We start from the raw sequence: 222178 nt of genomic DNA, 5'->3' as shown, positions 1-222178 counted from the left end.
TATAACTTTGATAGCCTTTGCTTAAAGAAATTTAAGTGATCTTCAAAGATTGTTATGCCAAAGCTGACGCAGTCAAAATACAAATTCGAAAAAAACTGATTCCAGACTCTATGAATTGGCTGTGCTGATCAATGATCAGCGCGGCAACCCTTTATGCCTGATGACCATAGCAAGTTGGCCCCACTCCTTCCCATCTCGAACAGGACAGTGAAACGACTTCGCGCCGATGATAGTGCGGGTTCCCGTGTGAAAGTAGGTCATCGTCAGGCTCTTACAGCCAGCAAATACCCCCCGCTCAGCAATGTGCGGGGGGTTTTGTCTTTCTGGCAGCTGTTTGAGTATTTGATGAATTGGCTGTTGGAGTTTTTATCTCTTGGAATGTTTGTAGGATGCGTTAGCATTGACGCTAACGTAAGCGTCATTGGATGAGCGCCGTGCAGATGCGATGCAACGACAGCTCTGTGGTTGCTACCTGCCCACGCTCAATCTGAGTTTCAAACAATGGCTACCACCTACACTATCAGCGATCTCGCTAAAGAATTCGATCTTACGACCCGCGCAATGCGGTTTTATGAGGATATGGGACTGCTGCAGCCCGAGCGCACCGGTCCGGGTGGACGCAACCGCACTTACAGTGCCCGTGATCGCACCCGTCTGAAATTGACACTGAGGGCCAAGCGCCTCGGTCTGTCGCTCACTGAAGCCAAAGAAATCATTGATCTTTACGACAGCCCGCGTGATACCGGAGTACAACTACGTAAATTTTTACTGGTACTGGCAGAGCATCGACGCCAGTTGGAAGAACAGCTGGCCGATTTGAAGGCCAATCTGGATGAACTCAGTGAGCATGAACAAGAGGCGCGAGCCTTACTTGTCAAACTGGAGAAAAATGAATCATAATTGACGTTTACGTAAACGTCATATGAAATGGGTGTGACTATGCTGCCATTTGAATTCCGGAATCCGTTCTACGCGCAGCGGGTTCGTGATAGTTTCGCTTTGCAGGGCATCATGCACCATATGGGTGCGCAGCTAGGGTTGGTGGCTCCAGGCACTGTCGATATTGAAATAGGTTGGGCCCAGGAGTTGACCCAGCAGCATGGCTTTTTACATGCAGGCGTGGTGTCGACTGCCCTGGACTCCGCATGTGGTTATGCCGCCTTCACGTTGATGGCGTCCGACGCCGAAGTGCTGACTATTGAATTCAAGATCAACCTCCTGGCACCTGCCCAGGGTGAGCGCTTTCGCATGGAAGGGCGTGTGCTCAAGCCCGGTCGCACCATCACCTTCTGCGAAGGCCGCGCTTATGCACTGCGTGGTGGCGATGAAAAATTGATTGCCACCATGGGGTGCACTCTGATGGCCGTCACCGGACGCACCGATGTGGGTAGCTAATCCCTTTATTTTTTCTCCTTTTCCCACTTTTCTATCCGGAGACTTTGATGAGTATTGCCGTCAATATGCCAGGCCTAAACTTCCAGTTGGGCGAAGAAATCGATGCCTTGCGCGATGCCGTGCGCGATTTTGCTCAAGCTGAAATTGCGCCGCGTGCCGCAGAAATAGACCATTCGGATCAGTTTCCGATGGATCTGTGGCGCAAAATGGGTGATTTGGGCGTGCTCGGCATCACCGTACCGGAAGAGCATGGCGGCGCCAATATGGGCTATTTGGCCCACATGGTGGCGATGGAAGAAATTTCCCGCGCCAGCGCTTCGGTTGGTTTGTCGTATGGCGCGCACAGCAACCTGTGCGTCAATCAGATCAACCGCAACGGCACGGTCGAGCAAAAAGCAAAATACCTCTCCAAGCTGATCAGCGGCGAGCATGTCGGCGCGTTGGCCATGAGCGAGCCGGGTGCAGGCTCCGACGTCATCAGCATGAAGCTCAAGGCCGAAGACAAGGGCGGCTACTACCTGCTCAACGGCAGCAAGATGTGGATTACCAACGGCCCCGACGCCGATACGTTGGTGGTCTACGCCAAGACCGAGCCCGAGCTGGGCGCCCGTGGTGTCACCGCTTTCCTGATCGAAAAAGGTATGAAGGGGTTCTCAGTCGCGCAAAAGCTCGATAAGCTCGGCATGCGCGGTAGCCATACTGGCGAACTGGTTTTCCAGGACGTGGAAGTGCCAGCGCACAACATTCTAGGCGGCCTGAACATGGGCGCCAAGGTGCTGATGAGTGGTCTGGACTACGAGCGCGCCGTGCTGACCGGTGGTCCGCTGGGCATCATGCAGTCGGTGATGGATAACGTGGTGCCCTATATCCACGACCGCAAGCAATTTGGTCAAAGCATTGGCGAATTTCAGCTCATCCAAGGCAAGGTCGCCGACATGTACACCGTGCTGCAGGCCGGTCGCTCGTTTGCCTATACCGTGGCTAAAAATCTCGACATGCTCGGCAGCGAGCATGTGCGCCAAGTGCGCAAGGACTGCGCCAGCGTGATTTTGTGGACAGCAGAAAAAGCCACCTGGATGGCCGGTGAAGGCGTGCAGATTTTTGGCGGCAACGGCTACATCAACGAATACCCACTGGGCCGCCTGTGGCGCGACGCGAAGCTGTATGAAATTGGTGCCGGCACCAGCGAGATCCGCCGCATGTTGATCGGCCGCGAGCTGTTTGCCGAAACCTGCTGATAAGTTTGATATTTTTGCTACCTTAGAAAGCGCGCCCATGACAGCGACGTCGATTGAAGACCTGTTTCATCACAACCGTAAATGGGCGGCGCAGGTGGAGCGCGAGCGACCGGGGTTTTTCACCTCGCTGATGGAGCAGCAAAATCCGCGCTATATGTGGGTGGGCTGCTCCGACAGTCGTGTGCCAGCCAACCAGATCACGGGCTTGGAGCCGGGCGAGGTATTTGTGCACCGCAATATTGCCAATGTGGTGATTCCCACGGACCTCAATTGCCTCTCCACCATCCAGTACGCCGTCGATCAGTTGCACATCGAGCACCTGATGGTCGTAGGCCATTACGGCTGCGGCGGTGTGCTGGCGGCGCTGAACGATATGCGTGTCGGGCTGTCCGACAACTGGATTCGCCACGTGAAGGATGTGCGTGACAAGCACCGCGTGTTGATCGCTGCCACCGCGCCCGAGTGGCGCCACGATGTGCTGTGCGAACTGAACTCCATCGAGCAGGTGCTCAATATTGCGCACACTACCGTTATGCAAGACGCCTGGGCGCGCAGTGAGAAAGTCACCTTGCATGGCTGGTGCTATGGCCTCAAGGACGGGTTGATCAAGAACCTGAATATGTCTGTGGGTAGCAACGACGGGCTTTACTCCATCTACCACGCGGCGGTGGACGGTGTGGCCGCGGCACAGCGCTAAATTCAGACGGTTTCTTGCTGGTTGCCGCCTGATTTTGTAGGTTTTGTCCATGTTTCCGCCGCGCCTCGATGCACCCCAGGCCTACGACATCGCCAAGGCGATGATGGACGGTTTTAACCGCCATTACCGACTTTTTCGTACTGAATCAGCGCGTGCCAAGCACCGTTTTGAAACAGCCGACTGGCATGGCCAGCAGCGTGCGCAGCGTGAGCGCATTGAGTTCTATGACCTGCGGGTCAAGGAGTGCGTGCGCCGCCTAGAGAAAGAATTCAAGGCCGGTAGCCTGTCCATGGACGTGTGGCACCAGATCAAGTTGCATTACATCGGTCTGTTGGTGAATCACCGCCAGCCCGAGCTGGCCGAAACCTTCTTCAACTCGGTCACTACCAAAATCCTGCACCGGACGCACTTTCACAACGACTTTATTTTTGTTCGTCCGGCGGTCAGTACGGAATACATTGAAAATGACGCCACCGAGGGGCGTCCAACCTACTGGGCTTACTACCCCCTTCCCTCACGCGAGAACTTGCGCGAAACGTTGACGCTGATGATGGAGAACTTCCGCTTGCAGCGGACGTTTGCCGACTTGGCGGGTGATATTGAGCAGGTATGGGCGGCGCTGCAAACCCAGCTTAAACCCGGCAAACTGCGCGCCAATTTTCAGATTCAGGTGCTATCGAGTCTGTTTTATCGCAATAAGGGCGCTTATGTGGTCGGCAAAGTCATCAGCGGCTTCAACGAGCTGGCGTTTGCCTTGCCGATTTTGCACAACGGTGCCGGTCAGTTGGTGATTGATGCCGTGCTGTTGGGCGAAGACGACCTGCAGCGGCTGTTCAGCTTTGCACGTGCGTATTTCATGGTGGACATGGAAATCCCGTCTGCCTACGTGCAGTTCCTGCGCAGCCTGATGCCGCGCAAGCCGCGCGCCGAGCTGTATACCGCGCTGGGCTTGGCCAAGCAGGGCAAGACGCTGTTCTACCGCGACTTTCTCTACCACCTCAAGCACTCCAGCGACCAATTTCGCATTGCGCCGGGCATCAAGGGCATGGTCATGTTGGTGTTTGATCTGCCGTCGTTTCCCTACGTGTTCAAGCTGATCAAGGACTATTACCCGGCGCAAAAAGACACCACGCGCGAGCAGATCAAGAACAAATACCTGCTGGTCAAGCAGCATGACCGGGTCGGGCGCATGGCCGACACGCTCGAATACAGCTTGGTGGCCTTTCCGCGCGTGCGCTTTGATGACGCACTGATCGCTGAAATCGAGAAATTTGCCCCCAGCCAACTGGAAATCAGCGACCGCGATGGCGATGGCCAGCAGGAAGTCATCCTCTCGCACCTGTATATCGAGCGGCGCATGATTCCCCTCAACATGTACCTGCAGGAAGCGTTCGATGCCGGCCTGCAGGATGCCGGCGCGCAGCAGCAGATGCAGCGCAGCGTGATCGACTACGGCAACGCCATCAAGGAATTGGTAGCGGCCAACATCTTTCCCGGTGACATGTTGTGGAAGAACTTCGGCGTCACGCGCAACGGCAAGGTGGTGTTTTACGACTATGACGAAATCGAATACCTGACCGATTGCCAATTTCGCCGCGTCCCCGCGCCGCGCAACGAAGAAGAAGAGATGAGCGGCGAGATCTGGTACAGCGTCGGCCGACGCGACGTGTTCCCAGAAACTTTCGCCCCTTTTCTGCTGGGCAACCCGGCTGTGCGCGAGGTGTTCCTGCAGCACCATGCCGATTTGCTGGAGGTGGAGTTCTGGCAATCGCACAAGGAGCGCATTGCGGCTGGCCATGTGTACGACGTTTTTCCTTACGACACCGGGCGCCGGTTTGACCACGCCAGCACCGGATGAAGCTATTTTTACCTTGCCTTTGACTGGAGACACCCATGACCTCGACCTCTTCCGACCCCATCGTCATCGTTGGCGCCGCGCGCACGCCGATGGGCGCTTTCCAGGGCGATTTTTCCACTTTGGCTGCCCACGATCTGGGCGGGGCTGCGATTGCTGCCGCCGTAGCGCGCGCAGCGGTCTCACCCGATGCCGTGGGTGAAGTGCTGTTTGGCAATTGTCTGATGGCGGGCCAGGGCCAGGCGCCAGCGCGCCAAGCGGCGTTCAAGGGCGGTTTGCCGAAAGAGGCCGGTGCCGTGACGCTGTCCAAAATGTGCGGCTCGGGCATGAAGGCCGCCATGATGGCGCACGACATGCTGCTGGCCGGCACGCACGACGTGATGGTGGCTGGGGGCATGGAGAGCATGACCGGCGCACCGTATTTGCTGCAAAAGGGCCGCGGCGGCTACCGCTTGGGCCACGACCGCATCTTTGACCACATGATGCTCGACGGCCTGGAAGATGCCTACGAGCCCGGCCGTTCCATGGGCACCTTCGGTGAAGACTGCGCTGCCAAATACAGCTTCACGCGCGCGCAGCAAGATGCGTTTGCCACTGCCAGCGTCGAGCGTGCCAAGGCTGCCATTGCGTCCGGCGCCTTTACCGCTGAAATCACCCCGGTCACGGTCAAGACGCGCGCTGGCGAAGTAGTGGTGTCGGTGGACGAAGGCCCGGGCAAGGTCAAGCTGGACAAACTCACCACGCTCAAGCCGGCGTTCAAGAAGGACGGCACCATCACCGCCGCGTCCAGCTCGTCGATCAACGACGGCGCCGCCGCACTGGTGCTGATGCGCCAGTCCACGGCGGACAAGCTCGGCTGTAAGCCGCTGGCACGCATCGTCAGCCATGCCACGCACGCGCAAGAGCCCGAGTGGTTTGCCACCGCGCCGCTGGGTGCCACGCAAAAGGCGCTGGCCAAGGCCGGCTGGAGTGCCGGTGATGTGGATCTGTGGGAAATCAACGAAGCTTTTGCTGTGGTGCCGATGGCGCTGATGCACGACCTGAACCTGCCGCACGACCAAGTCAACGTCAACGGCGGTGCCTGCGCACTGGGCCACCCGATTGGCGCCAGCGGCGCGCGCATCCTGGTCACCTTGCTCTACGCACTGCAGGCGCGCGGCCTGAAAAAAGGCCTGGCCACACTGTGCATCGGCGGCGGCGAAGCCACGGCGATGGCGATTGAGCTGGTGTAAGCTATATCATTTACTCCTTAATTGATAGCTTATTGCGCAATGTGCATAAGGGCTACAGGCTGATTTAATTGATAAACACGACTGCGCCGCCCATAGCGGGCGCCGTGCCCCGCCACTTTTTGCAAAGACACCTGCCATGCTGCTGACCCAAGACCAGGAAATGATCCGTGAGGCCGTGCGCGATTTCGCCCAGCAAGAGCTGTGGCCCCATGCTGCGCGCTGGGACAAGGAGCACCACTTTCCCAAAGAAGCACACCAGGGCCTGGCGGCACTCGGTGCCTACGGCATTTGTGTGCCGGAAGAGTTTGGCGGCGCCCAGCTCGACTACCTGTCGCTGGCGCTGGTGTTGGAAGAAATTGCCGCCGGTGACGGCGGTACCAGCACCGCCATCAGCGTGACCAACTGCCCGGTCAACGCCATCCTGATGCGTTACGGCAATGCGCAGCAAAAGCGTGACTGGCTGACGCCGCTGGCGCAAGGCCAGATGCTCGGCGGTTTCTGCCTGACCGAACCCCATGTCGGCTCGGACGCCTCGGCCCTGCGCACCACGGCGGTGAAGGATGGCGACGAATACGTCCTCAACGGCGTCAAGCAGTTCATTACTAGCGGCAAAAACGGCCAAGTGGTGATCGTCATTGCAGTCACTGACCGGGGCGCGGGCAAGCGCGGCATCAGTGCTTTCCTGGTGCCCACCAGCAGTCCCGGTTATGTGGTGGCGCGTCTGGAGGACAAGCTGGGCCAGCACAGCAGTGACACGGCACAAATCAATTTCGACAACTGCCGCATCCCAGCCGAGAACCTGATCGGCATTGAGGGGGAAGGTTACAAGATTGCCCTGGGCGCGCTGGAGGGCGGGCGCATTGGCATCGCGGCACAAAGCGTGGGTATGGCGCGCAGTGCTTTTGAAGCGGCGCTGGCGTATTCCAAAGAGCGCGAGAGCTTTGGCACCACCATCTTCAACCACCAGGCGGTCGGGTTTCGTCTGGCCGACTGCGCCACGCAAATCGAGGCCGCGCGCCAGCTGATCTGGCACGCCGCCGCGCTGCGCGACGCTGGCCAGCCGTGTCTGAAAGAGGCCGCCATGGCCAAGTTGTTTGCCAGCGAGATGGCAGAGAAGGTCTGCAGCGCCGCCATCCAGACGCTGGGTGGCTATGGCGTGGTGAGCGATTTTCCGGTCGAGCGCATCTACCGTGACGTGCGCGTGTGCCAGATTTATGAAGGCACCAGCGATGTGCAAAAAATCATCATCCAGCGTGCACTGGCCTGATTTTGCTATGCATTAAATAGCTATAAGCGCTTGCTAGATAAGCGCTAGAAGCCTGTTTGGCTTGAAATTTTTAGCGCTTCTTCAGTACCACGGTAATCTGACCGTTGGTTTCGATGGTGGCGCGCTCGACCTCGTGGGCGTGCAGGCAGCCGCCCGCGCGTAGAGCGGCGGACAGGTCGGTGGCTGAGAGCAGTTCGTGTTGCATCAGCACTTCGTCCACCTTGCCGTCCTGCACCAGTACCTGGGGGCGGCCATCGACAAAGCGCTCGATGCGGCGAAAACGGTAGGCCAGGTGCGCCAGACCGACGTGACAAACGATGAGTGTGCTGGCCGAGATCAGCCCGCCAATGAGCGAGTTGTCGCCCGCGTTCATCGAGTTCTGTACCGCGTTCGACAGGATCAGCAGCAGCACCAAGTCAAAGGGTGCGTACTGCGCTGTCTGGCGCTTGCCGGTCAGGCGCAGAAAGACCAGCAGAAACACGTACACCACGATGCCGCGCAGCACGAATTCCCACCAGGGAACAGACAAGGTCCACATATATTTTTCCTTTGTGCTCGATAGCCGGGCCAGTCTACGGTACCGGCTGGCATCGGCTGGCGCCGGCCATGCGTCGCAAAAAAGAACCGGGCTACGGTCAGCGCAGGGGCTGGGCGTGTCTTTGCTGCAAGGTGATGCATTTTTACATGGCCTATTTGCAAAAATGTTTTGATCCGCATCAATTGATGTATCTCAATGCGGGTAAACGCTAGGTTTTTATGATGAGTTATCTACTCAGCTTGTGTGATTTTCGGTTTAAAGACCATTCAAGCGCACAGGTATCAAGCACCCCCAGCCAGAGAGCGCCGCCATGCAAAAACTCCTCCTCCCCGATCACCGGCCTGATGACAGGCGTTCCGGCAAGCGCGGTTTTCTACAAAGCCTGCTCGGCATGGCGGTCGCTGCAGCTGCGCTCCCGGCGGCGGCTGTCGCCGCCACTGCCACGCCGGTGCTGGGCATGGGTGCGCAGCCGCCGCGTCGCCCCGGTATGGAGGGCAAGCGCTATGGCATGGTGGTCGATTTGCGCCAGTGTATTGGCTGTCAGGCCTGTACTGTGAGTTGCTCGATGGAGAACTTGCCGCCCATCGGTCAGTTCCGCACCACGGTGTTGCAGTACGAAGTGGACCGGGGCACCGGTGTGCCGCCGGCCATGGTCAGCCTGCCGCGTCTGTGCAACCACTGCGACGAGCCGCCTTGCGTGCCGGTCTGCCCGGTGCAGGCCACCTTCCAGCGCACCGACGGCATCGTGCTGGTGGACAACGAGCGCTGCGTCGGTTGCGGCTACTGCGTGCAGGCTTGCCCGTACGACGCACGCTTCATCAACCACGAGACGCAGACGGCGGATAAATGCACCTTCTGCGAGCACCGCTTGGAAGTCGGCCTGCTGCCGGCCTGTGTGGAAAGCTGCGTCGGCGGTGCGCGCGTGATTGGCGACCTGAATGACGCCGGCAGTAGCGCTGCGCAAAGGCTCAAGGCGCACGCAAAAGACATCAAGGTGCTGAAACCCGGCATGGCCACGTCGCCGCACGTCTTCTACATCGGCCTGCCCGATGAGTTTGTCAACGGTATCGACGGCCAGGCCAGCGTGCGCTTGGTGGCGGGCCACTGAGAGAAAAAAACACCATGCACATCATCGAATTGCTCACCCCCGCCTACGAAGCGGCTTGGCTGCCCTGGGCGGTGCAGTATTTCTTCTTGGTCGGTATCTGTACCGGCGCGGCGCTGACGGCGGCGGCCTGCGCCTTGGGCCGTGTCGGCTCGGTGGGGGCACGCCTGCTGCCCGCCGCTGTGGTGGTGCTGGCCACCAGCGCCGCTGCCGCACCGGTGTCGCTGCTGGCCGACCTGCACCAGCCGGCGCGCTTCTGGCACTTTTATGCGCACTTCACACCTTGGTCTTGGATGTCACTCGGCGCCTACCTGCTGCCGGCCTTTGTCATGCTGGCCTTTGCCTTTTGCGCCGCTTGGTGGTTGGGCTGGCGCAGCTTGCTGCGCGTGCTGGCCGTGCTGCTGGCGTTGGCCGCCATCAATGTCATGGTCTATACCGGCGCCGAAGTCATGGTGGTGCGCGCACGTCCGCTGTGGAATACGCTGTTCCTGCCCGTCAACTTGGCACTGACCGGCTGGCTGGCTGCGCTGGGCGCCATGCTGGTAGTGGCGCGCTGGCTGCCTAGTGGCTTGGCGGCGCTGCCTGCCCCACTGCTACGCACTTTAGCGCTGACCGCCGCTTGGTTGCTGGTAGCGACTGTCGCGCTGTGGGCAGGCGTCGGCCTGGCCAGCGATGCGCCCTCGCTCCTTGCTGCCAAACGTCTGTTCACCGACTTTTCGGTATGGCGCCTGAGTATGTTGGGCTCGGTGTTGGCAGGTGTCGTTGTGCTGCTGTGGTTGCAGCGCCCGGCGCAGGCACTGGTCCAGCCGCTGGCATCTCTGGGTATGGGGCTGACGATGCTGGCTGCCGCCTGGGTATTCCGCTGGGCGCTGTTCATGGGTGTGCAGAGTGTGCCCAAGTTCGGCGCCGGTCTATACGTCTACAACATGCCGCTGGGCGGTGACGGCCTGTTGGGCATGGTGGGGGTCTTTGGCCTGTGCGTGGCCCTGCTGGCGGCTATTACGCTGGCGCTGGAGTACTTCCCGGCCCGCATCGCTCCAGCGCATTCTGGCGCCGCCGCTGTCTAAGACACATAAGGATTCTCCATGACTACGAACGATAAAAGCGACCGACAGGACCAGCCCCAAGACACGGCCCGCCGCAAGTTGCTGCTGCGCGGCGGCGTCACCGCCGGTGGTTTAGCCGCCTTTGCTGCCGGCTACGGCGAAACCGTGTTCAAGGCCGGCAAGGGCCTGGTCACCGGCAGTGCTGGCGTGCCCACGGCGCACGCCACGCGCGGTAACTCGCTCACCCCCGAGTTCCGGATTGACCCGGTGACGGGTGTGCTCAGCACCCAGCCCGGCCAGGTGGTCAGCCCGTCGAGTTGCCTGGGCTGCTGGACGCAGTGCGGTGTGCGCGTGCGCGTCGATACCGCCAGCAACCGCATCGTGCGCATTGCTGGCAACCCGTATCACCCGCTCGCCACCACCCATCCCGCGCCGATGGAAACGCCGGTGCGCGAGGTCTACGCGATGCTCGGTGGTGAGAACGGCCTCGAAGGGCGTGCCACCTCCTGCGCGCGCGGTTCGGCCATGCTGGAGCACCAGATCAGCCCGCACCGCGTGCTGCAACCGTTCAAGCGCGTCGGCAAGCGCGGCGAAGGCCGCTGGCAGACCATTTCGTTCGAGCAACTGGTGCAGGAAGTTTGTGACGGCGGCGACCTGTTTGGTGAAGGCCCTGTGGACGGCCTGCGCGCGGTGCGCGATACGAAAACGCTGCTCGACCCGGCCAACCCCGAGTACGGCCCCAAGAGCAACCAGCTGTTGGTCACCGACTCGGCCAACGAAGGGCGCGCTGCCTTGGTGCGCCGCTTTGCCGGCCCCGCGTTTGGCACCGTCAATGTGTCCAACCATGGCTCCTACTGCGGCCAGAGTTTTCGCGTTGGCGCCGGTGCCGCCATGGGCAGCCTGGCAGAAATGCCGCATGGTAAGCCCGATTGGAAGAACGCCAGCTTTGGCCTGTTCATTGGCGCCGCACCGGCGCAATCGGGCAACCCCTTCCAGCGCCAGGGGCGTGAACTGGCCGAAGCGCGTTCGCGGCCCGAGAACACCTTTCGCTACGTGGTGGTCTCCCCCATCCTGCCGACCTCGTCGAGTCTGGCCTCGGGCAGTGGCAACCGCTGGATCGGCGTTAAGCCGGCCACCGATCTGGCGTTGGCGTTAGGCCTGATCCGCTGGATTCTAGACAACGAGCGTTACGACGCGCAATTTTTGGCCCAGCCCGGCCCCGCCGCCATGGAGGCTGCCGGCGAAGCCGCCTGGAGCAACGCCACCCACCTGCTCATCAACGACCCCCAGCATCCGCGTTTTGGCAGCTTCCTGCGCGGCGCCGACCTGGGCTGGGCGCTGCCGCCGGCGCCTGCCGCCGAAGAGGGCCAGGAGCCGATCGCTCCGGTCGATGTGTACGTGGTGCAACGCGATGACGGCACACTGGCGCCGCACACTGCACCGCTGTCAGCCAAGTTGTTTGTCGAGCGCAGCGTGGACGCCCCGGCACTGGTCGCAGCGCAGGACGGCGCCGGGCCCGCCATTGCGGTGTGCAGCGCGCTATCGAAGATGCGCACCGAAGCCCGTGCCAAGACCCTGGACGAATATGCCGAGTTGTGCGGTATCCCACGCGTGCAGATCGAAGAGTTGGCGCGCGAATTCACCAGCTTTGGCAAGCGTGCCGTGGCCGATGCGCACGGCGGCACCATGGGCGGCGCCGGTTTCTACACTGCCTATGCCATCACCATGCTCAACACGCTGGTCGGCAACCTGAATGTGCGTGGCGGACTGGTGTTGGACGCCGGCCCGTTTGGGCCGTTTGGCCCCGGTCCGCGCTACAACTTTGCCGACTTCGCCGGCAAGGTCAAGCCGCGCGGCGTGGCGTTGTCGCGCACCCGCTTCCCGTACGAAAAGAGCAGTGAGTTTCAACGCAAGAAGGACGCGGGCGCATCGCCGTACCCAGCCAAGGCGCCGTGGTACCCGGCTGTCGGCGGCCTGAGCAGCGAAATGCTGGCCAGCGCACTGGCCGGCTATCCGTATAAGGCCAAGGTGTGGATCAACCACATGAGCAATCCGATGTATTCGATTGTTGGCTTCAAGAACACCGTGGGCGAAGCGCTGAAAGATCCGAAAAATCTGCCGCTGATCGTCTCCATTGACCCCTTCATCAACGAGACCAGTGCGCTGGCCGACTACATCGTGCCGGACACCGTGACGTATGAGAGCTGGGGCATTTCAGCTCCCTGGGCCGATGTGATCGCCAAAAGTTCGACGGTGCGTTGGCCCACCGTGCAGCCTGCCGTGGCGCGTACCGCCAGCGGCGCGCCGGTGAACGTCGAGAGCTTCTTGTTTGCTGTCGCCGAGCGCCTGGAGTTGCCCGGCTTTGGCGATAACGGCATGAGCGACGCCCAGGGCAACCCCTGCGCGCTCAAGAGCGCCGAAGACTTCTTCTTGCGTGGTTTGGCCAACATGGCGTTTGCCGGTGGCAAGGCCGTGCCTCCAGCCAGTGACGACGATATGCTGGTCACCGGTGTGGACCGGTACCAGCCGCTGCTGCAAGCCCAGTTGAAGGAAGACGAGTGGCGCCAAGTGGCGATGCTGATGACGCGCGGTGGGCGCTTTGACAAGATCGACGCTGCCTGGAAGGGCGAGCACATCCGCAAACCCCACCCTCTGCCGCTGCAGCTGTGGATGGAAGACGTTGCCAAGATGCGCCACTCCATGACGGGCGAGCGCCTGAGCGGTTGCCCTACTTATTTCCCCACCCGTCTGGCCGACGGCAGCGCCATGCGCGCGCATTTCCCCGAAGACCAGTGGCCAATGCTGATGACTTCGTACAAATCGAATCTGATGAGTTCGATGTCGATTGGCGTGGCGCGCTTGCGCCAGGTCCATCCGCACAATCCGGTAGCAGTGAACCGCGCAGACGCGGCGCGGCTGGGCATCCGCAACGGCGATACCGTGCGCTTGACCACGCCCGGCAAAAGCATACTGGCCGTGGCACTGGTGCGCGACGGGGTCATGCCCGGCGCTATTGCCATTGAGCACGGCTACGGCCACACCGAGCTCGGCGCGCGCCAGCACACGGTGGACGGCAAGGCGCTGCCCCTCAATCCGCAACACGCCAACGGGGTGAACCTCAACGACCTGGGCTTTGCGGATCCCTCGCGTGGTGACCAGACCAATGTGTGGATCGATGGGGTTTCGGGCGCCGTGGTGCGCCAGGGGCTGCCGGTGCGCCTCGAGCGGGCCTAGTCGATTTCTAGATAAAAAATGGCTGTAACGCTTGCTTGATAAGCGGTTGCAGCTATTTTAATAGGAGCAATATCGGGCTGAAACTGGTGCCAGTGCAGGGTGCTGGTCTCAGCGTGCCAGCGTCACCCAGGCCTGCGTCAGGCGCTGCACCAAGTCTTGCGGGCGTTTGACCAAGGCGTAGCCTTGGCTGCCAAACAGCATCGGCAGGTATTCGTGCGCTTCCTTGTCGATGGTGACGCAAAACGGTATCAAGCCAGCATCGCGTGCTTCCTGGATGGCGTGGCGCGTGTCTTCCAAGCCGTAGCGGCCTTCGTAGATGTCGAGGTCGTTGGGCTTGCCGTCGGTCAGCACCAGCAGCAGGCGCTGGCGTTCGGAACGGGCGCTCAGACGGCGCGTGGCATCGCGCACGGCGGCACCCATACGGGTGTAAAAACCCGGTTTCAGCACGCCGACGCGCGCGCGCACGGTGTCGTTCCAGCCTTCACCAAAGCCCTTGATGTGCTGGATACGTACATGCTGGCGCCGCACTGAGCTAAAACCCAGCATCTCGAACGCATCGCCGGTGCCAGCGAGCGCTTCGCCAAATACATACAGCGCATCGCGGATGACGTCGATGACGCGCGCGCTGTTGGTGGCGTAAGCGTCGGTGGACAGCGACAGGTCGGCCAGCAGCAGCGTCGCCAGGCTGCGCTCGCCGCGCTGGCGCCGGAGGTAGACCGGTGGCGAATCAGTGTGTTGCACGCCGCCCTGCGATTCGGTTTGAAAGCGCACCCAGGCATCGATGTCGAAATCGTCACCGGTGGTCTGGCCGTTTTGCCAGCGGGGTGCGGCGCGCAGCACTTCCAAGCGCCGACGCACGCGCCGTGCGGTGGCGCGCAGCGCTTGTGGTGGCACATAGGGCATGCCGGCGCGCGCGACCGAGCATTGCACGGCGCAGTGATCGGGTTGCATTACGCCGCGGCGCCAGTCCCATTCCGGGGTTTTGCGGCCGGGGCCGAGCGGCAGGTCGTCGGCGGAGGCGCTGGGCAAGTCCAAGTCGAACTTGACGCGTGAGGCGGTGGTCTGCTCGCCGCGCGCCAGCGACAGGGTGTCCATGTCATTGGCGGCGGTGGTGGCATTGGGATCTACTTCGTCGTCAGTGCCGCGGTCGAGGCGCACCAACTCGCTCCAGCTGTTCAAAGCTTCGACTTTGGCGGCCACCAACAGCGGGTTGCGCGCCTCTTTTTGTTCGACCCGTTGCGAGCGGCGGCGTTGCTTGCTTTCAGCGTCAGGGGCACCATCGGGGCGTTCACCGGCGCCGCCGCCGGTGCTGCCCGAGGTGCCGGCGGGCGCATTGCTTTGGCCGGCGGTCAGCCACAGCCAGACCGGGGCAACCTGCTGCGGCTCGACAAACAGAGGACTGTGGTCGTCGCCGCGCAGCGCGGCTTGCACGGCTGCCTCAAACGGTGCAGCGTCGGTGCGCAGACTGGACAGGGCAGGGCGCTGTTCCAGGTGCGCTTGCGTCAGGCGCTGGTGGCGCCCGCGCATGCCGGCAAAGCGCTGCAGGGCCCGCGCAGTGGCGGCGCGGTTGTCAGCAACCCAGTCGCCGCTAGGCTCGAATACAGCGGCCAGTGCGGCCAGCCACAAATACAGTTCTCGGTTGAGTTCGCGCTGTTCGAACACGCTCACTTGCGGGGGCAACGCCAGGGTTTCCCAGTCAAGCACCGGCAGTGGCACGCGGATACCACTGCCCGCCAGGCGTTGTAGCCAGCCGCGCGGTCCGCCGTGGCGGCTGTCGGCTACAGGTGTCACGCGCACGGCCGCGTCGCCGCCACCAGCGCGATATAACAGGGCAATGCTGCGGCGCATTTCATCCAGCGTCACGCGCACGTCGGCACGGTCGGGCTCGGCCACGCGCAGGACGGCACGGTGCCACCATTGGCCAATCCATTCTTCCATCAGCTTTGGTCCTCACGCCGCTGGCGCATCGTTTCACGGACCGCGTCCAGACCGACTTTCCATTCCAGGGTCGGGGTACGGCCTTGCTCGGTTTGGGTGGCGTCGCAGGCGGCCAGGCACTGGCCGCACTGCACGCAGGCAAACATCATGCGTTTGATGTTGCGCGGGTTCAGACGCATCGGGCAGGCGTGGTCGCAGGCGCTGCCGCGCGGGGCGTCGCAGGTTTTGCATTCGCGCGCCCGTTCGCGGGTGAACGAAACCACCATGCCCTTGGGGTTGGCCATCCAAGCCAAGCTTTGGAACAGGCCGACGGCACAGCCGTAGCGACAAAACAAATGCCGTGCCAGCGTAAATTCCAGGGTAAAGACCAGTGTGCCGACGACTAAAAAGCGCGCTTGGTTGGGCGTCAGCGTACCTTGCAGCAGGCCGCCCCAGATCAGGGTGGGGGGTAGCAGGTAGGTCAGCAGCGTGATGGCCCACAGGAAGCCAAACACCAGGCAGGCAGCCAGAAAAACTGGCCACCAGCGCTTGTCGGTGGTGCGGCCGGGGCGCGGCGTGGCGGATTTGTCCCACACACTGAGCTTGCCGGTGGCGCGGTGCAGCAGGTCGTTCAGAGTTTCGACCAGCGAAAAATGCGGGCACAGCCAGCCGCAATACAGGCGACCAAAGTGGTAGGCGACGCTGAGGAAGGCGACCACCAGGGTAAGAACAGGCAAGATGCCGCGCCAGACAATCGACCAGGCCGTTTCCAGGGCGCTGGCTTGGCCATGCAGGAAGGCTTCAATGCCCAGTGACCAGCGAAAACCGAGCACCCAGAGCTGGGTCTCGGTGAGGTCAAAGCGCAGCAAATTGAGTGCTGGAGCGAGGAGAAAAACAGCAAAAAAGGACAACTGAAACCAGCGCCGGCGCCGTTGCAGTGTGGCGCTGGCAGGTTGCGCCACAGCGCCTTTGTCGGGTGTGCCTTTCAGGGCTGGCGCGCTGGAGCAGCCAGAGGCTGAAGCGCAGCTAGAACAGTCAGTCTTCATCACCTACAACCGCGCGCACGACTTCGTCGAGCGCCTGAATGGTTTCAGCGTCGTCGGTCAACGCGTCCACCACAGCGGCGCGGCAGGCGTCGCGCAAGGGCAGGCCGGAGGTCACCAAGCGTGCCGCCATGACAAGCAGGCGGGTGCTGGCGGTTTCTTCGAGGTCGTGGTCGGTCAGGCGGCGCAGTGCTTGCGCCAACTGCACCAAACGTGCCGCCAAGGCGGGACTGGCGTGGCCTTCGCGCTCCAGAATGGCGCGCTCGACGGCTGGGGCCGGGTAGCTCAGCGACAGGGCGGTAAAGCGCTGGCGGGTGCTGGGTTTCAGGCCCTTGAGCAGGTTCTGGTAACCCGGGTTGTAAGAGATGACCAGCATGAACTCGGGCGGCGCCTTGAGCAGCTCACCCGTGCGTTCGATGGGAAGGAGGCGGCGGTCGTCGGCCAGCGGGTGCAACACGACAGTGGTGTCCTTGCGGGCTTCGACGATCTCGTCCAGATACAAAATGGCGCCTTCGCGGACGGCTCGCGTCAGCGGCCCGTCGGTCCAGACGGTGTTGCCCTGGCCAATCAGGTGGCGACCGACGAGGTCGGCCGCGCTGAGATCGTCATGGCAGGACACGGTAATCAGGGCGCGCCCGAGGCGCGCCGCCATGTGTTCGACAAAACGTGTTTTGCCGCAGCCGGTGGGGCCTTTGATCAGCAGCGGTAGTTGCTGCGCAAAGCAATGCTCAAAGAGAGCACATTCGCTGCCTTGGGCAGCGTAAAACGGTGCACCGCCCACAGCAGGGCTTCGGCCCAGCGCGTTAGAAGGGCCGGAGCCCTGTGAGGCCACTGTGTGGACGGTGTGTGCCATGGTCAGGCCTGTTGCAGACGGCTGCCGCTGGCGCTGAAGTTGTTAGCTTCGTCAGCCGATGGGCCGATAAAGAAACTCGACAGGTAGGTCAGCAGACCAATCAGGAACATGACACCGCCGGCCAGACGCGTCCAGTAGAAGAACATCAGTTGGTCTTGCGTCGCCATGAAGGACATGGCGCTACCGTCGGTAGGCATGCGCTGCAGCCAGACTTGCAGGATACCGGCGCCGCTGAGGGCCAATACCATCACCGCCATGCCGATGCTCATGATCCAGAAGCTCCACATTTCGACGCGCTGTGCGTGCTTGGGGTTAGCTTCGCGGCCGCGCAGGATAGGCATGGCGTAGCTGATGATGGCCAGTACGACCAGCACGTAAGCACCGTAGAAGGCCAAGTGGCCGTGGGCCGCGGTGACTTGCGAACCGTGCGTGTAGTAATTGACCCAGCTCAGGGTATGGATGAAGCCCCACACGCCAGCACCCAGGAAGGCGATGACAGCGGTACCGACAGCCCACAGCACGGCGGCTTGGTTGGGGTGCTCACGGCGACGGCGTTGCACCATATTGAAGGCGAACAGCGTCATCATGAAGAACGGAATAGGTTCGAGCGCGGAGAACACGCCGCCCACCCAGTGCCAGTAGCCTGGCAAGCCGATGAAGTAGAAGTGGTGACCCGTGCCCAGAATGCCCGAGATCAGCGCGAAGGCGACGATCATGTACATCCACTTGTCGATCACTTCACGGTCCACACCGGTGGTCTTGATGAGCACAAAAGCCAACAGCGAAGCCATGATCAGTTCCCACGTGCCTTCCACCCACAAGTGCACCACGAACCACCAGTACATCTTGTCGCGCACTAGGTTGCTCGGGTTGACGAAGCTGAACAGGAACATGAGTGCCAGACCCCACAGGCCGAGCAGCAACACCAGGGTAATGGCGGTCTTGCGGCCCTTGAGCACGGTCAGGCTGATGTTGTACAAGAAGCCCAGTGCCACCACCACGATGCCGACTTTGGTGGGCAGGGGTTGCTCCAGGAATTCTCGTCCCATGGTGGCGAGCAGGTCGTTGCCGGTCATTTCGGCCAGCGTGGCGTAGGGTACCAGCAGGTAGCCCAGGATGGTGGCAACGCCTGCGCTGAGGAAGACCCAGAACAGAACTTTAGCCAGCAGCGGGCTGTGCAGTTCGGTTTCGCTCTCTTCGGGCACCATATAGTAGGCGGCGCCCATGAAGCCGAACAACAGCCACACAATCAGCAGATTGGTGTGCACCATGCGGGCGACGTTGAACGGAATGGCCGGGAACATCAGGTCGCCGATGATGTACTGCAGACCAAGGGTCAGTCCAAAGACGATCTGGCCGGTAAACAGTGCCAGTGCCGCAATGAAGTACAGCTTTGAAACTGACTGCGACTGGTATTTAAGGGTTGCGGGTTGCATTTTTTTATCCTGACAAGTGGATGGGAGCCTCAGCGGGTGAGGCACTTATCCTTCAATGTTTGGCGGCCATTTCTCGGTGTTGATGCCGTTGGTCCAGCGCAGGAATTCGACCAGGTCGTCCAGCTGCGGATCGGTTAGGTTGAATTGCGGCATCTGGCGGCGCCCTGGGGTGTGCGTCGGCATGGCCTTGATCCAGCCCTTGATGAAGTCAGGGCCGCGGCGTGCGTACACGTTGCCCAGCTCGGGAGCGAAATATGCACCCTCGCCCAGCAGCGTATGGCAGCCGATGCAGTTGCGCGTCTCCCATATATGCTTGCCGCGCACGACCGATTCAGTGATTTCGCCCGATTTGGAACGCTCGGGAATTTTGGTTTCAGTGTTAAAGATCAGACTGGCAAACACGAGCACGAAGAAAACCGTGCCTCCGTAAAAAATGTTGCGTGCCATCTGGCTCGTAAAGCCTTGACTCATGGTGTACCTCATGCAGTGATGAATTCGCATAGTAACGATTCGTTGATGAAAATCATTGATTAACCTCAATAAGATTCATGTGTTATGAATCTTATTTTGTGCTTGGCAGATTGAAGCGTATAAAAGCGGACGAAGCCGATGCCGGCACACCGGGTGCCATGGGTCTGCGCTAGCGTGATAGTTGTGTTTTTGGGTTAAAAATGTCGTTGTTTTTGCTAATAACGACATTTTTCAGCAGAATTTTGCTATTTCCCTGCCTGATACGGCTGGCGCTCGATTGCATGGATCTGTTCGCAGTGCCATCAAGTCGTCACCTTTTTGCAACGCCCGACTATGAAAAATCAACCTCCTGGCAAAGCTACCGGTCTGTATGGCAGTCAGTCTCTTATTTTGTTGCCTGAGCACAACGAATTGCATTCGCCTGCGCAGGCTGTGCCGGTGGTAAAGCCGGCGGAGCCACGGCTTAGTGGCGACCTGGGGGTATGGCTGGTCATCCTGTTGGAGTTGTTGACTTTTGCCATCCTGTTTATTTCGTTCGCCTTTGCCCGTTTGCGCGAAGTAGAGCTTTTCAATGCGTCGCAGCGCACTTTGAATCTCCAGGCTGGTGCACTCAACACGGTGCTGCTGATTACTGCCAGCTGGTGCGTGGCGTGTGCTGTGCGTGCCGTGCGGCGAGATGCGTCGGCGCAGGGCGCGCGCTGGCTGGTGGGGGCCATAGTGTGTGGCTGTGGCTTTGTCTTGCTCAAGCTGACTGAATATGCCGACAAACTGACCTCCGGGATCGACCTGTCGAGCAATACGTTCTACACGTTCTATTTCATGCTGACCGGGTTCCATTTCCTGCATGTGGTGGTGGGTATCCTGGCGCTGGCCTATCTGTGGTTCAAGACGCGGCGTGGTGACTATGGCAGCCACGACTGCCATGCCCTGGAGACTGGAGGAGCGTTTTGGCACATGGTTGATCTGCTGTGGATCGTGCTGTTTCCGTTGGTTTATGTCATGCGTTAAGGAGTTTTCGGATGCCTGCCATTTCCCTGACCCGCGCCTGGCTGATCCTGCTGGCCGTGACTGCCGTTACTTACTGGATGGGTGAGAGCGGGTTTGCCGGGCACGGCGCTATGGCGCCGATGTTGATTTTGTTTGCCTTGACCTTTGTGAAGGGGGTGGTGGTGAGCCTCGATTTTCTGGAGCTGCGCCATGCGCCGGCGCTGTGGCGCTGGATTGTGGTGGTTTGGTTGGCCTTGGTGCTGGGGGCGATCGTGCTGGCTTACTGGATCAGTCTGTAGGTAGAAGATCACTCGGGGCTTGGGTGTTTGCCTGGGCCTGCCGTCTGCTGCGGTAACACTTTTGAGAGGCTGGTTATTGGCGGCGCTGCTTACATTCATTCGCTATGAATTTAATAATGCGCCCCATGAATGCATAGCTTGCGCACAATTTTTGCGTTTGCGATACCTCAATCACTCCGTCAAAAAGATTGCATTCATCCCTTTTGGCGGTGCAATCGCAAAGGACGGCTACCCATGGACAGCGCAATACTCAGCTTGCTGGGCGCGTTCCTGCTCTCGATCATTGGACTTTTTGTCTTTATCTGGTCCATGCGCAAGGGACTGCTGGTTGAAAACCCCAAGGCGGCTTCAGTCATTTTTGCGCGGGGTGAGTTGGGCCGGGTTGATGACCCGGCATTGCGCAGTGCGGGTGAGGCGCAGTTGCAGGCTGCCGCCGCCGAGCCTGGGGGGATGTTGCATGAGCCTGACCCTTATGAAATGCAAAACCGTGTCGGAGCCGACCGCTCCACTGCCTTTCCAGTGTTCATGTTCATTGCTTTCGCCTGCTTCTGGCTAGTGCTCGGTTCGCTGGCCGGATTGACCTCGTCGCTGAAACTGCATATGCCGGACTGGCTGGTGAGCGAGGCCTGGATGACGTTTGGGCGCATTCGCACCGTGCACCTCACGGCGGTCCTGTATGGCTGGATCACCAATGCGGCCCTGGGCGTCATTATCTGGTTGCTGCCACGCCTGCTACGCACGCCGCTGGTCGGCGCCATGTGGGTCATGCTAGGCGGCGCGCTCATCAATACCGGCATTGCCAGCGCCATCGGTGCCATCGGTTCGGGTTGGACGGACGGCATGGAATACCTCGAAATTCCCTGGCAGATCGGCATTTTCATTGTTGCTGGCTTTCTCTGCATCATCGGCCCGGTGCTGTACACGCTGGTCAACCGCAAGGTCGAGTCGCTGTACGTCAGTGTCTGGTACATGGTGGCCGCGCTGTTGTGGATTGCCCTGCTGTTCATTGTTGGCAAATTGCCCGGTGTGCACACCGGGGTGCAACAGGCGACCACCAACTGGTGGTATGGCCACAATGTGCTGGGTCTGTGGTTCACGCCAGTGAGTGTGGGCTGTATCTATTACTTTCTGCCCAAAATCATTGGGCGACCGGTGCGCTCTTACAACCTGTCGATTCTCGGTTTCTGGACGCTGGCCTTCTTTTACGGCCAAGTGGGCGGTCACCATCTGATTGGGGGGCCGATTCCGGGCTGGCTGACCACGCTGTCCATCGTGCAAAGCATGATGATGATCATTCCGGTAGCCGCCTTCACCATCAACATGGCCGGCACTATGTGGGGGCGCATGCACCTGGTGCTGTATTCGCCCACGCTGCGCTTCATGATGTTTGGTGGCCTGATGTACATGCTGTCATCGCTGCAGGGGTCGTTTGAAGCGCTGCGCAGCATCAATCAGGTGGCGCACTTCACGCACTTCACGGTGGCACACGCCCACCTGGGGGCCTACGCCTTTGTCACCATGGTGCTGTTTGGTGCGATCTATTTCATGATGCCGCGCGTACTGAATTGGGAGTGGCCGTACCCGCGCCTGATCTCGGTGCAGTTCTGGCTGGCCGTGGTCGGCATCAGCATCTACTTTATCGGCTTGAGCATCGGCGGCTGGCTGCAGGGCTTGGCCATGCTGGATGCCACGCGGCCATTCATGGATTCGGTCACGCTGACCATTCCTTACCTGCAATGGCGCAGCGTTGGCGGCTCGCTGATGGTGCTCAGTCACCTGATCTTTGTCAGCCATTTCCTGGCCATGGTGTTGCGTTTTGGTCCTACGCGCACAGGGGCGGCACTGTTTTCGCCGCAAAAGAGCATGGAGCTCGCTCATGGAGAATGAAGTCAAGCTGGCGGCCGGGGCCATGGTTTCCCTGGCTATCGCCACTGCCGCGCTGGTGGTATTGCCCTATATGCAGGTACGTGACGTGGCGCCCCCTGAAGGGCTCAAACCCTATACCAGCGCCGAATTGCGTGGGCGCTCGGTCTACGTGGCCAATGGTTGCGTCTATTGCCATACGCAGCAGCCGCGTGACCGCGACCTGGGCCCAGACAACGAGCGCGGTTGGGGCCGTGTTTCGGTGCCGGGTGACTATTACTACGACAGGCCGCATCTGTTGGGCAGTATGCGTACCGGCCCGGATCTGTTCAATATCGGTGCTCGCCAACCCAGCAAGGATTGGCATCTGGGTCACCTGTACCAGCCCCGTGCCTATGTGCCCGGTTCGATCATGCCGTCTTACCCGTTCCTGTTTGAGGTCAAGGACAAGGCCGATCCAGGCGAAGAGGTGCTGAACCTGCCTCCCGGTGCCGCGCCATATGGACGCGTAGTAGTCGCACGGCCGGAGGCGCTGGACTTGGTCAAGTACCTGCAAGGCATGAACCACACCTACCCCATCTTGCCACCACCGCCCCAGCCTGCCGCCGGCGCTGCCGCCCCGGCCGATGTGGCGCCTGTACCTGTAGCGCCTGGCGCACCTGCGCCTACTGCGCCGCCGACAGGCAGTGCAGCTGCGGCCTCCTGACCGATCCTTGCAAGGCTTCTGCCATGAACTACGAATCAGACCCTCAGCGACCTGCCCAACAGCGGGAAAACACCGATCCGGAAGAGCGGATCCGACCCATCCCGCTGATCGTGGTAGCGCTCACGGCGATCATGGTGGCGTTTGGCGTGCTCTATATCCTGACGTCAGATCCTTTTGGTAACTCGGCCCTGGGTGACCGTCGCACCGTGGCTGATCTGTCCGGACCCGTGCCGGCTGCGGCTGGCGCTACCGTTGATGGCAAGCAGGTTTTCACGGCCAATTGTGTGGCTTGTCACCAGGCGACGGGCAAGGGCTTGCCGGGGGTGTTCCCGCCGCTGGACGGTTCAGAGTGGGTGCATGGCGATGCGCGCACGCTGGCCAATATCCTGCTGCATGGCATCAATGGCGAAATCGAGGTGGTGGGCGCGACCTACAAAGGAGCCATGCCGGCCTTTCAGCAGCTAGGGGATGCTGAGCTGGCCGCCGTGGCAACCTACATTCGCAGCGCCTGGTCGAACAAGAGCGAGGCGCTAGAGCCCGGGCTATTCGAGCAGGAACGCAAGGCCAGCACCCGCACCACGCCGTTTGAAGGCGGTGCCGCACTCAAGGCACTGGCCGCCAAACCGGCCTGAGCGCGGCGCCGCTCCGGCTAGCTCTCCCTCCAACTATGCTGCGTACCGCCTTTGTCAGCCTGCTGCTGGCGTGGGCTGCCTACGCCGCCGCCGCTGGGTTGACGCACGATTTCCAGGTCTGGACCGCCGAAGGCGCACGGCGGCTGGAGGTGGCGCTGCAGCCGGTGGCCGTGCCACCGGTGGTGGCCGAGGGGACCGGCATCAGCACCCAGCCGCTAGTGCAACTCTTGAGCGTACCAAGCGCCATCACCCTGGTCGATTTCATCTACACCCGCTGCCAGACGGTCTGCCTGACGCTGGGCAGCAGTTTCCAGCAAATACAGGCCCACCTGCTGAGGGACCGGGCTGCCGGCCAGGGCACAGGTGTGCGATTACTGTCGATCAGTTTTGACAGCACCCACGACACTCCGGCGGCGCTGCAGGCCTATGCGCAGCAATTGCAGGCCGACCCGACAGTGTGGCGCTTTGCCCGCATACCCGATGCGGCGCAAACGCAGCAACTGCTGCGCCGCTTCCAGGTCGTGGTGGTGCCCGATGGTCGGGGCGACTACGAACACAATGCCGCCTTGCTGGTACTGGACGGTCAAGGCCGGCTGGTGCGCATCTTTGATCTGGTTGAACAGCAGCTGGCACTGGACTACGCGCGCCATCTGGCACGCCAGACTCCTATGGCCAGTGTGGCCGGTGGTAGCGCTTTATGAGGCGGTCTGTCGCCCATTGCCCCATAGCCGTCGCGGCAGCGCTGCTGCTGGCGCTGCTACTTTTGCCAGCGTCGCGCCATGCGTTAGAGAGCAGTATGTGGCGCCACATGCTGGTGCAATTTCCGCTGCTCCTGCTGGCTGGCGCGGGTCTGGTGGGCGCACTGCCTGCGCGCGTTTGCGCCGGGGTGTCGCGCTGGAACGCCCACGGTATCAGCGGTCTGGTCGCAGTGGCGTTGGTGTTGGCGCTGTTGATGGTGCCGCGTGTGCTCGACCTGGCGCTGGTCAGCCTGCCCATCGAGGCCGTCAAATGCAGCGCCTTGGTGCTGGCTGGTACGGCGCTGCGGCTGTCCTGGCAGCCGGCCGGCTGGTTGGTCCAGGGATTTTTTTTGGGTAACGTGCTGCCGATGACCGCCGTGGTGGGACAGCTCTATATCGACTCACCGGTGCGCGTGTGCAACGCTTATTTACTGGATGACCAGACGCGCCTGGGCCAGTGGCTGGTCGGGGTAGCCATTGCCGTGGCACTGGGCTGGCTGGCATTGGTGGCGGCAGCCCTGGTGCGTAAAGAGCGCATCACCGAATCTTCTGCGTCGCGCTCCGACTGAGGGACTGCCTACTTCGTGGAAATTTTCGCTTCTTTATTGATAGCTTTTAGCGCTTGCTGTATATGCGTTACAGCCCTGTTTTTCTTAAAAATTATCAAGGTATTTTTTACCGATTTGCTACGGAAAAAGCGCCTGACCCTGGAGTCATCGCGCACCTTCGAGCTGGTGGTGCGTACCAAACCAGCCGCTGATGTAGAGGCTGCTCACTGCGCCTGTCTTGCCCGCAGCGCATCTGGGGTGATGGCTCCGTCCGTGGTGAGGATGCCGCCTGCGTGGGACTGATTAGGCAGGGAGGTGTACAGCTGGGGGAGAAGTGACTCGGGAGAGGGTATGTCAGTGCCCATTACCTATTGAGTAAGAATGCCGGGCGTCGTTTGAGAACCCCGCCATGGAGGGAGCGGTGCACGCTCCTATTGCCGGGCGAAGGTCTGAATGGCCTGGTAGAGCTGACTGGAGCCGTCCTTGGGGTTGTTTGGACGTAATTCCATGCGATTAACGCCATGCTCAGAAGTGCTCTTGAAGCGCTCCGGGATCAGCGAAAAATAATAGGGACTGATAAAACGTGCGCCACCTCGGTAGTGCGATTGCAGCGCAGCCAAGTGGACACCGGGAGTTTTCCATTGCTGCGGATGAAATTCCGGCACGCCGTAATCGGTGATGCCTTCCTTGGCCAAGTAGCTACGCACCCAGTCGCTGTCGGTGCTGCCGCCGTACATATTGAGACCCTGCTTCCACGGGGTATAGCCGCCGATGGTGCCGTCGGCAGCAAACAGTTGGTGGTTCCAGCTGGAGTTGGCGCGCGGCACGATTTGGTGTGAATAGAGTTTGTCAGCTGGCAAGCCTGCTCGCACGGCGACTTGGTGGAACACTGCCAAGTACTGTTGCACCTGGTAGTTGCGGTAACGGTTCCAATCGCGCGCTAACGGGTTGAAGTACAAATCTTGCCCGGTGCGGGGCAGGTCAAGCCAAGAACGCACGCCTGGCAGGGCCTTGGCATTCTTTAGCGACGGCACAGAAGCAGGCGATCTGCCAGCAGCGCTGCTTTGGTCGCGCGCCACCACGACAAACTCAACCTCGGCCAGCCCATGGCGGCGCACCTTGCTAGTCTCAGCCACGATTTGCGCCTTATGGCGGCCAGGTGGCAAGGTGCTGTAGTCAAAGTCGTAGCGATAACCGACGTTAGGACTCAGGATGGAGGCTTCGGCGCGGTACACATCCAGCCGATTCAAGCCACGCGGCACCGCGCCTACGCGCTGGCCATCAACGTACAAATCCAGCTGCTTAATAGCGCCTTGCGGGTCCCAAAGCCAGCCCGCCAGCGGTAAAGTGCCATCAGCAAAAGCGTCGTAGTGTTCAGCAAATCCTGCCAATTTTTCTTTGCGAATATCTTTCGACGGTGCCGGCACTGCATCAAACGAGACATAAGAGAAGCCCATTTGCGCATTTAAATCAGCAATACCCTTGTATTGCTGCTGCAACCATTGGCGAAACCCCGCCACCGAGGCCGCGCTGTAGTCTGTCACCTGAATGTCTTGGTAGCGGCCCATGCCGTTCTCAAAATCAGGGTACATATGGTGCAACTCGCCTGCCAAGGTGATGGCAGCAATGCGGCTTTGCACTGGTTTGGGGAGCGCCTGGATGCGCTGTGCAAGGTATTGAAGCGCCAGCACGCGGTAGTGGTTGACGGGAATGGCCAGGTCGGTCTGCATCGTCCACGGCATGATGCGGTAGCCAAAATACCCCAGCTCCAGCGGTTTACCATCACGCAACTGCATCAAGTTGGCCGGATCGTGGCGCAACTCTTCCACGATAGGCCCCATCGAGTCGAAGTGATCGGCCGCCAAATACAACACCACCGGACGCGACACCTTGGTGATGAGGTCTAGCAGCGCATCCACCTGTTCCGTATCCATCTGCCAATCTTTACTGGGCTTGCCCGGCTTGCGGTACAAACTGAGCAATTGCACGTTCAGGGTGTAACCCACCTGCACTTGCCCCTGCGGGCCACCCGGCTCCAGTGTGTCGAGTAAACGGGTGAGGGCAGCAGCACCGTTGCTTTTGTGCTGCCGGCACAAAGCGAGAGCGGCATTCATCGACGCAATCTGTAAATCTGCCACCGCCTCATCACAGAGCAGCACACCTTCGACGGTGGGAGCGATCAGAAAAGGCGTGCGCTGTGGCTGCGCTGAAACTGGCACAGTTTGCGCTGCCACTGTCAGGGGACAAAGCAACAGTGTGAACAAATAGGGCAAAAATCGGGAGCGTAGCATGGCGAATATTGGTGTCGAATGCCACCAACGCTAAACGTGCAGCATTCTGTAAAAGGAGCAGGCAGAGACTAATGGACGACTGCCGAGAGGCTTCACGTCAAGAAGGTGCCTCTGGGTTTTCCGCAGCGTGGCGAAAAATAAAATACCTTGCCGCAACAAAATTGAAAGCCAATCCAGCGCAGCTGCCCAAAGCCACCCCGATCGCCGGTGCTGCCGGCAGCACCACCCAAGCGATGACCGTAGCGTATGTCAGGTAGTTCACGCTCCCGCCCAAGGTCATAGAGAGCAAGTAGCGCAGATATTGCCGACCCACCGAGAGGGACGATTGCGCAACGCTGGCCTTAGCGCTGGCAAAGGTGTAGTGCCGATTCAACCACCAAGTCGCTGTAGCGGCCGCCCAAAAGGACAAGACCCGGGCACCGTACCAGCCCAAGCCCGGCGCGGCCACGTAAAGCACCGCCAGATCGACCAATAAGCCGACGATGCCAACCAGACCAAAACGCAGCAAGGCGGGTAGCCAATCAGCTTTCATCAGGGTTGCAGCGCCGGAATGCGCAGATAAGCCAACTGTTTGACCTCACGCCGCCCCATCGTGACCGTATGCAAGATAGCGCCGCACACTAAGCTCAACATAGCGCACAGCATCAGTCCGGTAGCCAACACGGCCGTAGGAAAGCGCGGCACCAAGCCGGTTTGCATATAGGTAATGCCCAGCGGCACCGTGATACCGACAGCCACGAAGGCCAGCAGCCCCGCGAACAACGCAAAAAATGCCAGTGGCCGCTCGCTGACAAATAATTTCAGAATGGTTTTCAGGATGCGCCAACCGTCACGAAAGGTTGACAGCTTGCTGGTAGACCCTTCTGGACGGGAGCGATACAAAACGTCTACCTCCGCGCAAGGCATACGCAATTCCAAGGCGTGGACATTCAATTCAGTTTCGATTTCAAAGCCTTGCGACATAGCCGGGAAAGACTTTACGTAACGACGTGAAAAAACCCGATAGCCAGACAACATATCGGTGAACTGGCCACCAAAAATCGAAGACACCGACCGGGTCAGTGCCAAATTTCCCCAGCGATGGCCGGGTCGGTAGGTCTGCGGATTGAGGCCGTCGTCAACACGGCAACCCACGATCATGTCCAGCCGCTGTGCCAGCAGCAAATCCACATGTGCCTGTAGCTGGGCCGGGTCATAGGTGGCGTCGCCGTCCACCATCACATACACATCAGCCTCGACATCGGCAAACATACGCCGAATCACATTGCCCTTGCCACGCAATGTCACGTTGCTGACGGCTGCACCATGTGCCTGAGCCACCGTGCCGGTGCCATCGGTAGAGTTGTTGTCAAACACATGCAACTGTGCCTGGGGCAGGGCTGTGCGTAATTCATCTAGCGTTTGTCCAATGGCTAAAGCTTCATTCAGACAAGGAAGAATGACGGCAATTTTTGCACCGGACTGGAGATGATAATAATTATTCATTGGAATTTTTTATTTTTAATATCGAATACGCCTTGCTGCCATGACCCTCTGCGATGACAGAGAAGTATTGAAAAAATTCAGGTTTAGTTTCAAGACCAGGAACTGTATTTGCATGAACTAAAAGTGTAGAAAAATCTTGTGATTTAAAATGCCTCCAGAGCTGTGCAGATGTCAAATCGTTCAAATCACGATACCGCCAAGGACCAAAATGATCCCCGTATATTGGTTGTTGTAAATAATAAATATTATTTTCGAGTCCCCATTGATATACCTTTGGAAAGATTTTTCCTCTTATTTTTTCTATCAATGCATATCCTTGGACTTTATGGCGTAATATATTGGCGCCATCCGCTTCGCTAAGAGATACTTCAGCCCACTTGTGTTTTATTTCTTTTTCAACTGGTATTGAAAAAATGATAAAAGCAAAAATTATTATAATAGTATTTAAATACTTAATACGTATGAGAGGTGATTTTAATGCGTCTAATTTTATTATAAAAAATAATTTTTTAACAGAAAAAACCACTACTCCAGCACTTAATATTGCTATTATTGGATAAGCAGGCATCAGATATCTATCATAGTGCGATGTTAATAGCCAAACAACAAACGCATACAGTCCAAAAATAACCATAAATCTAAAATTAAAATCGCTCCAGCGCATTCGCAAAAAAGGCGCTAAAACAGCGGGCCATAAAGTCCAGCGAGGCCAATTGGCAGAGCGTTTTAAGTCGTAAAGTTGGTATTCTAGATCCCCAGCATTCCATTCACTAAATCCAAAAATTTTCCCTCCTAAGGGATTAAATGGATCCCCAGTCGAAATAAAATTTCTGGCATACCAGTAAATACATGGAATGGCTAATGCAATAAGCCATGTAAAAATAATTTTTTTATCTTTTGAAGATAATATAAGATGGATAAAAAATAGAGGTAAAAACCCTAGAGCCTGATATTTTGATCCTATGGCCATTCCCAAAAGAAAGCCTGATAGCAAAAGCCATCCCCGATCTTCTCGGCGGGCAAGCCAGTTTAAATAAGTTACTACTGCCATGCATATAAAAAGACTCACGCCCATGTCTACCAAGGACGAATCGTATTCTTTATGGGTGAGCTGTATCCATATCAAAGCTGAAATGCAGGCGGTAGCTCGGCCAAAATGCAATAAACCTACGCGATACACCGTGAGTGTAACCAGCCAGCCAGCCAATGCATGTAGCAAATGAGTAAATATATCGCCACGAATAATTAAACCTGCAGCGTACAAGATATTTATATTATATGGAGCCCATGGATAACGTAACCACGCATTAACTTGTAGATGGCCTGTCTGTGCCCACTGCTGTGCGTGTGGCAGGTGGTACATCAGTTCATCCCACTTATAGGGTAGATGCAATGCCGCTACTGCCGTAGGAGCTAAGAGAATCAGAGGAGGGAGTGCCCAGAGTCGATCTTGTACAGACAGCTTTGGACCTTGGGGTTTGGGTAATGAACTGAAAAAATATACATATATTTGATAGATTGCCAGTATCAGGCCGATGAAGAAGATCACATTAATATATGAGCGCTGCAATAATCCACCGATGGCCATCCATTGCAGTGCCACACTGAATATTGCCATTCCTATAGCTATGGCGATGGTGCTATTTAGCCAAAAATCCTCGGATATGTGGCGCACTGTATATGTAACAACTGTTTTTCCCAGTCCCCAAAAGACCACAGCAAAAAGTGCTAGAGAAGCATAGTGCTGTAGTGCAAAAGCTGTCTTAACTGACATAAGCCCGCGTTACCCTACCGCCTGCAAAGCCAATCCCGCATGTTCGCGCAGCGGATGGAAGTGGATCTTCGGAAAACGCTCTTGCGCCAGACGCACGTCATACGGCGAGGTACACAGGTAAGCCAGCGTGTTGGCCGCATCGTGTGCCAGGCGCATGGGGTAGGCGTCGGTGAAGGCGCGTAGGTCGACCGGGCTGTCGGCGGTGATCCAGCGGGCGCTGGTGTATTGACAGCCGTCCAGGCGGATATCGGCGTCGTATTCGGTTTTCAGGCGGTGCTGCACTACTTCAAACTGCAGCTGGCCGATGGCGCCCAGCAGCATCGGGCCGCCGACGTCGGGCTTGAAGACCTGGATCGCGCCTTCTTCGCCCAGTTGCGCCAAGCCTTGCTGTAGTTGCTTGGTGCGCAAGGGGTTTTTCAGAATCACCGTCATGAACAGCTCGGGCGCAAAGAACGGCAGGCCGGTGAACTGCAGATTGGTGCCATCGGTGATGGTGTCACCCAGCTGCACGCCGCCGTGCGTGGTGAAGCCGATGATGTCGCCGGCGTAGGCTTCTTCGACCGCTTCGCGGCGCTGGCTCATAAAGGTGACGACCGATGTGGGGCGCAGTTCCTTAGCGGTGCGCTGCACCTTGAGCTTCATGCCGGGTGTGTATTTGCCTGAGGCCACACGCACGAAGGCGATGCGGTCGCGGTGGTTGGCGTCCATATTGGCCTGCACCTTGAACACCACACCCGAAAAACCCCTGTCTTCCGGACGGATGATTTTCTCGACCGGCTGCTTGTTGACCTGCAGCGTGCTCAGGCGCGATCCGGGCGGGGGCGACATATCGACCACCGCATCCAGCACTTCCATCACCCCAAAGTTGTTGACGCCCGAGCCGAAAAATACCGGTGTCAGCTTGCCCGCCAAGAAGTCTTCATGGCTCCACGCCGCCGAGGCACCCATCGCCAACTCCATGCTTTCCAGCGCCTCGTCAAACGAGCGGCCGAAGCGCTTGCGCAGCCGGTCAGACTCGGCCAGTGGCACGATTTCAAAGTCTTTCGGGCCACGGTCGCTGCCGGGGGTGAACACCGTCATGGTCTGCGTGCGCAGATTGATGATGCCGCCAAAACTTTTACCTTGGCCCACTGGCCAAGTGACCGGGCAGCAGGGCATTCCCAGCTCGCGCTCAACTTCGTCGAGGATGTCGAGCGGGTCGCGCACTTCGCGGTCCATCTTGTTGACGAAGGTGATGATGGGCGTGTCGCGCTGGCGGCAGACTTCGATCAGACGGCGCGTTTGCGCCTCGACGCCGTTGGCCGCATCGATCACCATCAGTGCCGAATCGACGGCGGTGAGCACGCGGTAGGTGTCTTCCGAGAAGTCCTTGTGGCCGGGGGTGTCCAGCAGGTTGATGACGTGGTCGCGGTACAGCATCTGCATCACGCTGGACGCCACCGAAATGCCGCGCTGTTTCTCAATCTCCATCCAGTCGGAAGTGGCGTGGCGGCTGGCCTTGCGGCCTTTCACGGCACCGGCGATCTGGATCGCTCCCGAGAACAGCAGCAATTTTTCCGTCAGCGTGGTCTTGCCGGCGTCGGGGTGGGAAATGATGGCAAAGGTGCGGCGGCGCCGGGTTTCTGAAGTGTAGGACAAGGTCAATCCAGCAAACGGGGGAAATGGGAGGAGGCGCAGAGGGTGCCCAGCAGTGGCAGGCCCTGGCGGAACCGGCAATTTTACCGGCTGGCTGTTTTCTGCAGAAAAGGCGTGAGCGTGTCACAGTGGCGCCCATGCAGCAACCTTCTTTAGCGCCGGCCACCCGCACCTGGGTGGAGTCCGGCTCGCCGGCCTATCGGCGCATCAGTCTGGCCCTGTTTCTGGCCGGCTTTGCCACGTTTTCTCTCCTGTACTGCGTGCAGCCGGTGCTGCCGGAGCTAGCCCAGCATTTCGGCCTAGGCGCGGCGGGCAGCTCTTTTGCGCTGTCGGTCAGCACCGGCTGTCTGGCGGCGGCGATTTTCATTGCCGGGGCACTGTCGGAGGGGCGCGACAAGCGCCGCCTGATGTTTGCCTCGATGGCGCTGGCCGCACTGTGCAACCTGGGCGCCGCGCTGGCGCCGACCTGGGGAATGTTGCTGCTGGCGCGGGCGCTGGAAGGAGTGTTGCTGGGCGGCGTGCCCGCAGTGGCCATGGCCTATCTGTCGGACGAAATCCATCCGCGTGGGCTGGGATTTTCCATGGGGCTGTATGTCGGCGGCACGGCTTTTGGCGGTATGGCGGGGCGGGTGGGCATGAGCGCACTGGCCGACCAGTTTGGCTGGCGCGTGGCCATGGGCACTATCAGCGTGCTGGGGTTGCTGGCCGCTGTGGGATTTGTGCTGTTGCTGCCGCGCGGCCAGCGCGCAGTTCCTACCACCACCGCCAGGGCGCCGTCCCTGGGCTTGGCTTACCACATGCGTGCTTGGCGCACACACTTGCACACCCCCGGTCTGCTGCCGTTGTTTTTGTCGGGTTTTGCACTGATGGGCGTATTTGTGTCGCTGTTCAACTACGTGGGCTTTCGGCTGGCCACCGTACCCTATGGGTTGAGCCAGACGCAGATCGGGCTGATTTTTTGCGTCTATTTGTTTGGCATCGTTGCCTCGCCGGCTGCGGGCGCTTTGGCCGACCGCTGGGGGCGGGGGCCGGTGTTGGTCGGTGGCGTGGTGCTGATGTCTGCCGGCGTGGTGCTGACGCTGGCGGCGCCGCTGTGGACGGTGATTGCCGGCATTGCGGTGCTGACGTTTGGCTTTTTTGTCGCCCACGCCGTCGCCAGCGGCTGGGTCGGGCAACTGGCACTGCAGTCCAAGGGCCATGCGTCCTCGTTGTATCTGCTGGCCTATTACCTGGGCTCGAGCGTACTCGGCTCGGCCGGCGGCTGGTTCTGGGAACATGGGCGCTGGCCGACGCTGGTAGCGTTTTCGCTGGTGCTGCTGATGGGGGCGCTGGCACTGGCATTGCGCCTGCGGCGGCTGGCGCCGATATAATCGCCCCTTTCTCCTGAGGAGCGTTGCAGCGTCCCGCTAACACAGCGGACGTGAGGCTCGGGAGGCCGGGCTTGTCCCGCTCTGCAACGACGCTCATCCACTTGGCGTGCGATGGGCTGGGTTTTATGGCTTATGGCGCGCCAAGTGGTGTTTCAACACACTGCTTTTGGAGCTACCCATGAACGTCCGCACTCCCCTGCCCCTGCCCACCGACTGCGCCATCACCGATATTTCCCTGGCCGCTTGGGGCCGCAAGGAAATTCGCATTGCCGAGACCGAAATGCCCGGTCTGATGGCCATCCGCGAAGAATTCGCTGCCGCCCAACCGCTCAAAGGCGCGCGCGTCACCGGCTCGTTGCACATGACGATCCAGACCGCCGTGCTGATCGAGACGCTGGAAGCACTCGGCGCCCAAGTGCGCTGGGCCTCGTGCAACATTTTCAGCACCCAAGACCACGCCGCTGCCGCGATTGCCGCCAACGGCACGCCGGTGTTTGCCATTAAGGGCGAGTCGTTGTCGGACTACTGGGATTACACCCACCGCATTTTTGAGTTTGGCGCTGCCGGCACGCCCGGCGAAGGCCCCAACATGATCTTGGACGACGGCGGCGACGCCACCATGCTGATGCACCTGGGCCAAAAGGCTGAAAAGGATCAGTCGGTGCTGGACAAGCCGAGCAGCGAAGAAGAAACCATTTTGTTTGCCGCCATCCGCGCCAAGCTGGCAGTGGATGCCGCCTGGTACACGCGCAAGTCGGCCGAGATCATCGGTGTGACCGAAGAGACCACCACCGGTGTGCACCGCCTGAACGAGATGAGCGCCAAGGGCACGCTGCTGTTCCGCGCCATCAACGTCAATGACTCGGTGACCAAGAGCAAATTTGACAACCTGTACGGCTGCCGCGAGTCGCTGGTGGACGGCATCAAGCGCGCTACCGACGTGATGATTGCCGGCAAGGTGGCTTGCGTGGCGGGTTACGGCGACGTCGGCAAGGGCTCGGCACAGGCGCTGCGTGCGCTGTCGGCCCAAGTCTGGGTGACTGAAATCGACCCGATCAACGCGCTGCAAGCCGCCATGGAAGGCTACAAAGTCGTCACGATGGAGTACGCCGCCGACAAGGCCGACATTTTCGTCACCACCACCGGCAACAAGGACGTCATTCGCCACGAGCACATGGCCGCCATGAAAGACCAGGCCATCGTCTGCAACATTGGCCACTTTGACAACGAAATCGACGTGGCGTCGATTGAGAAATACCAGTGGGAAGAAATCAAGCCGCAGGTGGACCACATCACCTTCCCTGAAGGTAAAAAAATCATTTTGCTGGCCAAGGGCCGTTTGGTGAACCTGGGCTGCGGCACCGGCCACCCGAGCTTTGTCATGAGCGCCTCGTTTGCCAACCAAACCATTGCGCAAATTGAGCTGTTCACCAAGCCGACCGAGTACCAAGTCGGCAAGGTGTATGTGTTGCCCAAGTCGCTGGACGAAAAAGTCGCACGTTTGCACCTGAAGAAGGTCGGCGCGATGCTGACCGAGCTGACCGACGCACAAGCCGCTTATATCGGCGTGAGCAAGAACGGCCCGTACAAGGCTGAAACCTACCGTTACTGATCACCCGCTGGGGTGATGCTGAGTCGCTAATAGCTATTATTTTAATAGCTATTAGCGCATGTATTTAAAGGGCTGTAGCCCGATTTGACTATAAAACATCGTCTTTTGACGAGGAAATGAGCTATGCGCGCCGACGTTTTTCTGGTGGATTTTGGCCATGCGGCCACGCGCTCGCAGGCGCAGCGGTTGATTGCCGCCGGAGTCGAGTGGCGCCTGTCGGCCAGTTCGCCGTGGCAGAAGGTAGTGAAGAACGGCGATGACATCCCGGCGATTGCCGAAGTGCGCTTGCTGGACGGCGCTGAGGCCAAATATCTGTCGCGCGGCGGCTTGAAGCTGGAAGGCGCGCTGGCGGCAGCCCAACTCAACGTGACCGGGTTGCGCTGCTTGGATGTCGGCCAGAGCACCGGCGGCTTTACCGATTGCCTGCTGCAGCACGGCGCAGCGCAGGTGATTGGCGTCGATGTCGGCCACGGCCAGTTGCACGAGCGCCTGCGCAGTGATGCGCGCGTGGTGTGCGTCGAAGGCGTGAACGCGCGCGCGATCACGCCGGGCGCTTTGCAGCAGGACTGCGAGCTGGTGCTGTCGGAAATCATCGAGGAAGTTGAAGACAACGAAACCCAGCCCGAAGCGCCCTACAGCTGGATGCGCAATGGCGGCTTGGTGGATGAGGAATACGACGACAGCGACGACGCCAAAGACAAGGACATCGAGAATTTTCGGCTGGAGCGCGCCGCCAAGGCCAAGGCACGCGCCGCGGGCACGCTGCCGGTCGAGCGCCGCCGCCGCGCTGAATGTGCCGACATCAACACCACGCCCTTGTTTGACGTGGTAGTGGGCGATTTGTCGTTCATCTCGCTGACGCTGGTGCTGCCAGCGCTGGTGCCGCTGCTGGCGCCTGAAGGCCGGCTGTTGATGCTGGTCAAGCCACAGTTTGAGCTGCAGCCCGGCCAGGTTGGCAAGGGTGGCATCGTGCGCGATGGGGCGCTGTACGCAGTGGTCGAAAAACGCATCCGCGACTGCTGCGCCGAGCAAGGCTTGGAAGTGCTGGCGTGGCTGGACAGCGCCATCAGCGGTGGCGACGGCAACCGGGAGTTTTTTGTTTTTGCCAGGAGAAGTGCATGAGCGCAGTGGGCAGCGCTGGTGGGTCCTGCCCGATCAGCATCGAATTTTTTCCGACCAAGACGCCCGAAGGCGCGGTCAAGCTGCGCGCTGTGCGCCAGCAACTGTATGCCTTGCAACCGCAGTTTTGCTCCGTTACCTATGGCGCGGGCGGCTCGACACAAGAGGGCACTTTTGCCATGGTGGGTGAGATTTTGGCCGAAGGCCAAAGTGCTGCAGCCCACTTCTCGTGCATTGGTGCTACGCGCGCCTCGGTGCGCGCGGAACTGGCCCAGCTCCAAGCCATGGGCGTGACGCGCCTAGTGGCGCTGCGCGGTGACTTGCCCAGCGGCTATGGCCTGGGCGGCGAGTTCCAGTACGCCAGCGACTTGGTGGAGTTCATCCGCACCGAAACCGGCGACCATTTTTATATTGAAGTGGCGGCTTATCCCGAAGTGCATCCACAGGCCCGCTCACCCGAGGCTGATCTGCAGGCCTTTGCGGCCAAGGTGCGCGCCGGTGCCAATTCGGCCATCACCCAGTATTTTTTCAATGCCGACGCGTACTTTCGTTTCATCGATGACACGCAGCGCCTGGGGCTGGACATGCCCGTGGTGCCGGGCATCATGCCAATTCTGGGTGCTACCCAGCTGATGCGTTTTTCGGATGCCTGCGGAGCCGAAATTCCACGCTGGTTGCGCTTGCGCTTGCAGTCTTTGGGCGACGATACGGCGTCGATCCGTGCCTTTGGGCTGGACGTCATCACCCGGCTGTGCGAGCAATTGCGCAGCGGTGGTGCACCAGCGCTGCATTTCTACTCCATGAACCAGAGCGCAGCGACGCTGGAGCTATGCCGCCGGCTGGGCGTGTGCAATACAAATACACCTACATCAAGTGATGTTTTTGTGCCAATCGCCTAACCGTTTTGATACATATCAATTTGTCTAGAAAGCCTTAATCGTTCAATGGTTATCGGGGAATGTTCCCGGTTTTCTTTGGATGAAAAAATGAAAAAACATGCGATTGCTGCCGCTTTGCTGGGCTCCGTTTTGTGCGCTAGCGCTTTTGCCCAACAAACAACCGAAGGCCCCTGGATGGTCCGCGCACGTGCTGTGCACCTGAACAGCTCTAACGGTGACTCCACTGGCCTGGGACTGGGCATCAACAACAAGTGGATGCCTGAAGTGGACATCAGCTACTTTTTCAACAAGAACGTCGCAGTGGAGCTGATTCTGACCGTGCCACAAAAGCAGACCATTTCGTCCAATGGCACTGCTATCGGTTCGCTCAAGCACTTGCCGCCCACGCTGACAGCGCAATACCACTTCACCGAGCTGGGTGGCTTCAAGCCTTATGTCGGCGCCGGCTTGAACTACACGCGTTTTTCCAGCGTACGTTTTGATCCCGCTGTTGTTGCAGCGCTGAACCCTTCGATCGACAAAAATAGCTTTGGTTGGGCATTGCAGGCTGGTGTGGACATTCCCTTGGCCAAGAACCTGTACTTGAACCTGGATGTCAAAAAGGTGCAGATCAAGACCGATGTGATGTCGTTTGGTGCCAAGGCGGGCGAGTTCAAGGTCAATCCCGTGTTGATCGGTGTCGGCCTGGGCTGGCGCTTCTAAGTATTGCGCACTGAGTTTTTTGGCCCTTCTTGAGGTGCCACGATGGATTTGACAATCCCGCCTTGTGCGGGATTTTTTTTGCCGTATCGGTGCCAGAGCGCCTGCGTTAGGATGAAGCACACCAAGGCTTCAAAAATAACCTATTGTTTTTACTTAAAGATATTCTGTGGATGAGCGTGCGTTGCTGCGCCGGCGCAGCGTGCAGCGTCGCTTTGCTGGGCGCTGCGGGGGCGTGGGCCAAAAATCCGGGGCCAGGCAGGGCGCCTATCGCCACTTCTGCGCTCGGTGTCCCGACCCATCCCCGACCAATCATGGAGCGCGGTTTGGCTTCTTGGTATGGCGCACAGTTGCACCAGCGGCGTACGGCCAGCGGCGAGCCCTTTGACATGCACGCCTTGACCGCTGCCCACCCCCGGCTGCCGTTTGGCACGAAGGTGTGCGTGCGCAGCCTCGTCACCGGCAAGGTAGTGGTGGTGCGCATCAACGACCGCGGACCCCACGGCTCCCGCCGCATCATTGACCTCAGCCGCGCAGCAGCAAAAGCACTGGGCCTGCTGGGGCGAGGCACCAAGCCGGTGGTACTGACGTCCTGGGATCGTGCCAGCCAAGCCTGTCCCCCCGCCTGAGATGGCCTCTTCTAGCTCCCGCTTTCCAGCGTGTGCGTGGCGTGCTTATCTTGGCCGAGCAATTCGACCATTTGTGCCAAGGCGTCTTTCAGCTGGGCCTTGAGCGTGTGCGGTGGATTGATCAGAAACATGCCGCTAGCGGGCAGGCCGGGTCGCTTGATCTGGCCCTCGGCGCTCTCGGTGATCTTGCTCGACTTGACCGTCAGGGTGGCGTGCAGCCAGCTTTTGCCCGCTTTTTGTGCCATGGTTTTCAGGCGGCGCGGCAGGTCGTGTGCTTCGGGGCGCGGGATGATCGGATACCAGACGGCATAGGTGCCGGTGGCAAAACGCTTGATCGAGTCGGCCACCATGTCCAGCACGCGTCCGTAATCGCTCTTCATTTCATAGCTGGGATCGCACAGCATCAGTGCCCTGCGGGCAGGTGGTGGCAGAAATTTCTTGGTGCCTTCAAAACCGTCTTCACACAGTACCGCCACTTGGCGGCCGGCTTCGAGTTGGGCCACGTTGCCGACCAACGCGTGCATGTCGGCCGGGTGCAGCTCAAACAGTTTGAGTTTGTCGTGCGGACGCAGCAGGCGCTGAATAAGGAAGGGCGAGCCGGGATAGACCTTGATGCTGGCGCCCTGATTGAAGGAGCGCACCATATCGATATAGTTTTGCAGGGCTGGCGCCAGCGGTGCAGCGCCTACCGTGCCAGCGGCACGCATCGTCAGGCGCAGGATGCCGTCGCCCGCTTCGCCGCTGGTGCGCGCGTAATCGCCGTCAAGCCGGTATAAACCGACGCCTGCATGGGTGTCGAGCACCGTCAGGGCGGCGTCCTTTTCTAAAAGGTATTGCAAAGTGGCAATCAACACGGTGTGCTTGAGCACATCAGCGTGGTTGCCTGCGTGAAAGGCGTGGCGATAACTGAACATGGCGCTATGGTAACCATCGCCGCCGCTGCAGATGGCACGGCATTCGACTTGGTCCTACATGGGCTTGGTTTTGTGTCTGGCGTTGTGCTCAGTCAACCCTCCCTACGATGATAATTAGCATCATTTTTGCAAATTCATGCGCTTTGTCGTTGTCGTTGTTTAGTCATCGTGGATGATGGCAGCGATTTGCGATAGGCACCTTGTTGCGGCCGTTCCTTTTTTCTTCTACCCCGTGCCGCCCGCTCTCTCCATGATCGACATCCCCTGTTCTGCCGCCGTGAAAGAGGCTCCCCATGCTGATGCACTGTCACCTGGCACGCGTCTGGCCGAGTTCGAGATTCTGTCGATCCTGGGGGTGGGCGGGTTTGGGGTGGTATACAAGGCGTTTGATCATTCCTTGCACCGCGCTGTGGCCATCAAAGAGTATTTGCCGCTGGCCCTGGCGGGGCGCGCTGAAGGACTTTCGGTCTCAGTGCGCACTCTCAGCGACCAGCCGGCCTTCCAATCGGGTCTGAAATCATTTGTCGGCGAAGCACGCCTGCTGGCCCAGTTTGACCATCCTTCCCTGGTTAAGGTGTTTCGCTTCTGGGAAGCGCACAACACCGCCTATATGGTCATGCCGCTGTACAACGGTATGACCCTGAAGCAGGCACGAGCGCAGATGCGCACGCCACCGCCCGAGGCTTGGTTGCGCCAAGTCCTGTGGTCGGTGCTGGGCGCCCTGCGCATGCTGCACGAGAGCCAGACGCTGCACCGCGATATTTCTCCGGACAATATTTTTTTGCAGGACATGGGCCCGCCAGTGCTGCTCGATCTGGGTGCAGCGCGCCACGCCATCAATGACCGCGACCACAAACATACCGCCGTCCTGAAGGTCAACTACGCGCCCATCGAGCAATACGCCGATGGTGACGCTGACCTGCCGCAAGGGCCGTGGGGCGATCTCTATTCGCTTGCCGCCGTAGTGCACGGCTGTTTGTGCAACGACACGCCGCTGCCATCCACACTGCGCTCCATTCGCGATCGCATGGTGCCGTTTGCTCGCGTTGCCAAGACGGTGCATGACCAATTTGGCCAGGCTTATTCACCAGCGTTTGTGGCTGCCGTGGGGCAGTCGCTGGCGCTGCGTCCGGAAGACCGCCCTCAGAGCATTGATGCTTTTTTGTACACCCTGGACATGGTGTCACCGCCAGCGGCGCTGGAGCATTTTGATTTTCGTGCCGAATTGGGCGATATCTGGGTCGAGCCCACCGATCAGGCCGGCCCGGGCCTGACGGCCCCTACGGTAGATTTGACCAATGCGCTGCTGGGGCAATTGAGTGGCCGCTTCAGCAGTCGGGAGGGCGGTACGCCTGCTCTGCCGGCGCCAGGGGAGGTGCTGTCGGATGCTGCCGCAGCGACCGAGTCGGCGGTAGCGCCCGTGCTGGCCGCCCCCAGCAGGCCAGATGCTTTGCCAGCGGTGGCGCCCGTGCTTCCGCTGCCCGTCGCCCATGCCAGTGCGCCCGCACCAGTAGATGACACGGACTTTGTGCTGGCGTCTGCGGGGCCTGTGGTAATCGAAGATTCCCATGAGGCTATTTTTCTGGATGCGGGCGACTCTGTTCTTCGCGACGATCTGGAGCACGGCAGCACACCGCCTGCCTCAGCGCCTTTGTGGGCGGCGGCGTCTGCGCCGCCGCAGCCAACACGCAAAAAACCGCTGCGCCGCATCGCCTGGCTGGCGGCTGCAGTGGTGTCTCTGGGCGCGCTTGGGTATGGCTGGATGGGGCATACCCCTGCATCGACCGCTGAAGACACCATGATCACTGAAATGGCGGAGCCAGAGCCTGCGCCTGCCGCACCGACATTGGCCCGCGCGCCGGAGCCGGTGCCGCAGAAGGAGGTGGTGACTGAAAGTGCATCGCCCGCAGTGCCTGCCGGACCTCTGCCCGCGTTTGTCGATGTGTCGTCCAAACACCCGGAGGCCGCATCCGCAGCGCCACAACGGCGCAGCGCCAAGGTCAGCGCTGTGTCAGAGGGCTTACCCGCATCCTCAGCAGCGCCGGTGCCCACTCCGGCGCCTGCAGTGCCAGCGTCCAAGCCGCCTCCCGAGCCTGCCCAGGCGCTGTGCGCCGACACCAATTTCTTCACGCGCAGCGCCTGCGTTTACAGCGAATGCGCCAAACCCGCCAATGCCGCCCTGGCCCTGTGCGCCGAGCACCGCAGCCGCTTGCAAAAACAGGCTAATAGCGTCTCGGGCAATTGATGCGTAACGCGGCGCGCTGTGACAGGGCTGTGGCGTCGCATGGATCCGACATCGCTGGCCTGCCGGGCTATTCACCATAGGCACATTGATCAATGTCTTTGTATAATTGCAGGCTTCGCAGCGCTTGCGCGGCTCCGCGGCGAAGTGTGTGTCACCCGAAAGGTTGATGTGCAATTACCACCTAAGAGGTTTCCATTGAAGAGAAACGCCGACCGTGGAAAAGAGCTCCAAGGATGCTAGCCCCTTCTGGCTGGTCGAACCCTCGAAAGAGAAAACTCATGAAAACTTTCAGCGCCAAACCCGCTGAGGTCGTACACGAGTGGTTTGTGATTGACGCCACCGATAAGGTGCTCGGACGGGTAGCCAGCGAAGTTGCCCTCCGTCTGCGCGGCAAACACAAAGCCATTTATACGCCTCACGTTGATACCGGTGACTTCATCGTCATCATCAATGCTGCGCAACTCAAAGTCACCGGCGCCAAGTCGACCGACAAGATTTACTACCGCCACTCGGGTTACCCCGGCGGTATCACGGCCACCAGCTTCCGTGACATGCAATCCAAGCACCCCGGCCGCGCGCTGGAAAAGGCTGTCAAGGGCATGCTGCCCAAGGGCCCGCTGGGATACGCCATGATCAAGAAGCTCAAGGTGTACGGCGGTGCAGAGCATCCCCACACTGCCCAACAGCCTAAAGTGCTGGAACTCTAAGGAGCCTTGAGATGATTGGTGAATGGAACAACGGCACCGGCCGTCGCAAATCGAGCGTCGCCCGCGTGTTTCTGAAAAAAGGCAGTGGCAAGATCACGATCAACGGTAAGGACATCGAGTCTTACTTTGGCCGCGGTACTTCGATCATGATCGCCAAGCAACCGCTGATGTTGACCAACCACGCCGAAACCTTCGACGTGATGATCAACGTGCACGGCGGTGGTGAGTCCGGCCAGGCGGGTGCAGCCCGCCACGGTATCACCCGTGCCCTGATCGATTACGACGCGACGCTCAAGCCCGCACTGAGCCAAGCCGGCTTCGTGACGCGCGATGCCCGCGAAGTGGAGCGTAAAAAGGTCGGCTTGCACTCGGCTCGCCGCGCCAAGCAGTTCTCCAAGCGTTAATCCGCCGGTATTGTTTGCCAAAAGGCCGCTGCAAGCTTGCTTGCTGCGGCCTTTTTTGTGCCTGTGTGTGAACACGGACAAGCGCCGCAAAAGCCCACACTCAAATTGGCGTCAAGAGCGCAGCAGTTCCGCTCTCTGGATGCTTTGCAGTAGCATCCAAGCCAAAACCCTGAATTGGAGAAGCCCCCATGAGCGCAGTTGCCGAAAACATCCCCACCCAAATGCCCGATCCGATCATCTTTACCGAGAGCGCGGCGGCCAAGGTGGCGGATTTGATCGCCGAGGAGGGCAACCCTGAGCTGAAATTGCGCGTGTTCGTGCAAGGCGGCGGTTGCTCCGGCTTTCAGTACGGATTCACTTTCGATGAAATCACCAATGACGATGACACTGTCATGACCAAAAATGGCGTGTCGCTGCTGATCGATGCCATGAGTTTTCAGTACCTCGTCGGTGCCGAGATTGACTACAAGGAAGACCTGCAGGGCGCGCAATTCGTCATCAAGAACCCCGGCGCCACCTCCACCTGCGGTTGTGGCTCCAGCTTTTCCTGACCGTTTTCTTGACTCACGCGGGGTAGATCGCCCCCAACACACGGGCACCTTGGGCGCCCGTGACGCTTTGCAAGTTGCCGGGGGCGCCACACAGCGTTTGCCGTGCCAGCCAGGCAAAGGCCGCCGCCTCGACCTGTTGCGCGGGTAGGCCATAGGCATCAGACGGTTGTACTGCCACTGTGGGCAGCAAGGCTTGCAGGCGGTGCATCAAATGCTGATTGAAGGCGCCACCGCCGCAGACGGCTAGATTTTTACTCTTTTTTCCATAGCTGCTTACGCTGCTGGCACAAGCGCTAGCGGTCAATTCGGTCAATGTGGCCTGTATGTCTTGCGGCGCCGCATTGCCGTGCGTATCGAGTTGCGCGTGCAGCCAGTGCGGATTGAACAAGTCGCGGCCGGTGCTCTTGGGCGGTGGCTGGTGCAAATAAGGTTCGGCCAGGCACTGCGCCAGCAAGGCCGGCAACAGCGTGCCAGTGGCCGCCCAGGCGCCGTCCCGGTCAAATGGTTGGCCGGTGTGGCGCTGGCACCAGTAGTCCATCAGCGCGTTGCCCGGCCCGCAGTCAAAGCCCAGCACTTGGCCCTGAGCATCGTCTTTAGCGCCTAGCACGCTCAGGTTGGAAATACCGCCGATATTCAGCACCAGCATCGTGGCCTGCGGCTGGGCAAAGACATGTTGGTGAAAGGCGGGCACCAGCGGCGCGCCCTGCCCGCCTGCGGCGACGTCGCGGCTGCGAAAATCGGCCACCACGGTGATGCCAGTCAGTTCTGCCAGCAGCGCCGGGTTGTTCAGCTGCAGGGTGTAGCCGGTGCCATCAAAGGCCTGCGGGCGGTGGCGCACCGTCTGGCCGTGGGCACCGATGGCGCGCACGGCGCTGGCGACCACGCCGCTGTCTGCCAGCAGCGCCTGTACGGTGTCGGCATAGGTGCGCACCAGGGCATTGGCAGCGAGCGCGGCGCGGTGCAACTCATCGGCACCAGCGGTATTCAAGGCCAGCAGCTCCGCTCTTAATTCGGTAGCTAGTGGTGCTGACCAGTGCTGCCTTACAAGGCATTTTGAGTCTGAAAAATCAACCAAAACGCCGTCCACACCGTCGAGCGAAGTGCCCGACATCAGGCCGATGTACAGCTCAGACATGCAGGGCGCAGATGGCTCAGTCGGCGCTGGCTTGCTCGATCAGTTCGGCCGAGGTCAGCTGCATGCGCATGCTGGCGGCCAGGCGGTTGAATGCGGGGCGTGCAGCGGCCGACACCGGCTGGGCGGATTCGCTTTGCTGGGCGATGAGCATCGGGTCCTGCTGTTGGCCGTTGATGCGGAATTCAAAGTGCAGGTGTGGGCCGGTGGCCCAGCCGGTGGCGCCGACGGCGCCAAGGGTCTGGCCCTGGTCCACCGCCTGGTTGGTGCGCACGTCGATGCGGCTCAGGTGGGCATACACGGTGACGTGCTGGTTGCGGTGCTTGACGTACACCACGTTGCCATAGCCGTTCTGCACCCCGGCGAACTCGATCACACCGTCGCCGACGGTGCGCACGGCGGTGCCCGAAGGTGCAGCAAAGTCGGTGCCCAGGTGGGCGCGCCACGTTTGCAGAATGGGGTGAAAGCGCATCTTGAAGCCACTGGAAACGCGCGAGAACTCGACCGGGGAGGTCAGGTAGGCGCGGCGCATGTTCTGGCCCGCGAGCGTGTAGTAGGCGCCTTTGCTCGCGCCCGGCTCCTGGAACCACATGGCCTGGTGCGTCTTGCCGTTGTTGTGGAATTCAGCGCTGAGCACGCGGCCGCTGCGCAGCAGTTCGCCGTCGGCTTCCAGGGTTTCGTAGACCACCGAGAAGCGGTCGCCTTGGCGCAGGGCGCGGTGAAAGTCGATATTGCCCGAAAACAGCTCGGCCATCTGTACGGCCACGGCGTCCGGGATGCTGGCCGCGTCGGTGGCGGCAAACAGCGAACTGCGCACCACGCCGCCGGCCAGACGGCTGGAGGTGGTGAGCGGGGCCGAAGTGATGTGCGAGACAAAGCCGTTGCCTGATTTTTCGATCACCAGGCGCTGGAAGGTGCCGTCGTCGTCGTGCGCCCAGCGTGCCGTGATGCGCACCAAACGGTGGTCGTCCGAGGTTTCGGCCGAGAGGATGCGCCCGGTGCGCCCCAGCAGATTGCGCTGGGCGTTGGCATCGCGGCGTAAAAAAGCGGCGGCGGCCGGATCGGCAATGCCCAGGCGCCGGAGCAGCGATTCAGCGGTATCGCTGGCGCGGACGTGGCCAGAGCGGTAGAGCGAAAACCCGGGCCGGTCGATCAACTCGGCCAGGGATTGACCACTGGCCAGCGATTCCACCGGCTGCTCGATCAGGGTCACCGGCAAATCGACCGGATCGGGGCCAAACGAGGCCACGGCAAACGCGCCGCCGCCGCCGGTCAGTAGAACCGTGGCCAGAGCGGCCGTGATGCGTTTGGGATGCTGCTGAATGCTGCGAGACAACCGGCCAAGCAATGCCTGGCTGGCGGTGGTGAAACCGTATTTCAAAGGTAAATCCCCAGGGTGAGCGTGTGTCCGTGGGGCACCGGGCTGGATCAGCACGAGGGCTTCGGAACGCACAAACTGTCAGGATGCAGCCGTTCGAGCGGGTCGAAATAGCGGGACTACGTAGAATCCGCCACTGCAATGTGGCCCGAATTATAGCCAGGGCGACGCCCGAGCACCCCAGGAAAACCCTTATGAATCAAGATTTTGTTACACCGGTTGCGGTGTCCGAAGATGTAAGACAAGCGCTTGAAGTCTCGCTGCGCGGCGTGCAGGAACTGCTGCCGCAAGACGAGTGGGTAAAGAAGCTGACACGCTCTCAAGCCAGCGGCCAGCCGCTGCGCATCAAGCTCGGCCTGGACCCGACTGCGCCCGACATCCACATCGGCCACACCGTGGTGCTGAACAAAATGCGCCAGCTGCAAGACCTGGGCCACCAGGTGATTTTCTTGATTGGCGACTTCACCAGCCTGATTGGCGACCCGTCCGGGCGCAACAACACGCGCCCGCCGTTGACGCCGGAGCAAATCAAGTTCAACGCCGAAACCTATTACCAGCAAGCCAGTTTGGTGCTCGACCCGGCCAAAACTGAGATTCGCTACAACAGCGAGTGGTGCGAGCCGCTGGGTGCCACCGGCATGATCCAGCTGGCCGCCAAATTTACTGTGGCACGGATGATGGAGCGCAACGACTTTCACGACCGTTTCAAGGCCGGCACGCCGATTGCAGTGCATGAGTTTTTGTACCCGTTGATGCAGGGTTACGACTCGGTGGCGCTCAAGGCCGACCTCGAGCTGGGCGGCACGGATCAAAAATTCAATTTGCTGATGGGTCGCCACTTGCAACAGGAATACGGCCAGGAGCCGCAGTGCGTGCTCACCATGCCACTGCTGGTCGGGCTGGACGGCGTCGAGAAGATGTCCAAGTCGAAAAACAACTACATCGGCATCACCGAAGACGCCAACACCATGTTTGCCAAGGTGCTGAGTATTTCGGACACGCTGATGTGGGACTGGTACACGCTGCTGTCGTTTAAAAGCTTGGCCGAGATTGCCGCGTTCAGGGCCGAGATTGCCGCTGGGCGCAATCCCAAGGACGCCAAAGTGGCGCTGGCGAAAGAAATCACCGCACGCTTTCACAGCGCGGCTGCCGCCGACGCGGCCGAGCAGGACTTCATCAACCGCAGCAAGGGCGGCGTGCCCGACGAGATTGCTGAAGTGGCGCTGTCCGGCGCGCCGCTGGGCATCGGCGCGCTGCTCAAGCAGGCCAACTTGGCCCCCTCGACCAGTGAGGCTAATCGCCTGATCGACGGCGGTGGTGTGCGGGTGGACGGCAGCGTGGTCAGCGAGCGCGGTTTGAAGCTGGACGTGGGCAGCTATGTGGTGCAGGTGGGCAAGCGCAAATTTGCCCGCGTGACACTGGCCTGAGAGAAATACAGCGAATTTGGCTGCAACGCTTGTGCAGCAAGCGCCAGCAGCTAGGGTTTTAGCTGGCAGGCGCTGGCGCCAAAGCGCGTGTTATTTACAGCAGCACGCTCGCACGCAGTGCATGGAATGCCTGCAGCGCCGCCTCGCCGTCGAGCAAAGCCAGCGCCGCCAGCGTGTCGGCATCTTCTGCTGGGCTGAAAGCCAGGCTGAAGTCAGAAAAACGCCGCGCCGTCAGCGGGCCGTGGTGCACCACACTGATCTGCACGTGGCGGGCGTCCTGGCTAATCCGCTCCATGGCGGAGAGCACATTTTTTTGCGTGCCCTCCAGCTGCTGGCAAAAGCCGTTGCCGTCAAACACCAGCAGGCCGGTGATGCCGCGCTGCGCATTGGCGGCACGCGCATGGCCGGCAATCTCCGCGACGGCGCTGACCGGAGCGCCGGGCGCCAGCACGCTGACATACAGCACTTCATAGAGGGTGTTCAGGGACGAGGTCATAGGCGTACCACTGTAAGCAACCCTCCATGTCATTGCAATGTCAAAAGACACACCACACACCACACACCACACGCCAAACGGCAACCCATGTGCCACGGGCCACTGTGGGGCGGCCGGTTGGCCGCCCTTCTAGAATCCGCCCACGATGCACCACGTTCCTCCGCTTGCTGTCAGATTTTGCCCACCCCACTGCAGTGATTGCCGGCTGCGCCAGACGGATGCGTTCACGTCCGTGACGCCGCAGCAGCTGGCGTTTATCGAATCTTTTCGCAGCGGTGTACTGGCAGTGTCGGCCGGCGCGGCGGTGATCCGCGAATACGCCCCCAACGGCAAGTTGTTCACCCTGTACGCCGGCTGGGCGTTTCGCTACAAGACGCTCAGCGACGGGCGCCGGCAGATCCTCAACTTCGTGCTGCCAGGCGATCTGGTGGGCTTGCAGCAGGAGTTTGGCGACAGTGCCGCGCACGGCGTCGAGGCCGTGACCGACTGCGCGCTGTGCGTGTTTACCGGCGACCGCCTGTGGGAGCTGTTTCGCACCGAGCCGCGGCTGGGCTATGACATCACCTGGCTGTCGGCGCGTGGCGAGAGCTTTGTGGACGACAACCTGCTGACCACCGGGCAGCGCAATGCCACCGAGCGTGTGGCGATGCTGCTGATGCACCTCTACCGGCGCTTGGAGCGGCTGGGCCTGGCCGAGGGCGGCAGTGTGCCTTTTCCGCTCAACCAGCAGCACATTGCCGATGCGTTGGGGCTGTCACTGGTACACACCAACAAAACGCTGCGCCGGCTGGCCAAACTGGGGTTGCACGACATCGCGCACGGCCGGCTGCGCCTGCCCAATCCCCATGCGCTGGAACGCCTGGCCGAGTACTACGACCAGCCGGCGCGCTGTGTGCCGCTGTTGTAGTTCCGCTGGCGCCGCACGGCCCCGATAATCGCGCCGGTACGCTGGGCGTGCGCCGCCTGCGAGCGCGCCGCCACCAACCGCACCGGACCACGGAGTTTTTATGACACCACTCGACATCCTCATCATGGCCGCCGGCAAAGGCACGCGCATGAAAAGCCGTTTGCCCAAAGTTTTGCAGCGTCTGGCCGGGCGGCCGCTGCTGCAGCATGTACTGGACCAGGCGGCGCATTTGCAGGCGCGCAGCGCCATCGTCATCACTGGCCATGGTGCTATGGAAGTAGAAGCTGCTACCGCAGGTGCAGCAAGCGTTAGTGCTACTTTTAACCCTGAATTTGAATTGGCATTTGTTCGCCAGGAGCCGCAGTTGGGCACCGGCCACGCCGTGCAGCAGGCGCTGCCGCAGTTGCGTACCGATGGCACGGTGGTGGTGCTGTCGGGCGATGTGCCGCTGACCCAGCCGGACACGCTGCGTGCGCTGATTGCTGCCTCGGAAGGCGTGATCGATGACGTATACGACGGCGCGCTGGCGCTACTGACGGTGACGCTGCCCGACCCGACCGGCTATGGCCGCATCGTGCGCAACGCCGCGGGTGCGGTGCAGGCCATCGTCGAGCACAAGGACGCCAGCGAGGCCCAGCGCGCCATCACCGAGGTCTACAGCGGCATCCTGGCCGTACCGGCGCGCCTGCTGGCGCCGTGGCTGGGCCGCTTGACCAATCACAACGCCCAGGGCGAGTATTACCTGACCGACATCGTCGCCCTGGCCGTGGCGGATGGCGTGCCAGTGCTGGCGCACCGCATCAGTGACGCGTTGCAGGTCGCCGGCGTCAACAGCCCGGTGCAACTGGCCGAGCTGGAGCGTGCCTACCAACTGCGCCAGGCGCATGCGCTGATGGAGCAGGGCGTGCGCTTGGCCGATCCGGCGCGTTTTGACCTGCGCGACGACCCACGAACCGGTGTGCGCGGCGCATTGGTTTGCGGGCAGGACGTGGAAATCGACGTCGGCTGCATTTTCACCGGCCGCGTGGAACTGGGCGAGGGCGTGCAGATTGGCGCGCACTGCTGCATTGCCAATGCGGTGATTGCGGCGGGTGCGGTGATTCACCCCTACACCCACATCGATGGCGAGCAAGCCGGCGTGGCGGTGGGCGAGGGTGCGCTGATCGGGCCGTTCGCCCGCCTGCGCCCCGGCGCGCAGCTGGGCCGCGCGGTACACATCGGCAACTTTGTCGAAGTCAAAAATTCCACCCTGGCCGATGGCGCCAAGGCCAACCACCTGGCCTATCTGGGCGACGCCACGGTGGGCGAGCGCGTCAACTACGGCGCCGGCAGCATCACCGCCAACTACGACGGCGCCAACAAGCACCGTACCGTGATCGAGGCCGATGTGCACATTGGCAGCAACTGCGTGCTGGTGGCGCCGATCACCATTGGCGCTGGTGCGACTGTGGGCGGCGGCTCGACCGTCACCAAAGCCGTGCCAGCGGGCGCGCTGGGCGTGGCGCGCGGCAAACAGGTCCATCTGACGAACTGGACGCGCCCTGCCAAGCTGCCCAAGCCATGAGCGGGATGGCGCCTTGGCTTGACACCGCTGCCGAGCCCGCGTTAGCGCCGCTGCCAGCACCAACGCTGTCACAGGCGCTTGCCCTGTTGGCCGAGCGCGAGCGTGAACTGGCCGCGCTGCGTGCGGCGCAGGAAGAATTTTTGCGCGCCGTCTCACACGACTTGCGCGCGCCGCTGCGCCACATCACCTCCTATGGCCCGTTGGTGGCCGAACTGCTGCAGGACGCTGGCCTGCAGGGGGAAGCGCTGGCGGAGGCGCAGGAATTTCTATCCACCATGGACCAGTCGGCGCGGCGCATGGGGCGCATGCTGGATGGTCTGCTGGCGCTGTCGCGCATCGCCCACGCGCCCCTGCTGCGCCAGCCGGTTGCGCTGACCGCGCTGGCGCACGAAGTGCAGGCTACGCTGGCCGCGCAGGTGCAAGGCCGGGTCGTGCAGTGGCATATCGCTCCCGACCTGCCCAGCGTGCAGGGCGACGCCGCGCTGTTGCGCCAGCTGCTGGCCGAGCTGGTTGGTAACGCGCTCAAATTCACGCGCGGGTGCGATCCGGCGCGCATTGCCGTCGTGGGCGAATGCAGCGCCGACGGCAGCGTCACGCTGCGCGTGCAGGACAACGGCGCCGGCTTCAATCCGGCGCAGGCCGCCGGCCTGTTTGGCATGTTCCAGCGCCTGCACCGTGCGACTGAGTTTGAAGGGGTCGGTACCGGCCTAGCGGCAGTGCGCGCCATTGCCCAGCGCCATGGCGGCGACGCCCAGGCCACGGCGGTGCTGGGTGCCGGTTGTACGGTCAGTGTGCGTTTCTCCGCTTGAATTTATGTCCCTTTGGCCCGATGTCGTGACCACCACTTCTCTTGAGAAAGCCCGCCATGACCGAAGCTCTGCACATCGTCTGCCCGCACTGCCACACCACCAACCGGGTGCAGTCGGCCCAGTTGGCCAGCGCGCCCGACTGCGGTAGCTGCCACCAGCCGCTGTTTATGGCAGCGCCGCTCGAACTGGACGCCACCAGCTTTGCCAAGCAGGTGCAGCGCAACCAGATTCCGATGCTGGTGGATTTCTGGGCGCCGTGGTGCGGCCCGTGCCGGCAGATGGCGCCGGCGTTTGTCCAAGCCGCCGGTCAGCTGGAACCGCACATGCGCTTGGCCAAGCTTGATACCGAGGCACACCCGCAAGTCGCGGCGCCCTACCACATCCGCAGCATCCCGACCCTGGTGTTGTTCAAAAACGGTAAAGAAGCGGCGCGTATCTCGGGCGCACTCAGTGCGGCCGACATCGTGCGCTGGGTGCAGTCGGTGCCGGCCTGAGCTTGTGTGGTCAGGCGGCGGGTGTTGGCGTGGCTGCAGAGGCCAACCAAGCCGCCACCGCCTTGACCCGTGCGGCGTGGATCATTTCACCCACTTTTGGCCCGGTAACGCCCGCTGCTGCTGCGCTAGCCGCTATGGTTGCCGTAGCAACCGCTTGCAGCGCCACCAGCGCTTCCCGCAGCCGCTGGCGCTGGGGGTAGGCGGATGCTTGCCGCCCCAAGCGCCCACGTGCATCGCACTCGCAGGCCAGCAAAATTTCAGCAAAACGCTCGGGCTTGCGGATGCCGTCGCAGCGCTCAATCAGCCGCACCAGCGCGGCCGCGTCCAGTTCGGCGCTGCGGTGGATATTGCCGTGCTCTCGCGCCACCACATCGGCAATTTCGCGGCAGTCCAGCGGCACGCGCAGGCGTGCGGCCAGCCCCTTGAGCAACTGGGCGCTGCGCTCCTCGTGGCCCAAGTGGCGCGGCAGCACATGCGCCGGCGTGGTGGCTTTGCCCAAGTCGTGTACCAGACAAGCAAAGCGCACCGTCAGCGGCGCCTTCAGGTGCGCGGCCATGTCCAGCACCATCATCAGGTGGATGCCGGTATCAATTTCGGGGTGGTGGTCCGCACGCTGCGGCACGCCCCACAGGCGGTTCACCTCGGGCAGCACCACCGCCAGCGCACCGCAAGCGCGCAGCACCTCAAACATCCGCGACGGTTGCTCCTCCATCAGCCCGCGCGCCAGTTCTTGCCAGACGCGTTCAGCCACCAAGTGATCGGCCTCGCCGTGCGCCACCATCTCGCGCATCAGCTGCAGCGTCTCAGGCGCCACGGAAAAATCGGTCAAGCGCGCCGCAAAGCGCGCCACACGCAGGATGCGTACCGGGTCTTCGCGGAAAGCGTCGGTGACATGGCGCAGCACGCGCTTTTCCAGATCGCGCTGGCCGTGATAAGGGTCAAAATAGTCTGCAGCGCTTTTAGGACGTGCATTAGTAGCTATCGAATTGATAGTTAGGTCGCGCCGTGCCAAGTCTTCTTCCAGTGTCACCTCGGGCGAGGTCTGCACCACAAAGCCCCGATAGCCGCGCCCGCTCTTCCTCTCAGTGCGCGCCAGCGCATATTCCTCGCGGGTTTTTGGGTGCAAAAACACCGGAAAATCCCGCCCCACCGGCAGATAGCCCTGCGCCACCATTTGCTCTGGCGTCGCGCCCACCACCACCCAATCGCGGTCACTGACCTCCCGCCCTAACAAGCGGTCACGCACCGCGCCGCCGACCATGTAAATTTTCATGCGCCCGAGTGTAGGGGGCGCGCCCAGCCGTTCTAATCACCCCATGCACACCACCGCTCTCGTTCTTTTCTCTGGCGGGCAGGATTCGACCACCTGCCTGGCCCATGCCTTGGAGCGCTATGAGCGCGTTGAAACCTTGGGATTTGACTACGGTCAGCGCCACAGCGTCGAGATGCTGGCGCGCACCGTCGTGTTAGCGCGGCTGCGCGAGCGCTTTCCGCAATGGGAGCCGTTCTTGGGCCAAGACCATGTGCTCAGTCTCGATGTGCTGCGCCAGATCGGTGGCTCGTCGCTGACCGAGGATGTCGCGTTTGCCATGCAGGCCGATGGTCTGCCCAACACCTTTGTGCCGGGGCGCAATCTGCTGTTTTTGACGCTGGCCGGTGCGCTGGCCTATCGGCGCGGCCTGCAGGTGATCGTGACCGGCGTGTGCGAGACCGATTTTTCGGGTTACCCGGACTGCCGCGATGACACCATGAAGGCGATGCAGCTGGCGCTGAATTTAGGGCTGGCGCAGCGCCTGCGCATCGAAACGCCGCTGATGTGGATCGACAAGGCCGCTACCTGGCGCATGGCCGAATCGCTGGGCGGGCAGGCATTGGTGGACTTGATTGTCGAAGACACCCACACCTGCTACCAAGGCGAGCGCGGCCAGCGCCACGAATGGGGTTATGGCTGTGGCACGTGTCCGGCTTGCACGCTGCGTGCGCGTGGCTGGGATGGTTATCGCGCACAAGAGGGAAGCACTTTATGACCTCCTTTTCTTCCTCCCTGTCCATTGCCCAGCCGAATCCGGATGGCAGCCTGCCGGTGCCTGTTGCTGCGGGCGCTAGCGCTGTTCAAGCTACTGCCGCTCAATGGGAAGAGCGTGCAGAACACCTGCAACAGCAGGTCGATAGCCTGCAAGAAATTCTCGCCAAGCCGTTGAATGAAATCCTCGCCGACCGCGAAAAATCTCAAGAAGCTGCGGCCGCTTGGGACTCGTTTGGCGCCATGTGGATGCTGTCCCAGCGCGCCATGCGCTGTGTGGCGCTGGAGTTGGCGACGGCGCAGGGCGTGAGCGAAACCGAAGTGGTGGCGCGTGCCATGCGCTACGCCAACGAGGTGCTCAATGGCGATGGCGAAAATTTGGGCGGCACTATTGCCGAGGCGCAGATGGCGCACATCGCGCGCCACAAGCCGTTCTTGCGCAAGCAGTTCCGCCAGGGCTGAAAAGCAGGGCGCGCTGTCCTCTCAGCGCTGTAGCCGGTACGGCTCCTCAAAAGCGCGAAAGTCCTGCTCGGCCAGTGCGCCGGCAATCCAGTCCTGCATCGCCGGCAGGGCGCGCACGCGGTCGATGTAGGCGCCAATGTGTGCCGGCACGGGCAGGGCATAGGTCACCAGGCGCATGCATACCGGGGCAAAAAACGCATCGGCAATGCTGAAGTCGCCCAGCAGCATCGGGCCACCGTGCTGCGCTAGCAGCGCGCTCCACATCTCGACCAAGCGGGCGACGTCGGCGCGCACGGCGGGCTGGTCGCGCCAGAGCAGGGCGCCGGTGTCCGGCAGCTGTGCTTCGATGTTTTGCGGGCAGGCGCTGCGCAGCGCGGTAAAGCCGCTGTGCATTTCGGCCACCACGCTGCGCGCCTGGGCGCGGGCGTGCGCGTCCTGCGGCCACAGCTGCTTGTCCGGATATTGTTCGGCCAGGGTTTCGGCAATCGCCAACGTGTCCCACACCACCCGGTCGCCATCGACCAGCACCGGCACTTTGCCGGTCGGGCTGATGCCCTGCAGTGTCCGCTTGAACTGCGAGTCGGCAGCAAAGCTGTCAAAGCGCACCACCACCTCATCAAAGGCAATCCCAGTCTGGCGCATCAGCAGCCAGGGGCGCAGCGACCAGGACGAGTAATTTTTACTGCCGATATACAGCTTGAGCATGGCGGGCCTGCCTTTCAGGGATGGATTGCGCGGAGCCGCCCGGTCACACCGGCCAGACCACACCGTTGTCGTTCAGGATGGCGTCCAGCGGCAGATCGTGCGGCTCGGGCGTGAAATCGTCCAGGTAGCCGTGGGTATAGCCCAGACCGACGGTGAAGGGGTTCGGCTGCAGCGTGGCCAGGGTGCGGTCGTAAAAGCCGCCGCCGTAGCCCAGCCGGTAGCCGCCGGCGGCGTAGCCAACGCAGGGCACAAACAGCAGCGTCGGCACGATCAGTTCGGTGTCTTTGGGTTTGGGGATGCCGTAGGCGTCTTCTTCCATCGGGCAGCCGGGGTACCAGGCGTGGAAGGTCAGCGTCTTGTGCTGTTTATTGACTACTGGCAGGCCAATGCGGCGCAGCTGTGGTTCGTCCAGCAGCTCGCCGTCTTCCTTCCAGCGGTGCAGTGCCGGCAGTGGATCAAACTCGCCTTTGATCGGCCAATAGGCGCCAATCACGGTGTCCGTGCGGTGTACCAGCCAGATACGCAAAATTTGCTGCAACAGGTCGGCGCGTGCCAGGCGATCGGGTAAGTCCAGGCGCTGTTGCACCAGTGTTTTCCGCAGGGCTGCTTTGTCCATCACATAATTCCCCCATGCAATTGCTCAAGATTTTGACACCACTGGCGGCGTGTGCCGTGCTCGCCACCGCCGCTTTTCCCTTGTCCGCCCAGGTTGCTGCGCAGCCTACAGCACCAGCCCAGGGCGATGCCACCCTGGTCGAGATGCAACAGGCGTTTCGCAAGTTGGATCGCAAAAAGCTCAGCTTGCTGCTGCCCGGCGCGCGCGGCCATGCACTGGAACCGTGGGCTGCGTACTGGGAGCTGCGCCTGCGTTTGGGCGAAGCCAGCGACGCCGAAGTATCCGCCTTCTTGCAGCGCTATGCCGGCAGTTACCAGGAAGACCGCCTGCGCAATGACTGGCTGCTGTTGCTTGGCCAGCGGCGCGACTGGGGCCGCTTTGCCGCGCAGCACCCGTATTACCGTATGTCGGATGACCGTGAGGTGCGCTGCTACGCCCTGACCATCGAGAACATGGGCGCCGCCATGCCGGCGGCTGCGGTGGCGCAGGTGCGCGACAACTGGTATGCCCAGCGCGAGGGCGACGATGGCTGCACCTACGCGGCGGGCGAGCTGTTTACTGCGCGCCAGCTGCCAGCGCTGGATGTCTGGCGCAAGGCGCGCCTGGCGGTGGAGGCCAACCGTGTGCGCGCAGCGCGCAACGCCATCACCATCGTGGCGCCCGACATGCTGCCGCAGCTGATTGAGTTGAGCAGCAACCCGCTGAAATTTCTGCACAGCCGCGCCACGGCGCCAACGCGCCAGCGCCAGGAGCTGATGGTGTTGGGGCTGATCCGCCTGGCCAGCAGCGACCCCGACGGCGCGGCCAGTCTGCTGGAGAACAAATGGGGCGGCCAGCTGACGCCCGAAGAACGCAACTGGACCTGGGGCGTGATCGGCAAGCAGGCGGCGTTTCGCCTCTCGCCCACGGCCATGGACTACTTCAAGAAAGTGGCCAAGGACGCGGACCTGAACGACGACCTGCTGGGCTGGAAAGTGCGCGCCGCCCTGCGCGCCGGCGAGTGGAAAACGGTGAGCAAAACCATCAATGCCATGAGCGCCGAAGCACGCCAGGACAGCACCTGGGCGTACTGGAGGGCACATGCCCTGTTGCAGGATCGGCCGGGCGACGAGCAGCGCGCCGAGGCGCAGCTGCTGCTGCAGGGCATTGCCAGCCAGCGCGGCTTTTATGAGCAGCTGGCGCTGGAAGATCTGGGCCAACGCATCACGGTGCCACCGGCGCCCGCGCCGCTCACCACCCAGGAAAAGGCCTTGGTGCGTGCCAACCCGGCGCTGAACCGCGCCTTGTACGCCATTGCCATCGGCCTGCGCAGTGAGGGCGTGCGTGAGTGGAACTACGCCACCAACCTGCACAACCCAGGTGGCATGAGCGAGCGTGAATTGCTGGCTGCCGCCGACTTGGCTTGCCAGCGCGAGGTCTGGGATCGCTGCATCAACACCAGCGAGCGCACCAAAACCGTGTTTGATTACACGCAGCGCTTTCCGATGCCCTACCAAAGCACGGTGGTGGCGCGCAGCCAGACCATTGGCCTGGACCCGGCTTACGTTTACGGCCTGATCCGCCAGGAAAGCCGCTTCATCATGGATGCGCGCTCGGGCGTGGGTGCCTCGGGCCTGATGCAGGTGATGCCGGCGACGGCGCGCTGGACGGCCAAAAAAATCGGCCTGACCAGCTTCACGCCGGCGCAGTTGAACGACCGCGACACCAACATCACCATCGGCACGGCATACCTCAAGCTGGCGCTGGACGACTTTGCCGGTTCCATGCCGATGGCCGCCGCAGCCTACAACGCCGGCCCCGGGCGCCCGCGCAACTGGCGCAACGGCCCGGTGCTGGACGCTGCCATCTGGGCCGAGAACGTGCCGTTTGCTGAAACGCGCGACTACGTCAAGAAGGTGCTGTCCAACACCACCAACTACGCCGCCATCTTGACCGGCCAGCCGCAGTCTTTGAGAAGCCGCCTCGGCCAGATCGGCCCGCGCGATGCCACGACGCCCGATCCAAGCCGCGATTTGCCGTGATTGGTGGTGCTGGTGTGAGGCACTCAGCGCCCTGAGCCCGCCAGCACCAGCGCTATCACGCTGATCACCAGCAGCGCGGTGAAGAAAATCTTGACCCAGCTGTACGGCTGCTCACCGGCGATGGTGCCGGTGTAGCCATTGGCCACTACCTGATAGGTTGTGCGCCCGTAGGTGTAACCGACCAGCCACACCGGCACCAGGATGTGCTTGAAGGTGCGGCCTTGGTACTGGCACTGCACGCGCAGGTTGCGCTGGGTGTCGCCAGGCACTTGGGCCGAGCACAGCTGCTGCACCTGCGCGTCCATGTCTTTTTCGTTGCGCTGGGCGGCGCGGCCCAGGTCGATCTGATAGCGCTCCACCGTCCAGCCGCGCACAAATTCGGGCGTGTACGGCTGTAGGTCGGTGGTGGTCGGGAACGGCTCGATTTGGCGCAGCAGCTTTTCATGCACGCCGACGGTGCCGGGCACTAATTCATCGTCAAAGAAATGTTTTAAATCACCCGACGCCCTCTCCCAGCGCACCTGACGCACTTGGCGGGTTTGCGTATTGCCGTTGCTGTCGCGGTACTGCTCGGTGACGTAGTAGTAATAACCGGCATCGGCCTGCCAGCTGGCATCGACATGGGCGTCAAACGTCCAATAGGGCAGGTAGGCGCCGCGCAGCGTGTCGGTCAGCGCGGCGTTTTTGAGCTTGTTGGGCGCAAACCAGCGCGAGCCATACCACTGGCGGATACGCTCGCGCACCTGGCCGTCGCTGATCTTGAACGGCAGGATGCTTTGTGGCGTGATGGCGTCGTTGCGCTCCTCGTGCGCCACGATGGCCGGCGAGCCGCAAAAGTCGCAGCGCTGCGCCACCCGGCCATCGACAAACACCGAAATCGCCTGGCAGTTTTGGCACTGGACCTCGCGCCGCTCTTGGCCCCAGCCGCGCCCGGCGCTGGGGTTGCGCAGAGCCGCTTGCAGGTCTTGCTCTGCCACTTCGCTGCCCAACTGCTCGCGTTGCTCGTCCGACCACGGCACCAGCGTGCCGCAGTACGGGCATTGCAGCGACTGGCGTGTTGCGCTCCATTCCAGGTTGGCGCCGCACTCCGGGCAGGGGTGCTTTTTGACCATCGCCGGCTGGGCGGGTGGCGGGATGGTGGTGGTGGAGGGTGGCATGTGAGGCGATGACTTGAGCCCGTAGGTCGGGTTAGCCCAAAGGGCGTAACCCGACAGGTGCTCTGGGGTGCTGAGAATGTCGGGTTACGCTGCGCTAACCCGACCTACGAGGTAGCGTAGCTGCGTTTTATCCGCGCAAAAACTCGTCCAGCGCGCTTTGCGCAATGCGCCACTGGCTGCCAATTTGGCGAGCCTTCAGGTTGCCAGCGGTGATCTCGGTCATGACGTCTGCTTCCGATACGCCCAGCGCCTGCGCGGCTTGGGCCGGCGTCAGCACTTGCGGGGCCGCGCTGGCAGGTGCAGCGGCTGGCGCCGGTGCGCTGGCGGCTGGGGGCGCGAATGGGTCGTGCGGCGCCGAACTACCTGCCGCTTGGCCTTGGCCACCGGACTGCATGCTGCGCATCATCTCTTGCGCCATGCCAAAGCCCATAGCCATGGTGGCCGGCAGGGTGGCGGCAGTGCTGGCGTCACCGCCAGCGGTCATGGCCTGGCCCATCTGGTATTTGACGTAATCGTTCAGGTTGCCAATCACGCCCATGCTAGAGCGCTTGTCGATGGCCTGCTCGACCTCGGGTGGCACCGAGACGTTTTCCAGCAGGAAGGTGGTGATCTCCAGGCCGTACTTCTCGCGCATGGCCGGGTTGATCAGCTGCAGCAGCGCCTCACCCATTTCCGAGTAGCGCGTGGCCACGTCCAGCGCCGGGACCTGGGCGCGCGCCAAGGCTTCGGTAAACACGCTGACGATGCGCGAGCGCATGGTGTCGGCAAACTCGTCGAGGCGGAAATTTTGGTCGGTGCCAGCGACTTCTTTCAAGAACTTGGGCGCTTCGACAATGCGGAAATCGTAGGAGCCAAAGGCGCGCAGGCGCACCACGCCAAAGTCCTTGTCGCGCATCATCACCGGGTTGGAGGTGCCCCATTTGTTGCCGGTGAACAGGCGTGTATTGAGGTAATACACGTCGCATTTGAAGGGCGACTGGAAGCCGTATTTCCAGCCGCGCAGGGTGGACAGGAGGGGGATATTTTCGGTGGTCAGGCTGTACTTGCCGGGCTGGAACAGGTCAGCAAACTGGCCGGCAGAGACAAACTGCACCTGCTGCGACTCGCGCACGATGAGTTGTGCGCCGTTTTTGATTTCCTTGTCCTCGTCGGGCCAGCGGTACGACAGCGTATCGCGCGAGTCGTCCGTCCACTCGATGACTTCAATTAGTTGCTTAGTAATGAAATTCATCAGACTCATGCGGTGCTCCGTGGGGTGTGGCTGGGGTGGTGGGCATTTTAGGGATGCGCGGTGCTGCAGGCTTTATTCGTAGGTCGGGTTAGCCCAAAGGGCGTAACCCGACAGAGTGCTCTAGCTATATTAAAAAGTGAGCTACTACCGCACGTATTTAAAGGGTTTTAGATGATTTAGTGATTAAAAGTGTTTAGATGCGTGCGGTGCTAGCTATTAATTTTGATTTGTGGGCGCTGCCCTTGTCCCCAGAATCTCTCGCCGCAGGTGCCCCTTAAAATCTCTTTTTGCGCGCGCTGCGCGCTCCTTTACTGTCCGCCCAGGATTGGCCTGGCGCGTGTCCTGAAAAAGCCATGCTCACATTCCAACAAATCATCCTGAAACTGCAGACCTACTGGGACGCCCAGGGCTGCGCACTTTTGCAGCCTTACGACATGGAAGTCGGCGCCGGCACCTCGCACACCGCGACCTTTTTGCGCGCCATCGGCCCCGAGCCGTGGAAGGCCGCCTACGTCCAGCCCAGCCGCCGTCCCAAGGATGGCCGCTACGGCGAAAACCCCAACCGTTTGCAGCATTACTACCAATACCAAGTGGTGCTGAAACCCGCGCCGGCCAACATCTTGGAGCTGTATTTAGGCAGCCTCGAAGCGCTTGGCTTCGATTTGAAAAAGAACGACATCCGCTTCGTCGAAGACGACTGGGAAAACCCAACGCTGGGCGCGTGGGGCTTGGGCTGGGAGGTTTGGCTGAACGGCATGGAAGTGACACAGTTCACCTATTTCCAGCAGGTCGGCGGCATCGACTGCAAACCGGCGACCGGCGAAATCACCTACGGCCTAGAGCGCTTGGCGATGTACCTGCAAGGCGTGGACAACGTCTACAACCTGGTGTGGACGGAAGGCGCCGATGGCACGAAGCTGACTTACGGCGACGTCTACAAGCAAAACGAGGTCGAGCAATCGACCTACAACTTTGAGCACGCCGATGCCGATTTCTTGTTCACCGCCTTTGCCGCGCACGAAAAGCAAGCGCAGCACCTGATTGCCGAACAACTGGCGTTGCCGGCCTACGAGCAAGTTTTGAAGGCTGCGCACAGCTTCAACCTGCTGGACGCACGCGGTGCGATTTCTGTCACCGAGCGCGCTGCCTACATTGGCCGCATCCGCAACATGGCGCGCGCCGTGGCCAAAAGCTACCTCGACAGCCGCGCACGCTTGGGCTTTCCGATGGCGCCACGCGCCTGGGCCGACGAAGTGCTGGCCGAGCTGGCCAAAGCGCAGTCCGCACAGACCGCCCAGAAAAAAGCCGCCTGAAGCGCAGTAAGAGACACACACATGACCACCCAAAATCTTCTCGTTGAACTGTTTGTTGAAGAACTGCCGCCCAAGGTGTTGCAAAAACTCGGTGAGGCCTTTGCCAACGTGCTGGCCGAGCAACTCCAGGTCCAAGGCTTGGCGACCGCCGCCTCGGTGGTGACGGCCTACGCCACGCCGCGCCGTTTGGCTGCGCACATCACCGCTGTCGCTGCGCGCGCCGCCGACCGCACGGTGCAGCAAAAGCTGATGCCCGTCGCCGTCGGCCTGGACGCCAGCGGCAACGCCAGTCCGGCGCTGCTGAAAAAGCTGGCCGCCCTCGGTGCCGATGTGTCCGACGCTGTCGCGCTGGTCGCGGCGCTGCAACGCGCCCCGGACGGCAAGGCCGAAGCGCTGTTCTACAACAGCGTCCAGCCCGGCGCCAGCCTGCAAGACGGCCTGCAAAAGGCCCTGCTTGAAGCACTGGCCAAGCTGCCGATTCCCAAGGTGATGAACTACCAGCTGCAAAGCAACTGCGAGCAGCCCGGCTGGAGCAGCGTGCACTTTGTGCGCCCGGCACACGGCTTGGTGGCGCTGCACGGCGCTACCGTGGTGCCAGTCAAGGCGCTGGGATTGAGCGCCAGCAACCAAACCCAAGGCCACCGCTTTGAAGCCACGGTGTCGCCGGTGGTGCTGCGCGATGCCGACAGCTACGCCGGTCAGTTGGCCAATGAAGGCGCAGTGATTGCCTCGTTCACCGAGCGCCGCGCTGACATCGTGCGCCAGCTGACCGCCGCCGCCGCCCAGATCGGCAACGGCGTGCGCCCGATTGACGACGCCGCGCTGCTGGACGAAGTGACGGCGCTGGTGGAACGGCCGAATGTGCTGACCTGCGCGTTTGAAAAAGAGTTCTTGGGCGTGCCGCCCGAGTGCCTGATTTTGACGATGAAGGCCAATCAAAAATACTTCCCGCTGCTGGACGCCGACGGCCAGTTGACGCACCAGTTCTTGGTGGTCAGCAACATCACGCCGGATGACGCGAGCCTGGTGATTGGCGGCAACGAGCGCGTGGTGCGCCCGCGCCTGGCCGATGCCAAATTCTTTTTCGACCAAGACCGCAAAAAGACGCTGCACAGCCGCGTTGAACAACTCGATAAAGTCGTTTATCACAACAAATTGGGCACCCAGGGCGAGCGCGTGAAGCGTGTACGCGCCATCGCCCACGCCATTGCGGTGCCTTTGTTCGAGGCGCTGGCCGAGCGCCACCAAGTGGACGGCACGCAGGACGCCGAGATTGTGCAGGACTACCTGCTGACCTGTGTGGACAACGCCGCGCTGCTGGCCAAGACCGATTTGCTCACCGATATGGTGGGCGAGTTCCCGGAGCTGCAAGGCGTGATGGGCGGTTATTACGCCGTCAACGACGGTCTGCCCGACGATGTCGCCTTTGCCATTGAAGACCACTACAAGCCGCGTTTTGCCGGGGACACCCTGCCGCGCCAAAATGTCGGCATGGTGGTGGCGCTGGCCGACAAGCTGGAAACCCTGGTCGGCATGTTCGGCATTGGCAACCTGCCCACCGGCGACCGCGACCCGTTTGCGCTGCGCCGCCACGCGCTGGGCGTGATTCGCATGTTGGTGGAAAAAGACCTGCCACTGGACGTCACGGCCCTGCTGGCCAGCGCCGCGCCCGCGTTTGGCGACAAGATTGAAGACGCGCCCGCTGCGTTAGCGGCACTGGCCGATTTCATCTACGACCGCCTCGCCGGCAGCCTGCGCGAGCAGGGCTACAGCGCGCAAGAGGTCGATGCCGTGCTGGCACTGCGTCCACAACGGCTGTCGCTGGTGCAAAAGCAATTGGCGGCGGTGCGCGCCTTTGCCGCTTTGCCCGAGGCGCCGGCCTTGGCCGCCGCCAACAAGCGCGTTGGCAATATCCTGAAAAAAGCCGGTGCGGTCGATGCCCACGTCAACCCCGACCTGCTGCAAGAGCAGGCCGAGCAAGATCTGTTTGCTGCGCTGCAGCGCTTTGTGCCCGAAGCCAATGCACAGTTTGCAGCCGGCGACTACACCGCCAGCCTGCAAACCCTGGCGGTGCTGCGCGCGCCAGTCGATGCGTTTTTTGACGATGTGATGGTCAACGCCGAGCAGCTCGATTTGCGCCTGAACCGCCAGGGCCTGCTGACGGTGCTGCACAACGCCATGAACCGCGTGGCCGATTTGTCGCGCTTGGCGGCTTAAAACGTCTGTGGTGCAAGAAACTGCTACTTCTCCCGCGCCCAGCGCGCAGCGCACGGCGTGGCTGCTGTTTGCGCCGCCGGCGGCGCTGGTAGGGCTGCGCTGGCTGCTGCAATGGCAAAGCGACCGCCGCTTGCAAACGCCGCTGTTGCCGCTCACGCCGTTCGCGCCGCCGCGCGATGCCCTGACGGTGCTGGCACCGCTGCTGTGGGGCGTAGTGGCGCTGTGCATCGCCCTTCTGGCCACGCGCTGGGCGGGCCGGCGCTGGGGCTGGCGCCCGGTGCAGCGCGCTGGCTTGGCGCTGTGGCTGGTGCTGTGCGTGGCTGGCGCCGGTGCACTGGGGTGGCATCACTTGAATCTGCAAGGCGCGCAATCGCTCCCGCCCGTGGCGGCCGAGGTGCTGGGCAGCCACTTCACACCGCCCAGCGCGCGCACCGCCGGGGGCACGCAACTCATCGTCCAGGTGACGGGCCTGGACGGGCCGCAGCAAGTGTTGATCGATGACCCGCAAGCAGCGCAGTGGCGCCCCGGCCAGGTCTTGCTGTTGCAGTGGGTGCGCGGGCGCAGCAGCGGGCTGTTTGTCACCGGCTGGCAGCTGCTGCCGACTGCATTACCGGCACCGGCTTTTATCCAAGTCGGCGCTTTACCCCAATAATCGCGCCATGAAACTCGTCATCCTCGACCGCGACGGCACCATCAATTCCCTGGCCGATGAAGAGGCCTTCATCTCTAGCGTGGAGGAGTGGGTGCCGGTGCCGGGCGCCCTGCAAGCCATTGCCAGCCTGAACCATGCCGGCTGGCGCGTGGTGCTGGCCACCAACCAGTCTGGTCTGGGGCGCGGTCTGTTTGATGTCACCACGCTCAACGCCATCCATGCATTGATGCACAAGCAGTTGGCGGCTCTGGGCGGACGCCTTGACGCCATTTTTTATTGCCCGCACACCGCCGCCGATGCCTGCAACTGCCGCAAGCCAGCCCCTGGTTTGATGGAGCAGATTTGTGAGCGCTACCGCGTTGACCCGCGCACCGTGCCAGTGATCGGCAGCTGCGCCGCGCACCTGCAGGCGGGCGCGGCCATCGGCGCGCAGCTGCACTTGGTCGATAGCGGCCAAGGCGCCGCTATCGACCCGGCGCTGTCGCTGCCGGCTGGCACGCACCGGCACGCCGATCTGGCCGCTGCCGTCGCCTACCTGCTGGCGTCTGCGGCGGCCTTGCCCGCTGGCGCGGGGTGATGGGGAACTGCGCTCTTGTCCCCGCTGCTGTTGCACGAGTGCCTAGCACCGGTTGAATTTCGCCACCCGCAAGCCAACCGCGAGCTGCTGCTGCCAGGCGCCGTGGTGGCTTATGTGCTGGTACGTGCGCGCCGGCGCAGCATGGGTTTCTTGGTGAGTGCCGACGGGCTGGCGGTGCGCGCCCCCTGGGGCGCCACGTTGGCATCGGTGGAGGCCGCGCTGCGGCTCAAAGCCGACTGGATCGTGCGCAAGCTGGCCCAGGCCCGGGTGCGGCAGCAGCGCCAGGCGCAGGCCCGCATCGACTGGCGCGATGGCGCCGTGCTGCCCTACCTGGGCGCACCGCTGCACATGCGCCTGGATGCCCGTCAGCCGCTGACCGGGACGTTGCAGGACGCTGACGAGGGCAGAGGGGAGCCCGCCACGCTGCGCATCGGCCTGCCGGCCCACGCCAGTGCCGCGCAGCTGCGCGACACCGTGCAAGCCTGGCTGATGCGCCAGGCGCAGGCGCACTTCACCGCCCGGCTGAACCACTTTGCGCCGCTGCTGGACGTGCAGTGGCGCAGCCTGCGCCTGTCCAGCGCCCAAACGCGCTGGGGCAGCGCCAAATCCGATGGGTCGATTCGCCTGAACTGGCGCCTGCTGCACTACCGCCCGGCCATCATTGATTACGTCGTGGCACACGAGTTGTCGCACCTGCGCGAGATGAACCACAGTGCGGACTTCTGGCGCACCGTCGCCACCGTGGTGCCCGACCACGCCATGCTGCGGCGCAGTCTGCGTGACGAACCAGCGCCGTGCTGGGACGATTAAAAATACTCATTTAATAGCTTGAAGCGCAAACGCAGCAAGCGTTTGCGGCTGATTTGACCCTCAGCACCGCTGCAGCACATCGTAGGCGGCCCGGGCGCGTTGCAGGTCGCGTCCCAGGCGGCGTGAGGCGGGCAGGTGGCGCACCCAGTCCAGGCGGGCGATGCTGTCGGTCAGTGTGCTTTGCAGGCCCGGGCTGCACTGCACCCGCCAGTCGGCCAGCACGGTGCGGGCGCCTTCGGTGGCGCCGCTGTCCTGCAAATACAGCGCCGTTGAATGCACATAGCACAGGACATCACGCGCCTGGCAATGCACCAGCGGCAGGGTGCGTGTCGGGTCGTCTTCAAAATCGATATAGCCGACCACGCCATCCGGACAGCGCACCAGATTGCGTGCAAAAGCCTGGCTCAAACTGGTGCCGGTGGCGTGGACATGCTGCAGTGCCTGCAGGCCTTGTGCCCACAGCGCCAGCACCGGTGCGCTGCCGTGCGGCACTGCCGACCTGATCTCTTGCGCCAGCGACGGCGTGGGCTGGCCGGGCACGCCCAGGTGGCGCAGCAGCAATCCTTCGGACTGCAGCGCCAGCACGGCGGGCACGCGCAGGCCGCGCGCGGCCAGGTCGTGCAGGCGCCGCGCCTCGGTGGCAATGGCCTGGGCGCCGCCCCGGTTGGGCACCGGGCGCAGCACCGGCAGACGTGCCAGGCGCGCCAGCGTGCCCAGCAGGTGGTAGCGCCACATGCCATGGCGCGGGCCGGCTTTTTTCAGCCACAGCTGTTCCCCCTTCCATGGATAACTGGCCACGTTGGACGGCTGCTGTGCCAAGTGCTGGCGCAGAAAGGCGGCGTAGTCGGATGCGTAGGCGAACACGGGTGCGGTGGGGGGCATCAGGATCATGGTGCCACTGCGCTAGCGCAGCGTGGGGAATGCGGGACAGGAAAGCAGCGTCGGGAACAATCACAGGGCATGGTGGAAAGCCTCCCAAAGCGCCGGGTCAGGGGGAAAAAGGCCGGGGCAGCAAGGCCTGCGGGGCTACACTTGCACGCCGTTCCCGCCCGCCACAGCCGGTTTGTGCTGTGCGCCGCCCGGGCATCATAAAAGCCTTTGACTGACGACTGGAATCCCCATGACTGACCGCACCTCGGATATCCCCGACAGCGCTGACAGCACCGATAGCACCCCCCTGGCGCCCGCTTTGGGCGCCGACCAGCTGGAAGCGCTGGAAGACATCTTGGAAGACCTGCGCACGCGCAGCGAAGAAGTCCCGCAATGGGAGTTTTGCGATGGCTTCCTGACCGCACTGGTATGTTCGCGCCGCGCCATCGCGCCCGGTGAATACCTGCCCATGCTGCTGGGCGACGGCGAGCCGGCCGAAGTGGCTGAGGGCCAGCCCCTGCCCTTGCTGGCGATGTTTGCCGATGCGGCCCAGCAGGCGCAGTTTTTAGAACTGTGGATGCTGCGCTGGAACGAAGTGGTGCAGGCACTGGATACGCCGGTGGAGCGCCTGGACGACGAGCGCACCTTCGAGCCCGAAGTCATGGACATGCGCGGCGCCATCGCCAGCCTGCCCGAAGCAGAACGCGCCGAGATGGCCGGCCAGGACATCCCCTCGTTTGCCCAAGTCTGGGCCTTGGGCTTTATGTTTGCCGTCGAAAACTGGCCCGAAGACTGGGAGCTGCCACGCGACAAGGAAGTCGCCGGCTGGCTGGACGAGGCGCTGGACGCCATCGTCGCCCTGACCGAAGACGACACCGGCAAGCCCGAAGTCTGCATGTACAGCGAAGACGGCGAACCCAGCACCAGCAACGCCCGCGTCGAAGCCTTTGGCGCCGCCATCTGGGCGGTGTACGACTTGCGCCAGCTGTGGAAAAGCCTCGGCCCGCGCATCGAAAGCGTGCGCAAAGCGCCCGCGCCCGGCCGCAACGACCCGTGCAGCTGCGGCAGTGGCAAAAAATACAAGAAGTGCTGCGGCGCTTGAACGTCGATATTTCTGTTTTGATAGCTATCAGCGCTTGCTGTGCGGGCGTTTGAGGCTGATTTGACCGTTTTTTCTCCACGCGCCTTCGGGCGCGTTGTCGTTTTATGAACTCCCCCTTCTTGACCCGTCTGCGCGCTGAATGGGCATCCAGCATTCCGCGCGAACTGCTGGCCGGTGCCGTCGCCACTTTTGCCCTCATCCCCGAGGTGATCGCCTTCTCCTTCGTCGCCGGTGTCGATCCGTCGGTGGGGCTGTTTGCCTCGTTTGTCATCAGCATCGTGATTGCCTTTGCCGGCGCGCGTCCGGCGATGGTGTCGGCTGCGGCCGGTTCGGTGGCGCTGGTCGCCGCGCCGCTGGTGCAGTCGCACGGCTTGGAATATTTGTTCGCCGCCGGGCTGCTGGCGGGCGCGGTGCAGGTGCTGTTTGGTCTGCTGCGCCTGGGGGTACTGGTGCGCTTTGTCTCCAGTTCGGTGCGCACCGGTTTTGTCAACGCGCTGGCGGTGCTGATTTTTTCCGCGCAGCTGCCGCATCTGCGCGGTGCCAGTACCGCCACTTGGGCGATGTTGGCGCTGGGATTGGTGCTGATTTATGGCCTGCCGCGTCTGGGTGCCTGGCTCGGCTGGCGTGCGCTGACGGCGATTCCGTCGCCGCTGATCTGCGTGCTGGCGCTGAGTGCGCTGTCCTTCGCCCTGGGCTTGGCGCTGCCCACGGTGGCCGACTTGGGTCAGTTGCCCGATACGCTGCCGATGTTCGGCTTGCCCGAGGTGCCGCTATCGCTACAGACCCTGCAAATCATTGCCCTTCCTGCCCTGGCGATTGCCATGGTTGGTCTGCTTGAATCGGTGCTCACCGCCGCGGTGATTGATGAGCTGACCGACACCCCGAGCAACAAGAACCGCGAATGCTCCGGCCTGGGACTGGCCAACCTCGCCGCCAGCTGCTTTGGCGGCATTGCCGGCTGCGGCATGATTGGCCAGGCGGTCGGCAACGTGAAATACGGCGGGCGCGGGCGTCTGTCCACGCTGTTTGCCGGTGTGTTTTTGCTGATCCTGATGGTGGCGCTGAAATCCTGGGTGTCGCAGGTGCCGGTGATTGCGCTGGTCGCCATCATGGTGATGGTGTCGGCGGAAACCTTCGACTGGAAGTCGCTGCGCACCGTGGTGCGCCATCCACGCCTGTCCAGCGCCGCCATGTTGGCCACCGTGGTCGTCACCCTCGCCAGCCACAACCTGGCGGCGGGCGTAGCAGTGGGCGTGCTGCTGAGCGGTGTGTTCTTTGCCGTCAAGGTGTCGCAGATGCTGGAGGTGCGTTGCACCGATGACGATGCTGCCGGTACGCGCACCTGGCTGGTCAGCGGTCAGGTGTTCTTTGCCTCGGCCGACGCTTTTGTGGAAGCTTTTGACGTGCTCGGCGCCGAACACCGCCGTGTCACCATCGACGTCTCGCGCGCCCATTTCTGGGACATCACCGCCGTTGGCGCGCTGGACAAAGTGGTGCAACGCCTGCGCCACCACGGCTGCGCGGTGGAGGTGCTGGGCCTGAACGCCGCCAGCGCGGTGTTGCTGGAGCGGACGGGGGCTGGCGCGGGGTGAGGCTGGCGCGGCCCAAGTTCGACAGCGTCTACCGGCCGTGTTTCGTCTCGGTTGTCCCAGCGCCGGTGCTATGGACGCAGACGCGGTTACGGCCGTCTTTTTTGGCCTGGTACATAGCGGCATCGGCTTGGTCAATGATCTGGTTGGGGACGGTGTCGTTGCCGTCAAACAGCACCAGGCCAATGCTGGCCGAGCACCGGTGCTCTACCGTCGTGGGCGGCTGCTGGTGGGCGGGGGTGATGCTGATCTGGTAGGGCTGTGCCAGGCTGGCGCGTATTTTTTCGGCAATGGCGCCAGCTTGCGTGGCGGCCTCGCTGGCTTCGTTGCTGAGGACGCCCAGCAACACCACAAATTCATCACCGCCAAAACGGGCCACGGTGTCGATGGCGCGCACGCAGGTTTTCAAACGCTGCGCCACTTCGATCAGCAGCAGGTCGCCGGCGCCATGGCCGTGCGCGTCGTTGAGGGATTTGAAGTTGTCCAAATCCAGAAACAGCAGGGCGCCCTGGCTGCGCTGGCGCTGGCAGGACAGCAGGGCTTGGGTGAGATGGTCGATCAGCAGGCGGCGGTTGGCCAGTTGGGTCAGGGGGTCGTAGAACGCCAGGTCATGCACCTGGTCCTGCAGCAATTTGCGCTGCGTCGTTTCTCGGGTGATGCCGTGGTAGCCGATGATGGTGCCTTGTGCGTCGCGGTCCGGCTTGGCTACTACTTCGCCCCATATCAGTCGCCCGTCCTTGCAGCGGTGCTGCACTTCAAATATCGAAGAAAGGGTGGTGGTACCGCTCGCTTCTGCCAGCGCGCGGGCTTGAATTTTTTCCTGGACGATAGCAATGCCCTCGTCGGTAAAAATCTCGAAAATGTGCTTTCCCAGCACCTCTTCGGCCTTGAAGCCGCGCAGACGTTCGTCGGCCGGGCTGATGTAGGTGATGCGCAGTTGGCTGTTGGTTTGCCACAGTACGTCCTCTGCGTCTTCGGTCAGCTGGCGGTACAGGGTTTCTTTTTTCTCCAGCGTCCGGATGTGTTCTTCCAGCAGCCGTTGCAGCGTCTGGTTCTGCTCTTTCAGATGCTCTAGCGTATGGGTCAGGATCTGCGTTGGGGTCTGCGTTGGGGTCTGGGTCGCTGGGGTGCTTTGGCCCCGGGTTTTGGCTGCGGGTGGTTGTTGTACCAGCCACCCGGTCAGCTGCGCCAGCGCGTGGTGCAGCGTGGCGCGCCGCACGGCGGTGCGGTCGCCGGCAAAGTGCAGCACTTGGCTGTGGGTTTGCCCGGCGACGCACCAGCCAAACCACACCGTGCCGACGGGTTTGTCGGCGCTGCCACCCGTGGGGCCAGCGATGCCGGTGACGGCGAGGCTGACCTGGGCGTGGGCGTGGGCCAGCGCGCCTTCGGCCATGGCGCGGACTACCGGCTCGCTGACGGCGCCGTGTGCGTCGATCAGTGCCGCCGGCACCCCCAGCAGCTCGGTCTTGGCGGCGTTGGAGTAGCTGACCCAGCCGCGCTCAAACCATTGGCTGGAGCCGGCCCGTTCGGTGCAGGCCGCGGCGATCAGGCCACCGGTGCAGCTTTCGGCGGTGGTCAGCATCCAGCCGTGCGCCAGCAGCCGCGCTGAAATTTGAGTCAAATCGGCCTCAAGCCCTTGTGGAATAAGCGCTGACAGCTCATTTTTTGAGGGTGAGGGCGGCGTCACCAGAAGAACCTCCAGACAGCGATCACCAGCAAGGCGCAGAAGGCGGCGACAAAGTCATCAAACAAAATGCCCCAACCGCCGCGCCAGCCAAAGCCCTTGAAGACGCCGTCGGCCCAGCCGACCGGGCCGGGCTTGGCGGCGTCAAAAAAGCGGAACAGCGCAAAGGCGATGAGCTGGCCCCAAAAACCCATCGGCATGGCCAGCCACAGCACCAGCCAGAAGGCGACGATTTCGTCCCAGACGATGGGGCCGGGGTCGGAGACGCGCATGTGTTGCGCGGTGACGGTGCAGGCCCACCAGCCGCCCAGGGTGCTCAGGACAATCACCACGCCGATGCGCAGCGGGTCCAGGTGCTGCAGCAGCAACACGTACGACAGCCAGCCCCACAGCGTGCCGACGGTGCCGGGCGCGATGCGGCTCAGGCCACTGCCAAAGCCCAAGGCGATGCAGTGGGCCGGATGCAAGAGTAAAAAGCGCACGCCGGGACGTGTGATGGGCGGTGCGGTTGAGTGCTGCGTGGGCGCGGCGGCAGAGGGGCTGTGCATGGCGCGAATTCTAGGAGGTGCTGGCGCGCGCCGTGTCGTCCCTGGTCGGCTATGGCGTGCTCAGCAGGACGTGGGCGTGGCTGGCGGCCATCCATTCTTCGTTGGTGGGCTCCACCGCCACGGCAACGCGGCTCTCGCTGCGGCTGATCAGCAGGGCGTGGCGGGTGTTGGCATCGGGCTCGAGCGCCACGCCCAAGTAGGCCACATCTTGACAGACACGCGCGCGGATAACGGCGTTGTGTTCGCCAACGCCGGCGGTGAACACCAGCAGGTCAAGCCCGCCCAGCACTGCGACCAGCGCGCCGATCTCGCGCACGATGCGGCGCACGTACAGCGCCAGCGCGGCTTGCACGCGGGCGTTTTGCGCCTCCAGCGGCAGCAGCTCGCGCGGGTCGGACGATACGCCGGAGAGGCCGAGCAGCCCCGACTGGTGGTACAGCAGTTGGCCCACTTTGGCGAGCGAGAGTTTTTCGACTTCCATCAGGTACAGCAGCGCGCCGGGGTCGAGGGCGCCGCAGCGCGTGCCCATCATCAGACCGTCCAGCGCGGAAAACCCCATGGTGGTGGCGACGCTTTTGAGCCTCTCCAGGGCGCACAGGCTGGCACCGCTGCCCAGGTGGGCGACGAGCGTGCGCCCGCGTGCGCCGTTGCCGTAACGCTCGGCCAGCGCCACCGACAGGTATTCGTACGACAGGCCATGAAAGCCGTAGCGGCGCAGGCCGCGCTCCCAGGCATCCCAGGACAGCGGCAGCATTTTTTCGACGTCGGCCAGGGTGTGGTGAAAGGCGGTGTCAAAGCACGCTACCTGCGGTAGTTCGGGATTGCTTTGTAGCAGCGCGGCAATGGCTTCGAGGGCAAACGGCTGGTGCAGCGGCGCCAGGGGGATGTAGGTTTGCAGGTCAGCCAGCACCGCCGCATCGACGCGCACCGGGTCGGCGTATTTGGCGCCGCCGTGCACCACGCGGTGCGCTACGGCGCTGAGGTGGTGTCCCCCCTGCGCCAAGCGCGCCAGCACCCGTGCGCGAATGTGCTGCAGCGCGGCGTGGTAAGGGTGCACCGCGTCCAGCACCACCAGGCCAGGGGGCACGCCGGTTTCGCCAAAGGTCGGGGCAGGGCCAGTGATGCCGTCCACCTTGCCGTTCCACAGCGGCTGGCGCGGCAGCGGCTGCACCCCGGTGTCAAACAGTGCGAACTTGATGCTGGACGAGCCACAGTTGAGAACCAGGATCAGATCGCTCATGGCGGCGAGGCCTGGTCGTGCTGTGCCAGCAGCACCGCCACGGCGCACGAAGGCCCTCTGACCATGCGCACCCGCCCCAGGGGGCGCACAGGGGTTAGCAGGCGCTGCAGACCGTTGTTACCAGGGGGCACGCGCACTTTGGCAGGGTGGCACACGCTGGCGAGGTCGTTGTCCGCCGCGTCGTGGTGCAGGGAAGGGCGTGGTGTCTCGGGCATGGCAACTCCGGTGGGAAGGACAGGGGGTTATGGGGCGTGTACGTAGCTGCCCGGCGCTGCTGCCAGTGGGGGGTAGTCGGGCGCGCCCAGGGCCGGTGGTGCCACCTGTGGCCCCGAGTGCGCCTGTAGCCACGCCGCCCAGGCTGGCCACCAGGAGTCCGGCGTCTGCGGCGCGCTCGCCAGCCATGCTTCGGGCGCAGGGGTGGCGCCGTGCGCGGGGCGGGTCTGCAGTTGGTAGTGGCGGTGCGGGTTGCCGGGCGGGTTGACGACCCCGGCGTTGTGCCCGCCGCTGGTGAGCACGAAGGTGATTTCTGCCGGGCTGAACTGGTGCAGCTGATAGACCGAGTGCCAGGGGGCCACATGGTCGGTGACGGTGCCGACCATGAAGGTGGGCAGCTGCAGATCGCCCAGCGACACGGGTTTGCCGTGGACGTGGTAATGGCCCTGGCTCAGCTCGTTGTGCAAAAACAGCCGGCGCAGGTACTGCGAGTGCATCCGGGCCGGCATGCGCGTGGCGTCGGCGTTCCAGGCCATCAGGTCGTTCATGGTCGGGCGCTCGCCCAGCAGATATTCATTGACCAGGCGCGACCACAGCAGATCATACGAGCGCAGCATCTGAAAGGCGCCCGCCATCTGGCTGGCCTTGAGGTAGCCGGTGTGGTTCATTTGCGCTTCTAGCCAGCGCAGCTGATCGTCATCGATGAACAGGCTCAGTTCCCCCGGCGCGGTGAAGTCGGTCTGTGTGGCCAGCAGCGTCAGCGAGGCCAGGCGCTCGTCGCCGTCGCGCGCCATGGCGGCGGCGGCCATGGCCAGCAGCGTGCCGCCCAGGCAGTAGCCGACAGCATGGGTTTTTTGCTGCGGCACGATGGCATGGACGGCGTCGAGCGCGGCACCCAAACCGTGTTGCAGGTAGTCCTCCATGCCCAGGTGGCGGTCGTGTGCCACGGGGTTTTTCCACGAGATGCAAAACACCGTATGGCCTTGGTCTCGCAGGTAGCGGATCAGCGAGTTGTGCGGCGACAGGTCCAGGATGTAGTACTTCATGATCCATGCCGGCACGATCAGGATCGGCTCGGGATGTACCTGGGCGGTGCTCGGGGCGTACTGGATCAGTTCCATCAGGCGGTTTTTCAGCACCACCTGGCCGGGGGTGATGGCGACGTCCCGCCCGACGCGGTAGTTTTCACTGCCTGCCGGAGGCGTGTGGCTGAGCTGGCGCTGTAGATTGTCCCAGGCGTGCAGGGCGCCGCGCAGCAGATTGGCGCCGCCTTGCTCCAGGGTGCGGTGCAGCACCACCGGGTTGGTCAGCCACTGGTTGCCGGGGGAAAAAACGTCCAAGTATTGCTGCGCGGCAAAGGCCACCAGGTCTTGGTGGTGCTTATCGACCCCCGGCACGCCGTGTGTGGCGGCCTCCCACCACTGGGTGGTCAGCAGAAATGACTGGTGCAGCAGGTTGAACGGCCACTGCTGCCATTCGGGGGCGACAAAACGCCGGTCGTTGATCGGCGGTATCACGCCATGGCGCGCTTGCTTGTTCGGCCCCGCCTCGATCCGCTCCTGGACATAGCGCACCATCTCGCTGACCTGGTGTTGGGCCAGCCAGGTCAGTTCGATGCTTTTGGCCGGTGCCAGCGCTAGGTGCAGTGCCCAGTCGAGGCCGGCTTTCAGGCCGGGCGGTGTCGGCAGGGGCGCGCGTGGATGCGGATGCGGATGCGATGGCGCAGCAGGCGGATGCGGCGCCGGGTGTCGGGGCACCACGGTCAGGTGGGTCGGGCTGCGGGGCTCGTGGGGGCTGGGAGCGTTGGGCATGGTGTCAGTCCTGCGGTGGTGGCGTGAACACGTTCTTGCAGACCATGCTAGTGAGAATGCCGCAGAGAATCTGTTCTTGTTTGTGCGCACGTTCTGCACAGGCGTGCCGGGCGCAGCGGCCCGTGTCAGGCGAAATGGTCGAACGAGGCGTAGCGCTGCGTTACCGCCCGACCCTGCGCATCGATCAGTCGCAGCCCGGGCGCCGCTTCAATGCGGCCGATGCACGTCACGGGCGTGGCGCTGGTCCGTGCGGCAGCGGCCACGGCACTGCGCTGCTGTGGCGCAGCGGTGAAGAGCAGTTCGTAGTCGTCGCCACCGGCCAGCGTGCACTGCTGCAGCAATTCGGTGTCAAATTGGCCTATAGCGCTTATAGGATATGCGCCTGCAGCTATTAAATTAATAGTTTTGGAGGTGTCGATACAGGCCCCCACGCCCGAGGCGCGCAGCAGGTGGCCGAGGTCACCGAGCAGGCCGTCGCTGATATCCATCGCGCTGTGTGCCACGCCGCGCAGCGCCAGGCCCAGGGCGACGCGCGGTGTCGGTGCTTCCAGACGCAGGCGTGCGGCGGCCAGGGTGTCTGGTGCCAGCGTGATGTGCCCTTGCAAGGCTTCCAGCGCCAGGCGCGCATCACCGAGCGTGCCGCTGACATAGAGGTCGTCACCGACGCGCGCGCCACTGCGCAGCAGGGCTTGGCCGGGCGGCACTTCGCCGAACACGGTGATACAGATATTCAGGGGCCCTTGCGTGGTGTCGCCGCCGACCAGCTCGCAGCCGTGCGCATCGGCCAGCGCCAGTAGCCCGCGCGCAAAGGGCTCCAGCCACAGCGCATCGACGTGCGGCAGGGCCAGTGCCAGCGTGAACGCCAGCGGCCGCGCGCCGCAGGCGGCCAGATCGGACAGGTTCACGGCCAGCGCCTTGTGGCCCAGGCGTTCGGCGTCGGTATCGGCAAAAAAATGCCGTCCCTCGACCAGCATGTCGCTCGATACCGCCAGTTGCATTCCAAGCTGAGGTGCCAGCAGCGCGCAGTCGTCGCCCACGCCCAGAGCAGCGCGCTGCACTGGGCGCGTGAAGTAACGTGCAATCAGATCAAATTCACCCATGTGGGCGATTGTGGCCTTTGCCCATGCCGCACTGCGGCGACCCGTTTGAGAAGCGTGCTTTAACGCAGATGAAACTGGCGTAACACTGCTGTACAACGGTATCCATCGCTTCAATTGAAGACCCTGGGCCGGTACATTCCAAGGCGGATGTCCCTCTTTCAATTCGACCCCTGCGCAAAGGAAAGAAATGAGAATTTTTGACAAACTGGCTGTCAGGATCCACAAAAAACTGTTCAACCAGGCGGCACGCCGGGTGTTGCAGACCCCGCCGGTCCAAATGGACAAAAGCTCCGGTTTGGCGGTCTTGAGCCAGACCTACGACGCCGACATCTACCTGTATTTGGTCGCTGCCAAGACATTTGCCAAATACATCCACCCTGAAATATTCATCGTAGTGGATGACAGCCTGTCGGCCAGCAATAAAGAACTGATCGTCAAGCATCTGGTCAATGTGCGGTTCCTGCCACGCAAGCGGGTGCCCAATGCCTATTGCCCATCAGGCGGAACCTGGGAGCGCATCCTGAGCATTGCCGATGCCTCCAAGGACTATTACGTGGTGCAGCTGGACTCGGACACGGTCACGGTGCGCAACCCCGAGATGGTGCTCGAGGCGCTGGCCCGCAACATTTCTTTCACCCTCTCTACCCATATGGGCCGCCATTTCATCTCTGCGGAGCAGGCCCGTACCCAGGCGCTGACCTTTGAAAGCCAGCATGTTCAGGTGCTGGCTGAACGTGCGCTGTACAGCGTGCCCGAGCTGTCCGACAAGCAGTACATCCGGGGCTGCTCCGGTTTCGCCGGGTTTGCGCGCGGCTCCCTGTCACGCGAGGCGGTGGAGCATTTCTCGCGCCTCATGGCGGCACAACTGGGCCAAGCGTGCTGGGCCAGCTGGGGCACAGAACAGTTCACCTCCAATTACTTCGTTGCCAATACAGCCAGTGCACAGCCGCTGCCTTTTGAGCAATATCCTTATTGGGCGCCACAGATGGATTTGGACCAGGCGCGTCTGGTGCACTTCATTGGCGATAACCGCTTCACCAGTTCTCAGTATGCGCAGGTGGCGACTAAAGCCATTCACATGCTTTAACAGCTGATGGCTGCTCGTGGAACGAATGCGCATGTTTTATGACGCCGTCCCACGCTGCGTACTTGGGCAGGGCCAGAGCCGGTGCTATGGCCACGCGTTCAGAAGATAGGGGCGCTTAGAGGCAGCACGCACCGCTCACGTCGGCGTGCCGCGAAAACGCAGCGCGGCTTGGCGGCTGACTTCGGCCAGCAATTGTTCTTCGCGTTGGCGCTCGCGCAGCCAGCGCGCGTCGTTCTGGCCGGCGTGGGCTTCACTGCGCAGCAGGTGCAGCGCGCCCGAGGCGCCGTGCTGCGCCGCGTGTCCGGCAATCTGGTCCATGGTGCGCATGATGTGCTCGCGCAGCGGCATGTGGTTGCCGGTGGCCGGATCGACATAGACCGCTTCCATGCCAAAGCGGCAGGCCTGAAAGCGGTTGTAGGTGTAGACGAGGTAATCGTCTTCTTGCGGCACAAACGGCTGTTCGGCCATGAACCAGGCCCCCAGCGACTGCACAAAGCCGGCCAGCGCGGCGGCGCGTTCGATGGTCAGCGGCGTGTCAAAAACCCGGATTTCGATGGTGCCAAACTCGGGCTTGGGGCGGATGTCCCAGTAAAAATCCTTCATGCTCTTGACCACGCCGGTGTGCGTCATCTTGTCGAAGTACTTTTCAAACTCGGTCCACTTCAGCACGCAGGGCGCGCGCCCGGACAGTGGAAAGGCAAACACCGAATTGAGCCGCGCCGAGTCAAATGCCGTGTCGTGCCCCTGCACATACGGGCTGGACGCTGACAGCGCGATGAAGTGCGGGATGTAGCGCGACATGCGGTGCAGCATCAGCAGCGCCGAGTCGGCATCCGGGCAGCCGATGTGCACGTGCTGGCCAAAAATGGTGAACTGCTTGGACAGGTAGCCGTACAGCTGCGACAGCTCCTGAAAGCGCGGCTTGTCGTAAATGCGCCGCTCGTGCCACTGCTGGAACGGGTGTGTGCCGCCGCCGACCACGGCAATGTTGAGCTTGTCGGCGCTGCGCACCAAGGCATCACGAATGGGGGTGAGTTGCCCCAGCACTTCGCTCGACGAGCGGCAGATGTCCGTCGAGATTTCAATCATGCTGTTGGTCATCTCGGGCACCACGCTGCCGACCAGCGGGTTCTTGAGCATCAGTCGCAGCATGTCTTCGGCGTAGGGCGCCAAGTCGTAGTCGTGGGTGTTGACCAGTTGCAATTCCAACTCAACGCCCAGCGTCAGCGGTTCGGATTTGTTAAAAGATTCAAGACTCACGGCTGTCTCCTGTGCCATTGTTGTGGGTGGTCAGAGGCGCCCAGGGTTTGGAGCTTTCGCCGGCGCGGTAAATGGCCACGGTGGCAATCACCGCGCCCAGCACCTCCATCAGCAAAATCGCCGGCAGTGCGACCCGCGCTATCAGGTGGCCGGTGGACGGCGAGGCGACGACAAACTGCGAGGCCAGCAGCAGCGCAATCGACGACATCGGCGTCATTGCTGCGCCGACCCACAGCGCCTGGCGCCAGCTGGCGCCACTGCCGACATTGCCCAGCCCGACGCCGATCACCTTGGCCAGCAGGCGCACGATGATCAGCGCCAGCACCACGCCGGCCACCGGGCCGCTCCAGTCGGCCTGCGCGGCCACGGTGGACACCAGCACGAACATCAGCATGGTCAGCAGCGAAGACGCCGTGCCCAGCTGGCGCGGCCAGGCCCACGGGCGCGGGTTGAGTTGTTTGAGCAACATGCCGCCGAGCAGCGCCGCCAGCGGCGCCGAGCCGCCCAAGTGCGCGGCCACAGCAGTGCCGGCGGCAATCAGCGCCAGCAGCAGGATGGAAGTGTTCTCGCTGGTCGGGGTCATGAAGCGCAGGGCAAAGCGCAGCGCCATCGACAGCAGCGCCGCCACGACAATCGACACGCCCAGCACCACCATCACCGGGTAGGCGGTATCCAGCAGAGTGAGTGAGGGTCGGTTGATGACTTCGGCCTGCGCGCTGCCCAGCGTCAGCGCGTACAGCGTCGAGAGCGTGGCCAGCACAATGGCGCGCTCGGTCACCGGACCGGCAGCGCGGGTGTCGTTGACCACGCGTGTCAGCACGGCGGGCGAAGCTGCCAGCGCCACCACCGCCAGCGGGCCGGCGGCGCGTTCGGGCACTTGGAGCCAGAGCAGAACCCAGTAGACGGCAAAAAATGTCAGCGCCGACTCGGCCACGCTTTGCACCAGCACCATCGGGTTGTGGCGGAACCAGCGTAGCGGAATGCGTGCCCCGCATTCAAACAGCACCAGCGAGATACCCAGTTCCAGCAGAAACAGGCCAATGCCCTGCAGCGGCCACAGTGCGCCACTGAAGCCGGCCAGACCGGCGACAGTGCCGACCAGCGAATAGCCCACCACCTTGGGCAAGCCGATGTGGCGCTGGCACAAATAACCGGCCATGGTCGCGGCGGCCAGCAGCAGCGACCACTGCACCGTCGGTAGTCCGGCCGAGGGGCGCAGCCACTGCGCCCAGAAGGTCAGGATTTCATTCATGTGATTGCATCCTTGTTATGTCAACGGACCAAAGTCCGCAGGAGAAAAAAAGGCCGCTTGGTGAGCGCTGCCTGTGCCGTGCCCTAGCGCGGCGCGAGGGTTTGAATTTACCGTCTGTTGCATCTACGGTATGTAGGACAGTGGGGTACAGCCCGCATTTTTACGCTCAGGCCACTTGCCGCCCTGGCAGGAAAAACTCCCGTGGTACCGAGCGTAAACGTGCCAGGATGGCCGCGTAAATGCGTGCGCGCTCGACACCCGTGACGTTTTGCGCACGCAGCGCCACCAGAAACGCCAGATAGAAACTCACGCCCACGTTCAGTGCGCCCAGCAGCGGAATGGTTGCCACTGCCCACCAGAAAGCGCTCTGGTGGATCACTTCGCTCCCCAGGCTGGCACCAGCAACCCCCAGCTGGCCGGCAGACAGTGTGACATGTCGCACTTCCAGCCCCAGGCCAAAGAAGGCGGCAAAGGCCGGCACCAGTCCCAACATGAAGCCGAGTGAGATGTTGGCTGCCAGCCCCGACAGGTTGTGGCGTAAGAAGTGGGCCCAGCGCTGCGCCCGTGTGGCACCCAAAAAGGCAGTGATGCGCGGGTTGTAACGCAGCGCCGAATCCAGCCGGTGCAGCACAAACCAGTTTTCCGTCCAGCCGGCAATGATGCTGGAGGCAAACAGCAGCACCCCGGTGAAGGCCGCAAACAGCAGCGAGGGCCCGAGCAGGTGCAGTGAGTCGAGCACCTGCAGGGCATGGGCTTCGTCCAGCACCGGTACCTCGGTGGCCCAGCCCCACAGCCACGCCAGCCCCAGCGCGGCCGGGAACACCACCAGCACATTGCCCAGCACCGCCGCCACCTGCGAGCGCACCAGATAGGTCACCTTGTCGACAAATTCCTCAACACCGGCGACGTTGTCCATTTCTTTCAGCTTGGCGGCCATGGCCGGTGCCGTCATGGCCGGCTGTTTGGTGGCCACGGTGAAGTGCAGCATCTGGACCAGTACAAAGCTGATGGCGTAGTTGATGCCGGCCAGAAAGCCGCCCCAAAACGCCGACAGCGCCAGCGCATACAGGGCAAATTTGATCAGCGTGGTGAACGCCATCACCGCACCGCCGCCGGCGGCGTTGCCGACCATGGCGAAGTATTCACTGCGCGTGCGCGTGATGTAGTGCTCGCCAGTTTCGGCGTTGCGCTCGGCCACCTTGGCGGCCAGCAGCGAGGTGTTGCTCGACAGCAGGGCGCGGATGCTGCGCCGTTCCTGTCCGACTTGCACTAGGTGCGCCAGCAGGCGCGCCGCGCTCAGGTGGGGGGTGGGCGAGAGCACGCAGTCGAGCAGCTCGCGCACCCGCAGGATGCGCGTGCGCAGCTGGCGCAGGCGAAATACCAGGCCGACCGAGATGCCGTTGTCCTCAAAGTGCAAATACACGCTGGCGGCGGCGCTGCGGCAGGCTTCCAGCCGGGTGCGCAGGCGCTGCGCGGTTTCTTCCAGCCGGTCCGTGGTGCGCAGGCTGTGCAGCACTTCAATGCGCAGGCTTTCGACGTCGCGGATCAGTGCATGGAACGGCTGCGCCTCGCGCGCCGCATCGCTCATGCGCAGGCGCAGTTCGGGGGCAAAGCCGGTCGACAAAATCTGCCCGGCGCAGTAGGTGATGGCGTCGAGCAGGGTTTTTTGCCAGCGCGTGCCGTGGGCGTCTTCGGGGGCCAGCACGGCCACCCAGCGGTGGAGCAGGTCTTCGGGCAAGGCGATCAGCCACTGCGCATCAAAAGCGTAGGGCAGCGCCAGCGTGAACAGCTCGGACGCCTCCAGCGTCTCCGGGGTGCTGGGCAGCAGCTTGCGGCGCAGGCGCTCGGTCAGTTCGCTGAACAGGCCGGTGCGCGGCGCAAAACCAAAGTCGGCCAGCAAGGGGGTGATATCTACCGTATTGACCAGTGCCGCCCACCAGTCCTGCAGGCGCTGGCGCGTTTCCGGATCAGCCTCCACTGCTTCGAGCAGCTGTTGCACCCGGGCCACGCTGGCCGGCACGGAGTCGCCGCCACCGCGCACCCAATCGAGCAGCGCAATCAGCCACAAATGGCGTTCGGCCACGCCGGCCTGGGCATCGATCTGGGTCAGCAGATGCGTCAGCTCACTGCCCGCGCGCCTCAATGCAGCACCCTGGGGCCCAGGGGCTGCTCGGGGGCGCTGGGGTCTTGCGCTTCCAGGATGAACAGCGGGATGGTGCTGGTAAAGGGCGTGCCGTCTTCCGCCATGCAGAAATAACTGCCGTGCATGGTGCCGCTGGGCGTGTGCAGCTGGCAGCCGCTGGAATATTGGAAAGATTCGCCCGGTTTGAGCAAGGGCTGCTGCCCGACCACGCCCAGGCCCTTGACTTCTTCGGTATGGCCGTTGGAGTCGCTGATGACCCAATGGCGCGAGATCACCTGGGCCGGCATGTCGCCGGCGTTGGTGATGGTGATGGTGTAGGCAAAGCGGAACACATGGGCCGACACATGCGAGTGTTCCGGCAGGTATTGGGGCTGTACTTCGACGTCAAACTGGTACTTTGGCATGGGCGGATGGTAACTGCGACAATGCCGCCATGAGCCGAACCTACCGAATCGCCCCCTCTATCTTGTCCGCCGATTTCGCCCGTCTGGGCGAAGAAGTGCGCAGTGTCATTGATGCTGGCGCCGACTGGATCCACTTTGACGTGATGGACAACCATTACGTACCCAACCTGACCTTTGGCCCGATGGTCTGCCAGGCCTTGAAGCCACATGCCGTCACCGCGGCTGGCGTGGCGGTACCGATTGACGTGCATTTGATGGTGCAGCCGGTTGATACGCTGGCGGCGGCTTTTGCCCAGGCCGGCGCTGACTACATCAGCTTTCATCCCGATGCCGCGCAGCATGTCCACCGCAGCATCCAGGCGATTGCCGCGCAGGGCGTTAAGCCCGGTCTGGTGTTCAACCCGGCCGCGTCGCTGGATGTGCTGGACTGGGTGATCGACGATATCGACCTGATTTTGATCATGAGCGTCAACCCCGGCTTTGGCGGCCAGAGCTTTATCGACTCGGCCTTGCGCAAGATCGAGGCGGTGCGCAAGCGCATTGACGCCTGCGGCAAAGACATTCGCCTCGAAGTCGATGGCGGCATCAAAGAAAACAATATTCGCCATGCTGCCGATGCCGGCGCCGACACTTTTGTCGCCGGCAGTGCGATTTTTGGCAAACCGTCCTACCAGGGTGTGATCGACACCATGCGCAGCGCGCTGGCTTGATAATTTTTCTTTCTTTTTCCCAGGCCCGATACGGGCCTTTTTTTATGGGCCTTTTTTCATGATTTCTTTGCCCCTTGACTGTACGGCGCTGGACGCCGCCATCATTGACCTCGACGGCACGATGGTGGACACCATGGGCGACTTTGCCCAGGCGCTGAACCACATGCTGGACGACTTGGCCTTGCCGCACATTGCTGCGCCAGCGATTGCACACATGGTCGGCAAAGGCTCAGAACATTTGCTGCATTTAGTGCTCAATCATGCTCTAGCCCAAGCAGGGAAAGCGCTATCAGCTATTGAAATTGAAGCGCTCCATGCCCGCGCCTGGCCCCGCTACCAGCAGCACTATCTGCGCATCAACGGCCAGTTCGCCAGCGTCTATGCCGGTGTGCCCGAAGGCTTGCAGGCGCTGCGCAGTGCTGGCCTGCGCCTGGCGTGCCTGACCAACAAGCCGCTGTCCTTTGCCCTGCCGCTGCTGCGCGCCAAAGGGCTGGATGGGTTTTTTGAGCACATTTTTGGCGGTGACAGTTTCGAGAAGAAAAAGCCCGATCCGTTGCCGCTGCGCAAAACCTGCGCAGCGCTGGGCAGCACGCCAGCGCGCACGCTGATGGTCGGTGACTCCAGCAACGACGCCCAGGCCGCGCGGGCTGCGGGTTGCCCGGTGGTGCTGACCACCTACGGCTATAACCACGGTCAGCCGGTGCGCGCGGTGGATGCCGATGGCTGGGTCGATTCGCTGGCGGATCTGCTGTCCTAAAAAGCGCTAAAAAGGCCTGAAAATGGTTAAAAAAGTAGTCAAAATGGCCGCTAGTCCTTTAGGAGCGTGCGGTTGTAGCTATCAAATTTAACTGCTGCTGCACATGGGCGAGCAGGCCATCACAGGCGTCTTCAATCAACGCCAGCACCTGCTCAAAGCCCTGTGCATTGCTGTAATACGGGTCCGGCACCGCCGCGCTGTGCGGGTGCAGGCAGAACTCGGTCAAGCGGCGCACGCGCTGTTGCAGCGGGGGCGGGCAGCGGCGGCGCAGATGGCTCTCATTGTTCTCGTCCATCGCCAGCAGCAGATCAAACAGCTCAAAGTCGCTGGCGACGACCGGGCGGGAACGCAGGTCGCTCAAGTCGTAACCGTGCTGGCGCGCGCAGGCCTGCGCCCGGGCATCGGCGCGTTCGCCCTTGGTGGCGTGCGTGCCGGCGCTGTCGATGCGCACCTGAGCGGCCAGCCCGGCGCTGGCCACGCGCTGGCGAAACACACCGTGTGCGCTGGGGCTGCGGCACAGGTTGCCCATGCAGACAAAGACGACAGAAAACAGTTTCATGTCTCGCTCCTGGCTGCGCTGTTGCAACTTTGCGTTGACGGTGGAAGGCGAAATCGCCTACAACCGGCGTTACATCTTCTGCCACCCATGGATTGAATCGAGAGTTTCATGCCCTTACCCGTGAAAAACAAGACGATTTTGGTGACTGGTGGTGCTGGCTACATTGGCAGTCATACCTGCGTTGAATTGCTCCAGGCCGGTTACACCGTGGCGGTATTCGACAACTTCAGCAACAGTTCACCCGAAGCGCTGCACCGGGTCGAATCCTTGACCGGGCAGCGACTGCGCGTCTACCGGGGTGACATCCGCGACGCTGCAGCACTCGATCATGCGCTGGCTGACAGCGGCGCCACGGCGGTGGTGCATTTCGCTGGACTCAAAGCGGTGGGCGAATCGGTGGCACAGCCGCTGCGCTACTACGACAACAACGTCGTCGGCACGCTGCGCCTGCTCGAAGCCATGGGCCGTGCGGGCGTGAACTCACTGGTGTTCAGCTCGTCCGCCACGGTGTATGGCGAGCCGCAATCACTACCGTTGACCGAAGACCACCCGCTTTCGGCCACCAATCCCTATGGCCGCACCAAGCTGGTGATCGAGGACATGCTGCGCGAATTGCATGTGGCCGATCCCACCTGGCGCATTGCCATCCTGCGTTATTTCAATCCGGTCGGCGCGCACCCCAGCGGGCGCATTGGCGAAGACCCGGTGGGCGTGCCCAGCAACCTGTTGCCGTATGTGGCTCAGGTGGCAGTAGGGCGGCGCGAGCGCCTGAGCATCTGGGGCAGCGACTACCCGACGCCCGACGGTACCGGCCTGCGCGACTACATCCATGTGGTCGATCTGGCGCTGGGCCACCTCAAGGCGCTGGAGTGTCTGCAAACGCAGGCGCAATGCTTTAGCGTCAACCTGGGCACGGGCACCGGTTACAGCGTGCTGGATATCGTGCGCGCCTTCGAGCAGGCCAGCGGCTGCACCGTGCCTTACTGCATGGCGCCGCGCCGCGCCGGGGATGTGGCCGCCTGCTATGCCGACCCGCTGCAGGCTGCCCAGTTGCTGGGTTGGCGCGCTGAGCGCGACTTGGCCACCATGTGCCGTGATGCCTGGAACTGGCAGGGCCAGAACCCGGAAGGTTTTGCCTCTCCAATGGCTGCAGTGGCCGCCTGAAAAATCGCCCGATGCACATTCTTCTGACCGGCGCCGCCGGCTTCATTGGCAGCCACGTCGCCGAACGCCTGCTGGCACGCGGTGACCAAGTGCTGGGTCTGGACAGTCTCAACGACTACTACGACCCGGCCCTCAAGCGCGCGCGTCTGCAGCGTCTGCAGGGGCAGCCCGGCTTTCGTTTTGTGCAGTGCGACTTGGCCGACCGCGCCGGTATGGCAGACGTTTTTGCCGGGCCGCGTTTTGACCGCGTCATCCATCTGGCCGCCCAGGCCGGTGTGCGCTACAGCATCACCCATCCCCACGCCTATTTGGACGCCAACCTCACCGGTTTTGGCCACATCCTAGAAGGCTGCCGCACCCAGCAGGTCGATCATCTGGTGTATGCCTCCAGCTCCAGCGTCTATGGCGGCAATACCAAGATGCCGTTTGCCGAAACCGACGCCGTGGACCACCCGGTCAGCCTGTATGCCGCCAGCAAGAAAGCCAACGAGTTGATGGCGCACGCTTACAGCCACCTGTATCGCTTTCCGACCACGGGGCTGCGCTTTTTTACCGTCTATGGCCCGTGGGGGCGACCCGACATGGCCTACCACCTGTTCACGCGGGCGATTCTGGCGGGGGAGCCGATTGCGGTCTTCAACCATGGCGACATGCAGCGCGACTTCACCTATATCGACGACATCACCGAAGGTGTGCTGCGTGTGCTGGATAAGCCCGCTCCGCTGTCCAGTGCCGGCGCCGCCCCCTACCGCGTGTTCAACATCGGCAACAGCGAACCGGTGCAGTTGCTGGACTTCATTGCGTGCATTGAGAGGGCGCTGGGCAAAACAGCCATCAAACAATTGCTGCCGATGCAGGCCGGTGATGTCCCCGCCACCTATGCCAGCACCCAGGCGCTGCAGGACTGGGTCGGCTTTGTGCCATCCACTCCGCTGGCGCAAGGCATCGCACGTTTTGTGCACTGGTACTGCGGGTATTACGGCGTGTGATGCGCGTTGCCGGGGTGCCTGCGCCGTTTTTCAGCGATAGCGCCCAGGCGCCAGGATGTCGTGTGGGTCCAGGCTGCGGCGCAGGCGCTCGTGAAAGCTGCGGGCGCTGTCCTGCATCTCCATTAACGCCGGCATGGCGTCAATGCCGACGCGGCAAGGAAACCAGCCCTGTGCTTTGCCGCTGTGCAGCAATTCATCAAAGCAGGCCGCAGCAGCCGCTGTGGCCGCGGGGTCTTTGCGGTCGAACAGCAGGGGCACGGTGCTGTCGAACAGGCGATCGCTCAAAGACGTCAAAGTGATCAAAGGCTCAATGCCGTAGCGCGGGGTGATCTCATGCACCATGCGGACAAAATTGAGCACGTCGCCGGGGCGCATCGGCACCAGGGGCGCATACCACGTCAGACCGCAGCCGTCGGCGCCAGGATGGAGGGCCCCGTGGTCCGGGTGCTGGCCACTGCGCCAGTAGGCCAGTGGCAACACAGTTTCGTTGGGCCGGCCCGCCACCAGCTCCAGCGAGCGCATCAGTGTGGCGGTCCATTCTTGTAGTGCCCGGCCTTTGGTACCAGGTAACCAGCGTGCCCAACGCGCCAACTGGCGTGTGCGTTGTGGCGTGACGAAGAACAGGCGGCTGGCCACCGGGCCCAGGGCGATACGCATTTCCTTTTGTGCCGCGGCCACCATGCGCTGGGTGCCATACAGGGTGGCAAACCCAGTCCACGGAGAAACTTGATAGTGGCGCCCCAGGCTACTGATCACCTCGGGGGGCAGCAGCCCGTTGGTGCCTGCGCGCTCGTGCGGGTAGGGCGCCGACATGCTCAGCATCCGGTGCTGGTTCATCAGTTGGATGCCGCCCACGGTGCCCGGCAGTCGGGCCAGTACGCTGCGGATGGACAGTACGGCTGGCGCCAATAGTTCGTCATGCGCCAGCCTGAAGAGGCACATCTTGACGCATGCCGGTCGGCGTGCCAGCACGATGCTGATACGCGTGACAACGCCAAAGCCACTTTGGGTGAAAAGCCCCGCTGAATACGGGCCGATACCCCACTTGAAAAGACGCGCCAGTTCTTCACTGCCGGCTTCGTGCAGGGCCGTCCGGTAGAGCGAGCCATCTGCCAATACTGCCTGCAGATCGGTCACGGCACCAAAGTGGTCGGTGTAAGGCGTGACGCCAAAACCGCGTTCCAGGGCATTGGCCAGCAGGCTGCAGGTCGGGCCGGCGCCGGTCACAGGCACCAGAAAATCGTGTCCTCCCTGTTCCAGAAAGTCGGCCAGCATGCCTTGGGTGACGCCGGGCTCGACGCTGACGACACCGAGTTCAGGATCGAAATGCAGGATGCGCTGCATGCGCGACAGATCGAGCAGCACGCTGCCATCGCGCGCTGGCAGGGCGCTGCCGTAGCCCCAGTTGTGGCCCGTGCTCAGAGGGTAGACAGCCACCCGGTGATGTTGGGCCACGCGCAGCACGGCTTGCAGTAGTGGCTCGGTGTCAATGCGCAGGGCGGCGGGGACTTTGCGTACCAAGCCGCTGGTATCGGTGCCGTAGGGCCGCAGCGCTGCTGTTCCTAAAAGAACATTCTCTGCTCCCAAAAGTCCTTCCCACGCTGACAGTGCTGCAAAAAGTGCCTCCAGGGTGTACATGCTGGGAATGGGATGCATTGCATATTCCAGAGGAGATGGTTAATATTTTTATGGATTCAAAATATCACAGATTGAAGAATGCTATTTAATTTTGAATTCTCATAGCATAGTAATATTTTTTTTATTGGCTTGTGCTGAGTTATATTTAACTGCAACCGTTCCAGTCGTGGCAAATGTTTCAAGGAAATTACATCGTGCAAGAATATGTATCGAATTTTGTAGGCTTTACAAGCCGACTGGCAGTCGCTGTTGTCGTGGCCGCCTCCCTTGTCGGATGTGCTGGTTTTAAAAACCACCCCGACGCACCGGTGGTTGCAGCCGTGCCCGACTACAACTACATCGTTGGCCCCGGTGACACGCTCAATATCATCGTGTGGCGCAATCCGGAGTTGTCTCAGGTGGTTCCGGTGCGCCCGGATGGACAGGTCTCGACTCCTTTGGTGGACGGACTTATGGCACAAGGAAAGACTTCCGTGCAAATTGCACGCGATGTGGAAAAGGAGCTGGCCAAATATGTGCGAGACCCTGTCGTTACCGTGATCGTTACCGGATTTGTGGGTCCTTATAGCGAACAAATACGGGTTGTCGGAGAGGCAGCCAAACCGCAATTTTTGCCCTATAAACAAAAGATGACGGTGCTGGATGTGCTGATTGCGGCCGGTGGATTGACTGATTTTGCGGATGGTAACAAGGCCACCCTCATCCGTACCGCCGAAGGTAATAAGCGCTATAACGTACGCTTGAATGACTTGATCAAGCGTGGCGATATTGATGCGAATGTAGATGTTCTTCCTGGAGATATTTTGATTATTCCGCAGGGGTGGTTCTGAGAGATTAACGTATTTGCAGAAATTTCAAAAAAACGGGTATTCAGTGTCGGGAAGGCCTTGAATGCCCATGGCCAGCTATGAGGGGGTGATGGGATGGATGAGCTCTGGGGACAGATTGCCACCACCGTGCGCGGCATGTGGATCTATCGCAGGTTGGCCATGGCGCTGGCTTGGCTGGTCGCGGTAGCGGGTGTGGTGGTGGTGCTCATGATGCCGGACCACTACCAGGCATCAGCGCGCGTTTATGTCGATACGCAATCCATCTTGCGTCCGCTGATGATGGGGATTGCCGTACAGCCCAATATTGAGCAGCAGGTGGGCATGCTTAGCCGCACACTGCTCAGTCGGCCGACCATTGAACGCTTGATACGCACGGCTGATCTGGATCTGGGGGCGCAGACCAAGGTGCAGAGCGAAGCCATGGTGGATAAAGTCACCAAAACCATCAGTATCAAAACCACCGGCCGAGACAATCTTTACACGCTGTCTTACGCTGATCAAAACCCTGAAGTGGCGCGGCGTGTGGTGCAAACCTTGCTGACCATTTTTGTCGAGTCCAGTCTGGGCGCCACACGCCAAGACTCGGACAGTGCACGCCGCTTTCTGGATGAGCAGATCAAGAGCTACGAGGCCAAGCTGACGCAGGCGGAAGGGCGTCTCAAAGAGTTCAAGCTGCGCAATATCGAGTTGCAGTCGCAAAACGGCCTGGACTCGGCCGGGCGCGCAGCAGAAGTGGGTAATTTGCTCAGCCAGGCACGCCTGGAGCTGCGCGAGGCGGAAAGCGCACGCATGGCGGCGAGCCGCCAGCTGCAGGCGCTGCGTTCGTCTCTACGCCAGCCCGCATCGGTGCCGTCTCCTGCCCTGGTGCAGACGCCTGAAATCGATGCGCGGCTGGATGTGCAGCGGCGCAATCTCGATACGCTGTTGCAGCGCTATACCGAGGAGCATCCTGACGTCGCCAACAGTCGCCGTCTGATCCGTGAGCTGGAAGGACAGAAGCGCCACGATATCCAGGAGTTGCAGCGTCGGGCGCAGGCCAATCCGAATGATCCGCTGGTGCAAAACAACCCTGCCGTGCAAGAACTCAGCCGCATTTATGCCGCTGCGGAGGTGCAAGTGGCCTCTTTGCAGGCGCGGGTGGCCGAGTATGAGGCGCGTGCCAGCCGTGTGCGCGAGCAACTCAAAGTGGCTCCGCGCCTGGAGGCTGAGCTGGCGCAACTCAACCGTGATTACGAAATTAACCACAAGAACTATGCCGATCTGGTAGGGCGGCGCGAGTCGGCCTTCATGTCCGGCCAACTGGAAAACACCGCCAATGTGGCAGAGTTTCGCGTCATTGATCCGCCGCGCGTCAATCCCAAACCTGTGGCCCCGAACCGGGTGCTGTTGTTGCCCGTCTCGCTGGTGGCCGCGCTGGGCGCCGGACTGGGGATGGCCTTTCTCATGAGCCAGATCAGGCCGGTGTTTTTTGACGGCGCCGGGCTGCGCCAATGGACGGAGCTGCCCCTGTTGGGGGTGGTGGAGCTGATTCCGAATGAGAAGGATATAAGGAGTGAAACGCGCAGTTTGAGACGTTTTTTCATGGCTTTGTTGGCACTGATCTTTCTCTACGCGGGCGGTATGGCGATGCTGTCCTACCAGTCGGCTTTACTAGGGTGAAAGGCCACCATGACCAGTTCCATTGAAAAAGCAGCCCAGCGCCTGGAGCAGTTGCGCGCCGCTGGTGCCTTTTTGCCCAGTGACGTGCCGATGCCTGAAAAATTTACCGCGGCGCCCAGCCCGGCAGCGTCTGCGACATCTCCGGCATCTCCGGCACTGGAGTCCAGTGCCTTCAAGACCCAGACCGTACCGCCTGCTGCGCCGAGCTCCAAAAGCGTACATATCAACCTGACCGCGTTGGCTGCTGCCGGTTTTGTCACCCGCAATGCGCCGCGCTCGGGCATCACGGACCAGTTTCGCGTCATCAAGCGTCCCCTGCTGGAAAACGCCTCCGGCCGGGGCGCTGCGGCAGTGCCGCACGGCAACCTCATCATGGTCACCAGCTCTTTACCCGGAGAAGGCAAGAGTTTTACCGCCATCAACCTGGCAATGAGCATGGCGATGGAGCAGAACCATACCGTCATGCTGGTGGATGCCGATGTGGCACGCCCCTCCGTGATGCAGGCACTTGGCTTGCCACCGGCGCCAGGCCTGCTCGATTTGCTGCTGGACAAAAAATTGGCGGTGTCGGATGTGCTGCTGCGCACCAATATCGACAACTTCACCTTGCTGCCGACCGGTTTGCCGCATCCACGTGCTACCGAATTGCTGGCCAGTGACGCCATGGTGGATTTGTTGGCGGAAATGGGCCAGCGCTACAGCGACCGCATCATCATTTTTGATTCGCCCCCGCTGCTATTGACGACCGAAGCGCGGGTATTGGCCAGCCACATGGGGCAGATTGTCATGGTGGTGCAGGCGGAAAAAACGCTGCAGTCTCAAGTTCGCCACGCTTTATCCACCATTGAGTTCTGCCCGATCAGGTTCATGGTGCTGAACCAAGCGCGCAGCCGTGGCATGGGTGCTTATGGATACGGCCACGGCTATGGGTACGGGTATGGACATGAGCAGGATGCTGTCGGTCAAAGAGTTGCCACGCCGGCCTGACATAAAAAGAAAGTTTGCATGAGTAGAGTTGTCTTCGTGCGTTACGCCGCGCTGGTACTGGTCACTGCGCCTGTCGCCATGTTCCCGGCTGCCAGGGCCCAATCGATGCCAGAAAAAGGCTCCGCCATCTCGTCTACCGGGGCGCTGCCATCGGCGCAGGAAAACGCCACATCGGCGCAGCGCACCAGCTGGCTGGAGCCACGTGTTTCGGTGCAGCACACCATTACCAGCAATGCACGCCGCGATGCCAGCAACCTGAGCGATCAGATCACCGACATCAGCCCGGGGCTGCTCTGGATCGGCAATACGGCCCGCATCAAAGGTTTTGCTGATTATTCGTTGCACGGGTTTCATTACGTGAACACCACCGGTGCCAGTCACTTGGAGCACCACCTCAATGCCCGCGTGGCTGTTGAAGCGATCGAGCAGCGCCTGTTTGTGGATGTCACTGGTGTCGTCACCATGCAGCCGATATCGGTTTTTGGTGCGCCAGTGGATGGCTCCCCGGGCAATCCCAACGCGGCGCAGACCTCCAGTTTTGGCCTTTCGCCCTATTTGCGTGGTCGCATCGGCAGCGTGGCAGAGTACGAAGCGCGCTACAGCGTGCAAGATAACCGTACCGATACCTCCCGGCGCTCTGATGTCAGAACCCAAGAGGGGCGTTTTCGCGTGGACAACCGCCAAAGTGGCCAATGGCTGGGTTGGGGTGTCGAGGCGAGCCAGGAACAGGTGGATTTCTCTCTGGGTCGATCGATCGATACGGCGACTCTGCGGGCGCGCCTGAAAGCTGTCGTGACGCCGCAATGGATGCTGATGGGCGTGGTAGGGGTTGAATCCACCAACCAACTCGCGCTGGAGCGCGAGTCCAGCCGCATTGCCGGTCTGGGCGTACTCTGGCGCCCCTCGGAGCGCACCCGGGTGTCGGTGGAGCAGGAAAGTCGCTACTTTGGTAAAGCCCACAACGTGCTGTTGGAGCACCGCACCGCACGCACTGTCTGGCGCTATAGCGACACCAAGGGCGTGTCCCAGGGACAGGGGGCGCAATCGGCATCGCTGGGTGGGCTGTTTGATTTGCTCTACGGGTTCTATGCCCAAGTGGAGCCCGATCCGATCCTGCGCACCCAGCGGGTGCAGACTGAAATTAACCGCCTGGGCTTGTCGCCTGATCTGCTGGTGCCGCAAGATTTTCTGCGCTCCGCCAGCACGCTGCAGCGCATGCAGCAGTTGTCGTTGGCCTTGCTGGGCCGGCGCAGCGTGGTGACGCTGGCCGTGATGCAGTCTGATAATCGCCGGCTCGGTTTGGTGGCGCTCTCTGCGGGCGATGATTTCGATACCAATACGCGCATTCGCCAGCGCGGCTGGAGTCTGTCGTTGGCGCACCGTCTGACGCCGCAAACCGCTGTCCAGGCAAGCCTGATCGAGCAGCGCAGTGTGGGCACGGCGCCGGGCCAGGAAACCCGTGTGCGCTCGCTGGCAGTGGGCACGAGCATGCAGCTGGCGCCGCGCACCAGTCTGGGCCTTCAGCTGCGCCGTTCGGTATCCGATGGCCACGCCAGCTCCTCGCGAGCCTATAACGAGTCGGCCTTGGTGGCCACCCTCACACATCGGTTTTAAGCCATGTATGAAGCGTTTTATGGCTTGACCAGCAAGCCCTTTCAGCTCAATCCGGATCCGAGCTTCTATTTCAGTAGCAAGCAGCACCAACGCGCCCGGGCGTATCTCGAATACGGCGTCATGCGTTGCGAGGGTTTTATTGTCATCACCGGAGAGGTCGGGGCAGGAAAGACGACGATTGTGCGTGGCCTGCTGGACAGCCTGGATCCGGCGACCATCCGAGCAGCGCATCTGGTGAGCACGCAACTGGGCGCGGACGACACGCTGCGGCTGGTGGGTGCGGCGTTCGGTATCCCGGTGCGCGGGGTTTCCAAAGCGGATCTGTTGGTGGCGCTGGAAGCTTTTTTCATTACCCAGACGCTGCAAGGCAAGCGCTGTCTGCTGATGGTCGATGAAGCACAAAATCTGCACCCGCAGGCAGTGGAAGAGCTGCGCATGCTGTCGAACTTTCAGCAGGGCCAGACGGCGTTGCTGCAGACCTTTCTGGTGGGCCAGCCAGAGTTCCGCGACATCCTGCAAAGCCCTGGCATGGAGCAATTGCGCCAGCGCGTGACGGCCACCTGCCATCTGGGTCCGCTCGATGGCGATGAAACCCGGGAATACATCCTGCATCGGTTGCGCTGTGCGGGTGCCAGCGACAAACCCACCCTGGACGCAGCCATCTTCGACAGCGTCTACCAGCACACCCGCGGCATTCCGCGGCGCATCAACACCTTGTTTGATCGCGTCCTGCTGCAGGGCTTCCTGACCGATCAGACCCACATCGATCTGGGCCTGGTGAGCGAAATCATTGATGAATTGCAGTCAGAGTTGCACGCACCCTCCCCGGCGACCCCGCAAGCTGCGCTCCCGTCGCTGACGGACAGCGATCTGGAAGACGACGTGCTTGATCTGGATCTGGATGTGGCCCTGGCGGACGGTATGGCTCAGCAGTTGGGGCATGTGGCCGCCGAGCAATTGAGCGCCCGCCTGTTGCGCATTGAGCGCAGTGTGCTGCGCCAGGAGCGCGTAAGCCTGGAGATCTTGATGAGTCTGCAAAAACTGGTGGCTGCCAGTCGGCGCTCCAGTCCGGAAGGTACCTTGCCTAAAGCCGCAAGCTGATCACCATGCCCCACCTGCCGCCTATCCGCAATGCGCTGACCATCGACGTCGAAGACTACTTTCAGGTGTCGGCGTTCGCTCCGCACATTCGGCGCAGCGAGTGGGATACGCGTGAATGCCGGATCGAGCGCAACATGGATCGCATCCTGGCTTTGCTGGAGGAGCGCAGCATCTGCGCCACGTTTTTTACGCTGGGCTGGATTGCCGAGCGTTATCCGACCTTGGTGCGCCGTATCGTTGCCGGCGGGCACGAGCTGGCCAGCCATGGCTATGGCCATGAGCGCGTGAGCGATTTGTCACCGGAGGCATTTTTCCAGGACATCCACCACGCCAAAACGCTGCTACAAGACATTGCCGGGGTGGTGGTGCAGGGCTACCGTGCCCCCAGTTTTTCTATTGAGCCGGGCAATGGGTGGGCCCTCGATACCTTGGCGCGTGCCGGCTACAGCTACAGCTCCAGCATCTATCCCGTGGCGCACGACCATTACGGAACGCCGGATGCGCCGCGTTTTGCCCACCAGATCCGTGCCGGCCTGATGGAAATTCCGCCCACTACCGTGCGCCTGTTCCAGCGTAATTTTCCGGCCAGTGGCGGCGGCTACTTTCGCTTTTTCCCTTACGCACTGTCGCGCTGGATGTTGCGCCGCGTGCATGAGCAGGACCAATCTCCTGCGGTGTTTTATTTCCATCCCTGGGAGATCGATGCCGAGCAGCCGCGTGTGCCGGGCATCGGCTTCAAGACGCACTTTCGACACTACGTCAACGTAGATCGGATGGAGCAGCGGTTGCGGCGTTTGTTGCAGGATTTTCACTGGGGCCGCATGGACCATATTTTTTTACCCGCGACGGCGCAGGAGGCTACGGATGTCTGAGGTGTCTGAGGTGTCTGAAATTTCTGATGTGGCTGCATCGTTGACGGTGCACCGGCTCGACATGCGCAGCACTACCGGTGTTGCGCGCTGGGATGCTTTTGTGCAGACCTGTCCGCAGGCGACGTTTTTTCACCGTGCCGGCTGGCAGCAGGTCATCCGCGAGGTGTTTCACCACGACACCTATTTTCTGTACGCGCAGCAGGCGGGGCAGATTCGCGGCGTGCTGGCGCTGGCGCATGTCCATAGCCGTCTGTTTGGCAATGCGCTCACCAGCTTGCCTTTCGCGGTATATGGCGGTGCGGCGGCGCTGGACGAGGAGGCCAGTGCCGCCCTAGAGCAGGAGGCGCAGCAGCTGGCGCAGCGCTTGAAAGTCGATCACCTGGAGTTGCGCAATGTGCAGCGCCGCCATACCGACTGGCCGGTACAAGACCTGTACGTGACGTTTCGCAAGCCGATTGCGCCGCTGGACGCCGACAACATGAGTGCCATCCCGCGCAAACAGCGTGCCATGGTGCGCAAGGGCATCAAGAACGGCTTGCGTGCACACATCGATACCACGGTAGACCGATTTTTTGTGCTCTACGCGGAAAACGTGCACCGCCACGGTACGCCGGCGTTGCCCAAGCGCTACTTCCAGACGCTGTGCCGGGTTTTTGGCCCCGACTGTGAGGTGCTCACCGTGTGTACTGCCGATGGCCAGCCCATCAGTAGCGTGCTGAGTTTCTATTTTCGCGATGAAGTGCTGCCCTACTACGCGGGCGACGCCGAAGCGGCGCGGGACCTGGCTGCCAATGATTTCAAGTATTGGGAGCTGATGCGCCTGGCCTGCGTGCGCGGCTTGAAGGTGTTTGACTATGGGCGCAGCAAACGGGGCACGGGCTCGTATGCGTTCAAGAAAAACTGGGGCTGCGAAGCCACGCCGCTGCACTATGAATACTGCCTGTACCACCGTGACAGCGTGCCGCAAAACAACCCGGCGAACGCCAAATACCGGCTGCTGATCGCCGCTTGGCGGCGGATGCCGCTGGGCGTGGCCAATTGGCTGGGCCCGAAGATCGTGCGCAACCTCGGCTGAGTGCCATTTCATCTGGAGCCGCCGTGCGCAACATCCTGTATCTGGTCCATCGACTGCCGTATCCGCCCAACAAGGGCGACAAAGTGCGCTCTTACCATTTGTTGCGCCATTTGCTGCAGTCGCACCGAGTCTTTCTGGGGACGTTTATTGATGACCCCGAGGACGAGCAGCATGTGCCGGCGTTGCGCGCCCTGTGTCCCGATCTTCACATTGCGCGCTTGCAACCGCGTGTGGCCAAGGTGTGCAGCCTGGCCGGTTTGGCGCGCGGCGGACCGCTGACGCTGGATTACTACCGCTGTGCCAGTCTGCACGCCTGGGTGCGCCGCATCGCCGCACAACACGAGTTGCAGGCGAGTGTGGTTTTTTCTTCGGCCATGGCGCCGTATGCCCAGGTGCTGGCACCCCAGGTGCCGATGCTGGTGGACTTTGTCGATGTTGATTCGGCCAAGTGGAGCCAGTACGCCGCCAGCCATCGCTGGCCGCTGTCGTGGCTGTATCGGCGTGAAGGGCGCACGCTGCTGGCTTATGAACGTGCTGTAGCGGTGCAGGCGCAGCGCTCCTTTTTTGTCACTGACCAAGAGGTCGCACTGTTTTTGCGCTCGGCGCCGGAATGCAGGACCACGGTGCAGGCCCTGTGCAACGGTGTGGACGCCGATTTTTTTGCGCCCGACGCCGCCCGACCCAGCCCGTTTGTGGACCCCATGCAGCCATTGGTATTCACCGGTGCCATGGATTACTGGCCCAATATTGATGCCGTAGTGTGGTTTGCCACTGAGGTGCTGCCGCGCCTGCTGGTGCGTTGGCCGCGCCTGCATTTTTATATCGTCGGCCGCAACCCGCCGCCCCCGGTGCGCGCGCTGGCGGGCGCTGCAGTCACCGTCACCGGCACGGTGGCCGACGTGCGGCCTTACCTGCAACATGCGGCTGCCGTGGTCGCGCCGCTGCGCGTGGCGCGCGGTATTCAGAACAAGATTCTGGAAGCCATGGCCATGGAGCGCCCAGTGGTGACCGTACCCGAGTGCGCCAACGCGATTGGCGCCAATGCCGCGCAGGGCTTGCTGCGTGCCGATACGCCGCAAGCCTTCGAACAGGCATTGCAGGCCCTGCTGGATACACCCGCGCAAGGCGCCTTACTCGGAGTGGCAGCGCGCCGGCATGTGCTGGAGCATTTCAGCTGGGACGCCCATCTGGGAGGCATCAATGCCTGTCTTGACTGATAACCCGGCAGTGGCGAGGCCTGACACCACCGCCCCGGTGCGTCGTTTTCAGCTGCCCCTGGTCTGGCGCAAGCCGCTGGCTGTGCTGGTCTTGCTGCTTGCGGTGATCCTGGTGGCCTACTGGAAGTCGGCCTGGGGAATGGTGACGATCTGGGCGCGCTCGGATACCTACGCGCATGGCTTTGTCGTGCCGTTCATTGCGCTGTGGCTGGTGTGGCGCCAGCGCGCCGTGCTGGCCACCCTGCTGCCGCGTCCGGGGCCACTGGCCTGGCTGCTGATGGCCGGCGCGGCCGGGCTGTGGCTGGCGGGGGAGCTGGTGGCGGTCAACGCCGCAACGCAATGGGCGCTGACGATGCTGATCGTGCTGTCGGTGCCAGCGGTGCTGGGCTGGCAAGTGGCCCGGGCGCTGACGTTTCCATTGCTGTTTCTGTTTTTTGCCGTGCCGATGGGCGACTTTCTTTTGCCCCGTCTGATGGAGTGGACGGCCGATTTCACGGTGCTGGCGCTGCGCGCGAGCGGTATTCCGGTGTACCGCGAAGGTTTGCAATTCGTCATTCCGTCCGGCACCTGGTCGGTGGTCGAGGCGTGCAGCGGCATTCGCTATCTGATTGCTTCGGTCATGGTCGGTTGCCTGTTTGCCTACCTCAGCTATCAAAGCCCGCGCAAGCGCTGGCTGTTCATGGGCGTGGCGGTGCTGGTGCCCGTGGTGGCCAATTGGGTACGCGCGTATCTCATCGTCCTGCTCGGCCATGTGTCGGGCAACACCTTGGCCACCGGTGTCGATCACCTCATCTATGGCTGGGTGTTTTTTGGCGTGGTGATGGGCCTGATGTTTCTTTTGGGTGCGCGCTGGACAGACCCTGTCCCGGGACCAGCGTCCGCCGCAGCCGCAGCCGCAGGCGCAGCCGTATCCACCGGCCGTGGAATACAAAATAAGGGTCAAAATGGCCTCAAGCCCAATGTCATAAAGCGGTGTTTGCTATTATTTTTTATAGTTATGGCGCCCCATGGAGTGCTTGCCGTCATGGATCGGGGTGTGCAGACCCAGCGGGTGCAGCTGGCCGCACCCACCGTGCAGCGGCCCTGGCGTGCCACGCCGGCGCCGCCGAGTCGCTGGACACCGCTGTTTCTCCATGCTTCTGCCCAATTGGATGCCGGCCAGACCGACGCCGACCAGCAGGCCGTTGGGCTGCACCTGAGCTACTACCGCCAGCAACAGGGCGAGCGCAAATTGGTCAGCTCGGAAAACAAGCTGGTGAGCAGCAAAAACACCGACTGGCTGCGCCTGAGCGCAGGGGTGGCGCCAGCGCGTCTGCAAGGCCAGCCGCTGCAGGTAGAACAGGCACTGCTGCGACAACGCAGTCCCGTGCCCGGCGCGCAGGCCCAGCATTTGCTGGTCTGGCGGTTTTATTGGGTCAACGGCCACTTCACGGCCAGTGAGGTGGTGGGCAAGCTGCAAGGCGCTTGGGGCCGTCTCACCGGACGCGGGGACGATGGCGCCAACATCGTGCTCTATACGCCGCTACGCAGCGCCGACGAACCACTGGCTGACGCCGCCACGCGCTTGCAAGCCTACCTGGACAGCCAGGGCGAGGCCTTGGTGGCGGCACTGATCAAAACACGGGGGCAAGACTGACCATGTGCGGTATTTCCGGCCTTTTCGATCCCCAGGGCACGCGCAGTTTTGCGCCGGCACTGGCGCGGCGCATCAACAATATCCAGGCCCACCGCGGCCCCGACGAAGACGACGTGTACTTGGAGCCGGGCCTGGCCCTGGGCCACCGGCGTCTGTCCGTCATTGACCTGGCCACTGGCCAGCAGCCGCTGTTCAATGCCGACGGCACGGTCGGCATCGTCTTCAACGGCGAGATCTACAACTACCGTGAACTGGTGCCTGAACTGCAGGCGCTGGGCTACCACTTCCGCACGCGCAGCGACACCGAAGTCATCGTCCACGCCTGGCAGGCTTGGGGCGCAACTTGCATCCAGCGCCTGCGTGGCATGTTTGCCTTTGCCTTGTGGGACAGCCACCAGCAAACGCTGTTTCTGGCGCGTGACCGCCTGGGCGTCAAGCCGCTGCACTACGCCTGGTTGCCCGATGGCAGCTTTATTTTTGGCTCGGAACTCAAGGTGCTGACAGCGCACCCCGGTTTTGTCCGCGACATCGATCCGCTGGCGGTGGAAGACTATTTTTCTTTCGGCTATGTGCCCGATCCGCGCTGCATTTACCGCAGCGCGCACAAATTGCCGCCGGCCCACACGCTGACACTGCACCGCGGTGAACCGGTGCAGCCGCAGCCGCAGCCGTATTGGGACGTGCACTTCACCCACGACAACCCGGTGTCGCTGGCCGACGCCGAGGTCGAGTTGCGCGAGCGGGTGCGTGAGTCGGTGCGCCTGCGCATGGTGGCCGACGTGCCGCTGGGGGCGTTCTTGTCCGGCGGCGTCGATTCCAGTGCCATCGTCGCCACCATGGCCGGGCTGTCGGACACGCCGGTGCACACCTGCACCATCGGCTTTGATGACCCACGCGTGAACGAAACCGCCTTTGCCCAGCAGGTGGCACAGCGCTACCACACCGACCATCGACTGGAGGTGGTGAGCGCGGACGACTTTGACCTCATCGACACCCTGGCCTGGCTCTATGACGAGCCGTTTGCCGACAGCTCAGCCCTGCCGACCTACCGTGTCTGCCAGATGGCGCGCCAGCACGTCACCGTGGCGTTGTCGGGCGATGGCGGCGACGAGAGCCTGGGTGGCTACCGGCGCTACCGCATGCACCTGGCCGAAGAGCGCGCGCGCAATTACCTGCCGCATGGTCTGCGCCGGCCCGTCTTCAGTGCTCTCGGCGCGCTGTATCCCAAGGCCGACTGGGCGCCGCGCCCGCTGCGTGCCAAGACCACCTTGCAGGCCATGGCCATGGACAGCGTGCAGGCCTACCACCACAGCGTGTCGCGCCTGAGCACGCAGCAACGCGGAGCGCTGTTTTCGCCGACCTTCCTGCGCAGTCTGGGCGACTACACCGCCCTGGATGTCTTGCGCCAGCACGCCAAAAACGCCCAGACGCACGACCCGCTCGGCCTGATCCAGTACCTGGACTACAAAACCTGGATGGCTGGCGACATCAACACCAAGGTGGATCGGGCCAGCATGGCGCACGCGCTGGAGGTGCGTGAGCCTTTGATGGACCACCTGCTGATTGAATGGCTGGCGACCTTGCCCAGCCACCTGAAACTCCACGGTGGCGAAGGCAAATATGTGTTCAAGAAAGCGTTTGAGCCGCTGCTGCCCCACGACGTTTTGTACCGGCCCAAGATGGGCTTTTCAGTGCCCTTGGCAAGTTGGCTGCGTGGCCCGCTGCAGCCGCGTATGCGTGCCTCGGTGCTGAGTACGCGCATGCTCGACTCGGGTTATTTCAACCCGGCCACGCTGCAGAGCCTGGTCACGCAGCACCTGACGGGCCGACACGATCATTCCACCGTGCTGTGGATGCTGATCATGTTTGATGCATTTTTGCGGCTGCATGAGCCGGTGCCTGAACCTGCTGTGGCGGGATTGGCGCTCCACGTCAGAGAGGCTTAGGCATGACACAGAACGGTACATGCGGCGCCCGGGTGCTTTTGCACGCCTTCTCCACTTTCAGTCTCGGGGGCGCGCAGGCACGATTCGTTCAATTAGCCAATGCGCTCGGCCCGGGCTACCGCCATGTCGTGATGGCTATGGACAACTGCTTTGATGCCGGTGCGGGACTGGCCCCAGGCGTGCTGTGGGAGCCGGTGTCGGTGCCGGTCATCAAGGGCGGGGCTTTGGCCAATCGCCGTTTATTTCGCACCATTTTGCGACGGATGCAACCGGATCTGCTGCTCTCGTACAACTGGGGTGCAATTGAATGGGCGGCGGCCAACTGTCCTCGGGTGTGCCCGCAGGTGCATGTGGAAGACGGTTTTGGGCCCGATGAAGCGCAGGGCCAGCTCCCCCGGCGCGTCTGGATGCGGCGGGTGCTGCTGGCACTGAACGGCCTGCAGGTGGTGGTCGCCTCGCGCAATCTGGAGCGCCTGGCACGCAGCACCTGGAAAATTCCGGCCCACCGGGTAGTGTTTGTGCGCAATGGCGTGGACGTACCGAATGGGTTGCGCTGTCCGCCGGCCACAGCCAATCCCCTGGCGGTGTTGCGTATTGGCACCGTGGCCGGACTGCGCCCGGAGAAGAATATTGCCCGCCTGATCCGTGCGTTTGCCCAGATACAGAAGCGCTACCCCAGTCACTTGAGCATCGTCGGTGACGGCCCCTTGCACGCCGAACTGCAAAAGCTGGTGTGCGATCTAGGGATGGAAGACAAGGTGGAATTTACCGGTTACCTGGCAGATCCGTTGGCCCATCTGGTGACGTTGGATCTGTTTGCCCTGTCCTCGGATACCGAACAATTGCCTCTGGCTTTGCTCGAAGCCATGGCTGTCGGTATGCCGGTGGTGGCGACCCGGGTCGGCGATGTGGGGGCCGTTTTGGCCAGTGTGTCACCGGACAACTTGTGTGCGCCTGACGATGCCGCATTTGCAGCGCAACTGCTCCAGGTGCTGGACTGCCAGACCCTGTGGCCCCAATGGGCGCAGGCAGGGCAGGACAAAGTCCGCGCTGCCTATTCAAAAAAACACATGACTGCGCAATGGAAGCAGGTCTTTGACGGCCATGCCGCAGACCTAGGAACGCTATGACAGGGTTGTGGAGACGGCATGAACAGCCCTAAACGCACGTTGATCAAGGGCGCCTTGTGGGCTGTCGGCACGCGCTGGTCCATCAAGGGGATTGGCTTTCTCAACACGGTCATCATGGCGCGTCTTTTGCTGCCGGCAGACTACGGGCTGGTGGCCATGGCCATGCTGATCGTCGGTTTGATCCAGGCATTGATGGATTTTGGCGCGACCGCCGCCTTGCTGCGTAAAGGAGAAGTCAGCACCAGTGAAATCAACTCGGCCTGGACGTTGCGTATTTTGCAGAGTTTGGGCGTGGCGCTGCTTTTGCTGGTGGCGTCGCCTTTGGCGGCGGCCTATTTCGTCGAGCCGCGTGTGCAGCCGGTGTTGTGGGTGCTGGCCGCTTGTGTCGCCCTGGGCGGAGCTGAAAACATCGGGCTGACCTTGGCACAGAAAGCATTCCAGTTTTCTGTGGAGTTTCGGGTAAACGTCCTCTCCAAGCTGCTGAGCGTGGTGGCCACCTTGGTGGCCGGCTATTTTTTGCGCGATTACCGGGCACTGGTGATCGGTATCGCCACGGGTTACCTGGCCGGACTGGCATTGAGCTACCTGCTGCATCCTTATCGTCCCCGATGGGAGACCAGCAAGATGGGTGAAATTTGGGGTGTCACCAAATGGCTGATGCTGGCGGGAGTGGGCAATTTTTTGCTGCGCAACAGCGACGAAGTGGCGGCGGGGCGCATTGGGTCTACCGGTGACTTCGGCCTGTATCACACCGGCTCTGATCTGGGACGCCTGCCTGTGGGCCAACTGGGCCCCTCCATGATGCGTGCCTTCTTGCCGGTGCTCTCTTCCATTCAGGCAGATGTGCCGCGTACCAACAACGCGGTGCTCAAGACATTGGCAGCAGTCAATGCCATCACGTTGCCGATGGGGTTTGGCATGGCAGCCATCGCACTGCCTTTTACCCATTTTGTCTTGGGAGACAAATGGTTGGATGCAGCGCCCTTCGTGGCGCTTTTTGCCTTGGTTGGAAGTGCGCAGTTTGCCCTGAATCCGCTCACGGCCTTGCTGTTTTTACGTGGACATACCCGGATTATGAATACCGTTTCATGGATTGAGTTTGCGGTATTTGTGGCGGCGTCTTTGATATTGGTGCCACATTTTTATTTGATGGGCATGGGTATTGCACGCTTGCTGGCGAGTCTGGCGAATTCTGTCGTGCTGTCTTTCAGTGCTAGAAGGCATTGCAATATAGAACTTGATAAATTATTACTATCAATAGGCCGCCCTTTGGTTGGCTCAGTTTTCATGTATTTTATAGTAACTCATGTACTGAAAATGAGACAGGATGATGGAATTCAACTTTTCATCAGTATTATGGTCGGTGCGTGCTTCTACTCTGTCTGGTTGCTGGGTAGTTGGATTGCACTCGGAAAACCTGAAGGTTTGGAGTCTACGGTATGGGATGCGTTGGGTAGTAACTTACTCAGGCTGCATAACAATTAATAACAATTAATAATAGTTTCAAGTCGTTTTTCTGAGTATTTATGCGCACTTTGCATATTCTGGATCATTCCATACCCTTGCACAGCGGTTATACCTTTCGCACGGTTTCACTGCTGCGCGAGCAGCGTGCATTAGGTTGGGAAACCCACCATCTGACGTCGCCAAAGCAGGGCGCCACCGCGCAGCAGGAAGAAGAAATAGAAGGTTTTGTCTTTCAGCGCACGGCTCCCGTACAGGGTGCTTTGGCGCGGTGGCCGGCGCTGGGGGAATGGCTGCTGATGCAAAAACTCGGGCACCGCCTAGAAGCCGTGGCACGTCGCCTGCAACCCGACGTCCTCCACGTCCACTCCCCGGTCTTGAATGCGTTGCCCGCCTTGAAAGTCGGTCGCAAGCTGGGGATTCCGGTGGTCTATGAAATACGTGCTTTCTGGGAAGACGCTGCAGTGGACCATGGCAGCACACAGGAGGGCAGTTTGCGCTACCGACTGACACGCGCCCTGGAAACATACGCCATACGCCAAGCCGCGCATGTGTTCACGATTTGCGAGGGATTGCGTGCCGACATCGTGGCGCGCGGGGTGCCCCAGAGCAAAGTCACCGTCATTGCCAATGCCGTGGACGTAAATACCTTCCCACTGGCGCTGGCCGCCGATCCGGCATTGCGCCAGCAGTGGGGACTGACAGGGCGCACTGTGATTGGATTCATTGGCTCCTTTTATGCCTACGAAGGGCTGGATCTGCTCATTTCGGCTCTGCCGGGCCTGCTGCGCGTGCGCCCTGATGCATGTCTGCTCTTGGTCGGCGGCGGGCCGCAAGAGGCAGCGCTCAAAGCACGGGTGCAAGAGCTGCAATTGCAACAGCATGTCGTCTTCACGGGGCGCGTCCCCCATGCCGACGTGCAGCGCTACTACGCCCTGGTGGATGTGCTGGCTTATCCCCGGCACTCCATGCGCCTGACGGAACTGGTGACTCCGCTCAAACCGCTGGAAGCCATGGCGCAGGGCCAGTTGTTTGTCGCCTCCGATGTGGGTGGGCACCGGGAACTGGTGGAGCACCAGAAAACAGGCATTTTGTTCAAGGCCGACGACCCCCAGGCACTGACCGCCGCTTTGCTCGACCTGCTGGCGCATCCTGAACACTGGCCGGCGTTGCGGGCCAACGGGCGCCACTTTGTCGAGTCGGTCAGAAACTGGCGCAACAGTGCTTTCCATTACCAAGCCGTTTACGAAGCCGTCACCAGGGAGTTTTCGTCATGAAAGTCATGCTTGTTTTTGGCACCCGCCCCGAAGCCATCAAGATGGCGCCGCTGGTGAAAGCGTTACAGGCCTTGGCTGGGAAAATAGAGACCGTGGTGTGTGTGACCGCACAGCACCGAGAAATGCTCGATCAGGTCTTACAGCTGTTTGATATTGAGCCGCAATACGATCTCAATATCATGAAAGCCGGGCAGGATCTGTCCGATATCACTACCAATATCCTCAGCGGTTTGAAAACCGTTTTGCAGCAAGAAAAACCGGACTGGGTACTGGTGCATGGCGACACCACCACCACACTGGCTGCCAGCCTGGCAGCTTTCTACGCCCAGGTGCCTGTTGGACATGTCGAGGCCGGTCTGCGCACGGGCAACAAACGCGCGCCTTACCCGGAAGAAATGAACCGGCGCCTGACCAGCGTGCTTGCCGATATCCATTTCGCGCCCACCACCGCCGCCCAAGCCCATCTGCTGCACGAGGGCGTGGCGCCAGAAACCATTCACGTCACTGGTAATACTGTGATTGATGCTTTATTGGCAGTGGTAAAAAAAATGCGTCAGGACACACAAACGCAACAAACGCTCCAAGAGCGCTTTGCTTTCCTGAGCGCTGCACGTCGCCTGATTCTTGTCACGGGACACCGGAGGGAAAATTTTGGTGCTGGCTTTGAAAATATTTGCAATGCTTTGGCAGATATTGCCGCTGAGCACCGCGATGCGGAGATTTTGTATCCGGTGCACCTTAATCCCAACGTGCGTCAGCCCGTCGCAGATATTTTGGCCAAACGCCAGCTCGATAACGTGCATTTGATCGATCCGGTTGATTATTTGCCTTTTGTGTATCTGATGGACCGGGCGTATCTGATTATTACTGATTCGGGTGGCGTGCAAGAAGAAGCCCCCTCGTTAGGCAAGCCGGTACTAGTGATGCGCGAAACGACCGAGCGGCCCGAGGCAGTCGATGCCGGAACCGTGCTGCTGGTAGGCACGTCGCGTGAAAAAATCGTCGGTGAAGCACGCCGCTTGCTGCACGACGCAGAGGCATACGCCCAGATGTCAAGGGCACACAACCCTTATGGCGATGGCACGGCCGCGCAGCGGATCGCGGCTGTCATGTTGAGCATTCAAGGAGCAATGTAAATGGCGCGCGAACTACAAAAAATCGTGGTGATGGGACTGGGCTATATCGGCCTGCCCACCGCCTCCATGCTGGCTACCAAAGGGCATACTGTGCTGGGGGTGGACATCAACGAGTCGGCGGTCAATACCATCAATTCGGGACATATCCACATTGTCGAGCCTGACCTGGATCTGCTGGTGCGTTCCGCCGTCAATAGCGGTAACCTGCGTGCCTCGCTAACGCCAGAAGAGGCTGATACCTTCATTTTGGCGGTGCCGACACCATTCAAGAGTGAGGAGGGCAATGCCAAAGCCCCTGATTTGTCGCACATCGAAGCCGCAGCCCACGCCATTGCGCCTTATTTACGTGCAGAAAATCTGGTCATCTTGGAGTCCACCTCCCCGGTGGGCACTACCGAAGTAGTTGAAAACATCATTCGTTCCTTGCGTCCTGACCTAGAGGGCCGGGTGCACACTGCGCACTGTCCCGAGCGGGTACTTCCAGGTCAGATACTGCGTGAATTGGTAGATAACGATCGGATTATTGGCGGAACCACCAAGGCAGCCATGATCAAGGCCCGTACCTTGTATAAAACATTTTGCAATGGTGCCATTCTAGAAACGGATAGCCGTACGGCTGAATTATCCAAGCTGGTAGAAAATTCATTTCGTGACGTGAATATTGCTTTTGCAAATGAATTATCGGTAATTTGTGATCGCCTGGGAATCAATGTATGGGAAACCATTGCTTTGGCCAATCGCCATCCGCGCGTCAATATTTTGCAGCCAGGACCAGGCGTGGGTGGGCATTGCATTGCGGTGGATCCCTGGTTCATTGTGTCCAGCGCGCCCGAAGAGGCGCGCTTGATACGCACTGCCCGCGAGGTCAACGATGCAAAACCGCAGTGGGTGATTGATAAGGTGCGTTGCAAGGCAGCACGGTTCAAGGATCCAGTGATTGGTTGCTTGGGCATTACTTTCAAATCTAATATTGATGACCTGCGTGAATCACCGTCTATGGATATAGTCAAGACGCTGTTGGATGCAAATATTGGTACTGTGATGGTGTGTGATCCCAATGTGGCCTCTCACAAGGTGCCTTTCCCATTGCATGATCTAAAGGAGGTGCTGAAAAAATCTGATATCTTGTTGCTGCTAGTGGATCACCACGAATTTACAGAAATTGACTCTCAAATCATCAAAGATAAAGTAGTCATTGATACCAAAGGTGTTTTGCGCTGAAAGTTACCATGCTTTAAAAGCTTAATTTATTGGTTCTATTGGATTTATTGGCAATAAGGGGCACACCTATGAAGATATTGCTGTTCTCCTCGCTTTATCCCAGTTCAGTGCGGCCGATACATGGTATTTTTGTAGAAACCCGTCTGCGTGAATTGCTCAAGACAGGGGAAGTTCAGGCCAAGGTGGTGGCACCCGTGCCCTGGTTTCCCTCCTCCCATCCGCGCTTTGGTGATTACGCCCAGTTTGCCGCTACCCCGCAGTTTGAGCATCGCCATGGGGTCGATGTTCACCATCCACGTTACCTGCTGCTACCCCGCATAGGCATGAATATAGCGCCTTACACCATGGCCCAGGGCGCCTTGTCTACCGTGCGTCGTTTGCAGAGTGAAGGATTCGATTTTGATTTGATCGATGCCCATTATTACTACCCAGATGGCGTGGCAGCTGGCTTGCTGGCACGTTGGCTTGGCAAGCCCTTGGTGGTTACTGCGCGCGGCACCGACTTAAATCTGATCCCCCAATACTCTTTTCCGCGCCGGTTGATTTTGCAGACCGCGGCGCAGGCACGCGCCTCAATTGGGGTGTGCCAGGCGCTGATGGACAGTCTGCATGATCTGGGGGCGGATGCCAGCAAACTACACACTTTGCGTAATGGCGTGGACTTGGAGCGCTTCACTCCTGAGTCGCGTTCCGCAGCGCGTCGCTGGTTAGGTCTGCCTGAAGACGGACAGTACCTGCTGTCGGTCGGGCATCTGATTGAACGCAAAGGCCATCACCTTGCCATTGAGGCCTTGCCTGCCTTGCCAGGGGTGCAACTGCTGGTGGCAGGTGCCGGGCCGCAACATACCGCCTTGCAGGCTTTGGCTACCCGCTTGGGCGTGGCAGACCGCGTGCATTGGCTCGGGGTGTTAGCCCAGACAGATTTGAAGTGGTGCTACAACGCGGCCGATGCACTAACGTTGTGTTCCAGTCGAGAGGGCTGGGCCAATGTCCTGTTGGAGTCCATGGCCTGTGGCACACCGGTGATTGCCACCAATATCTGGGGAACACCGGAAGTAGTTAGCACGCACGCCGCAGGTGTGCTGATGGGGCAGCGCGACGCCGAAGCACTTGTGCAAGCTTGGCGCCAACTTATGGCGGCACTTCCCACGCGTGAAGACACACGCTTGCATGCAGAGAAATTTTCATGGGATGCGACCACCCAAGGGCAATTGGCGCTTTTCAAGAGTTTTGCATGACTGAAGGTCTGATTTTATTGACGGAACTCGGCCTGCTTTTGCTCTTGCTGCGGACTATTTTTCGCACCGAACGAAAAAAATCAGAAAGTGATCTGGGGTTTTTTTCTTATCAAAGTAATAAAAAAACAAAAGAAAATAAATCAAAAAAACGGAGAAAGTTCCATGCGTGATTTGGCAGTGTTCGGATTCATGCTGGCATCGATTTCTCTAGCTATAAATAGTGTATTTATCAGCTATTTGCTGTGGGGGTGGGCAGGACTGGTAGCCATAAATTATTATCTTTATGGATTTATGTCAGGCGTTCCTTATGTGCAAGTTTATGCATTGATGACAATTTTTTTAATTTTCTTAAAGAAAGATTCTGGCCTAAAGAAATTTGAATACAACAGAACGATTGTTTTCATGTTAATTTTTGCTGCGCATGGCCTCTTGTCTGCACTATTTGCCTATCCTGGACTCGAGCGCAACTGGGAATTGTTTGGTAATGTAATAAAAACAATACTGTTTTGCTTGCTGATGCCGATGATCGTTGTGAGTCGCTTTAGGATGCATGCCGTCGTTCTTATAATTGCATTTTCAATTAGTTTTCATGGTGTTCTGGATGGCTTGAAATTTATCGCCAGTGGTGGCTCACATAATGCACAGTCCATCCAAAAATTTGGTGATAACAATCATTTGGCATTGATATTCTTGATGGGTTTGCCATTTCTATATTATTTGTATCAAATTTCTGCACGAAAAGTAGTTCGATTGGGATTTTTATTGGTATTTTTGTTAATAGTATTGGCTGTAGTGGCAACGCGTTCGCGGGGTGCATTGGTGGGGCTGATTGCGGTAGCGTTATGGTTTATTTTGAAGAGTCAGAGAAAAATTCTTGGAGTACTTATTGTATCGCTCTGTGCAGTAATGGTGATTCAACTGGCACCCGATAAATGGTCGCAGCGGATGGAAACGATACAGGCAGCTGATGAAGATGCATCGTTTATGGGGCGAGTGACCGCATGGAAAGTTAGTTCAGCGATTGCCGTTGCCCATCCATGGGTAGGGGGGGGGTTCAGGGCCGTTCAATCCCACCTGATATGGGACCAGTTCAAAAATTCACCGGGTATGCTTGGATTTATTGAGACACCGGTTTTGAATCGAAGTGGCGTGGCCGCCCACAGCATATGGTTTGAAGTACTGGGCGACCAAGGAATAGTAGGATTGCTATTATTCATACTCCTTATCATAAATGTATTCATTACACGACGTGAAATATGGACTCTAGTAAGAAAAAATGGCCAGACATTTTGGTGGGCAGGAAGTCTAGCTGATATGGTAGGGGCTTCAATGTTGGCTTATGTGGTAGCTGGTTCATTGTTAAGTGCTGCTTATTTTGAGCTTCCTTATATTTGTATGATATTAATGGAAACACTTAAGCAGCAGCAGAAAAAATAATATTCGAAGAACAGATTAAAAATCTGATAAATTAATGAAAAATTCTTTTTTTAATCTGTTGTCACATGGTAAATTAACCATATTACAGTTTCACAAGGTGCCTCGTACTGCTCATGTATTAGATCCATTCGATCTGGATTTGGCTGGATTTGAGAGTGTGTTACAAGCGACTATGTCTCTGTTTAATATCAGGCCATTAGATGAGGCTGTGCTTTCCTTGCGTGCTGGTAATTTACCAAGTCGCACGGCTTGTATTACTTTTGATGATGGTTATGTGGATTGGATAGATGGCGTGGTGCCAGTGTTAGAAAAAAATAATACACATGCTACATTTTTTATTACTACCGGTCAATTTTCAGGAGTGCCACTGTGGAATGAGCGAATATTGCATGCTATCCATAATTTTCCAGAGGGGGCTTCCTCATTGAATTTGGGCGGTGGACTCGATGATATGGAGGTGGCTACGCTGGTTCAAAAACAATCTGCAGTTCAAAAATTACAGCGTGCCCTTAAATATTATGAGCCTGCAAGACGCGAGCAATTTTTACAGGTATTGGAATCTATAGCAGGATGTGTGTCCAGCCAAGTGCCTGTTCTTTCTACCTCTGGCTTAAAAAGTATTCATGCTAAAGGATTTGGTATTGGCGCTCATTCGCTGACCCATCCCATATTAAGTCGATGCACGCCAAAAAAGGCTTATCAGGAAATAGCTGAATCACGGGAAGAGTTGCAGTCATTGATTGGCGGGCCAGTAAAGGCATTTGCCTATCCTAATGGAATTTCGGGAAAGGATTTTGGGCCTGAGCATATCGAAATGGTAAGGCAAGCGGGTTTTAGCATGGCGTTCACCACCCACCGTGGTGTTGCAACAGGTGATTCCTCTGTTCTTCAGTTGCCACGCTTCTCTCCATGGGGGCCTACTATTTTCAAAATGAAATTTCAGTTTGCAAAAAATTTATATAAAAAAACTCCTCTAATTAAAGAAGGATCACCAGCCAAAAAGAAAAATATTCTTATGGTCGCCTTTCATTTTCCTCCTCAATCTGGTAGTAGTGGTATTTTAAGGACTTTAAATTTCGTAAAATACTTGCCAGAAAATGGCTGGCAGCCTATTGTATTAACCGCCACGGCCAGAGCATACACAGAGCAGCGTAATGACCTAGTAGCTTCTATACCATCGCAAACTAAAATAATACGTGGCTTTGCACTCGATGCAGCAAGGCATTTATCTATAGGAGGTAAGTATCCACTCATATTGGCTCTGCCAGATCGTTGGTCTTCCTGGTGGCTGGGTACCGTCTGGGCAGGTTTGAGATTAATACGTGAACAAAGACCAGATATTATATGGAGTACCTACCCTATTTCCACAGCGCATTGGATTGGTAGTACTTTGTCGCGATTTTCAGGACTGCCTTGGGTCATTGATTTTAGAGACCCAATGGTTACGGCAGATTATCCAGATCATAAGTTGCAGCGGCGTCTCTGGAGTCAAATGGAAAATAGATTCATGCACCAAGCTACAGCATGCATTTTTACTACACAGCGTGCGGCTTCTTCCTATGCTCTGCGTTATCCTGAGATGGCCAAAAAATGTAGAGTGATAGAAAATGGTTTTGAAGAAGAGATTTTTGAAAATACAAAACCAAATCGATCAAATATCCCAGAAGATTGTCTGTTGATGCTGCACAGTGGATTAATCTATCCCAAAGACAGGAATCCATCCCATTTTTTTGCAGCAGTGCAGTCGCTTGTGGCAAGTGGCCAATTGGATCGAACTAAGCTTCGAATAAGATTTAGAGCGCCTCAGCATGGAGATGAGGTTTGTGCATTTGCAACCAAGTATGGGTTGCAGGATATTGTTGAGGTGGAGCCGCCTATTTCTTATCAGGACGCTATTTCAGAAATGATGGGGGCCGATGCATTAATCGTATTTCAAGGCAGAAATTTCAATGCGCAAATACCTGCAAAAATATATGAATATATCAGGGCACAGAGGCCGGTACTGGCCCTTTTGGATCCGGTGGGTGATACAGCAACACAGTTGAGTCAGTTTGAAGAGGGTGTCTTTCAGGCGAATATTGATGATGAAGAGTCTATCAAATTTTGTTTGCTGGAATGGTTGAACTATACGCAATCAAAATTATTTTTAAAAGGAATGCCGAAAAATATAGAGTTAGTGAAATATTATTCAAGAAAATCACAATCTAAAATATTGATGGATATTTTAGATTCGTGTGTAGATTGAAATTTACTTCAGATATAATAAATGCTAATGCCAGCACTGACTAGAATATGGTATTTATAAGAAAATTCTTTATAGTATTTTTATTGCTATACAAATGGCCGTTAATATAATATATGTGCTGGAAGGAAGTTGTGGTTAGCGGGGAATGATGGCCCAAGTGGGCGCGCTGGGGAGAATTTCATCCATGCGAGGTGTCATGCCTTTCCACTGGAGATAAGCTGATTTTGCTCCCGGTATTCCTGCGTTGCTGTTAGCAGCCAGCATCGCTCGTGCTGAAGCTGCATATCCTAGACTTAATTGAGGATAGCCTTCCGTTATGGTCAGTGTGTTGCATGGTTTTTCTGCATCAGATGGATAATTTAAGGAGAAAAGTTCTTTCCATTTGGTGATATATTTCCCTTCCATATCTCGGTATTTCAGTTCTCCGCTCGGTGCCTTGGCCACACAGAAACCGTTGTCTTCGTTAAGGAAACGTCCCGCCGTGAATTGACTGAGCCATTGCAATGCTTCCAAGGCTTTCGGATCATTATTCTCGGCAAGAAGGCTTAAAACGATGCTCACATAATCGTTTTGCCAAGGTGAAATTTTGCTGATATCCGGATGATGGTGAATAGCACCTAAAGGTGAATCGCCGATATGGTTTGCAAATGAATTTAGATTATTAGTAAGTCTCACATCAAAATATTTTTTCATGGCGTGATCGTCTGGTAATACACGTACTGCCTCACCAATCGAGCGCAAGGCCCATGCTTGAGCCCGTACCTGGTTAGAGCGGATCAGGCCTTCACTAAGGTTGCGGTATCCAGAGTTGACAGAGGCAATATTCCAAGCAGCCCAAAAAATGGTTTCATCCAGATAAAATTTATCTCCTGTAACCAAATAAGGAATGTAAGCGAAGGAGGCCTGATGTGCTGTATCAGGTGACCAGATAGTCCTATCAGTGATGGCAGGTAACAAGGGCTTGGAGGTGCCAAACAAAACGCTCACTGTCGGGTGCTTTTGAACGTCCAGCGGTTGATCGGTTTCTTCGTCACGGTAGTGGATGGGCACAGATCCCGCAGCATCGGCATTGGCCAGCATCACTTCTCTTGCGCGCTCATCTTGGGAAAGCAGGTAATAAACTGTCCATTCGGGCAGCGGACCAATATCTGCTCGGGCCCCTGTAGTGCCAAAGGCTGGCGTCAAAAAAACATTGCCCATAGGTCCCAGCGCTTCTTGTGTTTTCCGTATATCTTTTAGTTGGGCATATTTTTTTGTCAGTACCGACTCTGGCACGGTCAAATTCAAGTCGTAATTCCAGGTGGCACGGCTGGCCATGAAATAGGGCATGTCGTAGCGCATGCGTTGCGCAGGCTCAGCACCCCCGCTCCATACCACCTTGTGCCAGCGAGCATGGTGGTAATGGGTGAAAGCGGGCTGCTCATACAGTATTTCTCCATGGCGCTTTATGACCAAGCTATAGGTGATATTGGCGGGATGGGCTGTCCAGGTGCGGGTATTTTCCAAAATCACATCAGTACGAATCCGCTGCCCCCCGTCATAAAGACGGGTATCCAGTCGCACGCTCAGGTGCGGGTGGGGTTGCCCAGTGAATGTGTTTTTGAATGGCGTGAGTAGCGTATATTCGGTGGTTACGGGTCCTTGCAATCGCGGTCTTATGTTATTGGCTATCTGGGCTTTCAATTGTTCCTGCGGTAAGGCGAGCAGTGTGCTGATGACACGATGGTCGGCGTCGTAGATCTTGGCTTCTATTTCCAGATTCCAGTCCGGCTCGCTGGGGGGGGTGGCCGGATAGGTGAGAATGGTTTTATTCGTGGTGTAGAAATTGATGGTCCGCCGCTGCCCCGGCGGCAGGTTGGCCAGTTGGGCACTAATCACCGCAAAACGCGCCGATCCGTCGCGGTGCGATGAAATTTCATCCGTCTGCAACGGGATGGTGGTGTTATCTACTTGACCAATCAGCCGCTGTGTAGTGTGTTGCCAGTCACCCGCCTTGAAAACTTGGCCCCAGGTGAGGGGGACGCTGGGCTGTGTTTGGGTACTGGTGGATATCACTTCTATGCAAGTGATGGCCCCCATGGCGCAGTGAAATGGAATTTTTGCCACTCCTTCTTGGGGAATGTTGACAGCGTAGGCACGTGGCAATGTAGGCTCTTGCGTAGACGCTGCGTGGCTATAGCTGCCCGCGAGGGAGGCAGTCACTAAAAATACGAGGTTTGAGCACCATTGCATGTTTTTTCTCCATGAACATTTCTACTGGATAGATTTATTGTAGAAAATTTACAGCTATTTTCCGCTGTTTTATTTTTTATTGGTTGTTTGTAATAAATAATTTGTGTGCGATAGCACAGCATTCCTGATGTAAGCGCGTTTCATGGTTTCTTTTTTACTTTTTGAAACGAATGAATAAAGTTTTAATTAGTAAGAATTGAAAATATATAAAAATAGTTCAAGGTGGTGTTTCATTGAGCGATAAAAATATGCAACATATTAAGTTGTCATCATTTTTAATGGGTCGTCATGAAAATAACAATGGTTGGTACGGGTTATGTGGGGCTGGTGAGTGGAGCCTGTTTTTCCGAGGTCGGTAACGACGTTTTATGTCTGGATGTGGATTCGGAAAAAATCCGTTTACTTGAAGCGGGAGAAATTCCGATTTTCGAGCCAGGTCTAGCCGATATGGTGCGGCGCAATGTGGCGGCCGGGCGTTTGCGCTTTACCAGTGATGTGGCGCATGCGGTGCAACACGGCACGGTGCAGTTCATTGCGGTGGGCACGCCGCCAGACGAAGACGGCTCTGCCGATATGCAATATGTGCTGGCTGCCGCGCGCAATATTGGTCGTCTGATGACCGACTACAAGGTGGTGGTGGACAAGAGTACGGTGCCCGTGGGCACCGCAGACCGCGTGAATGCAGTCATTGCCGAGGAGTTGCGTTTACGCGGTGTGCAAACGCCTTATGCCGTCGTATCCAACCCGGAGTTTCTGAAAGAGGGCGCAGCGGTGGAAGACTTCATGCGGCCCGATCGCATCATTGTCGGTGCCAGCGATGAGCAGGCGGTGTATCTGATGCGTGCGTTGTATGCGCCTTTCCAGCGCAACCATGAACGCCTGATCGTTACCGATGCGCGCAGTGCCGAACTGACCAAATACGCGGCCAACGCCATGCTGGCCACACGCATCAGCTTTATGAATGAATTGGCCAATCTGGCTGAAAAACTCGGTGCAGACATCGAGATGGTGCGCCAGGGCATGGGCTCGGATCCGCGCATTGGCTACCACTTTTTGTACCCTGGCTGTGGCTATGGCGGCTCCTGCTTTCCCAAGGATGTCAAGGCGCTGATCCAGACCGCATCGGCGCAAGCTGGCCTGGATTTGCAGGTGCTGGGTGCGGTAGAGGCGGCCAATGAGGCACAAAAACATGTGCTCGGGCGCAAGATCAAGCAACGTTTTAGCAACGATTTGACGGGGCGGCATTTTGCGGTGTGGGGGCTGTCGTTCAAGCCCAACACTGACGACATGCGCGAAGCTCCCAGCCGGGCGTTGCTGGCCGACTTGCTGGCTGCGGGCGCTACCGTGACGGCCTACGATCCTGTGGCCATGCCCGAAGCGCAGCGTCTGCTGGGCAACGAGCCCCGTATCCGCTATGCCCAAAATCCCAATGACGCGCTGGAAGGGGCGGATGCGCTGATTATCGTGACCGAGTGGAAAGAGTTTCGCAGTCCCGACTTTGACCTGATCAAGGCGCGGCTGAAGCAGCCCCTCATTGTGGATGGACGCAATTTGTATGACCCGGTCTTTGTGCGCAGCCAAGGCTTTGATTACCTGGCGATTGGCCGGTAAGTCGTCAGCCTGTTTTCCCTTTGAAGGCGGATCGCACCATGTCTGCGGATGTGTTTCAGACCGAAGCCTGGTTTGCCTACCTGCTGGCGCATGGTTTTGAGCAGCCACCGCTGCGGCAGGGGGTCTGGCAGTTGTCGGGCGCTGCGCAGGGCGAGGCGCTGTGCCTACCGGTGATGCAGCACACCCCCAGGGGGGCTGTATTGGCGCTGGGCAATTATTACAGTGGTTTGTATGGCCCGGTGGGTGCAGTGGACAGGCTGGAGCGTCTGTCCGCCGTGCAATGGCAGGCGGCTGTTGAGAATTTGCGCAGTCGCTTTGACAGTGCCGTGCTGCGCTTGCAGCCGCTGGATGCCGAGAGTGCGTGGCTGGCGGCGTTGGAAAAGGGTTTGCGCAGTGCAGGCTGGTGGATAGACCGGTTTTTCTGTTTTGGCAACTGGTACCAGCCGGTGCCTAAGGGCGGATTTGGCGTGTACTGGGCGCAGCGGCCCTCGGCCCTGCAGCACAGCGTTGCGCGTGGGCGCCGACGATTGGGCAAGGCAGGCACCTGGCGCATCGACCTTCATACCGATACCTCTGCAGCGACAGGCCTCGAGCTGGAGCAGGCTATTGCCGCTTATCAGTCTGTCTATGCCCGCAGCTGGAAAGCGCCAGAGCCTTGTGCTGGCTTCATGCCTGGCCTGATGCGTCTTGCCGTGCGGGAAGGCTGGCTGCGTCTGGGGGTGCTGTGGCTGAACGATCAGCCGGTGGCGGCGCAACTGTGGTTGGTGTACGGCGGTAAGGCCAATATCTACAAACTGGCCTATGTCCAGGGGCAGGAAAAGCTGTCTGTGGGCTCGGTGCTCACGGCCGCCTTGATGGAACACGCCATGGAGGTGGACCACGTGCGGGAAGTGGACTATCTCAGCGGCGACGATGCCTATAAGGCCGATTGGATGGCGCACCGCCGCGCGCGGGTGGGATTGGTGGCTTTTGACCCGCGTCGTCTGCGCGGCTGGCTGGCTGCTGGGCGGCATTTTGCCGGGAGAATTAAAAAATGATAGCTAATACCGCTTTATGGATAAGCGTTTGAGGCCTAAATGACCATTATTTTGTGGTCTGCGTTAGTGCCCTCGCAAGGTAGCGTACAGCCAGTCCTGCGTGTGCAGGGCAACGGCTTGGTGGGCTTGAGGCTGTGCACAGGTGTGGTCGGCGTGGCAGATGGTGTGGCGCGATAGGCTGGCTTTTTGCAGGCACAGGCGCCACCCGGGCGAGGTGTGTGCATGTTCGATAAATTCTTGCGCTGTCAGGTCGCGCTCACTCAGCAGCAGCAGGATGGGACCGCCAAACGCTTGCCACCCCTGTGCCATCAATTCCTGGAATCCCGCAGGCGGCGGTGATGAGGGTGAGCGCAGGTGCTGCAGCTTGGTTGCCAAACCCTGCAGTGCCTGCCAGCCGATGCCGCCGCGCAGCAGCTTGCGCCAAAAATCGGCTTGCAGCAGGCGCTGGCGGTAGTAATGTTTCACTTGCGCGCGGGCCAGTCCGGCTTCTGAGCGCACCCAGGGATTGAGCAAGGCCAGTCCGGTCACGCGCGGGTCTTGCGTGGCTTGCACATACAGCAGACTGGCCGAAGCCCCGTCGCACAGCCCCCAGAGCACGGCACCGCCCGCGTGGCCACCATGGCGCTGCAGAGCCTCCAGGGCGGCGGCGATACAGGGCGCAGTTTCTTCAAACGGCACGGGCTCGCCGGGACTGTCGCCCATACCGGGCAGGTCAAAGCGCAGCACCGGATGGCCCGCAGTCGCCCACTGGCGCGCCAGTCGCACGAATTGTCGGTGGCTGCCGACGCGGTACTGCGCGCCGCCGACGACGATCAGGATGGCAGTGTGTTGTGTGGGGGTCTCAACGGGCGGCAGGCTGAGGATGCCGAGCATCTCAAAGCCTTTACCGGCCAGCGTGATGATCTGTTCTTGGAGGCTCATGGCGTTGGTGCGGTCAGCGCCTGCTGTGTGGCGTGCAACAGGGCCGGGGCCGTGTCGATCCCCACAGTCTGCCAGAACGCCGGGCCTGCCGCCACTTGCGTGTGTACTTGCCAGCCGGCTGCGCGCCAGGCCTCCAGCGACTGGGCCGCAGCCGGGCCCAACGTGGGAGCCGTCTGCGATGACACTTCCAGCCATACCAAACGCGCTGGGGCGGCACCGGCCGGGGGATGCAGGCGGGCGCCGCCCAGGCCCTGTGCCAGGGCCGGACTGAGGGTGTAACCCGCGATAGGCACGGGTGTTCCTTGCGCCAGTTGCTGCGCCGGAGATGGACCCTGGATGCTGCCGCCGCCCAGCCACTGGCTGGCGTTGTGCAGGCGCAGAAACTGTTGCAGCATCTGTGCCCCGCTGGTGACCGGCTGCCAGAAAAGCAGGTGGATGGGTTCTGGCACTGCTTGCACTGTGCTTTGCAGCCGCTGGATCAGCTCGGCGGCCAGCAGCGCACCGGAGCGCATACCCCATACCCACGCCGGTCCAGGGGCGTGTTCGCCAAGCCAGCGGTGGCCCTGCATGGCGTCGTCCAGCCAGGTGCTCCAAGTGGCATCAGCAAAATCGCCAGCGCTGTCGCCGCAGCCGTGCATGTCGATCTGCAGTACGGCAAAACCGGCTTGTGCCAACGACCGCGCCTGCTGTGCCACGATGCGACGCGTAGTGTTGAGCTCTTCGGCAAACGGGTGCAGATAAAGAATACGTCCGCGCGGCACGCTTCCCTGGGGTGGATGAAACAGGTAAAAGCGCTGCTCCGTGGCACCAGGCAAGAAGAATGCCTCGGGCAAGGAGGCGCGCGCTGCTGCATTCATTCGTTTTGCCGTGCCAGCGTCTGCTCAACCAGATCGCTCAACTGCCCCACGGTGGCGAACACCGCACTGTGGAGATCGTCGTCGCAGAAAGTCACGCCGAAATGATTTTCCAGTCCGGTGATGAGGGCCAGCACCGCCATAGAGTCGAGTTCGGGCAAGTTACCCAGCAGCACTGTGCTGCGATCGAAATGGAGTGCGCGCCCCTGCAGATGCAGGGCATCGTCGAGTACACGGAGAACTTGCTCGGTCAGTGGCATGGCAGGTCCATAAAAGTAAGAACGGCAGACGAAGGTCTCCACCAGAATGAGGAGGCCTAGGCAAAGTTGCAGGGTAACGCCTTGCATGGAAATAAGTGAATGGCGGCTGCTGTACCAAGTCCTTAACGCACCCATTAAATATTGTAAGTTATTGATTTGTAATAGATTGTCTTTGTTTGGCTGGACTTGTTGCGTCGTCTCGTAACATCTGCTCCATGCCTACAGATTTCGATTTCAAGGCGGGTGTACCGCCTGTTTTACTGCATGAGCTGCTGGCCCGGGCTGCGGCCTGCTGGCCCGAGCGCACGGCTGTGACGATGGACGGACACCACTTCTTATATGCCGATGTGCAGTCGCAAACGCAGCGATGTGCGACGGGCTTGCGGGCACAGGGCTTGGCTCCTGGTGCACGCGTGGCGGTGTTCCTGGAAAAACGTCTGGAAACCGTGGTCGCCAGCTTTGCCATTTCGGCCGCTGGAGGCGTGCTGGTGCCAGTGAATCCGCTGCTGAAGCCGGGCCAAGTGGCGCATATTTTGCAAGATGCGGGCGTGAGCGTGCTGTTCACGTCTGCGGCACGGCTGGCGTCTTTGGTGCCCATTTTGGCGGACTGTCCCTGCTTGCAGCGGGTGGTGGTGTGCGATACAACGGCACCGTCCACGCGGGAATCTGTGTCTGCCTTTCCTGATGGGCTGGCATGGCACACATGGCCTGACTTGCTGACCAGCCCTGCGGCGCATGGAATGGCTGGCCTGGAGTCCGATGTGGCCGTGATTTTTTACACCTCAGGTAGCACCGGGCGTCCCAAAGGGGTGGTGCTGACACACCGCAATCTGCTCGCGGGAGCCACCAGCGTGGCCAGTTATTTGCATCACCGGTGTGATGACACCTTACTGGCCGTGCTGCCGCTGTCGTTTGATGCCGGCTTCAGTCAGCTCACCACGGGCTTTGTGGTGGGGGCACGCGTGGTATTGCTCAATTACCTGTTGCCACGTGACGTTTTGCGGACCATGGCGCGCGAGCGGGTCACCTGCCTGACGGCCGTCCCGCCGCTGTACATGCAATTAGCCGTGCTGAACTGGCCGGTTGAAGCGACCCGGTATTTGCGTTATTGGGCCAACACCGGGGGGCGGATGCCCGCTGCGACGCTGCAGCGCTTGCGCCAATGCGCTCCGGGAGCGCAGGCGTATCTGATGTATGGCCTGACCGAGGCTTTTCGCTCCACCTATTTACCACCGGAAGAAGTTGAGCGCCGGCCCGATTCCATCGGGAGGGCAATCCCTAACGCCGAAGTGCGGGTGCTGCGCGAGGACGGCACTGAGTGCGCGGTAGACGAGCCTGGGGAACTGGTACACCGTGGCCCGCTGGTGGCGCTGGGCTACTGGAACCGGCCGGAAGAAACGGTGCGTCGCTTCAAACCTTGGCCCGCCGCCTTGCTGCCTGCAGGTGGGCACAGTGCGGTACTGGAGCGTGCGGTGTATTCAGGCGATACGGTACGGCGCGATGCCGAAGGCTTTTTGTATTTTGTGGGTCGGCGCGATGAAATGATCAAGACGTCGGGCTACCGCGTCAGTCCCACCGAAGTCGAGGAAGTGCTGTATGCCAGCGGCCTGGTCGCTGAAGTGGTGGTCTATGCCATACCAGACGATGCGCTGGGCAGTGCGATTGGCGCCGTTCTGTGGGCTTCGTCCGCAGCGTGCGGCCACGCTGATAAGGATGGTGCTGACGTGCTGGCGCATTGCCGTCAACACTTGCCCGCCTTCATGTGGCCCCAGGTGCTGCACTGGGTGGATCAGCCCTTGCCGCGCAGTCCAAACGGCAAGTTGGACCGCCAACACTGGGGGCGGGAGCATGGATCGATTCAATAGGTTGGCTGACGAGTTGCAGGTTGGCAGCGTGGCGCTGGCTTTGCTGGCTGAGCGGGTTGGGCAAACCCCTTTTTATGCTTATGACCGGGCACTGATAGCGGCGCGCATTGCTGCCGTGCGTCAGGCACTGCCGCCCGGGGTGTGTCTGCATTACGCGCTCAAGGCCAATCCTATGCCGGCTCTGGTGGGCTTCATTCGTCCGCTGGTCGATGGCATGGACGTGGCCTCGGTGGGTGAACTCAAGCTGGCACTGGATGCTGGGGCGTCGGTGCAATCCATTGGTTTTGCCGGTCCTGGCAAGCGTGATGCCGAGTTGCGTCAGGCTGTGGCCGCCGGTGTGCTGCTGCAAGTCGAGTCCGAGCGCGAACTGCGGGTGCTGGCCCAGGCCGCGCAGGCGCTGGGACAGTCGGCGCGAGTAGCCCTGCGCATTAATCCCGATTTTGAATTGCGCGGTGCCGGAATGCACATGGGCGGCGGCGCCAAGCCCTTTGGTATCGATGCTGAACAAGTACCGATGCTGCTGCGCAGTTGGGCCGGCGACGGTTTGGTATTTGAAGGCTTTCACGTCTTCCCCGGCTCGCAGAACCTGCGCGCTGGTGTGATTGCGGAGAGTCTGCACCGTTCACTGGCGTTGGTTTTGCGGCTGGCGTCGGATGCGCCTGCGCCTGTGCGTCAGGTGAATCTGGGCGGCGGTTGGGGCATACCGTATTTTCCCGGTGAAAAAACGCTGGATCTGGCCCCGATCACCGATGCTCTGGCACAAGTGCAAGCGCAATTGGCGCAGGCACAGCCAGCGGCGCGACTGGTGGTGGAGTTGGGGCGTTATTTGGTGGGAGAAGCCGGCATGTACGTGGCGCGGGTCATTGACCGCAAAGTGTCGCGTGGCCAAGTGTTTCTGGTGGTGGACGGTGGCATGCACCACCACTTGGCGGCCTCGGGCAATTTTGGCCAGGTCATACGGCGCAATTACCCGGTTGCCATAGTCCAGCGCTTACGCACGCCGCAACATGAAACGGTCAGCGTGGTGGGGCCGTTGTGTACGCCGCTGGATTTGCTGGCGGATAGGGTGGATTTGCCTGTGGCCCAGCCTGGCGATCTGCTGGTGGTGTTCCAGTCGGGTGCCTATGGCGCAACAGCCAGCCCGCAGGCGTTTTTAGGCCACCCTTCCTGCCTCGAAGTGTTGGTGTAAATATCTTTCAGGCGTGCTCCCAGTGTGCTGGTGGCGCTGGTCTCTGTCCCCTGGGTTCTTGCGGTGGAACTTGCGCACTTGCTGGCCATTGTCCTGAATTTTTTGCTTGTTGAGCCAAGTGGCGGCTGTGCACTGGGGCCCACCCATTGCGTATTTTCGTGTCTGCACGCTTGCGAAAAATAAAAATGCTGCATTTCCCTCGATATTTTCTATCGATATGCCATGAGTCATAAAACTATTTAACCATGCTGCATGGATAAATGGTTTATAGCCTGTGTGTGTATCGTAGGGTGCTAGCAGATATGGTTATTTTAATAAGGTCTTTCTTGTATCCATCATGTCTTGGTTGTTACCTGTCGTATATCTGGTATTTCATTGATTGGATTGGGTAGTACGATAAGTAAGAAGGCAAAAAATTTTATTTTTGTAAGATAAAAGTCATAAAAGAAAATTTGCATTTTTTTAGATGCTGCTCTCATTGGTGAGTCAGTATTTTTTAGTTGCGAAGGGCGCGCTCAGATGTTGATTTTTAGCTACTGATTTTAGCTACTGATGATTGGACTATACAGGAGGCATCATTGATAAAAATTTTTAATCATTATTTTCAGCGACATATGTTATTCCAGATCGTGTTGGATTTCACGCTGATTTTTGGGGTATTGATTTTTCCATTGATGCTGCATAAAAAAGCAAATGTATCTGCTATAGAAGCCATTTTTTTTGACTCTGGGCGAGGTGTGATTATTGGCTTTATGGTTATTTTAGTAAATATATTTTTAGGCTTGTATGATGGCTTTGGAAAATTAGCCATTGGGCAAATTCGTGCGCGCGCAGTTTTATCTTTTTTATTTTCCATAGCTATTATTTATGGAGTCTTCTCCGGTATTCCATTAAATTCCTCCATGCAAAATAATATATCAATAATGGCATTGGTGGTAGTCATGGGCTGTATGTTGGCAGTCAGGGTCTTGGCTTTAAATATATTGCCTATAAAATATATGCGCCGGCGTATATTGATTTTTGGTGTTGGAAAAAGAGCGCATATCGTGGGAAAAGCGCTGAAAAATAATGACCCGAGTATTGAGCTGGTTGGGTATTTTGCAGGCCTACAAGAACATGATTCTGACATTTCTGAAGGAAAAATCATACCAAAAGGGGAAACCCTGACGGAGATAGTCAAAAAAAATCAGGTAGATGAAATTGTTGTGGCTTTGAGTGAGCGTCGTGGCGGTAGCATGCCTATGCGTGAATTGCTGGATTGCAAACTCAAAGGAATCAAAGTTATTGATATTTCAACGCATTTCGAACAGTACTCAGGCCAGATACGACTAGATACTTTATATGCTGGATGGCTTATTTTTTCTGGAGGATTCAATCAGGGTTTTATGCGCTCTGGCATCAAATGGCTGTTTGACATGATTGCCGCAGTTATTTTGTTGGTAATGGCCTTGCCTGTCATGGCAATGACTGCGGCACTGATCTCTATTGAAAGTAGTGGTCCTATTTTCTATCGCCAAGCGCGCGTCGGACGTAATGGAAGAGTTTTCAATGTCATCAAATTTCGGAGTATGTACAGTGATGCTGAAAAAGATGGCACTCCTCGTTGGGCCAGTGCAGGAGATTCACGAATAACCCGTGTTGGAAAATTTATCAGAAAAATGCGTATCGATGAACTCCCACAGCTGTTTTGCGTCCTCAAAGGAGATATGAGCCTGGTAGGTCCAAGGCCGGAGAGGCCTTATTTTGTAGAACGTCTGACGCTTGAAATTCCCTACTATGCCGTTCGCCATAGCATCAAGCCTGGTTTGACTGGTTGGGCTCAGGTGCGTTATCACTATGGTGCATCGGTCGAAGACACAGAGCATAAATTGCAATATGACCTTTATTATGTCAAAAATCACTCTTGGTTTTTGGATCTGGTAATTTTATTTGAAACAGTTGGCGTTGTTCTCACAGGAAAAGGCGCCCAGTAGAAATTTGATAATCGCCTATTTTCATGAATAATTCTGAGTATCATTGGATCTACTGGGGGCTGTATCTTTCTAGTGCTGCCTATGTCATTTTGTCATTGCGTCTAATATTTCAGGAATTGACGTTTAAGCCTGCCAGCCGCATTGGAATAGCAATGCTGGCTGCTGCTATCACTTCTATTGTCTGGAGCAGTGGCGGTTTTATGGCGTTGAAGTCACCAGGATCGGTTTGGTGGATAACTGAAAAATCATCTGATGTACTGCGCTATGTGTTTTGGCTTATTTTTATAGCGCTTTTTTTCAAGACCGGTGCAGCTGAAAAAAACCGCATCTGGTGGCGGTGGTGGCCTGTATTTATATTATTGATGACGGTATCCGTGCTGTTGTTTGTGATGGCTTTGGATGCCTTTGCAGGAGAATTGGGTGTCACACTATTAATGGTGTTCTTGCCACTCGGCGGACTGGTGCTGTTAGAACAATTATTTCGCAATATTCCAGAAAATTCTTTGTGGAGTGCAAAGCCTTTATGTCTGGGTCTAGCGGGTACATTCATTTTTGATTTGTATTTATTCTCAGAAAGCTTGCTATTTCAAGGTATGGGCTCTGATGCTGTAAGTGCCAGGCCTCTTGTACATGCGCTAATGGTGCCATTCTTGTTGTGGGCGACAGTACGACATCACCAAGGTATCGCCAGGATACGTGTTTCTCGGGTGGTTGTTTTCCATTCTGTAACCTTGGTCATTACGGGGTTGTATTTGCTTTTTATTTCTGGTGTTGGTTATTACATTAAATATTTTGGTGGAGATTGGGGCGGTGCTTTACAAGTAGGTATTATTTTTGTTGCCTTGGTGCTTGCAATGGCTTTGGCTTTTTCCGGGGCACTGCGTGCAAAATTACGGGTTTTTTTAGGAAAGAATTTTTTCCGCTATCGATTTGATTATCGTGAAGAGTGGTTGAAATTTACAGCTACTTTATCTAATCAAAACTATCCCCATAAGGCAGGGGAGAATGTTGTTCGGGGTCTTGCTGACATGCTGGAAAGCCCTGCTGGTGCACTATGGCTACTGCGTCCAGACGAAAATCAATACCGACAGGTGGCACGATGGAATATGACACCGACACTTCATACGGAGAATAGTCAGGGAAGCCTAGCTCTTTTCATGCGCTCGACCGGATGGGTTATAAATATAGATGAATATTATGCAAATCCGGATTTTTACCACGAATTGAGATTGCCAGATTGGCTTAAAGAATACCCCCGGGCTTGGCTGCTGGTTCCTTTGTGGCAAGGTGAGAATGTTTTAGGTTTTGTTCTGCTTGCCAGCCCACGCACCATGATTGAAGTGAATTGGGAGGTTACGGATTTACTGAAAACAGCGGGTCGTCAGGCAGCCAGTTTTTTAGCTCAAATGCAGGCGACAGAAGATTTGCTAGAAGCAAGAAAATTTGAGGCTTTTAGTCGTATGTCGGCGTTTGTTGTCCATGATCTGAAGAACATTGTTTCCCAGCTATCTTTGATGGTGAAGAATGCCAAACGACTTAAAAATAATCCTGAATTCCAAGCGGATATGCTGATGACAGTAGAGAATTCATTGGAGCGTATGCGTCAATTAATGCTCCAATTGAGTGGTGGCAGTGTGTCTGGTTTAAGTGCAGTGGGTGTGAATCTCGGTAATATCGCTGAGCGTTTGGCTGCCGATGCCCTGTGTCGCGGGCGCAAGGTGCATTTGGAAGTTTCACCGCATGTATTGACGCGGGGTCAGATTGATCGCATGGAGCGTATTATTGGACACTTGGTGCACAACGCACTGGATGCTACCAATACCGATGGCTGTGTCTGGATGAAAATTGATCGCTATGCCAGTCATGCACGTGTGGAAGTGGGAGATAACGGTCAGGGAATGACACAAGAGTTTGTGCAAACACGCTTATTCAAACCTTTTCAGAGCACGAAGGAGGCGGGTATGGGTATTGGTGCCTATGAAAGTTTTCAATATGTGCGTGAGCTGGGCGGCAAGATTAGTGTGAATAGCGAGGTAGGAAAAGGTACTGTGGTGTGTCTTTTACTTCCCTTGATCGAAGTTTTTCAGGATTCCGATTTACACCCTGAGGAGGCCGCATGAGCGAGGACAAGGTGCAATCGCTGCTGATCGTTGAAGACGATCTGGCATTGCAAAAACAAATCAAATGGTCGCTGGATCGCTTTGTATCGGTCACGGCACATGACCGCGAAAGCGCCATGACCCAATTGCGCCGATATGCACCTGCTGTGGTGACCATGGATCTGGGGCTGCCCCCGGATGCTGACTCCGTTTCCGAGGGCTTCAAGCTGCTCGATCAAATTCTGGCGGCGGATCCCGACAGCAAGGTGATTGTGCTGACGGGACAGAACGATCAGTCCCATGCTTTGCAGGCGGTGGCCCGCGGGGCCTATGATTTCCTAGCCAAACCCTTTGAGCCTGAGATGCTCAATCTCAGTGTGGAACGGGCTTTCCGCTTGCACCAGTTGCAAGCGGAGAATAAACGGCTGCGGGCGATGCAGGTGCCTGATGCCTTGTCAGGCCTGCTGACGCGCGATCCCCATATGCTGCGCATTTGCCGCACCATCGAGAAGGTGGCTAATACCAATGCCACAGTGATGCTATTGGGCGAAAGTGGCACTGGAAAAGAGGTGTTGGCACGTGGTCTGCATCAGCAATCGAATCGCAAAGGGGAGCGATTCGTCGCCATCAATTGCGCTGCGATTCCAGAGAATTTGTTGGAAAGCGAGCTTTTTGGCTATGAAAAAGGTGCTTTTACAGGGGCAGCAAAAACGACCCCAGGCAAGATTGAGCTGACCCATGGGGGCACGCTCATGCTCGATGAAATCGGTGACTTGCCCTTATCCCTACAAGCCAAACTGCTGCGGTTTTTACAGGAACGTGTCATTGAACGCATTGGAGGTCGCCAGGAAATTGCCGTGAACGTGCGGGTTGTCTGCGCTACCCATCAGGATTTGAAGCAGTGGGCCAAAGAGGGACGGTTTCGCGAAGATTTGTATTACCGCCTAGCCGAAATTGTCATTGACATTCCGCCACTGCGCGAGCGGGTGGGCGATGCGGCCTTGCTTGCGCATTCGTTTCTGCGACGGTTTGGACAAGAACACAGTCGCAGCCTGACGCTGACTGAGGATGCGGTGCGCGCCATCGAAGCCCATCGCTGGCAGGGCAATATCCGTGAGCTGGAAAACTGCATCAAGCGCGCCGCCATCATGGCGGAGACAAGCCAAGTCACTGTCGATGATATCGGTCTGACTGGCACAGACAGCGCCGAAGGCGACGGGGCGTTGGATCTTCGCGCGCTGCGTGATGCGGCTGAACAGCGTGCCGTGATTACTGCGCTGGCGCGGGCGAACGGCACCATTGCCAAGGCCGCCGATTTGCTCGGTGTCAGTCGTCCTACGTTGTACGACCTCATGCACCGCTTTGGTCTGAAGTCATAACCCTTTCTTCACCCATAAGACCGCCATGAATACCTTTGCCCCCCGTTTCCTTGCTCCCATAGCCACGCTCGCTGTGGCTTTGCTGGCGTCCGCATGTGGCCGTAGCAGCCCTGATGAACTCATGGCCTCGGCAGAAACTTATTTAAACCGCCAAGATGCACCAGCAGCCATCATCCAGCTGAAAAATGCACTGCAGGTAAGCCCAGATTCCGCGCGTGCACGTTTCCTGTTGGGTCAGGCTTTGCAGGCCAGTGGAGACGTTGCAGGGGCCGAAACCGAATACAAAAAAGCCCAGAAACTGGGCTATGCCCCGGAGGAGGTCATACCTCCATTGGCCAACGCCCTGTTGCTCCAGGGGAACTACAGTCAATTGACGACTGACTACGCCAGCCAGCAACTGTCCAGCGCTCCCGCGCAGGCAGCCTTGCAAACGGCCCTGGCCGTGGCTTGGCAACGTCAACACCAGGACGATAAATTCCAGACCCATATAGATGCCGCACTGCAGGCGCAGCCGGACTACGCGCCGGCGCTGCTGGCGTTGGCACGCGCACGTGCAGATGCTGGCCATCGGGATGCAGCGTTGGCCTTGCTGGACAAGATCCCTGCGCAATCGCCGGTGGAGCATGAAGTGCTGAAGTTGCGTGGCGATATGGCGCTGCTGGGCCAACGTGATATGGAAGCGGCTCTGGCGCTTTACCAGCAGGCGGTCAAAGTGCAGCCTCGCTATGCCCAGGGGCACGCGGCTGTTGTGCAGCTGCTGTTGGTCCAAGGAAAAACCGAGTCTGCTGCCCAGGCGCTCCAGGCGTTGGTAAAAGTGGCACCCGGTCAAGCAACTACCTTGTTTTGGCAGGCAAAGTTGGCGTATGCAAAAAATGATTTCAAGGCTGTACAGGAATACACACAGAAGCTGCTGCGCCTCGCCCCTGACAATGCCTACACACTTGAACTCGCCGGAATGGCTGAGTTGGGGCTGAACAACTACGTTCAGGCCGAGGCGCTCTTGGCCAAGGCCTTGCAACTCTCGCCCCAGCTGCCTCTCGCACGCCGTGGCATAGCGCTGACATATGCGCGCCTGGGACAATTCGACAAGGCGATTGCCACACTGCCCCCAGATCTGGAAAACAGCGATAGCGATTCAGCGATGCAGTCAGTAGCGGGGCAGATTTATCTGCTGCATGGAGAGGTGGATCGTGCACAGCGCTACTTCAGCAAGGCCGCCAGCCTCGATCCGAAGAATCCCCTCAAGCGTACATCTTTGGCGGTCAGCCGATTGATGGGCGGGCAGACCGAGGCCGGCCTGGAGGAGTTGCAGGATATCGCAGCCTCTGACGACGGCGTGGTTGCTGACATGGCTTTGATCAATGCGTTGTTGCAAAGCGGTAGCATCGATCGTGCCCTGGACGCCATAACTGCGCTGGAGAAGAAACGGCCTGGCGATGTGTTGCCGTACTTTCTGCGTGGTCGTGCGTTATTGCTCAAGAACGACAAGGCCGGTAGCCGTAAGGCCATGGAGCGGGTGCTGGAAATCGATCCCCATTATTTTCCTGCGATTGAAATTTTGGCGCAGCTGGATAACGCCGATAAAAGGCCCGGTGATGCCCGCACCCGGATTGAGGCCGCCATCCAGCAGCAGCCAGCTAATGTGCAGGCCCGTCTGGCCTTGGTAAATTTGCGCGCTGCCAATGGCGCCGACAAAGTGGAATTGACCAGTTTGCTGCGCAAAGCCGTGGAGGCAGCACCCGGTGATCCGACGGCACGCCTTTTGTTGGTGGAGCACCTTCTGCGCAACAACGAGCCTAAGGACGCGCTGATAGCTGCGCAGCAGGGGGTTGCTGCCATGCCAGACAACGTGCTTTTGCTGGATGGATTGGGGCGGGCGCAATGGACCAGTGGCGAGCACAACCAGGCGCAATCCACCTTTAGCCGTATGGCAGCGCTGCAACCGCAATCACCACAACCTTATTTGCGTATGGCGAGCGCTTACCTGGCCGATGGCAAGCAAGAGGCCGCCAGCCAAAGTTTGCGTAAAGCCTTGGAGATCAAGCCTGACTTGTTGCAGGCCCAACAGGGCTTGATCTCCCTGGCGATGGCCGCACACAAGCCGGCCGAGGCGTTGAGCATCAGCCGTACAGTGCAAAAACAACGCCCCAAAGAGATGGCTGGTTACATGCTGGAGGGCGACATCTACGCTGCGGGCAAAGCCTGGGACAAGGTTGTCGAGGTTTCCCGCGCAGGGCTCAAACAGGTGTCCAGCCCCGAGTTGGCAATACGCCTGCACGTTGCACTGGGTGCTGCAGGTAAAAAAGCAGAAGCCGACCAATGGGCTGCTCAATGGCAACGCACTCAGCCCAAAGATGCTAATTTCATTGCGTATATGGGCAGCAAGGCGATCGCCAGCAACGATTTGACCGGAGCGCTGCAGCACTTTGAAAAGGTGGCAGTTCTTCAGCCTAACAATGCGGTCGTATTGAACAATCTGGCTTGGATCAAGGGGCGTCTGGGCCGTGATGACGCCCTGGCAGATGCGGAGCACGCCAATGTGCTGGTGCCCAATCAGCCGGCCTTCATGGACACCTGGGCCATGCTGCTCTCGGATGCACAGCAGCATGAAAAAGCGATCGAACTACAAAAAAAGGTGCTTCAACGGCAGCAACAACTGCCAGCGCAACCGCAAGCACAGCAGCAATCGCAACAGCAGCAGATGCTGTTGTTCAAGCTCCACTTGGCCAAAATTTATATCAAGGCTGGGCAAAAGGACGCTGCTCGGCCCCTGTTGACAGAGCTTGCCTCCCCAGGGGTCAAATTTTCGGAGCAAGCGGAAGTGGCACAACTCCAGCAATCACTTTGAATTTCGTGACGGCCTGGAGTCCTATGCACCACCCTCGCTACCCCTGGTTTATCGGCCGGATGCTGCTGGTGCTTTTCTTGGGCCCTGCAGAGGGGAGTGCTTCAGCGCAATTGTCAAACACCGTGGCACGAATCAAGCCTTCTGTCGTGCTGGTAGGGACTTACCGCGCCACTGACACGCCGCGATTTCAGTTTTTGGGCACGGGCTTTGTGGTTGATGATGGCTCGCGCGTAGTGACGAATGCACACGTCACATCGCGGGTGGATACGGCCAGTGCCGACGGGCCGGTACTGGCGGTGCAGGTGCCTGCAGGTGGGGGTGCATGGTCGCTGCGCCATGTGAAGGTGCTGGAGGTCAATACGCCGCAAGACCTCGCCCTGTTGCAATTTGATGGGTCGGCTGTCGCAGCGCTTGCTGTGGCGGCCTCGGATTTGGTGCGGGAAGGGGATGATCTGGCCTTTATGGGGTTCCCTATTGGTGGATTGCTGGGTTTCTCTAGCGTCACCCATCGCGCCACGGTATCGTCGATCACTACCATGGCGCTGCCTAGTCCGACGGGCCAGCAACTGAGTCAGCGCGCCATTCGCAGCTTGCGACTGGGGCCCATACAAATTTTTCAGCTCGATGCCACGGCCTACCCTGGCAATAGTGGTGGCCCGTTGTTTGACCCCGAGAGTGGGGCCGTCGTGGGCGTGATCAATATGGTGCTGGTGAAAACCACGCGCGAATCTATCTTGAGTCAGCCGTCGGGCATTTCATACGCCATTCCCAGTCGCTATGTCCTCGAAATGCTGGCCCGCCATCCTTAAAAAACGTGCTTAAACCGCCAAATGTGCGGTTCCGCTCTCCAGATCGGCAATGAACGTGGTCCATGCGGGGTCGGCTTGGTTCAGACGAAAACTGACAAAGGTCTGGTCACCCATATGGCGCAGGCGTACCGTGGTTGCCGTGATCGAGGAATGCATGGCTGGCCCCAACTCAATATCCACATGCCCCCAGATTTGCAAGGGAATGTCGGCTTCGACTTTGGCGGAAAAGCCATTTACTGAAACATCCACCACATCCAGCATGAAACGCTGTTTGGTGGTGCTGCTGCGCACTGAGAACTCACCGGGGCAATGCAGCGAGTAGCGGGGGTGGCGGCGGGTACGGACCCGGATTTTTTCTCCTGCTTTGAGCGCTGGCAGGCAATTGTGGTATTCGTGACTGTGATAAATGCTGTGTAACAAAGCAATTTGGCGCTGTTTTGTAGAAGCGAAAGTTTCGGTGCGACGATTGAAGAAATGATCAATCAGACCGGGTGTCATTACCGGGTCATTGGTGACGTGATAGCGCCGTGCGGGCCATTGAATGTTGGGCGATTCATTGCCCAGAAAATAGGTGGCCAAGTCGCGTTTCTTGCCGGCTTTGCTGGCATAGGCTTGGCGCATCAATACAGGTGCTTCAGCCAGATCGAGCGATGCACCGACCGCTGGCGCGCCGTTGACAAAGCCGTAGTTTTCCACCACCTGATCTTCCAGCCGCCGAAAGAGAAGCAGGGACTCATAGAACGCAATGTGGCTGGGGTTGACCGCAATCACCAGATGGCGGGTATCGAAATAACGCGTGCAATAACCGTACATGAACTTCATCAGCGGCAGCACCACCTGCCCGACGGTACGCCGAAACCGCGGGTGTACTGCCAATGCAGACACCTCAGTGATCTGGCCACCTTTTTTACGAATGTCCTGCAGATCGAAAGCCTGCTGCATGGGAAAGCCAAAAACGCCCTCGCGGATCAGCGAAATGGTTCCAACCACCTCGCCGTCATACAAGGCACACAGGGTGGTGGTGGTCGGTAAGGCATGGTAGGGCGTGACGCGCAAGTTATTGGGATGCGACATCATGAAATTGCTTGCTACATAGGCATCGTGCAGCAGACGAAAACTGGCTTCAAGCTCTGCCTCGGTTTCGGCAATTTTCAAGACCAGACGTTCATCGGGCGCGGTTGTAGCCGGAGTGCTATTCATTGAAAAATTCCTGGCGCTTCACGCCATTTCCATAGCGCCAGCGGATTGCACGCGCGCGGGAGTAAATTCCTCGCGGCGCGTGTCAACACAGCTTTTGCAAGGACGCTTTATCCATGGCAGCCCATAAAGTCCAGATGGAGGGCATTTTTCATGGTCATAGATGTGCGTTTTTGCTCCTGCCAAGCACTAGCAACTGCACCGGAACTGGCAAGAAGCGTTTGACGATCTCGCAGGAGAAAGACATTTTTCAGAGGAGGGTGAATTGGGCCCACTCTCTGCAGGACTGTCCAAAGGAACAGTGCATAGCCCATAGAACCGCTATTGGCTAATCAACTACCAGCAAGCACCGTGCCGACACGGCGACAACTTACAGACAGCATCAAGCTGCCTTGGCTACCCTGAACTACAGCGCACCACCCGTGTTGTTCATGCTTCACCTATCAGATGTATTGGTTCTCTGGATGCGTCTGAGATGTGTTTTGCTGGGATCGCATGGGCTCAATACGCTTGAAACCTTCTTAACGCATCTCTCGCTTTCACTCTGAAAGCAGATCAGAAATGCGTACACTGATTATCACAACAGCACTGAAGTTTTGATGTTTCTGACTGCAAGTGTTGTTGCAAGTTAGTGCTTACACTTTTTGAATCGATAGACCGATAAATAGATTGCCGATGCGCTTTTTGTGCCTCTGAAAGAGACTGGGCAGTGAGAAGCCGACGGTACTGCTCTCGAAACTTCGTTCGAGGGTGCGCCGACATGAAACGTCAGACCGGTTTGCCCAGCAGGGCTTCTTTCAGCTTCCAGTCGGCAGGTTGCTCTCCCAGCCAGATACCGATCAGCGCCTGAAAAAATGCAGGCTCTTTGAAGGGCTCGCCCTGCACTTGACCTTTGACCGTGATGACGGTGCCCGTACCGGGAATCCAGTCGATCATGAACAGGTCGCCGGCCTGCAGATTCTTGTGATCTGAAAAAATTTGGCTCATGCGCAGCACGCCGGGAATGAGCTTGGAAAAAGAAGCTTTGTCCAGGTTGTCTTCGATGCCGCGTGCAAACAATTTGCCCAGTTCACGCGAGTCGATGTCACGCAGCATCGTGATCGACAGACGCTTGGGTCCCGGCAAAGCGGCCACGGCGGCAGGGGTGTGGGCTTTGTGTTCCAGATAAAGTGCGGCCGTGTAAACCTTGAGCACGGTTTTGTAGCGAATACCGACGCCATTGAGCTGCAAAGGATGGCCTTGCAGTTCCAGTACATCGTCATACGCCACGCCTGCCACGGTGGTGCTTTGTGCCAGGGCGCTGCCTGCCAGCACAACGGCACCGAGAGCGAGCCAAACAGTCTTGTAAAAGCGGTGCATGTGGAATTCCTTAAAAAAGAACGATCGTTCTTTTTTATTGTTCTGGTATCTAAGCCGGGTGACAACAGGGTTTGCGAGCACTGGTGTGTTGGCAAGGGCGTATCTAGGCATTTTTCCAAGGACCATTTGCTACACTTTGCCCCCATGTTTATTCACCGCGTTTTCATCACAGGTCGCAGCGACCGGGGAGCCTGGCCCTGGCGCAAGCCTGCCTGACTGCCCTTGATGGCGCGCCGCCCCTTGCAGCGCGCACCCGTGGCCCCACCGGGGCCAACCGAATGAACCACCCGCGCGCTACATCCTTCTTCTGCCGGTGCGCGGCCTGAGCTGGAAGCCTCCCCCGTGATCACTGAACTTGAATTCAAAAGCCTGGCCCGTGAAGGCTACAACCGCATTCCGCTGATGGCGGAGGCCTTTGCCGACCTGGAAACCCCGCTGTCGCTGTACCTGAAACTGGCGCACAGCAAGGACGGCGGCAAATACAGTTTTTTGCTCGAATCCGTGGTCGGCGGCGAGCGCTTTGGTCGTTACAGCTTTATTGGCCTGCCAGCACGCACGCTGTTGCGCGCGCGCGGCTTTGGCGCTGATGCCGTCACTGAAGTGGTGACCGACGGCCAAGTGGTGGAAAGCGCGCCCGGCAATCCGCTGGACTTTGTCGCCGACTACCAAAAGCGCTTCAAAGTGGCGCTGCGTCCCGGCCTGCCACGCTTTTGCGGCGGCTTGGCCGGCTACTTTGGCTACGACGCGGTGCGCCATATCGAAAAAAAGCTAGAGCATTCCTGCCCGCCCGATACGCTCAATATGCCCGACATCCTGCTGCTGCAGTGCGAAGAGCTGGCCGTCATCGACAACCTCTCGGGCAAGCTGTACCTCATTGTCTACGCCGACCCGGCACGCCCCGAGGCCTACAGCAACGCCAAAAAACGCCTGCGCGAATTGCGCGAGCAGCTGAAATACTCGGTCAGCGCGCCGCAGGTGCAGGCGACGCAAAGCTATCCCGCGCAGCGTGACTTTGCCAAGCAGGATTACATCGCTGCTGTCGAGCAGGCCAAAGAGCTGATTGCCGGCGGCGACTTTATGCAGGTGCAGGTCGGCCAGCGTATCCACAAGCGCTACACCGAGTCGCCGCTGTCGCTGTACCGGGCGCTGCGCTCGCTCAACCCCAGCCCGTACATGTATTACTACCACTTTGGTGACAGCTACGTGGTCGGGGCCAGCCCCGAGATTTTGGTACGCCAAGAAAGTATTCCCGAGGGGCAAAAAATCACCATTCGCCCGTTGGCTGGCACCCGTCCGCGTGGTGCTACGCCCGAGCTGGACAAAGCCGCCGAAGCCGAATTGGTGGCCGACCCGAAAGAGCGTGCCGAGCACGTCATGCTGATTGACTTGGCGCGCAACGACATTGGCCGCATCGCCAAAATTGGCAGTGTCAAAGTGACAGAAGCCTTTTGCGTCGAGCGCTACAGCCACGTCATGCATATCGTCAGCAACGTCGAAGGGCTGTTACTGGACGGCATGAGCAGTATGGACGTGCTCAAAGCCACCTTCCCGGCGGGCACGCTGACCGGCGCGCCCAAAGTCCACGCCATGGAAGTCATCGACCAGTTGGAGCCGACCAAGCGCGGCCTGTACGGCGGTGCCGTCGGTTATCTGAGTTACGCCGGCGACATGGACTTGGCGATTGCCATCCGCACCGGCATCGTCAAGGATGGCCAGCTGTATGTGCAGGCGGCTGCGGGCGTGGTGGCCGACTCTGTCCCCGAGCTGGAATGGAAAGAAACCGAACACAAAGCCCGCGCCCTGCTGCGCGCGGCCGAACTTGTAGAAGAAGGACTGGAATGATGGGAACGACGACTCGCGCGATTGACAACGTACAGCACTGCACCACGATGGAAGATGTGCGTCGCCACATTGATGCGCTTGACGACGTGCTGGCGCCGCTGCTGGTGCAGCGCGGCGGTTATATGACCCAAGCCGCTCGCATCAAGCAAAGCGACGCCCAAGTGCGCGACGAAGAGCGCATCGAAGCCATCGTCGCCCGGGTGCGTGCGCGCACCGAGATTGAAGGCGGCTCGCCCGAAGTGCTTGAAGCCATCTACCGCAGCATGATGGAAGCCTACATTGCGTATGAGCACCGCGAGTTCGCGCGCCTGCGCGGGCTGCCTACACCGCCGGAGTCCGCGTCATGAAACTGTTGATGATCGACAACTACGACAGCTTTACCTACAACATCGTCCAGTACTTTGGCGAATTGGGTGCAGAGGTCACGGTGGCGCGCAACGATGAAATCACCGTGGCCGAGATCGATGTGCTGCTGCAAGCCGGCCAGCTTGACCGCTTGGTGATTTCGCCCGGCCCGTGCTCACCGGCCGAGGCCGGCATCTCGGTCGCCGCCATCCAGCACTTTGCCGGCAAGCTGCCGATTTTGGGTGTCTGCCTGGGCCACCAAAGCATTGGTGCGGCCTTTGGCGGCACCATTGTGCGCGCGCAGCAGCTGATGCACGGCAAGACCAGCATCATTACCACCACGCAGCAAGGCGTGTTTGCCGGCCTGCCGGAACAGTTCACGGTGAACCGCTACCACTCGCTGTCGATTGAGCGCGCCAGCTGCCCCGAAGTGCTGGAGATCACCGCTTGGACGGACGATGGCGAAATCATGGGTGTGCGCCACAAAACATTGGCGATTGAGGGCGTGCAATTCCACCCCGAAAGTATCCTGACCGAGCACGGCCATGCCATGCTGCGCAACTTTTTGGCGCAGGGCACGGCCTAATAAAGGTGTTTGGCCATTCGGCTATCGAATTTCATTTTTGAAAGCGACCCCACCATGCGCACTATCGACCCCACCAACGTTCTGAGCGCCGAAGAACTGGCACCGCTGCTGGAGCGCAAGCGCAAAGTGCAGGCTGAGTTGGCAGTCAACCAACACTCCAGCCAGACCCAAAGCCAAGGAGGCTGTAGTTCGGGCGGCTGCGGCGGTGGTGGCCAATCCCGTTGCAGCAGCTCCAGGGCTGCGCCGCCGTCGGCCACCAGCCAGCAGCCGCAAGTGCTCAAGGCGCTGTTGATTGCCATCAGCATTTTGGCCGTGGCCGCTTTGGCGTGGTGGGGGGTGAGCCGCTAAAGCGCCATCCCACACGCCGCTGATTGCGGCTTTAATCTCACATTTTTTGCCTTCCCATGCCCATCACCCCACAAGAAGCGCTGCAGCGCACCGTCGAACACCGCGAAATTTTCCATGACGAAATGCTGCACCTGATGCGCCTCATCATGCAGGGCGAGCTGTCTCCGGTGATGACGGCAGCCATCATCACCGGCCTGCGCGTCAAGAAAGAAACCATTGGCGAAATCACCGCTGCCGCCCAAGTGATGCGCGAGTTTTCGACCAAAGTGCAGGTGCAAAGCCAAGACCGCGCGCATTTGGTCGATATCGTTGGCACCGGCGGCGACGGTGCCAACACCTTCAACATCTCCACCTGCGCCATGTTTGTCGCGGCCGCTGCCGGCGCCAAAACCGCCAAGCACGGCGGGCGCAGTGTGTCGAGCAAATCCGGCAGCGCCGACGTGATGGAGGCGCTGGGCATCCACATCCACCTGACACCAGCAGCGATTGCGCAGTGCATTGCCGAGGTCGGTATCGGCTTCATGTTCGCGCCGAACCACCACCCGGCGATGAAAAACGTCGCGCCAGTGCGCAAAGAGCTGGGCGTGCGCACGTTGTTCAACATCCTTGGGCCGCTGACCAACCCCGCCGGCGCACCGAACATTCTGATGGGCGTGTTCCACCCCGACCTAGTCGGTATCCAGGTGCGCGCCTTGCAGCGCCTGGGTGCCGAGCACGCGCTGGTGGTCTATGGCCGTGACGGTATGGACGAAATCAGCCTGGGCGCGTCCACGCTGGTCGGTGAGCTGAAAAACGGCCAAGTCACCGAATACGAAATCCACCCGGAAGACTTTGGCTTGGGCATGGCCAGCAACCGCGCTTTCAAGGTCGAGACGCCGGAAGCATCGCGCGACCTGCTGCTGTCGGTGCTGGACGGCGCGGCGGGCCCGGCCAGCGACATCGTTGCCCTGAATGCCGGTGCGGCGCTGTACGCCGCCGGCGTGGCCAGCTCGATGGCCGACGGCTTGGCGCGTGCGCGTCAAGCACTGGCTTCGGGCGCCGCACGCGCTAAATTGGATCAACTGGTCGCGCGCAGCCAAGTGCTGGCGCACGGAGCGTAAACATGGACGCGTCTTCAATGTGGAGCTACCCCGGCACCTGGGCCGGGTTGGGCATCATGGTGGTGTTGCTGGGCGGCATTGCGCTGTTTGCCTATGCCTTGCGCCGCACCCTGCGCTCGCCGCCTATCGATGAGCAGCCCAGCACTTTGCCACCCCGTACCGATTCTGAAAACGACACTCCCCCATGAACGACATCCTGAAAAAAATCGTCACCGTCAAGCACGAAGAGATCGCTGCCGCGCAAAAACGCCTGTCCTTTGCCACCATGCGCGCCGACGCTGAGAGCCGCGTGCTGACGCGTGATTTTGTCGGCGCCCTGCGCGCCAAAATTGCCCGCCAGCAAGCGGCGGTGATTGCCGAAATCAAAAAAGCCAGCCCGAGCAAAGGCGTGATCCGCGCTGATTTTGAGCCGGCCGACATCGCCCAAAGCTACGCCGATGGTGACGGCACCACCAGCGCCGCCTGCCTGTCGGTGTTGACGGACAAGCAATTCTTTCAAGGCAGCGTCGATTCTTTGAAGCAAGCGCGCGCCAGTTGCCAATTGCCGGTGCTGCGCAAAGACTTCATAGTCCATGCCTACCAAATCTACGAATCGCGCGCCATGGGGGCGGACGCGGTGCTGCTGATCGCCGCCTGCCTTCAGGATGCGCAGATGCAGGACTTTGAAGCCATCGCCCGCGATCTGGATATGGCTGTGCTGGTCGAAGTGCATGACGCTGCCGAACTGGAGCGCGCCTTGAAGCTCAAGACCGAGCTGGTCGGCATCAACAACCGCAACCTGCGCACCTTTGAAGTGAATTTGCAAACTACGCTGGACTTGATCAAAGATGTGCCGTCGGACCGTTTGCTGATCACCGAATCGGGCATTTTGGCGCCCGCCGACGTGCAGCAAATGCGCGCTGCCGGTGTCCATGCTTTCTTGGTCGGCGAAGCCTTCATGCGCGCGGATGATCCCGGCCTGGCATTGGCACAGTTGTTTGGTTGATTTTCAAAAATCATAGCTATTACCGCTTATGCAGTAATCGTTACAGCCTGTTTTAACCATGAATGACCTGTTCGAGGATGCTGCCCACGCTGCCACGCAACTGCGCAGCGTCGACCCGCGCGACTGGCCGGTGGCACCCGGCTGGCAGCCGCTGGTCAATGGTTTTTTTGCCAGCGCTGCCGGGCAGGGGCTGCTGGCGTTTTTACAGGCGCGTTTGCAGGCCGGCGCCGTCATCTTTCCGCCGCAGCCATTGCGTGCACTGGAATGGACACCGCCCGAGTCGGTGCGCGTCGTCATCCTCGGCCAAGACCCGTACCACGGACGTGGCCAGTCGCATGGTCTGGCGTTTTCTGTCGCGCCGGGCGTGCGTGTGCCGCCGTCGCTGCGCAACATCTTCAAAGAAATTGAGCGCGACCTGGGCGTGCCGTCACCGCCGTGGCCGCAGCCCGGCGGCAGTCTGGTGGCATGGGCGCAGCAAGGGGTGCTGCTGCTCAACGCCTGCCTGACGGTAGAAGAAGGCCAACCGGCCAGCCACGCCGGCAAGGGGTGGGAACTGCTGAGCGACGCCGTTCTGCGCCATGTCGCACAAAGCGCGCAACCGGTGGTCTTCATGCTGTGGGGCGCGCACGCCCAAGCCAAGCGTGCGCTGATTCCGGCCGACTGCGGCCATTGGGTGCTGTGCGCCAATCACCCGTCGCCGCTCTCGGCCTTGCGCCCGCCAGTGCCGTTTATCGGTTGCGGCCATTTTGGTCAGGCGCAGGCGTTTTTGCCAGGCTACCCAGCGCCTTGGCGCTAAATTCACTCTTTAATTGATAGCTGCTAGCGCACGTATTTAAAGGGCTAGAGGCTATTTTGGCCTGATAATTGGTTGCAGCGCTTACGCCGTCGTCTCATCCCGACCTGCGTCGTCCAAGTGCTGCGTGTCCGCCCAGCCGACCAGGGTCAGGCCCTCGGGCGTCCACAACAGGCGGTTGATGGCGGTGTTGGTCAGTTGCCAAGTGCGCGGTGCTTGCAGCGCCTGGCCCGTGGCCAGGCGGTACAGCACATCGAGCACACCGCCATGCGCCACCAGCACCACCAAACCACCGGGGTGTTGTACCGCCAGACGCTGCACGGTGGCCCGGATGCGTTCGCGCAGCACGGTCAGCGACTCGCCGCCCTCGGGCGTAAAGTGCGGGTCGCGTTTGCGCCAGCGCCGCGCCAACTCGGGCAGTTCCACTTCAATCTCGGCAAAGGTGCGGCCTTCGAGCGCGCCAAAACCGCGCTCGCGCAGGTGCGGCTCGGCTGTCAAAGGCGCGCCGGTGCTGTCGGCCACCGCTTGGGCCGTGGCCATGGCGCGTTGCAGGTCGCTGCTGTAAATCGCCGTCACCGGCTCTTGCGCCAGCGCGCGCCCCAGTTGGCGCGCCTGCCAGTGGCCGGTGTCGTTGAGCGGAATGTCCAGGTGGCCCTGGATGCGGGTGTCCACGTTCCAGGCGGTTTCACCGTGGCGGATGGCGATGATGCGGGTGGCTTGCATTCAGCGGGGGATCTCGATGTGGATGCGGCGCGGGCCTTGCGGTGGCAGCGGAAAGCCGCTCAGCGCCGCATCGAACAGGGCGCCAAAAAGGGCCGGGTTGTCGCTCCAGAGTCCCTCGTGTACGGCATGGGTTTCGTAGGCCACATTGCCGCTGACGGCGTCGCGCAGGATCAGGCCGACTTCGTGGCGGTACAGCCTGGGCGGCGGAAAGCGCATCGACAGGCCGCCATAAAAGCCCCGCCCGCCCCAGCCACCCCAGCCCCAACCACCCCCCCAGCCCGGCCCCCAGCCGCCATCCCACCACGGGTCGTACCAGTCGGGCGAGAGGGCGCGCTCCGTGTGTGCGTAGACCTGCACACGGTACGCTGGCGCCGTGCCATCCAAGCGCATGCCCACTTTGGTCAGTGCCTGTGCGGCAGCGGTTTCGATGGCGGATTGCTGTGGGTCCTGGTGCTGCTGCGACGGCAGGCGCTCAAAATGGTAGCTGGGCGGGGCAGGCAGCGCCGTCAAATGCGAGTACGACTGCACATCGCTGTCCACGATGCGCTGGCTGGCGCAGCCGGCCAGGGCCAGCGCCGCGCACAAAAATGAAACTCGAATCCAGCGCATGGCAGCTCCTTGGGTACAGGATGGCAGGCGCCCCGATCAGCCGAGGTGAATGACCTGCACCCCGGACTGCCCCAGTGGCAGGGCCGACGCGACAAATTCTTCGTTGTCAAAGGCCTTGTCGCCGTTCTCGTCGGCGATACCGGTAGCGCGCGCATTCTTGAAATCGTACAGCGCCCCATCGAGCAAATGGCTCGGAACGACGTTTTGTAGCGCGTTAAACATGTTTTCTACACGCCCCGGGAAGCGTTTTTCCCAGTCGCGCAGCATCTCGCCGACCTGCTTGCGCTGCAGGTTTTCCTGGCTGCCGCACAGGTTGCACGGAATGATCGGAAAGTTGCGGTGCTGCGCCCAGCGCGCGGCGTCTTTTTCGGCGACAAACGCCAGTGGGCGGATGACGACATGCTTGCCATCGTCGCTGACCAACTTGGGCGGCATACTTTTCAGCTTGCCGCCAAAAAACATGTTCAGCAGCAGCGTCTGCAAGATGTCATCGCGGTGGTGGCCCAGCGCAATTTTGGTCGCGCCCAACTCGTCGGCGACGCGGTACAGAATGCCCCGGCGCAGGCGGCTGCACAGGCTGCAGGTGGTCTTGCCCTCTGGGATCAAGCGCTTGACGATGCTATAGGTGTCTTCGTTCTCGATGTGGAACGGCACGCCGGTGCTTGTCAAATAGTCGGGCAGCACATGCTCGGGAAAGCCCGGCTGCTTCTGGTCGAGGTTGACGGCGATCAGGTCAAAGTGGATCGGGGCGCGTGCCTTGAGCTTGAGGAGGATATCCAGCAGCGTGTAGCTGTCCTTGCCGCCCGACATGCAGACCATGACCTTGTCGCCGTCCTCGATCATGTTGTATTGCACGATGGCCTTGCCGGTTTCACGGCACAGGCGCTTTTCCAGTTTGTGCGTTTCGCGCTCGATGACTAGACCTTTGTGGGAGGAGGTGCATACCCGCTCATTGCTCTCAATAGATGTGTAATTCATAGCAGGCCTTGGATTATTTAGCTGTTATTGATAGTTCGATTGAGTGCGAGTAAAAGCAATTTGAATCATTTTTTTAAACCATACCATTGCAATACCCCGGCTGCGAAATCAGGCTCTGACACAGGCAGTTGTGATCGTTCACGATTAATTTCTCGTACCACCTCATTGTTATTTTCTTCTTCAGGCGCGATACGCCAGTGCGTGTTATCTCCATCGAGTTGAACCTCGAGTATTTTCGGGTTGCCTTGAACTCGAACCAGTATGCGATCCCGTTCTGCCCCCTGTGTATGCAGAATATATTTGGCTGGCTGGATGGGCCCAAGGAAGCGGCCTGCGAAATCACTAGTGCATGATTCCAGTCCCATGGTGTCCAGCAGTGATGGGATGAAGTCGGTTTGTTGCCATGTCCCCCTAATTGCACCCCTGTTGCGGTGTGCAGCGCTAACAAGGATGGCGGGAACCCGCGCATACGCGTCGCGACCTATCCTCTCCCATTCGTTACGCCGACGGGCGGTCATGCTGCGATGATCTCCAGTGATCACAAGGGTGCCATGGTCAAAGAATTTCCGGTGCTCTAGTTCCCGTACAAAATCGCCCAATGCTTGATCAGCGTAACGAAACGCGGCTTCTTCTCCCCGTAGTTCGGTGCCGGGTACGATAAAGGGTGGATGGGTGGTAGTGGTCTGTATAACCGAGAAGAAAACGTCTGATGTGCGTTCCTTGTCAAACCACTGCAAATACCGCTGGTATAAAGCTTTATCGCCTGGCTCATTGAATGAGCCTCTGGGCATGCCATTGTAAAAAGTATTTTCTGGGCCGTCGACAAAGTTGAAGTTCAATTGACGTAGCCAATCGCCAGTATTCAGGAAGCCCTGGTCCGCAGATCGAAAGTACGTGGCTGGAATCTGGGCTTTAGCGAGTCGATTGAAAAGATCTTGCTTGGGTTTCTCATAGCCGAGATAGGCACTGGTGCTTCTGTATCGATTGATGCTAGGCAGTGGAACATGGCCTGTCAACAATGCAATCAGACCTCCATCGGTAGTGAATCCATTGGCGTAAAAATACTCGAGATGGCTGTATTTTTTGGCAATGAGATCCAATTCTGGTAAGAATCCATCAAGCCCAGAAAGATATTGGCTTTGGTAGAGGGATAAAGACTCCATGACCAGTAAAATAACGGGCTGTGGTGTACTCTTTGATGTGATGCAGGTTAAAGCCGGCTCAGGGATGAATAGGTGGTTTACCGAGGTGGTAGCGGAGTATGGAGCATCCGAACCATGAGGAAGATTGTTAGTGATTACATCTTTATATAAATTGGATGAGACATGGTTGAAATCATCCGGGATTGCGCGTGCTGCCAATAACACAGGAGAGAGTATAAGAAATATGAGTGCTTTTTTGGGCTTGCGCGGTGCCTTGGTAATTAGTAATATTAATGCAGCGCAACTGCTGATAAGTAGAAAAAATAGCAATATGCCGGTAAATGATCTGAGCTGTGGTAGCGCAACTGTGCCATTGAGTTGTACGTCACCAGCAAAACGAAGAATATCGGTCAAAAGGAGTCGATGGTGAAGCAGCAGGAAAACGAATAAATCAATACCATAAGATACAAGTATTAAAATTCCTAAACCTGTCAGTAAGGGCTTAGTCCAGCGAGGAGCAATATACGCGGCTCCAATGAGTATGAAAATAAGCGCAAGAATTCCGACGTCGTACGCAGGGATAATCCAATTGCGGCAATCATTGCCGCAATCGGTATAAGAACTGACTGTGCTGTTAACGAGATCGAATCGCAGCCAAACCATACTTGCAAACGCTGCAATCAAGGCAGCAGTTGGCAGCCAGTGCGATGTCGATACTTTTGATGATGTAGTCATCTCCATTAAACAGGGGAAACAGCGAGGTAGCTATGTGTAGACTGAATAACACAGCTTGCGCTTACCACTGTCCTGTCTCCATGCGAATAGCGACTTCGCAGTCGTCAAAAATTTCAAGCTTGGCGATTTTCACGCGTACACCGCGCACGCCGGGCAGCTGCATCAGGCGCTGCGCCAGTTTGCCGATCAGGCTTTCCAGTAGGTTGACGTGCTCGGCGGTGCACTCGTCAATGATGATTTGGCGCACCTTGCGGTAGTCCAGCACATGCTCGATATCGTCGTCGCGCGGTGCCAGAGGCTGCGCGCCCAGGCTCAGTTCGGCATCGACCTGGATCGGCTGCGGCGCGTTTTTTTCGTGCGCGAGGATGCCTAGGTTGGCGTTAAAGCGCAAACCGGTGAGCGTGAGGATCTGGGTGCCTGCAACGTGGTTCATATAAAAGCAGAAAAAAGAGGTGGGTGTGCGCCAAGCATCAGAGCACGGTTTACATCAGCGAAAAGTCGCGCTCAAATTTCATCAGGTGCTGGCCGCCATCAACCAGCAAAGTGGTGCCGGTGATGGACTGGTTCTCCAGCGCAAAGCGCACCGTGCTGGCCACATCGGCCGCCGTGGACGAGCGCCCGAGCGGGCTCAGGCGGTGCAATTGGGCAAATTGAGCGTCGTCCAGCAGGTGGCTGGTCAGCGTCAGGCCGGGTGCCACGCCGACGACGCGCACACGCGGCGCCAGGGCCATGGCCAGCATGGTGCCGGCGGCCTCCAGCGCGGCTTTGGACAGGGTGTAGCTGACAAAGTCGGGGTTCTGGTTCCACAGCTTTTGGTCGAGCAGGTTGACGACGGCGCCTTGCACCTTGGCTTCGCCGGCGGCGGCGCGTTCTTGCAAGTGCGCGTGCAGCGCCTGTGCCAGCACCAGGGGCGCGGCGGTGTTGCTGCGCAGGTGGCGCTCTAGCGCGGCGTAGCTGAAGCTGGCGGCGTCGTCGTTCTCAAACAAAGAAGCGCTGTTAACCACGGCGTCCACTCGGCCAAAGTGCGCTACCACGCGCGGCAGCAGGCCGCGCACGGCGGCTTCGTCCTCAAAATCTGCCTCAAAAGGGGCGCTGGCCCTTGTATCACTTGCGCAAGCAGCTACGGTTTCAAGAGCGTCTGCCATTGAGCTGCGGTAATGCACGGCCACCTGCCAGCCACCTGCGGCCAGCGCCAGCGCAATCTCGCGCCCCAGGCGCCGGGCGGCGCCGGTGACCAAAACGGTGCGTACAGGGGACACAGAGGGAGGGGGAGAAGACATTCGGGGACAATGCAGGCCGTGACAACAGAACCCACAAGTTTAACGACCGCCCTGCACACCCATATCGTGCAGGCCATTCAATCCGCCGGCGGCTGGATCGGTTTTGACCGCTTCCTGGCGCTGGCGCTGTATACGCCCGGCCTGGGTTACTACGCCGGCGACCTGCCCAAGTTTGGTGCCATGCCGCAGTCGGGCAGCGACTTCGTCACCGCGCCGGAACTGACGCCGCTGTTCGGCCAGACGCTGGCGGTGCAGGTGGCAGAAGCTTTAGCGCGCACCGGCACCGACGAAGTGTGGGAATTTGGTGCTGGCTCCGGTGCGCTGGCGCTGCAATTGCTGGAGGCGCTGGGCGATGCAGTGCGCTGCTACACCATCATCGATCTGTCTGGCACCCTGCGCGCGCGCCAGCAACTGCTGCTGACGAAATACGAAGGCAAAGTGCGTTGGCTACACGCCCTGCCCGAGCAGATGGAAGGCATCATCGTCGGCAACGAGGTGCTGGATGCCATGCCGGTGCAACTGCTGGCGCGCCACGGCGGCGACGTGGACGGCCGGTGGCACGAGCGCGGTGTCGGCGTGGAAGCGGACGGCGCCTTCATCTGGGAAGACCGCCCGACCGACCTGCGTCCGCCGATCGACATTGAAGGCCCGCACGACTACCTGACCGAAATCCACCCGCAGGCGCAGGCCTTCATCCACACCCTGGGCGACCGGCTGGTGCGCGGTGCAGCGTTCTTTATCGACTACGGTTTTGGCGAGGACGAGTACTACCACCCGCAGCGCCACATGGGCACGGTGATGTGCCACCGTGCGCACCAAGCGGACGACAACCCGCTGCTGGACGTGGGGCTGAAAGACATCACCGCACACGTCAACTTCACCGCCATGGCGCTGGCGGCGCAAGACCAGCCGCTGCCCGCGGGCCAGGGCTGGAGTGTGCTTGGCTACACCACGCAGGCCCACTTTTTGATCAACTGCGGCTTGCCAGCAAAAATGGAGCAACAACCGCTGTCTGGGCGGACGTTAGCGGCCAAATTGATCATGGAGCACGAGATGGGTGAATTCTTCAAAGTACTGGCCCTGTGCAAGGGCGAGCCGTGGGAGGCCATCGGCTTTGCGCGCGGCGACCGCACGCACCGGCTGTAGCTCAGAACGGTAAACCCATGATCCGTTGGCTCATCGTGGTCTTTCTGGCGTTGGTGCTGATCAACGGCCTGACGCCCTGGCTGCGCAAACTGGGCCTGGGGCGGCTGCCGGGCGACTTTCACTTTCGCCTGTTTGGGCGCGAGTGGTTTATTCCGCTGGCCAGCACCGTGTTGCTGAGTCTGGTGATCAGTTTGCTGGTGAAGTGGCTGTAGCACTTTGATGTATTCAGTGTCGGGTTAAGCAGCGTAACCCGAATTTTTTTGTATAGCTGCCAGCGCGCGCTACACAACGCTTTGCGTGCCAAAACAGCCTCAAAGCCTTGAAACACGAGCGCTATCAGCTCTCTTTTTTGAGAGCGCCGCCTTGCAGCTGCGCCACGCGCCGACGCAGTTCGGCCACTTCTTCCATCAGGTCGGTGGTCAGTGCGGCCAGATAGGGGTCGGCGTCAAAGCTGCTTTCCAGTTGCGCAATGCGGCGGGCGCGCACCAAGGTGGTGCTGGTGAAGTGCCATTCGCCCGTGTGTCCGTCGGCGGGGCTGGCTTCAATCACCCCGGCCGCGACATGGGCGCTGACCCAGTCGGGGGCGCGGCGACAGGCGCGTGCTAAGTCTTGCAGCGAGAGCGCGTGGTTGTCCAGCAATTCGCCCAATTGCACGGGCAGGTGAAAGGCGTGGGCCATGGGTCAGTCTCCTGTGCGCGACTGGCGCGGATTGAAGGTGGGAAAGGCCTTGGACAGAGCGGCGTAGGCTGTGCGGGCGCTGTCGCTGTCGGCGCTGGGTTGCTCAATAGTTAGCTCCAGGTACAGATCGCCCGGCGGCGTGGACGGAATGCCGCGCCCCTTGAGGCGCAGCTTGCGTCCGGCGCGCGAGTGCGCCGGCACCGTCACTTCGACCGTGCCCGCTGGGGTTTTCACCTCGACACTGGCGCCCAGCGCCGCTTCCCAGGGCGCCAGTGGCAGGGCTTGGTAGACGTCGCGGCCTTCGGCACGCCAGCGGGCGTGCGGCGCAAAGCGCACTTCCAGAAACAAATTGCCCGCTGCTGCGCCGCCGCTGCCGGGCGAGCCCTGACCCACTAGGCGGATCAATTGGCCCTCGCGCACGCCCTTGGGAATTTTTACCTGCAGGCTGCGCTCGTCATGGGCGACGTGGCCGCTGTCGTCCAGGTGTGCGCCGCGCAGTGTGATGGTGCGCTCGCTGCCGTGGTAGGCGTCCAGGATGTCCAACTCGATTTTGGCGTGGTGGTCTTCACCGCGCTGGGGCTGTGGTGTGCTGTCAAAGCCGCCAGTGCGCTGCCCGCGTGTTCCGTGTTGCGCACGCGCCGCACGGCCAAATAGTTCTTCGAAAAAATCGCTGTACTCGCCCGCGCCGCCACCGGGGCCCGCGTTGGCGCCCGAGAACTCAAAACCGGCGTCCCAGTTCGGTGGCGGCCGAAACCCGCCGCTGTCGCGCCGTGGCTGCGTGCCCAGAGAGTCGTAGGCGGCGCGCTTTTCCGGGTCGGACAGTACCGCGTTGGCCTCATTGAGTTCTGTCATGCGCTCACTGGCGTCGGCCTCCTTGCTGACATCCGGGTGGTATTTGCGTACCAGCTTGCGATAGGCTTTTTTGATCTCGTCAGCGCTGGCCGTTTTGGCAACGCCCAGAGCCTTGTAATAGTCTTTGAATTCCATCGCGCAAATCTCCTGGAGGGCGGGTGTCGTGCCACTCTACGCCCATAAAAGGTGTCAACCTGTTTTGGTCACAACAATGCGTGTATCAAATTTGGCGCGCCGGGTGCTGAAGAAAGCCCGCACATTGCGCACATTGGCATGGCTGGTGAACAGGCGCTGTGCCAGCCCCAGATAGGCCGGCATATCCGGCGTCTGCGTGACCAGCACAAAGTCCGGCCCCGGCGAGACGCGCCAGCACTGCTGCACGGCGGCCTCCTGCACGGCGCGCGCTTCAAAGGCATCGAGCAATTCGGCGCCTTGGCGCTCCAGTGTGATTTCAACAATCGTGTGCAGCCCGTGGCCCAGCAGCGCCGCTACGCGGTCGGGCTGCAAAATAGCCACTTGGCGCTCGATCAGTCCGGCGCTGTGCAGGCGCTTGATGCGGCGCAGGCAGGTCGGCGGCGACACATGCACGCGCTCGGCCAGCGCCTGGTTGCTTTGCGCGGCATCGGTTTGCAGCGCATCGAGCAGCTGCAGGTCGATAGCATCGAGTTCAAAAGATTCATTTTTTGTCATGGAATGAAATTTAATTTCTTAAATAGATTTTTATGAAATTAAAATTCATTTGCATAGATAAATCAAACAGATATTTCTGATCGAACCCCCTACGATGGCGCCATCTTTTACCGGAGGTGGACTATGTGCGGCATCGTTGGGGCAGTTTCATCGCGCAATATCGTGCCCGTGTTGGTACAGGGCTTGCAGCGGCTCGAATACCGTGGCTACGATTCCTGCGGCGTGGCCATCCATGCCGTCAGCCGGGGCAGCACCCGCCCCAGCGGCTTGCAGCGTGCGCGCAGCACGGCGCGCGTCTCTGAATTGATGGAGCGCGTGCAAAGCGACCACATTCAAGGCGGCACCGGCATTGCCCACACCCGCTGGGCGACGCACGGCGCGCCGGTCGAGTGCAACGCGCACCCGCATTTCAGCTACGGGGCCACGGTCGATGCCGCCGCTGAGGGCACCGCCGTTGGCCGGGTGGCGCTGGTGCACAACGGCATCATTGAAAACTACGAAGCCTTGCGCACCCGCCTGCAGGCGGCAGGCTATGTCTTTGCCAGCCAGACCGACACCGAAATCGTCGCTCATCTGGTGGACAGCCTGTATAGCGGTGACTTGTTTGAGGCGGTGCAGGCGGCGGTGGCGCAACTGCACGGTGCGTTTGCCATTGCCGTGATGCACAAGGACGAACCGCAGCGTGTGGTCGGTGCGCGCGCCGGCTCGCCGCTGATTTTGGGCGTGGGGCAGGACGGCAGCGAGCATTTTCTGGCCAGCGACGCCATGGCGCTGGCCGGCGTGACCGACCAAATCATTTATCTGCAAGAGGGCGATCTGGTGGACTTGCAACCGGGTCGCTACTGGATCACCGGCCAAGACGGGCGCGCGCTGAGTGCCGAGCAGCGCCCGGTGCGCACCGTGCAGGCGCACAGCGGCGCCGCCGAGCTGGGACCGTACCGGCACTACATGCAAAAAGAAATTTTCGAGCAGCCACGCGCCATTGCCGACACGCTGGACGGCGTGCAAGGCATCGTGCCCGAGCTGTTTGGCGACGGCGCCTACCGCGTGTTCCAAGTGATCGACTCGGTGCTGATCCTGGCCTGCGGCACCAGCTACTACAGCGGCTGCGTCGCCAAATATTGGCTGGAAGGCATCGCGCAAATCCCCACCCAGGTCGAGGTGGCGAGCGAATACCGCTACCGCACCAGCGTGCCCAATCCGCGCCAGCTCATCGTCACCATCAGCCAGTCGGGCGAAACGGCGGACACCTTGGCGGCGCTGCGCCACGCGCAAAGCCTGGGCCATCCGCACACGCTGACCATCTGCAATGTCGCCACCAGCGCCATGGTGCGCGAATGTGCGCTGGCCTACATCACCCGTGCCGGCATTGAAATTGGCGTCGCCAGCACCAAGGCCTTCACCACGCAACTGGCCGGCCTGTTTTTGCTCACCTTGGCACTGGCGCAAAGCAAGGGCCGTTTGACCGAGGAGCAGGAAGCCGCGCACCTCACCGCCATGCGCCACCTGCCGGTGGCCTTGCAGGCGGTGCTGGCGCTGGAGCCGCAAATCATCAGCTGGGCCGAAGACTTTGCGCGCATGGAAAACGCGCTGTTTCTGGGCCGGGGCCTGCACTACCCGATTGCCTTGGAAGGCGCGCTCAAGCTGAAAGAAATCAGCTATATCCACGCCGAGGCCTACCCGGCGGGGGAACTGAAACACGGCCCACTGGCACTGGTCACCAGCGCTATGCCAGTGGTCACGGTGGCGCCGAACGACGCGCTGCTGGAAAAGCTCAAAAGCAATATGCAGGAAGTACGCGCACGCGGCGGCGTGCTGTACGTGCTGGCCGATGCCGACACGCGCATCGACAGCGAAGATGGCATCCACGTCATCCGTATGCCCGAGCACTACGGCGCGTTAAGCCCGCTGCTGCATGTCGTGCCGCTGCAACTGCTGGCCTACCACACGGCGGTGGCACGCGGCACCGACGTCGATAAGCCGCGCAATTTGGCCAAGAGTGTGACGGTGGAGTGAGGGGGCCGGGAGTGGAAATCATGCTGATTGCCTTGCTTGCGAGAGGTCCTTTCTTGCGATTTTTAAGAGGTTTGAATCAAACCATTCGACGCAAAGGCCTGCCGCAGCAGTTGCAGCATGTGGGCTTGATGGTGCTGTATCGCAGTTTCCGCAGTCCATGCGCCTTTTTCTTGGAATGCTTGGTGCATGGCCAATACTTTCAGGCTGCAATGGCGTTTTTCGTGCAAAAGCTGCTGAAACTTGCCCTCTGGAACGGCATTGCCCAAACGGGAATTCATCGCATGGCTTACCAAGCACAGGTTGCCAAAAGTATGCAGCTGCTGCTGCTGCTCTGGCCAAGGTATTACGCCCGCCAACGGCGTCTGCGGATGTAAATGTTCCACAGAACGGCGGCTGCTGGTAAAGGCAAAATCTTTCCCTCCCGCCACGTCGCCCTGCAGCCACAGCAGGTAGTCCAAGAAGTTGAAGTCGATCAAGCGCACGGAGCCATAGCACAGCTTCTGTAGCCAGACTCCCTCATCCAGCGGGACGGCCGCTGCACGGTCAAAGCCACCGCTTCGGCGCACCACATCCTCATAGCCGGGGGCATCTTCCGCATCGGAGCCCACTTCCAGCACAAAGGCCTTGGCCAACGCCTCCAGTTGCGCCAAGAATGCCGCTGCGTCAATGGCCCGGTGCATGTCTTGCTGCAGCAGCCAGCGCAGCACCCCCTGCAACCAATGCTTGCGGGTAGGCAGCATGTAGGAGACGTGAAAAGCCGCCTGCAACATGCGAATGCGGCCAGGCAACGCCCCCTCGTCATCCCCCACATCCTGTTTGCCAAAGCTATTCACTTGCTGCAGCGCAGCAGCACAAAAGCAAAGTAACGCACGCGCTGCAGGCGCAGCACCAGCAGCTCCACCCCTTCTGTTTCCTGGGACGGATACAGCGCGGCTTTAAATGCGTCTAGCAAATGCTTGTCATCCAGCGGTGTTTTTTCTTCAGCCTTGTGCGGCATTAACGCCAGCACTTGCAGCAAAAAGTTGGGGAAGTTGATCACCGGGCCAAACTGCACCTTCTCCTCTTCATCGCTCGGCTCCGCCTCAGTTGGTAACTTTTTGTTTTGTGTCGTCAACGTTTGCAGCGCGGCAATCGGTTGGGGGGCAATCACATCGCCCAGCCCGCGCAAGACCGACACCAGCAAACTCAACGTGGTCAGCCGCTGCTGACCATCTACCACCTCCCATTGCTCCTGCTGCGTGCCAGTGCTGGTGCTGGCGGTAGGGCTGCGCCCGTAACACCACCAAGGTACCGATGTAATAGTCCTGCGCGTCCGGGCGCTCTACAGAGTCCTGCACATCGGCCATCAGCAGGGTGATTTCATCCACCCCCCATGCGTAATTGCGCTGATAGACCGGAATGCAATAGGCATCTTTGGCCAGCACCTGCTGCACGCTCAGCAACTGCGGCTCATGTTCGCTCGCCATGCGCAGCCTCCTTCTAATACCCCAAGGTGTGCATCAAGGTTTTCAATGGATCCAAACCCTCCACAGGACCGTCCTTTTTGTAAGTGGCTGGGGGTAGTTCCATCTCCCAAAAGGCTTGCGGCGTCGTTGCATCCCGCAGCACAGCAAAAGGGTTGGATAAGCATTCACGCACAAACTTGTCCATGCTGCCGGCCAGCACCCGCCGGTCCAGCAAGCGCCAATAGGCCCACACAAACGCCTGCTTCACCGCCCGCGACAGTTCGTAGTCACCAAATTTGTCTACGTAATACATCAGCAAGGCATCAAACACCGCACGCACATGGCCGTCCCCTTTGCGCCAGTGGCCCGGGTAGCGGCCCAAGGTCAGCAAAATGCTGCGTGCCTCAGCGTCCAGCTGCAGCCCTTGGGTACGCTCCAGCCGCTGCACCCAGGGCGGCAGCTGATCAGGCGCTTGCTGCTGGTGAAAATCCATGCGCCAGTAATGCTGTACCCAGTCAAAAAAACGCAGTCCATTCACCACGGGTGCATCCAGCTGGCAAGGCCATACCGCACCGCGCTTATCACCATGGTTTTCGATCCGGTGGACGGCGGCATCCAGCAGGCGCCAGGTGTTCGCCAGGGGGAAAGAGGTGGCTTGCGTGTCCAGACGCAGCCCTTTGAAGCTTCCTACCTGCAGCTTGCCAAACGACTCGGCCTCTAGCGTGCGGGCGCGTTGGCGCACTTGAAACAAAAAGCGAGCAAACAAGCGGTGCAACTCCTCTTGTGAGCAGCGCTCCCACGCCTGCACGGCGCTGGGACTCTGGGCCTGCTCGTGCGGGCGCAAAGCCCGCAAGTGATAGGCCTTGAGCAAATCATGCGCACACAAGTCTTTGCCGCGCGCATTTTGTGCATCAAAAAACTGAAAGGCTTCGGCCAAGCTGTGGAGTTTGACCAACACCACCTCGCAGCGCTGCAGCAAAAAGCGTATCTGCGCCGCGCCCCACTGGGTCTGACGCAAATGGCGTGCAATCAGCGCATAGTTGTCGCGCACATTGCGCTGCGACAAGATGTCCTCCAAGTGTGGGTCAAACAGCTGCAGACCAGCCAATTGCTGGTAAACCTGTGTATCGGCCTCTGCTGGCGCAATGACTGCAACTGCCACATCCACCGGCTCCACTGCAGGGACGGCCGCAGGGCCGCGCTGCGCCCGGAGGGCATGCAGCACCAGTAGCAAGGTTACGCAGCGCTGCTGCCCATCGACAATGTTCAGCGCTTTAGTTTCCTCACCCTGTTTTTCGTCATGCAAGACAACCGTGCCCAGCCGGTAGCTGTCTGGCCCCAGCGCTGGCGACACCAGGCATTGCTGCTCGATATCGGCCAGTAATTGCAGCACGTGTTTGCTGCTCCACTGGTAGGGCCGTTGGTAGATGGGAATGCGCAAGCGCTGCAAAGTCAGCAAATCGGGCAGCGCCACAATTTGCACCACGGCGGGTGTTGCTCGCATAGAGATGTGCACCCTTGACGGTAGCCAGCGCCCTTACTGCGCGCGCTGGCGGAACTCGACGGCTTCCAGTCCCAGGCGGCGGATCTGCTGGCGGGCCTTTTGGGCCTCGGCGGCGCTGCTGAACGGGCCTACGCGCACGCGGATGAGCTCGCCTTTGGGGCTGGTGACGGTCTGGCGGAAGGCGGGCAGGCCGGCGTTGAGCAGCTTGGCTTGGGCGCGACGGGCGTTGCCGACTTCAGCAAATACGCCGACGTTGAAGTAGTGGCCCGCCGCGCTGCCGGCCGTCGGCAGGGGGCTGTCGCTGTCGCTGGTGGCAGGCGTGCTGGCAGTGGCCACGGGCGCTTTTTCAGCCGGGGCGGGTAGAGGCGATGCGGATTTTTTGCGTAACTTTGCCGATGCCCGGTCTGCTATTTTTTTCGTTGCTTTGGCGGGCGTGGTGTCTGGCTTTTTCTCAGGGACTTTTGCTGGCTCTTTTTCTGCCACCTTCTCGGGGACTGTGGCGGTGGGGGTTTTGTCGCGCACTTTTTTCTCGGCCTTGGTGGGCGCGGCAGTGGGCGCAGGCGGGGGCGAGGGCGCCAGCGCCGGTGTGGTTAGGGGGGCCGGCAAAGGTGGCGGCAGGGGGGCTGGCGGCACTGCGGCGGGTTCTTGTGCGGGCAGCGGGATATACGCTGGCGCGGGTGTCGCGGCGTTGACCGGGGCGTTCAGTGCACTGGACTGCTGGGCGGCGTCGGACGCGGGCAGCACTGCGGCGGGTTTGGCTGGGCTGAGCAAGCCTGGCAGCGTGGCGGGAATGATGGGTGTGCCCGGGTCTGCGCTGACCTGTTTTACCTTGCCAGACAGCGTGGGCGCTGAATCGGCACTGGGGCTGGCTTGACCCCAGCCGCTGGGCGGTGCCAGGATCAGGGCCGCCGCCACGGCTGTCAGCAGCAGCACGTTGATGGCCGCGATTTTCAGCAGCCGGGGTCGGCTGCTGGCTTGGCGTTCCAGCAGGGCGCAGGCTTCAGGCAGGGTGGGCGCGGTGGCGATGGCGCGTGCGATGCGCTTGCGGATCTCGGTGTGGAGCAGGGCGTCGCCAAACAGGCCGGGCAGCGCGAAGGCAAAAATTGCCAGCCCGGCGAGCAGGCCATATTCGATGGCTGGAGGCATATTCAGCATCGGCCGGGCGACGCCGAACACCACCAGCCCCAGTCCTTCAATCAGCGCCAGATACACCAGCGCCACGCCCCACATGGCGTGCAGTGCCATCCAATTGAGCGTGACCAGACTGGCCGTCAGGTTCCAGCCCAGGGGCGCGCGTCCGGCACGGTCAAAGCGTTCAAACAGCGCCAGATAACGTGGCAATTGCACGGGCCCCAGGGCGGCGCTGTAGAGCGCAATCATGGCGCTGTTGCTGGCTGAGGACGGCAGACCCAGGGCGTCGGCAAAGGAGCTGGGGGTCAAGGGGCGCGGTGGGGGCATGGCGTCGATCCAGCAGAAAACACAAAATGGAAGGGGTGAATCATTCTGTCGCGCTGGTAGGCAGGGGATGGATTGCTATGGATTGCGGGTTTTCAGGCGGTGCCTGGGGTGCATGGCCTGCGCCTTGCGGTCTGATCTGGTGTGCGTCGGTTTCCTCGATTCGGCCAACGGCGGCATGGACAACGAATGATGTAACGCATTGTCGGGCCAATCGTGCGCTGCAGGGAAGTCAAAAGCACGCCTAAACCCCGCCAAGCGTGCAACCTGGGCCTCTGTGCCACGTTGGCGGATGGTTGACAGGGCGTTTCGGGACGTTTCAGGCGGTGAGTCGACGCAATCCCCAGGCCACCACGGTGCCCGCAGCCAGCCCCACGCTGTCGGCGAACCAGTCCTGCCAGTCGCCAACCCGCCAAGTGGTGGTCGCCTGCGCCAGTTCGATCGCGCCGCCGTACAGCAGCAGCCCCAGCAGTACGCGTCCCGGATGGCGTGGGTAGGCCAGCAGTCCGCAAGCGCCCAGGCCTGCAAAGGCTAAGGCATGTTGCGCCTTGTCCCAGATGCTGAATGCCTGCGGCGGCAGGTAGTCGCCGGGCAGCAGCGAGAGCGTGAATACGCCCAGCAGCAAGGCCCAAAAGACCGCAGGCAGCGCGCGCTGCAGCCAGCGCGGAAAAAGTGTGTGGCCCAGGGCGCGGTTCATGGCGTGGCCCGGCCGGCATCGGCTGCGTGATTTGGCCACTGCTGCTCTAGCAGGCGCACTAGCGTGTGCAGCAGGCGGTTGGCGGGCGTGGCAATACCCAGTGCGGCGCCCTGGCGCACGATGAAACCGTTGAGGTGGTCGATCTCGCTGCGCTTGCCGCGCGCCAGGTCTTGTGCGGTGGACGACAGTTGCTGCGGCATGGTCTGCGCCAGCGCCAGGGTGGTCGCAAGGATGTCGGCGGGCAGGGTGACGCCGCGTGCCTGCGCCACGGCCTGGCACTCGCGCACGATGTCGGTCATCACCTGCACCACGTCCAAGTCGGGGTTGCCCACGATGGCGCCATACGGCAGGCGGGTGATGGCCGACAGCGGGTTGTAAACGCAGTTAAGCACCAGCTTGGCCCACAGCGCGCCGGCTACGTTGTCTGAAATTTCTGTCGGAATGCCGGCGCTGCGCAAGGCGCTGGCGATGGCGGCGCTGTCCTGACCCGGTGCCAGCACCAGTTCGCCGCGCCCGAGGTGGCGCACCTGGCCGGGCGCAGTCATGGCGCTGGCGACGTAGACCACGCTGGCCAGCACTGGGCGCCCGAGGAGGGCTTGCAGACGCTCGGCGTTGTCCACGCCGTTTTGCAGGCTCAGCACCACGGCGCCGGCGTCCAAATGCGCTGCCATGGCCAGACCGGCGCTCTCGGTATCGGTCGATTTGACGCAACACAGCACCCACTGCGCGCCGCGCACAGCGCTGGCGTTGCTGCTGGCGTGTACGGGGATGCGTTCCTGGCCGGCGGCAGTGTGCAGCCACAAGCCACCCGCCTGGGTGATGGCCTGGACGTGGGCCGGGCGGGCAATCAGCGTGACCGCGTGGCCGGCCCGCGCCAGCAGTGCACCGTAGTAACAGCCGACAGCGCCGGCACCCATCACAGCAATTTTCATAGCTACCACCGCATATATCTAAAGGGCTAGAGGCTGATTTGACTCATAAACAAGCATCCAGGCCTATTTTTTGAGTGAAATCGGTGTGGCGCGGTCGATGGGTACGGCCGTGATGCTGTTTTGCGGCGAGCCGTCAATCAGCTTTTCTGAGTAGGTCAGGTACACCAGCGTGTTGCGCGGCGCGTCCACCATGCGCACGATGCGCAGGCGCTTGAACAGAATGGACAGGCGCTCGCTGAACACTTCTTCCTGCTGGCGCAGCGGCTTGGGGAAGCTCACGGGCCCGGTTTGGCGGCAAGCGATGGAGGCTTCGGCCCGGTCTTCGGCCAAGCCCAGCGAGCCCTTGATGCCGCCGGTGCGCGCGCGCGAGACATAGCAGGTCACGCCGGTGACGCCTGGGTCTTCATAGGCCTCGACCAGGATGTCGTGGTCGCGGCCAATCCATTTGAAAGCCGTGTCCACGGTACCAATTTTTTCGGCCAGCGCGCCCAGGCTGCTGCCGGCTAAAGCCAGTCCGAGACAGAAACGCAGGGCCGCGCGGCCAGTGCCAGCGCGTAAATGCAGGGAGGGTGTTTTCATGGATGTGTGCGGGTTGGTTCAAGGGGGTGCAGGGTCAGTGCCGGTGTGCAGACCGAGCCGACGCTTTCTCAGTCGATGCGTTGCAGGGTACGCGATTCGCCCATCAGAAACGCCTGGTTGCGTTCTGTGGCCTCGCGCAGGTACTCCCACAGGGCGCGTACGCGGGCCAGTTCGCGCCGCTCGCTGGGCGCGGCGATCCAGAAGGTGCGAATCAGGTCGATCTCTGCCGGCAGCACCGGCACCAGGTCGGCGCATTGCGCGGCCAGAAAGCACGGCAGCACCGCCAGCCCCTGGCCCTCGCGCACGGCGCTGTACTGGGCCACGATGCTGGTGCTGCGCAGCGGAGTGGGCGCGTGCGGGGCAATGGTTTCGAGGTAGCGCAACTCGGGGCTGAAGGAGAGTTCGTCCACATAGCCAAACAGGCGGTGCTCGGCCAGATCGGCCTTGCAGCGGATGCCGGGATGGCTGGCCAGGTAGCCGGTGCAGGCGTACAGCTGCAGGCGGTACGGCGCCAGCTTGCTGACGACTTGCGAGTTGCTGCGCGGGCGCTCGATATTGATGGCGAGATCGGCTTCGCGTTGGGACAGGTTGATGAAGCGTGGCACCACCAGCAGTTCGACGCTGATGGCGGGGTGGCGGTCGCAAAAATGGCTCAGGTGGGGCGCCAGAAAAAAACTGCCGAAACCTTCTGTTGCGCCCAGGCGGACATGGCCTGTCAGCATCTGGCTGTCGCCGCCAATGTCTTCGTCCAGCAGCGCGACCGTGCTCTCGATGCGCTCGACATGCTCCAGCAGCCGATGGCCGGCGGCCGTCAGGACGTGGCCGGCTGGGGTGCGCTCGAACAATTGGGTGCCCAGTTCTTTTTCCAGCCGGTGCAGGCGACGCGTGACGGTGGAGTGGTCCACGTTGAGACGCCGGGCGGCCTCCTGGGCCGATTGGGCACGCACCACGGCCAGAAACAGGCGCAGGTTGTCCCAGTTGATGCCGGCCGGGGAGAGTCCTGCCTGGATCATGGGCGTTGCCTAGCCACGGGGTGACTGCAGTGGTGCAAATTTGCATTCGAAGTATTCATAAGTTCCGTATCCGGATGCATAAACACAATGATAAAGTGATTTGGCAGCCTACAGGCTGCAGGTTCAGGCAACCCCATAAAAGGAGACAGACATGAAAAAATACCTCAAAAATTCGGTGGCCATAGGCGTCTTGGCATTGTGTGCCGGTGCGCAGGCGCAGATCTCAGATGGTGTGGTCAAGATTGGCGTGCTGACCGACATGGCCGGGCCCTATTCCGGCATGGGCGGCGCCGGCTCGGTGGTGGCGGCGCGCATGGCAGTCGAAGACTGCCTCAAGGCCGAGTGCAAGGACATGAAGATCGAGGTGGTCAGTGCCGACCACCAGAACAAGGCCGACATTGCCGCCACCCGGGCGCGCGAGTGGCTGGACCGTGACAAGGTCGATGCGCTGGCCGACCTGACCAATTCGGCCGGGGCCCTGGCGATCCAAAAGCTGATCAAGGAAAAAGGCGGCATTGCGCTCTACAGCGGCCCGGCCACCACGCGCCTGACCAACGAGGACTGCACCACCAATGGTTTCCACTGGATGTTTGACACCTATTCGTCGGCCTCGGGCGCGGCGGCAGCGCTGACCAAAGAGGGCTTCAAGTCGTGGTACTTCCTGACAGTGGACTACGCTTTTGGCCATTCGCTCGAAAAGGACGCTTCGGACATGGTCAAGTCGCTGGGCGGCACGGTGGTGGGTAGCGTGCGCCATCCGCTCAATGCCAGCGATTTTTCTTCGTTCATGCTGCAGGCCCAAGCCTCTAAAGCGCAGGTGATTGGCTTGGCCAACGGCGCCCAAGACACCGTCAACGCCATCAAGGCGGCGCGCGAGTTTGGCGTGGATGGCAAGAGCCAGCGGGTGGCCGCATTGCTGATGTTCCTGACCGACGTGCACTCGCTCGGCTTGAACCAGGCGCAGGGCCTGCTGTTCTCCGAGGGTTTCTATTGGGACATGGACGACCAGACGCGCGCCTTCTCGTCGCGCTTTGAAAAACTGCACAAGGGCTACAAGCCGACCATGGTGCAGGCGGGCGTGTACTCCAGCGTGCTGCATTACCTCAAATCAGTGGCCGCTGCCAAGACCGACGACTGGAAGGTGGTGGCGCAAAAGATGCGTGAGTTGCCAATCAAGGATGCCGTGATGCGCAACGCCAGCATCCGTCCCGATGGCCGGGTGGTTCACGACATGTACCTGTTCCAGGTGAAGAAGCCGTCCGAGTCCAAAGGCACCTGGGATTACTACAACACCGTCAGCACCATTCCTGCGGCCACCGCCTTCAAGCCGCTGGCCCAATCGACCTGCCCGTTGGTCAAAAACTAAGGAGTCCATGGCTATGAACACCACTGCTTCTTCCCCTGTCCGCGCCCCCGTCACCATCCACCACTTTATTGGTGGCAAGGCCTACCCGTCCAAAAGCACCGAGTGGCGCGAAGTCACCAACCCCGCCACCCAGGAAGTGGTGGCGCGCGTGCCGTTTGCCACGTCCGAAGAAGTCAACCTGGCCGTGTCCAGCGCGCACGAGGCTTTCAAAACCTGGCGCAGCACCTCGCTGGGCGCGCGGATGCGCATCATGCTCAAGTTGCAGCATTTGGTGCGCGAGCATCTGCCCGAACTGGCGCAGCTGATCACCCTGGAGCACGGCAAAACCCTGCCCGATGCCGAAGGCGAAGTGGCGCGCGGGCTGGAAGTGATAGAGCACGCCTGCTCCATCACCACACTGCAGTTGGGCGAGATTGCCGAAAACGCCGCCACCGGCGTCGATGTCTACAATCTGCTGCAACCGATTGGCGTCGGCGCGGGCATCACCGCGTTCAACTTTCCGGTGATGCTGCCGTGCTTCATGTTCCCGATGGCCATTGCCTGCGGCAACACCTTTGTGCTCAAGCCCTCCGAGCAAGACCCCAGCTCGACCATGCGCTTGGTCGAACTGGCACACGAGGCCGGCGTGCCACCCGGCGTGCTGAATGTCATTCATGGCGGCGCGCAAGTGGCCGACATGATTTGCGATCACCCGGACATTGCCGCGCTGTCGTTCATCGGCTCGACCCATGTCGGCCAGCACATCTACCGCCGCGCCTCAGACGCCGGCAAGCGGGTGCAGTCGATGATGGGCGCCAAAAACCACTGCGTGGTGATGCCGGATGCGCACAAAGACCATGCCATCAACAACCTGCTGGGCTCGGCTTTTGGCGCGGCCGGACAGCGTTGCATGGCCAACTCGGTGGCCGTGCTGGTCGGCGCGGCGCGCGACTGGCTGCCCGAGGTGACCGAGCGGGCGCAGGCGCTCAAAGTCGGCCCCGGTAGCGACCGTCAGGCCGACCTGGGGCCGCTGGTCAACCCCCAGGCGCGCCAGCGCGTGCTGCGTTTGATTGATTCGGGTGTGGCGCAAGGTGCCAGCCTGCTGCTTGATGGTCGCCAGTGCACGGTGGCGGGTTATGAGCAGGGCAATTTTGTCGGCCCGACGATTTTTGCCGACGTCAAGGCCGAAATGGACATCTACCAGCAGGAGATTTTTGGCCCGGTGCTGACCGTGATGTGCGTCGAGACGCTGGAAGAAGCGATTGCGCTGATCAACGCCAACCCGAACGGCAACGGTACCTCGATTTTTACGTCGAGCGGCTGGGCGGCGCGCAAGTACCAGCACGACATCAACGTCGGCCAGGTCGGCATCAACGTGCCGATTCCGGTGCCGGTGGCCTACTTCAGCTTCACCGGCTCGCGCGCGTCCAAAATGGGCGACCTGGGCCCGAACGGCAAGCAGGCAGTGCAGTTCTGGACGCAGACCAAGACGGTGACAGCGCGCTGGTTTGAGGACGGCAGCGCGTCCGAGGGACTGAATACCACTATCTCGATGAAGTGATTTCAAGCCAAATCGGCTTATAGCGCTTATACAGCAAGCGCTAGTAGCTATCTAAATAATAGCAAAAAGCCCATAAAAATGGCCCCGGTGCATGACGCAGCGGGGCCGTTTTACGTTCAAGGCGGTTTACGGCTGGCTGCAGCGCTGCGCCAGATGGGCCAGCGCTTCTTCCACCTGATCGACCAGCACCAAGCACAGATCGCCCGGTTGCAGGCGTGCCAGCGCCGTATCGATGGCGACAAATTCGCCGTAGATTTCTTCGGTGTAGGTGGTGCGCGTGGCGCCTTGCAGGCCTTCGCGCAGCAGGGCGATGACTTCGCCGTCGCCGCGCCCGCGCTGGGCGGCGTCTTGGTACAGGATCACGTCGTCAAACGCCGCGCCGAGGATGGCGGTTTGCACGCGGATGTCTTCATCGCGCCGATCGCCGGCGCCGCTGATGACCACGCTGCGGCGGTTGCCGGGCAGCGCATCGACAGCCGATACCAGTGCGCGCATGGCGTCGGGGTTGTGGCCGTAGTCGGCGATCACCGTGGCGCCTTGGTAGTCCATCAGGTTAAAGCGGCCGGGGGCGTTGTCGCTGTCGTTGACAAAGCCCGACAGGCCACGGCGCACCGTCTCCCACGACAGGCCAGCGCCCCAAGCGGCAGCGACGGCAGCCATGACGTTTTCGACCTGAAAGCCAATCCGACCATTGCGCGTGATCGGTACGTCGCGCAGGTGGATGGCTTCGCGCCACGAGCCTTCGGCGGCAATGATCGAGTCGCCATCGACATACACCGAGCGGTGGCCTTGGGCACGGTGCGTAGCCATCACCGGGTGGTGGCGATCCACCGCGAAATAGATGATCTTGCCGGGGCAGGCCGGTGCCATGGCAGCGACGATCGGGTCGGTGGCGTTGAGCACGGCGTAGCCGTCCGGCGCGACGTTTTGCACGATGACGCGCTTGAGTACCGCCAAGTCTTCCACCGTGTTGATGAAGTTCATCCCCAAGTGATCGCCCTCGCCAATATTGGTCACCACCGCCACTTGGCAGCGGTCAAAACCCAGGCCTTCGCGCAAGATGCCGCCGCGTGCGGTTTCAAACACGGCGGCGTCCACTTCGGGGTGCAGCAGTACGTTGCGGGCGCTTTTCGGGCCAGAGCAATCGCCGCTGTCGATCTGGCGGCCATTGACGTAGACGCCGTCGGTATTGGTCATGCCGACGCGCAGGCCGTGGGCGCTGAACAAATGCGCAATCAGGCGTGCGGTAGTGGTTTTGCCATTGGTGCCGGTGACGGCAACGACGGGAATGCGGCCGTCCTGGCCGTGCGCAAACACCTGCGCCACCATCGCGGCACCGATGGCGCGCGGTTTGCCGTAGGACGGCGCCAAGTGCATCCGCAGACCGGGCGCGGCATTGACTTCGACGAAACCGCCGTTTTGTTCTTCAATCGGGTGCAACACGCTCTCACACACCAGATCGACGCCGCAGATGTGCAGGCCGACCATTTGCGCCGCTTCGACTGCACGCGCCGCCACGTCGGGGTGGACGTCGTCGGTCACATCGGTGGCGCTGCCGCCGGTGGACAGGTTGGCGTTGTTGCGCAAAATCACCCGCTGGCCCTTGGCCGGCACCGAGTCGGGGCTCAAGCCTTGTGCGGTCAAGCGGGCCACGGCAATGTCGTCGAGGCGAATTTTGGTCAGCGGCGTGGCATGGCCTTCGCCCCGGCGTGGGTCGAGGTTGACCAAATCGACCAGCTCGCGCACGGTGTGGATGGCGTCGCCCAGTACCTGGGGCGGCTCGCGCCGGGCGGCGGCGACCAGTTGGTTACCGACCACCAGCAGGCGAAAGTCGTGGCCGGGCAGAAAGCGCTCGACCATCACCGTGCCGTATTCGACGGCGTTGGCATAAGCCTCGTCTAGTGCCGCGCGGTCGGTGATGTTCACCGTGACGCCCTTGCCCTGGTTGCCGTCTTGCGGTTTGACGACCACGGGCAGGCCGACTTCCAGCGCTACCGCCCAGCCTTCGTCAGGCGATTCCACCGGGCGACCCAGCGGCACCGGCACGCCAGCGGCGTGCAGCAGGCGCTTGGTCAGGTCTTTGTCTTGCGCTACCGATTCGGCCACGGCGCTGGTGGCGTCGATCTCGGCCGCCTGGATGCGCCGCTGTTTCGAGCCCCAGCCAAACTGCACCAAGCTGCCCTGTGTCAGCCGCCGCCACGGAATGCCGCGCGCGGCAGCGGCTTCGACGATGGCGCCGGTGCTCGGACCCAGGCGCTCGCTTTCGTCCAGCTCGCGCAAGGCAGCGACAGCGGCGTCGCTGTCAAAGGGCTTTCCGGCCACCGCCGCCTCGATCAGCGCCTGTGCATCAGCAAAAGCCTGGCGGCCCACGGCTTCTTCGGTGTATTCGACGATGACCTGGTACACGCCCGGTTCGGGCGTGGTTGCGGTGCGGCTGAAGGTGACCGGGCAGCCGGCCTGGGCCTGCAGCGCCAGCGCGGCCGATTGCAGTACATGGGCGAGGGCAATATCGCTGTCGCTGCCCTCGGGCAGCAGCGTGCCGATGGCCGGAAACAGCGCGCGCAGGCGGGCTTCAAAACCGGTGATCTGCGCCATGGCGCGCTCACTGTCAGCGCAGGTCACGACGGCTTCAATCGCCGTGTTGCGGCTCCAAAGGTTGGGGCCGCGCAGGGCCCGGGTGCGGGTTACATCCATGGAATTCTTTCAGGAGCGGCTCAAAGAGGCAGGGTGACGGTGCGGGAATGGGCGGCACTGCTGCTGGGCAGTTCCGGCTCGAAGGTCTTGATGCCGGCAGCGATCAGGTCGGGCGCAATGTCCAGGGCCCAGGCGGCGCCAATGGCGGCCAGCAGCGTATGTACCGGCGGCGTGCTGGCGCCTTGGGCAAACGCCAAACGGGCCAGCGTCCCGAGAGATTTTTCGGTGGCGCCGGTGGCCAGTACCACGTTGCCACCTTTGACCAGCACCGCGCGGCCTTGGTCGTTGGCACGGTGTGCGACCACGGTCGGGTGGTCGGCATCGGTGGTATAAAAAATGACAGCGCCGTCGCACAGGCGGGCCAGATCGGCGACTTGTGGCTCATCGGCATTGAGTACCGCAGCGCCGCTGGGCAGCACCACATCGACCTGGGTGCGCAGCACCTTGGCCATTTGTGCGGCTTCATGGATGTCGAACTCGGCCAAACCTTCAAAGCCGTCCATGTCGGTCACCACACCGACGGTGCAGCGGTCGTAGGCCAAGCCGTCCTGCAAGATGGCCCGGGCATCGTTTTCAATCACCGCCGCTTGCACCATCTGGCTGACCAGCAGGCGGTGTGCGCCGGCCCAGTGGGCGCTGTCACGCTGATCCACACAGCGCTGGTTCATCCACATGCCGCTTTTGCAAGCCAAGCCGGTGTAGTGTCCGCTCAGGTGCGACAACCAAGCTACCAGCCGGGCTACGGTGGCGGTGCCCCGTGTGCCGGCGACGCCGACCACCGGAATGCGCCCCACTTGGCGGTCGGTGGGGCTGTCTTGCAGCGGAAACAGGTGCTCGGCAATCGCTTGACCCACCGGGCGCGAGGCGCCCACCGCGGGCTTGAGGTGCATCAGCAGGCCGGGGCCAGCATTCACTTCGACGATGGCGCCGCCCTGCAGATGCAGCGGCTTGGAGATGTCCTGTGCCACCATGTCGATGCCGGCAATGTCCAAGCCGACCACGCGCGCCGCCAGTTGGGCGATGTAGGCCACCTCGGGGTGCACGTCATCGGTGCAATCGACCGCCACGTTGCCGTTGCGCTGCACGATCACCTGCGCGCCGGCGGCAGGGATGGCGTCGGGGCTCAATCCTTGGCGCTTGATTTCTAGCTGCACGGCCACGTTGGTGGCCATGTCGATCAATTCCAGCGGATATTCCTCTTCGTGGCCACGGCGCGGGTCAGAGTTCAGCTGGCTGTCGATCAGCTCGGTCACGCTGGAGCGGCCATTGCCGGTGATGCTGATCAGCTCGCCGCGCGCCGCCGCCACCACCTTGCCGCCGACCACCAGCAGGCGGTGCTCATCGCCGGGGATGAAGCGCTCGACCATGACGTCGCTGCCCTCGGGGTAGGCGACGTGGTAGGCCGCTTCAATGTCTTGCTGCTGGCGCAAATCCAGCGTCACACCGCGTGCGTGGTTGCCGTCGGACGGTTTGACGACGACTGGCAGACCAATGCTTTGCGCCGCTTCCCAGGCTTCTTCGGGGCTGTTGACGACCTGGCCTTCAGGCACCGGCACGCCGCAGGCCTTGAGCAGGCTTTTGGTCAGGTCCTTGTCGCTGGCAATGCCTTCAGCAATGGCGCTGGTGAACTCACTCTCGGCGGTCCAGATGCGCCGCTGTGATGCGCCATAGCCCATCTGCACCAAGTTGCCGTCGTTCAGGCGGATGTGTGGAATACCGCGATCGCCGGCAGCGGTGACGATGCAGGCGGTGCTGGGGCCCAGGTAGCGGTCGTCCACTTCGGTGCGCACGCGTGCCACGGCGGCAGCGACGTCAAACGGTTCGTCGTTGATCGCCGCCATGATCAGGCGGTGGCCTTGCTCCAGCGCGACCCGTGCCACCCGTTCTTCGCGGGCGCGAAACACCATGCGGTAGACGCCGTGCTGCGAGGTGCTGCGCGTCTGGCCAAAGCCGGTCGGCATACCGGCCAGATTGAGCAGTTCGATGACGATGTGCTCCAGCACATGGCCGCACCAAGTGCCCTCTTGCATACGCTGCAAAAAGCCACCGCGCTCGCCCACGCCGCAGTGGTGCTCGATCAGCGCCGGTAGCCAGGTGGTCAGCCGGTCATTGAAGCCAGGCAGTTGGTGCGAGGGCGAGTTTTCCAGCACCCCCAGGTCCAGCCAGACTTCCAGCACAGGGCGATAAGTCCAGATGTTGGGACCGCGCAAATAATTGATGCGCAGCAGTTCGATATCTTTGATTTTGGCCATGGGTCGCAACCGGTCAGTGAAGTCAGTGAAGTGCGGAGATGCAGAAAAAGCAAGGGGTGAGGAAGGGTGAGAAATTGTGCACTCACCCGATTGTCAGCGGGCGGCGGGGTTCAGGCGTTAAATACCGCACGGCACGATGCCGAATATCCTGGCGCCGCCAGGAGCAAAACAACAAACCCATGCCACATGATTCTGTAAACGCCCCCGGTGTTTTGTCGGACTTTTCGATGTCCGCAGCGCAAGCAGTGCTTGCCCCCCATGAAAACGCACTGGCCACACTGCAGGTTGACCTGAGCGCCGACCTGCACTTTGCCACTGGCCGTGTCATCCTGACCGAGCAGCGCTTGCTGGCCTGTGATCCGGGTACCAGCGCATGGCGCGATTGGCCGCTGGCCGCTGATCTGCAGCTGCGCCTGCTGGAGCATGGCGGTGTCGGCACGCTGGAGTTGCACGACAGCACGCAGCGCTTGGCGCTGTGGCGCTTCACACTGGGAGCGCATGCTGCGGCGCTGCGCATGGTGCAGCGCTTTGACCAGCAACTGGTGCGCCTGGCGCACTGGGCCAGTCACCCGCTAGAGGATGCTTTGGACCATGAGCCGGTGCAGTGCCCGACCTGTCTCAGCATATTGCCAAGCAATGTTGACGAGTGTCCGTTGTGCGCGCGCACGCAGCCGGCACACATCTCTACTTGGGTGCTGCTGCGTCTGTGGCGATTTGCGCGGCCGTATCGCGGCCAACTGGCGGCTGGTTTTGCGCTGACGATGGCCTCGACCGCTGCCACGCTGGTGCCGCCCTACCTGACCATTCCACTGATGGACGACATCCTGATTCCGTTCCAGAACGGTCAGAAGATCGAGACCAGTCTGGTGCTGCTGTACCTGTCGGGCCTGCTGGCTTCGGCCCTGCTGGCCTGGGGACTGGGCTGGGCGCGCACCTACATCCTGGCGCTGGTGTCCGAGCGCATTGGCGCCGATTTGCGCACCACCACCTACGAGCATTTGCTGCGCCTGTCACTGGACTATTTTGGCGCCAAGCGCACTGGCGACCTGATGGCGCGCATTGGTTCCGAGACCGACCGCATCAACGTTTTTTTATCGCTGCACGCGCTCGACTTTGTCACCGACGTGCTGATGATTTTCATGACGGCGGCGATTTTGTTCTCCATCAACCCGTGGCTGGCGTTGGTGACGTTGGTGCCGCTGCCGTTCATCGGCTGGATGATCCATGCCGTGCGCGATCGCTTGCGCACCGGTTTTGAGAAAATCGACCGCGTCTGGTCGCAAGTGACCAACGTCCTGGCTGACACCATTCCCGGCATCCGCGTGGTCAAGGCCTTTGCCCAGGAAAAGCGCGAGGCGCAGCGCTTTCACGAGGCCAACCAGCACAACCTGCAGGTCAACGACAAGCTCAACAAGACCTGGTCGCTGTTCACACCCACGGTGTCGCTGCTGACCGAAATCGGCCTGCTGGTGGTGTGGGGCTGCGGCATTTGGCTGGTGGCGCACAGCCAGATCACCGTCGGTGTGCTGACGGCGTTCATTGCTTACATCGGGCGCTTTTATGGCCGACTCGATTCCATGAGCCGCATTGTCTCGGTGACGCAAAAAGCCGCTGCCGGTGCCAAGCGCATTTTTGACATCCTCGACCACGTCAGCAACGTGCCCGATCCGGCCCAGCCGGTCAAAATTGACAAGGCGAAAGGGGCTATTGCACTGCGCCAAGTGGGCTTTCGCCATGGCAGCCGGGTGATCATCAAAAAACTCGACTTGGACATCCGCCCGGGCGAGATGATCGGTCTGGTGGGCCACAGCGGCTCGGGCAAGAGCACGCTGGCCAATCTGATTTGCCGTTTTTATGACGTCAGCGACGGCTCGATTCAGTTGGACGGTGTCGATATTCGCCGCTTGGCGGTGGCCGATTACCGCAGCCACATCGGCTTGGTATTGCAAGAACCGTTCTTGTTCTTTGGCACCATTGCCGAGAACATTGCCTATGGCAAGCCCGACGCCACCCGCGCTGAAATCATGGCCGCCGCCCGCGCCGCGCACGCGCACGAATTCATCCTGCGCTTGGTGCATGGCTATGACTCGCTGGTGGGCGAGCGTGGCCAAGGCTTGTCGGGCGGTGAGCGCCAGCGCATCAGCATTGCGCGTGCCTTGCTGATTGACCCGCGCATCCTGATCCTCGACGAAGCCACCTCCGCCGTGGACACCGAGACGGAGAAAGAAATCCAGAAAGCCCTGGACAACCTAGTGCAAGGGCGCACCACCATTGCCATTGCGCACCGCCTGTCCACGCTGCGCAAGGCCGACCGACTGGTGGTGCTGGACCGCGGTGAAGTGGTGGAAGTGGGGCCGCACGACGAGTTGATGGCGCGCCAGGGCGCCTACTGGCGCTTGTACGAAGCGCAGGCGCGCCGCGCCGAAGAAGACGCCCAGGCGGCGGGCGTGCTGGTGCACGCCGACCCGGCCGTGCGTCCCGCCGCCATCCCTGTTGAAAGCACCCCCTCATGAATTCCGCTGATCTGTCCTCCCCCATGCAACTGCAGCGCAATGCCCACGGCCGCCTGGTGCTGACGCTGGGCGACGGCACCGTACACACCGATGTGGTGCCAGTGCGCGCGTTTCCGATTGCCGCACCGCAGGAGGGGCTGTCCCTCATCGGTAGCAACGGCCACGAGCTGCTGTGGATCGAGCGCTTGGCGGATATGCCGACCCCGGCGCGTCGCCTGCTGGAAGAAGAACTATCACTGCGGGAATTTGTCCCGGTGATTGAAAAAATCTGCAGCGTATCGAGTTTTTCCACCCCCTGCACTTGGACCGTGGACACCGATCGCGGCACGGCGCAATTTGTGCTCAAGGGCGAAGAGGACATTCGCCGCCTGCAGGGCCGCAGTGCGCTACTGATTGCCGCTGGCGACGGTGTGCAGTACACCGTGCGCGATACCGCCGCGCTCGACAAGGCCTCGTTGCGCCTGCTGGAGCGGTTTTTATGAGGGGTAAAGTGGTCCACAGGAGGGCGTGGCTGGCCAAGCCAAAATCCGTGATGTGTTTCAATCGGTGAATAAAGCCTCAATAAACCCTGCTTATTGCCGTAATAAGATGAACGAGGAGGCTGTAGAGCCGTTTTTATAATTCATCCACCATGGGCCACTGTCATGCAAATACTACCTGTTGATCGAACGTCATCCTGGCAGTCTCAGGGCGCAGATTTGTATTCCACTGGGGCTTCTGGTGCGGTACCTGTGCGCCCTATCCATGCCCCCAACCCGGTCGAGTCGATGGACCGGTTAGGCGAAGGGGCGGTTGTCAAAGCACCGGATAAACCGTCGGCTCCCGAGGCACCGAACCGCGATTGGACGGCAGTCAAAACACAGGACACCGTCAAAGAGCCGGAAGAGCCGCCGAAAGAGCCGATCTACAAGCTGCTGCTGGAGCATTTGCGCGAAATGTGGCGTGCCAGTGGTAGCGCCATTGAATTGGCGCAAGACATCAACAAGATCACCTTGTCTGAGCGCATGGCGCAGCAGGGCAAGAAAGACAACTTGCTCTACGCCGACCCCAGCATCAAGCGCCCCGGCAGGCCTTGACCCGGGCGCAGGCCGCCCCTAGCGTGACCTGCTGGCGCATTACGGTTTTTCCTCTGCATCTTGCCCGGCTTCGGTGTCTGTGCCGTCTGGCGCTTGCACCTCCGATGCGCGTTCACGCTGGCGCTGGCGATCCCGTTTGGCGCGGTAGCGCACGGCATAGGCGCGCACTTCTTCATAGTTCAGGTAGTTGTCGTGGTTGGTGTCGGCCTCGCTGAAGGCCGCAGCCAAGCGCGGAAACAGCGCTACTTCGGATCGGCTGATTTTGCCGTCGCCATTGAAGTCGAGCAGTTGGAAGTCGCGCATGGCCTTGATTTCGCCCTTGCTCAAAGGCGCGCCGTCGGGGCCGCGCGGTGCCGTGGTGGCTGCGGTGCTGCTCTGGGCGCTGGCCAAGGCGCACACGCCTATGAGCAATAGCGCACAAAGCATCCGTAAAAATCGCATGTTGAATACTCCTGGGTTCACGGCAGCGGCGCCGCTGTGGTGGACGTTAGCGGTTGATTGGCAATACCGCTGCTGACATGGCCGGACGGCACATGCAGAGCGGCGGCGCTGACATGGCCGGTCTGGTCGTCAAAGAAAAAATCGGGCTCGAACTCACGCAAAAATTCGCCTTTGGGCAGACCGCCCAAAAACATGGCTTCATCGACAGCGATTTTCCAGCTCATCAGCGTCTGCAGGGCGCGCTCGTGCGCCGGTGCGCCGCGCGCCGTCACCAGCGCGGTGCGAATGCGCATGTCGGAGGCGCCGCTGCGCTGCAGGCGCTGCAAGGCGCTCAAAAATGGTTTGAACGGCCCAGCCGGCAAAGGTTGCAGCGCTTTTTCGCGCTCGTGCGCCTGAAAGGCATCCAGCCCGGCGGACTGGAAGACGCGCTCGGCTTCATCGGAAAACAGTACAGCGTCGCCGTCAAAGGCGATACGCACCTCATGCGGGTGCGTGGCGCTGGCCTGCACCGATTGCGTGGCCACGCGCGCCGCCGGAAAGCCCATCGCCAGCGCTTCGTTCACATCCGCTGCATTGGCCGATAAAAACAGGTGCGCGCCCAGCGGACGCAGGTAGCGAAACGGCGCTGCGCCCTGCGTGAACACGCCGCGCTGCACGCTCGCCAGCCCATGTGCCTGCGCCGAGCGGAACACGCGCATGCCGCTGACCGGGTCGTTGCGCGACAGCACCACCACCTGCACGCGCTGGTGCTCGGGCGTGTTGAAGGCCAGCAGCTTTTTGACCAACGAAAATGCCACGCCCGGGCGCGCTGGTATCTCTAGGCGCTCGAGTTGCAATTGCATGTAGTCCGAGGCCTGACCGGAATCAAACAGTTGGTTCTCTTCTTCAAAATCAAACAGCGCGCGCGACGAAATCGCCACCACCAGCTTGTCGGTGATGGCAGCGGGTGCGGCATGAAGATCACTAGCAGTCATGGCAGGTTTCTGGCTTGGGGGCTTATTTGACGAACTGGTTGAGCTGGATGATTGGCAGCAGCACGGCTAGCACGATCAGCATGACTACCAAGCCCATGGCGACGATCAGCAGCGGCTCCAGGATGGTGGCCAGTTGCAGAGCGCGGCGCTGCACTTCGGTGGACAGCTGCACGGCGGCGCGCTGCAGCATCAGCGGCAGCTGGCCGGTTTGCTCGCCCAAGCGCGCAAACATCGACAGCAGGCCAGGAAAGCGCTTCTTTTGCGCCAGTGCCGAGGCCAGCGGTGCGCCCTCGCGCACCAGCACCAGCGCATCCAGTGCATCAGCCCGCATGGCGCGGTTGTTCAGGGTTTCCGCGGCGGCTTGCAGCGCTTTCAAAATCGGCACCCCCGCGCCGGCCAGCATCGCCAGCGTGCTGGCAAAGCGCGCTGCGTTGTAGCCGCGCGCCAGCTTGCCGAGGATGGGCACATTCAGCCACGCGGCGTCAAATTTTTGGCGAAAAGCCTCTCTGGCCAAAGCCCAGCGTGCGCTGATAGCTATCAAAATCAAAGCAACCAATAGCGCCAGCCCAAAGCTGCGGACAAAGTCGCTCACGGCCAACATTGCCACCGTCAGAAACGGCAGCGCGCGCTTGCTGCCGGCAAACACGCTGGCCACCTGCGGCACCACGTAGCCGACCAGAAATAGCACGATGACAATCGCCACCAGCGTGACGATGGCCGGGTACAGCGCGGCGCCGATCAGCTTGGCCTTCAATGCCTGGCGTTCCTCCAGGTCGTCGGCCAGGCGTTCGAGCACCAGCCCCAGGCTGCCGCTGTGCTCGCCAGCGCCAATCACGGCGCAGTAAATGTCAGAAAACTCGCGCGGATGCTGCGCCAGCGCGCGCGCAAAGGTCGAACCGGCATTGACCTCGGCGCGCAGCACTGCCACCAGGTGGCGTTGGCGCTCGTCATCGGCTTCGTCTGCCAGCGCGGTCAGGGCGCGTTCCAGGGGTAGGCCGGACGACACCAGTCCGGCGACTTGGCGCGTCCAAATCGCCAGCCCGGTGGCGTTGAACACCGGGCGCGTGAATAGGCTACGTCTGAGGGCGCCGCTGCTACCGGGTGCGGCGTCCGGGCCGACCAGCACCACCGCCAGCGGCACCAGCGCCTGCGCGCGCAACTGGCTGCGCGCGGCTTTGGCGGTGTCGGCCTCCAACAGGCCCTTGCGGGTCTGGCCCTGGGCGTCGAGGGCTTCAAAAGTAAAGGCGGGCATGGGACAAAGGGCGAGGCAAAGACGCAGGTGGAAAGCAGGCGTTGATGGTAGCCGCTGCCAAAACTTGGCATCAAACAGGCCTTAAACGCTTACCCAGTAAGCGCTATAAGCTCATTTTTTTATAGTGCAACCTGGCTTTGCAGCGTGTCCTTCAGCGCGCTGCAGGCGGCGGCGGTGATGTCCATCGAGCGCAGGCGCAGCGCCGGATCAAAGATGTCGCTGACCAGCATAAACTCGTCGGCGCGCGTGGCCTGCGCCAGAGCCGCCAGGCCGTGCTGCACGGTGTCTGGCCCGCCGATCACGGCGGCGGCGAGAAAGTCGTTGATGGCGGCCGTTTCTTGCGGCCGCAGCTGGGCGGCAAAGTTTTCCACCGGCGGCAACAGTAGGCGCCGGTCACCGGTCAAGATGCCCAGTACCCGCTGGTAAGTGCTGCTAGCCAAAAACTCGGCTTCCGCGTCGGTCGATGCTGCAATCACTGGTACACCGATCACCACATACGGCTTGGCCAGCGCCGCTGAGGGCTTGAACTGGCGCCGGTACAGGTCAATCGCCTGCAGCAGCAGGCGCGGTGCAAAGTGCGAGGCGAAGGCGTACGGCAAGCCGCGCTCTGCCGCCAGCTGCGCCGAAAACAGGCTCGATCCGAGCAGCCAAATCGGCACGTTGGTGCCGGCGCCGGGCGTGGCCACCAAGCGCTGGCCGGGTTGCGCCGGGGCCAACAGGCGCTGCAACTCGGCGACATCGCGCGGAAAGTCTTCGGCCGTCTCCAGCCGGTCGCGGCGCAGGGCGCGCATGGTCAGTGGGTCGGTGCCGGGGGCGCGGCCCAACCCCAGGTCGATGCGATTCGGATACAGCTCGGCCAGCGTGCCAAAGGCCTCGGCCACCACCAGCGGCGCATGGTTGGGCAGCATCACGCCGCCCGAACCGACGCGGATGCGCTGGGTGCCGCCAGCAAGGTGGCCCACCAGCACCGCCGTGGCCGAACTGGCAATGCTGGCCATGTTGTGGTGCTCGGCCAGCCAATAGCGTTTGAAACCCAGCGACTCGGCATGTTGCGCGGTACGCAGAGAAATTTGTAGCGCCTGGGCCACGGTGCCGCCTTCGCGCACCGCCACCAAATCGAGCATGGAGAGGGTAGGAACTTTGGGGAAAGAAGCTGAAGCAGTCATGCAGCCATTGTGCTGCGGGCGGCAAGACCTTGCTCGGGTCGGCGCAGGTTTTTATGGCGGAAAGCAGCAGGAGTCGAACCTACCAAGGAGCGGCTGACGCCCCTTACCGGGTTTGAAGCCCGGGCACACCACCGGGTGCATTTGCCTTCCTGAGAGCCTGTTGGCAGCGCGCGATTCTACTGTGCGCCCTGCATGGCGCTGCTGGCTTGCCATTGCGCGTCGGGACGCAGCAGGTGGGCGTCGCGCACACGGCGGGTGTAGCCGATACGGTTAAAAAATTCCAGCACCTGAATGGCGCGTTTGCGGCCCAGGCCGGTGGCGTCGCGGAAGGCGTGCGCCTCGACCGCGCCGCTGGGCCCGCCCTGTTCTGCGGGTTCGGCCAGTGTGTGCAACAGCGCCGCCAAGGCGTCCATGGCGGGTGCGGCGTAGAACAAATCTTTCACCGGCTGGAACACTTGCCCCTGGCGTGCCAGCTTGCGCAGCAGTTGGCGTACCGGCTCTTCGCCGGCCTGTATATCGCGCGCCAAATCACGCACCCAGGGCGGGTCGAAATGGCCGGCCTCCAGCGCTGGCAGCAGTTTGTGCATCAGGTTTTCTTCGGCGGCTGACAGTTGCACGCGGTGCCCCGGCAGGTGCAGCCAAGCACCGGATAGCGCGATGTTGCCGTCTTGCAGCAAGGCGTCGATCAGGCCGCGCCAGAGCGCATCGTGTGCGCCCTGCGGCAAGCTGGGCAGGGCAATGCGGCGCAGGCGTGCAGCGTTGAGGCCGGGTTCGTCGGCGCTTTTGCGGTGAAAGCGCTCCAGCGCCGCCAACACTTGCGTGCGCAGCAGCTGCCAGCGCATGGCGTCCAACAGCAGCACATCGCCTTGGCCCAGCGGCAGTTGCAGCACCTGCGGCAAGTCGCTCGGTGGCAACAGGCGGCCACTCAGGCGCACCAGTTGCGATTGGGCCATGCCGTGCGGCGCTTGCGCCACTACCGCGCTGGCGTTGCCGTGCTGCGCCAGTTCTTCCAGCGCATTCAGCGCCAGTACGCGCTCGGCGCTGCGGCGCTTGCGGGCGGGGGCGGCGGGATCGATGACACTGCCGCCGGCAAGGGTGCGACTGGCCTGCGCGTTGCGCACGATCAGTCGGTCGCCCGGCACGGTGTGCACCGGGTGGCTCAGCACCAGTTGCGCGCGCACTGCGCTGCCGGGTTCGATGTGGTTGCCTTGCAGCAGTGCAATGTGGGCGGTGTGGTGGGCGGTGCCCACATGCACGTGCACCGGCGTCCACTGCGCCACGCGCGGGGCGTCTGGCAGCAAGCGCAGGCGCACGTCAATGCGGTCACTGGCTTGCAAGACGCGCGCGTCGGCAATCCAGTCGCCCCGGCGGATGCTGTCTTTGGCAATACCGGCCAAGTTCAGTGCGCAGCGCTGGCCGGCCAGCCCTTGGGCACTGGCCTGGTTTTGCGCGTGGATGCTGCGCACCCGCACCGCTTGGCCGCTGGCCGAGTGCACTAGGTTGTCGCCCACCTGCACCTGACCACCAAACACCGTGCCCGTCACCACCGTGCCTTGGCCGGGCAGGGTGAAGACGCGATCGACCGCCAGCCGAAACAGCCCGCTGTGCGCGCGGGCCGGCTGGCTTTGGGCGATGGTGTGCAGGTGCGTGCGCAGGGCGGCGACGCCTGCGTCGTCCGGCTGTGTCGCCGCCGTGGCAAATACCGGTACACCAGCCAGCGCGGTAGGCGCCAGCAGCGCGGCAATGTCGGCCTGCACCTGCGCCAAGCGTTCGGGTGGGACGCGGTCGCTTTTGGTCAGCGCCACGCTGCCTTGGCGCACGCCCAGCAGCAGCACGATGTCCAAGTGCTCGCGCGTCTGTGGCATCACGCCATCGTCGGCGGCCACCACCAGCAGGGCGTGGTCGATGCCAACCGCGCCCGCCGCCATGGTGTGAACAAATTTCTCGTGGCCGGGCACGTCGATGATGCCCAGCACCTCGCCATTGGGCAGCGGGGTGTAGGCGTAGCCCAGTTCGATGGAAATACCGCGCTCTTTTTCTTCTTTCAGGCGGTCGGTTTCGACACCGGTGAGAGCGCGCACCAAAGTGGTTTTGCCATGGTCGATATGGCCGGCGGTGCCGATGATCATGGGTTCAATTTTTCTAATTGCTGCACAAAGGCGGGCTGGTCAGCCGCTTCCAGGCAGCGCAAGTCTAGCCACAGGGCATCTTCCTGGATGCGGCCAATCACTGGACGTGGCAGTTGGCGCAGCGTGGTTTCCAGGCGCTGCAACTGGCGGCCGGGGTGCTGGCTTTGGACGGGGGCAATGCGCAGGCCGTGACTGGGCAGCGATTCGACCGGCAAGGCGCCGCTGCCAATCTGGCTGCACATCGTTGCTGGCGTCACGGCAAAAGTGCTGCCGACAGCGCTCTGCACCAGTGGCACCAGCGCTTCGGCCTGCGCCTGCATCTGCACCGCTGGGCGGGTAAACAAACGCAGCGTGGTCAGGCGCTGGGCCAGCTGGTCGGGCGACAGGTACAGGCGCAGCACCGGCTCCAACGCAGCCAGGGTGATCTTGCCGACGCGCAGTGCACGCTTCAAAGGATTGGCTTTGATCTGGGCAATCAAATCCTTGCGCCCGACGATCAGCCCGGCCTGCGGGCCACCGAGCAGTTTGTCGCCACTGAAAGTCACCAAGTCAGCGCCCGCCTCAATGGTTTCGCGCACCGTGGTTTCATGCGGCAGGCCCCACTGGCGCAAATCGACCAGCGTGCCGCTGCCCAAGTCCACCACCAGCGGCAGGCCGCGTGCGTGGGCGATGGCAGCGACTTCGCCGTCGGGCACGTTTTTGGTGAAGCCGGTGACGGCGTAGTTGCTACAGTGCACCTTCATCAGCAGTGCGGTGTGCTCGCCTACCGCATTGGCGTAGTCGCGCGGGTGGGTGCGGTTGGTGGTGCCGACTTCGACCAATTGGGCACCGGCGCGCGCCATCACGTCGGGGATGCGAAAGGCGCCGCCAATCTCCACCAGTTCGCCGCGCGAAACGATGACTTCGCGCCCCGGTGCCAGCGTGCCCAGCGCCAGCAGCACCGCCGCTGCGTTGTTGTTGACCACGGTAGCGGCTTCGGCGCCGGTCAGCTCGCACAGCAGCGCTTCGACCAGATCGTCGCGGTCGCCGCGCCCGCCGCTGGCCAGGTCGTATTCCAGATTCACCGGCGCGGCCATGGCCTGCACCACCGATTCAATCGCTTCGGGCGGCAGCAATGCGCGCCCCAGGTTGGTGTGCAGCACCGTGCCGGTGAGGTTGAAGACGGTGCGCAGCCGGGGGGCAAAGCGCTGCCCCAGGGCGCTGCGCGCTGTTTGGGCAATGGCTTCGGGTGCCAAGTGCGCGGCATCCACAGCCGCACCATCGGCAAGCACCGCACTGCGCAGCTGCGCCAGCACGTCACGCAGGGCCTGGGTGCAGGCGGTTTTGCCGTGCGCCGCTTGCAGGTCTTGCAGCGCGCTGTGTTGCAGCAGCTTATCGACCGAGGGCAGCGTGGCCAGTGATGCGCGGCTCAAGGGGCGCTACTTTCTTCCTCCGCCACGGCGACGTACAGCAGCGGGTTCGGGCTGGCGCGCTGGTATTTCGTATCGCCCATCAGCAGGTCCAACATGAGGGACGCCAAATCGTCGGCCAGCGGCTCGGCCAGCGGGTCTTTTTCCTGGTTGATGATCTTGCGGTAGCTGCCGCACTCGTCGCAGGTTTCGGCCATCACCACGTCTTTGCCGCCTTCGATGCCCTGATAGCGCACGCCCTGGGTCGATTCGCAGTGCGAGCATTTGACGCGCACCATTTGCCACTCGGTGCAGCAGGTGCCGCAGTGCAGGTAGCGATGGCCGGCCATGGGGCCGCCAATGCGCAGCACGCTAGAGACAGGTTCGCTGGCGCACACCGGGCAGATGGTGGCGGGGTCGGTGTAGGGCACGTCGCTCTCGCTCAACTGGCTGGCACGCTGGGCAAAGGTCACTTGGAGCGCCGCCATGACGAAGGGCGAAATGCCGATGTCGCGCGCCGAGCCTTCCTTTTGCAGCAGCTTGCGGGCGATGGCATCGCGCTCATCGGCATTGAGTTCGCGCAGCGCGGCAATCAAGGGTTGCAGTGGCTCGGGCAGGCCGCCACTGCCGGTATCGGCGCTCAGGGTGTCGAGCAGGGTGTCCAGCACGCCCTGCCAAGCGGGGTCGATGTGCTCCAGCGCGGGCAGCAGCGGCATCGAGTGCGCTTGCGCCTGCGCCAGCACGGCTTTGTCCAGCGGCGTGGCGGCCAGCGTAGCCACGGCGGTGTGCTGGGCGTCGATGATTTTGGCGATAAAGTGCAGATAGTCGGCAATTGGATTGCCATCGGCCAACTGGCGCACGCGCGCGGCGCGCTCGGCAAACAGGCTGGCGGGGCTAGGTAGCAGAATGCGCGGAAAGTGGGTGCGGTCGAGGGCTTCGATTTCGCCGGCCTGAAGAATGCGTTGCATGGTGGGTCTCCCGAAAATCCCAAAAAAAGACCGCCGACACGCTTTTAAAAGCATCTCGGCGGTGTGGACTCAGCGCAGCTAAAAAAGCTGACTCGCTATCCTTACTCGTTATCGCCCGTCACCTTGCGGTACCAGCCGCGGTGGTGCTGCTTGGCCCAGGCGCGGGTGACGGTGCCGTACATCATGGCGCGGATGGTACCGCGCGTCCAAATGGCCGCATACACGTGCAGGATGATCAGGCCAATCATGGCAAAACCAGCCAGCGCGTGCACCACTGAGGACAAACGCACTACGTCCACCGGCACAGTAATCCAAGTGCGCCACATCAACACGCCTGAGACCATGAGCAGCAGCATGAACAGCACCAAGCCCCAGAACAACAGCTTCTGGCCGCCGTTGTACTTGCCCTGTTCGGGCATGTGGTGGTCATCGCCGTCCACCATCTTGTCGACGTTCTTCAGCCACTCCACGTCGCGCTGCTCCATCACGTTCAGGCGCCAGAAGCGCAGCACCATCATGATGAAGAACAGCGCCATCACCACCCCGACATACGGGTGCAGGATGCGCGTCCACGGCCCGCCACCAAACAGCTGCGTCAATGGGTAGAACGCCGGATGGAAGAACGCCAGCCCCGAGAGGCCCAGCAGGATGAAGCAGATGCCAACGATCCAGTGGTTGGCCCGTTCCGAAGCGGTGTAGCGCTTTAAGTCGCGTGGATTGCGTTTCATGGCGTGGTCTCCCTGTCCTGGGCTTGGGATTGGGCCAATTGGTCCTTGCGTTCCATTTCGTCCTCCAGCTTCTTCGATACCTCGTTGGGGCCTTTGGTGATGTAGTGGAACAAGCTGCCGACGGCAGCGGCGCCGAGCGCAGCGATGGCCAACGGCTTGGCGACGCCCTTCCACAAACCCACGAGCGGGCTGATTTTGGGCGCGTTCGGCAGACCGTGGTACAGCGAAGGCTGGTCAGCATGGTGCAGCACATACATGACGTGCGTGCCGCCGACACCGGCCGGGTCGTACAGGCCAGCCTGGGCAAACCCCCGCTCCTTCAGGTCTACCACCCGCTCCTGGGCGTAGTCCTGCATGGCCGTCTTGGTGCCAAAGTGGATGGCGCCGGTCGGGCAGGTCTTGACGCACGCCGGCTCCTGGCCGACAGCCACGCGGTCAGAGCACAGGGTGCACTTGTAGGCCTTGTTGTCCTTGGCCGAGATGCGCGGTACGTCGAATGGACAGCCGGTAATGCAATAGCCGCAGCCAATGCAGTTTTCCTGCTGAAAATCGACGATGCCGTTGGCGTACTGGACGATGGCACCGGGCGACGGGCAGGCCTTGAGGCAGCCGGGATCTTCGCAGTGCATACAGCCGTCCTTGCGGATCAGCCACTCCAGATTGCCGCTGGCTTCGTTTTCGTATTCCGAAAACCGCATCACGGTCCACGACTGGGCCGTCAGGTCGGTCGGGTTGTCATAGACACCCGCGGCCGACACGGTGCCGACGTCGTCGCGCAGGTCATTCCATTCCGAGCAGGCGGTCTGGCAGGCCTTGCAGCCAATGCACTTGGACACGTCAATCAGTTTGGCGACCTGGTCGATGTGCCCCACGCGCGCGCTGGGCGAGGGCGTAGTGGTGGCGGAGCGGCGCTTGATATCGAGGGATTGAAGGGATGACATAAGCGCTCCTTACACCTTTTCGACTTTGACTAGGAAGGTCTTGAACTCTGGCGTATTGCTGTTGCCGTCGCCGACAAAAGGCGTCAGCGTATTGGCAAGGAAGCCAGGCTTGGTCAAGCCCTTGAAGCCCCAGTGGATCGGGATACCGACGTGTTGCACCGTTTTGCCCTCGATCTGCATCGGCTTGATGCGCTTGGTCACCAGGGCGACGGCTTTGATGAAGCCGCGCTTGGAGCTGACCTTGACCATCTCGCCGGTTTTGACGCCGATCGATTCGGCCAAAGATTCGCTGATTTCAACGAACTGCTCAGGCTGGCTGATGGCGTTGAGCAAAGCGTGCTTGGTCCAGTAGTGGAAGTGCTCGGTCAGGCGGTAGGTGGTGCCGACATGCGGAAACTCCTCGGCCGTGCCGAAGGTTTCCCAGATACCGGGTAGCACGCGGGCTGACGGGCTGCTGGTCGCCTTCTTGTTCTTCGGGTACATCGGGTTGTAGCCCAATGGCGTGTCGAACGGCTCGTAGTGCGTCGGGAATGGCCCCTCGTTCATGCCCTTGCGCGCAAAGAAACGCGCCACGCCCTCGGGGTTCATGATGAAGGGGCCGGCTCCCGTCTCGGGTGCCAGCGCCACACCCATGTCGGGCACGTCGGCACCGCTCCAGGTGGTGCCGTTCCAGCCGATCAACTTGCGTTTGGCGTCAAACGGTTTACCCGCCACGTCGCACGAGGCCCGGTTGTAGAGCACGCGGCGGTTGGCCGGCCAGGCCCAGGCCCAGTTCAGCGTGTTGCCAATGCCGGTTGGATCGGAGTTGTCACGCCGGCCCATTTGGTTGCCGGCCTGTGGCCAAGCGCCGGCCCAAATCCAGCAGCCACCCAGGGTGCTGCCGTCATCGCGCATCTCACCAAAGCCGGCCAGTTGCTCGCCCGCCTTGCGGATGATCTTAGTCGGGTCTTTCGGGTCCAGCAGGGTGCTCAGTGCACGGCCGTTGTATTCCTTGGCGATTTCTTCCGAGCTGGGGTGACCGGGCTGGGCGTAAGGCCACCACAAGTTGGTGATCGGATCGGGGAACTTGCCGCCGTCCTGCTGGTACATCTGGCTCAGGCGCAAATGCAGCTGCGACATGATGTAGACGTCGGTCTTGGCTTCGCCCGGTGGCTCGGCCGCCTTCCAGTGCCACTGCAGCACACGCGAGGAGCTGACGATGGAGCCTTCCTCTTCGGCAAAGCAGGTGGTCGGCAGGCGGAACACTTCGGTCTGCACCGAGGCGGTGTCGATGTCGTTGTGCTCGCCGTAGTTCTTCCAGAAGTCGGCGGTTTCCGTCTGCAGCGGGTCCATCACCACCAGGAATTTCAATTTGGCCAGGCCACTGCGCACGCGGGTTTTGTCCGCCAGCGACGCCAGCGGGTTGAAGCCCTGGGCGATGTAGCCGTTGACCTTGCCGTCCTTCATCATGTCGAAGTACTGCAGCATGTCGTACTGGCGGTCCAGCTTGGGCAGGTAGTCGTAGGCCCAGTTGTTCTCTGCCGTGGCCGCTGGCCCCCACCAAGCCTTCATCAGGCTGACGTGGAACTTGGAGTAGTTCTGCCAGTAGCTCATCTGCCCTGGGCGCATCGGCAGTTGTGTGCGCGCCTTGACGAACTTCTGGTAGTCCTGCTCGCCCTGCCCAGGCAATGTGAGGTAACCCGGCAGGCTGGCTGACAACAGGCCCAGGTCGGTCAGACCCTGGATGTTGGAGTGCCCACGCAGCGCATTCATGCCCCCGCCGGCAATACCGATGTTGCCCAGCAGCAACTGCACCATGGCACCGGTGCGCAAAATTTGCGAGCCGGTGGAGTGCTGTGTCCAGCCCAGCGCATACAGGATGGTCGCAGCGCGACCGGCCTGTGCCGTGCTGGCCAATTTTTCACACACGTGCAGGAATTTTTCTTTCGGCGTACCGCAGGCGCTCTCGACCTTCTCGGGCGTGTACTCGGCGTAGTGCTTTTTCAGCCACTGATAGACGCAGCGCGGGTGTTGCAGCGTCGGGTCGGTGCGCACGAAACCGTCTTCGCCCAACTCGTAGTCCCAGGAGGCCTTGTCGTAGGTGCGCTTTTCCGGGTCGTAGCCCGAGAAAATGCCATCCTCAAACGCAAAGTCTTCGCGCACGATGAAGGTGAAGTCGGTGAAGTTCTTCACGTACTCGTGGTGGATCTTGTCGTTGGTCAGCAGGTAGTTGATGACGCCGCCCAAAAAGACGATGTCGCTGCCAGAACGAATCGGCGCGTAAAAGTCGGCCACCGAGGCAGAACGGTTAAAGCGCGGATCGACCACCATGAAGTGCGCCTTGTTGTGCTCCTTCGCTTCGGTCACCCACTTGAAGCCGCACGGGTGTGCTTCGGCGGCATTGCCGCCCATGATCAAAATAACGTCCGCATTCTTGATGTCGACCCAATGGTTCGTCATCGCTCCACGGCCAAACGTCGGGGCAAGACCTGCCACCGTCGGGCCGTGTCAGACACGTGCTTGGTTATCGAGTGCGAGCAGCCCCCAGCTGCGGGCCACTTTGTGTGTGACGTAACCGGCTTCGTTGCTGGACGCCGAAGCAGCCAGCATGCCGGTGGTGATCCAGCGGTTGACGGTCAGGCCATCTTCGGTCTTTTCGACGAAGTTGGCGTCGCGGTCGTCCTTGAGCAGCTTGCTGATGCGCGTTAGCGCGTCGTCCCACGACAAGCGCTTCCACTCGTTCGAGCCGGGCGCGCGGTATTCGGGGAATTGCAAGCGATTGGGGCTGTGGATAAAGTCCAGCAGACCGGCGCCCTTGGGGCACAGCGTGCCACGGTTGACCGGGTGGTCCGGATCGCCCTCAATGTGCATGATCGACAAGCGGGTGTTCTTGCTGCCGTCACCGAGCGAATACATCAGCACGCCGCAGCCGACCGAGCAGTACGTGCACGTCTGGCGCGTCACCGTGGTGGCGGCGAGCTTGTATTGGCGAACTTCAGCCAAGGCATTGGTGGGTGAAAAACCCATCAACGCCAGGCTGGAGCCCGCCAGTGTGGAGCCAGTCACTTGCATGAACTGGCGCCGAGAATATTGCACCATGGAGGTACCTCTTTTTAAGTGGGTTGTCTGCTCTTTGATTCTAGGAGAGACTGGGGTTATCAAGGTCTATTCGGAGCGCGAAAGAAGGGCGTTCAGGGTAATCCTGGACACTTGCTTTAACGCCTCTATGCTGGCAGACACTTTGAGCGCTCTGTCGGTGCCAGTTGGACCCAGCCGGGCAGCCGCCACATTCCCTACAAGACACCTGTTCCGTGACCACCACTGCCACCGCTTCCGCTGCTCCTACCTCCGTCGCCTGCCTTGCCGCCTGTAGCAGCGCCGCCCACGACCCCATTGCCATGCCGGCGCTGGTGCAGCGCGGCGTGCAGATGCACCGCATGCAGCCGGACGGCAGCGCAGTGGTCTCGGCGCAGCCGCGCATCCTGGCCAGCGAAGTGCCGGTGGCACTGGTGTTCAACGGCATCTCGCACGCCGTGATGATGGCCACGCCGCAAAATATGGAAGAGTTGGCACTGGGCTTTGCGTTGAGCGAAGGCATCCTGGACCACGCCGACGACTGCCACGGCATCGACGTGCAGACCGTGCGCGACAGCGCGGCCGCCTTGCCCGATGGCATGCACGGCATGGAGGTGCAGCTGGAGATTTCCTCGCGCAGCTTTGCCCGTCTCAAGGACCGGCGCCGCAGCATCGCTGGGCGTACCGGCTGCGGTGTCTGCGGCGTCGAAAGCTTTGCCGCACTCGATCTGTCGTTTGCACCCCTGCCGCACTACCCGTGGGCAGCGCAGATCGGCCTGCCCGAAGTGCTGCGCGCCATGCACCGGCTGACCGATAAACAGCTGCTCAACGTCCAGTCGGGCGGCTTGCACGCGGCCGGCTGGTGCGAGGTGGACGGCACGCTGCTGGACGTGTTTGAAGACGTGGGCCGCCACAACGCCCTGGACAAACTGATGGGGTGCCTGGCGCGCAGTGGGCGCCTGCAAGACCCCGGTTTCGTGATTCTTTCCAGCCGTGGCAGCCATGAATTGGTGCGCAAATGCGCCAAGCTCGGCATCGCCGCCATGGCCACCGTGTCGGCCCCCACCAGCATGGGTGTGCGCATGGCTGAGTTGACTGGCATGCGCCTGTGGGGCTCGTGCCGCGCCGCGCAGGGCATCCTGCACAGCGCGGGCCGGGGTATAGAGAGCGCCAGCGCTGGCTGAGGGGCAGAAAAACGCCGCTTCCCCACCAGCCCGTTGCTGCCTCTAAAAATCAGGCAGCCCCTATCTTCAGGCCGTCTGAATCGGGGATCACATTCGGGAGGACGGCACCTAAAAATAAGCTGGTGGTACCGACCGGGACGCTATCCACGCTATCAGCGCCAGCAAAGCCGCCTGCACCGGCAGCCGCAAGAGCAGTGCCCAATACGGCACAGAGGGGAAAAGCTCCGGCTGCTGCAGCATGTAGATGTGCGCTGGCGTGACTGCCAGCGTCAGGGCGAACAGTCCCCAGGCCGCCAGGCGTCGGGTCGGCAGCCACAGCAGCCCGACAGCGCCCAGCAGTTCCAGCACCCCGCTGACCAGCACGGCGCCGCGCGGCCAGGGAATGTACGGCGGCACGACGCGCATCTCGGTTTCGGTGAAAACAAAGTGGGCGATGCCGCCGATGCAGAACCACAGACATACGAAGGCCACAGCGGCCCGCATGGCTGGAGGGCTACGGCGATGTTTGTCCATCATTCAAATTTTAAAAATAATAGCTGCAACCGCTTTCACCATAAGGGTTTAAGTCGGTTTTAGTCTCTAGTCACCCGCAGCACCTCTTCGCGGCTGGTGAGGCCTTCGGCGATCAGGCGCTCGCCGTCGTCGCGCATCAGCTGCATGCCGCTGGCCAGGGCGGCGGCGCGGATGTCGGCTTCGGACGTTTGGCTGTGGATTTGTGCGCGGATGGCGTCGTTGGTGACCAGCAGTTCAAACACGCCAGTGCGACCTTGGTAGCCGGTGTGGCCGCAGGTGTCGCAACCAGTACCGTGGCAGGTGGTGCAGTACTTGCGCACCAGGCGCTGGGCCAGCACGCCCAAGAGCGAGCTGCTGAGCAGGAACGGCTCGACGCCCATGTCGGTCAGGCGGGTGATGGCGCTGGCGGCATCGTTGGTGTGCAGCGTGGCCAGCACCAGGTGGCCGGTCAAGCTGGCCTGGATGGCGATTTGCGCGGTTTCAAAGTCGCGGATTTCGCCAATCATGATGACGTCGGGGTCCTGGCGCAGGATGGCGCGCAGGGCTTTGGCAAAGGTCAGGTCGATCTTGCTGTTGACCTGGGTCTGGCCGATGCCGGGCAGCTCGTATTCGATCGGGTCTTCCACCGTCATGATGTTGCTGCGCTGGGTGTCGAGTTGGCCGAGCGCGGCGTACAGCGTGGTGGTCTTGCCCGAGCCGGTCGGCCCGGTCACCAAAATGATGCCGTGCGGCTGGCCGATCAGCGCTTGCAGGCGCGCCAGCGTGTCGCCCTGCATACCGACCGATGCCAGGCTCAGGGCGCCGCCGCTTTTGTCCAGCAGGCGCAGCACGGCACGCTCGCCGTGGGCGCTGGGCAGGGTCGAGACGCGCACGTCAATCGCGCGTGTGCCCAAGCGCAGGCTGATGCGCCCGTCTTGCGGCAGGCGTTTTTCCGAGATGTCCAGGTCGGCCATGATTTTCAGGCGCGAGATCAGCGCGGCGTGCAGCGCGCGGTTGGGTTGCACCACTTCGCGCAGTGCGCCATCGACGCGAAAGCGCACGCTGCTGTGGCGCTCGTAGGGCTCGATGTGGATGTCGCTGGCGCCATCGCGTGCCGCTTGCGTCAGCAGGGCGTTGAGCATCCGGATGATCGGGGCGTCGTCGGCGGCTTCGAGCAGGTCTTCCACGGCTGGCAGCTCTTGCATCATGCGCGACAGATCGGCGTCGCTTTCGACTTCGCTGACCACGGTGGCGGCGCTGGATTCGCCCTGTGCATAGGCGGCGCTGATGCGCTGCGCCAGCGCCGGGGCGTCGAGTGCCTGCAACTGGTGCACCGAGGGGTGTTTGCGCAGCACTTCCGACAGGGCCGGGGCGTCGGGTGCGGCGCCGTGCCACAGCGTGAGCTGTTGACCGTCGTCTTCCAGCAGCAACTGATTGCTGCGCGCAAAGGCGTAGGGCAGGGGGTAACGCATGGGGCGTCTTACTGGGGGGACCAGCCGGTGTCGGGCTGCACCGACACCGGCGCTGGCAGGGCCACGGGCAGCGGTGCCGGCGCCATCCCAGGGCTTACGCCGCCCAGCGGTGCGATGTTGGCGGGGGCGGGCATTGCAGGCAGTAGCGGGGCTTCGTTGATCGGTACGGTGCTGCTTTCGACCGGTTGGGCGGCCTGTTGTACGCCGCGCATGATCTCGTAGCGGTCCAGAGACAACTGACTGCTCTCGCTGGCGTCTCGCACCACCACCGGCCGCAGGAACACCATCAGGTTGGTCTTGGTGCGCGCACGCGTGTCGCTGCGAAACAGCACGCCCAGGCCGGGAATGTCGCCCAAGTAGGGTACTTTTTGCTGGCTGCCGGTGTACTGGTCTTGCAGCAAACCGCCAAGCACGACGATGGAGCCGTCCTCGACCAGCACGGTGGACTCGATGGAACGCTTGGTGGTGCTGGGGCCATTGATGGAGTCTTCGGTGCCGGCCTTGACCGCTGAGGTCTCTTGGTAGATCACCAATTTGACGGTGCCGTTCTCGTTGATCTGCGGCTTCACGCGCAGCGTCAGACCGACGTCTTTGCGCTCGACGGTGGTGAAGGGGTTGACGCTGCTGCTGTTGCCGCCGGTGTTGGCGTACGAGCCGGTCGGGAAGGGCACGTTTTCGCCAATCAGAATTTTGGCTTCCTCGTTGTCCAGCGTCAGCAGGTTAGGCGTGGATAGCACGTTGCCATCGCCGGTGGACTGCAGCAGGTTGGCCAGCGCGCCCAGCACGAATTTGCCGTTGTGTTTGGCCGCTAGGCCGAAGTTGAAGCCAGGGGACGGTGGCTTGGAGGTGGCCGTGACTTTGCCGTCCGCCAGTCCGGCCGCCAACGAAAACAGGTTGATTCCGCCAATGGTGAAATTGCTGCCGGCCAAGCCGACCACGTTGTTGCCCTGGCCCAGCAGGCTTTGCCACTGGATGCCGAACTGCGCCGCCTTGTCCATGTTGACTTCGGCGATCAGACTCTCCACCAGTACTTGGGCGCGGCGCCCATCGAGCTGGTCGATGACGGCGCGCAGCTGGCGGTATTGCGGTTCCGATGCGGTGATGACCAGCGAGTTGGTGGCCGGGTCGGCCTGGATTTGTCCGCCGGTGGAGGGCTGGTTGCTGTTGGCGTTGCTGCTGGCGCCTATACCGGCGCTCATCCCGCTGCCCAAGCCGGTGCCTGTGGCGGCGGGGCTAGACAGGGGCGAGAACGCTGGGCTGCTGCTGCCGGCGGCAGGAGCTGCGCCGTTGGCCGCCATCGCGGCGCGCAGCGTGGTTGCCAGCTTGGTGGCATCGGCGTTCTTCAGATACACCACATGGATGTTGCCGTTGGCGCTGGTGCTGCCCGGTACCGGGGCCTGGTCGAGTTTGGCCACCAGAGCGCGCACCTGGGCCACGCGTGCCGGATTGGCGGCGCGCAGGATCAGCGCGTTGCTGCGCGGCTCGGCCAGCAGCGTGGTTTTGAAGGAGGTGTCAGTCTGGCCCGGCGTGCTGCTGGCGCCGCCCGCTGTGGCTGTGCCGCCCTCGATCAGGCGCGCCACCAGCGGTGCCAGTTCGGTGGCAATGGCGTTGTGCAGCGGAATGACTTCGATGTCGCTGGCGTTGGAGACGTCCATGGCGGCAATGATCTTGCCCAGGCGCTGCAGGTTGTCGGCGTAGTCGGTGATCACCAGCGCGTTGGTGCCGGGGTTGACGTTGATGGTGTTGTTCGGGCTGATCAACGGCCGCAGCACCGGCACCAGGTTGTTAGCGCTTTCGTAGTTGAGTTTGAAGATCTGCGTGACGATCTGCCCGCCGGCCGGGCCGCTGCTGCCGGCACGGCCGGCGCGCGCGACACTGACGCTGCCGCCTTGCAGCTTGGCATCGGCCTCGGGCACCACCTTGTACAGGCCGGCGGCTTCGACCACGGTGAAGCCCTGCAGGCGCAGCGCTGCCAGGAATTGTTGGAAGGCGTTGGAGGGACTGACGGCGCGCTCGGCGACGAGGGTGATCTGGCCCTTGACGCGCGGATCGACCACCACATTGCGCCCGCTGATGGTGGCCATGGTGCGTGCCACGGCTTCAATATCGGCGTTGACAAAGTTCAGCGTCACCGGCTCGCCTGGGCGCACGCTGGTGGCGTTTGGGGCTGTTTTGGGGTTGGTTTGAGCATGAATTGTGCCGCTAGCGCTTGCCAGTAAAGCGCTACTAGCTATAGTTTGAATAGCAATCCAGACGGCGTGCTTGGTCATAAGAGGCATACGGTTAACCCAGGGTAATGAGGGAGCGGGCGCCGCTGCGCCGTCCGATGATGTTGAGCAGGTTGGCCAGCGCAGCTTCGCGCTCGGGCGCGGCGCGGGCCTCGCCGGCAAAGCGCAGGCGCTGGCCGACCCATTGGCCGCTGCCGCTCAGTTGCAGGCTGCCTTCGAGGGTTTGCAGTGTCAGTGTCGGTATGTCGCCGCCTTGCAGTGCAAAGCGGTAGCTGCCCATCGGCGCCAGGGTGGACAGGCGCGAGGACATGGCCAGCGCGTCCAGTTGCGCTTGCCCGGTCAGCACCATGCGTCCGGCCGCCCAATCGGCTTGCAGGTCGGTGGTGCGCAGCACCAGTTGGCCCTGCGGCTGCAGCGTGTTCCACGGCGTGCCCAGACCGGCCAGCACGGCGGCGGGCCATTGGCTTTGGCTGTCGGCCAGCGTCAGATGCGCGCCACCCCAGCGCAGATGGACTTGTATTTGCAACGCGCTGGCGGTGCAGCAGGCCGCGCTCAGTTGGGCGCGCAGGCCGCTCCAGGTGGGGCGCAGTTGCCAGTCCATGCGCCCGGGCAGGGCGGCGCGGTCTTGGCTGGCGGCGCCACCGGTCAGTAGCAGTTGTGCCGAGCCATTCCACAGCGTGCCGTGGGCTTGCGCCAGTTGCACTTGACCGCCGCTGGCTTGGGCGACGCCGTCGGCCAGCCACTGCGCTGGCGCAAACAAGGTCAGTGTGATCAGTCCGCCCAGCAGCGCGCCCGTCAGCGCCCAGCCCCAGGGCGTGCGCGCGCTGCGGTCACTGTTTGCTGCGCGCTGGGGGCGCGGCGGCGTGGATCGGGAGGTGCGGGCCATGGCGGATCAGCGCGCCGGCAGGGCCAGCACCAACGTGCCGTCCCAGTGCGCACTGGGGTGGGCCGTATTGGGTGGGTTGGCAGCGGCGTTTTTGCTGCGCACCCAATGCGCCTCTTGCGGCACGGCCTTGGCGTTGCTGCGCGCTTGTACCAGCCACAGCGCCAGGGTGTCGGCGGGGGTATTTTGCAGGGTCAGGGTGGCGCGGTCACCGGACAGGGCCAGCCGGGCGCTCGGGCCGAGGCGTTCGGTGACCGAGGTTTGCAGCGCACGCAGGGCGTTGTCGGGATCGGCACGCGGGGCGTTTTTCAGCGCCTGGGCTTCGCTTTGCAGAGCCTGCATGTGTTGCAGTTGTGCGTCTAGCGCGGCGTGGCGTGCCGGGGCGCTGCGCAGCGTCTGCAGCGCGGGGGCCAGTGCCAGCCACCACAGCAGCGCCAGCGCGACCAGGAGGGCGCCAGCGCGCAGCAGGTGCTGTTCGCGCGGCGCCAGTGCTTGCCAGCGGGCGCTTAGGTTGCCGGGCGCGGCAGAAGACGGAGTGCGGCTCATGGCGTAGTGGCGGCGCGCACTTGTACGGTGTCGCCCTCGGTGTGCAGTTGGTAGCCGCTGGCGCGGGCGGTGTCGCTGGCGTGGCTTTGTTCGGCGGCGCTCAGCGCCGGGCCGCGCAGGCGCAAGCTGCCGCCGCTGTAGTCGATGGCGCTGGCTTGCCAGGTGGCAGGCAGGGCGCTGGCGCTGGTGGCCAGCAGCGGTTCGAGGTCGCGCGCCGACAGTGCACCGGCCGCCTGGCGCAGCAGCGCCAGTTCGCGCTCCATTTGTACCGGGGCATCGACCACCACCTTGACCTGCGGGAAGGTCTGCGTCAGTGCACTGCGCACGCTGGCCTGTTTGGTGGCCAGGCTTTGGCGCTCTTGCCAGGCCCACAGGTTCAGCCCCAGCAGGTGCGCCAGCAGCAGCACAGCCAAGCCCCAGCGCGCCGCGCGCCACTGCGGCGCGTGCAGCAGTGCGCTGGTGAGAGCGCCGACTTGGCGCAGCGCCCGAATGCGGCCCGAGCTGGCCAAATCAAACTGCGCCAGGTCCCAGTGGCCGTGCGCCGCCCGCAGGGCGCGCGTGCTATCGGTTTCCAGCTGCACCGGGTGGCCCCATACTTTTTCTGCCAGCGCGGCAACGGCGGGTGCGGCGTGTACCGCAGCGGCGTGGTCAGCGTCGGCCGTCACGCCCACCAGGGCCAGCGCGGCGCCCGAGAGTGGCAGTACCGCCACGCCCCCATGGACGCCATAGCCGGTGACCACCCACTGTGCGTCTTCGGGCGTGCCTTGGGCAAACAGCTCGGGCTGACCACTGGCAGTGGCGCCAGGGGCAAATTCAGGCACCACGCGCGCGACCGGGTGGCCGGCCATTTCCAGCGCCTGCAAGGAGGCGCGCAGCCAGGCGCGATCGCAAATCGCCACCCACACGGCGCTGCCGGGGCGGGCGTCTGGCGGCAAGGCAAAGTGCAACTGCGCCGGGTCGTCCAGCAGGCGCTCTTCCAGCAGGCCTTCGAGCACGGCACGCAGGCGCGGCGACTGGCGACCGACACCTTGGGGCAATTGCACGCGCTGCCAGGACAGTGCGCGTGCTGGTACCACCGCCACGGTCTCGCCAGCGGCGCGCCCGGGCGCGGGCAGCAGCGCCGCGCGTGCGCTGGCATGGCCGCTGGCGCTGTGGCCGTCGGCGGTCAGCGTGTAGCGGTATTCGGTGTGGGGCCCCGGCGGTGCCAGGGATAGATGAAGAATCAGGGTGCTCATGAAAGGATTTCGCGGGCCATTGTAGGTTCGAGCCTGGTTTCCAAATGCAGGCTCAGGGGGCTGAGGTAGTGCCAGCGTTGCCCAGCACAGCGGCGCCGCGCTGGCGCCAGACGGTGCTGACGGCCCGCCCCGTGCGGCGCACCAGCGAGCGCTCATGCACCGTCACGTCGTCCAGGCGCAGGCGTCCGCGCACTTCAAAGTAGCTGCTGGAGACGCCGTGCAGGCCTTCTTTGAGTTCCACGCCGCCGCCCAGCAGTGCGCGTGCGTCGGCCAGCGTGCGAAAGTGCTGCAGCTGGCGCACGGCGATCAGTTTGTTGGCGCCCGCGGCATCCAGGCCTTCGATGCTGGCCATCAGCGCCGGCGCATCGGCGGTGTTGAGGTTCAGCCGCAGGTTGCGCTCGGGCAGCAGCACCACGTTCGGTGCCAGGGCGGTCACGGTGGCGGGCGCCACGCCCAGCCAGGTGAGCTGCTCCAGGGTTTGCGGCAGCAGCGGGGCATTGGCGTCGTCTTTGTTTTGCGCTGTGCGCAGAGCTTCGGTCAGGGCGGTCAATTCGCCCTGCGCCAGTCCCAGTTGCGCAAACAGGCGGGTGAACTGCGCCAGCGCATCTTCGTTCACGCCGTTGTCGTCGGCCAGCTGGGTCAGGTTCAGACGCGACTGCAGGTCGATGATCTGGCCGGACAAAAAGGCGTCGCTGGTGTCGGTGCTGGCGTCTTCGACCTGCGCCACGTTGCGGTCGGCGGCCAAGAAGGTGGACAGGCGCGCTTCTTGCAGAGGTATCGCCCAAGGCTCGGCCAAGTGGTCGGCATTGCCGGTGCTGGCGTCTTCGGCCAGGATCAGGCGCGACCAGTCGAGTGCGCCAACCAGAATCCACGCCGACTGCACGCGCGCACGCTCGGCGGTTTCGACCTCGATGGCGCGCCACTGCTGCCACATGGCCGTCGCCGCAAAGGTCGCCACCAGCGTCACCGTCAGCATGGCGGCCAGCAGTGCCGCGCCGCTTTGGCGCATATGGCGCACGCTGCTCATGACTTGCCCCCGCCCTGCAGCGGATTGACCCAGTCGCGTGTCAGGCGTCCGGCCAGCGCCTGGCCGGGCGGCAGCTGCAGTTGCAGGCGCACACCGTCCGGCAGGCTGATGCTGACCGGCGCATCGGCCTCCGGGTTGGCGTCGCTGCTGGACTGCGGGTTGCTCCAGGCGCCGCCCCGGTAATAGAAAATCTGCCAGTCGGTCAGCGGCATCAGCACCATTTCGGCGCGCTGGTCGGCGTCGCTGGGGTTGCGCGACCAGATCGCCGCTTGTTGCCACGCCTGTTGCCACTCGGCGCGGGTGCGCAGCGGCAGCGACTGCCAGCGCAGCCATTGGCTTTGGCCCTGTACATTGCGCCGCGTCCACGCCACCACCAGCGCGCCGGGGTCGGGCACGGCGCTGCTGCGCCGCGTGATGCGCAGCACCTGCCCGTCCCAATCCAGCGGGACGGTATGGGCCAGCGGCAGCAGCGCATCCAGGTCGGTGCCCCACTGCGCCAGCGCTGCCTGCAGCACCAGCAGCTCGTTGCCGCGTTGGCGGGTCTGTTCTTGCGCGCGCACCATGCCGTCCAGCCCGCGCCAGCTGACGATGGCCAGCAGCGCCATCACCGCCAGCGCCACCAGCAGTTCAATCAGCGTGAAGCCGCGTGAACGCCGTGGATTGGCCAAAGAACGCTGGGCCATGCTCAGCGGCGCCCGACGATGGTGGTCAGGCGCAGCACGGGCAGATCGCCATCCAGCACCTGCGCATCGGCGCGGCGAAACAGCGGGTTGGGCGTGGGCCGCACCACCAGGCTGACGTTCAGCGTGCGGCCGGCCTGCTCGCAGGTCTGCGTGCTGTCGCCCACCGGCGGCATCTGCTGGCCCAGGCGGATGGCGACGAGGGTGTTTTCTGCGCACAAGTGTGCCAGCAGCACTTCGGCCTGGCGCAGGGCGTTGCGCGTCAGTGCGCTGGTCGCCTGCAAACCGGCCAGCAACGCAATGGCCACGATGGCCAGTGCTACCAACACTTCAATTAAGGTAAAGCCGCGCTGCGCTGGCGTCATGGGACGGGTCATGGCGCTACTTACTGCGCCGCCTCGACGGTAAACGGGCGCAGGCCATCGGTGCTCACGCGCAGGGCGTGTTCGGGGTGCGTGGATTGGGTCAAAGTGACCTGCTGCGGGCCGATCAAAGGCTCTGGCCCGAGTACCAGCGTGCCCGTTCCGCGCACCCCGGTGGCCGGGTCGAGCCACTGCGTCGGCAGGGCATGGTTTGTTGTCGGCAGGCCGTCAAAACGAAAACCGCCGGGCTGTGCCTGCCAGTACACCGGTACACCACTGGCGCGCGACTGGGCCCGCGCCGATTCAAGCAGCGCCGCCAGCCGCTCGGCGTCGCGCTCCAGCTGCGCCTGCGTGCCGTCGCGCATCGTCAAGCCGACACCGACCGTGGCCAGCGCCATGATGCTCAGCACCACCAGCAACTCCAGCAGCGTGAAGCCATGGGCGCGGCGAGCGCGGTGGGAGCGCACTGGTTTATTGCCAACTGCCAATATCTGCATCCTTGCCCTCGCCGCCAGGCTGGCCATCGGCGCCGAAGGACATCACATCGATCTCGCCTTTGACGCCGGGGTTCAAGTATTGGTAAGGCCGGCCCCAGGGGTCGTTGGGCAGCTTTTCCAGGTACGGGCGCCAGTTCAGCGGCAGCGGGGCGGCGGTGGGTTTGCTGATCAGCGCCTGCAGACCTTGTTCGGACGTGGGGTAGCGCTGGTTGTCCAGGCGGTACAGCTTGAGCGCCTGCATGACATTGGTCACATCGGTGCGCGCGGCGGTGCTGCGCGCGTCGTCGGCGCGGTCCAGCACATTCGGCACGATCAGCGCCGCCAGCACGCCGATGATGACCAGCACCACCATCAGCTCGATCAGGGTAAAACCGGCGGCCAGATGGCGGCGCACGGTGCGGGCAGGCAAGAGGAGGGGTTTCATGGTGTGGGGCAGACAGACAAGGCACAAAAGGCCAAGGGTAAAGCGAAAGCGGGGCGGGTGAATCGGCTGAATGATAATCCTGCGATGGTGATAAATACAGACAGCAACTGGGCCGTGCGCCTGGCAACGTTGGCGCTTTGGCTGCTCGCCGGGGCCAGTGTCGTCTATTGGGGACTGCGTTTATCTGCGCCAGCGCCGGGTGTGCCGGTGCCGGCGGTGGCTGCCGCTTTGCCGGTACCGGATGCCCGGGCACTGGCACGTTTGCTGGGCGCGGTAACGTTGGAGACGCCTGCGCCCGTGGTGGCCTCGGTGGCCAGCCGTTTTGCCTTGATCGGCGTGCTGGCCGGGCGCAGCAGCGGCGCCGGCGCCGCGCTGATCGCCGTGGACAACCAGCCCGCGAAACCGTTCCGCGTTGGGGCGCAGGTCGATGCGGGCCTGGTGCTGCAAAGCGTTGGCCTGCGGCAAGCGCGTCTGGGGGCTGCTGTGCGCGGCCCCACCTCGGTGACGTTGGAAGTAGCGGGGCGCCCGTAGCCGCGTCAGTGGCTGGGCTGCGACCCGTGTTCCTTCAGTTTTCGCTTTGCCCGCGCGCGAAGATTGAGGGCTTCGACCACTAGTGAGAATGCCATCGCGGCGTAGAGGTAGCCCTTGGGCACTTCTTGGTCAAAGGCTTCGGCGGTCAGCGCCATACCCACCATCACCAAAAAGGCCAGCGCCAGCACCTTGACCGAGACGTGGTGATCGACGAATTCGCCAATCGGTCGCGCCGCTATCAGCATCACGCCCACCGAAGTGATAACGGCAGCGACCATCACGCCGATCGAATCGACCATGCCCACCGCAGTGATCACCGAATCGAGCGAAAACACGATATCAATCACCGCAATCTGGCCGATCACTGCCCAGAACATGCGGCTGCCTGCCGCCTGTACGGCCGCCGCGTCCGATGGTGCCGGGGCCTTTTCCTCGCGCGCTTCGACTTCGACAAAAATTTCGTGCGACGCCTTGTAGAGCAAAAACAGACCGCCCAACAGCAGCACCAAGTCGCGTCCGCTGATGCCCATCTCGGCCACGTGGAACAGGTCCGCCGTCAGGCCCATGATCCAACTGAGCGCGAACAGCAAGCCCAGGCGCGACACCATGGCAAAGCCCAGCCCGATGCGGCGCGCCTTGTCGCGCATTTCGGGTGGCAATCGGCCGACCAAGATGGAAATGAAAATGATGTTGTCAATGCCCAAGACGATTTCAAGGGCGGTCAGCATCGCAAAAGCGATCCAGACATTCGGGTCAAACAGAAATTCCATGATTTTTTGCCGCATGGTGCGGTCCTGTGAACGGTGGCCCGATGCCTCTACAGCAGCAGCCACCAAGCGGTCGGGCACAACGCCCCGATCGGCCTCTCAAACCGGCGGCAGGGCCGTTGGCGGGCGCAGGGGTTGGTCCGGGGCGCGCGAGGGCCAGGGCGTGCTGGCAGCGGCCAACCAACCGCTGCACTCGGCTGGCGCGCCCGGGGCAGGCGCGGCGGCTTGCGGCGGCTCGGGTTCTTCAGAGGACAGATCCGCCACGCCGCCCAGACCCCCATCGCAGCAAGCTGCCAGGCCGCGCTCGTGCGCTGCCGCCGGGATTTCTGTGCTGACAGTGCGTTCGCTCCAGGCGGTGGACGCGGCCAGAGGGGCTGCGAAGGCCGGCGTCCACACGAGCAAAACCGCAGCCCAAAGCAGCGGCAAGGCAAGAAGGGCAAGGAGGCGGTGCGACATGGAGGCGGGATTCTATCGGTATCCGGTAGGCCCAGCAGTCGCGGCCTTGCGCACCAACGTCATGCCTGCCCGAGCATCTGCTGCACCAACGGATGCATCACCTTGCGTTCGGTGCTGATGGCGTAGTAGTGCTCCTGCACGCCCGCGCAGGCGCCAATCAGCTGGACTTGACTGCGTTTGAACAAGGCCTCCTGCGCGGCCAGCGCCGCCGGAAAAATCCCGAGACCGGTGCTGCCAAACGTCTCCAGCAACGCGCTGTCCTCAATTTCTCCGACGATCCGCGGGCGCAAGCCCTGTTGCTGCAGCCACCGATCCAGCTGGCCGCGCACCACCGAGTGCGTGGTCGGCAGCAGCACGGGCACCTGATCCAGCGATGCTGGAAAGTCGGCATGCGCCAGCGCCCACCAGTGTGGTGCGCCATACCAGCCGATGTCCGAGGTGCCTAGCGAATAGCTGTGTACTTTCAGCTGCAAGTTGGGCGGCGCGGGGTGGTCGGTCAGCACCACGTCGAGCTTGTGCAACACCAGGTCGGCCAGCAGGTCGGCCATTTCGCCGTCGTCACAGACCAGGCGCAGATGGGCCACGGCCAGCACTGGTTGCAGCAGGCGCTGGACCTCCAGCTTGGGCAGTCCATCGGCAATGCCCACTGCGAGGCGCACCAACGGCGCTTGCACGGTGGCCAGCACCTGTTCGGGCAAGGCTTGCGACAACTGGAATATCTGCTCGGCCTGCTGCAGCGCCACGACGCCGGCATCGGTCAGGGCCAGCCCTCGCCCCGCCGGCCGCAGCAACTGGCAGCCCAGGTCGCGTTCCAGTTCGCGCACCTGCGCGCTGACGGTTTGCACCGCCATGTCCAACCGCTGCGCCGCGCGCGTCATGCTGCCCTCTTGGGCCACGACCCAGAAGTAATACAGATGGCGGTGGTTGAAACCCAAGCTCATATTCAGTTTTTACAGGAAATAGATTCAATTATTTTCTGCTTTTTTCGATTGATAGAAGGCGTTAATGTCACTGCCTGAACGCAAAAAGCCGTTTATTTTTTATTGACCCAGGATATTTTCATGCGCAAAACTTCTTCTTTTCGTGCCACCGCCGCTGCCGTCATGGCCTTGACCATCACCTCGCTGATGGCCCCTTCACTGGCGCACGCCAAGCGCTTGGGCGGCGGCAAATCGGCCCCGGTCAGCCTGCAAAAAAAACCGGTAGCCGCCCCGGTGACCGCAGCAAAACCTGTGGCTGCACCCGCGGCTCCTGCGGCTCCTGCGACTCCTGCGGCTGCCGCCGCTCCGGCTGTTGCAGCGCCTGCCGCCGCTGGCCCGGGCCTGATGGGCACCATGGGCGCGGCGGTGGTCGGTGGTGTGGTGGGTTCAATGGCCGGCAATGCGCTGGCCGGTAGCCTGTCGGGCGACAAGGAAAAAGAAGCCGCCAAGGCCAAAGAAGCTGAGGCGGCCAAGGCCAAAGAAGCCGCTGCCACCGCAGAAAAAGAAGCGCAGGACTTGCAGCGCAAAGCCGATGAGGCCAAAGCCAAGGCCGAAGCTGCCCGCGCTGCGGCCAAGTAAACACCTCTTTGTATGAATGGAGCACTGAATTTATGAGCAACCAAATCCCCATTTATGGCGCGTATGACGCCGCCGCCACCACCCCCGCCGAGCGCAACCAAGTGCTGCGCAACACCTATTGGCTGCTGGCGCTGTCGATGGTGCCCACCGTTTTGGGCGCTTGGATTGGCGTGGCCACCGGCCTGACCAGCGCGCTGTCGCCCGGCATCGGCGCGATGGTGTTTTTGGGCGGCGCGTTTGGCTTTATGTACGCCATCGAAAAGACCAAAGACTCCGCTGCTGGCGTCGCCGTGCTGCTGGCCTTTACGTTCTTTATGGGGCTGATGCTGTCGCGCTTGGTCGGTAGCGTGCTGGGTCAGGCCAATGGTGCCGGACTGATCATGACGGCGTTTGCCGGCACTGGCGTGATTTTTCTGGGCATGGCCAGCCTGTCATCGGTCATCCAACGCGATCTGTCGGGCATGGGCAAATGGCTGTTTGTCGGCGCGCTGTTGATCATGGTGGCAGGCATTGCCAATATCTTTATGCAGTCGAGCGCGCTGATGATCACCCTTTCGGTGCTGACGATTGGCGTGTTTACCGCCTTCATCCTGCACGACCTGAAGCGGGTGAAAGACGGCTTGGAAACCAACTACATCACCGCCACGCTGGGCGTTTATCTGAGCTTGTTCAACGTGTTTCAAGCGCTGTTGATGCTGCTGGGCATTGGCGGCGGGCGCGAGGAGTAATTCTGGTCGTCAGGCCGTAGCCTGCGGCAGCGCAAAACACACCCATTCGCCGTAGCCTGGCGCGCTGCGCGGCCACTGGTCGGCGCGGCGTATTTGTTCCGGCGCTGCCTGCAATAACCACTGCACGCAGCGCGCCACGCCGGCGTGGGTGATCCACAGCACATCACTTCCATCAGCGCATTCCTGCTGCGCAGCGCTTAAAGCGTTCGATACGCGCGCCAGCATCGCCGCCAAGTTGTCGCCGCCGCCGGGGCGGTAGTTGGCAAACTGCGCCGTCCAAGCGTCGATGTCGGTGCGCGGAATATCTTCCCAAGCGCGGCCTTCCCAGCAGCCAAAGTCAAACTCCACCAACTCAGGTGCTGTTTTAAACATCAAATCAGGCCGTAGCCCTTTAAATATATGCGCTAGGAGCTCACATCTTTGTAGCGGTGAGTGGTGTATGTGCAGGCGCTGCGGCAGTGCTGCTGCCAAGCGTTGGGCGCTGTCCGCCGTGGCGGTTGCATCGGCAGGTAGATCCAGCGCGCCGTAACAAATGCCCGGTGCGATCAGCGGCTGCGCGTGGCGCACCAGCCATAAACGTCCGCAATGTGATGGCGCTGTCACGGTGCTAAAAAGCCCGCCAACGGCCCCAAAGCCAGCGCTGCGCCCAAGTAAAACCCCACTTCGCTGACCTGCTGCACCGCGCCCAAGCAGTCGCCGGTAAAGCCCTGTAGCCGCCGCGCAAAACGCCGTGCCATGTGCGCTGCACCAAGGGCACTACACACTATTGCCACTATCAAAAAAAGAGCTGCTTGCGTATACCAAACAAGGGCTAGTGGCATAAAACACCATAAACCGGCTGTCAGCAACGCTAAGTTGCTGATTTGGTCCGCTAGCGGCTTGCTTTTGGATTTAGCGGTATCGCCAACGTGGGGCAACGTGCGCACCAAGCACAGCGGCCAAAAGCGTGACAGCACGTGGCCGCCCAGCAGCGCGCACAGCGCGGCGCTCAGGCTGTGCGCGCCCAGCAGCGCCAGCAGGCTGACCTTGGCCAGCAGCACCAGTACCAGCGCCATGGCACCAAAGGCACCAATGCGTGAGTCTTTCATGATGTCCAGCGCGCGCTTGCGCTGGGAGCTGCCGCCCAGGCCGTCGGCGACATCGGCCAGGCCGTCTTCATGAAAACCGCCCGTGACCAGCACCGTGGTAAGGGTGCAAAACACCGCTGCTACCAACGCTGCGAACGGCTGTGCGCCCAGACCGAAATGCAGCGCCGTGTACACCCCTGCCGCTACCGCCGCCACCAGCCAACCGACACCTGGAAAGTGCGCCGCACTGGCGCGCAGCATCGCCGGGCTGTAGCCGACCCAATCGGCCAGCCGCCCGGTGACCGGAAGGCGGGTGAAAAACTGCACCGCCAGCAGGTAATGGCGCACGGCTTGCATGGTAATTGCTGTTTTAAATATCAAAAATAATAGCTTTCAGCGCTTGCTGCATAAGCGCTAGAGGCTCATTTGCCTTGAAGTGTCAGGCGGCGCTGGCGGGCGACTGCAGGAACAGGCGGTAGGCCGGATTCAGCGTTTCTTCGACATACGGATAGCCCAGCGTGGCCAGGAAGGCGTCGAAGGCGCCAGCGTCACCGGCCGGCACCTGCAGACCGACAAGAATGCGACCGTAGTCCGCGCCCTGGTTGCGGTAGTGGAACAGCGAGATGTTCCAGCTCGGCTGCATCAGGCTCAGGAATTTCAGCAGAGCACCGGGGCGCTCGGGGAAGACAAAGCGCAGCAGGCGTTCGTCTTGCGCCAGCGCCGAATGGCCGCCGACGAGGTGGCGCAGGTGCTCTTTGGCCAGCTCGTCGTGCGTCAGGTCGAGGGCGTCAAAGCCGTGCTGGCTAAAGGTGTGGGCGATTTTTGCCGACTCGCCCTTGCCGTGCGTGGTCAGGCCGACAAACACATGCGCGCGGGCCGCGTCGCTGATGCGGTAGTTGAATTCGGTGACGTTGCGCGGGCCACCCGGCAGACCGCCGATGGTTTCGCAAAAACGCCGAAAGCTGCCGCGCTCTTCGGGGATGCTGACCGCCAGCAGCGCTTCGCGCTCTTCGCCGACTTCGGCGCGCTCGGCGACAAAGCGCAGGCGGTCGAAGTTCATATTGGCGCCGCACAAGATGGCGGCGTAGGTTTCGCCCTTGGTGTGGTGCGTGGCCACGTATTGTTTGATGGCAGCCACGGCCAGCGCACCGGCGGGTTCGACGATGCTGCGCGTATCGACAAAGATGTCTTTGATGGCGGCGCAGACGGCGTCGGTGTCCACCGTCATGTACTCATCGACCAAGCCGCTGGCGATGCGGAAGGTTTCTTCGCCCACCAGCTTGACGGCGGTGCCATCCGAGAACAGGCCGACATCGGTCAGTGTGACGCGCTGGCCGGCGGCGACCGACTGCACCATGGCGTCGGAATCGTTCATTTGCACACCAATCACCTTGATGTCCGGACGCACCGCCTTGATGTAGTTGGCCACGCCGGCAATCAGCCCGCCGCCGCCGATGGCGACAAACACTGCGTCGAGCCGGTTGTTGCCCAGCTTTTGCACTTGGCGCAGGATCTCCATGGCAATCGTGCCCTGGCCGGCGATCACATCCGGGTCATCAAACGGATGCACAAAGCTCAGGCCTTGCTCTTTTTGCAGCTCGATCGAGTGGCCGTAGGCGTCAGAGTAGCTCTCGCCGTGCAGCACCACTTCGCCGCCCAGTGCCTGCACCGCGTCCACTTTGAGTTGCGGTGTCGTCGTCGGCATGACGATCACGGCGCGGGTGCCCAATTTGCGCGCACTCATCGCCACGCCTTGGGCGTGGTTGCCGGCCGAGGCGCAAATCACGCCGCGTGCCAACTGCTCGGGCGTCAGATGCACCATCTTGTTGTAGGCGCCGCGCAGCTTGAAGCTGAACACCGGCTGCTGGTCTTCGCGCTTGAGCAGTACTGTGTTGTGCAGGCGCTGGCTCAGGTTGCGTGCAGGCTCCAGATCGGACTCGATGGCCACGTCATAGACACGCGCGGTCAGGATCTTCTTCAGGTAATCAAGGGGGGTGAGGTGCTGGTTCATGGGGTCGGAGATGCGAAATGGCGGCGCCCACCGTGCGTGGGGTCGGGCGGCAACCATCATAGGCGCGCAGGAACGGCGCTCAGAAGCGCCACAGGGGGCCTGCCTCGATAAGCCAAAAAAAAGCCCCTAGCCGTGAGGCTGGGGGCTGAATCCATCCTTTTAAGGAGATGGAGGAGACAATCGTTGCATGGCAGTTGCAGGGAAATTTGCCAATCAGCGCATGTAAATTCATGTGCTGCAATGTTAGGGATTCTACCCATGCGGCTGTGAATGTTGTTGCGATGCAGCAAAATAACCACACTCTTTTGAAGATCATTGCAGGCGGTGCCTGCCGGACTTCATATCCAACGGTAGGCACAACAAGGAAATATGGACATGGAATGCACAGTGAGCTGGACGGGCGCGGCGGGTACGCGCTCCGGCATGGGGTTTGTCGCAGAAACCGGCAGCGGCCACACGCTGGTGATGGATGGTGCCCCTGATGCCGTCAACCCGGCCAACGGTGGGCAAAACTTGGCGCCCCGGCCGATGGAAACGGTACTGGCGGGTACCGGCGGTTGCACCGCTTACGACGTGGTGCTGATCCTGAAGCGCGGCCGCCACGATGTGCGCGGTTGCAGCGTCAAACTGACCACTGAGCGCGCCGACACCGATCCCAAAGTGTTCACCAAAATCCACATGCACTTCAGCATCACCGGTAAGAACGTGCCTGCGCCTGCCATCGAACGCGCCATTGCCATGAGCCACGAGAAATACTGTTCGGCCAGCATCATGCTCGGCAAAACCGCTGCCATCAGCACCAGCTTTGAGGTGCTGGAGGCGTAAGGCGCCCAACCCAGCGCCTCAAACGTAATGCGCGGTCGTCGTCATCACCTTGGCCGCAGCACGCATCAGGGCGCGCGCCGGTGCGGGCAAGGGAATGGCGCCCGCCGCCAGCGCATTGGTGGCGTGGCGCTCTTCATCGTCTTTCATGCGTGCCACCACCGCGCGCGAGGCCAAGTCCTGTTCGGGCAGACGGCGCAGGTGGCTTTGCAGATGGGCAGCGACCTGGTTTTCGGTTTCGACGACAAAACCCAGGCTGACGCCGTCACTGATTTTGGATGCCACCAAACCCACGGCAAAAGCACCGGCGTACCACAGCGGATTGAGCAGGCTGGGACGTGCGCCCAATTCTTGCAGGCGCTCGCGCGTCCAAGCCAGATGGTCGCCTTCTTCGCGGGCAGCTTCAAGCAGGTGCGCGCGCAACGCGGCGTCCTGCGTCACGGCCGCCTGGGCGGTGTAGAGCGCTTGCGCACAGATTTCCCCCACATGGTTCACGCGCATCAGGGCGCCTGAGAGTTGCCTTTCTTCTGGCGCAAGGCAGGCGGGGGCAATGGCCCGCGCTGGCGAGTCTTGCGTGGCACGCGGTGCAGCAAAAAGGGTGCGCAGGGCGGCATCAGCGGCCGTCAGGAATTTGTCCATATTTTGTTCCTTGGAGTGGGTGCAATGCGAGCCGCGAGAGCGGACATTTCCAGATTGTCCTGCGAGCGAAACAGACCTGCATTCAGGGCGCTTATGCCAGATATGCGCCTGTCTTGCTGGATGTTGTGGGGTAGCAACGGTTTTATCGTTTTGCACTCCATTCTGGGGGAATTTCTTTGCGCAACTGGGCCCGGTCTGGTGCAATAGCCATAACTTCCCCACCAGGAGGTTGGCCCGGGCAACCGGCGGACTGCGCAGATGCTGCATCTGTAATCCCAACCGAGCCGGTGCCCTACGTTTAACCTTGGAGTAATTTCAATGAAAAAATCCCTGATTGCCCTGGCCGTTCTGGCTGCTTCCGGCGCCGCAATGGCCCAATCTTCCGTCACCCTGTTCGGTATCGTTGATACCGGTGTGGGCTACGTCAAGAACAGCGGCGGCGACAACAAATACGGTCTGGCCAACAGCGGCAACGCTACCAGCCGCCTCGGTTTCCGCGGTGTTGAAGACCTCGGCGGCGGCCTGAAGGCTGGTTTCTGGCTCGAAGGCGAAATCACTCCTGATGACGGCACTGCTGCTGGCCTGAACTTCAAGCGCCGTTCGACCCTCAGCCTGATGGGCGGTTTCGGTGAAGTCCGTCTGGGTCGTGACCTGACCGCTGGCTACAAGACCAGCGCTTACGATCTGTTCGGCCAAGTCGGCATGGGCCAGTTCCTGGGCTGGAGCGGCAACCTGACCGGTACGACCGGTGACTTCAATGGTGTTCGTGCTAGCAACATGCTGGCTTACTACACGCCTAACTTTGGTGGTTTCACTGGCGCCTTGAACTACGGCTTTGGCGAATCCACTGGCAGCAACAAGACCAACCGCTATATCGGCGGCTACGCTGCTTACGACAACGGTCCTATCAGCGTGACGGTTTCTTTGGATAAGAACAACCAGACAGTTGGTCTGGGCTTTGACGCTGACCGCACTCAATTGTCGGTTGGCGCTTCTTACGACCTGGGCATGCTGAAGGTGTCGGGCTTGGTTCAGCGCGTGAAGTTTGAAGACAACCTGACCACCGCAGAAGGCAAGTACACCAACTATCTGCTGGGCGTCAGCGCTCCTGTCGGCCCCGGCACTGTCAAGCTGCAGTACGCTGCATACGACCTGAAGAACAGCAAGGACGACGCACAGCAGCTGTCGGTGGGTTATGTCTATGACCTGTCCAAGCGCACCGCTGTGTATGGCACGGCTGCTTTCCTGAAGAACAAGAACTTCTCGGATGTCAACCTGGGCGGCGTTGGCCTGCCCTTGGCTGCTGACGCTGGCCGCAACCAAACCGGCTTCCAAGTCGGCATTCGCCACGCTTTCTAATGAATGGCTGGCGTAAGCCAGCTTTCAGCGGATAAAAAAAGCCGCCAACCTTCGGGTTGGCGGCTTTTTGTTTTCTATTTGTGCTTTGTGCGCTCAGCCTAGGCGCGGCACAATCGGCCATCTTTTTGTTGTGTACGACCGGCCCGCGCACATGGTCAGCATGGCGCATGGGCTTTGCTGGAGCCGATGGATGCAAGTTCCCCGTTTCAAGGTTGGTGGCCGCGCTTTTGCGCACATCCGCCAGTATTACCCCGAGTTGGTGGCCCTGCGCCGCGATCTGCACGCGCACCCTGAGTTGGGATTTGAAGAGGTTTACACCGGTGCGCGCGTCAAAGAGGCGCTCAACGTGTGCGGTGTCGATGAAATCCACGATGGCATTGGCCGCACCGGCATCGTCGCTGTGATTCGCGGGCGCAGTACGGCCAGTGGCAGCATGATCGGCCTGCGTGCCGATATGGACGCCCTGCCCATGACCGAGGACAACGAATTTCCCTGGAGATCGGCCAAGTCGGGCCTGATGCATGGTTGCGGGCACGATGGCCACACGGCGATGCTGATTGGCGCGGCGCGCTACCTGGCGGCGACGCGCAACTTCGATGGCACGGCGGTGCTGATCTTTCAGCCCGGTGAAGAAGGGCTGGCCGGTGCGCGTGTGATGATGGAGGACGGTCTGTTTGAGCGCTTTCCGGTGCAGTCGGTCTATGCCATGCACAACTGGCCGGCGATGAAGGCCGGCACGGTGGGACTCAACAGCGGCGCCATGATGGCCGCCGCCGACCGCATCACCATCGAGATCACTGGGCGCGGCGGCCATGGTGCGCACGCTTACCAAGGAGTGGATGTGGTGTTGGTGGCGGCACACATCATCACGGCGGCGCAAAGCATCGTGGCACGCAACGTGCGCCCACTGCAAAGCGCGGTGGTCAGCCTGTGCGCCATGCAGGCGGGCGATCTCGGGGCGTTTAGCGTGATGCCGGGCAAGGCCACGTTGGTGGGTACGGTGCGCACCTTTGACCATACCGTGCAAAATTTGGTGGAGCAGCGTTTACGTGACCTGTGCAGTGCCATTGCGCTGGGTTTTGGTGCCACGGCGACGGTGCATTACGAGCGCATTTACCCGGCGACCATCAACACCGAAGCTGAAGCGGTGTTTGCCGGCGATGTGGCGCAGGCGCTGGTGGGTGCAGAAAACCTGGTGCGCGATCTCGAACCCAGCATGGGCGCGGAGGATTTCTCGTTCATGCTGCAAAACAAGCCTGGCGCTTATCTGCGCCTTGGTCAGGGCAATGAGGCCGGTATGGGCAGTTGTGGCCTGCACAACAGCCGTTATGACTTTAACGACGAAATTTTGCCGCTGGGTGCTGCTCTGCATGCCAGCTTGGCGGAGCAGGCCATGCCCTTGCCGGCGCTGTAGGGTGAGGGTGTTTATGTTTCAAGGAGCTTTGGTATGACTACTTTCACGCTTTCCAGTCCCGATATCGCCAACGGCGCAAGCATTGGCCCGGTGTTTGAGTTCGATGGCTTTGGCTGCTCGGGTCAGAACCGCTCACCGGTGCTGCAATGGCAAGGCGCTCCCGCCGGCACGCGCAGTTTTGCCGTCACGGTGTATGACCCGGATGCGCCCAGCGGATCGGGCTGGTGGCATTGGTTTGTCGTCGATTTGCCGGCTGACACCACGCAACTGGTGGCCCATGCCGGCGCGCAGGGTGGCACCGGGCTGCCGGCACCGGCACGGCATATTCGCAACGACTACGGCGCCTACGCCTGGGGCGGCATGTGTCCGCCCCCGGGTGATTCGCCGCACCGCTACGTCTTTACCGTCTATGCGCTGGGCGTGGACAGGCTGGATATTCCCAACGATGCCACCGCCGCTTTGGCCGGCTTTATGGTCCACGCCAACACCTTGGCGCAAGCCACCTTCACGGCCACCTACGGGCGTGTTTGAAGACTATTAAAATAGTAGCTATCAGCGCTTGCTGTAGCTGGGTTTGACGCTGATTTAACCGTATATTCGCCTGGACTGCTTACGCATAGCGCTTGGCGCGCAGGTTGTCCTTCATTTGCTGCAGCAGCGGTTGTAGCGGTGGCCCGATGCGCAGCGCGACGCAGGTCGCCAATACATCAATCACCAGCAGGTGCAGCAAGCGCGAGACCATCGGGCTGTAGCGGTCGTAGCCCTCCGGGTGGTCGGCGGCCAAGTGGATATGGCAAGCGCTGGCCAAGGGCGAGCCGCTGGCGGTGATAGCGATGGTGGTGGCGCCGTTCTTGCGCGCAATCTCAGCCGCGTCCATCAGGTCGCGCGTGCGGCCCGAGTTGGAAATGATGAGGGCGCAGTCGCCCGGGCCCAGCAGCGTGGCGCTCATCACCTGCATGTGGCCGTCACTGGTGGCCAGGCTGGTGACACCCAGACGAAAAAATTTGTGCTGCGCGTCCAGCGCCACGATGCCGGAATTGCCGGCGCCATAGAACTCAATGCGCCGCCCAGTCTGCCAGGTGGCGGCAATGGCACTGGCGGCGCGCTCCAACACCACGGTGCTGGCCGCATTGCGGTATTGCAAGAAGGCGGCGACGGCGTTGTCCACCACCTTGACCATCACGTCGCTGGTTTTGTCGTCGGCATCCACGCTGCGGTGGATAAACGGCACGCCTTCGCTGACGCTGCCGGCCAGTTTGAGCTTGAAATCGGCCAAGCCGTCGTAGCCCATGCTGCGGCAAAACCGCACCACGGTGGGCTTGCTGACCTGGGCGCGCGCCGCCAGCTCGCGCACCGGCAGGCGGGCAAAAATACGTGGATCGAGCAGCACCAGCCGTGCTACGCGCTGCTCGGCGGGGGCCAGTGACGACAGGGAGGCGGCGATGCGATCAAGCATGGTGGCCACGTGGGTGATATGCCGTGCTGCTCAGCATTCTTCGGTCCAGCAGTAGCCGTCGCGTGCCAGCAGCGCACTGGCGGCACTGGGGCCCCAAGTGCCCGCGGCATAGCCGCGCGGGCTTTCTTCGGCCTGGGCCCAGGCATCCAGCAGGGGCTCGACCCATTCCCAGGCGGCTTCCTGCTCGTCGCTGCGCACAAACAAATTCAACCGTCCCGCCAGCACGTCCAGCAGCAGGCGCTCGTAAGCGCCGACGCGCTCGGCGCCAAAGCGCTGGTCAAAATCCATGTTCAGCGACACGGCCGAGAGCAGGGGGGTGGCTGAAGTCGCCGGGGCTGCCGGCCGGCGCGGTGCCTGCGCCGCCGCAAACAGGTGCAGATCCAGGCCGTCGCGCGGTTGCAGGTGGATCACCAGCCGGTTGGCGCTGTCGGTCGGCGTGCGAAAAATGGCGTGCGGCGTGGGCCGAAAATTGACCACGATGAAGGCTTCGCGCGATGCCAGTCGCTTGCCGGTGCGCAGGTAAAACGGCACGCCGGCCCAGCGCCAGTTGTGGATTTCGGTACGCAGGGCCACAAAAGTTTCGGTATGGCTGTCTAAGTGAACACCCGGTTCGTCACGGTAACTCGGTACGCGCTCGCCAGCAGCCTGGCCGGCAGTGTATTGGCCGCGCACGGCGTCGCGCGCCAGTGTTTCTGCGGTCCACGGGCGCAGCGAGCGCAGCACCTTGAGCTTTTCGTCGCGGATGGCGTCGGCACTGGCGTTGACCGGCGGCTCCATGGCCACGGCGCACAGCAGTTGCAAGGCATGGTTTTGCACCATGTCGCGCAGTGCGCCGGTGCCGTCGTAAAAGCTGCCGCGCTTTTCCACTCCCAGGGTTTCGGCGATGGTGATCTGGATGTTGGCAATGGTGTCACGCCGCCACAGCGGCTCAAACAGCGTGTTGCCAAAGCGCAGCGCCAGCAGGTTTTGCACCGACGGTTTGCCCAGATAGTGGTCGATGCGAAACACCTGGTGCTCGCCAAAGTGGCGCAGCACGCTGGCGTTGATGGCGCGGTTGCTGGCCAAGTCGTGGCCCAGTGGTTTTTCCAGCACGATGCGCGTTTGCGGCGTGGCCAGTCCGCTGCGCCCCAGCTGCTCGGCGACGCTGGCAAACAGCGCCGGCGCCGTGGCCAGATACAGCACCACACTGTCGGCTTGGCGCTCGTGCAGGCGCGCGGCCAAGGCGGCGTAGTCGTCGGGTTGGGACAGGTCGGCGCGCACGTAGTGCAGCAGGGCGGCAAAGCGGGCAAATTCTTCGCTGGTCGGGCGCTTTTCGCCCTCTATGGCTTCCAGGCGCAGCGCCACCCAGTCGCGGTACTGCGTGTCGCTGTCGAATGCCTCGCGCGCCACGCCAAGGATGCGGCCCCCCTCGGGCAGCGAGCCATGGCGAAAGGCCTGGAACAACGCCGGCAGCAATTTGCGCCAGGCCAGGTCGCCGGTGCCGCCCAATAAAACCAGATCAAAGCTCATGGCAGACCCACTGAAAAAAGAGGGAAGGGCAATGTAACCCGGTTTCGCGGTGGCAACCGGCTTGTATCGGTACTTGCATCTGTACGCGTCGAGCGGCTGGTGGGGCCGCATACACTCGGGGATTGTCATCTGCCCCCGTTCTGCCCCCGGGCCATTGGCCGGGGTTTACCGCAAGGATTTGCCATCAACATGAACCAGCTCGACGCACTGAAACAATTCACCACCGTGGTGGCCGACACCGGGGACTTTCGCCAGTTGGCGCAGTTCCGTCCCCAAGATGCCACCACCAATCCGTCACTGATCCTGAAGGCCGTGCAAAAAAGCGATTACGCCCCGCTGCTGCGCGAAGTGGTTGAGCGCTGGCGTGGCCGCGACCTGGCCGAGGTGATGGACCGCCTGCTAGTGCGCTTCGGTTGCGAGATCCTGTCGATCATTCCGGGCCGGGTCTCCACCGAAGTCGATGCGCGCCTGAGCTTTGACACCAGCGCCACCATCACCCGCGCCGAGCGCCTCATCGAGATGTACCAGGCCGAAGGCATCCACATTGATCGCGTGCTGATCAAAGTTGCCGCCACCTGGGAAGGTATTGAAGCCGCGCGCCAGCTGGAGCAGCGCGGCATCCACACCAACCTGACCTTGCTGTTTGCCTTTGCCCAGGCCGTCGCCTGTGGTCAGGCCAAGGTACAGCTGATTTCGCCCTTTGTCGGGCGCATTTACGACTGGCACAAAAAACAGGCCGGCGCCCGCTGGGACGAAGCCGCCATGGCCGGCGCCAATGACCCGGGCGTGCAGTCGGTGCGCGCCATTTACAACCATTACAAGCACTTTGGCATTGCCACCGAGGTGATGGGTGCGAGCTTCCGTAACGTTGGTCAGATCACGGCGTTGGCCGGTTGTGACCTGTTGACGATTGCCCCCGACCTGCTGGCACAAATGGCCGCTACCGACACCCCGTTGGAACGCGCGCTGGACGCGCCAGCTGCGCAGGCGCTGGAGCTGCCCGCCGTGCACTATGACGAGGCCGGCTTTCGCTACGCGCTCAATGAAGACGCCATGGCGACAGAAAAACTGGCCGAGGGCATTCGCGCTTTTGTGACAGATGCCGTCAAGCTTGAACAACTGATGCTCGCGCACTGAATGCAGCCGCCTGCGCCAGACGTTCTTGAGGCTCTCCCAGACCCGCGTGTGCGCTGTGACCACACGTGCGCCTGGGCTGCGCTGCGCGCGCACTTTGACAGCGCTGGTCGCCACTTCGATGTGCGCGCCGCTTTTGCTGCCGACGCGGGCCGCTACGCCGCCTTCAGCCAAGAAGCGCCGCATGTGTTTGCCGATTTGTCGCGCAACCGCATCGATGTGCCGACCGAGACGCTGTTGCTGGCGCTGGCACGCGAATGTGGCCTGGAAACACACCGTGACGCCATGCTGGCCGGTGCGCCCATCAACCACACCGAACAACGCGCAGTACTGCACCATTTATTAAGAAATAAGCCTGTAGCCCATGTAGATAAAGCGCTACAAGCTACTGATTTAATAGCAAATGCCGAGCGCGATGTGCAGACCACACTGCACGCCATGCTCCGCTACGCGGACAGCGTGCGCAGTGATGCGGCCATCACCGACATCGTCAGCATCGGCATTGGCGGCTCGGGCCTGGGGCCGGCGATGGTGGTGACCGCGCTGCAAGACCGCTGGCAAGACGGCCAGCGCGTGCACTTTGTTTCCAATGTCGATGGCATGGAGTTGGGTAGCCTGTTGCGCCAGTTGCGGCCGGAAAGCACGCTGTTTTTGATCGCCTCGAAAACCTTCACTACCGCCGAGACCATGGTCAATGCCCATGCTGCGCGCGACTGGTTTCTGGCGCACGGCGGGAGTGCTGATGTAGATGCGCCGTTGCCACTGGCACGCCACTTTGCTGCGCTCACCACCCATATCGAGGCGGCCGCTGCCTTTGGTATCCGCACCACTTTTGGTTTTTGGGACTGGGTGGGCGGGCGTTTTTCACTGTGGTCGGCGATTGGTCTGCCAATTGCCATTGCCGTTGGCGCTGCTGCCTTCAAAGAATTGCTGGCCGGCGCGCACGCCATGGACGGACATTTTTTCAACGCACCGCTAGAGCGCAATCTGCCAGTGCGTTTGGGTCTGCTGGACGTCTGGTACCGCAACTTCCACGGCTTTACCAGCCGCTGCATTGCGCCCTACAGCCATGGGTTGCGGCGCCTGTCGGCGTATTTGCAGCAACTGGAGATGGAGAGCAACGGCAAGGGTGTGGATTGGCAAGGCCGCACGCTGCCTTACGCCACCTCGCCGGTGGTCTGGGGCGAGCCGGGCACCAACGGCCAGCACGCCTTTTTCCAAATGATCCACCAGGGGCTGGATGTGATTCCAGTCGAATTCATCGTGCTGCGCTGCGGTGGGCGCGACCTGCCCGGGCAACACCCGCGTCTGGTCGCTAACGCGCTGGCGCAGGCGCAGGCGCTGATGCTGGGGCGAGACAGCGCCTGCGGCCACCGCCATTTCAGTGGCAACCGGCCCAGCAGCGTGTTGTTGCTGGAGCAATTGGACCCGGCGTCGCTGGGCGCGCTGATTGCGCTGTACGAGCACCGCGTGTTTGTCGCCGGCTCCATCTGGGGCATCAACAGCTTCGACCAGTGGGGCGTAGAACTGGGCAAGCAATTGGCCACCGACATCGAACCGCGCCTGGCCAGCGGTGATCGTACCGGGTTGGATGGCGCCACCGCCGGACTGCTAGAGCGCCTGCGCACGGGACAGTAGTCCTTTGGGACTAGGGGTTAACGCCCGGGTCTAGTTCTTTTGCCTTGCCGCCATGGCTCTGCTGAAGGATGGGCAAACCCGGGTGCTTTGGCGACGATGCATCTCTCAACAAGAGAGGTATCGCGCAATGGCAAGAGCTCCGCTGTCTGCGGGTGAAAGTCCCGAACGAACCCGACAGGCCTGGTCGGTCTTGATTGTCAGCACGCTGGCGTTCACGGTCTGCTTCATGGTCTGGATGATGTTTGGCGTGATCGGCATCCCGATCAAGAAACTGCTGAACCTCAGTTCGACGCAATTTGGCCTGCTTACCGCCATGCCGGTGCTGACGGGCTCGCTGATCCGCGTGCCGCTGGGCATCTGGACGGACAAATACGGTGGCCGTATCGTCATGGCGATGCTGATGGCCGTGACGGTGCCGGCGATCTGGATCATGGGCTACGCCACCGCGTACTGGCATTTCCTCACCATTGGCCTGTTTGTCGGCTTGGCGGGCGGTTCGTTCTCAGTCGGCACACCTTACGTGGCGCGCTGGTTTCCCAAAAGCCGCCAGGGTACGGCGATGGGAGTCTACGGTGCCGGCAACTCGGGCGCTGCCGTCAACAAGTTCGTCGCCCCGGTGTTGTTGGTGGCCTTTGGCTGGACCATGGTGCCGCACGTCTATGCCGCCATCATGCTTGGCACGCTGGTGCTGTTCTGGCTGTTCAGCTACAGCGACCCAGCCCATCTGGTGTCCAGCAACGTCAAGTTCTCTGAACAACTCAAGGCCCTCAAAGATCCCAAGGTGCTCAAGTACTGCCAGTACTACAGCATCGTTTTTGGCGGTTATGTGGCGCTGTCGCTGTGGATGGTGCAGTACTACGTTGGCGAATACGGCCTCGATATCCGTGTCGCCGCGCTGCTGGCAGCGTGTTTTTCACTGCCCGGGGGCGTTTTGCGCGCCATTGGTGGCTGGCTCTCGGACAAGTACGGCGCGCACAGCATCACCTGGTGGGTGATGTGGGTCAGCTGGGTGTGCCTGTTCCTGCTCAGCTACCCGCAGACCGATTTCACCATCATGACCGTGGACGGCGCCAAGACCTTCCATATCGGCCTGAACGTGTACGCCTTCACCGGGCTGATGTTCATCCTCGGCATTGCTTTTGCCTTCGGCAAGGCCAGCGTTTTCAAGTACATCAGCGATGACTACCCGACCAACATCGGCGCCATCAGCGGCATGGTGGGCCTGGCCGGCGGCATGGGCGGCTTTTTGCTGCCGATCGCTTTCGGTGTCTTGATGGACCTGACCGGCGTGCGCTCCAGCGCCTTCATGCTGATGTACGGCGTGGTCTGGGTCTCGCTCATCTGGATGTATTTCACTGAAGTTCGCCGTTCTGACGTGATGGGCTCGGCCCCCACGCCAGCGGCGGGCACCGTCCGCTGATCTTCTGAAAGCCTCACACCATGTCTGTCTCACCTTCTGCCCCGCGTGCCAGCACCGGGCGCACCCTGCACATCTGGACCCCGGAAGACAAAGCCTTCTGGGAACGCGAAGGCGAGGCCGTCGCCAAGATCAATCTATGGATTTCGGTGCCAGCCCTGTTCCTGGCGTTTGCCATCTGGCAGGTCTGGAGCGTGGTCGCCGTCAGCCTGCCCGGCCTGGGCTTTAAATATTCGAGCAACCAGCTGTTCTGGCTGGCGGCGGCGCCCGCGCTCAGCGGTGCCACGTTGCGCATTTTTTACTCGTTCATGGTGCCGGTGTTCGGTGGCCGGCGCTGGACGGCGATTTCTACCGCTTCGCTGCTGATTCCTGCTATTGGCATTGGCTATGCGGTGCAGGACAACAGCACCAGCTACCCCACCATGCTGGTGCTGGCGCTGCTGTGCGGTTTTGGTGGCGGCAATTTCAGCTCCAGCATGGCCAACATCAGCTTCTTTTTTCCGAAGGAGCGCAAGGGCTCGGCGCTGGGCGTGAACGCTGGTTTGGGCAATCTGGGCGTGTCGGTGGTGCAGTTTTTGAGCCCGCTGGTGGTGACGGTTGGCATCTTTGGCATCTTCGGCGGCGAAGGCCAGGCGGTGGTCAAAAACGGCGTCAACGTACAGGTGTGGACACAGAATGCCGCCTTCATCTGGGTGCCGTGGATTGCTCTGACGTCGCTGGCAGCGTGGTTTGGTATGCACGACATTGCCGATGCCAAGGCATCCTTTGCCAGCCAGGCTGCGATTTTCCGGCGCAAGCACAACTGGCTGATGTGCCTGTTGTACCTGGGCACCTTCGGCTCGTTCATTGGCTATGCCGCTGGTTTTCCGTTGCTCATCAAGAGCCAGTTTCCAGACGTGAATCCGCTGGCGTATGCCTGGCTTGGCCCACTGGTAGGCGCCGTGGTGCGCCCGTTTGGTGGCTGGCTGGCCGACAAGGTGGGCGGCGCGCGCGTCACGCTATGGAACTTTATCGTCATGACCATTGCGGTGGTGGGTGTGATCCAGTTCCTGCCGCACGGCGGCATCGGCGGCAACTTCAGCGGCTTCTTTATCTGCTTTCTGGTGCTGTTCCTGACCACCGGCATTGGTAACGGCTCCACCTTCAGCATGATCCCCGTCATCTTTTTGACTGAAGCCATGCGTGGTGTGCAAGCCAACGACACCAGCGCCGTGGCGCAGGCGCAGAAAGAGGGAAACACCCTGGCTGCCGCCACGCTCGGCTTCACAGCGGCCTTTGCTGCCTACGGTGGCTTCTTCATTCCCAAGAGCTATGGCAGTTCGATTGCGCTGACCGGCGGGCCCGAGTTGGCCCTCTGGACGTTTGCTGTTTTCTATGTCCTGTGCATTGTGGTGACCTGGTGGTACTACGCACGCAAGCACGCCGAAATGCCGTGCTGAACCCTTCCATCATGACCCGTCAAAGGAGCCTCCGATGAGCCATTTTCTCGACCGCCTGAACTACTTTTCCAACCCGAGGGAGTCGTTTTCGGGTGACCACGGCGTGACTACCGCCGAAGACCGCACCTGGGAGGACGCCTACCGCAACCGCTGGGCACACGACAAGATCGTGCGCAGCACACACGGTGTGAACTGCACCGGTTCGTGCTCGTGGAAGGTATACGTCAAGGGCGGCATCGTCACCTGGGAAACCCAGCAGACCGACTACCCGCGCACGCGCTGGGACATGCCCAATCACGAGCCGCGCGGCTGCTCGCGCGGCGCCAGTTACAGCTGGTACCTGTACAGTGCCAACCGCGTCAAATACCCGATGATCCGCGCCCGCCTGCTCAAACACTGGCGCGAGGCACGCTTGACCCTGGCGCCGGTCGAGGCCTGGGCCGCCGTGGTGCAGGACGATGCCAAGCGGCGCGATTACCAGAGCGTGCGCGGTCTGGGCGGCTTTGTGCGCTCGACCTGGGATGAAGTGAACGAGCTGATCGCTGCGTCCAACGTCTATACGATCCAGCAGCACGGTGCCGACCGCATCATCGGTTTTTCGCCCATTCCGGCGATGTCGATGGTCAGCTACGCCGCCGGCTCGCGCTACATGTCGCTGATTGGCGGCGTGTGCATGAGCTTTTACGACTGGTACTGCGATCTGCCGCCCAGCAGCCCGCAGGTCTGGGGTGAGCAGACCGACGTACCCGAATCGGCCGACTGGTACAACTCGAATTTCATCATTGCCTGGGGCTCGAACGTGCCGCAGACACGCACGCCGGACGCCCATTTCTTCACCGAGGTGCGCTACAAGGGCACCAAAACGGTGGCTATCACCCCCGACTATTCCGAGGTTGCCAAGCTGTCCGACCTGTGGTTGCACCCCAAACAGGGTACCGATGCCGCCGTTGCCATGGCCATGGGCCACGTCATCCTGAAAGACTTCTACTTTGGTGGCAACGGCCAGCCGCGCTCGGCTTATTTTGATGACTACGCGCGCCGCTATACCGACTTGCCGATGCTGGTGATGCTGAAACAGCACACCCTGGAAAACGGCAGCACCTGCTTGGTGCCCGACCGCTACGTGCGCGCCAGCGACTTTGCCGACCAGATGGGACAGGACAACAACCCGGACTGGAAAACCGTCGCTTTGGATGCCAGTGGCCAGGTGGTGGTGCCGCAGGGTGCGATTGGCTTCCGCTGGGGCCCGGACGGCCGCGCTGACATGGGCCAGTGGAACCTGGAAGCCAAGGAAGCACGCGATGGCAATGACGTGTCGCTCAAGCTGTCGGTGATGGAGGGCGAAGGCGGGGTGGAAAACGCCGCTACCGACCACGCGCAGGTGGGTTTTCCGTATTTCGGCGGCATCCACCACGCGCATTTCCCCAACAACGAGCAAAGCGATGTGCTGGTGCGCACCGTGCCGGTGCAGCGCCTTGCCGTGGGCAGCGGCGAGGTGCTGGTCGCCACCGTGTTTGACCTGCAGGTGGCGCAGTACGGTATTGCGCGCGGCCTGCCGGGCGAGCTGGCAGCGGCCGACTTTGACCACAACACGCCCTACACGCCCGCTTGGCAGGAGCAGATCACCGGCGTGCCGCGCGAGCAAATCATTGCCGTGGCGCGCCAGTTTGCCGACAACGCGCACAAGACCCAGGGCCGCTCGATGGTCATCATCGGCGCTGGCATGAACCACTGGTACCACAGTGACATGAACTACCGCAGCGTCATCAACATGCTGATGATGTGCGGCTGCATTGGCAAGAGCGGCGGCGGCTGGGCGCATTACGTCGGCCAAGAAAAGCTGCGCCCGCAGACCGGCTGGACGCCGCTGGCGTTTGCGCTGGACTGGATTCGCCCACCGCGCCAGATGAACAGCACCAGCTTCTTCTACGCCCACACTAACCAGTGGCGCTACGAAAAAATCGGCGTGGACGAAGTGCTGTCGCCGCTGGCCGACAAGAAGCTGTATGGCGGCAGCATGATCGACTACAACGTGCGCGCTGAGCGCATGGGCTGGCTGCCGTCGGCACCGCAGTTGCAGACGCACCCGATGCAGGTGGTGAAAGACGCGCAGGCCGCTGGCATGGACCCCAAGGACTATGTGGTGCAGGCGCTGAAAAACGGCTCACTGAAGATGAGCTGTGAAGACCCCGATCATCCCGACAACTGGCCGCGCAACATGTTTGTCTGGCGCTCCAACATCATTGGCTCGTCGGGCAAGGGGCATGAGTATTTCCTCAAGCACCTGCTAGGCACTACGCACGGTGTGCAGGGCAAGGACCTGGGCAGGGACGAGGCCAAGCCGGAAGAAGTGGTCTGGCACGCACAGGCGCCCGAGGGCAAGCTCGATTTGCTGGTCACGCTGGACTTTCGCATGAGCACCACCTGTCTGTATTCGGACATCGTGCTGCCGACCGCCACTTGGTACGAGAAAAACGACCTCAACACCAGTGACATGCACCCCTTTATCCACCCGCTGTCCACGGCCGTGGACCCGGTGTGGCAGTCCAAAAGCGACTGGGAAATCTACAAGGGCTTTGCCAAACGCTTCAGCGAACTGTGCGAAGGGCATCTGGGCGTCGAAAAAGAAATGGTGCTCACGCCTATGCAGCACGACTCGCCCGGCGAGCTGGCGCAGCCGTTTGACGTGAAGGATTGGAAGCGCGGCGAGTGCGAGCTGATCCCTGGCAAGACCGCACCGCAGATACAGGTGGTCGAGCGCGACTACCCGAACGTCTACAAGCGCTTTACGGCCGTGGGCCCGCTGCTGAACAAGATCGGCAATGGCGGCAAGGGCATTGCGTGGAATACCGAAACCGAGGTCAAGCAGCTGGGCCAGCTCAGCGGCTTGGTGACCGAGCCCGGCGTGACGCTGGGGATGCCGCGCATCTTGAGCGACATTGACGCTTGCGAAATGGTGTTGCAGCTGGCCCCGGAGACCAACGGCCATGTGGCGGTGAAGGCGTGGGAGGCGCTGGGCAAGCAGACCGGGCGCGACCACACGCACCTGGCGCTGCACCGCGAAGACGAGAAGATTCGCTTTCGCGACATCCAGGCGCAGCCGCGCAAGATCATCAGCTCGCCCACCTGGAGCGGTATTGAGTCGGAGACGGTGTCGTACAACGCCGGCTACACCAATGTGCACGAATACATCCCGTGGCGCACGCTGACCGGACGCCAGCAGTTCTACCAAGACCATCCGTGGATGCTGGCGTTTGGCGAGGGCTTGGCCAGCTACCGGCCACCGGTGAACCTGAAGGCCACGGCGGGCGTGCACGGCATCCGCAGCAATGGCAATGCCGAAATTCTGCTGAACTTCATCACGCCACACCAGAAGTGGGGCATCCACTCGACCTACACCGACAACCTGCTCATGCTCACGCTGAGTCGGGGCGGACCGATCATCTGGCTGAGTGAAGACGATGCCAAGGTGATTGGGGTGGAGGACAACGACTGGGTGGAGGCCTACAACGTCAACGGCGCGCTCACGGCACGCGCGGTGGTCAGCCAGCGGGTAAAACCCGGCATGGTGATCATGTACCACGCCCAAGAAAAAATCGTCAACACGCCCGGCTCGGAGATCACCGGGCACCGCGGTGGTATCCACAATTCGGTGACGCGCGTGGTGCTGAAACCGACGCACATGATCGGCGGCTACGCCCAGCTGTCCTACGGCTTCAACTACTACGGAACCATTGGCACCAACCGCGACGAATTCGTTGTCGTGCGCAAGATGGACAAAGTGGATTGGCTGGACACGCCACGCGGCGATGACCGCGCCTTCGTGGTGCAACAACAGGGAGAATCGGCATGAGAATTCGCGCACAAATCGGCATGGTGCTGAACCTGGACAAGTGCATTGGCTGCCACACCTGTTCGGTCACCTGCAAAAACGTCTGGACCAGCCGCCCAGGCATGGAATACGCCTGGTTCAACAACGTCGAGACTAAACCCGGCATCGGCTACCCCAAGGAATGGGAAAACCAGGACAAGTGGAATGGTGGCTGGGTGCGCCATCCCGATGGCTCGATCGAGCCACGCCAGGGTGGCAAGTGGAAGATGCTGATGCGCCTGTTCGCCAACCCGAACATGCCGCAGATCGACGACTACTACGAGCCCTTCACTTTCGACTACGACCACCTGCAATCGGCGCCCGAGATGCACGCCGCTCCCACGGCGCAGCCGCGCAGTCTGATCACCGGTAAGCGGATGGAAAAAATCGTGTGGGGGCCGAACTGGGAAGAAATTCTCGGCGGCGAGTTCTCCAAGCGCAGTAAGGATGCCAACCTGGACAACTTTGAGCAGGTGCAAAAAGACATGGTGGGCCAGTTCGAGAACACCTTCATGATGTACCTGCCGCGCCTGTGCGAGCACTGCCTGAACCCCAGCTGTGTGGCGTCCTGCCCGTCCGGCTCGATCTACAAGCGCGAGGAAGACGGCATCGTGCTGATCGACCAGGACAAGTGCCGTGGCTGGCGCATGTGCGTCTCGGGCTGCCCCTACAAGAAGATTTATTACAACTGGAAGAGCGGCAAGGCCGAGAAGTGCACCTTCTGCTACCCGCGCATCGAGGCTGGCCAGCCGACCGTGTGTTCTGAGACCTGTGTCGGCCGCATCCGCTACCTGGGTGTGGTGCTGTATGACGCCGATCGCATCCAGGAAGCGGCCAGCGTGCCGGACGACAAGGACCTATACCAAGCGCAACTCGACATCTTCCTGAATCCGCACGACCCAGCCGTGATTGAGCAGGCGCGCAAGGACGGCATTCCCGAAGCCTGGCTGGAAGGTGCCCGCCGCAGCCCGGTCTACAAGATGGCGGTGGATTGGAAAGTGGCGCTGCCGCTGCACCCCGAGTACCGCACGCTGCCGATGGTCTGGTACGTGCCGCCGCTCTCGCCCATCACCTCGGCGGCCAACGCCGGCAAAATCGGCGTCAACGGTGAGATACCCGACATCTCGCAGATGCGCATTCCGGTGCAGTACCTGGCCAACCTGTTGACCGCGGGCGACACCGCCCCCGTGATGCGCGCCCTGCAACGCATGTTGGCGATGCGTGCCTACCAGCGCAGCAAGCATGTGGACCATGAGCAGAACCTGGCGGTGCTGGCGCAGGCGGGCCTCACGGTGGCGCAGGTCGAGGACATGTACCACACCATGGCGATTGCCAACTACGAAGACCGCTTCGTCATCCCGTCAACGCACCGCGAATACGCCGAGAACGCCTTTGACGTGCGCGGTGGCTGCGGCTTCACGTTCGGCAACGGCTGCTCTGAAGGCAGTAGCGAAGTCAGCCTGTTTGGGGGCAGCAAAAAACGCACCATCCCGATCAAGATGGAGGTCTGAGTCATGGCACTGTTTAATCACATTCCCCCTGCCAGCAAAAGCCTGCGCGTGCTGGCACTGCTGCTGGGTTATCCCGATGCCCCGCTGCGTGCCCATTGGCCAGACCTGCGCACCGCGCTGCAAGACGAGCAGGCGCTGCCCGCAGAACGTCTGGCGGAGTTGAGCGCCTTCATCGACACGCTGGCCCGCAAGCCCGTGCTGGAGGTTGAGGCCGACTATGTCGAAATGTTCGACCGGGGCCGCTCCACCTCGTTGCACCTGTTCGAGCATGTGCATGGCGACTCGCGCGACCGGGGCCCTGCCATGATCGACCTGACCAAAACCTATGAGCAGGCCGGCCTGTTTTTGGGTGAAGGCGAGTTGCCCGATTTTTTGCCAGTGGTGCTGGAGTTCGCCTCCACCCTGGCGCCGCGCCAGGCACGCGAGTTCCTGGGTGAGATGGCGCATATCTTTAACGCCATTTTTGCTGCCCTGCAAAAGCGCCAAAGCGCCTATGCCGTCGTGCTGGGTGCCTTGCTGGAACTGGCCGGCGAAAAAGCCTCACCGGTCGAGGTGGCAGCCGAAGAGCCCATCGATGCTATCTGGCAGGAGCCGGTGGTGTTTGACGGCTGCTCGTCCCAGGGACAGGCGCGGCCCGGCCAGCCACAACCCATCCATATCGTGCCCAAAGCTGCGCGCCCGGCACATCCTTCCTCAGGAGCACCGCAATGACTTCCCTGCATGGTTTCCTCTTTGGTGTTTATCCCTACATCTGTCTGACGGTGTTTCTGCTCGGCAGCCTGTTGCGCTTCGACCGCGACCAATACACCTGGAAAAGTGATTCGTCGCAGCTGCTGCGCACCGGCCTGTTGCGCTGGGGCAGCAATCTGTTCCACGTCGGCATCCTGTTCCTGTTCTTTGGTCACCTGATCGGTCTGCTGGCGCCGCACGCCTTTTATGCGCACTTTCTGGAAGCCTCGGTCAAGCAGAAGATCGCCATCTATTCGGGTGGCACTTTTGGCGTGCTGTGCTTTATCGGCCTGTCGATGCTGATCTACCGCCGCATGTTTGACGAACGTATCCGCTACACCAGCCACAAGACCGATCTGGCCATCTTGTGGATTCTCTGGGTGCAGCTGGTGGTGGGTCTGATCACGCTGCCGTTTTCCTGGGCGCACTCGGACGGCAGCGTGATGCTGACCCTGGCCGACTGGGCACAGCGCATCCTGACGCTGCGCACGGTGGACGCCGAGGTGCTGGCCGGTCTGCCCTGGCCTTATCTGCTGCACATTGTGTTCGGTATGACCATCTTTTTACTGTTCCCGTTCAGCCGGCTGGTACATGTGTGGAGCGGCTTTGCCTCGGTCGGCTACTTGTTTCGCCCCTACCAAGTGGTGCGCAGCCGCCGCCTGGATGTGGGTGTCACCACGCGCTCGTCGCCTGCACCGCAGCCGGTACAGGCTAGCCATCCCGCCCATGCCGCTGCTGTGTCGAAAGGAAAAATGTGATGAATCCGTCCCTGACTTCTTCCGGCTGCGGCGGTGGTGCCGCGGGGGGATGTGGCTGTGCCAGCGCGGCCGAGTCCGTTGCCAGCGTGCAGAGCCAGCCCACAGCCACCATCAACGGTGTGGCGCTGCACCCGCCCGGGCAGCGCCCGCCCGAGGACGAACTGCGCGAGCGCGCCTACGCCGAACTGCTGCGCCAACACGCTGTAGCGCAGGGCCTGCTGGCGCCCCACGACACCGTGCTGGCACCTGAACTGGATGACTCTGCGCGCCAGGTGCTGGAGGCCATGATCGATGCCGAGGTGCACAGTCCCCAGCCGCAGGAGGACGAGTGTCAGCGCTACCACCAGGCACATGCTTCACAGTTCATTGTCGGTCAGGCGCTGCACATGCGCCACATCCTGTTTGCCGTGACGCCCGGCGTCAATGTGCAAGCGCTGGCCGTGCACGCAGAAAAAGCGCTGCTGGAGCTGACGCACAAGGACACGCCGTCCGGGCGCTTTGCCCAACGGGCGACCGAGCTGTCGAACTGTCCCAGCAGCACGCAGGGCGGCGATCTGGGCTGGCTCGGCCCGGATGACTGTGCCCCTGAACTGGCCAAGGAGTTGTTTCACCAGTCGCACCACCAGGGCCAGAAAAACAGTGTGGGCATCCACCCGATGCTGGTGCACAGCCGCTTCGGTTTTCACATCATCGAAGTGCTGGAGCGCCGCGCCGGTACCCAGCCGGCGTATGCCGAAGTGCATGAGCGCATTGCGCGCCTGTTGGCCATGCAGTCACGCGCTCGCGCCCTGCACCAGTACATGAGCCTGCTGGCCGGCGAAGCCGCACTGGAGCACATCGTCCTGGACGCTGCGGACTCGCCCTTGGTGCAGTGAGCCGTTGTTGTTGGGTGTTTGCAAGCGCTATGCAGGGTTTGTAAAAATAAAAATGCTAGCTATAAGCGCTTGTGTATAAAGGGTTTGAAGGCTATTTGATGCATATTGTGCATGGTTTTAGCTATTAAAATAGCTGCGGCAAGTACTCATGTGAGTGCACCCATATGATTTGTGCCCTTGCCTAATCAGGCACTATTGCGCACTTTGGCGCAGCCCTACCGGCTGCGCAGCCATCGAACGATACCCAATCCCATGTCACACAAAAAATCAGCCGCCGCGACCGGCGCGGCAGCGGCCATTCAACCCATCAGCCTGGATGTGCTGCATGAAAAGTATCTGAAGCCGGGCGAGACCGGCATCGACGATCTGTTTGCCCGCGTGGCTCGATCGCTGGCCTCCGCCGAGCCAGAAAAGCAGCGCGCCAAGTACGAAGCGCTGTTCTTGGCCAACCTGCATGCCGGCGCGATTGGCGCGGGCCGCATCATGAGCGCGGCGGGTACCGACATCCAGGCGACGCTGATCAACTGCTTCGTGCAGCCGGTGGGCGACTGCATCCAGGGCATGGACGAAGGCGGTTACCCCGGAATCTACGAAGCGCTGCGCGAAGCGGCTGAAACCATGCGGCGCGGTGGCGGCGTCGGTTATGACTTCTCGCGCATCCGCCCGCGCGGCGCCGAGGTCAAAGGTACGCACTCGATGGCCTCAGGCCCGTGCAGCTACATCAACGTATTCGACCAATCCTGCTCGACCGTCGAGAGCGCTGGGGCCCGCCGTGGCGCGCAAATGGGCGTGCTGCGCATTGACCACCCCGATGTGCTGGACTTCATTACCGCCAAGCGCACGCCGGGGCGCTGGAACAATTTCAACGTCTCGGTGGGCGTGTCCGATGCCTTCATCCATGCCGTGCAAGACGACCTGCCGTGGGAGTTGGTGCACCAGGCTGCCCCCGGCATCCCCTTGCGTGATCAAGGCGCCTACCAGCGCGCCGACGGCCAGTGGGTCTACCAAACAGTGCAGGCGCAAGAGCTGTGGGACACCATCATGCAATCCGCCTACGACTTTGCTGAGCCGGGGATTTTGTTTCTGGATCACATCAACACGGATAACAACCTGCACTACTGCGAGACGATCGCAGCGACGAATCCCTGTGGCGAGCAGCCCTTGCCTTCTTATGGTTGTTGCGACCTCGGCCCGGTCATCTTGACGCGCTTTGTGCGCCATCCGTTTGGCTTTTCCGGCAC

Annotated in this window: 198 protein-coding genes, 1 tRNA gene, 1 rRNA gene, 2 pseudogenes and 1 riboswitch (1 of these 203 only partly in view); of the genes and pseudogenes, 111 read left to right on the top strand and 91 right to left on the bottom strand. The window is 61.1% G+C overall.

Annotation, left to right across the window (positions count from 1 at the left end; all coding sequences use genetic code 11):
- Positions 1-156: 156 nt before the first annotated feature.
- The 8 genes from rrf to Q390_RS0101920 all read left to right on the top strand — a co-directional run bounded on the left by rrf (position 157) and on the right by Q390_RS0101920 (position 7684).
- Positions 157-269 (top strand): 5S ribosomal RNA (gene rrf, locus Q390_RS0101955).
- Positions 270-501: 232 nt separating this feature from the next.
- Entirely contained in the window at positions 502-900 is a 399-nt protein-coding gene (locus Q390_RS0101950) for a MerR family transcriptional regulator (RefSeq protein ID WP_027994566.1), read from the top strand.
- A 39-nt stretch (positions 901-939) separates the two neighbouring features.
- Positions 940-1395: a PaaI family thioesterase gene (locus Q390_RS0101945; protein ID WP_425423925.1), complete on the top strand. Its 456-nt coding sequence runs from the start codon at positions 940-942 to the stop codon at positions 1393-1395.
- Positions 1396-1442: 47 nt separating this feature from the next.
- Positions 1443-2633 carry an isovaleryl-CoA dehydrogenase gene (locus tag Q390_RS0101940; protein ID WP_027994564.1) on the top strand — a complete coding sequence of 397 codons (1191 nt, stop codon included), beginning with the start codon at positions 1443-1445 and terminating at the stop codon, positions 2631-2633.
- Positions 2634-2670: 37 nt separating this feature from the next.
- Entirely contained in the window at positions 2671-3330 is a 660-nt protein-coding gene (can, locus tag Q390_RS0101935; protein WP_027994563.1) for a carbonate dehydratase, read from the top strand.
- A 49-nt stretch (positions 3331-3379) separates the two neighbouring features.
- Positions 3380-5188: a bifunctional isocitrate dehydrogenase kinase/phosphatase gene (gene aceK / locus Q390_RS0101930; protein ID WP_027994562.1), complete on the top strand. Its 1809-nt coding sequence runs from the start codon at positions 3380-3382 to the stop codon at positions 5186-5188.
- A 35-nt stretch (positions 5189-5223) separates the two neighbouring features.
- Complete coding sequence (locus Q390_RS0101925) at positions 5224-6417, top strand: acetyl-CoA C-acyltransferase (protein ID WP_027994561.1); 1194 nt, start codon at positions 5224-5226, stop codon at positions 6415-6417.
- 136 nt (positions 6418-6553) lie between these two features.
- Positions 6554-7684 (top strand): acyl-CoA dehydrogenase family protein, encoded by a 1131-nt coding sequence (locus Q390_RS0101920; RefSeq protein ID WP_027994560.1) that lies wholly within the window; start codon positions 6554-6556, stop codon positions 7682-7684.
- A gap of 70 nt (positions 7685-7754) precedes the next feature.
- Here Q390_RS0101920 and Q390_RS0101915 read toward each other — a convergent pair whose 3' ends face one another.
- Positions 7755-8222 carry a DUF421 domain-containing protein gene (locus Q390_RS0101915; RefSeq protein ID WP_027994559.1) on the bottom strand — a complete coding sequence of 156 codons (468 nt, stop codon included), beginning with the start codon at positions 8220-8222 and terminating at the stop codon, positions 7755-7757.
- A 310-nt stretch (positions 8223-8532) separates the two neighbouring features.
- Here Q390_RS0101915 and dsrO point away from each other — a divergent pair, with 310 nt between their 5' ends.
- The 3 genes from dsrO to Q390_RS0101895 are packed head-to-tail and all read left to right on the top strand — an operon-like array spanning position 8533 to position 13607.
- The gene (gene dsrO / locus Q390_RS0101905; RefSeq protein WP_027994557.1) at positions 8533-9330 is read left to right on the top strand and encodes a sulfate reduction electron transfer complex DsrMKJOP subunit DsrO; all 798 of its coding nucleotides are present in this window, start codon (positions 8533-8535) and stop codon (positions 9328-9330) included.
- A 14-nt stretch (positions 9331-9344) separates the two neighbouring features.
- Positions 9345-10394, top strand: coding sequence for an NrfD/PsrC family molybdoenzyme membrane anchor subunit (gene nrfD, locus Q390_RS0101900; protein WP_027994556.1), 1050 nt, complete (start codon positions 9345-9347; stop codon positions 10392-10394).
- A gap of 18 nt (positions 10395-10412) precedes the next feature.
- Complete coding sequence (locus Q390_RS0101895) at positions 10413-13607, top strand: tetrathionate reductase subunit A (RefSeq protein WP_027994555.1); 3195 nt, start codon at positions 10413-10415, stop codon at positions 13605-13607.
- 108 nt (positions 13608-13715) lie between these two features.
- Here Q390_RS0101895 and Q390_RS0101890 read toward each other — a convergent pair whose 3' ends face one another.
- The 5 genes from Q390_RS0101890 to Q390_RS0101870 form a co-directional block, all read right to left on the bottom strand.
- Complete coding sequence (locus Q390_RS0101890) at positions 13716-15545, bottom strand: nitric oxide reductase activation protein NorD (RefSeq protein WP_027994554.1); 1830 nt, start codon at positions 15543-15545, stop codon at positions 13716-13718.
- Positions 15545-16486, bottom strand: coding sequence for a 4Fe-4S binding protein (locus Q390_RS0101885; RefSeq protein ID WP_037472003.1), 942 nt, complete (start codon positions 16484-16486; stop codon positions 15545-15547). The genes Q390_RS0101890 and Q390_RS0101885 overlap by 1 nt, the downstream gene beginning before the upstream one ends.
- A 73-nt stretch (positions 16487-16559) precedes the next feature.
- Complete coding sequence (locus tag Q390_RS0101880; protein ID WP_084153719.1) at positions 16560-17420, bottom strand: CbbQ/NirQ/NorQ/GpvN family protein; 861 nt, start codon at positions 17418-17420, stop codon at positions 16560-16562.
- A 2-nt stretch (positions 17421-17422) separates the two neighbouring features.
- Positions 17423-18856 carry a cbb3-type cytochrome c oxidase subunit I gene (locus tag Q390_RS0101875; RefSeq protein WP_027994551.1) on the bottom strand — a complete coding sequence of 478 codons (1434 nt, stop codon included), beginning with the start codon at positions 18854-18856 and terminating at the stop codon, positions 17423-17425.
- A 45-nt stretch (positions 18857-18901) separates the two neighbouring features.
- Positions 18902-19327: a c-type cytochrome gene (locus tag Q390_RS0101870; RefSeq protein ID WP_027994550.1), complete on the bottom strand. Its 426-nt coding sequence runs from the start codon at positions 19325-19327 to the stop codon at positions 18902-18904.
- A 333-nt stretch (positions 19328-19660) separates the two neighbouring features.
- On the opposite strand from Q390_RS0101870, the gene Q390_RS0101865 reads away from it, so the two are divergent.
- The 8 genes from Q390_RS0101865 to Q390_RS19810 all read left to right on the top strand — a co-directional run bounded on the left by Q390_RS0101865 (position 19661) and on the right by Q390_RS19810 (position 25402).
- On the top strand, positions 19661-20335 hold the full coding sequence (locus Q390_RS0101865) for a cytochrome c oxidase subunit 3 family protein (protein ID WP_084153718.1): 675 nt from the start codon (positions 19661-19663) through the stop codon (positions 20333-20335).
- Positions 20336-20346: 11 nt separating this feature from the next.
- Positions 20347-20613 carry a cytochrome C oxidase subunit IV family protein gene (locus tag Q390_RS0101860; RefSeq protein WP_027994548.1) on the top strand — a complete coding sequence of 89 codons (267 nt, stop codon included), beginning with the start codon at positions 20347-20349 and terminating at the stop codon, positions 20611-20613.
- A 234-nt stretch (positions 20614-20847) separates the two neighbouring features.
- Entirely contained in the window at positions 20848-22500 is a 1653-nt protein-coding gene (locus Q390_RS0101855) for a cbb3-type cytochrome c oxidase subunit I (protein ID WP_027994547.1), read from the top strand.
- Positions 22490-23182: a cbb3-type cytochrome c oxidase subunit II gene (locus tag Q390_RS17235; protein ID WP_084153717.1), complete on the top strand. Its 693-nt coding sequence runs from the start codon at positions 22490-22492 to the stop codon at positions 23180-23182. The genes Q390_RS0101855 and Q390_RS17235 overlap by 11 nt, the downstream gene beginning before the upstream one ends.
- A gap of 23 nt (positions 23183-23205) precedes the next feature.
- The gene (locus Q390_RS0101845) at positions 23206-23814 is read left to right on the top strand and encodes a c-type cytochrome (protein ID WP_027994546.1); all 609 of its coding nucleotides are present in this window, start codon (positions 23206-23208) and stop codon (positions 23812-23814) included.
- Between the two features lie 35 nt (positions 23815-23849).
- A complete protein-coding gene (locus Q390_RS0101840) occupies positions 23850-24515 on the top strand; it encodes an SCO family protein (protein WP_027994545.1) in 666 nt (221 codons plus the stop codon).
- Positions 24512-25120 carry a hypothetical protein gene (locus tag Q390_RS17230; protein ID WP_051602982.1) on the top strand — a complete coding sequence of 203 codons (609 nt, stop codon included), beginning with the start codon at positions 24512-24514 and terminating at the stop codon, positions 25118-25120. The genes Q390_RS0101840 and Q390_RS17230 overlap by 4 nt, the downstream gene beginning before the upstream one ends.
- A 15-nt stretch (positions 25121-25135) precedes the next feature.
- The gene (locus tag Q390_RS19810; protein ID WP_156949797.1) at positions 25136-25402 is read left to right on the top strand and encodes a hypothetical protein; all 267 of its coding nucleotides are present in this window, start codon (positions 25136-25138) and stop codon (positions 25400-25402) included.
- Positions 25403-25530: 128 nt separating this feature from the next.
- On the opposite strand, the gene Q390_RS0101830 is transcribed toward Q390_RS19810, so the two are convergent.
- From Q390_RS0101830 to Q390_RS0101815, 5 genes are all read right to left on the bottom strand, one after another.
- Positions 25531-27390, bottom strand: coding sequence for a hypothetical protein (locus tag Q390_RS0101830; protein ID WP_037471930.1), 1860 nt, complete (start codon positions 27388-27390; stop codon positions 25531-25533).
- A gap of 97 nt (positions 27391-27487) precedes the next feature.
- Positions 27488-27922, bottom strand: a complete 435-nt coding sequence (locus Q390_RS0101825; RefSeq protein WP_027994543.1) for a GtrA family protein — start codon at positions 27920-27922, stop codon at positions 27488-27490.
- Positions 27922-28875: a glycosyltransferase family 2 protein gene (locus tag Q390_RS0101820; protein ID WP_027994542.1), complete on the bottom strand. Its 954-nt coding sequence runs from the start codon at positions 28873-28875 to the stop codon at positions 27922-27924. Before Q390_RS0101820 ends, Q390_RS0101825 begins: the two co-directional genes overlap by 1 nt.
- Positions 28868-30649, bottom strand: a complete 1782-nt coding sequence (locus Q390_RS19315) for an ArnT family glycosyltransferase (RefSeq protein ID WP_084153716.1) — start codon at positions 30647-30649, stop codon at positions 28868-28870. Before Q390_RS19315 ends, Q390_RS0101820 begins: the two co-directional genes overlap by 8 nt.
- Positions 30650-30658: 9 nt before the next feature.
- Entirely contained in the window at positions 30659-32287 is a 1629-nt protein-coding gene (locus Q390_RS0101815; RefSeq protein ID WP_027994541.1) for a peptide chain release factor 3, read from the bottom strand.
- A 134-nt stretch (positions 32288-32421) separates the two neighbouring features.
- Here Q390_RS0101815 and Q390_RS0101810 point away from each other — a divergent pair, with 134 nt between their 5' ends.
- The 6 genes from Q390_RS0101810 (at position 32422) to Q390_RS17220 (ending at position 38612) form a co-directional block, all read left to right on the top strand.
- A complete protein-coding gene (locus tag Q390_RS0101810) occupies positions 32422-33654 on the top strand; it encodes an MFS transporter (protein WP_051602991.1) in 1233 nt (410 codons plus the stop codon).
- A gap of 9 nt (positions 33655-33663) precedes the next feature.
- Positions 33664-33756: riboswitch (S-adenosyl-L-homocysteine riboswitch) on the top strand.
- Between the two features lie 76 nt (positions 33757-33832).
- On the top strand, positions 33833-35266 hold the full coding sequence (ahcY, locus tag Q390_RS0101805; protein ID WP_027994539.1) for an adenosylhomocysteinase: 1434 nt from the start codon (positions 33833-33835) through the stop codon (positions 35264-35266).
- Positions 35267-35389: 123 nt separating this feature from the next.
- Positions 35390-36388, top strand: coding sequence for a TlyA family RNA methyltransferase (locus Q390_RS0101800; RefSeq protein ID WP_027994538.1), 999 nt, complete (start codon positions 35390-35392; stop codon positions 36386-36388).
- Positions 36385-37284: a methylenetetrahydrofolate reductase [NAD(P)H] gene (gene metF / locus Q390_RS17225; RefSeq protein WP_051602981.1), complete on the top strand. Its 900-nt coding sequence runs from the start codon at positions 36385-36387 to the stop codon at positions 37282-37284. Before Q390_RS0101800 ends, metF begins: the two co-directional genes overlap by 4 nt.
- 87 nt (positions 37285-37371) lie before the next feature.
- Positions 37372-37986, top strand: a complete 615-nt coding sequence (locus Q390_RS0101790) for an OmpW/AlkL family protein (RefSeq protein ID WP_027994537.1) — start codon at positions 37372-37374, stop codon at positions 37984-37986.
- 323 nt (positions 37987-38309) lie between these two features.
- On the top strand, positions 38310-38612 hold the full coding sequence (locus Q390_RS17220) for a septal ring lytic transglycosylase RlpA family protein (protein WP_051602990.1): 303 nt from the start codon (positions 38310-38312) through the stop codon (positions 38610-38612).
- A gap of 11 nt (positions 38613-38623) precedes the next feature.
- On the opposite strand, the gene Q390_RS0101780 is transcribed toward Q390_RS17220, so the two are convergent.
- Positions 38624-39526, bottom strand: a complete 903-nt coding sequence (locus tag Q390_RS0101780; RefSeq protein WP_027994536.1) for a 23S rRNA (adenine(2030)-N(6))-methyltransferase RlmJ — start codon at positions 39524-39526, stop codon at positions 38624-38626.
- A 250-nt stretch (positions 39527-39776) separates the two neighbouring features.
- Here Q390_RS0101780 and Q390_RS0101775 point away from each other — a divergent pair, with 250 nt between their 5' ends.
- The 4 genes from Q390_RS0101775 to erpA all read left to right on the top strand — a co-directional run bounded on the left by Q390_RS0101775 (position 39777) and on the right by erpA (position 43433).
- Positions 39777-41771, top strand: a complete 1995-nt coding sequence (locus tag Q390_RS0101775) for a serine/threonine protein kinase (protein ID WP_037471928.1) — start codon at positions 39777-39779, stop codon at positions 41769-41771.
- Positions 41772-42049: 278 nt separating this feature from the next.
- The gene (gene rplM / locus Q390_RS0101770) at positions 42050-42478 is read left to right on the top strand and encodes a 50S ribosomal protein L13 (RefSeq protein WP_027994534.1); all 429 of its coding nucleotides are present in this window, start codon (positions 42050-42052) and stop codon (positions 42476-42478) included.
- A gap of 11 nt (positions 42479-42489) precedes the next feature.
- Positions 42490-42882 (top strand): 30S ribosomal protein S9, encoded by a 393-nt coding sequence (gene rpsI / locus Q390_RS0101765; RefSeq protein WP_027994533.1) that lies wholly within the window; start codon positions 42490-42492, stop codon positions 42880-42882.
- A gap of 188 nt (positions 42883-43070) precedes the next feature.
- A complete protein-coding gene (erpA, locus tag Q390_RS0101760; protein ID WP_027994532.1) occupies positions 43071-43433 on the top strand; it encodes an iron-sulfur cluster insertion protein ErpA in 363 nt (120 codons plus the stop codon).
- A gap of 13 nt (positions 43434-43446) precedes the next feature.
- Here the strand turns inward: erpA and Q390_RS0101755 are convergent, their stop codons facing one another.
- Both Q390_RS0101755 and Q390_RS0101750 read right to left on the bottom strand, forming a co-directional pair.
- Entirely contained in the window at positions 43447-44568 is a 1122-nt protein-coding gene (locus Q390_RS0101755) for an anhydro-N-acetylmuramic acid kinase (RefSeq protein ID WP_027994531.1), read from the bottom strand.
- A gap of 16 nt (positions 44569-44584) precedes the next feature.
- The gene (locus Q390_RS0101750; protein ID WP_027994530.1) at positions 44585-45946 is read right to left on the bottom strand and encodes a M23 family metallopeptidase; all 1362 of its coding nucleotides are present in this window, start codon (positions 45944-45946) and stop codon (positions 44585-44587) included.
- Between the two features lie 191 nt (positions 45947-46137).
- On the opposite strand from Q390_RS0101750, the gene tyrS reads away from it, so the two are divergent.
- Positions 46138-47370: a tyrosine--tRNA ligase gene (gene tyrS / locus Q390_RS0101745; protein ID WP_027994529.1), complete on the top strand. Its 1233-nt coding sequence runs from the start codon at positions 46138-46140 to the stop codon at positions 47368-47370.
- Between the two features lie 94 nt (positions 47371-47464).
- On the opposite strand, the gene Q390_RS0101740 is transcribed toward tyrS, so the two are convergent.
- Positions 47465-47866: a BLUF domain-containing protein gene (locus Q390_RS0101740; RefSeq protein ID WP_027994528.1), complete on the bottom strand. Its 402-nt coding sequence runs from the start codon at positions 47864-47866 to the stop codon at positions 47465-47467.
- 145 nt (positions 47867-48011) lie between these two features.
- Here Q390_RS0101740 and Q390_RS0101735 point away from each other — a divergent pair, with 145 nt between their 5' ends.
- From Q390_RS0101735 to trxC, 4 genes are all read left to right on the top strand, one after another.
- Positions 48012-48773, top strand: coding sequence for a Crp/Fnr family transcriptional regulator (locus Q390_RS0101735; protein ID WP_027994527.1), 762 nt, complete (start codon positions 48012-48014; stop codon positions 48771-48773).
- A gap of 100 nt (positions 48774-48873) precedes the next feature.
- Positions 48874-50337 carry a bifunctional UDP-N-acetylglucosamine diphosphorylase/glucosamine-1-phosphate N-acetyltransferase GlmU gene (gene glmU, locus Q390_RS0101730; RefSeq protein ID WP_027994526.1) on the top strand — a complete coding sequence of 488 codons (1464 nt, stop codon included), beginning with the start codon at positions 48874-48876 and terminating at the stop codon, positions 50335-50337.
- A 5-nt stretch (positions 50338-50342) separates the two neighbouring features.
- Complete coding sequence (locus Q390_RS0101725; protein WP_084153731.1) at positions 50343-51146, top strand: sensor histidine kinase; 804 nt, start codon at positions 50343-50345, stop codon at positions 51144-51146.
- A gap of 56 nt (positions 51147-51202) precedes the next feature.
- A complete protein-coding gene (gene trxC / locus Q390_RS0101720) occupies positions 51203-51640 on the top strand; it encodes a thioredoxin TrxC (protein WP_027994524.1) in 438 nt (145 codons plus the stop codon).
- A 10-nt stretch (positions 51641-51650) separates the two neighbouring features.
- Here trxC and Q390_RS0101715 read toward each other — a convergent pair whose 3' ends face one another.
- Positions 51651-52913, bottom strand: a complete 1263-nt coding sequence (locus Q390_RS0101715) for a multifunctional CCA addition/repair protein (protein ID WP_027994523.1) — start codon at positions 52911-52913, stop codon at positions 51651-51653.
- A gap of 43 nt (positions 52914-52956) precedes the next feature.
- On the opposite strand from Q390_RS0101715, the gene queC reads away from it, so the two are divergent.
- Together queC and Q390_RS0101705 are read left to right on the top strand one after the other, a co-directional pair.
- On the top strand, positions 52957-53667 hold the full coding sequence (queC, locus tag Q390_RS0101710) for a 7-cyano-7-deazaguanine synthase QueC (RefSeq protein WP_027994522.1): 711 nt from the start codon (positions 52957-52959) through the stop codon (positions 53665-53667).
- Positions 53664-54125, top strand: a complete 462-nt coding sequence (locus Q390_RS0101705; RefSeq protein WP_027994521.1) for a hypothetical protein — start codon at positions 53664-53666, stop codon at positions 54123-54125. The genes queC and Q390_RS0101705 overlap by 4 nt, the downstream gene beginning before the upstream one ends.
- A gap of 21 nt (positions 54126-54146) precedes the next feature.
- Here Q390_RS0101705 and Q390_RS0101700 read toward each other — a convergent pair whose 3' ends face one another.
- The gene (locus Q390_RS0101700) at positions 54147-54830 is read right to left on the bottom strand and encodes a glutathione S-transferase family protein (RefSeq protein ID WP_027994520.1); all 684 of its coding nucleotides are present in this window, start codon (positions 54828-54830) and stop codon (positions 54147-54149) included.
- Between the two features lie 43 nt (positions 54831-54873).
- Entirely contained in the window at positions 54874-55446 is a 573-nt protein-coding gene (locus Q390_RS0101695) for a 5-formyltetrahydrofolate cyclo-ligase (protein ID WP_027994519.1), read from the bottom strand.
- Between the two features lie 14 nt (positions 55447-55460).
- Between Q390_RS0101695 and Q390_RS0101690 the strand changes: the two genes are divergently transcribed.
- Positions 55461-57467, top strand: coding sequence for a lytic transglycosylase domain-containing protein (locus Q390_RS0101690; RefSeq protein ID WP_027994518.1), 2007 nt, complete (start codon positions 55461-55463; stop codon positions 57465-57467).
- Between the two features lie 23 nt (positions 57468-57490).
- Here Q390_RS0101690 and Q390_RS0101685 read toward each other — a convergent pair whose 3' ends face one another.
- Complete coding sequence (locus Q390_RS0101685) at positions 57491-58624, bottom strand: TFIIB-type zinc ribbon-containing protein (protein WP_245606841.1); 1134 nt, start codon at positions 58622-58624, stop codon at positions 57491-57493.
- A gap of 127 nt (positions 58625-58751) precedes the next feature.
- Positions 58752-59864: an SPFH and helix-turn-helix domain-containing protein gene (locus Q390_RS0101680; RefSeq protein WP_027994516.1), complete on the bottom strand. Its 1113-nt coding sequence runs from the start codon at positions 59862-59864 to the stop codon at positions 58752-58754.
- Positions 59865-60208: 344 nt separating this feature from the next.
- Here Q390_RS0101680 and glyQ point away from each other — a divergent pair, with 344 nt between their 5' ends.
- Genes glyQ through Q390_RS17215 form a run of 5 tightly spaced genes read left to right on the top strand, consistent with a single transcriptional unit; the run spans position 60209 to position 65424 of the window.
- Positions 60209-61168, top strand: a complete 960-nt coding sequence (glyQ, locus tag Q390_RS0101675) for a glycine--tRNA ligase subunit alpha (protein ID WP_027994515.1) — start codon at positions 60209-60211, stop codon at positions 61166-61168.
- 21 nt (positions 61169-61189) lie between these two features.
- Positions 61190-63385 carry a glycine--tRNA ligase subunit beta gene (gene glyS, locus Q390_RS0101670; RefSeq protein ID WP_027994514.1) on the top strand — a complete coding sequence of 732 codons (2196 nt, stop codon included), beginning with the start codon at positions 61190-61192 and terminating at the stop codon, positions 63383-63385.
- Positions 63386-63395: 10 nt separating this feature from the next.
- Complete coding sequence (locus Q390_RS0101665) at positions 63396-64037, top strand: hypothetical protein (RefSeq protein ID WP_027994513.1); 642 nt, start codon at positions 63396-63398, stop codon at positions 64035-64037.
- 7 nt (positions 64038-64044) lie between these two features.
- A complete protein-coding gene (gene gmhB, locus Q390_RS0101660; RefSeq protein ID WP_027994512.1) occupies positions 64045-64614 on the top strand; it encodes a D-glycero-beta-D-manno-heptose 1,7-bisphosphate 7-phosphatase in 570 nt (189 codons plus the stop codon).
- Positions 64615-64629: 15 nt separating this feature from the next.
- Positions 64630-65424 carry a M48 family metallopeptidase gene (locus tag Q390_RS17215; protein WP_051602978.1) on the top strand — a complete coding sequence of 265 codons (795 nt, stop codon included), beginning with the start codon at positions 64630-64632 and terminating at the stop codon, positions 65422-65424.
- A gap of 60 nt (positions 65425-65484) precedes the next feature.
- Here Q390_RS17215 and Q390_RS0101650 read toward each other — a convergent pair whose 3' ends face one another.
- Positions 65485-66315: a BUD32 family EKC/KEOPS complex subunit gene (locus Q390_RS0101650; protein WP_027994511.1), complete on the bottom strand. Its 831-nt coding sequence runs from the start codon at positions 66313-66315 to the stop codon at positions 65485-65487.
- A gap of 229 nt (positions 66316-66544) precedes the next feature.
- On the opposite strand from Q390_RS0101650, the gene Q390_RS0101645 reads away from it, so the two are divergent.
- Together Q390_RS0101645 and Q390_RS0101640 are read left to right on the top strand one after the other, a co-directional pair.
- Positions 66545-67396: a YecA/YgfB family protein gene (locus Q390_RS0101645; protein ID WP_027994510.1), complete on the top strand. Its 852-nt coding sequence runs from the start codon at positions 66545-66547 to the stop codon at positions 67394-67396.
- Positions 67397-67500: 104 nt separating this feature from the next.
- Positions 67501-68988: a SulP family inorganic anion transporter gene (locus Q390_RS0101640; protein ID WP_027994509.1), complete on the top strand. Its 1488-nt coding sequence runs from the start codon at positions 67501-67503 to the stop codon at positions 68986-68988.
- A gap of 28 nt (positions 68989-69016) precedes the next feature.
- Here the strand turns inward: Q390_RS0101640 and Q390_RS20240 are convergent, their stop codons facing one another.
- The 7 genes and pseudogenes from Q390_RS20240 to thiL all read right to left on the bottom strand — a co-directional run bounded on the left by Q390_RS20240 (position 69017) and on the right by thiL (position 75581).
- Positions 69017-70051: a diguanylate cyclase domain-containing protein gene (locus tag Q390_RS20240; protein WP_342666075.1), complete on the bottom strand. Its 1035-nt coding sequence runs from the start codon at positions 70049-70051 to the stop codon at positions 69017-69019.
- 102 nt (positions 70052-70153) lie between these two features.
- Positions 70154-70567, bottom strand: a pseudogene (locus Q390_RS20235) (CinA family protein); the annotation flags it as partial.
- 101 nt (positions 70568-70668) lie between these two features.
- Complete coding sequence (locus tag Q390_RS0101630; protein WP_051602977.1) at positions 70669-71217, bottom strand: phosphatidylglycerophosphatase A family protein; 549 nt, start codon at positions 71215-71217, stop codon at positions 70669-70671.
- Between the two features lie 49 nt (positions 71218-71266).
- Complete coding sequence (locus Q390_RS0101625; protein ID WP_027994507.1) at positions 71267-72457, bottom strand: acetate/propionate family kinase; 1191 nt, start codon at positions 72455-72457, stop codon at positions 71267-71269.
- Positions 72454-72672 (bottom strand): hypothetical protein, encoded by a 219-nt coding sequence (locus Q390_RS0101620; protein ID WP_027994506.1) that lies wholly within the window; start codon positions 72670-72672, stop codon positions 72454-72456. Before Q390_RS0101620 ends, Q390_RS0101625 begins: the two co-directional genes overlap by 4 nt.
- A gap of 27 nt (positions 72673-72699) precedes the next feature.
- On the bottom strand, positions 72700-74481 hold the full coding sequence (locus Q390_RS17205; RefSeq protein WP_084153712.1) for a PHA/PHB synthase family protein: 1782 nt from the start codon (positions 74479-74481) through the stop codon (positions 72700-72702).
- A 125-nt stretch (positions 74482-74606) separates the two neighbouring features.
- A complete protein-coding gene (thiL, locus tag Q390_RS0101610) occupies positions 74607-75581 on the bottom strand; it encodes a thiamine-phosphate kinase (RefSeq protein WP_027994505.1) in 975 nt (324 codons plus the stop codon).
- Positions 75582-75768: 187 nt separating this feature from the next.
- Between thiL and Q390_RS0101605 the strand changes: the two genes are divergently transcribed.
- Entirely contained in the window at positions 75769-76668 is a 900-nt protein-coding gene (locus Q390_RS0101605) for a Vpr/Vpx protein (RefSeq protein ID WP_027994504.1), read from the top strand.
- Positions 76669-76803: 135 nt separating this feature from the next.
- Here the strand turns inward: Q390_RS0101605 and Q390_RS0101600 are convergent, their stop codons facing one another.
- The 4 genes from Q390_RS0101600 to apaG form a co-directional block, all read right to left on the bottom strand.
- Positions 76804-77928, bottom strand: a complete 1125-nt coding sequence (locus Q390_RS0101600; RefSeq protein ID WP_027994503.1) for a YbdK family carboxylate-amine ligase — start codon at positions 77926-77928, stop codon at positions 76804-76806.
- On the bottom strand, positions 77918-79180 hold the full coding sequence (locus Q390_RS0101595; protein WP_027994502.1) for a cation:proton antiporter: 1263 nt from the start codon (positions 79178-79180) through the stop codon (positions 77918-77920). Before Q390_RS0101595 ends, Q390_RS0101600 begins: the two co-directional genes overlap by 11 nt.
- A 166-nt stretch (positions 79181-79346) precedes the next feature.
- Complete coding sequence (locus Q390_RS0101590) at positions 79347-81323, bottom strand: site-specific recombinase (protein ID WP_027994501.1); 1977 nt, start codon at positions 81321-81323, stop codon at positions 79347-79349.
- Positions 81320-81727: a Co2+/Mg2+ efflux protein ApaG gene (apaG, locus tag Q390_RS0101585; protein ID WP_027994500.1), complete on the bottom strand. Its 408-nt coding sequence runs from the start codon at positions 81725-81727 to the stop codon at positions 81320-81322. Before apaG ends, Q390_RS0101590 begins: the two co-directional genes overlap by 4 nt.
- Before the next feature lie 29 nt (positions 81728-81756).
- Here apaG and rpe point away from each other — a divergent pair, with 29 nt between their 5' ends.
- A complete protein-coding gene (rpe, locus tag Q390_RS0101580) occupies positions 81757-82437 on the top strand; it encodes a ribulose-phosphate 3-epimerase (RefSeq protein WP_027994499.1) in 681 nt (226 codons plus the stop codon).
- A gap of 58 nt (positions 82438-82495) precedes the next feature.
- The gene (gene gph, locus Q390_RS0101575; RefSeq protein ID WP_027994498.1) at positions 82496-83194 is read left to right on the top strand and encodes a phosphoglycolate phosphatase; all 699 of its coding nucleotides are present in this window, start codon (positions 82496-82498) and stop codon (positions 83192-83194) included.
- Positions 83195-83252: 58 nt separating this feature from the next.
- Here gph and Q390_RS0101570 read toward each other — a convergent pair whose 3' ends face one another.
- Positions 83253-83753, bottom strand: coding sequence for a low molecular weight protein-tyrosine-phosphatase (locus Q390_RS0101570; protein ID WP_027994497.1), 501 nt, complete (start codon positions 83751-83753; stop codon positions 83253-83255).
- A gap of 108 nt (positions 83754-83861) precedes the next feature.
- Between Q390_RS0101570 and galE the strand changes: the two genes are divergently transcribed.
- Together galE and Q390_RS0101560 are read left to right on the top strand one after the other, a co-directional pair.
- On the top strand, positions 83862-84917 hold the full coding sequence (gene galE / locus Q390_RS0101565; protein WP_027994496.1) for a UDP-glucose 4-epimerase GalE: 1056 nt from the start codon (positions 83862-83864) through the stop codon (positions 84915-84917).
- An 11-nt stretch (positions 84918-84928) separates the two neighbouring features.
- Positions 84929-85906 (top strand): NAD-dependent epimerase, encoded by a 978-nt coding sequence (locus Q390_RS0101560; RefSeq protein ID WP_027994495.1) that lies wholly within the window; start codon positions 84929-84931, stop codon positions 85904-85906.
- A 30-nt stretch (positions 85907-85936) separates the two neighbouring features.
- On the opposite strand, the gene Q390_RS0101555 is transcribed toward Q390_RS0101560, so the two are convergent.
- Positions 85937-87562, bottom strand: a complete 1626-nt coding sequence (locus Q390_RS0101555) for an FAD-binding oxidoreductase (protein ID WP_245606840.1) — start codon at positions 87560-87562, stop codon at positions 85937-85939.
- 155 nt (positions 87563-87717) lie between these two features.
- Between Q390_RS0101555 and Q390_RS0101550 the strand changes: the two genes are divergently transcribed.
- From Q390_RS0101550 to Q390_RS19305, 19 genes are all read left to right on the top strand, one after another.
- Positions 87718-88374: an XrtA/PEP-CTERM system exopolysaccharide export protein gene (locus Q390_RS0101550; RefSeq protein ID WP_156949796.1), complete on the top strand. Its 657-nt coding sequence runs from the start codon at positions 87718-87720 to the stop codon at positions 88372-88374.
- A gap of 93 nt (positions 88375-88467) precedes the next feature.
- On the top strand, positions 88468-90033 hold the full coding sequence (locus Q390_RS0101545) for an XrtA system polysaccharide chain length determinant (RefSeq protein WP_027994492.1): 1566 nt from the start codon (positions 88468-88470) through the stop codon (positions 90031-90033).
- A gap of 9 nt (positions 90034-90042) precedes the next feature.
- Entirely contained in the window at positions 90043-91020 is a 978-nt protein-coding gene (locus Q390_RS0101540) for an XrtA-associated tyrosine autokinase (RefSeq protein WP_027994491.1), read from the top strand.
- Between the two features lie 18 nt (positions 91021-91038).
- Complete coding sequence (locus tag Q390_RS17200; RefSeq protein WP_245606839.1) at positions 91039-92634, top strand: TIGR03016 family PEP-CTERM system-associated outer membrane protein; 1596 nt, start codon at positions 91039-91041, stop codon at positions 92632-92634.
- Between the two features lie 3 nt (positions 92635-92637).
- Positions 92638-93735, top strand: coding sequence for an XrtA/PEP-CTERM system-associated ATPase (locus tag Q390_RS0101530; RefSeq protein WP_027994490.1), 1098 nt, complete (start codon positions 92638-92640; stop codon positions 93733-93735).
- Between the two features lie 5 nt (positions 93736-93740).
- Entirely contained in the window at positions 93741-94607 is an 867-nt protein-coding gene (locus Q390_RS0101525) for an XrtA system polysaccharide deacetylase (RefSeq protein WP_027994489.1), read from the top strand.
- Positions 94600-95682 (top strand): FemAB family XrtA/PEP-CTERM system-associated protein, encoded by a 1083-nt coding sequence (locus Q390_RS0101520; protein WP_084153711.1) that lies wholly within the window; start codon positions 94600-94602, stop codon positions 95680-95682. Before Q390_RS0101525 ends, Q390_RS0101520 begins: the two co-directional genes overlap by 8 nt.
- A gap of 23 nt (positions 95683-95705) precedes the next feature.
- The gene (locus Q390_RS0101515) at positions 95706-96899 is read left to right on the top strand and encodes a TIGR03087 family PEP-CTERM/XrtA system glycosyltransferase (RefSeq protein ID WP_027994487.1); all 1194 of its coding nucleotides are present in this window, start codon (positions 95706-95708) and stop codon (positions 96897-96899) included.
- Complete coding sequence (gene xrtA, locus Q390_RS0101510; RefSeq protein WP_027994486.1) at positions 96883-98535, top strand: exosortase A; 1653 nt, start codon at positions 96883-96885, stop codon at positions 98533-98535. Before Q390_RS0101515 ends, xrtA begins: the two co-directional genes overlap by 17 nt.
- A gap of 2 nt (positions 98536-98537) precedes the next feature.
- Positions 98538-100481 (top strand): XrtA/PEP-CTERM system amidotransferase, encoded by a 1944-nt coding sequence (locus Q390_RS0101505; protein ID WP_027994485.1) that lies wholly within the window; start codon positions 98538-98540, stop codon positions 100479-100481.
- Between the two features lie 2 nt (positions 100482-100483).
- The gene (locus tag Q390_RS17195; RefSeq protein WP_084153710.1) at positions 100484-101611 is read left to right on the top strand and encodes a glycosyltransferase; all 1128 of its coding nucleotides are present in this window, start codon (positions 100484-100486) and stop codon (positions 101609-101611) included.
- 18 nt (positions 101612-101629) lie between these two features.
- A complete protein-coding gene (locus Q390_RS0101495; protein WP_027994484.1) occupies positions 101630-103096 on the top strand; it encodes a lipopolysaccharide biosynthesis protein in 1467 nt (488 codons plus the stop codon).
- Positions 103097-103137: 41 nt separating this feature from the next.
- A complete protein-coding gene (locus Q390_RS0101490) occupies positions 103138-104352 on the top strand; it encodes a TIGR04063 family PEP-CTERM/XrtA system glycosyltransferase (protein WP_027994483.1) in 1215 nt (404 codons plus the stop codon).
- Positions 104349-105488 (top strand): non-hydrolyzing UDP-N-acetylglucosamine 2-epimerase, encoded by a 1140-nt coding sequence (gene wecB, locus Q390_RS0101485; protein ID WP_027994482.1) that lies wholly within the window; start codon positions 104349-104351, stop codon positions 105486-105488. Before Q390_RS0101490 ends, wecB begins: the two co-directional genes overlap by 4 nt.
- Positions 105489-106709 carry a UDP-N-acetyl-D-mannosamine dehydrogenase gene (gene wecC / locus Q390_RS0101480; RefSeq protein WP_027994481.1) on the top strand — a complete coding sequence of 407 codons (1221 nt, stop codon included), beginning with the start codon at positions 105489-105491 and terminating at the stop codon, positions 106707-106709.
- Positions 106710-106777: 68 nt separating this feature from the next.
- Positions 106778-107947: a glycosyltransferase family 4 protein gene (locus tag Q390_RS0101475; RefSeq protein ID WP_037471925.1), complete on the top strand. Its 1170-nt coding sequence runs from the start codon at positions 106778-106780 to the stop codon at positions 107945-107947.
- Positions 107944-108117, top strand: a complete 174-nt coding sequence (locus Q390_RS19805; RefSeq protein WP_156949795.1) for a hypothetical protein — start codon at positions 107944-107946, stop codon at positions 108115-108117. Before Q390_RS0101475 ends, Q390_RS19805 begins: the two co-directional genes overlap by 4 nt.
- Complete coding sequence (locus tag Q390_RS17190; protein ID WP_156949794.1) at positions 108110-109384, top strand: putative O-glycosylation ligase, exosortase A system-associated; 1275 nt, start codon at positions 108110-108112, stop codon at positions 109382-109384. Before Q390_RS19805 ends, Q390_RS17190 begins: the two co-directional genes overlap by 8 nt.
- Positions 109385-109418: 34 nt before the next feature.
- Complete coding sequence (locus tag Q390_RS19305; protein ID WP_084153709.1) at positions 109419-111629, top strand: polysaccharide deacetylase family protein; 2211 nt, start codon at positions 109419-109421, stop codon at positions 111627-111629.
- A gap of 135 nt (positions 111630-111764) precedes the next feature.
- Here Q390_RS19305 and Q390_RS0101460 read toward each other — a convergent pair whose 3' ends face one another.
- The gene (locus tag Q390_RS0101460; RefSeq protein WP_245606838.1) at positions 111765-113831 is read right to left on the bottom strand and encodes a hypothetical protein; all 2067 of its coding nucleotides are present in this window, start codon (positions 113829-113831) and stop codon (positions 111765-111767) included.
- 318 nt (positions 113832-114149) lie between these two features.
- On the opposite strand from Q390_RS0101460, the gene Q390_RS0101455 reads away from it, so the two are divergent.
- Positions 114150-115472 carry a UDP-glucose dehydrogenase family protein gene (locus tag Q390_RS0101455; RefSeq protein WP_027994477.1) on the top strand — a complete coding sequence of 441 codons (1323 nt, stop codon included), beginning with the start codon at positions 114150-114152 and terminating at the stop codon, positions 115470-115472.
- Positions 115473-115510: 38 nt separating this feature from the next.
- Positions 115511-116509, top strand: coding sequence for a GNAT family N-acetyltransferase (locus Q390_RS17180; RefSeq protein ID WP_245606837.1), 999 nt, complete (start codon positions 115511-115513; stop codon positions 116507-116509).
- A 63-nt stretch (positions 116510-116572) separates the two neighbouring features.
- Here Q390_RS17180 and Q390_RS0101445 read toward each other — a convergent pair whose 3' ends face one another.
- From Q390_RS0101445 to Q390_RS0101435, 3 genes are read right to left on the bottom strand one after another with little or no spacing between them, the layout of a single operon-like run.
- The gene (locus Q390_RS0101445; RefSeq protein WP_037471923.1) at positions 116573-117430 is read right to left on the bottom strand and encodes a hydrolase 1, exosortase A system-associated; all 858 of its coding nucleotides are present in this window, start codon (positions 117428-117430) and stop codon (positions 116573-116575) included.
- A complete protein-coding gene (locus tag Q390_RS0101440) occupies positions 117427-118287 on the bottom strand; it encodes a hydrolase 2, exosortase A system-associated (RefSeq protein ID WP_027994475.1) in 861 nt (286 codons plus the stop codon). The genes Q390_RS0101445 and Q390_RS0101440 overlap by 4 nt, the downstream gene beginning before the upstream one ends.
- Positions 118284-118544: an acyl carrier protein gene (locus Q390_RS0101435; protein ID WP_027994474.1), complete on the bottom strand. Its 261-nt coding sequence runs from the start codon at positions 118542-118544 to the stop codon at positions 118284-118286. Before Q390_RS0101435 ends, Q390_RS0101440 begins: the two co-directional genes overlap by 4 nt.
- 215 nt (positions 118545-118759) lie before the next feature.
- On the opposite strand from Q390_RS0101435, the gene Q390_RS0101430 reads away from it, so the two are divergent.
- The 7 genes from Q390_RS0101430 (at position 118760) to Q390_RS0101400 (ending at position 130706) form a co-directional block, all read left to right on the top strand.
- Complete coding sequence (locus Q390_RS0101430) at positions 118760-120409, top strand: acyl-CoA ligase (AMP-forming), exosortase A system-associated (protein ID WP_051602971.1); 1650 nt, start codon at positions 118760-118762, stop codon at positions 120407-120409.
- Complete coding sequence (locus tag Q390_RS0101425) at positions 120393-121598, top strand: pyridoxal-dependent decarboxylase, exosortase A system-associated (protein ID WP_027994472.1); 1206 nt, start codon at positions 120393-120395, stop codon at positions 121596-121598. The genes Q390_RS0101430 and Q390_RS0101425 overlap by 17 nt, the downstream gene beginning before the upstream one ends.
- Before the next feature lie 614 nt (positions 121599-122212).
- Complete coding sequence (locus Q390_RS0101420) at positions 122213-123571, top strand: TIGR03013 family XrtA/PEP-CTERM system glycosyltransferase (RefSeq protein WP_245606836.1); 1359 nt, start codon at positions 122213-122215, stop codon at positions 123569-123571.
- A 23-nt stretch (positions 123572-123594) separates the two neighbouring features.
- The gene (gene prsK / locus Q390_RS0101415; RefSeq protein WP_037471921.1) at positions 123595-125691 is read left to right on the top strand and encodes an XrtA/PEP-CTERM system histidine kinase PrsK; all 2097 of its coding nucleotides are present in this window, start codon (positions 123595-123597) and stop codon (positions 125689-125691) included.
- Positions 125688-127049, top strand: coding sequence for a PEP-CTERM-box response regulator transcription factor (gene prsR / locus Q390_RS0101410; RefSeq protein ID WP_027994469.1), 1362 nt, complete (start codon positions 125688-125690; stop codon positions 127047-127049). Before prsK ends, prsR begins: the two co-directional genes overlap by 4 nt.
- A 25-nt stretch (positions 127050-127074) precedes the next feature.
- Positions 127075-129897: an XrtA/PEP-CTERM system TPR-repeat protein PrsT gene (prsT, locus tag Q390_RS0101405; RefSeq protein WP_027994468.1), complete on the top strand. Its 2823-nt coding sequence runs from the start codon at positions 127075-127077 to the stop codon at positions 129895-129897.
- Between the two features lie 122 nt (positions 129898-130019).
- The gene (locus Q390_RS0101400; protein ID WP_245606835.1) at positions 130020-130706 is read left to right on the top strand and encodes a S1 family peptidase; all 687 of its coding nucleotides are present in this window, start codon (positions 130020-130022) and stop codon (positions 130704-130706) included.
- Positions 130707-130715: 9 nt separating this feature from the next.
- On the opposite strand, the gene Q390_RS17175 is transcribed toward Q390_RS0101400, so the two are convergent.
- A complete protein-coding gene (locus tag Q390_RS17175; protein WP_051602970.1) occupies positions 130716-131906 on the bottom strand; it encodes an N-acyl amino acid synthase FeeM domain-containing protein in 1191 nt (396 codons plus the stop codon).
- Between the two features lie 765 nt (positions 131907-132671).
- Positions 132672-133262: a chalcone isomerase family protein gene (locus Q390_RS0101385; RefSeq protein WP_027994465.1), complete on the bottom strand. Its 591-nt coding sequence runs from the start codon at positions 133260-133262 to the stop codon at positions 132672-132674.
- A gap of 342 nt (positions 133263-133604) precedes the next feature.
- Here Q390_RS0101385 and trpE point away from each other — a divergent pair, with 342 nt between their 5' ends.
- The 8 genes from trpE to Q390_RS0101345 are packed head-to-tail and all read left to right on the top strand — an operon-like array spanning position 133605 to position 139264.
- On the top strand, positions 133605-135104 hold the full coding sequence (gene trpE, locus Q390_RS0101380) for an anthranilate synthase component I (protein ID WP_027994464.1): 1500 nt from the start codon (positions 133605-133607) through the stop codon (positions 135102-135104).
- The gene (locus Q390_RS0101375; RefSeq protein WP_027994463.1) at positions 135104-135451 is read left to right on the top strand and encodes a chorismate mutase; all 348 of its coding nucleotides are present in this window, start codon (positions 135104-135106) and stop codon (positions 135449-135451) included. The genes trpE and Q390_RS0101375 overlap by 1 nt, the downstream gene beginning before the upstream one ends.
- Positions 135448-136035, top strand: a complete 588-nt coding sequence (locus Q390_RS0101370) for an aminodeoxychorismate/anthranilate synthase component II (protein WP_027994462.1) — start codon at positions 135448-135450, stop codon at positions 136033-136035. Before Q390_RS0101375 ends, Q390_RS0101370 begins: the two co-directional genes overlap by 4 nt.
- Before the next feature lie 54 nt (positions 136036-136089).
- Positions 136090-136383: a hypothetical protein gene (locus tag Q390_RS0101365; RefSeq protein WP_156949792.1), complete on the top strand. Its 294-nt coding sequence runs from the start codon at positions 136090-136092 to the stop codon at positions 136381-136383.
- Positions 136384-136439: 56 nt separating this feature from the next.
- The gene (trpD, locus tag Q390_RS0101360; protein WP_027994460.1) at positions 136440-137483 is read left to right on the top strand and encodes an anthranilate phosphoribosyltransferase; all 1044 of its coding nucleotides are present in this window, start codon (positions 136440-136442) and stop codon (positions 137481-137483) included.
- Positions 137484-137485: 2 nt separating this feature from the next.
- Entirely contained in the window at positions 137486-137671 is a 186-nt protein-coding gene (locus Q390_RS19800; protein WP_156949791.1) for a hypothetical protein, read from the top strand.
- Entirely contained in the window at positions 137668-138468 is an 801-nt protein-coding gene (gene trpC / locus Q390_RS0101350) for an indole-3-glycerol phosphate synthase TrpC (protein WP_027994459.1), read from the top strand. Before Q390_RS19800 ends, trpC begins: the two co-directional genes overlap by 4 nt.
- A gap of 58 nt (positions 138469-138526) precedes the next feature.
- Entirely contained in the window at positions 138527-139264 is a 738-nt protein-coding gene (locus Q390_RS0101345) for a uracil-DNA glycosylase (protein WP_037471920.1), read from the top strand.
- An 81-nt stretch (positions 139265-139345) separates the two neighbouring features.
- On the opposite strand, the gene Q390_RS0101340 is transcribed toward Q390_RS0101345, so the two are convergent.
- The 6 genes from Q390_RS0101340 to Q390_RS0101315 form a co-directional block, all read right to left on the bottom strand.
- On the bottom strand, positions 139346-139984 hold the full coding sequence (locus Q390_RS0101340) for a histidine phosphatase family protein (protein ID WP_027994457.1): 639 nt from the start codon (positions 139982-139984) through the stop codon (positions 139346-139348).
- Positions 139985-140593, bottom strand: coding sequence for a DUF4136 domain-containing protein (locus Q390_RS0101335; RefSeq protein WP_027994456.1), 609 nt, complete (start codon positions 140591-140593; stop codon positions 139985-139987). It lies immediately after the preceding gene.
- A gap of 36 nt (positions 140594-140629) precedes the next feature.
- On the bottom strand, positions 140630-141571 hold the full coding sequence (gene ttcA / locus Q390_RS0101330) for a tRNA 2-thiocytidine(32) synthetase TtcA (protein WP_027994455.1): 942 nt from the start codon (positions 141569-141571) through the stop codon (positions 140630-140632).
- A gap of 65 nt (positions 141572-141636) precedes the next feature.
- Positions 141637-143448: an LTA synthase family protein gene (locus Q390_RS19300; RefSeq protein WP_169737255.1), complete on the bottom strand. Its 1812-nt coding sequence runs from the start codon at positions 143446-143448 to the stop codon at positions 141637-141639.
- Positions 143449-143509: 61 nt separating this feature from the next.
- Positions 143510-143881 (bottom strand): dihydroneopterin aldolase, encoded by a 372-nt coding sequence (locus Q390_RS0101320; protein ID WP_027994453.1) that lies wholly within the window; start codon positions 143879-143881, stop codon positions 143510-143512.
- A 49-nt stretch (positions 143882-143930) separates the two neighbouring features.
- Entirely contained in the window at positions 143931-144728 is a 798-nt protein-coding gene (locus Q390_RS0101315) for an SDR family oxidoreductase (protein WP_027994452.1), read from the bottom strand.
- A gap of 9 nt (positions 144729-144737) precedes the next feature.
- On the opposite strand from Q390_RS0101315, the gene Q390_RS0101310 reads away from it, so the two are divergent.
- Together Q390_RS0101310 and Q390_RS0101305 are read left to right on the top strand one after the other, a co-directional pair.
- On the top strand, positions 144738-145874 hold the full coding sequence (locus Q390_RS0101310) for a class I SAM-dependent methyltransferase (RefSeq protein ID WP_027994451.1): 1137 nt from the start codon (positions 144738-144740) through the stop codon (positions 145872-145874).
- Between the two features lie 17 nt (positions 145875-145891).
- Positions 145892-146086: a DUF2905 domain-containing protein gene (locus Q390_RS0101305; RefSeq protein WP_027994450.1), complete on the top strand. Its 195-nt coding sequence runs from the start codon at positions 145892-145894 to the stop codon at positions 146084-146086.
- Positions 146087-146210: 124 nt separating this feature from the next.
- Here the strand turns inward: Q390_RS0101305 and Q390_RS0101300 are convergent, their stop codons facing one another.
- Genes Q390_RS0101300 through Q390_RS0101290 form a run of 3 tightly spaced genes read right to left on the bottom strand, consistent with a single transcriptional unit; the run spans position 146211 to position 148094 of the window.
- Positions 146211-146552 carry a chaperone modulator CbpM gene (locus Q390_RS0101300; RefSeq protein ID WP_027994449.1) on the bottom strand — a complete coding sequence of 114 codons (342 nt, stop codon included), beginning with the start codon at positions 146550-146552 and terminating at the stop codon, positions 146211-146213.
- A 3-nt stretch (positions 146553-146555) separates the two neighbouring features.
- Positions 146556-147539, bottom strand: a complete 984-nt coding sequence (locus Q390_RS0101295) for a DnaJ C-terminal domain-containing protein (RefSeq protein ID WP_027994448.1) — start codon at positions 147537-147539, stop codon at positions 146556-146558.
- A gap of 54 nt (positions 147540-147593) precedes the next feature.
- A complete protein-coding gene (locus Q390_RS0101290; protein WP_027994447.1) occupies positions 147594-148094 on the bottom strand; it encodes an Lrp/AsnC family transcriptional regulator in 501 nt (166 codons plus the stop codon).
- Between the two features lie 123 nt (positions 148095-148217).
- Here Q390_RS0101290 and glmS point away from each other — a divergent pair, with 123 nt between their 5' ends.
- Positions 148218-150110: a glutamine--fructose-6-phosphate transaminase (isomerizing) gene (glmS, locus tag Q390_RS0101285; protein WP_027994446.1), complete on the top strand. Its 1893-nt coding sequence runs from the start codon at positions 148218-148220 to the stop codon at positions 150108-150110.
- A 62-nt stretch (positions 150111-150172) separates the two neighbouring features.
- Here glmS and Q390_RS0101280 read toward each other — a convergent pair whose 3' ends face one another.
- From Q390_RS0101280 to Q390_RS0101245, 9 genes and pseudogenes are all read right to left on the bottom strand, one after another.
- Positions 150173-150943, bottom strand: coding sequence for an HNH endonuclease family protein (locus Q390_RS0101280; protein ID WP_027994445.1), 771 nt, complete (start codon positions 150941-150943; stop codon positions 150173-150175).
- The gene (locus Q390_RS20080) at positions 150940-151329 is read right to left on the bottom strand and encodes a hypothetical protein (protein ID WP_027994444.1); all 390 of its coding nucleotides are present in this window, start codon (positions 151327-151329) and stop codon (positions 150940-150942) included. The genes Q390_RS0101280 and Q390_RS20080 overlap by 4 nt, the downstream gene beginning before the upstream one ends.
- A gap of 67 nt (positions 151330-151396) precedes the next feature.
- A pseudogene (locus Q390_RS20675) lies at positions 151397-151576 on the bottom strand (GmrSD restriction endonuclease domain-containing protein); the annotation flags it as partial.
- Between the two features lie 13 nt (positions 151577-151589).
- A complete protein-coding gene (locus Q390_RS17170) occupies positions 151590-153059 on the bottom strand; it encodes a DUF262 domain-containing protein (RefSeq protein ID WP_084153705.1) in 1470 nt (489 codons plus the stop codon).
- Between the two features lie 33 nt (positions 153060-153092).
- Positions 153093-154517: an SPOR domain-containing protein gene (locus tag Q390_RS0101265; protein WP_027994443.1), complete on the bottom strand. Its 1425-nt coding sequence runs from the start codon at positions 154515-154517 to the stop codon at positions 153093-153095.
- A 316-nt stretch (positions 154518-154833) separates the two neighbouring features.
- The gene (locus Q390_RS0101260; protein ID WP_084153704.1) at positions 154834-155211 is read right to left on the bottom strand and encodes a VanZ family protein; all 378 of its coding nucleotides are present in this window, start codon (positions 155209-155211) and stop codon (positions 154834-154836) included.
- On the bottom strand, positions 155208-156143 hold the full coding sequence (locus Q390_RS17165) for a ketopantoate reductase family protein (protein ID WP_051602968.1): 936 nt from the start codon (positions 156141-156143) through the stop codon (positions 155208-155210). Before Q390_RS17165 ends, Q390_RS0101260 begins: the two co-directional genes overlap by 4 nt.
- Positions 156144-156206: 63 nt before the next feature.
- The gene (locus Q390_RS0101250) at positions 156207-156722 is read right to left on the bottom strand and encodes a CreA family protein (RefSeq protein ID WP_051602967.1); all 516 of its coding nucleotides are present in this window, start codon (positions 156720-156722) and stop codon (positions 156207-156209) included.
- Positions 156723-156790: 68 nt separating this feature from the next.
- Positions 156791-157735: a LysR family transcriptional regulator gene (locus Q390_RS0101245; protein WP_027994440.1), complete on the bottom strand. Its 945-nt coding sequence runs from the start codon at positions 157733-157735 to the stop codon at positions 156791-156793.
- Between the two features lie 151 nt (positions 157736-157886).
- On the opposite strand from Q390_RS0101245, the gene Q390_RS0101240 reads away from it, so the two are divergent.
- Positions 157887-159101 carry an ABC transporter substrate-binding protein gene (locus Q390_RS0101240; protein WP_027994439.1) on the top strand — a complete coding sequence of 405 codons (1215 nt, stop codon included), beginning with the start codon at positions 157887-157889 and terminating at the stop codon, positions 159099-159101.
- Between the two features lie 7 nt (positions 159102-159108).
- Entirely contained in the window at positions 159109-160641 is a 1533-nt protein-coding gene (locus Q390_RS0101235) for a CoA-acylating methylmalonate-semialdehyde dehydrogenase (protein ID WP_211250400.1), read from the top strand.
- A 126-nt stretch (positions 160642-160767) separates the two neighbouring features.
- Here Q390_RS0101235 and cphA read toward each other — a convergent pair whose 3' ends face one another.
- Together cphA and Q390_RS0101225 are read right to left on the bottom strand one after the other, a co-directional pair.
- Positions 160768-163335: a cyanophycin synthetase gene (gene cphA, locus Q390_RS0101230; protein ID WP_027994437.1), complete on the bottom strand. Its 2568-nt coding sequence runs from the start codon at positions 163333-163335 to the stop codon at positions 160768-160770.
- A gap of 20 nt (positions 163336-163355) precedes the next feature.
- The gene (locus tag Q390_RS0101225) at positions 163356-165587 is read right to left on the bottom strand and encodes a cyanophycin synthetase (protein ID WP_027994436.1); all 2232 of its coding nucleotides are present in this window, start codon (positions 165585-165587) and stop codon (positions 163356-163358) included.
- A 227-nt stretch (positions 165588-165814) separates the two neighbouring features.
- On the opposite strand from Q390_RS0101225, the gene Q390_RS0101220 reads away from it, so the two are divergent.
- From Q390_RS0101220 to Q390_RS0101210, 3 genes are all read left to right on the top strand, one after another.
- Positions 165815-168100, top strand: coding sequence for a cyanophycin metabolism-associated ABC transporter (locus Q390_RS0101220; protein WP_245606834.1), 2286 nt, complete (start codon positions 165815-165817; stop codon positions 168098-168100).
- Complete coding sequence (locus tag Q390_RS0101215) at positions 168097-168582, top strand: cyanophycin metabolism-associated DUF1854 family protein (RefSeq protein WP_027994434.1); 486 nt, start codon at positions 168097-168099, stop codon at positions 168580-168582. Before Q390_RS0101220 ends, Q390_RS0101215 begins: the two co-directional genes overlap by 4 nt.
- A 162-nt stretch (positions 168583-168744) precedes the next feature.
- A complete protein-coding gene (locus tag Q390_RS0101210; protein ID WP_027994433.1) occupies positions 168745-169176 on the top strand; it encodes a hypothetical protein in 432 nt (143 codons plus the stop codon).
- 39 nt (positions 169177-169215) lie between these two features.
- On the opposite strand, the gene Q390_RS17160 is transcribed toward Q390_RS0101210, so the two are convergent.
- From Q390_RS17160 to fdnG, 11 genes are all read right to left on the bottom strand, one after another.
- Positions 169216-169617, bottom strand: a complete 402-nt coding sequence (locus Q390_RS17160) for an EF-hand domain-containing protein (protein ID WP_156949789.1) — start codon at positions 169615-169617, stop codon at positions 169216-169218.
- 17 nt (positions 169618-169634) lie between these two features.
- Complete coding sequence (locus Q390_RS0101200; RefSeq protein ID WP_051602965.1) at positions 169635-170591, bottom strand: 5'-nucleotidase; 957 nt, start codon at positions 170589-170591, stop codon at positions 169635-169637.
- Positions 170592-170613: 22 nt separating this feature from the next.
- Positions 170614-171843 (bottom strand): type II secretion system inner membrane protein GspF, encoded by a 1230-nt coding sequence (gene gspF / locus Q390_RS0101195; protein WP_027994431.1) that lies wholly within the window; start codon positions 171841-171843, stop codon positions 170614-170616.
- A 119-nt stretch (positions 171844-171962) separates the two neighbouring features.
- Positions 171963-173009 (bottom strand): LLM class flavin-dependent oxidoreductase, encoded by a 1047-nt coding sequence (locus Q390_RS17155; protein ID WP_037471918.1) that lies wholly within the window; start codon positions 173007-173009, stop codon positions 171963-171965.
- A gap of 54 nt (positions 173010-173063) precedes the next feature.
- Positions 173064-173159: transfer RNA gene (locus Q390_RS19790), tRNA-Sec, on the bottom strand.
- Positions 173160-173185: 26 nt separating this feature from the next.
- Complete coding sequence (gene selB / locus Q390_RS0101185) at positions 173186-175138, bottom strand: selenocysteine-specific translation elongation factor (protein ID WP_027994430.1); 1953 nt, start codon at positions 175136-175138, stop codon at positions 173186-173188.
- On the bottom strand, positions 175135-176550 hold the full coding sequence (gene selA / locus Q390_RS0101180; protein ID WP_027994429.1) for an L-seryl-tRNA(Sec) selenium transferase: 1416 nt from the start codon (positions 176548-176550) through the stop codon (positions 175135-175137). The genes selB and selA overlap by 4 nt, the downstream gene beginning before the upstream one ends.
- Positions 176547-177494 (bottom strand): formate dehydrogenase accessory protein FdhE, encoded by a 948-nt coding sequence (fdhE, locus tag Q390_RS0101175; protein WP_027994428.1) that lies wholly within the window; start codon positions 177492-177494, stop codon positions 176547-176549. Before fdhE ends, selA begins: the two co-directional genes overlap by 4 nt.
- A gap of 101 nt (positions 177495-177595) precedes the next feature.
- Positions 177596-178222 (bottom strand): formate dehydrogenase subunit gamma, encoded by a 627-nt coding sequence (locus Q390_RS0101170; protein WP_027994427.1) that lies wholly within the window; start codon positions 178220-178222, stop codon positions 177596-177598.
- Positions 178219-179163: a formate dehydrogenase subunit beta gene (gene fdxH, locus Q390_RS0101165; protein ID WP_027994426.1), complete on the bottom strand. Its 945-nt coding sequence runs from the start codon at positions 179161-179163 to the stop codon at positions 178219-178221. Before fdxH ends, Q390_RS0101170 begins: the two co-directional genes overlap by 4 nt.
- Before the next feature lie 9 nt (positions 179164-179172).
- Complete coding sequence (fdnG, locus tag Q390_RS0101160) at positions 179173-182241, bottom strand: formate dehydrogenase-N subunit alpha (protein ID WP_156949788.1); 3069 nt, start codon at positions 182239-182241, stop codon at positions 179173-179175.
- Between the two features lie 329 nt (positions 182242-182570).
- On the opposite strand from fdnG, the gene fdhD reads away from it, so the two are divergent.
- Positions 182571-183401, top strand: a complete 831-nt coding sequence (gene fdhD, locus Q390_RS0101150) for a formate dehydrogenase accessory sulfurtransferase FdhD (protein WP_245606842.1) — start codon at positions 182571-182573, stop codon at positions 183399-183401.
- Positions 183402-183509: 108 nt separating this feature from the next.
- Here fdhD and Q390_RS0101145 read toward each other — a convergent pair whose 3' ends face one another.
- The 11 genes from Q390_RS0101145 to gspG are packed head-to-tail and all read right to left on the bottom strand — an operon-like array spanning position 183510 to position 193247.
- Complete coding sequence (locus Q390_RS0101145; RefSeq protein WP_245606833.1) at positions 183510-183914, bottom strand: DoxX family protein; 405 nt, start codon at positions 183912-183914, stop codon at positions 183510-183512.
- A gap of 59 nt (positions 183915-183973) precedes the next feature.
- Entirely contained in the window at positions 183974-185365 is a 1392-nt protein-coding gene (locus Q390_RS0101140; protein ID WP_027994421.1) for a GspE/PulE family protein, read from the bottom strand.
- 8 nt (positions 185366-185373) lie between these two features.
- Positions 185374-187644 carry a type II secretion system secretin GspD gene (gene gspD, locus Q390_RS0101135; RefSeq protein WP_027994420.1) on the bottom strand — a complete coding sequence of 757 codons (2271 nt, stop codon included), beginning with the start codon at positions 187642-187644 and terminating at the stop codon, positions 185374-185376.
- Positions 187645-187648: 4 nt separating this feature from the next.
- On the bottom strand, positions 187649-188479 hold the full coding sequence (gene gspN / locus Q390_RS0101130; RefSeq protein ID WP_027994419.1) for a type II secretion system protein N: 831 nt from the start codon (positions 188477-188479) through the stop codon (positions 187649-187651).
- 6 nt (positions 188480-188485) lie between these two features.
- The gene (gene gspM / locus Q390_RS0101125) at positions 188486-189022 is read right to left on the bottom strand and encodes a type II secretion system protein GspM (protein ID WP_027994418.1); all 537 of its coding nucleotides are present in this window, start codon (positions 189020-189022) and stop codon (positions 188486-188488) included.
- Positions 189019-190257, bottom strand: a complete 1239-nt coding sequence (gene gspL / locus Q390_RS0101120) for a type II secretion system protein GspL (RefSeq protein WP_027994417.1) — start codon at positions 190255-190257, stop codon at positions 189019-189021. The genes gspM and gspL overlap by 4 nt, the downstream gene beginning before the upstream one ends.
- A 52-nt stretch (positions 190258-190309) precedes the next feature.
- Positions 190310-191284 carry a type II secretion system minor pseudopilin GspK gene (gspK, locus tag Q390_RS17150; protein WP_156949787.1) on the bottom strand — a complete coding sequence of 325 codons (975 nt, stop codon included), beginning with the start codon at positions 191282-191284 and terminating at the stop codon, positions 190310-190312.
- Positions 191281-191967 (bottom strand): PulJ/GspJ family protein, encoded by a 687-nt coding sequence (locus Q390_RS0101110; protein ID WP_037471913.1) that lies wholly within the window; start codon positions 191965-191967, stop codon positions 191281-191283. Before Q390_RS0101110 ends, gspK begins: the two co-directional genes overlap by 4 nt.
- 2 nt (positions 191968-191969) lie before the next feature.
- Positions 191970-192341, bottom strand: a complete 372-nt coding sequence (gene gspI, locus Q390_RS0101105) for a type II secretion system minor pseudopilin GspI (RefSeq protein WP_027994415.1) — start codon at positions 192339-192341, stop codon at positions 191970-191972.
- An 8-nt stretch (positions 192342-192349) separates the two neighbouring features.
- Positions 192350-192823: a GspH/FimT family pseudopilin gene (locus tag Q390_RS0101100; RefSeq protein WP_027994414.1), complete on the bottom strand. Its 474-nt coding sequence runs from the start codon at positions 192821-192823 to the stop codon at positions 192350-192352.
- On the bottom strand, positions 192798-193247 hold the full coding sequence (gspG, locus tag Q390_RS0101095) for a type II secretion system major pseudopilin GspG (protein ID WP_027994413.1): 450 nt from the start codon (positions 193245-193247) through the stop codon (positions 192798-192800). Before gspG ends, Q390_RS0101100 begins: the two co-directional genes overlap by 26 nt.
- Positions 193248-193331: 84 nt before the next feature.
- Here gspG and Q390_RS0101090 point away from each other — a divergent pair, with 84 nt between their 5' ends.
- Positions 193332-193778, top strand: a complete 447-nt coding sequence (locus tag Q390_RS0101090) for a hypothetical protein (RefSeq protein ID WP_027994412.1) — start codon at positions 193332-193334, stop codon at positions 193776-193778.
- Between the two features lie 5 nt (positions 193779-193783).
- Here the strand turns inward: Q390_RS0101090 and Q390_RS0101085 are convergent, their stop codons facing one another.
- The 3 genes from Q390_RS0101085 to Q390_RS0101075 form a co-directional block, all read right to left on the bottom strand.
- On the bottom strand, positions 193784-194563 hold the full coding sequence (locus tag Q390_RS0101085) for a TerC family protein (protein WP_027994411.1): 780 nt from the start codon (positions 194561-194563) through the stop codon (positions 193784-193786).
- Positions 194564-194644: 81 nt separating this feature from the next.
- Complete coding sequence (locus Q390_RS0101080; RefSeq protein WP_156949785.1) at positions 194645-195001, bottom strand: hypothetical protein; 357 nt, start codon at positions 194999-195001, stop codon at positions 194645-194647.
- 59 nt (positions 195002-195060) lie between these two features.
- Positions 195061-195942, bottom strand: a complete 882-nt coding sequence (locus Q390_RS0101075; protein WP_027994409.1) for a LysR family transcriptional regulator — start codon at positions 195940-195942, stop codon at positions 195061-195063.
- Positions 195943-196062: 120 nt separating this feature from the next.
- Here Q390_RS0101075 and Q390_RS0101070 point away from each other — a divergent pair, with 120 nt between their 5' ends.
- Together Q390_RS0101070 and Q390_RS0101065 are read left to right on the top strand one after the other, a co-directional pair.
- Positions 196063-196560 carry a hypothetical protein gene (locus Q390_RS0101070; RefSeq protein WP_037471972.1) on the top strand — a complete coding sequence of 166 codons (498 nt, stop codon included), beginning with the start codon at positions 196063-196065 and terminating at the stop codon, positions 196558-196560.
- 32 nt (positions 196561-196592) lie between these two features.
- The gene (locus tag Q390_RS0101065) at positions 196593-197288 is read left to right on the top strand and encodes a Bax inhibitor-1 family protein (protein WP_027994407.1); all 696 of its coding nucleotides are present in this window, start codon (positions 196593-196595) and stop codon (positions 197286-197288) included.
- Between the two features lie 9 nt (positions 197289-197297).
- On the opposite strand, the gene Q390_RS0101060 is transcribed toward Q390_RS0101065, so the two are convergent.
- From Q390_RS0101060 to ilvA, 3 genes are all read right to left on the bottom strand, one after another.
- A complete protein-coding gene (locus tag Q390_RS0101060) occupies positions 197298-197855 on the bottom strand; it encodes a histidine phosphatase family protein (protein ID WP_342666074.1) in 558 nt (185 codons plus the stop codon).
- Positions 197856-197887: 32 nt separating this feature from the next.
- A complete protein-coding gene (gene cobS, locus Q390_RS0101055; RefSeq protein WP_027994405.1) occupies positions 197888-198712 on the bottom strand; it encodes an adenosylcobinamide-GDP ribazoletransferase in 825 nt (274 codons plus the stop codon).
- An 82-nt stretch (positions 198713-198794) separates the two neighbouring features.
- The gene (gene ilvA, locus Q390_RS0101050) at positions 198795-200366 is read right to left on the bottom strand and encodes a threonine ammonia-lyase, biosynthetic (RefSeq protein ID WP_027994404.1); all 1572 of its coding nucleotides are present in this window, start codon (positions 200364-200366) and stop codon (positions 198795-198797) included.
- A gap of 375 nt (positions 200367-200741) precedes the next feature.
- Between ilvA and Q390_RS0101045 the strand changes: the two genes are divergently transcribed.
- Entirely contained in the window at positions 200742-201191 is a 450-nt protein-coding gene (locus Q390_RS0101045) for an OsmC family protein (protein ID WP_027994403.1), read from the top strand.
- 18 nt (positions 201192-201209) lie between these two features.
- On the opposite strand, the gene coq7 is transcribed toward Q390_RS0101045, so the two are convergent.
- Positions 201210-201827 carry a 2-polyprenyl-3-methyl-6-methoxy-1,4-benzoquinone monooxygenase gene (coq7, locus tag Q390_RS0101040; protein WP_027994402.1) on the bottom strand — a complete coding sequence of 206 codons (618 nt, stop codon included), beginning with the start codon at positions 201825-201827 and terminating at the stop codon, positions 201210-201212.
- A gap of 318 nt (positions 201828-202145) precedes the next feature.
- On the opposite strand from coq7, the gene Q390_RS0101035 reads away from it, so the two are divergent.
- The 3 genes from Q390_RS0101035 to Q390_RS0101025 all read left to right on the top strand — a co-directional run bounded on the left by Q390_RS0101035 (position 202146) and on the right by Q390_RS0101025 (position 205131).
- A complete protein-coding gene (locus Q390_RS0101035; RefSeq protein ID WP_027994401.1) occupies positions 202146-203186 on the top strand; it encodes a porin in 1041 nt (346 codons plus the stop codon).
- A 190-nt stretch (positions 203187-203376) separates the two neighbouring features.
- A complete protein-coding gene (locus tag Q390_RS0101030) occupies positions 203377-204600 on the top strand; it encodes a M20 aminoacylase family protein (protein ID WP_027994400.1) in 1224 nt (407 codons plus the stop codon).
- 33 nt (positions 204601-204633) lie between these two features.
- Complete coding sequence (locus tag Q390_RS0101025; RefSeq protein ID WP_027994399.1) at positions 204634-205131, top strand: YbhB/YbcL family Raf kinase inhibitor-like protein; 498 nt, start codon at positions 204634-204636, stop codon at positions 205129-205131.
- A 79-nt stretch (positions 205132-205210) separates the two neighbouring features.
- Here Q390_RS0101025 and Q390_RS0101020 read toward each other — a convergent pair whose 3' ends face one another.
- The gene (locus Q390_RS0101020; RefSeq protein ID WP_027994398.1) at positions 205211-206056 is read right to left on the bottom strand and encodes a MurR/RpiR family transcriptional regulator; all 846 of its coding nucleotides are present in this window, start codon (positions 206054-206056) and stop codon (positions 205211-205213) included.
- A gap of 30 nt (positions 206057-206086) precedes the next feature.
- Positions 206087-207565 (bottom strand): glucose-6-phosphate dehydrogenase, encoded by a 1479-nt coding sequence (zwf, locus tag Q390_RS0101015; protein ID WP_027994397.1) that lies wholly within the window; start codon positions 207563-207565, stop codon positions 206087-206089.
- A 189-nt stretch (positions 207566-207754) separates the two neighbouring features.
- Here zwf and tal point away from each other — a divergent pair, with 189 nt between their 5' ends.
- From tal to Q390_RS0100965, 10 genes are all read left to right on the top strand, one after another.
- Positions 207755-208702, top strand: a complete 948-nt coding sequence (tal, locus tag Q390_RS0101010) for a transaldolase (protein WP_027994396.1) — start codon at positions 207755-207757, stop codon at positions 208700-208702.
- Positions 208703-210337, top strand: a complete 1635-nt coding sequence (gene pgi / locus Q390_RS0101005) for a glucose-6-phosphate isomerase (protein ID WP_051602964.1) — start codon at positions 208703-208705, stop codon at positions 210335-210337.
- Between the two features lie 127 nt (positions 210338-210464).
- On the top strand, positions 210465-211757 hold the full coding sequence (locus Q390_RS0101000) for an MFS transporter (RefSeq protein ID WP_027994394.1): 1293 nt from the start codon (positions 210465-210467) through the stop codon (positions 211755-211757).
- Positions 211758-211777: 20 nt separating this feature from the next.
- The gene (locus tag Q390_RS0100995) at positions 211778-213193 is read left to right on the top strand and encodes a NarK family nitrate/nitrite MFS transporter (protein ID WP_027994393.1); all 1416 of its coding nucleotides are present in this window, start codon (positions 211778-211780) and stop codon (positions 213191-213193) included.
- Positions 213194-213227: 34 nt separating this feature from the next.
- Positions 213228-217046, top strand: a complete 3819-nt coding sequence (locus tag Q390_RS0100990; protein ID WP_027994392.1) for a nitrate reductase subunit alpha — start codon at positions 213228-213230, stop codon at positions 217044-217046.
- Positions 217043-218575, top strand: coding sequence for a nitrate reductase subunit beta (narH, locus tag Q390_RS0100985; RefSeq protein ID WP_027994391.1), 1533 nt, complete (start codon positions 217043-217045; stop codon positions 218573-218575). The genes Q390_RS0100990 and narH overlap by 4 nt, the downstream gene beginning before the upstream one ends.
- Positions 218576-218578: 3 nt before the next feature.
- Positions 218579-219286, top strand: coding sequence for a nitrate reductase molybdenum cofactor assembly chaperone (gene narJ / locus Q390_RS0100980; RefSeq protein ID WP_027994390.1), 708 nt, complete (start codon positions 218579-218581; stop codon positions 219284-219286).
- A complete protein-coding gene (narI, locus tag Q390_RS17145) occupies positions 219283-220062 on the top strand; it encodes a respiratory nitrate reductase subunit gamma (protein ID WP_051602963.1) in 780 nt (259 codons plus the stop codon). The genes narJ and narI overlap by 4 nt, the downstream gene beginning before the upstream one ends.
- Positions 220062-220937 carry a peptidylprolyl isomerase gene (locus Q390_RS0100970; RefSeq protein WP_051602962.1) on the top strand — a complete coding sequence of 292 codons (876 nt, stop codon included), beginning with the start codon at positions 220062-220064 and terminating at the stop codon, positions 220935-220937. The genes narI and Q390_RS0100970 overlap by 1 nt, the downstream gene beginning before the upstream one ends.
- A gap of 252 nt (positions 220938-221189) precedes the next feature.
- A protein-coding gene (locus Q390_RS0100965) for an adenosylcobalamin-dependent ribonucleoside-diphosphate reductase (RefSeq protein ID WP_027994388.1) crosses the window boundary here: on the top strand, positions 221190-222178 show its start. Its footprint extends 1471 nt past the window's final position; the window shows 989 of its 2460 coding nt (coding positions 1-989); it begins with the start codon at positions 221190-221192; its stop codon lies off the right edge, out of view.

The sequence above is a fragment of the Simplicispira psychrophila DSM 11588 genome (assembly GCF_000688255.1).
Classification (GTDB): Bacteria; Pseudomonadota; Gammaproteobacteria; order Burkholderiales; family Burkholderiaceae_C; genus Simplicispira; species Simplicispira psychrophila.
The sequence above is the reverse complement of the archived record's forward strand: the minus strand, read 5'-3'. Positions and strand labels throughout refer to the sequence as shown.

Excerpts from the sequence above, each read along its gene's own strand:
- Q390_RS0101445 (WP_037471923.1), bottom strand. The coding sequence starts at position 117,430 with ATGAGCCTCCAAGAACAGATCATCACGCTGGCCGGTAAAGGCTTTGAG.
- Q390_RS17190 (WP_156949794.1), top strand. The coding sequence starts at position 108,110 with ATGCGTGATTTGGCAGTGTTCGGATTCATGCTGGCATCGATTTCTCTA.
- rpsI (WP_027994533.1), top strand. The coding sequence starts at position 42,490 with ATGATTGGTGAATGGAACAACGGCACCGGCCGTCGCAAATCGAGCGTC.
- Q390_RS0101265 (WP_027994443.1), bottom strand. The coding sequence starts at position 154,517 with ATGCCCCCACCGCGCCCCTTGACCCCCAGCTCCTTTGCCGACGCCCTG.
- Q390_RS0101640 (WP_027994509.1), top strand. The coding sequence starts at position 67,501 with ATGAACTCCCCCTTCTTGACCCGTCTGCGCGCTGAATGGGCATCCAGC.
- Q390_RS17180 (WP_245606837.1), top strand. The coding sequence starts at position 115,511 with ATGTCTGCGGATGTGTTTCAGACCGAAGCCTGGTTTGCCTACCTGCTG.
- glmS (WP_027994446.1), top strand. The coding sequence starts at position 148,218 with ATGTGCGGCATCGTTGGGGCAGTTTCATCGCGCAATATCGTGCCCGTG.
- apaG (WP_027994500.1), bottom strand. The coding sequence starts at position 81,727 with ATGCCAAAGTACCAGTTTGACGTCGAAGTACAGCCCCAATACCTGCCG.
- Q390_RS17235 (WP_084153717.1), top strand. The coding sequence starts at position 22,490 with ATGGAGAATGAAGTCAAGCTGGCGGCCGGGGCCATGGTTTCCCTGGCT.
- Q390_RS0101085 (WP_027994411.1), bottom strand. The coding sequence starts at position 194,563 with ATGCGGCAAAAAATCATGGAATTTCTGTTTGACCCGAATGTCTGGATC.
- Q390_RS17200 (WP_245606839.1), top strand. The coding sequence starts at position 91,039 with ATGAGTAGAGTTGTCTTCGTGCGTTACGCCGCGCTGGTACTGGTCACT.
- Q390_RS0101700 (WP_027994520.1), bottom strand. The coding sequence starts at position 54,830 with ATGCTCAAGCTGTATATCGGCAGTAAAAATTACTCGTCCTGGTCGCTG.
- Q390_RS0101555 (WP_245606840.1), bottom strand. The coding sequence starts at position 87,562 with ATGCATCCCATTCCCAGCATGTACACCCTGGAGGCACTTTTTGCAGCA.
- Q390_RS0101790 (WP_027994537.1), top strand. The coding sequence starts at position 37,372 with ATGAAAAAACATGCGATTGCTGCCGCTTTGCTGGGCTCCGTTTTGTGC.
- Q390_RS0101370 (WP_027994462.1), top strand. The coding sequence starts at position 135,448 with ATGAAACTGTTGATGATCGACAACTACGACAGCTTTACCTACAACATC.
- Q390_RS0101875 (WP_027994551.1), bottom strand. The coding sequence starts at position 18,856 with ATGCAACCCGCAACCCTTAAATACCAGTCGCAGTCAGTTTCAAAGCTG.
- Q390_RS17165 (WP_051602968.1), bottom strand. The coding sequence starts at position 156,143 with ATGAAAATTGCTGTGATGGGTGCCGGCGCTGTCGGCTGTTACTACGGT.
- prsK (WP_037471921.1), top strand. The coding sequence starts at position 123,595 with ATGAATAATTCTGAGTATCATTGGATCTACTGGGGGCTGTATCTTTCT.
- coq7 (WP_027994402.1), bottom strand. The coding sequence starts at position 201,827 with ATGGACAAATTCCTGACGGCCGCTGATGCCGCCCTGCGCACCCTTTTT.
- Q390_RS0101570 (WP_027994497.1), bottom strand. The coding sequence starts at position 83,753 with ATGAAACTGTTTTCTGTCGTCTTTGTCTGCATGGGCAACCTGTGCCGC.
- Q390_RS0101925 (WP_027994561.1), top strand. The coding sequence starts at position 5,224 with ATGACCTCGACCTCTTCCGACCCCATCGTCATCGTTGGCGCCGCGCGC.
- nrfD (WP_027994556.1), top strand. The coding sequence starts at position 9,345 with ATGCACATCATCGAATTGCTCACCCCCGCCTACGAAGCGGCTTGGCTG.
- Q390_RS0101025 (WP_027994399.1), top strand. The coding sequence starts at position 204,634 with ATGACTACTTTCACGCTTTCCAGTCCCGATATCGCCAACGGCGCAAGC.
- Q390_RS0101945 (WP_425423925.1), top strand. The coding sequence starts at position 940 with ATGCTGCCATTTGAATTCCGGAATCCGTTCTACGCGCAGCGGGTTCGT.
- Q390_RS0101045 (WP_027994403.1), top strand. The coding sequence starts at position 200,742 with ATGGAATGCACAGTGAGCTGGACGGGCGCGGCGGGTACGCGCTCCGGC.
- Q390_RS0100970 (WP_051602962.1), top strand. The coding sequence starts at position 220,062 with ATGAATCCGTCCCTGACTTCTTCCGGCTGCGGCGGTGGTGCCGCGGGG.
- prsT (WP_027994468.1), top strand. The coding sequence starts at position 127,075 with ATGAATACCTTTGCCCCCCGTTTCCTTGCTCCCATAGCCACGCTCGCT.
- glyQ (WP_027994515.1), top strand. The coding sequence starts at position 60,209 with ATGCTCACATTCCAACAAATCATCCTGAAACTGCAGACCTACTGGGAC.
- Q390_RS0101685 (WP_245606841.1), bottom strand. The coding sequence starts at position 58,624 with ATGCCACCCTCCACCACCACCATCCCGCCACCCGCCCAGCCGGCGATG.
- aceK (WP_027994562.1), top strand. The coding sequence starts at position 3,380 with ATGTTTCCGCCGCGCCTCGATGCACCCCAGGCCTACGACATCGCCAAG.
- fdxH (WP_027994426.1), bottom strand. The coding sequence starts at position 179,163 with ATGTCATCCCTTCAATCCCTCGATATCAAGCGCCGCTCCGCCACCACT.
- gspL (WP_027994417.1), bottom strand. The coding sequence starts at position 190,257 with ATGAGCACCCTGATTCTTCATCTATCCCTGGCACCGCCGGGGCCCCAC.
- Q390_RS0101140 (WP_027994421.1), bottom strand. The coding sequence starts at position 185,365 with ATGCGTTACCCCCTGCCCTACGCCTTTGCGCGCAGCAATCAGTTGCTG.
- Q390_RS0101825 (WP_027994543.1), bottom strand. The coding sequence starts at position 27,922 with ATGAAAGCTGATTGGCTACCCGCCTTGCTGCGTTTTGGTCTGGTTGGC.
- Q390_RS17205 (WP_084153712.1), bottom strand. The coding sequence starts at position 74,481 with ATGCCCAACGCTCCCAGCCCCCACGAGCCCCGCAGCCCGACCCACCTG.
- Q390_RS0101540 (WP_027994491.1), top strand. The coding sequence starts at position 90,043 with ATGACCAGTTCCATTGAAAAAGCAGCCCAGCGCCTGGAGCAGTTGCGC.
- Q390_RS0101895 (WP_027994555.1), top strand. The coding sequence starts at position 10,413 with ATGACTACGAACGATAAAAGCGACCGACAGGACCAGCCCCAAGACACG.
- Q390_RS0101820 (WP_027994542.1), bottom strand. The coding sequence starts at position 28,875 with ATGAATAATTATTATCATCTCCAGTCCGGTGCAAAAATTGCCGTCATT.
- Q390_RS0101865 (WP_084153718.1), top strand. The coding sequence starts at position 19,661 with ATGAAAAATCAACCTCCTGGCAAAGCTACCGGTCTGTATGGCAGTCAG.
- Q390_RS0101860 (WP_027994548.1), top strand. The coding sequence starts at position 20,347 with ATGCCTGCCATTTCCCTGACCCGCGCCTGGCTGATCCTGCTGGCCGTG.
- Q390_RS0101340 (WP_027994457.1), bottom strand. The coding sequence starts at position 139,984 with ATGCAAGCCACCCGCATCATCGCCATCCGCCACGGTGAAACCGCCTGG.
- Q390_RS0101110 (WP_037471913.1), bottom strand. The coding sequence starts at position 191,967 with ATGGCCCAGCGTTCTTTGGCCAATCCACGGCGTTCACGCGGCTTCACG.
- Q390_RS0101890 (WP_027994554.1), bottom strand. The coding sequence starts at position 15,545 with ATGGAAGAATGGATTGGCCAATGGTGGCACCGTGCCGTCCTGCGCGTG.
- Q390_RS0101775 (WP_037471928.1), top strand. The coding sequence starts at position 39,777 with ATGATCGACATCCCCTGTTCTGCCGCCGTGAAAGAGGCTCCCCATGCT.
- Q390_RS0101755 (WP_027994531.1), bottom strand. The coding sequence starts at position 44,568 with ATGTCTGAGCTGTACATCGGCCTGATGTCGGGCACTTCGCTCGACGGT.
- Q390_RS17195 (WP_084153710.1), top strand. The coding sequence starts at position 100,484 with ATGACACAGAACGGTACATGCGGCGCCCGGGTGCTTTTGCACGCCTTC.
- Q390_RS0101020 (WP_027994398.1), bottom strand. The coding sequence starts at position 206,056 with ATGCTTGATCGCATCGCCGCCTCCCTGTCGTCACTGGCCCCCGCCGAG.
- fdhE (WP_027994428.1), bottom strand. The coding sequence starts at position 177,494 with ATGCAACGCATTCTTCAGGCCGGCGAAATCGAAGCCCTCGACCGCACC.
- cphA (WP_027994437.1), bottom strand. The coding sequence starts at position 163,335 with ATGGATGTAACCCGCACCCGGGCCCTGCGCGGCCCCAACCTTTGGAGC.
- Q390_RS0101425 (WP_027994472.1), top strand. The coding sequence starts at position 120,393 with ATGGATCGATTCAATAGGTTGGCTGACGAGTTGCAGGTTGGCAGCGTG.
- Q390_RS0101690 (WP_027994518.1), top strand. The coding sequence starts at position 55,461 with ATGCAATTGCTCAAGATTTTGACACCACTGGCGGCGTGTGCCGTGCTC.
- Q390_RS17170 (WP_084153705.1), bottom strand. The coding sequence starts at position 153,059 with ATGCGAGCAACACCCGCCGTGGTGCAAATTGTGGCGCTGCCCGATTTG.
- Q390_RS0101220 (WP_245606834.1), top strand. The coding sequence starts at position 165,815 with ATGTCCGCAGCGCAAGCAGTGCTTGCCCCCCATGAAAACGCACTGGCC.
- gspG (WP_027994413.1), bottom strand. The coding sequence starts at position 193,247 with ATGAAACCCCTCCTCTTGCCTGCCCGCACCGTGCGCCGCCATCTGGCC.
- rpe (WP_027994499.1), top strand. The coding sequence starts at position 81,757 with ATGAGCCGAACCTACCGAATCGCCCCCTCTATCTTGTCCGCCGATTTC.
- Q390_RS0101260 (WP_084153704.1), bottom strand. The coding sequence starts at position 155,211 with ATGAACCGCGCCCTGGGCCACACACTTTTTCCGCGCTGGCTGCAGCGC.
- Q390_RS0101525 (WP_027994489.1), top strand. The coding sequence starts at position 93,741 with ATGCCCCACCTGCCGCCTATCCGCAATGCGCTGACCATCGACGTCGAA.
- Q390_RS0101680 (WP_027994516.1), bottom strand. The coding sequence starts at position 59,864 with ATGAGTCTGATGAATTTCATTACTAAGCAACTAATTGAAGTCATCGAG.
- Q390_RS0101550 (WP_156949796.1), top strand. The coding sequence starts at position 87,718 with ATGTTTCAAGGAAATTACATCGTGCAAGAATATGTATCGAATTTTGTA.
- xrtA (WP_027994486.1), top strand. The coding sequence starts at position 96,883 with ATGCCTGTCTTGACTGATAACCCGGCAGTGGCGAGGCCTGACACCACC.
- gspD (WP_027994420.1), bottom strand. The coding sequence starts at position 187,644 with ATGCCTCTTATGACCAAGCACGCCGTCTGGATTGCTATTCAAACTATA.
- Q390_RS0101245 (WP_027994440.1), bottom strand. The coding sequence starts at position 157,735 with ATGATCCAGGCAGGACTCTCCCCGGCCGGCATCAACTGGGACAACCTG.
- ttcA (WP_027994455.1), bottom strand. The coding sequence starts at position 141,571 with ATGAATTACACATCTATTGAGAGCAATGAGCGGGTATGCACCTCCTCC.
- Q390_RS0101695 (WP_027994519.1), bottom strand. The coding sequence starts at position 55,446 with ATGGACAAAGCAGCCCTGCGGAAAACACTGGTGCAACAGCGCCTGGAC.
- dsrO (WP_027994557.1), top strand. The coding sequence starts at position 8,533 with ATGCAAAAACTCCTCCTCCCCGATCACCGGCCTGATGACAGGCGTTCC.
- Q390_RS0101545 (WP_027994492.1), top strand. The coding sequence starts at position 88,468 with ATGGATGAGCTCTGGGGACAGATTGCCACCACCGTGCGCGGCATGTGG.
- Q390_RS0100995 (WP_027994393.1), top strand. The coding sequence starts at position 211,778 with ATGTCTGTCTCACCTTCTGCCCCGCGTGCCAGCACCGGGCGCACCCTG.
- Q390_RS0101505 (WP_027994485.1), top strand. The coding sequence starts at position 98,538 with ATGTGCGGTATTTCCGGCCTTTTCGATCCCCAGGGCACGCGCAGTTTT.
- Q390_RS0101800 (WP_027994538.1), top strand. The coding sequence starts at position 35,390 with ATGCGCGCCGACGTTTTTCTGGTGGATTTTGGCCATGCGGCCACGCGC.
- Q390_RS0101475 (WP_037471925.1), top strand. The coding sequence starts at position 106,778 with ATGAAGATATTGCTGTTCTCCTCGCTTTATCCCAGTTCAGTGCGGCCG.
- queC (WP_027994522.1), top strand. The coding sequence starts at position 52,957 with ATGCACACCACCGCTCTCGTTCTTTTCTCTGGCGGGCAGGATTCGACC.
- gspM (WP_027994418.1), bottom strand. The coding sequence starts at position 189,022 with ATGAGCCGCACTCCGTCTTCTGCCGCGCCCGGCAACCTAAGCGCCCGC.
- Q390_RS0101495 (WP_027994484.1), top strand. The coding sequence starts at position 101,630 with ATGAACAGCCCTAAACGCACGTTGATCAAGGGCGCCTTGTGGGCTGTC.
- Q390_RS0101435 (WP_027994474.1), bottom strand. The coding sequence starts at position 118,544 with ATGCCACTGACCGAGCAAGTTCTCCGTGTACTCGACGATGCCCTGCAT.
- Q390_RS0101305 (WP_027994450.1), top strand. The coding sequence starts at position 145,892 with ATGATCCGTTGGCTCATCGTGGTCTTTCTGGCGTTGGTGCTGATCAAC.
- gspN (WP_027994419.1), bottom strand. The coding sequence starts at position 188,479 with ATGGCCCGCACCTCCCGATCCACGCCGCCGCGCCCCCAGCGCGCAGCA.
- Q390_RS0101295 (WP_027994448.1), bottom strand. The coding sequence starts at position 147,539 with ATGGAATTCAAAGACTATTACAAGGCTCTGGGCGTTGCCAAAACGGCC.
- glmU (WP_027994526.1), top strand. The coding sequence starts at position 48,874 with ATGACACCACTCGACATCCTCATCATGGCCGCCGGCAAAGGCACGCGC.
- Q390_RS0101630 (WP_051602977.1), bottom strand. The coding sequence starts at position 71,217 with ATGCACAGCCCCTCTGCCGCCGCGCCCACGCAGCACTCAACCGCACCG.
- Q390_RS0101375 (WP_027994463.1), top strand. The coding sequence starts at position 135,104 with ATGGGAACGACGACTCGCGCGATTGACAACGTACAGCACTGCACCACG.
- Q390_RS0101855 (WP_027994547.1), top strand. The coding sequence starts at position 20,848 with ATGGACAGCGCAATACTCAGCTTGCTGGGCGCGTTCCTGCTCTCGATC.
- Q390_RS0101310 (WP_027994451.1), top strand. The coding sequence starts at position 144,738 with ATGCAGGCCGTGACAACAGAACCCACAAGTTTAACGACCGCCCTGCAC.
- Q390_RS0101645 (WP_027994510.1), top strand. The coding sequence starts at position 66,545 with ATGACTGACCGCACCTCGGATATCCCCGACAGCGCTGACAGCACCGAT.
- Q390_RS0101420 (WP_245606836.1), top strand. The coding sequence starts at position 122,213 with ATGTTATTCCAGATCGTGTTGGATTTCACGCTGATTTTTGGGGTATTG.
- Q390_RS0101490 (WP_027994483.1), top strand. The coding sequence starts at position 103,138 with ATGCGCACTTTGCATATTCTGGATCATTCCATACCCTTGCACAGCGGT.
- gspI (WP_027994415.1), bottom strand. The coding sequence starts at position 192,341 with ATGACCCGTCCCATGACGCCAGCGCAGCGCGGCTTTACCTTAATTGAA.
- trpD (WP_027994460.1), top strand. The coding sequence starts at position 136,440 with ATGCCCATCACCCCACAAGAAGCGCTGCAGCGCACCGTCGAACACCGC.
- gspF (WP_027994431.1), bottom strand. The coding sequence starts at position 171,843 with ATGCCCGCCTTTACTTTTGAAGCCCTCGACGCCCAGGGCCAGACCCGC.
- fdhD (WP_245606842.1), top strand. The coding sequence starts at position 182,571 with ATGCACCGCATGCAGCCGGACGGCAGCGCAGTGGTCTCGGCGCAGCCG.
- tyrS (WP_027994529.1), top strand. The coding sequence starts at position 46,138 with ATGAATCAAGATTTTGTTACACCGGTTGCGGTGTCCGAAGATGTAAGA.
- galE (WP_027994496.1), top strand. The coding sequence starts at position 83,862 with ATGCCCTTACCCGTGAAAAACAAGACGATTTTGGTGACTGGTGGTGCT.
- Q390_RS0101725 (WP_084153731.1), top strand. The coding sequence starts at position 50,343 with ATGGCGCCTTGGCTTGACACCGCTGCCGAGCCCGCGTTAGCGCCGCTG.
- Q390_RS19300 (WP_169737255.1), bottom strand. The coding sequence starts at position 143,448 with ATGACTACATCATCAAAAGTATCGACATCGCACTGGCTGCCAACTGCT.
- Q390_RS0101290 (WP_027994447.1), bottom strand. The coding sequence starts at position 148,094 with ATGACAAAAAATGAATCTTTTGAACTCGATGCTATCGACCTGCAGCTG.
- Q390_RS0101705 (WP_027994521.1), top strand. The coding sequence starts at position 53,664 with ATGACCTCCTTTTCTTCCTCCCTGTCCATTGCCCAGCCGAATCCGGAT.
- Q390_RS0101240 (WP_027994439.1), top strand. The coding sequence starts at position 157,887 with ATGAAAAAATACCTCAAAAATTCGGTGGCCATAGGCGTCTTGGCATTG.
- Q390_RS0101200 (WP_051602965.1), bottom strand. The coding sequence starts at position 170,591 with ATGACTGCTAGTGATCTTCATGCCGCACCCGCTGCCATCACCGACAAG.
- gph (WP_027994498.1), top strand. The coding sequence starts at position 82,496 with ATGATTTCTTTGCCCCTTGACTGTACGGCGCTGGACGCCGCCATCATT.
- Q390_RS0101780 (WP_027994536.1), bottom strand. The coding sequence starts at position 39,526 with ATGTTCAGTTATCGCCACGCCTTTCACGCAGGCAACCACGCTGATGTG.
- Q390_RS0101715 (WP_027994523.1), bottom strand. The coding sequence starts at position 52,913 with ATGAAAATTTACATGGTCGGCGGCGCGGTGCGTGACCGCTTGTTAGGG.
- ahcY (WP_027994539.1), top strand. The coding sequence starts at position 33,833 with ATGAACGTCCGCACTCCCCTGCCCCTGCCCACCGACTGCGCCATCACC.
- Q390_RS0101440 (WP_027994475.1), bottom strand. The coding sequence starts at position 118,287 with ATGAATGCAGCAGCGCGCGCCTCCTTGCCCGAGGCATTCTTCTTGCCT.
- Q390_RS0101810 (WP_051602991.1), top strand. The coding sequence starts at position 32,422 with ATGCAGCAACCTTCTTTAGCGCCGGCCACCCGCACCTGGGTGGAGTCC.
- Q390_RS0101920 (WP_027994560.1), top strand. The coding sequence starts at position 6,554 with ATGCTGCTGACCCAAGACCAGGAAATGATCCGTGAGGCCGTGCGCGAT.
- Q390_RS0101320 (WP_027994453.1), bottom strand. The coding sequence starts at position 143,881 with ATGAACCACGTTGCAGGCACCCAGATCCTCACGCTCACCGGTTTGCGC.
- Q390_RS19315 (WP_084153716.1), bottom strand. The coding sequence starts at position 30,649 with ATGTCAGTTAAGACAGCTTTTGCACTACAGCACTATGCTTCTCTAGCA.
- Q390_RS0101250 (WP_051602967.1), bottom strand. The coding sequence starts at position 156,722 with ATGAAAACACCCTCCCTGCATTTACGCGCTGGCACTGGCCGCGCGGCC.
- Q390_RS0101080 (WP_156949785.1), bottom strand. The coding sequence starts at position 195,001 with ATGTCGCACCGCCTCCTTGCCCTTCTTGCCTTGCCGCTGCTTTGGGCT.
- Q390_RS19805 (WP_156949795.1), top strand. The coding sequence starts at position 107,944 with ATGACTGAAGGTCTGATTTTATTGACGGAACTCGGCCTGCTTTTGCTC.
- Q390_RS19305 (WP_084153709.1), top strand. The coding sequence starts at position 109,419 with ATGAAAAATTCTTTTTTTAATCTGTTGTCACATGGTAAATTAACCATA.
- Q390_RS0101520 (WP_084153711.1), top strand. The coding sequence starts at position 94,600 with ATGTCTGAGGTGTCTGAGGTGTCTGAAATTTCTGATGTGGCTGCATCG.
- Q390_RS0101225 (WP_027994436.1), bottom strand. The coding sequence starts at position 165,587 with ATGGCCAAAATCAAAGATATCGAACTGCTGCGCATCAATTATTTGCGC.
- thiL (WP_027994505.1), bottom strand. The coding sequence starts at position 75,581 with ATGGGTGAATTTGATCTGATTGCACGTTACTTCACGCGCCCAGTGCAG.
- Q390_RS0101000 (WP_027994394.1), top strand. The coding sequence starts at position 210,465 with ATGGCAAGAGCTCCGCTGTCTGCGGGTGAAAGTCCCGAACGAACCCGA.
- narJ (WP_027994390.1), top strand. The coding sequence starts at position 218,579 with ATGGCACTGTTTAATCACATTCCCCCTGCCAGCAAAAGCCTGCGCGTG.
- Q390_RS0101090 (WP_027994412.1), top strand. The coding sequence starts at position 193,332 with ATGGTGATAAATACAGACAGCAACTGGGCCGTGCGCCTGGCAACGTTG.
- Q390_RS0101880 (WP_084153719.1), bottom strand. The coding sequence starts at position 17,420 with ATGGCACACACCGTCCACACAGTGGCCTCACAGGGCTCCGGCCCTTCT.
- Q390_RS0101605 (WP_027994504.1), top strand. The coding sequence starts at position 75,769 with ATGAGAATTTTTGACAAACTGGCTGTCAGGATCCACAAAAAACTGTTC.
- Q390_RS0101530 (WP_027994490.1), top strand. The coding sequence starts at position 92,638 with ATGTATGAAGCGTTTTATGGCTTGACCAGCAAGCCCTTTCAGCTCAAT.
- Q390_RS17155 (WP_037471918.1), bottom strand. The coding sequence starts at position 173,009 with ATGACTGCTTCAGCTTCTTTCCCCAAAGTTCCTACCCTCTCCATGCTC.
- Q390_RS0101235 (WP_211250400.1), top strand. The coding sequence starts at position 159,109 with ATGGCTATGAACACCACTGCTTCTTCCCCTGTCCGCGCCCCCGTCACC.
- can (WP_027994563.1), top strand. The coding sequence starts at position 2,671 with ATGACAGCGACGTCGATTGAAGACCTGTTTCATCACAACCGTAAATGG.
- Q390_RS0101170 (WP_027994427.1), bottom strand. The coding sequence starts at position 178,222 with ATGAAACGCAATCCACGCGACTTAAAGCGCTACACCGCTTCGGAACGG.
- Q390_RS0101345 (WP_037471920.1), top strand. The coding sequence starts at position 138,527 with ATGAATGACCTGTTCGAGGATGCTGCCCACGCTGCCACGCAACTGCGC.
- Q390_RS0101940 (WP_027994564.1), top strand. The coding sequence starts at position 1,443 with ATGAGTATTGCCGTCAATATGCCAGGCCTAAACTTCCAGTTGGGCGAA.
- gspK (WP_156949787.1), bottom strand. The coding sequence starts at position 191,284 with ATGAGCAGCGTGCGCCATATGCGCCAAAGCGGCGCGGCACTGCTGGCC.
- Q390_RS0101300 (WP_027994449.1), bottom strand. The coding sequence starts at position 146,552 with ATGGCCCACGCCTTTCACCTGCCCGTGCAATTGGGCGAATTGCTGGAC.
- metF (WP_051602981.1), top strand. The coding sequence starts at position 36,385 with ATGAGCGCAGTGGGCAGCGCTGGTGGGTCCTGCCCGATCAGCATCGAA.
- Q390_RS0101335 (WP_027994456.1), bottom strand. The coding sequence starts at position 140,593 with ATGCGCTGGATTCGAGTTTCATTTTTGTGCGCGGCGCTGGCCCTGGCC.
- cobS (WP_027994405.1), bottom strand. The coding sequence starts at position 198,712 with ATGCAAGCCGTGCGCCATTACCTGCTGGCGGTGCAGTTTTTCACCCGC.
- Q390_RS0101215 (WP_027994434.1), top strand. The coding sequence starts at position 168,097 with ATGAATTCCGCTGATCTGTCCTCCCCCATGCAACTGCAGCGCAATGCC.
- Q390_RS0101030 (WP_027994400.1), top strand. The coding sequence starts at position 203,377 with ATGCAAGTTCCCCGTTTCAAGGTTGGTGGCCGCGCTTTTGCGCACATC.
- Q390_RS0101385 (WP_027994465.1), bottom strand. The coding sequence starts at position 133,262 with ATGCACCGCTTTTACAAGACTGTTTGGCTCGCTCTCGGTGCCGTTGTG.
- Q390_RS0101560 (WP_027994495.1), top strand. The coding sequence starts at position 84,929 with ATGCACATTCTTCTGACCGGCGCCGCCGGCTTCATTGGCAGCCACGTC.
- Q390_RS0101035 (WP_027994401.1), top strand. The coding sequence starts at position 202,146 with ATGAAAAAATCCCTGATTGCCCTGGCCGTTCTGGCTGCTTCCGGCGCC.
- Q390_RS17160 (WP_156949789.1), bottom strand. The coding sequence starts at position 169,617 with ATGCGATTTTTACGGATGCTTTGTGCGCTATTGCTCATAGGCGTGTGC.
- wecB (WP_027994482.1), top strand. The coding sequence starts at position 104,349 with ATGAAAGTCATGCTTGTTTTTGGCACCCGCCCCGAAGCCATCAAGATG.
- Q390_RS0101870 (WP_027994550.1), bottom strand. The coding sequence starts at position 19,327 with ATGAGTCAAGGCTTTACGAGCCAGATGGCACGCAACATTTTTTACGGA.
- Q390_RS0101100 (WP_027994414.1), bottom strand. The coding sequence starts at position 192,823 with ATGCAGATATTGGCAGTTGGCAATAAACCAGTGCGCTCCCACCGCGCT.
- gmhB (WP_027994512.1), top strand. The coding sequence starts at position 64,045 with ATGAAACTCGTCATCCTCGACCGCGACGGCACCATCAATTCCCTGGCC.
- Q390_RS0101075 (WP_027994409.1), bottom strand. The coding sequence starts at position 195,942 with ATGAGCTTGGGTTTCAACCACCGCCATCTGTATTACTTCTGGGTCGTG.
- Q390_RS0101735 (WP_027994527.1), top strand. The coding sequence starts at position 48,012 with ATGCACCACGTTCCTCCGCTTGCTGTCAGATTTTGCCCACCCCACTGC.
- Q390_RS0101625 (WP_027994507.1), bottom strand. The coding sequence starts at position 72,457 with ATGAGCGATCTGATCCTGGTTCTCAACTGTGGCTCGTCCAGCATCAAG.
- Q390_RS17230 (WP_051602982.1), top strand. The coding sequence starts at position 24,512 with ATGAGGCGGTCTGTCGCCCATTGCCCCATAGCCGTCGCGGCAGCGCTG.
- Q390_RS0101455 (WP_027994477.1), top strand. The coding sequence starts at position 114,150 with ATGAAAATAACAATGGTTGGTACGGGTTATGTGGGGCTGGTGAGTGGA.
- Q390_RS0101070 (WP_037471972.1), top strand. The coding sequence starts at position 196,063 with ATGCGCAAAACTTCTTCTTTTCGTGCCACCGCCGCTGCCGTCATGGCC.
- glyS (WP_027994514.1), top strand. The coding sequence starts at position 61,190 with ATGACCACCCAAAATCTTCTCGTTGAACTGTTTGTTGAAGAACTGCCG.
- Q390_RS0101845 (WP_027994546.1), top strand. The coding sequence starts at position 23,206 with ATGAACTACGAATCAGACCCTCAGCGACCTGCCCAACAGCGGGAAAAC.
- prsR (WP_027994469.1), top strand. The coding sequence starts at position 125,688 with ATGAGCGAGGACAAGGTGCAATCGCTGCTGATCGTTGAAGACGATCTG.
- zwf (WP_027994397.1), bottom strand. The coding sequence starts at position 207,565 with ATGAGCTTTGATCTGGTTTTATTGGGCGGCACCGGCGACCTGGCCTGG.
- narI (WP_051602963.1), top strand. The coding sequence starts at position 219,283 with ATGACTTCCCTGCATGGTTTCCTCTTTGGTGTTTATCCCTACATCTGT.
- selB (WP_027994430.1), bottom strand. The coding sequence starts at position 175,138 with ATGATCATCGGCACCGCCGGCCATATCGACCATGGCAAAACCACTTTG.
- Q390_RS0101065 (WP_027994407.1), top strand. The coding sequence starts at position 196,593 with ATGAGCAACCAAATCCCCATTTATGGCGCGTATGACGCCGCCGCCACC.
- Q390_RS0101145 (WP_245606833.1), bottom strand. The coding sequence starts at position 183,914 with ATGGACAAACATCGCCGTAGCCCTCCAGCCATGCGGGCCGCTGTGGCC.
- erpA (WP_027994532.1), top strand. The coding sequence starts at position 43,071 with ATGAGCGCAGTTGCCGAAAACATCCCCACCCAAATGCCCGATCCGATC.
- Q390_RS0101830 (WP_037471930.1), bottom strand. The coding sequence starts at position 27,390 with ATGCTACGCTCCCGATTTTTGCCCTATTTGTTCACACTGTTGCTTTGT.
- Q390_RS0101950 (WP_027994566.1), top strand. The coding sequence starts at position 502 with ATGGCTACCACCTACACTATCAGCGATCTCGCTAAAGAATTCGATCTT.
- Q390_RS17175 (WP_051602970.1), bottom strand. The coding sequence starts at position 131,906 with ATGAATAGCACTCCGGCTACAACCGCGCCCGATGAACGTCTGGTCTTG.
- Q390_RS0101210 (WP_027994433.1), top strand. The coding sequence starts at position 168,745 with ATGCAAATACTACCTGTTGATCGAACGTCATCCTGGCAGTCTCAGGGC.
- Q390_RS0101430 (WP_051602971.1), top strand. The coding sequence starts at position 118,760 with ATGCCTACAGATTTCGATTTCAAGGCGGGTGTACCGCCTGTTTTACTG.
- Q390_RS0101365 (WP_156949792.1), top strand. The coding sequence starts at position 136,090 with ATGCGCACTATCGACCCCACCAACGTTCTGAGCGCCGAAGAACTGGCA.
- Q390_RS19800 (WP_156949791.1), top strand. The coding sequence starts at position 137,486 with ATGGACGCGTCTTCAATGTGGAGCTACCCCGGCACCTGGGCCGGGTTG.
- trxC (WP_027994524.1), top strand. The coding sequence starts at position 51,203 with ATGACCGAAGCTCTGCACATCGTCTGCCCGCACTGCCACACCACCAAC.
- Q390_RS0101595 (WP_027994502.1), bottom strand. The coding sequence starts at position 79,180 with ATGAATGAAATCCTGACCTTCTGGGCGCAGTGGCTGCGCCCCTCGGCC.
- Q390_RS0101915 (WP_027994559.1), bottom strand. The coding sequence starts at position 8,222 with ATGTGGACCTTGTCTGTTCCCTGGTGGGAATTCGTGCTGCGCGGCATC.
- Q390_RS0101840 (WP_027994545.1), top strand. The coding sequence starts at position 23,850 with ATGCTGCGTACCGCCTTTGTCAGCCTGCTGCTGGCGTGGGCTGCCTAC.
- Q390_RS0101620 (WP_027994506.1), bottom strand. The coding sequence starts at position 72,672 with ATGCCCGAGACACCACGCCCTTCCCTGCACCACGACGCGGCGGACAAC.
- ilvA (WP_027994404.1), bottom strand. The coding sequence starts at position 200,366 with ATGAACCAGCACCTCACCCCCCTTGATTACCTGAAGAAGATCCTGACC.
- tal (WP_027994396.1), top strand. The coding sequence starts at position 207,755 with ATGAACCAGCTCGACGCACTGAAACAATTCACCACCGTGGTGGCCGAC.
- narH (WP_027994391.1), top strand. The coding sequence starts at position 217,043 with ATGAGAATTCGCGCACAAATCGGCATGGTGCTGAACCTGGACAAGTGC.
- pgi (WP_051602964.1), top strand. The coding sequence starts at position 208,703 with ATGCAGCCGCCTGCGCCAGACGTTCTTGAGGCTCTCCCAGACCCGCGT.
- rplM (WP_027994534.1), top strand. The coding sequence starts at position 42,050 with ATGAAAACTTTCAGCGCCAAACCCGCTGAGGTCGTACACGAGTGGTTT.
- Q390_RS0101740 (WP_027994528.1), bottom strand. The coding sequence starts at position 47,866 with ATGACCTCGTCCCTGAACACCCTCTATGAAGTGCTGTATGTCAGCGTG.
- Q390_RS0101315 (WP_027994452.1), bottom strand. The coding sequence starts at position 144,728 with ATGTCTTCTCCCCCTCCCTCTGTGTCCCCTGTACGCACCGTTTTGGTC.
- trpC (WP_027994459.1), top strand. The coding sequence starts at position 137,668 with ATGAACGACATCCTGAAAAAAATCGTCACCGTCAAGCACGAAGAGATC.
- wecC (WP_027994481.1), top strand. The coding sequence starts at position 105,489 with ATGGCGCGCGAACTACAAAAAATCGTGGTGATGGGACTGGGCTATATC.
- Q390_RS0101650 (WP_027994511.1), bottom strand. The coding sequence starts at position 66,315 with ATGATCCTGATGCCCCCCACCGCACCCGTGTTCGCCTACGCATCCGAC.
- Q390_RS0100990 (WP_027994392.1), top strand. The coding sequence starts at position 213,228 with ATGAGCCATTTTCTCGACCGCCTGAACTACTTTTCCAACCCGAGGGAG.